The following is a 230,686-nucleotide window of genomic DNA, read 5'->3' on the forward strand; positions in this document are numbered from 1 at the left end:
GGCCGGCTCGGCCTGCGGCTGCTCGGCGGCCCCGACCAGCGGCTGCCCGCGACGGGGGTGCCCGGCCCGGTGGCGGCGGTGCTGCGGCGGGCCACCGCGCGGCGGCCCGCCGACCGCTATCCCGACGCGGACGCCTTTCGGGCCGCGCTGCGCTGGGCCAGCCGACCGTCCGGCGACCCGCCCCGGCCGGAGGACGGCCCGCCGGGGACGCCGCATCCCGCCGACGAAACCCCCCGCACCGGCCGGGTCGAACCTGCCGAACGGGTCGAACCTGCCGGGCCGGCCGTACCTCCAGAGCGGGCCGAAGCTGCCGAGCGGGCCGAAGCTGCCGAGCGGGCCGAACCTGCCGAGCGGACCGAACCCGCCGAACGGGCCGAGGCTGGCGAGTGGGCCGGGCGGGCGGATCCCAGCGGCCGGGCGGACCGGGTGGCGGGGTCGCCGCGACCACGGCGCGGGCCGGGCCGCTGGCTCGGTCTGGTCGGGGCCGGGGCGCTGACCGTTGTCGTGTTGGGCGGCACGGGAGGCGACGCGGCCCTTCCGGCGACCGACGGTGGTCGGGGCCGCAGCGGACCGGTGAGCGTCGCCCTGCCGGCGGGCTGGCGGGCGGTCGGGACGGGCTGGGCCGGCCGCTACGACGAGCGGGGACGACTCGAACCGGCGCTGGTCGTCTCGCCCGACCCGGGCCGGTGGGCGGCCGACCCGACGGTGCCCGGGGCCTTCGTCGGGCTCTCCGCCAGCCTGGGCCGGCGGACCACCCCGGCGGAGTTCGTCGCCCAACGCCCGCACGCCGACTGCGTGGCCGTGCCCGAGCGCCGGACCCGACAGTCCGGGGTGGACTGGGTGGTGGCCGGCTACGCCTGCCCGGTGGGCCGCCCGGTGCTGGTCGAGGCGGCCGCCCGCGCCGGCCCCGCCGGACTGCTCTATGTGCAGGTCGTCCCGCCTCCGGGCGGTGGACCGGAATTCGTCGACACGCTGCTGGCCGGGGTGCGGGTGACCGCCACGGCCGGCTAGACCACCACCACCGTGACCGGATACGGCGTGCCGTCCTGCGGGATGGTCACCCGTACCGTGCCGGGCTGGACGAACCGGATGTCCACCACCCCGGCCTCGTAGTGGTGGGAGACCAGGTCCTCCCGGTCCACCGTGACCTCGCCGGGGCCGATGCCCTGGATCCGGAGCACGCCGCCGACGCTCAGGCAGAGCGACCTGAGCAACGCCAGTTCGGTGTCGGCGAGCACCAGGTCGTAGCGGACCGGACCGAGACAGGCGCTGGGCCGGGGGCTCGTCGACGGTGGGCGGGTGCCGCCCGGGGGCCGGGCGGGTGTGGTCGGCGGCGGTGCCGGGGGCCGGGACGGCAGCGCGCCCACGGTGGTCGCGGCCGGGCCGGTCGTGGGCGGCGCGGCCGGGGTGGTCGCCGGCGGCGAGGCCGTCGCCGGGGCGACCGTCGGGTCCGGTGGCCGCACCGGCAGCGGGGCCACCGGGGTCGGCCCACACGCCGTCACCGGGACGAGCGCCAGCAGGACCGCCAGCCGCCGGCCCGGGCGGGGTTGCTCAGCCACCGGTCTGCCTCTCCGGCCCGGGCGGGGTTGCTCAGCCACCGGCCTGCCTCTCCGGTCGGAGCCGGGCTCAGTCACCGGTCAGCCGTTCCCGGACCTGCCGGCGGGCCAGGTGGACCCGGGACTTCACGGTGCCCTCCGGTACGTCGAGCAGGGTGGCGATCTCCCGGTAGGAGAGGCCGAGCAGGTCGCGCAGGGTCAGCGCCTCGGCGGCCTCGGGGCGGACCGCGTCCAGCGCGTCGAGCAGGTCGAGCCGGGTGCCGGCGACCACGCTGGTCCGCTGCGGGTCGGGCGGGTCGGGCAGCGGCACCCCGCCGGCCTCGAGCTGCCAGCGTCGCCGCAGCGCCCGGTAGGTGGAGCGGGCCCGGTTCGCGGTGATTCGGTAGAGCCAGGTGTGGAACGACGACCTGCCCTCGAAGCGTCCGATGCCCCGGGCCACCGCGAGCAGGGCGTCCTGGCAGGCCTCCTCGGCGTCCTCCCGGTGCGGCAGCAGCCGGCCGCAGAGCCGCAGCACCTCGGGGCGTACCGCGGTCAGGAGCGCGTCGAGCGCGCCCGGCTCGCCCCGGGCGGCGGCGCGGGCCAGGCTGTCGATGTCGTCCGTGCGGAGCATGCCGGCCCCCGACCGCCGTGGTGTGTGCCGTCGAGGCTATGCCACCGGGGCGAGCGCCACCGGCGTCGAGTCGGCCAACCGACCGTGATCCACCGGTGTGTGCGGCCGGGCGTCCGGCGGCCGAGTCTCATGTCACACTGTGCAAGTTTGCAGGCGCTGCATCTTTGTTCCTAGGCTCCGACCGTGACCAGTGCCGAGGGGGCCGGACGGCGGATCCGCAAGAAGCGACAGACCCGTGCCGCGTTGGCCGCCGCCGCGCTGCGCCTGGTCGCCGAGCGGGGGCTCGACCAGGTCACCGTCGAGGAGATCGGCGCGGCGGTGGACGTCTCCCCGCGGACCTTCTTCAACTACTTCGCCACCAAGGACGACGCCCTGGTCGGCGACACCGAGGGGGACCGGGAACGGGTGCTGCGGGCACTGGCCGACGTCCCCGTGGCGGTCCCGGCGCTGTCGGCGATCCGGCTGGCCCTGGCCGGGGTCGTCGACGACGTGGAGGGCGACGCCGCGTCCTGGCTGCTGCGGATGCAGGTGGTGATGCGGTACCCGGTGCTGCTGGCCCGGCTGGTCTCCGGCAACGCGGCGACCGAGCAGGCCATGGTCGACGCGCTCGCGGCGCGTACCGGTCACCTGCCGGACGACGGCTACCCGGCCCTCGTGGTGGCGGTCACCGGTGCCGCGCTGCGGACCGCGATGGTCCGCTGGGCCACCGGCGGCGGATCCCGCCCCCTCGCCGAACTGCTCGACGAGGCGTTCGCCGCCGTCGCCGCCGGGCTGCCCGACCCCCGCGCCGGCGGGGCCACCGACCGGCCCACCACCGACCGGCCCCCTACTGATCGGCCCACCACTGACCGGCCCGGCGCGACCGCGCCGGGCGGTCCGCACACTCCTGTGAGGAAACGCCCATGACCGCACCTGCCGAGTCGATCGATCCACCCGGGGCGGCTCCCGGCCGGATGTCCCACCGGGAGGTCCTCCAGGCTCTCTCCGGCCTGATGGTCGGCATGTTCGTGGCGATCCTCGCCTCGACGGTGGTGGCGAACGCGCTGCCGCGCATCATCGCCGAACTCAACGGCAGCCAGACCGTCTACACCTGGATCGTCACCACCGAGCTGCTGGCGATGACCGCCACCGTGCCGCTGTGGGGCAAGATGGCCGACCTCTACAGCAAGAAGCTGCTGATCCAGCTCTCGCTCGGGCTGTTCGTGCTCGGCTCGCTGATCGCCGGGCTCTCCCGCACCGTGGAGGTCCTGCTGGTCAGCCGGGTCGTGCAGGGCGTCGGCGCCGGGGGGATGACCGCCCTGGCGCTGATCGTGATGGCGGCCATGATCCCGCCCCGCGAGCTGGGCCGGTATGCCGGTGTCTTCGGCGCGGTGTTCGGCGTCGGCACCATCGCCGGCCCGCTGATCGGCGGCGTCCTGGTCGACACCTCCTGGCTGGGCTGGCGCTGGTGCTTCCTGATCGGCGTGCCGTTCAGCCTCATCTCGATCGTCCTGCTGCAACGCACCCTGCACCTGCCGGTGGTCCGCCGCAAGGCGCGCATCGACTGGTGGGGCGCACTCCTGATCACTGCGGGCGTCTCGACCCTGCTGGTCTGGTCCTCGCTGGCTGGGCACCGGTTCGCCTGGGCGTCGGGCTGGACCGCGCTGATGGTGGTCGGCGGGCTGGTGCTGCTGGCGCTGGCGGTCTGGGTCGAGTCCAAGGTCCCCGAGCCGATCATCCCGTTGCGGATCTTCCGCAGCCGCACCGTCACGCTGACCACGGTCGCCAGCGTGCTGGTCGGGGTGGCCCTCTTCGGCGGCACGGTCTTCCTGTCGCAGTACTTCCAGACCTCGCTGGGCAAGTCGCCGACCGTCGCCGGCCTGATGAGCCTGCCGATGATCCTCGGCCTGCTGGTCTCCTCCACCGTCGCCGGCCAGCTCATCACCCGGTACGGCAGGTGGAAGGCCTACCTGGTGGCCGGGGCGGCCGTGATGACGGTGGGCATGCTGCTGCTGAGCACCATCGACGCGGACACCGGCGTACCGCTGCTCTCGCTCTACATGGCGGTGCTCGGCACCGGCGTGGGCATGCTCATGCAGAACCTGGTCCTCGCCGCGCAGAACGACGTGCCCGCGCACGAGCTGGGCGCGGCCACCTCGGTGCTGACGTTCTTCCGCAGCATGGGCGGCGCGATCGGGGTCAGCGCCCTCGGCGCGGTGCTGGCCAACCGGGTCACCGGCCTGCTGACCGAGCGGCTCGGCCCGGCCGCGGGCGCCACCGGCGGCGGCACCACCGAGGTGCCCGATCTCGCCGCGCTGCCCGCCCCGGTGCTGGCGGTCGTGCGGGACGCGTACGCCACGGCCACCGCGGAGCTGTTCCTCGTCGGTGCGCCGATCGCCTTCCTCGCCCTGGTCGCGGTCCTCTTCGTCAGGGAGAAGCCGTTGCACGAGACCAGCGGCGACGAACGGGCCGCGCAGGAGTCGGCGGCCCTGACCGCGGTGCACTGAAGCCGGTGCGACGGTCGCGGGCGGAGTGGGAGGCTACGTAGTTTCTACCGATGTGAGCCTGGTGGGCACCTTGGCAGGATCGGTCCTGTTCGGGCGCGAGGAATCCTCGTCGATGGGTGACGGACGTGTCCGGAGACGGCTCGACAGGCTCGCAGAGGAGGACGTGGATGTCACTGAGTGCCCGGGTCAGGACGGCTCTCGCGGTGGTGATGGCCGGTACGCTGGTCGCCCCGGCGCTGCCGGCGACGGCCGCACCGGCCGCGCCACCGGCCGCACCGGCCGCGCCACCGGCCGCACCGGCCGCGCCACCGGCCGCACCGGCCGCGCCACCGGCCGCACCGGCCGCGCCACCGGCCGAGGGGCCGCCGGCAGCGGGGCCGGCAGCGGCGGCGGGGCCGGCCCGGTCGACACTGGTCAGCCCCTGCCAGTTGCCCACCCCGGCGACCGGGTGGCAGCACGAGGGGCCGACCAACTACGCCACCTGGCTGCCGCCGAGCGGCACCGTCCGGGGCATCGTGCTGTTCGTGGACTTCACCAACGCGGCCCCGGTCGCCGGGGAGCTGGCCGGCCGGACCAGCATGTTCGGCGCTGCCCCGAGCTTCTTCACGCAGGCCTCGTACGGCGCGCTGAACCTCCAGTTGACCTTCGACACCGCGTGGCGGCACATCCTGCAGCCCCACGGCAACTTCGCCGGCTACAAGTCGAGCTTCACCACCCAGCGGTCGTACGTGGCCGCCGCGGTGGCCGCCGCGAACGCCGCGATCGACTTCAGCTCCTACCAGATCGTCTACGTGGTGCCGCCGAAGTCCGCGTCGACCTTCGACATCTCGCCGACCTGGGTCGCGGCCCCCGGTGGCGGGGTGACCGCCGACGGGGTCGAACTGCGCCACGCCGTCACCTTCGGTCAGGACGTCGACTACTGGGGCTACAAGATCCTCAACCACGAGACCGGGCACCTCTTCGGGCTGCCGGACCTCTACTCGTACAACAACGCCGACAGCATCCACCGGGCGGTGGGCGGCTGGGACCTGATGGGCCTGATCTCCGCCAAGGCTCCCGACCTGTTCGCCTGGCACAAGTGGAAGGCGGGCTGGCTCACCGACTCCCAGATCGACTGCCGGACCACGACGGGGAGCGCCTCGACGGTCCTGACCCCCCTGGGTACGGCCGGTGGCACCAAGGCGGTGGTCGTCCACACCGGCGGGAACACCGCCGTGGTGGTGGAGAACCGGCAGCTCAGTACGCTCGACGTGGCGTCGGGCTGCTTCCAGGCCGGAGTGCTGGTCTACCGGGTGACCACCGCGGTGTTCAGCGGCGGCGCCTGGCCCGGCGGGAACGTTCCCCCCATCGGCGGACCCTTCCCGGTCGAGGTGGTCGACCGCACCCCCGGCTCGGCCGTCACCACGTGCAGCGCGGACGAGAAGGAACTGGTCAACGCCACCCTCACCACGATCGGCCACACTGTCACCTACGGCGGGGTGACCGTGCAGCTGACCGCCACCCCCGGGGACAACCGTGAGGTCTCCGTCACCGTCGTCTGATCGCGTCGGTGGATGTCGCAGGGGTGCCCCCGTCCGGCCGGACGGGGGCACCCCCGTCCGCGTCGGCGGTGGGCTCGCGGGGCCGCACGGTGACTGTCGGTGTACGGCGGGCGGGGCCGTACGAGCTCCGCGTGGAGGTGTCCGCGCGGCGGGTGCGGTGGCTCCGCCGGGCGGCGCTATCGTGGACCGGCCTGATCTCGTGACCCATGATCCGATCCGGGGGGACGCCACGCATGGGCGATTCGTTCGCGCATCTGCACGTGCACACCGAGTACTCGATGCTCGACGGGGCGGCCCGGCTGAAGGACCTCTTCGCCGAGGCCAACCGGTTGGGGATGCCGGCGGTGGCGATCACCGACCACGGCAACATGCACGGCGCGAACGACTTCTACAAGCAGGCCATGGCGGCCGGCGTCACCCCGATCCTCGGCGTCGAGGCGTACGTCGCGCCGGAGTCGCGCTACCACAAGGCGCGGGTGAAGTGGGGCCGGCCGGAGCAGAACAGCGACGACATCTCGGGTAACGGCGCGATCACCCACAAGACCATGTGGGCGCGCAACGCGCAGGGCCTGAAGAACCTGTTCACCCTCAACTCGCGCGCGTCCATGGAGGGGCACTACGTCAAGTGGCCCCGGATGGACATGGAGCTGATCGCCGAGCACGCCGAGGGCATCATGGCCACCACCGGCTGCCCGTCCGGCGCGGTGCAGACCCGGCTGCGGCTGGGCCAGTTCGACGAGGCGCTCAAGGTCGCCGCCGCCTACCAGGACATCTTCGGCAAGGAGAACTACTTCCTGGAGATCATGGACCACGGGCTCTCCATCGAGCAGCGGGTCCGTGAGGATCTGATCACCATCGCCCGCAAGCTGGACATCCCGCCGGTGGTCACCAACGACTCGCACTACACCCACGAGGCGCAGGCCGAGGCGCACGACGTGCTGCTCTGCGTGCAGACCGGCAGCAACGTCGCGGACCCGAACCGGTTCCGGTTCGAGGGCGGCGGCTACTTCGTCAAGTCCGCCGACCAGATGCGGGCGGTCGACTCCTCGGAGTTCTGGCAGCAGGGCTGCCGCAACACCCTGCTGGTGGCCGAGAAGGTCGACCCGAGCGGGATGTTCGAGTTCCACAACCTGATGCCGCGGTTCCCGGTGCCGGAGGGGGAGACCGAGGAGTCCTGGTTCCGCAAGGAGACCTTCAAGGGGCTGGCCCGCCGCTACCCGGGGGGCATCCCCGAGGGCCACGTGGTGCAGGCCGAGTACGAGCTGGGCGTCATCAACCAGATGGGCTTCCCGTCGTACTTCCTGGTGGTGGCCGACTTCATCCAGTGGGCCAAGAGCCAGGGCATCGCGGTCGGCCCGGGGCGTGGCTCGGCGGCCGGCTCGCTGGTCGCGTACGCGCTGGGCATCACCGACCTGGACCCGATCCCGCACGGCCTGATCTTCGAGCGGTTCCTCAACCCGGAGCGGGTCTCGATGCCGGACGTCGACATCGACTTCGACGAGCGTCGGCGCGGTGAAGTGATCAAGTACGTCACCGACAAGTGGGGCGAGGACAAGGTCGCCCAGATCGCGACCTTCGGCACGATCAAGGCGAAGGCAGCGATCAAGGACTCGGCCCGGGTCCTCGGCTTCCCGTACGCGGTCGGCGACCGGATCACCAAGGCGATGCCCCCGGCGGTGATGGGCAAGGACATCCCGCTCACCGGCATCTTCGACCCGAAGCACCCCCGGTACGCCGAGGCCGGCGAGATCCGCGGCCTCTACGAGACCGACCCGGACGTCCGCAAGGTGATCGACACCGCCCGGGGCATCGAGGGGCTGATCCGGCAGACCGGGGTGCACGCCGCCGGGGTGATCATGTCGGCCGAGCCGATCATCGAGCACATCCCGCTGACCCGCCGGGACGCCGACGGGGCGATCATCACCCAGTTCGACTACCCGACCTGCGAGTCGCTCGGGCTGTTGAAGATGGACTTCCTCGGCCTGCGCAACCTGACGATCATCGACGACGCGGTCAAGAACATCCAGCTCAACCACGGCCGGGAACTCGACCTGCTGGCCCTGCCGCTGGACGACAAGCCCGCCTACGAGCTGCTCGCCCGGGGCGACACGCTCGGCGTGTTCCAGCTCGACGGCGGGCCGATGCGCTCGCTGTTGCGGCTGATGAAGCCGGACAACTTCGAGGACATCTCGGCCGTGCTGGCGCTCTACCGGCCCGGCCCGATGGGCGTCGACTCGCACACCAACTACGCGCTGCGCAAGAACGGCCTGCAGGAGATCACCCCGATCCACCCGGAGCTGGAGGAGCCGCTGCGGGAGATCCTCGCCCCGACCCACGGCCTGATCGTCTACCAGGAGCAGGTGCAGCGCGCCGCGCAGATCCTCGCCGGCTACACCCTCGGCCAGGCCGACCTGCTGCGCCGGGCGATGGGCAAGAAGAAGAAGGAGATCCTCGACAAGGAGTTCATCCCGTTCCGGGACGGCTGCCGCGAGCGCGGCTACTCCGACGAGGCCATCCAGGCCGTGTGGGACGTCCTGGTGCCGTTCGCCGGGTACGCCTTCAACAAGGCGCACTCCGCGGCGTACGGCCTGGTGTCGTACTGGACGGCGTACCTCAAGGCGCACTACCCGGCCGAGTACATGGCGGCGCTGCTCACCTCCGTCGGCGACGACAAGGACAAGATGGCGCTCTACCTGTCGGAGTGCCGCCGGATGCGGATCCAGGTGCTGCCGCCGGACGTGAACACCTCCGCCGGCCCGTTCACCCCGGTCGGCAAGGACATCCGGTTCGGTCTGGCCGCGGTGCGCAACGTCGGGGCGAACGTGGTCGCCGCGATCATGCGGTGCCGCGACGAGAAGGGCGAGTACGCCGACTTCTACGACTTCCTCTCCAAGGTCGACGCGGTGGTCTGCAACAAGAAGACCATCGAATCCCTGATCAAGGCGGGTGCCTTCGACTCCCTCGACCACACCCGCAAGGGGCTGCTGGCCGTGCACGCCGACGCCATCGACGCCTTCGCCGACGTCAAGCGCAAGGAGGCCGTCGGCCAGTACGACCTGTTCGGGGCGGGTTTCGGTGACGCCGACACCGGGGGCAGCACCACCGTGATGCCGACCATCGGCGACGCCGAGTGGGACAAGCGGGACAAGCTCGCCTTCGAACGCGAGATGCTCGGCCTCTACGTCTCCGACCACCCGCTGTTCGGCCTGGAGCACGTGCTCGGCGCGGCGGCCGACACCACCATCGCCGCGCTGTCGGAGGAGGGCACCGTGCCCGACGGCGCGGTGGTCACCCTGGCCGGCATCCTCTCCGGTGTGCAGCGCCGGGTCACCAAGCAGGGCCGGGCCTGGGCCTCGGCGGCGCTGGAGGACCTGGCCGGCGGGGTGGAGACGCTGTTCTTCCCGAACACCTACGAGGTGATCGGCCAGTACATCGCCGAGGACGCGATCGTGGTGGTCAAGGGCCGGGTGGACCGGCGTGACGACACCCCCCGGATCATGGCGATGGACATGTCCATGCCGGACGTCACCAGCACCCCCGGCAGCAAGCCGGTGACGCTGACCATCCCGGTGCACCGCTGCACCCCGCCGCTGGTGGAACGGCTCAAGGAGACCCTGGTGCTGCACCCGGGCGACACCGAGGTGCACGTCAAGCTGCTCAACGGCGGCAAGGTGACCACCCTGCGGCTCGGCCCGTTCCGGGTGGCCGCCACCACCGCGCTGATGGGCGACCTGAAGAGCGTCCTCGGCCCGGCCAACGTGAGCTGACCCGCCCGCCCGCCCGCCCGCCCGCCCGTCCGCCCGTCCGCCCGTCCGCCCGCCGGCCGGCTGACGTCGGTGGGCTGCAAGATCGTGCTCGATCCTTGTTGTAGTGGCTTCCCCCGGTGTGGATGCCACCACAACAAGGATCGAGCGGCCAGCGCGTCAGCAGCACGGCGATCGTCGCACCGGTCGGGCGGTCGTCACTTGCCGCCGGTGACGATGCCCGGGTTGATGCACAGGCCGGGGGTGCTGCCGTTCTTCTCCGCGATCTCCAGGCAGCGCGACACCTTGTCGACCTTGGCGTTGGTCTCGGTGATCTGCCGCTGGATGTCGGCGTTGCGGCGGTCCTGTTCGAGGTTGCGGGTCTGCGCGAGCTTGTCCTGGAAGGCCTTGATGTTGCCCTCGGTCTTGTCGTCGTGGTTGACCCGGGTGATGGTGACGGACAGGATGTCGACGTCGCCGGAGAGCCGTCCCTCGGCGTTGCCCCGGATGCCCTCGGCGAACGGCTTGAGGTCGACGTTGAGGTTGCCCGTCCGGGCGTCGATCTTCTCCAGCGGGTTGTACGCGGCGAAGGCGTCGTTGACCGCGCTGTCGAGCTGCACCCCCACCCGCTGACCCCGGAAGCTCTCGAAGTCACCCTTGTAGTCCATGAACTGCTTCGGTGCGTTCTCCGGCTTGACCTGCCACTCGACCAGCACCTCCACGCAGGCGTCGGCGAGCGTGCCGGTGCGGACCCGGACGCACTGGTCGCCGCCGATGTGGTCGTACTTCTGCCGGCCGGCGTCCCACTCGCCGACCTTCTGCCAGGGGGCGACCCACTTCAGCCCGGAGCCGGTGACCTCACCGGTCGGCTTGTTGAAGCTGGTGACGATCCCGACCGAGCGGATCGGCACCGAGTGCGCGCTCGCCCCGACGGTGAAGAGCAGCGCGCCGGCCAGGCAGCCGAGCGCGACCAGCACGCCGACGCGCTTGACGCCCGGGTGGCGGGCGACGAGGGCCACGGTGCCGGCGACCGCCAGCCCGATGGCGAGGATGACGGCGAACGTGAAGCCGACCGGCACGGGGCATCACCCTTCCGGGGTGGTCATGATGTGGATCATCAACCTAGGTGGGGCTGTCAAGGCCGGTCCCACCGGGTGGCCGGTGGCGCGGGCGGTGCGGCTCCGGCGGGGCCACCACCGGCAGAGGCGGGGGACCACCGGTGGCGGCGAGGGCCACCACCGGTGGATTGGCGCTGAGCGGGGGGAGGGGCCGTCACTAGCCTCGACGACATGGAGCTGGAAGAGGCACGCAAGCTGTGGCAGCCGGAGCCCGGCTGGTTGAACACCGCCAGCTACGGGCTGCCGCCCGAGCCGGTCTGGACGGCGGTGCAGGACGCGATGGCCGACTGGCGGGTGGGGCGTACCTCCTGGGAGGGGTGGGGGGAGGCGACCCAGCGGTCCCGGGAGGCGTTCGCCGGGCTGGTCGGCGTGCCGGCGGCGGACGTCACCGTCGGCAGCACCGTGTCGCAGCTGCTGGCGCCGATCGCCGCGGCCCTGCCGGCCGGGGCCACCGTGGTCGTCCCGGAGGTCGAGTTCACCTCCAACCTCTTCCCCTGGCTGGTGCAGCAGGACCGGGGGGTGCGGGTACGGACGGTGCCGCTGGACGGGCTGTGCGACGCCATCGACGCCGGGACCGACCTGGTGGCGTTCAGCCTGGTGCAGTCCGCCGACGGGGCGGTCGCGCCGTACGCCGAGATCGTGGCCGCGGCCCGGGCGCACGGTGCGTGGGTGGTGGTGGACGCCACCCAGGCGTGCGGGTGGCTGCCGTTCGACGCGTCACTGGCCGACGCGGTCGCGGTCGGGACGTACAAGTGGCTGATGGCGCCGCGCGGCTCGGCGCTGGCCTACCTGGCGCCGGAGCTGCGGCAGCGGCTGCGTCCGGACGCCGCCGGCTGGTACGCGGGCAAGGAGCCGCACGACACCTACTACGGTCCGCCCCTGCGGCTGGCCGACGACGCCCGCCGGTTCGACATCTCCCCGGCCTGGTTCAGCTGGGTGGGCACCGCGCCGGCCCTGGAGCTGGTGGCCGATCTCGGCCCGGCGGTGATCGGGGCGTACGACGTGGCGCTGGCGAACCGGTTCCTGGCCGGGCTGGGGCGGCCGCCGGGCCGCAGCGCGATCGTCGCGGTGGAGGTGCCCGACGCGCGGCAGCGGTTGGCGCGGGCCGGGGTGCGGGCGGCGGTCCGGGCCGGGCAGGTGCGGGTGGCGTTCCACCTCTACACCACCGAGGCGGACGTGGACCGTGCGGTGGCGGCGCTCACCGGCTGAGCCGCCCGCGGTGGCGGCGTCCACCGGCTAGCCGTCGGCGCCCACCGGCTAGCCGCCGGCGACAAATCCATCGGTCGGCGCATCCGAACGGCGTCGTCCGGGCGAACCCCTGGTAATGGTGAGCTACCCGGGGGGTGCGTCTGGTGTTGTCGGATCCGATGCCGGTCGAGGCCGTGGAGACGGCCCGTAAACGGCTCTCGGCGGCCGCCGAGGACCTCGACGCGAACCTGGTCGCCGCGCTGGTGCTGGAGTCCGCCGCCACCGCCGGGGTGGCGGCGGTCTGGCAGGAGCTCTGCGTGCCGTTGCTGGCCGGGCTGCGGGGGCGGGACGCCGCCGAGATCGCCGTGGAGCACGCCCTGTCCGAGGGCATCCGGATCGGGCTGGACGTGCACCGGCGCGACCCCGACCGGCGGTTGCGCACCGACGGCGTGCTGCTCGCCGGGGCCGAGCACGAGATGCACTGTCTGGGGCTGCACGCGGTGGCCGCCGCGCTGCGCGAGCAGGGTCGGGGCTGCGTGCACCTCGGGCCGGCCCTGCCCTGGGTGGCGCTGGGCTCCGCGGTGCTGCGGGCCCGGCCCCGGGTGGTGGTGGTCTGGTCGCAGACGCCGGTCACCGGCCGCGCGTACCGGCTGGTCCGCTTCGGCCGGGACTTCCCCGGGGTACGCGTGTACGGCGCCGGCCCGGGTTGGATCGAGCCCTTCCCGCCCCCGTCGATCCGGCTGACCAGCTTCTCCGCCGCCCTGACCGCGTGCGGTGCGCCGGCCTGACCGCGGAGCGGCAGCGCGGACCCGCCGGTGACCCGTACCACATTCGATACGAACCGGTACCGTATCGAAACATGACCCTCGTAAGGTGAGCACCGTTACGAGTCTGCCCCGTTCCGTATTGCCCGGGACGGGTGAACCGGGGGGAGCACCGGACCCATGCAACCGTACGAGAACACCGGACACCCGAGACGATGGGCGATCCTCGGCGTGCTGGTGATCAGCCTGCTCGTCGTCGTCCTCGACAACACCATCCTCAACGTCGCCCTGCGCACCCTGGCCGACCCGGTGCACGGCCTCGGGGCCAGCCAGGGCGAACTGGAATGGGCGATCAACTCCTACACCCTGGTCTTCGCCGGCCTGCTGTTCACCTTCGGGGTGCTCGGCGACCGGGTGGGCCGCCGCCGGTTCCTGCTCGTCGGTCTGGTGCTGTTCGGCCTGTCGTCGCTGCTGTCCGCGTACGCCGACAGCCCCGGCCAGCTCATCGCGGCCCGGGCGCTGATGGGCGTCGGCGGCGCGGCGATCATGCCGGTGACCCTGTCGATCATCTCCAACGTCTTCGACCCCCGGGAACGGGGTCGCGCCATCGGCGTCTGGGCCGGCGCGGTCGGCCTGGCGGTGGCGGTCGGCCCGATCCTCGGTGGCGTGCTGCTGGAGCACTTCTGGTGGGGCTCGGTATTCCTGATCAATGTGCCGGTGGTGGCGGTCGGCGTGGTGCTGGTGACCCTGCTGGTGCCCGAGTCGCGTGACCCCCGGCCGGGCCGGATCGACGTGCTCGGCGTGCTGCTGTCGGTCGTCGGGCTGATCGCGCTGACCTACGGCATCATCGACGGCGGTGAGCACGGCTTCGGTCGGCCGACGGTGTGGGCCGCGGTCGTCGGCGGGGTGGCGGTGCTCGCCTGGTTCGTCGTCCACGAACGGCGCAGCGACCACCCGTCGCTGGACGTCCGGCTGTTCCGGGTGCCCCGGTTCGCCGCCCCGGTGGCGATCGTCGGCCTGGTGTTCTTCGCCGCCATGGGCGTGATGTTCTTCAGCTCCTTCTACATGCAGCTGGTGCGGGGCTACAGCCCGCTGGAGACCGGCCTGTGCTTCCTGCCGTTCGCCGCCGCCCAGCTGGTCTTCGCGCCGCGCAGCGCCACGATGGTGCGCCGCTACGGTGGCCGGTCGGTCGCCGCGGTCGGCCTGGTGCTGACCGCCGTGGCGCTGGCCGCGTTCGCCTTCATCGACGCCGACACGCCGCTGTGGGTGGTGCTGGTGTCCTTCTTCCTCCAGGGTGTCGGGATGGCCAACATCATGCCGCCGGCCACCGAGTCGATCATGTCGGCGCTGCCGCGGGAGAAGGCCGGCGTCGGGTCGGCGGTGAGCAACACCATCCGGCAGATCGCCGGGGCGCTGGGCGTGGCCGTGCTCGGTTCGGTGCTCTCCGCGGTCTACCGGCAGGACATCGCCCCGGCCGTCGACGGCCTGCCCGGCCCGGCCCGGGACGCGGCCACCGAGTCGGTCTCCGGGGCGTACGCGGCGGCGGCGCAGCTCGGCCCGGCGGCGCCCCGGCTGATCACCGCGGCCAACGACGCCTTCATCTCCGCGATGCACTGGGCGGCGACGATCTCCACGGTGGTTGCCGCCCTCGGCATCATCATCGTGCTGCGCTGGATGCCGGGGCGGCCCGCCACCGCCACCACCGTGACGCCGGTCCAGGAGCGGGAACTGGCCGGGACCACCTAGGTTCGACGAGGATGACTGACGTGAACACCACCGCTGACGCTCCGCGGTCGCCCGGGCGGCCGCGGAGCGCCCGCGCGGACGAGGCCATCATCGAGGCCACCCTCGACCTGCTCGCCGAGGGGAGCACCATCGAGGCGCTGTCGATCGAGGCGATCGCCGCCCGGGCCGGGGTGGGCAAGGCCACCATCTACCGCCGCTGGGCGGGCAAGGAGACCCTGCTGCTGGACGCGCTGCGCCGGCTCAAGGGGGTCGCCGCGCAACCCGCCGGGCAGTCCGTCCGCGACGACCTGGTGCTGCTGGTCGGGGCGGTCGGGCACAACGTCGACCCCCGGGCCGCCCGGATCATGCCCTGTCTGCTGCCCGAGGTGAACCGCAGCCCGGACCACTTCCACCTCTACCAGAACATCATCGAGCCCCGGCGGAAACTGATGCGAGACGTGCTCCGCCGCGGGGTGGCCACCGGCGAGCTGCGGGCCGACCTCGACATCGAGGTGGCGATGGCGCTGCTCACCGGGCCGATGCTGATCCAGCGCCTGCTGCGCTGGCACCCGGAGCTGGACGACCGGATCCTCCCGGAGAAGATCGTCGACGGCGTCCTGACCGGCCTGCGGGCCCGCTGACCCGCACCCACCGGCAGCTCAGGCCGGGCTACCCGAGCAGCTCGGTGCGACGCGGCGTGTCCGCCCACGGGCGTGTCGGGGCGGGTCGGTAGGGTGTCGAACACACGTACTGCCGAAGGGTCGGGGAGGAGGCGGCGTGCGCGTGCTGGGCGTCGACCCGGGGCTGACCCGGTGCGGGGTCGGCGTGGTCGAGGGCGTGCCGGGGCGGCCCTGCACGCTGGTCGCCTACTACGTGGTCTACACCGATCCCGCCGACGACCTGGCGTTGCGCCTGCTGCACCTGGACCGGTCGCTGACCGGCCTGGTGGCCGAGCACCGGCCCGACGCGGTCGCCGTCGAGCGGGTGTTCAGCCAGCACAACGTGCGTACGGTGATGGGCACCGCCCAGGCCAGCGGGATCGCCGTGCTGGCCGGGGCGCGGGCCGGGCTGCCGGTGCAGACCTACACGCCGAGCGAGGTCAAGGCCGCGGTGACCGGTTCCGGCCAGGCCGACAAGAAGCAGATGACCGCCATGGTCACCCGGCTGCTGCGGCTGGCCGAGCCGCCCCGGCCGGCCGACGCGGCCGACGCCCTGGCCCTGGCCATCTGCCACGTGTGGCGCGGCGGCACCCGGTCCAAGCTGGCCGAGGCCGCCGACCGGGTACGACGAGGAGGAGCGCGATGATCGCCAGCGTGCGCGGCACGGTGACCGCGACCGGCCCGGACCACGCGGTGGTGGAGGTCGGGGGGATCGGCCTGGCCGTGCAGTGCGCCCCCGGCACCCTGGCCGAGCTGCGGGTCGGCCAGCCGGCCCGGCTCGCCACCAGCCTGGTGGTCCGGGAGGACTCGCTCACCCTCTACGGCTTCGCCGACGACGACGCCAAGCAGCTGTTCGAGCTGCTCCAGACGGCCAGCGGCGTCGGCCCCCGGCTGGCCCAGGCGGTGCTGGCCGTGCACACCCCGGACGCGGTCCGCAAGGCCATCGCCAACGCCGACACCGCGGCCCTGACCCGGGTGCCGGGGATCGGCAAGAAGGGCGCCGAGCGGCTGGTCCTGGAGCTGCGCGACCGGATCGGCCCGGTGCCGGTCGGTGCCGACGGCGCGGCCGGGGTGACCGCCGGGGCCTGGCCGGACCAGGTCCGCCAGGCGCTGGTCGGGCTCGGCTGGACGGCCGGGCAGGCCGACCAGGCGGTAGCCGCGGTGGCGGAGACGGTGGACGGCCCCACCCCGCCGGTGCCGGTCCTGCTCAAGCAGGCCATCCGACTGCTGGGCCGGACCCGGTGACCGGCGTCGCACGGCAGGGGCGGTCGCGGGCGGGGTGCCCGGCATGACCGGCGACGGCCTGGTCTCGGCCTACGCCGACGACGCCGAACGGGACGCCGAGGTCAGCGTCCGGCCGAAGCGGCTCGACGAGTTCATCGCCCAGCACCGGGTCCGCGACCAGCTCGACCTGCTGTTGCAGGGCGCGATGCGGCGCGGCGCCCCACCCGACCACATCCTGCTGTCGGGCCCACCCGGCCTCGGGAAGACGACCCTGGCCAACATCGTGGCCGCCGAGCTGGGCTCCGGCATCCGGGTGACCAGCGGCCCGGTGATCGAACGCTCGGGCGACCTGGCCGCCATCCTGACCAGCCTCGCCGAGGGCGACGTGCTGTTCATCGACGAGATCCACCGGATCGCCAAGCCGGCGGAGGAGCTGCTCTACAGCGCGATGGAGGACTTCCGGGTCGACGTGATCGTCGGCAAGGGGCCCGGGGCCACCGCGATCCCGCTGGACGTCGAGCCGTTCACCCTGGTCGGCGCGACCACCCGGTCGGGCCTGCTGACCGGGCCGATGCGCGACCGGTTCGGCTTCGTCGCGCACCTCGACTTCTACTCCCCGGCCGACCTGGAGGCGCTGCTGCACCGGTCGGCACGCATCCTGGGGGTGCCGATCACCCCGGAGGGGGCGGTGGAGATCGCCGGCCGGTCCCGGGGCACGCCCCGGATCGCCAACCGGCTGCTGCGCCGGGTGCGGGACTACGCCGAGGTCCGGGCCGAGGGGGTGGTCACCCTGGAGACCGCCCGCGCCGCCCTGACCGTGTACGACGTGGACGCGCTGGGGCTGGACCGGCTGGACCGGGCGGTGCTGACCGCCCTGGTCGACTCGTTCCGGGGCGGTCCGGTGGGCCTGTCCACCCTGGCGGTGGCGGTGGGGGAGCAGCCGGACACGGTGGAGGAGGTCTGCGAGCCGTTCCTGGTACGGGCCGGGCTGTTGGCGCGTACCCCGCGGGGACGGGTGGCCACCGAGGCCGCCTGGCGACACCTCGGCCGCACGCCACCAAATGGTACATTTGGCATGGAAGCTCCCGCTGTACCTGATCTGTTCTCGAACGCGCCCGATCCACCGTGATCTGAACGTGATCTGCACCGCATTCGGCGTTCCCAGGTGCAGGGATTAGACTCGCCGCGGTCTGTACAGGATGTGAATATCCGCCTCCGCTCCGGCGCCTACGTGCCGCGACGGGGGCCAATGGGAAGGTCGCACACCGTGCTTTACGCAGCACAGTCCGGCGGAGGCGCCGGCAGTCTGACGCCGATCCTCATGATCGCCCTGCTCTTCGGGGTCATGTACTTCATGATGATCCGGCCGCAGCAGAAGCGCCGTCGCGAGGCCGAGGCCATGCAGTCCGCGCTCGGCCCCGGTGACGAGGTCGTCACCATCGGCGGGCTCTACGGCACGGTCGTGGGCGTCGAGGACGACACCGTGCTGCTGGAGGTGGCCCCCGGCGTGCAGACCCGTTACGCCCGTCCGGCCATCGCCCGGGTGGTCACCCGGGCCGAGCGGCCGGAGGCCGACGAGCCGGTCACCGAGGACGCGGAAACCGTCAAGGAGTGAGCGCCCCGCCCCGTCCCGCACCGGGCGGGCGGGACGGGACAACTGGATAGGTGGGCCGGTCTCCGAGGGCCGGCACGCGCCCCGTCCGCCCGACGCCCCACGTCGGCGACGGTGCGCCGTGTCGCCGGGCGGGAGTGGTCCGCGCAGAGCGCGTCGGAGTGGGAACCCCGCCCCGACCCCGTCGCCGCTGCACCGGCGGCGCGACCGTTACAGGGAGACAGACAGCCGTGGCACCACCTCAGGGACAGATGCGCCCCGGGCGGCAGCTCGCCGTGCTCGGGTTCATCTTCGTCGTCCTCTATTCCTTGGTGTTCTTCTCCGGCGGCGCGAGCGGCGGCTGGAAGGACCGGCTGGAGCCCCGGCTCGGGCTGGACCTGATCGGCGGCACCCGGCTGACGCTGGAGGCGACCAACAGCCTCGACGGCAAGCCCCCGACGTCGGCCAACCTGGAGGAGGCCCGGCAGATCATCGAGAGCCGGGTCAACGCCTACGGGGTGGCCGAGGCCGAGGTGGTCACCGAGGGCAACCGGAACATCGTCATCTCCCTGCCCGGTGAGAACCGCGACCTGACCGACGTCGGCAGCGCCGCGGAGCTGCGCTTCCGCAAGGTGCTCAAGGCCGCCGACGGCAGCGGCGCGGTCGCCGCCCCGGCGACCCCGACGCCCACCCCGTCCGGCAGCGCCGCACCCAGCCCGTCGGGCAGCGCCTCGCCGAAGGCCTCCGGCAGCGCCGCGCCCAAGGTGACCGGCTCGCCGAGCGCCGGTGGACAGGGCGGCGGCGCCCCCGCGCCGAGCGCCAGCGCCACCCCGTCCGGGTCGGCCTCGCCGAGCGCACCGGCCGCCTCGCCCAGCGCCAGCGAGGCCCCGGTGCCGCAGAGCATCGAGGAGCAGCGCAAGGCCGTCGAGAAGAAGGTCGGCGCGGCGGCCTGGACCGCCGCGAGCGGCCTGCAGGCCCCGGCCGACCTGGGTACCAACCCGGCCCTGGCGGAGACGTTCAAGCCGTTCGGCGCGCTCTCCCCGCAGGAGGTCGCGGTACTGACCCCGCAGATGCAGTTCAACGTGCCGACCATCACCTGCGCCCAGCTCGACAAGCGGCCCCCCGCGTCGATCAAGGACGAGAAGCAGCAGGCGGTCGCCTGTGAGGGTGGCGCGGCGAAGTACCTGCTCGACCAGGCCAAGGTGGTCGGCACCGACGTCAAGGACGCCAACGCGGTCCTCGACCAGGCCAGCACCTGGGTGGTCAGCCTGAACTTCACCGGTGACGGCCAGTCCAAGTGGACCGAGCTGACCCGCGAGGCGTTCAACAACACCGGCGGCGGCTGCGACCAGACGGCCCTGGGCCAGGACGGCAAGTGCCGGGTGGCCGTGGTGCTGGACAACGAGATCGTCTCCTCGCCCGAGATCCAGGGCGTGCTCACCGGCGACTCGCAGATCACCGGCAGCTTCGACAACACCTCGGCCAACGCGCTGGCCAGCCAGCTGCGCTACGGCGCGCTGCCGGTCACCTTCGTGCCGCAGGAGCAGCAGAACGTCACCGCGACGCTGGGCGACAGCCACCTGCGGGCCGGCCTGCTGGCCGCCGGCATCGGCATGTTGCTGGTCATCGTCTACTCGTTCTTCTACTACCGGCTGCTCGGCTCGGTCATCTTCCTGAGCCTGGTGCTCTCCGCGTTGCTGGTCTTCGGGGCGCTGGTGGTGCTCGGCCGGTCGATCGGCTTCACCCTCACCCTCGCCGGCATCGCCGGCATGATCGTCTCACTCGGTGTGGCGGCGGACTCGTTCGTCATCTACTTCGAACGGCTCAAGGACGAGATCCGGGAGGGGCGCAGCCCGCGCAGCGCGGTGCCCCGGGCCTGGATCCGGGCCCGTCGGACGATCGTCTCGGCGAACGCCATCACCCTGATGTCCGCCGTGGTGCTCTACATCGTCTCGGTCGGCACGGTGAAGGGCTTCGCCTTCGCCCTCGGCCTGGCGACCGTGCTCGACCTGGTGGTCGTCTTCCTCTTCCGGCACCCGATCATGACGATGTTCGCCCGGACCCCGGCCTTCCTGTCGCCCCGGGTCAGCGGCCTCGGTCGGGCACTGCCGCCCCGTACGGCCGAATCCGGCACCGCCCGCAACCCGCGCGTCAAGGAGGCCTGAGATGGCTAAGAGTGGTCTGGCGTCCCGGCTCTACCGGGGCGAGGCCGGTCTCAACATCGTCGGCCGGCGCAAGCTCTGGTTCACCGTCGCCGGGGTGCTGGTGCTGATCGCCGTGCTCAGCTTCGCGGTGCGCGGCTTCAGCCTGGGCATCGAGTTCGCCGGTGGCAACTCGTTCCAGGTGCCGGCCAGCGTCGGCACCCTGGAGCAGACCGAGGACAAGGTCAACGACGCGCTGGCCGCCGAGGGCGACGGCGCCGAGGTGGTGACCGCGCAGAAGGTCGGCAGCACCAGCGGCGAGTACTACGAGCTGCGCACCTCGCAGCTCAGCGCCGAGCAGGCCAACGCGGTCAAGGCCAAGATGGCGCAGGAGTTCGGCATCAACGCCGACCAGATCAGCGGCAGCCAGGTCAGCGAGGCGTGGGGCAGCCAGGTGACCTCCCGGGCGCTGCTCGGCCTGGTCATCTTCGTCCTGGTGGTGGCGGTCTACCTGGTGCTGCGGTTCGAGTGGCGGATGGCGGTCGCCGCGATCATCTCGCTGTTCATGAACCTGATCCTCACCGCCGGCATCTACTCGCTGGTCGGCTTCGAGGTCACCCCGTCGACGATCATCGGGTTCCTCACCATCCTGGGCTTCGCGCTCTACGACGTGGTGGTGGTCTTCGACAAGGTCCAGGAGAACACCCGGGGCATCACCGCCAACAACAACCAGACCTACGGCGAGGCCGCCAACCTGGCGCTCAACCAGAGCCTGATGCGGTCGTTGAACACCTCGGTGGTCGCCCTGCTCCCGGTCGGCGGTCTGCTCTTCATCGGTGCCGGCCTGCTCGGCGCGGGCACCCTGAAGGACCTCGGCCTGGTGCTGTTCGTCGGTATGGCGATGGCGTTCCTGACCTCGATCCTGCTCTCCACCCCGCTGCTGGTGCTGCTCAAGAACCAGGACCCGCGGATCGACGCGCACACCAAGCGGGTGCTGGCCCGCCGGGGCGCCATCGCCCGCGGCGAGATCACCCCGCGCGGCCCGGCCCGGCAGGCCACCGCCGAGGAGGCCACCGACGAGCCGATCGACCCGGAGGCGGCGGCCCTGGCCGGCAGTGCCCCCAAGGTCGGCGCCCGTCCGGCGGCCAAGCGGTCGGCCGGTGCCCGGGGCGGCCGTCCCGCCGGGGGCGGCGGCAACCGGCCCGGTGGCGCGAAGCGGCGCTGACCGGAGGGCGACCCGCCCCACGTCGAGTCGACGGCGTCCGCCATGCTGTGCGAGCAGCATGACGGACGCCGTCGTCGTACCGAAGGAGAGCCGACCACCGTGACGGAGACCCACAGCACCGGGGTACGGGGAGACAGTGGCCCGGAGATGGCCCGGCTGGTCGCCAGCCGGGTGCTGGACGTGCCGGACTTCCCCAAGCCCGGGGTGATGTTCAAGGACCTGATGCCGCTCTTCGCCGACGGGGACGTGTTCCGCGAGGTGATCGACGGGATCATCGGGTACCACGGGCGGGACGCCTTCGACATCGTGGTCGGCATCGAGGCGCGCGGTTTCGTGATCGCCGCCGCGATCGCGTACGCCACCGGGCTGGGCGTGGTGCCGGTGCGCAAGGCGGGCAAGCTGCCCCGGCCGGCGTACTCGGCCTCGTACGCCCTGGAGTACGGCGAGGCGACGCTGGAGGTGCACCAGGACGCCTTCACCGCCGGGCACCGGGTGCTGGTGGTCGACGACGTGCTGGCGACCGGCGGCACCGCCGAGGCGACCCTCGACCTGGTCGAGCGGGCCGGCGGCACGGTGGCCGGTTTCACCGTCCTGCTGGAGTTGGGTTTCCTGGCCGGGCGGGAGCGGCTCGCGGGGCGTCCGGTCCACGCCCTGCTGACCGTTTGATTCCCGGTCGTCCCGGCGGCTGGAGACCGACCGTCCGGCGGAGCGGCGGGGCACCTACCGTGCGGGTAGCATTGCCCATTGCTGACCGGGTGGTCACCCGTCCGGGCGGCGGATCAGGCCGCCGGCCGGGGGTCGGCGGCAGGGCCACCGGCCCGACGGGGCCGGCGGGGAACACACCGGCCCGACGGCCGGTTGGCACGACAGGCGTCGGTCGTACGGCCGGCGTGGTCCCGGCGATCGGTGAGGAGGCCGGTGTCTCACGATGTCGTCCCTCCGGTGGAGGGCACGGTGCACCCGACAGGCGAGGCTGACGGCGCGGTGACCGATCGGAAGAACGACGCACCGACCGCCCCCGCGGGGCCCGGCGGCGACGCCGGTGCCGCCCCCGACGGTGTGGTCCCCGGGGCGTCGTTCGACGACGACCCGTCCCCGAGCGCGGGTTTCGCGCTGTCCAACGCGCCGACCGGGCGGCGGGTCCGGGCCCGGCTGGCCCGGTTCAACGCCCCCTGGCAGAGTTCCCAGGTCAGCGAGGTGCTCGAACCGCTGATCGCCAGCCACCGGGAGAACCACCCGAAGGCGGACGCCCGGCTGCTCCAGCGGGCCTTCGACACGGCCGCGCGCTGGCACTCCGGGCAGTACCGCAAGTCCGGCGACCCGTACATCACCCATCCGCTGGCGGTGGCGACCATCCTGGGCAACCTGGGGATGGACACCACCACGCTGGTGGCGGCGCTGCTGCACGACACGATCGAGGACACCGAGTACACCCTCGACCAGATGCGGGCCGACTTCGGCCCCGAGGTCACCCTGCTCGTCGACGGCGTGACGAAGCTGGACAAGGTCAAGCTGGGCGACGCGGCCAAGGCGGAGACCATCCGCAAGATGGTCGTGGCGATGGCGAAGGACCCCCGGGTCCTGGTGATCAAGCTGGCCGACCGGCTGCACAACATGCGGACGCTGTCCTTCCTGCCGGCCCCGAAGCGGGAGCAGAAGGCCAAGGAGACGCTGGAGATCCTGGCCCCGCTGGCCCACCGCCTCGGCATGAACACCATCAAGTGGGAGCTGGAGGACCTGGCCTTCGGCACGCTGTTCCCGAAGCGGTACGAGGAGATCCTCCGGCTGATCGGGGAGCACCAGCCGCAGCGGGAGTCGCTGCTCAAGCAGGTCACCCAGAAGGTCGGCACCGACCTCAAGGCCGCCAAGATCAAGGCGGAGACGACCGGTCGGCCGAAGCACCTCTACTCGATCTACCAGAAGATGATCGTGCGGGGGCGGGACTTCAACGACATCTACGACCTGGTCGGGGTGCGGATCCTGGTCGACACGGTGCGGGACTGCTACGCGGCGCTGGGGGTCATCCACGCCAACTGGCAGCCGGTGCCGGGCCGGTTCAAGGACTACATCGCGATGCCCAAGTTCAACATGTACCAGTCGTTGCACACGACGGTCATCGGGCCCACCGGCAAGCCGGTGGAGATGCAGATCCGCACCTACGCGATGCACCGCACCGCCGAGTTCGGCATCGCGGCGCACTGGAAGTACAAGGAGCACAAGGGCACCCAGATCGTCGGGCCGCCGGCGCACATCGACGAGATGACCTGGCTGCGGCAGCTGCTGGACTGGCAGCGGGAGGCGGCCGACCCGTCGGAGTTCCTCGACGCGCTGCGGTTCGACCTGTCCAGCCAGGAGGTGTACGTCTTCACCCCCAAGGGGGACGTCATCCCGTTGCCGACCGGCTCGACGCCGGTGGACTTCGCGTACGCGGTGCACACCGAGGTGGGGCACAAGTGCATCGGGGCGCGGGTCAACGGCAAGCTGGTGCCGTTGGAGTCGACGCTGTCCAACGGCGACGTGATCGAGATCTTCACCTCGAAGTCCGACACGGCGGGCCCGACGCAGGACTGGCTGAGCTTCGTCAAGAGCCCGCGGGCGCGTACCAAGATCCGCCAGTACTTCAACAAGGAGCGGCGGGAGGAGGCGATCGAGGCCGGCAAGGACTCGATCGTCAAGGCGATGCGCAAGCAGGGCATGCCGTTGCAGCGGATGCTCACCTCCGACGCGTTGATGGCGATCGCCCGGGACCTGCACCTCGCCGACGTCGCCTCGCTCTACGCGGCGGTCGGCGACAGCCAGGTGTCGGCGCAGTCGGTGGTGCAGAAGCTGATGGCCGCGTACGGCGGTGAGGAGGGCGCGGCGGAGGACATCGCCGAGACCGCCGTCGCCACCCGTCCGCCGCACAGCCGGCAGAACAGCAGCGACCCCGGCGTGGTGGTGCGGGGCGTCAGTGACGTCTGGATCAAGCTGGCCCGGTGCTGCACGCCGGTGCCCCCTGACTCGGTCTTCGGGTTCGTCACCCGCTCCGGCGGGGTCAGCGTGCACCGCGACGACTGCGCCAACGCCGAGGATCTGCGTGCCCAGGTCGAGCGGGTGGTGGAGGTCAGCTGGAAGCTCACCTCCGCCTCGACGTTCCTGGTGGCCATCCAGGTGGAGGCCCTCGACCGGCACAAGCTGCTGGCCGACGTCACCCGGGTGCTCTCCGAGGAACGGGTCAACATCCTGTCGGCGACGGTCACCACCACCCGGGACCGGGTGGCGGTGAGCCGGTTCAGCTTCGAGATGGCCGACCCGAAGCACCTGGGGCACCTGCTGGCCGCCGTCCGTAAGGTCGACGGGGTGTTCGACGCCTACCGGGTCACCTCCGGCGCCTGACGGCCGTCGGCGGCCCACACCCAGCGGTCCGGAAACGTGGTTCACGGCCGCCGGGACGGTCCGGGGGCGCGGTGGTTCACGACGAAGCGCCCGCCGGCAGAGCCGGCGGGCGCTTCGTCGTACCGGAGGGGTCAGCCCTCGATGTCGCTCATGGTCAGCTTGGTGATGGTGACCTCCTTCTTGGGGTGGCCACCCCCGGCCTGCTGGGCGAACGCCTTGTCGTCACCGGCGGCGCCGACCTGCTTGACCAGGTCCATGCCGGTGGTGATGGTGCCCAGCACGGTGTAGTTCGGGTCGAGCTGCGAGTCGCCGTAGACGATGAAGAACTGGCTGCCGGTGCTGCCCGGCTGCCCGGAGTTGGCCATCGCGATGACGCCCTCCGGGTAGGGGGGCCGCTTGTCGGTCGGCAGGTTCTCCTCGGCCAGGCCGTAGCCCGGCCCGCCGGTGCCGTCGGTCTGCCGCCAGCCCTTGCCGGTGGCGCTCGGGTCACCGCACTGGAGCACCTTGATGCCCTCGGTCACCAGGCGGTGGCACTTGGTGTTGTCGAAGAAGCCCTTACTGGCCAGGTAGGTGAAGCTGCCGGCGGTGCAGGGCACCTTGGTGCGGTCGAGCTTGGCGACGATCGGCCCCAGGTTGGTCTCCAGGGTCATCGTCTGGGTGCCCTTGTTGGCCTGCTGGGCCGGCGGAAGGCCGACGTCCTTGATCTGCGCGGGCCGACCCTCCTTCGGCGACTCGGTGTAGGCGCACTGCGAGAAGCCCTCGGTGCCGGCGGCCTGCTGCTTGCTGTCGTCGTCATCGCCGCCGAGGCTGGTGGCCAACCAGACGGTGCCGGCGACCACGAGCACCAGGATCGCGGCGGCCCCGACGATCGCCTGCGTCTGCCGGCGCTTACGGGCCTTGGCCGAGCGCTCGGCCATCTCCCGCTCAAGTCGGGCCCGCGCCGCCGCGCGCTGCCGCTCTCTCGTGGACGTCACGGTCACTCCTCCTGGACATCTCGGGCGCGGCGTGGCCGCAGGTACGGGTGTGGGCCGGTTCAGCCGGCGCTCGGGCTGGCCGCCGGGGACGCGGCCGGGGAGCCGGTCGCCGGTGCCGGGGCGGCCTGTGCCTCACCGACGGTGAGCTTGCGGATGGTCACGTCGGTCTTCGGCTTGACCTTGGCGCCCGCCCCGTTGTCCACGGTCGGCAGGGCGCCGATCTTCTCGACCACGTCCAACCCGCCGGTCACCCGGCCGATGATCGGGTAGGCCGGCTGGGCCGGGCTGAAGTCCTTGAAGAAGACGAGGAACTGGCTGCCGTTGGCGCCCGGCGGGTTGCCGATCATGGCGACCGTGCCCTTCGGGTACGTCGGCGGCTGGCCGGGGGCCGGGCTGGCCGACGGGCTCGCCTCGGGGCCGGTCGGCACGTTCTCGTTGTAGAACGTGTAGGTGGGGCCGCCGAGGCCGGTGCCGCTCGGGTCGCCGCAGCGCAGCGCGCCCTCGGCGGTGATCTCGTGGCACTTGGTGTTGTCGTAGAACGACGTGCCGGCCAGGTGGGCGATGCTCGCCCCGGCGCACGGCGCCCCGGCGAGATCCAGCTCGGCGGTGATCGGGCCGCCCTGGTCGGTGTCGACGGTCATCGTGCGTACCCCGGAGGTGGGCAGGTCCTTGGTGGCCGGGGCGCCGACGTCCTTGAGGTTGGTGTTGGCGCTCGCGTCCTGTGGCGTCCAGAGGCAGACGTCCTCGGCGGCCTTCTGCTCGGGCTCGCGGTCGAAGGCGCCCAGCCCCCAGGCCGCGCCGGCCACGATCAGCACCAGCACCACGGCCGCGCCGACCCCGGCCTGGATCTGTCGACGCCGTCGCGCGGCGGCGGCCCGGCGGGCCAGCTGCCGGTCGAGCTTCTCCCGCGCGAGTTTGCGCTGCCGGTCCCTGCTGGAAGCCACCCGTGCTCCCCTCCTCTACCCTGGTCGTCACCGGCGGTCGGGCCGTTGGTGCCCGTACGTGTCCGCGGGTGCGCCACGCCACACGCCCGCAGAGTGTACGGGTAGCCGCTGTGAAAGTGGTGTACGAGGTCCGGCCTGGGTTTATCAAAGTGCGTCACTGCGCCGTCCGGGGCGGGTGGGACGGGTGGGAACGCGTGCCGCGGCACCGGCGGCGGCTAGGCTGCCCGGGAGACAGTCGACTCGAACGGAAGGGGAGCTGACGTGCTCGTGGCCGGCTTTCCCGCGGATGCTTTCGGCACCAACTGCTATGTGGTGGCGACCGCGCCGGGGGAGCAGTGCGTGGTGGTCGACCCCGGTATCGGGGTGCTCGACCGGCTCGACGCCGTGCTCGCCGAGCACCGCCTGCACCCGGCCGCCGTGCTGCTCACCCACGGCCATCTCGACCACACCTTCTCGGTCGCGCCGGTCTGCGGCGCGCGGGGCATTCCGGCCTACGTGCACCCGGAGGACCGGGAGCTGCTGGCCGATCCGACCAAGGCGCTGTCGATGGACCTCACCGCGCTGTTCGGCGGCCGGCTGCCGTACACCGAGCCTGACGACGTGGCGGAGCTGACCGACGGGGCGACGCTGGCGCTGGCCGGTCTGGAGGTCACCGTCGACCACGCCCCGGGCCATACCGGCGGGTCGGTGCTGTTCCGGCTGCCCGGCGCCGGCTCGCCCTGGGAGGCCGAGCAGGTCTGCCTCTCCGGCGACGTGCTCTTCGCCGGCTCGATCGGCCGCACCGACCTGCCGGGCGGCAGCATGTCCCGGATGCTGGACAGCCTGCGGGAGAAGGTCCTTCCGCTGGCCGACGACACCGTCGTGCTGCCCGGTCACGGCCCGGCGACCACCATCGGCCGGGAACGCGTGCGCAATCCGTACCTCGTCGACGTGGCGGGGTCCGGCGGGGCGCGTCCGGCGACGCCCACCCGCGGCCTCTAGTCTCCGCTCCGCGCCGTGCGCGGAGCTGTCGATCTCACCGCGCCCCGCGCGGACCCGCAAGGAGTACGCCCATGAGCAAGCCCACGCCCCTCTCCGGCTTCCCGGAGTGGACCACGTCGCAGCGGATGATCGAGCAGTTCGTCCTGGACCGGATCCGGCACACCTTCGAGCTGTACGGCTTCGCGCCGCTGGAGACCCGGTCGGTGGAGCCGCTGGACCAGCTGCTGCGCAAGGGGGAGACCTCCAAGGAGGTCTACCTGCTGCGCCGGTTGCAGGCCGACGCGGACGGCCCGGCCGGTGACGACGCGCTCGGCCTGCACTTCGACCTGACCGTGCCGTTCGCCCGGTACGTGCTGGAGAACGCCGGCAAGCTCCAGTTCCCGTTCCGTCGATACCAGATCCAGAAGGTGTGGCGGGGCGAGCGCCCGCAGGAGGGGCGCTACCGGGAGTTCCTCCAGGCCGACATCGACATCGTGGACCGGGACACCCTGCCGGCGCACTACGAGGCGGAGATGCCGCTGGTGATCGGCGACGCACTGCGGTCGCTGCCCATCCCGCCGGTGCGGATCCAGGTCAACAACCGCAAGATCTGCGAGGGCTTCTACCGGGGCATCGGGCTGACCGACCCGGAGGCGGCGCTGCGCGCGGTCGACAAGCTCGACAAGATCGGCCCGGCGAAGGTGGCCGCGCTGCTGGCCGAGACGGCCGGGGCGAGCGAGGCGCAGGCCGACGCCTGCCTGGCGCTGGCCGGGATCTCCGCGGCGGACGCGTCCTTCGCCGACGCGGTGCGCGCCCTGGGGGTGACCGATCCGCTGCTCGACGAGGGCATCGCCGAGCTGGTCGCGGTGGTGGAGACGGCCGCCGCGCACGCGCCGGGGCTCTGCGTGGCCGACCTGCGCATCGCCCGGGGTCTGGACTACTACACCGGCACCGTCTACGAGACGTCGCTGGTCGGCTACGAGCGGTTCGGGTCGATCTGTTCCGGTGGCCGGTACGACGACCTGGCCACCGCCGGGGCCGTCTCGTACCCGGGGGTGGGCATCTCGATCGGGGTGACCCGGCTGCTCGGCCTGCTCTTCGGCGCCGGGGCGCTCTCGGTCTCCCGCAGCGTGCCGACCTGCGTGCTGGTGGCCGTCGGAGCCGAGGAGGAGCGGGCGGCCAGCAACGCGGTCGCCGAGGCGCTGCGGTCCCGGGGCGTGCCGACCGAGGTGTCGCCGAGCGCGGCCAAGTTCGGCAAGCAGATCCGGTACGCCGAGCGGCGCGGCATTCCGTACGTGTGGTTCCCCGGGGCCGACGGCGACCAGGTCAAGGACATCCGCTCGGGCGAGCAGGTGGACGCGGCGGCCGGTGAGTGGATGCCCCCCCACCAGGACCTGAAGCCACAGGTCGGCTGAGCCGTCCGGTTACTGGCGCGTACGCCACCGGGGACCTACGGTGGCGTAAGTTACGCCACCGTAGGGAGGGATCCTGTGACCGACATCAGCGAGACCGCGCTGCTCCACGAACTCGAACCCGTGGTCGCCAAGAACCTCGACCGGCACCTGGCGGTGGCGAAGGAGTGGTTCCCGCACGAGTACGTGCCGTGGAGCGAGGGGCGCACCTTCGACGGCCCGCTCGGTGGCGAGGCGTGGTCGGAGGCGGACTCGACGCTGCCCGAGGTGGCCCGGACGGCGCTGATCGTCAACCTGCTCACCGAGGACAACCTGCCGTCGTACCACCACCAGATCGCCAGCCTGTTCGGGCCGGACGGGGCGTGGGGGACCTGGGTCGGCCGGTGGACCGCCGAGGAGGGACGGCACGGCACCGCCATCCGGGACTACCTGACGGTCACCCGGGCGGTCGACCCGGTGGCCCTGGAGCGGGCCCGGATGGTGCACATGACCGCCGGTTACAGCAACTCGCACGACTCGTCGATGCTGCGCTCGCTGGCGTACGTGTCGTTCCAGGAGCTGGCCACCCGGATCTCGCACCGCAACACCGGCCGGATCACCGGCGACCCGGTCTGCGAGGCGTTGCTGAGCCGGGTCGCGGCCGACGAGAACCTGCACATGGTCTTCTACCGCAACCTGCTCGGCGCGGCCCTGGAGGTGGCCCCGAGCCAGACGATGCGGGCGATCGCCGAGGTGCTGGGCGACTTCCAGATGCCCGGGGTGGGCATCGAGGGCTTTACCCGCAAGTCGGTGGCGATCGCCCTGGCCGGCATCTACGACCTGCGTCAGCACCGCGACGACGTGGTGGCCCCGGTGCTGCGCCAGTGGGACGTGTTCAACGTGACCGGTCTGGACGCCGACGGTGAGGCCGCCCGCGACGAGATCGCCGCCCGGCTGGACGGCCTGGAGCAGGCCGCCTCCCGGTTCGAGGAGAAGCGCGACGCCCGTGCCGCCAAGCTGGCCGCCCGCGCCTGAACGTCCCGCCCGCTCCCGCACCTACCCTGGTAAGCGGGTGTGACGGACGGTCCCGGGCCTCGCGTCGCCGATCGGCGACCCACTCGACGGCGTGTCCGCCCACCCGACGTGGGTCCGCCGGTCTGGTGGCGTGTCCGTCCACCTGACAGCGCTTCCGCCTGCCACTCTGGTTACTCAGGGTGACCCTTCCGGGTGTGTAACTCACCGTCACTGTCCTGCCTCCCCCGATATCCCACCCCTCCGCCCTTTGCTCTGCTGCCCTCGCGGCACCACCACCCTGGCCTGCTGTCTGCTGATGATCTCTCGGTCGGACCGACTCCAGCTCCCGCTACTCCTCGTGACTGTCGCCGGGAGGGCGGCAGAGCAAAGGGGAGGGGGTGAGGGGTGGTGGGGTGAGGTCTGGTGGCTGTGCGTAACGGGCCTGGGTGTTCCTTCCTGCCTGGTTGGACCGGGAGTCCCCGGGGTGGGCGAGGGGGATCGCGTCGGTGGCCCGGTGGGGGTGTCGTCCCGATCGAAATCGGCCAGGAGTCGGGCCCGATGGTGGGTGGGCGGCCGGGGTGTCCGTCGGTCGGCTCGGCCAGGTTGGCGCGGGTCTGACATGGAGGTGTCCACCGTGTTGCCTGGGCGTCATATCGACCGGCGGGGTGAATGTGGGCAAAGCCATGTCTTGTTTACGATCTTAGATATGTGAATACTTCAACCTCTCGGCCGATTCTCCCCAGGTCGGCCGGGTGCCCTCGGGTACGTCTGCATGACGCTGCCCGTCACACCCTTCCGGAGGTTGTTGCATGCGACCCACGAGGTCCTCACTCCGCCACGCCGCCGCTGTCGCCATGGCCGGCACTCTGGTCACCGGCGCGCTGATGGGCGCACCCGCCCAGGCGGCCCCCGCCTCGCCCGCATCCCCCGACGCCGCCGCCAGCCTGGCCGACCGCCTCGGCGACCGGGCCGCCGGCACCTACGCCGACGCCACCGGCAAGATGGTCGTCGCCGTCACCGACCCCGCCGCGGCCCGCGAGGTCCGCGCCGCCGGCGCCACCCCGAAGATGGTCACCCGGGGCGCGGCCCAGCTCCGTTCCGCCACCGCCGAGCTGGAGCGGTCGGCCAAGATCCCCGGCACCGCGTGGTGGACCGACGCCGTCACCAACCAGGTCGTCGTGTCGGTCGACAGCACCGTCACCGGCGCCAAGCTGGCGCGGGTCAAGGCCGCCGCCGCGCGCACCGGTGGCGCCGTGCGGGTCGAGGCCGAGGCCGGCGTGCTCAGCACCAAGATCTCCGGTGGCCAGGCCATCTACACCGGCGGCGGTCGCTGCTCGCTCGGCTTCAACGTCCGCAACAGCGCCGGCCAGACCTTCTTCCTGACCGCCGGGCACTGCACCAACATCGGCTCGACCTGGTACTCGAACTCCGGCCAGACCAGCGTGCTCGGCACCCGTACCGGCACCAGCTTCCCGGGCAACGACTACGGCATCGTCCGGCACAGCAACGCGGCCAACGCGACCGGCAACGTCTCCCTCTACAACGGCAGCTACCAGGACGTCACCGGTGCCGCCAACGCCTACGTCGGCCAGAGCGTGCAGCGCTCCGGCAGCACCACCGGCCTCAAGGGTGGTTCGGTGACGGCCACCAACGCCACGGTGAACTACGCCGAGGGCTCGGTCTCCGGCCTGATCCGGACCAACGTCTGCGCCGAGCCGGGCGACAGCGGCGGCTCGCTGTTCAGCGGCAGCAGCGCGGTCGGCCTCACCTCCGGCGGCAGCGGCAACTGCACCCGTGGCGGCATCACCTACTTCCAGCCCGTCACCGAGCCGCTGAGCGTCTACGGCGTCAGCATCATCTGACCGATCTGCCGCATCGTCTGATGCACCACCGCATCATCTGCTCCACCTCCGCGAACGGGCCGTCGGGACACCGGCGGCCCGTTCCGCGTGTGGGTGAGGCGGGCCGGCCTTGCTCACCCCGCAACCGGGCGGACCGGGCGGCTGACACAATGCGGGTGAGACAGCCGTACCGCAGATGAGGAGACGCAAGTCGTGATCCGTACCCATGACGCCGGCAGCCTGCGCGCGACGGACGCCGGCACCACGGTGACGCTCGCCGGGTGGGTGGCCCGCCGGCGCGACCACGGCGGTGTCATCTTCGTCGACCTGCGCGACGGCTCCGGCGTGGTCCAGGTGGTGTTCCGCGAGGAGGACGCCCACGCGCTGCGCAACGAGTTCTGCGTCACGGTCACCGGCGAGGTGACCCGCCGCCCCGAGGGCAACGAGAACCCGGAGCTGCCCACCGGCGCGATCGAGGTGACCGCCAGCGTGCTGGAGGTGCTCTCCGAGGCCGCGCCGCTGCCGCTGCCGGTGGACGACCAGATCGAGGCCGGTGACGACATCCGGCTGCGCTACCGTTACCTGGACCTGCGCCGCAGCGGCCCGGCCAACGCCCTGCGGCTGCGCTCGCGGGCCAACCAGCTGGCCCGGGGGGTGCTGCACGAGCGGGACTTCCTGGAGATCGAGACCCCGACGCTGACCCGGTCCACCCCGGAGGGTGCCCGCGACTTCCTGGTCCCGGTCCGGCTCCAGCCCGGCAGTTGGTACGCGCTGCCGCAGTCGCCGCAGCTGTTCAAGCAGCTGCTGATGGTCGGCGGCATGGAGCGGTACTACCAGATCGCCCGCTGCTACCGCGACGAGGACTTCCGGGCCGACCGGCAGCCGGAGTTCACCCAGCTCGACATCGAGATGTCCTTCGTCACCGAGGACGACGTGATCGACCTCGGCGAGGCGATCGTCACGGCGCTCTGGAAGGACCTGGCCGGTCACGAGATCTCCCGGCCGATCCCCCGGATCACCTGGCACGACGCGATGGCCCGGTACGGCTCCGACAAGCCCGACCTGCGTTACGGCCTGGAGCTGACCGAGCTGACCGACTACCTGCGCGGCACCGCCTTCCGGGTCTTCGCCGCGGCGATCGACGCGGGCGGCTACGTCGGCGCGGTCGTCATGCCGGGCGGGGCGGCGCAGACCCGCAAGGAGCTCGACGGCTGGCAGGACTGGGCCAAGGCGCGCGGCGCGCGGGGCCTGGCGTACGTGGTGCTGGACGCCGAGACCGGCGAGGCACGCGGGCCGGTGGCCAAGAATCTCTCCGCCGAGCACCTGGGCGGGCTGGCCGACGCGGTCGGGGCCAAGCCGGGCGACGCGGTGTTCTTCGCCGCCGGCACGAACACCCGGGAGGCGCAGGAGCTGCTCGGCGCGGCCCGGATCGAGATCGCCAAGCGGGCGAAGCTGATCGACGAGAGCGCCTGGGCGTTCTGCTGGGTGGTCGACGCGCCGATGTTCGAGCGGACGGACGACGGTGGCTGGACGGCCGTGCACCACCCGTTCACCTCGCCGAACGCCGACTGGGTCGACCGGTTCGAGGAGGCTCCGGACCGGGCGCTGGCGTACGCGTACGACATCGTCTGCAACGGCAACGAGATCGGCGGCGGTTCGATCCGTATCCACCGGGGCGACGTGCAGCAGCGGGTCTTCGACCTGCTCGGCATCACCCCCGCCGAGGCGCAGGACAAGTTCGGCTTCCTGCTGGAGGCGTTCAGGTACGGCGCCCCGCCGCACGGCGGCATCGCGTTCGGCTGGGACCGGGTCTGCATGCTGCTCGCCGGGGCCGACTCGATCCGCGAGGTGATCGCCTTCCCCAAGACCCGGGGCGGCTTCGACCCGCTGACCGGCGCACCGACCCCGATCACCGGCCAGCAGCGCACCGAGGCCGGCATCGACGCCAAGCCGAAGCCTGCCACCCCGTCCGCCGGCACCGCCGGCCCCGCCGCCCCGGTAGCCACCCCGGTCTGACCCCCCACCCCGCCACCCCACCCCACCCCACCCGCCCGGCCCCACCCGCCCGGCCCCACCCGGCCGTGCCCGGCTCCACCCCGCATCATTGATCAAGAGGTTTACGTCATCCCGCCCGCCCTGCGGTGACGTAAACCTCTTGATCGTTATGAAGGGCGGAGCGGGGCGTGGAGGGGAGGGCGGGGGAGGGTGCGGGGCGGGCGGGGGAGGGTGCGCTAGGGCGGGAGGGGTAGATGCATAGGAGTTGTGCATAGGTTTTGTGCACAGTTATTGTGCATGTATGGAGAGCGACGAGAACAGCGGGCGGGGCGCGTCCCGGGCCGTGCGGATCGACCACCGGCAGGTCCGGGTCCTGGCCCACCCGTTGCGGTTGCGGCTGCTCGGCGCGTTGCGGGTGCAGGGGCCGGCCACCGCCACCACCCTCGCCGGGCTGCTCGCCACCAACACCGGCGCCACCAGCTACCACCTGCGCCAGCTCGCCGACGTGGGGCTGGTAGTAGAAGACCCGGACCGGGGCACCGGGCGGCAGCGCTGGTGGCGGGCCGCGCACGAGGTGACCGACTGGGAACCGAGCGACTTCGACGACGACCCCGACGCCCGCGCCGCCATCGAGTGGATCCAGGGTGACCAGGTACGCCTGCTGGCGGAGCGGGCCGCACGCTGGTTCGCCGTCCAGCAGGACTGGTCGCCGGCCTGGCGGGACGCCTTCGGGATGAGCGACGCCTTCCTCACCCTCCCGGCGGACCGGCTCCAGGCCCTCTCCGACGAGCTGTGGCAGGTGCTGGAGCGCTACCGTGCCGAGGCCGACCCGGCACAGCCCGACGCCGAGCGGGTGCACGTCTTCCTGGCCGCGTTCCCGATGATCGAGCAGCGGCCGTGAGCGCCCTGACCGTACGCCAGGTCCGGTTCCGCTACCTCACCCTCTACGGCCTGCGCTGGCTGCCCACCGGCCTCACCATCCCGGTGATGATCCTGCTGATGCAGGAACGCGGCCTGTCGCTGTCCCAGATCGGCCTCGTCTCCACCGCCCAGGGCCTGGTGGTGCTGGCGCTGGAACTGCCCACCGGTGGCCTGGCCGACGCGCTGGGCAGCCGGGTCGTCCTGGTGACCGCCTGGGCGGTGAGCCTGCTGTCGCTGGGCCTGCTCGCGGTGGCCGACTCGTTCGCGCTGTTCTTCCTGGTCTGGGCGCTGCAAGGGGTCTACCGGGCGCTCGACAGCGGCCCGCTCGACTCCTGGTACGTCGAGTCCACCCGGGCCGCCGACCGCAATGCCGACTACGAGCCCGGCCTCGGCTTCGCCGGAACCGTCGCGGGCGTCACCATCGCCGCCGGGGCACTGCTCAGCGGTGGCCTCATCGCGCTCGGCCCCCTCGGGCCGGTCAGCGCGTTGACGGTGCCGGTGCTGGTCGCCGCCGCCCTCCAGGCCGTCGCCCTGGCCGTCCTGCTGTCCCTGCTGGTCGAGCCCGGTCCGGCCCGGGGTCCGGGCACGCTGCGCGCCTCGGTCGCGGCGGCCCCCCGGATGGTCGGTCAGGCCGTCGGCCTGCTGCGTCGCTCCCGGGTGCTGCTGGCCCTGGTGTCGGTGGAGCTGTTCTGGGGCTTCGGCATGGTCACCTTCGAGTCGCTGCTGCCGGTCCGGCTCTCCGAGGTGGTCGGCGACCCCGAGCGGGCGGCGGCGCTGCTCGGCCCGGCCAACTCGGCGGCCTGGCTGGTGTCGGCGGCCGGAGCGGCGGCCACCCCGCTGTTGCTGCGCTGGCTCGGCGCCGCCCCCGCCGCCGCGCTGCTGCGCATCGTGCAGGGCGGCACGGTGCTCGGCATGGGGCTGCTCGCCGGGCCGGTCGGCGTGCTGGTCGCCTACCTGGCCTGCTACGCCGTGCACGGCGCGTCCAACCCGCTGCACCTGGGGCTGCTGCACCGGCAGGTCGACGGACCGTACCGGACCAGCGTCCTGTCGCTGAACTCGATGATGGGCCAGCCGGGGTTCGCCCTCGGCGCGGTGCTGCTCACCGCGCTGGCCGACCGCTCCGGGGTGGGTACGGCGATGGTGGTCGGCGCGGTGGCGCTGGCGGTGGCCGCCCCGCTCTACCTGCCCGCCTGGTGGGCCGGCCGCCGGACCACCCCGACCCCGCCCGCCGGGGCTGATCCGGCTACGCCCGGTGGGGCTGTCCCGACCCCGACCGTCGGGGCCGATCCGGCCGGGCACGGACCCGGGGACGTCCGGCCGGCCGGGGCGGCGGCCTCAGCCGAGCCACACCGAGCTGCGCCGTAGGGTGCCGGTGAAGCCGAGCCGACGGTAGAGCCGCAGCGCGGCCAGGTTGTCGGCGTAGACGCCGAGCGCCACGTGGTCGTAGCGGGCGAGCAGGGCCCGGGTCATCCCGGCGGTCAGCGCCGCGCCCAGCCCGCGCCCCCGCCGGTCGCGGGCCACGGTGAGCCCGGCGAGGAAGCCGATGTCGCCGCGACTGCGGTCCGCCCCGCAGGCGACCAGGCGGTCGCCGTCCCGGATGCCGTACCAGTCGGCGACCGTCGGGTCCGCCGGGCGCGACGAGGAGGTGGGGAAGGCGTCGTCGATCAGCGCCGCCAGCGCCGGGTGGTCCGCCGGACCGAGGCGGACCACCCGCTCCTGGCCGGGTTGCCGGGACGGGGCGGCGGTGGTCCAGAGGAAGTCCCATTCGTCGACCCGGGTCGCCGCGAACCGGTCGACCAGCAGGGACCGGTCGGCCCGGGGCAGTTGCAGGTACCGCCCCGGGCCGATCGCCCCGTCGGCGACCAGCGCCGCGACCAGCTCCACCGCCGCGTCGACCGCGCCGACCACGCCACCGGCGGCCCGGTCGTTCTCCGCCGTCGGGAGCAGCCAGCCCACCGCGCCGTCGCGGATCCAGGCGCGGGGCTCGTCGGCGAGTCGCAGAGCGTGCCGTACGAACGGGTGGTGGTCGGTGGCGGCGAGGACGGCCGCCCGGCCGGCGAGTTCCCGGGCGGTGTCGATCATGCGAGCAGCCTAGGACCCGGTGGGCCGAGGTGCCCCGGCGACGCCGATCTCCACGGTGGAGATTGACGAGTCGACCGATTGGGTACATCCGGGCCGACCTACTGGGAGACCCCCTACCGGAGGACATCACCATGCTCGCCATCCTCGCGGCCGTCGTGTTCGGCTTCGCGCTCCTGCTGGACCTTCTCAACACCAACTTCGGTGCCCCCGACCTGTTCAACTGGAACACCCTGGTGCTGATCGGCCTGCTCCTGCTCTCGCTCTACCTGGCCGGTGTCGGCAGCGGCCCGCGCGGCGGTGGCGGCGGCCGGTGGTACCGGGGCCGTCGGCCGGGTCGCGGCTGACCGCGACAGATCAGAACGGGCGCGGCCCGCGGCGCGATTCCGGCGTCGTGGGCCGCGCCCGGTACTGTCTTCCTGATGGATTCCGACGCCCTCTTCTCCCTCGGCGCACCCGCCGCGGCGCCCAGCGCGCCGGCCGGCGTCGTCGGGGTCGACGAGTTCGCCTCGACCGGGGCGGACGCCCCGTTGCCCGTGCGGATGCGGCCGGCGAGCATCGACGAGCTGGTCGGGCAGGAACACCTCCTCGCGCCCGGCGCTCCGCTGCGCCAGCTGGTGGGCGGGGGTGCGGCGCTGTCGGTCATCCTCTGGGGTCCGCCGGGCAGCGGCAAGACCACCATCGCCCACCTGGTGGCCCGGGCCACCGACCGCCGCTTCGTGGCCATGTCGGCGCTGACCGCCGGGGTCAAGGACGTCCGGGCCGTCATCGAGGCGGCCCGCCGCCAGCGGCGCTCCGGTGGCCCGCAGACCGTGCTCTTCATCGACGAGGTGCACCGGTTCAGCAAGACCCAGCAGGATTCGCTGCTCGCCGCCGTCGAGGACCGCACGGTCACCCTGCTCGCGGCGACCACCGAGAACCCGTACTTCTCGGTTATCTCCCCGCTGCTGTCCCGGTGCGTGCTGCTCACCCTCCAGCCGCTGGACGACACGGCCGTGCGATCCCTGTTGCGCCGCGCGGTCGTCGACCCGCGCGGCCTCGGCGGCGCGCTCACCCTGGCCACCGACGCCGAGGACCACCTGGTACGCCTCGCCGGCGGCGACGTCCGCAAGGCGCTGACCGCGCTGGAGGCGGCGGCGGCCTCGGCGACCGCGCTCGGTGCCGACCGGATCGACCTGGCCACCACCGAGCAGGCGGTGGACGTGGCGGCCGTGCGCTACGACCGCGACGGCGACGCGCACTACGACGTGACCAGCGCCTTCATCAAGAGCATGCGCGGCTCGGACGTCGACGCCGCGCTGCACTGGCTGGCCCGGATGCTGGTCGCCGGGGAGGACGCCCGGTTTGTCGCCCGCCGTATGGTCATCTTCGCCAGCGAGGACGTCGGCATGGCCGACCCGTCGGCGCTGAGCGTGGCGACCGCCGCCGCGCACGCGGTGGAGTACGTCGGCCTGCCCGAGGCCCAGCTCAACCTGGCCCAGGCGGTGATCCACCTGGCGACCGCGCCGAAGTCCAACTCGGCGACCACCGCCCTCGGGGCGGCGATGGCCGACGTGCGGGCCGGCCGGGGCGGCGCGGTGCCGCGCGGGCTGCGCGACGCGCACTACGCCGGTGCCCGGGGGCTCGGGCACGGCACGGGTTACCGCTACCCGCACGACGACCAGCGTGGGGTGGTCACCCAGCAGTACGCTCCCGACGACCTCGTCGGGACCGACTACTACCGGCCCAGCGGGCACGGCGTCGAGCGGTCGGTGGCCGCCCGGCTGCCCCTGCTGCGCCGGATCGTCCGCGGGCTGCCCGCCCCGGCGTCGCGCCCCGACGGGCCGGTGCCGGTGGTCAACGGCCGTCACCTGTCGGGCACGCGGCACACCGGTGGGGCGGATGAGGACGGCGGCGACGCCGCCGGGGAGGTTCAGCAGTGACATCGCGAGGTGGGGAGCAACCGCAGGACGGTCCCGACGAGCGGCGTGAACCTCGCGCCAGGGGACGTCGGTGGGGTCGGGGGCGGGGCAGCGACGAGGCCCCGCCGGAGCCGGCCGGCGAGGAGTTCGGCTGGATCGACGACCTGCGTACGGCGAAGCAGCAACGTACCGAGCTGGGGCCGGACAACGGACCGGTGCCGCCGGTCCGTGCGCCGGCCCCGCCGCCTGCGGGACAGGGTCCGGGCTCGCCCGGCCCGGGGGGGCCGGTCGCCCCGCGTGTCGGCCAGCCCGTCCTGCGTCCCGACGGGTCGACTCCGGGTGAGCCGCGTTCGCCGCAGTCGGGCGCCCGGCCGCAGCCGGTGCCCCCGGCCGTCCGCCCGGATTCCGCCCCCCCGGGTGCCCGCCAGCCGTCCGCGCCGCCCGGGGTCCGGCCGCCGTCCGCGCCGCCCGGGGTCCGCCCGGATTCCGCGCCGCCGGGTGCCCGGCCGCCGTTGGCGCAGCCCGGTGCCCGTCCGCAGTCCGCGTCGCCGGTGGGCCCGCCGGGTCCACGCCGGGAACCCTCGACGCCCCCCGGCGGCCAGGCCGTCACCCCACCGCCCGGGCCGGTGCACCCCGGCGGCCAGGCCGCCCCACCCCCGGGGTCGGCGCACCCCGGCGGCCAGGCCACCCCGCCGCTGCGGGGAGCGGGCCGGCCGGCCGCGCCCGAGCAACGCCCACGCCAGGGTGAGGGCGTCCGCCCGGGTACGGCGCCGGCCGGCCCTCCCGACGGGCAGCGACCCGGGGACGCGTCCCGTCCCCACCCCGTCGTCGGTGGCCCCGGTCCGGGCCGGGCCTCGGCCCCCGGTCGGGCGTCGGTCCCGGGGACCGGTCCCGCGCGACCCTCGGTCCCCGGTGCCGGTCGGGCGTCGGTCCCGGGCGTCGGTCCCGCGCGGCCTTCGGTCCCCGGTAACGGCCCTGGTCAGGCCCCGGCCCCCGGTCCCGGCCGGGCAGCGGTTCCCCCCGGCCAGGCCCCTCCCGTCGGGTGGGCCGGTCCCGGTGCCCCGCCGCCCGCCACCCGGGCCACCGGCGGGCCGTCGCACGGTGGTCCGGCCGGGCCGTCGGGCCCGGTCCGGGTGGTGCCCGGCGACCGTCCGGGCGGCGCGGTTCCCGACGGTCCCTCCCTGCGGAACCGTCGGACCGTGCCCGACGACCGGTCGGCCGGTCGCAGCACCGGGTCGGTCGCAGCACCGGGCCGCCCCGACCCCGGCGGCCCCCCGTCCGCTCCGACGCGTCCGACCGACGCGCTCCGCGGCGGGACGGGCAGCCCGGTCGGTCCCGGAGCGGCCCCGGTGCTGCCGGTGGGCGGGCTAGGCGCCGCCCCCGTCGGTGGCCCCCGTGCCGACGCGGCCGCCTCCGGTCCCCTGGTGCCGGGTGGTCGCCGCGCCGAGGCGCCTCCCGGCCGCGAACCCGGTGAACGGCCGGCAGGCGAGCGGCCCGGCCGCCGTCGCGCCGTCGAGCCGGAGCCGCCGGTGGTGCCGCTGACCGGCAACGCGCCGCCGCTGCCCGTTGCCCCGGCGACGGCCCCCGGTGGGCCGTCGGCCCCGTCCGCGCCCGAGGCCGGTCGGCCCGGTCAGGTCGACCGGGACGACAACGGGCGTCGGCACGCCGCTGCCGACGTCGTGCCACCTCCGGGCCGGCGGGCACGTCCCGAGGGAGCAGAACCGGCCGCCCACCGTCCGGCGTCGGACGGCGAGGCGGCGGTGGGCCGGCGCTCACGTCCGGACGGCGAGCAGCCGTCGGGAGGCTGGCGCACCCTGGGCGGTGCGGGAGCGCCCGGTTCCCGGGTCCGCCCGGACGCCGACGAGTCGCGGGGCCGGCCGGGCCGTCCGGACACCGCCGGGCCGACCGGTCAGCCGGTACCCGCTGAGGGTGAGCGTGGCGACCGGCCGGACCGGCCGGCGGACTGGCTGCGTCAGGCCGGGCGCACCACCCATACCGATCCCGCGCTGCGGGTCCTCAACCGGTCGAACCCGCCGGGTGGGACGGCTCCGGCCGCTCCGACGCGGGGTGGTCCCGAGCGGACCGACGTCGAGGCCGGTCCGTCCCGGCCGGAGCAGTCCGGGCCGCTCTGGCCGGGTCAGTCCGGTCCGGCGCGCGGCGCGGCCCGGCCGACGCCGCCCGCCCGCACCCCCGGTCGGGTGACCGGCCCCGCTCCGGGGGCGGCGAACGACGAGCCGCGCCCGGTCCGGGGGCCGCACGCCGGTTCCGGCCCGGCACCGGATCCGACCCGGGGGCCGCGTGCCGGTGGCCCCGGGGCGGTGCCTGAAGGCCCTGTTCCTGGTGGTCCGGTGCGCGGCGGCCCGGTGCGCGGTGGCCCGGTTCCTGGTGGTCCGGCTTCCGGCGGCCCGGCTTCCGGTGGCCCCGCTACCCGTGGCCCCGCCAACGGTGGCCCGGCTACCGGTGGTTCGGCTCCGGTGCCCGGCGCTGGGTCCGGCACCGGGGGTCCGCAACCCGCAGGACCCGGGCCGGTGGCGGCCCGTCCGCCAGGTGTGCCGGGGCGGGACGCGGCGGTGGCGTCGCCCACGTCCGGCGCCCCCCGGGTCGGTGTCCCGGTCCCGAACGGCGCTGCCGGGCCACGCCCGGTGGGAACCGCAGGGGACACCGCCCCCCCTGACGCCGCCGCCCTGGCGGGTCCGCGGCTCGGCGTGCCCGACCCGGGTGCCCCGCGCCCTCCCGCCCCGGCACGCGGCACGGCCCGGCCGGGGGACACGGCCACCGGTCCTGCCCGGCCGGACGGCCCCGCCACCGGTACCGCCCGGCCGCCCGTACCCCCGGGGGAGGCACGTGGTGTCCCCGGGCCGGCGGCCGGCGGCCGGCGGTCCGGGCCGCATCCCGAGGCCGGTCCCCGGCCCGCCGATGCCGGTGGGGCCGTCGCCGGGCCGGCGGTGGCCCGCGCCACCGTGCCGGGCGTACGCCCGGATGCCGGGCCGGAGGAGACCACCGGGCGGGCGGCCCCGCCGGTGCGCCCACCCGACCGGGTGGAGTCGGCCGGCGTGGCGACCGTCCCGGCGGCCGGTCGGGCCGAGAGCCCGGGGGTGGCCCGGGTGACGCCACCGGACGGCGTCCGGTCCGATCCGGACGGGTCTGCGGGCGGTGGGCCGTTGCGTCCGGCGACGCAGGACGATGCGGATGGTGCCGACCCCGACGGTGCCGGGTCGCGCCGCCGGACGGGACCACGGCGTCGCCTGCGGCTGGGGCTCCTGGTGCTGGTCAGCGTGGTGCTGCTCGGGGCGCTCCCGCTCTACTTCGGGATGCGGACGCTGAGCCGGGATCCGGTCTTCGACACCCTCGACGAGTTGGGTGTGCCGGGCTGGGCGACGGCGCAGACGGTGGACAACGTCAGCGGTAGCCGCTGGTGCCTGCAGGACTGCCGGTTGCGGGAGCGCACCGTGGAGTCCGACCGCGCACCGGAGGAGACCTCCCGGGTCTACGAGCAGGCGCTACGGGCGGAGGGCTGGCGGCGGTGGGAGGTCACCCGGTGCCCGGAGCAGCCGGCCAAGGGCAGCTACACCTGCTGGCGGCGGGACGAGTTGACCCTCGACCTGTGGGTGCGGGAACCGACCTGCGCCCCACCGCCGGTGAGCGGGGAGCCGGCGGTGCCGCCGGTGACCCCGACCGCGCCCGCGGCGGGGGAGTGCGGCGGCTCGTTGGTGTCGGTGAAGGTCCGCAACGCGATCGACGACGAGCGGACCCGGCCACAGCCGAGCACCGACCCGTCACTGACCGGTGAGGACCCGTTCCCGACGATCACCGACGATCCGCTCGGTGGCCTGACACGCTCACCGTCCTGAGCCGGCTTCCATCACGGACGGTAGGGTCTGGGGCTGGCAGGCACGCCTGCTCCCGATGACCCTGCGCGGGTCGTGCCGCGATGCGGGCACCCGGGTCGCGTGTTCCGGGGCGTTGTGCCCCGGAACCCCTGCTTGAGGAGGACATGCGTGGATGGTGGACAGATCGCTGCGCTGATCGCGGCCGGCGCGTTCCTGATGCTGGTGCTCGTGCTGGCGGTGCCGATCCTGCGGTTGCGGCACACGGTGGACGCGACGACCCGGATGATCAACGACCTCAACGAGCAGACCGCCCCGCTGCTGGGGGACGTCAACACCACGGTGAAGAACGTGAACGTCGCCCTGGAGCAGGTGCAGACCTCCCTCGACGGGGTGAACCTGCAGCTCGCGAAGGTCGACACGATGACCAGCCACGCGCAGAACGTCACCGCGAACGTGGCGAACCTGGCCACCGTCGTCTCGGCCGCCGCGGCGAACCCGCTGGTGAAGGTGGCGGCCTTCGGGTACGGCGTGCGCCGGGCCGCCTCGGCGCGGCGGACCGCGGAGACCGAGCGTGAGGTGCGCGACACCATCAAGCAGCAGCGTCGGGCCGCCCGGCGCGGCAACAGCTGATCCGGCCCGACGCCGCACAGGAGGAATGGCGACATGAGGCGACTTTTCTGGCTAGGCATCGGGCTGGCCGTGGGCGTGGTGGTGGTCCGCAAGGCCACCCGGACCGCGCAGGCGTACACCCCGGCCGGCATCGCCAGCGGGCTGTCCGAATCCGCTGGCGGTCTGGTCGAGTCGCTGCGTAGCTTCGTGGAGGACGTACGGATCGGGATGGCCGAGCGCGAGCAGGAGATCCACGAGGCGTTCGCCCGCGGTGAGGCGTTCGACGACCAGTTCGCCGAGCTGCGGGAGGACCCGCGCATCGGTGACCGAGAGATCTTTCCGGAGGAACCCCAGCGATGAAGACGGCGGAGATCAAGCGGCGGTACCTCGCCCACTTCGAGGCGAACGGGCACACCGTGGTGCCGTCCGCTCCGCTGCCCGCCATCAGCGACCCGAACCTGCTGTTCGTCAACGCCGGCATGGTGCAGTTCGTCCCGTACTTCCTGGGGCAGCAGACCCCGGCGTACCGGCGGGCGGTGAGCGTGCAGAAGTGTCTGCGTACGCCGGACATCGACGAGGTCGGCAAGACCAGCCGGCACGGCACGTTCTTCCAGATGAACGGCAACTTCTCCTTCGGTGACTACTTCAAGGCCGGGGCGATCCCGCTGGCCTGGGAGCTGGTCACCAAGCCGGTCGCCGAGGGCGGCTACGGGCTGGACCCGGAGCGGATCTGGCCGACGGTCTACCTCGACGACGACGAGGCGTTCGAGATCTGGCGGTCGGTGGGGGTGCCGGTGGAGCGGATCGTCCGCCGGGGCAAGAAGGACAACTACTGGTCGATGGGGATTCCCGGCCCGGCCGGACCCTGCTCCGAGCTGTTCTACGATCGCGGCCCGGAGTACGGGCGCGAGGGCGGCCCGGAGGTCGACGAGGACCGGTACATGGAGTTCTGGAACCTCGTCTTCATGCAGTACGAGATCGCCGACGTCCGGAGCAAGGAAGAGTTCCGGATCGTCGACGAGCTGCCGGCGAAGAACATCGACACCGGTATGGGCCTGGAGCGGATGGCCTCGATCCTGCAGGGTGTCGACAACCTGTACGAGATCGACGAGGTGCGGCCGATCCTGGACCGGGCGGCGGAGCTGACCGGCAAGCGGTACGGCGCGCACTCGGGTCACGTGGCGAGCGAGTCGCACCCGGACGACGTACGGCTGCGGGTGGTCGCCGACCACGTGCGGACCGCGCTGATGCTGATCGGCGACGGGGTGACCCCGAGCAACGAGGGGCGCGGCTACGTGCTGCGCCGGATCATGCGGCGGGCGATCCGGGCGGTGCGGCTGCTGGGCTGGCAGGAGCGGGCGTTGCCGGAGCTGCTGCCGGTGGCCCGGGACTGCATGTCCCCGTCGTACCCGGAGCTGGCGCAGGAGTTCGACCGGATCTCGCAGTACGCGTACACCGAGGAGGACGCGTTCCTGTCGACGCTGCGGGCGGGCACGACGATCCTGGACACGGCGATCGCGGAAACCCGGTCGGCGGGGAGGCCGGCACTGTCCGGGGAGAAGGCGTTCCAGCTGCACGACACCTACGGTTTCCCGATCGACCTGACCCTGGAGATCGCCGCCGAGCAGGGGCTCCAGGTCGACGCGGAGGGCTTCCGGCGGCTGATGGCCGACCAGCGCAACCGGGCGAAGGCCGACGCGCAGGCGCGCAAGACCGGGCACACCGACGTGTCGGCGTACCGGTCGGTGCGCGACGACGGCGGCGAGGTGGAGTTCACCGGCTACACCGAGCTGCGCCGGGAGTCCCGGGTCCGGGCGCTGCTGAGCGGTGGGGCGACGGTCGGCGCGGCGGTCGAGGGCGAGACGGTCGAGCTGGTGCTCGACACCACCCCGTTCTATGCCGAGGGCGGCGGTCAGCAGCCCGACCAGGGGCTGATCACCGTGGGTGCCGGGCAGGTCGAGGTCTTCGACGTGCAGCAGCCGGTGCCGGGCCTGATCGTGCACCGGGCGAAGGTGGTCCGGGGTGAGGTACGCGCCGGGGAGACCGGCTTCGCGGAGATCGACGTGACCCGGCGGCGGGCCATCTCCCGGTCGCACACCGCGACCCACCTGGTGCACCAGACCATGCGCAACTTCCTCGGTGAGTCGGCGACCCAGGCGGGTTCGTTGAACGCCCCGGGCCGGCTGAGGTTCGACTTCAACACCCCCGCCGGGGTGTCGCCGAGCGTGCTGCACGACGTGGAGCAGCAGGTCAACGAGGTGCTGTTGGCGGACCTGGAGGTGAACGCCTTCATCACCACCCAGGAGGAGGCGCGGCGGATCGGCGCGATGGCGCTGTTCGGCGAGAAGTACGGCGAGCGGGTCCGGGTCGTCGAGGTCGGCGACTACGCCCGGGAGCTGTGCGGCGGCACCCACGTGGCCCGTTCCGCCCAGCTCGGCCTGGTGAAGATCCTCTCCGAGGCGTCGGTGGGCTCCGGGGTGCGCCGGATCGAGGCGCTGGTCGGGATGGACGCGTTCGGCTTCCTGGCCCGCGAGCACCTGCTGGTGTCCCGGCTGGCGGAGCTGTTCCGGGTGCCCGGCGAGCAGGTCGCCGACCGGGTGGAGCAGACCGTCACCCAGCTGCGGGACGCCGAGAAGGAGCTGGAGAAGCTCCGCGCCCAGTTGGTGCTGGGCGGGGCGGCGGCGCTGGCCGGGCAGGCGAAGGACGTCCGTGGGGTGGCGTACGTCGGCACCGAGGCGCCGGAGGGCGCGGCCGGCAACGACGTGCGGACCCTGGCCCAGGAGATCCGCGGCAAGATCGATCCGGCCCGGCCGGCGGTGGTGGCGGTGGCGGCCCGATCCAACGGCAAGGCATCCCTGGTGGTGGCCGTGAACGCGGCGGCCCGTGGGCGCGGTCTGGCGGCGAACGACCTGGTCAAGGCGGCCTTCTCCGGTCGTGGCGGGGGCAGTCCGGACGTGGCGCAGGGTGGTGGCCTGCCCGCCGCCGAGGCGCCGAACCTGCTGCTCACGGTCGAGAAGGCGATCGCCGACGCGTGACGGGACAGCGTACGGACCAGGGCGGACCGGAGATGGTCCGCCCTGGTCCGTCATCGGGGAGGGTGAGCCTGCCGTGACCGAGTGGTCCCGTGGGGTCCGGTTGGGTGTCGACGTCGGTCAGGTGCGGGTGGGGGTGGCCCGGTCCGATCCGCACGGGGTACTGGCCACTCCGCTGGTCACCCTGGCCCGGGACCAGCGCACCGGCCCGGAGGCGGTGCCGACCGATCTCGCCCGGCTCGCCGAGCTGGTCGCCGAGTACGAGGCCGTCGAGGTGGTGGTCGGGCTGCCGGTCAACCTGGCCGGTCGGCACGGGCCGGCGGCCCAGCACGTGTCGGCGTACGCGGACCGGTTGGCCGAGGTGATAGCCCCGGTTCCGGTGACCCTCACCGACGAGAGGATGTCAACTGTCGTCGCGTCTCGTAGGCTTGCCGAGCGGGGCGTCCGGGGAAAGCGCCAACGCGCGGTGGTGGATCAGGCCGCCGCGGTCGAGATCCTGCAGAGCTGGCTGGAAGCGCAGCGGAGGCGGACGGAATGATCGACGATCTGGACCTCGGGTTCGACGAGCAGGAAAGGGGGGAGAGGGGAGAGAAGGGCCGGCACCGGCGGGGCTTCGTCAACCGGCGCAACGGCGGCGGCTCCGGCAAGTCGGGCGGCGGCCCCGGCAAGACCATCTTCGCGCTGCTGATGGCCCTGGTGTTGCTGGGCGGCATCGGTGGTGGGGCCTTCTACGGCTTCGACCGGATCCGCAACCACTTCATCACCCCGGACTTCGACGGTCCGGGCACCGGTGAGGCGCTGGTCGACGTCAAGACCGGTGACACCGCGACCGACATCGGCAACTCCCTGTACGACGCCGGCGTGGTCAAGAGCACCAAGGCGTTCATCGAGGCGGCTGAGGAGAACGCGCTCAGCAAGAACATCCAGGTCGGCCGGTACAAGGTCAAGAAGGAGATGCGCGCCTCGGACGCGCTCACCCTGTTGCTGGATCCCAAGAGCCGGGTGGTCAACGGGGTCACCATCCCCGAGGGCATGATCACGCTGGCCATCTACGACCTGCTGGCCAAGGAGACCAAGATCCCGGTCGGCGAGTTCAAGACCGCCGCGAAGGATCCGGTCAAGTTGGGCGTTCCCGAGTTCTGGTTCAACCGCAAGGACGGCAAGAAGGGGCCCCGGAGCCTGGAGGGCTTCCTCTACCCGGCCACCTACGAGCTGCCGCCGAAGGCGACCGCCGCGCAGATCCTGTCGATGATGGTGGACAAGTTCCTCGACGTGACGGAGGAGATGAAGTTCGTCGAGACGGTCGAGGCGGACCGCGGCATCTCGCCGTACGAGGCGTTGATCACGGCGTCGATCGCGCAGGCCGAGTCGGTCAACCACGTGGACATGCCGAAGGTGGCCCGGGTGATCTACAACCGGGTCTACACCGACCGCTACCACTGCAAGTGCCTGGAGATCGACAGCGCGATCAACTACTGGCTGCGGTTGCAGGGCAAGAACCCGAAGGACTCCGACATCCTCAAGCAGTCCGAGCTGAACGACCCGAGGAACCCGTACCGGACGCACGGCGCGGACGGGCTGACCATCACCCCGATCAGCAACCCGGGCGAGGACGCCCTCAAGGGGGCGATGAGCCCGCCCAACGGCACCTGGGTCTACTTCATGACCGTCGACAAGAAGGGCACCATGGGGTACGGCACGACCGACGCCGACTTCCGTGACCTGCAACGCCAGATGTGCACCAACGGCGTGCTGAGCGGAGAGAACTGCCGGTGAGGGCCGCGGTGCTCGGTCGGCCGATCGCCCACTCGCTCTCCCCGGTGATCCACGAGGCGGGCTACGCCGCCGCCGGGCTCGCCGGCTGGTCGTACACCCGGATCGAGTGCGGGGCCGAGGAGCTGCCGGCGCTGGTCGCCGGCCTGGGTCCGGAGTGGGCCGGGCTGTCGGTGACCATGCCGGGCAAGGAGGCGGCGCTCGCGGTGGCCGACCGGGCGTCGCCGGTCGCCACCGCCGTCGGCGCGGCCAACACGCTGGTACGGCGTCCCGACGGCTCCTGGTACGCCGACAACACCGACGTGACCGGCATGGTGACGGTGCTGACCTCGGCCGGGGTGCGTCCGGGCGGCACCGTCACCGTGCTCGGGGCCGGGGGCACCGCCCGGGCCGCCGTGGCCGCCGCCGCCCAGCTCGGCGCGACCACGGTGACCGTGGTGGCCCGCCGCCCGTCGGCGGTGGCGCGGCTGCGGCCGGTGGGCGCGGCCGTCGGGGTGGACGTGGTCGCGGTGGCCTGGCCGGACGCCGCCGCGCACACCCACGCCGACCTGGTGGTCTCCACGGTGCCGAAGGGGGTCGCCGACCCGTTGGCGGCCGGGGTCGACTGGGGACCGTCCACGGTGCTCTTCGACGCTTTGTACGACCCGTGGCCGACCCCGCTGGCGGCCTCGGCACTGGCCGGCGGTCTGCGGGTGGTCTCCGGGCTGGATCTGCTGCTGGCCCAGGCCGTCGGACAGTTCACGCAGTTCACCGGGGTGTCGGCACCGGTCGATGCGATGCGTACCGCCCTCGCCGGTGTCCGGCGCTGATCGGTCGGTGGTCGCCGTCGCCCGGCGACCGGGTGCCGGCCGTCGCTACCCACCGCGCCCCATCGCCGACTTTCCGGTCAATCAGGCGCAACCTCGGGAAGCCGGCATTCGTTTGCTGGACCGCCGAAAAGCAACCCCTGTTCTCTTATTCTTTTCTTAAGTCGTGTCGGCACCGTGATTCCCCACCTGCCATATCCGCTCGTGGTCGATACGCTGCTGCCGGTAATCGTCGCCCACCCGGGGAGTGTTCCTTGAGCAGGCACGGAATCCACCGCGCCCTTCCGGCCATCAGTGGTCGACGCAGGGCGGCCGTCCTCAGTGTCCTGAGCGTCACCGCGATCGGCGGCATCGTGGCCACCATGATGCCGCTGATCGCCGCCGAGGTGCCGCCGATCGTGCTCTCCGCCGTCGCGGACACCACCGTCACCCAGGTCCCCCAGGACGGCGACAACGGGATCAAGACCACCCTGGCCAGCTGTCCGCAGCTCTGCGACGGCAACCGGGTCGGCCAGCGCGACGCCGTGCTGGAGTTCCAGGTACGCGGCCTGCCCGCCGACGCCGTCGCCGTCAAGGCGTCCCTGCGGGTGTACGCCTGGCAGCAGTTCACCTCCCGGGTCCGGGCGCACGCCGCACAGGGCACCGCCGCGGGGACCGGCGCCTGGCACCAACGGCCCGTCCTCGGCCCGGCGCTGGCGACCGTCGACCGGGTCAGCCAGGGCTACAACGAGTGGGACGTTTCCGCCGCGGTCAAGGGCAACGGTCAGGTCACCCTGGCGTTGACCCAGGAGAACTGGAACACCCGGATCTACTGGGCCTCCCGGGAGAACGCCAAGACCACGATCCGGCCGAGCCTGGTGGTGACGTACCAGCGTGACGGCCGGCTGCCCACCCGGCCGCCGGTCACCACGCCGCCGCCGACCACCGTCGCCCCGACGCCCGCCCCGACCCGGACGGTGCCGCCGACGCCCACCCGGACGGCCAGTCCGCCCGCGCCGACCACCGCCGCGCCGCGCCCGACGCCGACGGTGCGGCCCGGCACCGACGTGCCCGGCTGGCGGCTGGTCTGGTCCGACGAGTTCACCGGACCCACCGTCGACCTGAAGCGGTGGAACCTGCGGGACAACGAGGGCCGCGACATCGACAAGGGCTGCAACGTCGACGACCCGGACAACACCTTCGTCGCCGACGGGGTGCTGACCCTGCGCGCCCAGCGGGAGACCGCGGTGTGCAGCTCGCAGACCCGGCAGTACACCCAGAGCTACCTGGACACCATCGGCAAGGCGTCGTTCACCTACGGCCGGTTCGAGATGCGGGCCAAGTCCCCGAATGGGCCGACCGACTCCAAGGGCCTCTGGCCGGCGTTCTGGCTGCGCCCGGACGACGGCGGCAAGGGCGAGATCGACGTGGTGGAGCTGCCCGGCGGGGCGTCCCTGCACGGGGCCGCCACCCAGGCGATCTTCTACGACTACACGCCGGTCAAGCAGGACCAGCGGTGGGACTTCCCGACCGGCTACCCGGGTGACGGCTTCCACACGTACACCACCGAGTGGGAGCCGGGGGTGATCCGCTGGTACATCGACGGCCGGCAGGTGTGGCAGCGCGACCGCAGCACCACCCCGTGGTTCGACGAGGCCTTCAACAAGCCGTTCAACCTGCGGCTGAACTTCCAGGTCGGTGGCTGGCTGGGCGACCCCGACGCGGCCACCCGGTTCCCGGCCGACTTCCGGGTCGACTACGTCCGCGTCTGGCAGCGCTGAGGCCGGCCCGGCGTCCTACGCCGCCCGGTGGGTCACGGCCCGCCGGGCGGCGGCTCGTCGGCCGGCCCTATCGTGGCCGCCAGCGCGCGGCGGTCGGACGGGACAGGTGGAGGGGATGGCGGTGGCGACGGATCCACGGACCCGGCAGGACGGCCTGGGCTGGGTGACCCGGGCCATCTTCGGTGATCCCCGGCTCTGGCTCGGCATGCCGCCCGACCCGGTGCCCGCCACCCACCGGCCGGCCGCCCGGTACGCCGTGGTGCCCTCGGTGGAGCGGGCCAGGTTCCTGCTCCCGCTGGCCTCCCGCCGGGTCGGCGCGGCGTCGACCCTGGCCTACAACGCGCTGCGCCCGCCGCGGGTGCGGGCCAACCGGCTGGCCGTCGGGATGCTGGCCGGGCTCGGGGCGACCGGGCTGGCCCGGATGCCGGTGCTGACCGTCGCGGTGCCCACCGACGCCGATCCGGCCGAGCTGCTGCTCGCCGGACACCTGGGCCGGCTGACCGGCCGCCCGCTGCACGCCGCGATCGGCATCCGCCCGCCCGATCCGCACCACAAGCCGACGTTGCAGCTCTTCGACGACCGGGGTGCCGCGCGGGCGTACGCGAAGATCGGCTGGAACGACGCGACCCGGGCGATGGTCCGCGCGGAGGCCGCCGCGCTGCGGGAGCTGCCCCGCGACGGCGGTGACTTCCCGGACGTGCCCCGGCTGTTGCGCGAGGTCGCCTGGGGTGAGCTCGCGGTGACCCTGGTCGAGCCGATGCCGGCCCGGGTGCGCCGGCTGCGCCACCCGCAGCGTCCGGAGGTGGCCGCGATGCTGGCGGTGGCCCGGCGGGGTGGCCCGGCGGGTACGCCCCGGCCGGTGCGGGGTTCGGCGTTCCTGGCCGACCTGACCGCGCGGGCGGCCACGGCCGGCGGCCCGGTGGTCGCGGCGGTGACCGCCCTCGCCACGCGGGACGGTGAGCTGCCGGTGGAGTTCGGCCGCTGGCACGGCGACTGGGTGCCGTGGAACCTGGGCCGCCACCGGGGTCGGCTGGTCGTCTGGGACTGGGAGAACAGCGGAGCCGACCGGCCGGTCGGGTTCGACCTCGCGCACCAGGGGTTCCAGAGCGCGCTGTCGCTGGGCGGGCGGGACGTGGCGGGGGCGACCGGGGAGATGGTCGGGGTGCTGGACCGGCACGGGGCGGCGTTCGGTCTGGACCGGGCACGGCAGCGGTTCGTCGCCGACGCCTATCTCGTCGAGCTGTGGTTGCGGACCGCGGAACTCGCGGCCGGTGGGGGTGGCTGGAGCGCGAAACTGCACCCCGCCCTGCTGCACACGCTCGCCGACCGGCTGGGTTCCCCCCGCCCCTGACCGGCGCTTTCTCCCGCTGGCTGGGACTCGTGTCGGAGTCCCGACCGGAAAAACGGCGAAAAGCCCACACTGCCGTCACCGCCGCTACCGAACCCGCCTCACGTTCCACTAGGGTGGCCCCACTCAGACCACCACTGGCCGGCGACGGCGTGGTCGGTCCGGCCCGGGACGGTGTGGGGACCTCGTCCGGGGCACACGGGGTGGGGGAGCCCCCGCCGATGGCTGGCACAGGCAGGGAGCACGATGGGATCGTCACGCGTCAGGCAGCTCGGGGTGCCCTACGCCCCGGCCACGGGTGGTCCGGGCGGCGGTGAGCCGAGGTGACCGTCGTCTACGTGCTGGCCGTGCTGGCCGTACTGGTGCCCCTGGTCACCGTTCCGATGCTGGCCGCCCGCTGGGCGTCGGCCGTGGACACCGGCCGGACGGCCGACCGGGTGCGGGTCGCCCTCGCCGGGTTGACCGCCGCGTTCGGTCGGGTCGGCGCGGCCCTGGTGGTGCTGCTGGCCGGCGCGGCGGCGGTGGTCGCCGTCTGCTGGCCCATCGGCGAGGCGATCTCCCGCCTCGAACCCCACGTCGACCACCCGGTCTTCGACTACGTGCACGCCCGGCGGGTCGGCTTCTGGGAGGACGTCAACCTGTTCATCTCCCCGATCGGTGACCGCTACCCGCTCAAGTGGGTGACCGCGGTGGCCGCGATCGGCTTCGCCGTCGCCTGGCGTCGTCGCCGCTGGTGGATCCCGCTGGTGGCGATGCCGTTGCAGTTCGTCGTCGAGCAGTACACCCAGACGATCCTCGCCAAGGTCGTCGACCGCGGCCACCCGCCGACCGACCTGGGCACCTACCCCTCCGGCGGCTGCGGCCGGGTGCTGATGACCTTCGGCACCATCCTGGTGCTGGCCGCGCTGACCTGGCGGATCCCGCGCCGGGTGCTGATCGGCCTGGTCACCGCGCTGGCGGTGCTGGTCTCGGTGGAGGGCTACACCCGCATCTACGCCGAGAAGCACTGGCTCACCGACGTGTTCGGCGGGTGGTTCTTCGGCACCCTGCTGACCGGGGTGATGGTGCTCGCCGTGCTGGTGGCCGACGGTCGGGTCCGACCACCGGCCGAGCCGGCCGCCGCTGTCGACGACCGGTCCCTGACCGGCACCTGACCCGTACCCCGTCCGGCCGGCGCGACCCCTCCCCGCACCGGCCCGGACCCGGCCCCCACCACTCCACGAACGGAAGTTGGGCCACCACCGTGACCACCCTCCTCGTCGCCTCCACCGGTGGGCACCTCGCCGAGCTGCACGACCTGCTGCCCCGGCTCGGGGTGCAGCACGACTGCGTCTGGGCGACGTTCGACTCCCCGCAGAGCCGCTCGCTGCTCGACGGGCACGAGGTCATCCACGTGCCGCCGGCCGCCACCCGGGATCCGGTGGGTGCGCTGCGCGACCTGCTGGCCGCCCGCCGGGTGCTCTGCGGTGGGCGGTTCAGCCGGGTGGTCAGCACCGGCGCCAGCGTCGCCATGTCGTTCTTCCTGCCCGCCGCCCGGCACGGCCTGGACTGCCACTACATCGAGAGCGCCACCCGGACGGAGGGCCCGTCGCTGACCGGTCGGCTGGTCGCCCGGGTGCCCCGGACCCGGCTCTACACCCAGTACCCGGGGTGGGCGGGCGGCCGGTGGCGCTACGGCGGCTCGATCTTCGACGGCTACCTGCCCGAGCCCGCCGCCCCGCGCCCGGTCTCCCGGGTCGTGGTGACCCTCGGCACCCAGGACCGCTTCGGCTTTCCGCGCCTGCTGCAACGGCTGGTCGACGTGGTGCCCCCCGAGGCGGAGGTGCTCTGGCAGGTCGGGTCGACCCGGATCCCCCGGATGCCGGCCGGGGCCCGCCGGCAGGTGCCGCACGACGAGATGCAGCAGGCCATGCGGGAGGCCGACGTGATCGTCACCCACGCCGGGGTGGGGTCGGCGCTGGCCGCGATCCGGGCCGGTCACCGCGCCGTCTACGTGCCGCGTCGGGCCCGGCACGGCGAGCACGTCGACGACCACCAGGTCGAGATGGCCCGGGAGCTCGACCGGCGCGGCCTGGTGCTGGCCCGGGAGGCCGATTCCGTCACGGCCGACGACCTGGCCGACGCGGCGTCCTGGACGGTCACCAGCACCGGTACTGTCCCACCGTTCCGCTGGGAGCAGCCGGCATGAGGGCGGCCGGGACCGGGCAGCCCGGTGGCGGGCCGCGCCGGTCGATGCGGAATCCTCGTCCTCCGTGGGTCGTCCGGACGCGACCCGTACGGCGGGACCGGGCCGAGGCGGTGGCCGAGCGGACCGGTCGGTTGATGGTGCGAAATGTCCGGGCAGAGCAAGCTACGCGGGATCTCACTTCTTTTTTGGGGGCGCCAGTGCTTCACAGAACGTCTCGACCGGTGTGGCGGCGGTGGTTCGCCGTGCTCGCCGCACCGGTGCTCGCGGTCGGCCTGCTGGCCGCGCCCGCCCGTGCGGCGGACCTCACCCCGGTAACCAGCACCCTCACGTCGGCGAACCCGGCGGACAACATTCCGCACGCGCAGGACGGTGACACCAAGGCGTTCGCCGAGATCGGGAACACGATCTACGTGGGCGGCTCCTTCACCTCGGTCAAGGCCGCCGGGGGGAGTTGGACCTCCCGCAACTACCTGTTCGCCTACGACCGGACCAGCGGCGCGCTGAAGGCCGACTTCACCCCGACGCTGGACGGCGCGGTGCACGCCCTCGCGGCGAGCCCGGACGGCAAGCTGATCGTCGGTGGCGCGTTCAAGAACGTCAACGGGGTCAGCCGCAAGAACCTCGTCGCGCTCGACCCGGCGACCGGCGCGACGGTCACCGGCTGGGTCGGCCGCAGCGACGGCGGCCTGGTCCGCCGGACCGTCGTGGTCGGCAACAAGCTCTACATCGCGGGCGCGTTCCACTGGGTCAACGGCACCGAGCACTCGCTGCTGGCCCGGCTCGACGCGACCACCGGCGCGATCGACCCGGGTTTCCAGATCGACGCCAGCGTCGCCCGGGCCAGCAGCGAGCTGGTCTGGGGCCTCGCCGTCGCCCCCGACGGCAAGACCCTGGTCGCGGTGGGCAACTTCACCGAGGTCAACGGCCAGCCCCGCAACCAGGTGGTGGTCGTCGACCTGGACGGCACCCCGACGGTCGCCAACTGGAGCACCCAGCGCTACGTGGCGCCCTGCTACAGCGCCTCGTTCCCGTTCTACGCCCGGGACGTCGACTTCTCCGACGACGGCTCGTACTTCGTGATCATCGCGGACGGTGGCCGGGGCGACGGGGCGTACTGCGACGCCATCGCCCGGTTCGAGACCGCCGACCGGGGTTCGGCCATGGACGCGACCTGGGTCAACTACACCGGCACCGACTCGGTGACCTCCGTGGAGGTGGCCGACAACGTGGTCTACGTCGGCGGGCACTTCCGCTGGCTGAGCAACGCCAACGGCAACGACTCGGCCGGTAGCGGCGCGATCAACCGGTTCGGGCTGGGCGCGCTGGACCCGATCAACGGCCTGCCGCTGGTCTGGAACCCGACCCGCTCGGGCGCCCCGGCGGGCACCACCACCTGGGGCCCGATCATGTGGGAGCTGTGGCGGGGGAGCACCGGCCTGTACGCCGGCTTCGACTCCGACGGGCTCGGCAACGAGTACCACGGCCGGCTCGGTCTGTTCCCGCTGGCCGGTGGCCGGACCGTCGCGGCGACCAACGCGCCGACGGCGTCGTCCGGCTACCTGTACGTCGGGACCGGCAACGGGCAGACCGCCAAGGTGTCGTTCAACGGCACCACCGTGGGCACCCCGGTGGCCAGCGCGCAGGCGAACCTCACCGCGGCCGGCGCGGCCTTCTCGGTCGGCAACAAGCTCTACTGGTCGAAGACCGACGCGACCGCCCCCGGCGGCAGCTACCTGGGTGTGTCGATGTTCACCGGCGGCTCGGTGGGCGCACCCTGGGTCGGCAGTGGCTACAACGACTGGTTCAACCCGGCGACGATGGCCGGCGCGTTCTACCTCGACGGTCGGATGTACTACACCAAGGCCGGCACCAACAAGTTGTTCTACCGCTACCTGGAGCCGGACGGCTACATCGTGGGCTGCTCCGAGTTCACCCTGCCGAGCGTGGGCCTGAACTGGGGTAACGTGCGCGGGATGGCCTGGGTCAACGGCAAGATCGTCTACGGCAACACCAACGGCTCGCTGCGGGCCGTGCCGTTCGACGAGGTGGCCGTCGACGGCGCCGCCTCGGTCGAGATCGCGCCGGCCAGCACCGACCTGACCTGGTCGAGCAAGACGCTGTTCTTCGCCACCTCCTGATCGACCTCCGGTACGGGCGGTCCGTCGGTGTCCCCGGGGCACCGGCGGGCCGCCCGTGGCGCAGGGGGCCGGTCGGCTGTCGACCACGGGTGAACGGTCGGCGACAATAGGACGACCGGCGGCTCGCACCGGGGCCGTCGTCCGGCCCGCGCCGACCCGCCCACACCCCCTCATCGCAAGAGGACCTGACTGATGGATGTGACCGACGTCACTCCGGCCCGGCAGCGCCCGGTCGGCCTGGCCGAACTGGCCCGTATCCCGCTGCGGCGGTGGCGCACGGTGCTCGCCGCCACCGGGTTGGTGCTGCTGCTGGTGGCCGCCTACCTGCTGGTCTTCCCCGCCACCTACACCGCCACCACGGCAGTGGTGGTCCGCCCGGTGGTGACCGACCCGTTCTCGGTGCCCTCCGGTGGCGCCGACCGGGCGGTCAACATGACCGCCGAGAGCGGGATCGCCACCAGCAACGGGGTCATCGACAAGGTTGCCTCGATCACCGGCCGGGACACCACCGCCGTAGCCGACGCGCTCACCGTGGAGACCCCGGTCGGCGGCCAGGTGATGCGGTTCAGCTATTCCGGGCACAGCGAGACCGAGGCGGTGGACGGCGCGAACGGGGCCGCCGAGGCGTACCTCGAACTGCGCAAGGGGATGTACGAGAACCAGCGCGCCGCCGTGCTCAAGTCGTACGACGACACGATCGCCCTGGTCACCAGCCAACGCACCACCACCCAGCGGTCGTTGCCGGCCAACCAGAACTCCTCCACCCCGTCGCCGCGCACCAGCGCCCTGCTGGACCAGCTCCGGGCGCTCAACGACCAGCTCGCGACCCTGGCCGAGCAGCGTTCCAAGATCGGCTCGGCGGACCTCAGCCCCGGATCGGTCACCAGCGCCGCCCGCGCCCCCGTCCCGTCGAGCCGGGACGCCGCCCCGCTGATCCTGGTCGCCGGGCTGCTCGGCGGTCTGCTGGTGGGCGGGCTGGTCGCCTTCGTGCGGGAGTCCATGGACCGCCGGGTCCGCACCGCCGACGAGGTGTCGGCGCTGGTCGGCGCACCGCTGCTGGGCACCGTCGGGCGGGACCGGTCCGGTCGGCTCTCCGACACCGACCTGCGCTACCTGGTGCTGGCCCTGAGCCGCTGGGTGGACGGGCCGAAGCCGCTGCCGCTGGTGCTGCTCTCCAGCGCCGCCGACGAGCGGCGCGAACAGGTCACCGCCGGGATCGCCGCGGCGCTCGCCCAGGGCGGGCACGAGGTGCGCCTCGGCGTCGCGCCGGAGAGCCGGGACCGGATCCGGCCCCTGCTCCAGGAGGCCCAGCGTCGCCACCCGGCGACCGAGCCGACCCGCCCCCGGGTGCCCCGCCCCCGGCCGGCGCCCAGCGCGGTGCCGACGCCGGCACCGACGCCGGCCGCCGCCCCGATGGGCAACCCGGAGGACACCATGATCATTCAGCCGGTCCGCAAGCCCCGGCCGTTCCCCACCGACGACCCGAAGAACGGCGGGGTCTACCGGTCCACCACCAACGCGGCGGACAAGACCGAGGTCATCCCCCGGGTGCTGCCCAGGCAGACCCCCACCGTCGACGGCGAGGAGCTGCGCATCGGCTCCGGCGCGGTGCAGCTGGTCCCGCTGGACGCCCCGACCGGCGGCGGCGTGACCGTGATCGACGCGCCGCCCGCGCTCCACGACGAGCGGGGCGTACGGGCCGCCCGGGAGGGCCGCGCCGTGCTGGTCGCCGCCCGGGACAAGACCCGTACCGGCCGGCTGGGCCAACTGGTGGAACGGCTGCGCGCGGTGGGCGTCGAGCCGGTCGGATTCGTGGTGACGGGAGAGAAGCGTGACTGAGGCGACGACCCCCGGGCACCACCAGCCGGTGACCGTGGTGATCGCCACCCGGGACCGCCCCGGACTCCTGGAACGCGCCGTGGCCGCCGTGCTCGACCAGGACTACCCCGGCCCGGTGGAGTGCGTCGTGGTCTACGACCACACCGACCTGCGCGAGCTGGCCGTGGACGTCCCGGCCGGCCGGAGCCTGCGCTACGTCCACAACACCCACCGGCAGGGCCTGCCCGGCGGGCGCAACACCGGCGTCGACGAGGCCACCGCCGCGCTGATCGCGTTCTGCGACGACGACGACTTCTGGCTGCCGACGAAGCTGCGCCGCCAGGTCGAGCTGCTGGCGCAGCGCCCCGACGCCGCTGCCGCGAGCTGCGGTATCCGGCTGGAGGGGCCGGGGATCGCCAAGGAACGGCAGCTCGACCGGGCCGAGGTGACCCTCCCCGACTTCGTCGAGGACCGGATCATGGAGGTGCACTCCAGCACCATCCTGATCCGCCGCTCGACCTGGGACGCCATCGGCCCGGTCGACGAGGAGCTGCCCGGCGGCTACGGCGAGGACTACGAGTGGCTGCTGCGGATCGCCGGGCACGGCCCGGTGGTGATCGTCCCCGAGGTGCTGGTGGTGGTCGACTGGCACGGCGGCTCGTTCTTCTTCGGCCGGTGGGCGACCATCGTCGAGGCCACCCGCTACCTGCTGGACAAGCACCCCGAGCTGGCGGGCAGCCGGACGGGCCTGGCCCGGCTGCACGGCCAGATCGCCTTCGCGCTCGCCTCCGGTCGGCGGCGACGGGAGGCGGTCCGGGAACTCGGCCGGGTGGTCCGGCTCAACCCTCGGGAGAAGCGGGTGCTGGTGACCGTCCCGGTGGTGCTCGGGCTGCTCTCCGGGGAACGGGTGCTCCGGCTGGCCCAGCGCCGGGGGCGGGGTGTCTGACCGGCGGCGCCGCGCCGGCACCGCGCCGTCCGGGCTGCCGCCGCTACCCACCTGGCCGCTGCTGGCCATGTTCGGCCTGGTGCCGCTCTGGTGGGGGCTCGGCGGCTTCTACCTCGGCTGGTCGGCGTTCGGGCTGGTGCTGCTGGGCCTGATGGTCACCCGGGGCCGGGTGGCGCTGCCCGCCGGCACGGCCTGCTGGCTGGTGCTGCTGGCGCTGGTGCTGCTGAGCTTCACCCGGCTGGACCGGGCCACCGCCTACCTCACCTCCGGGCTGCGGCTCGGCTTCATGGTGACCGCCCTGATCGTCTGCGTGTACGTCTACAACCTGGTCCGCGACGGTGTCCCCTGGGCGCAGGTGCTCCGCCCGCTCGGCTGGTACTGGCTGGGCGTGGTCGCCCTCGGCTGGTTGGCGGTGCTGGCCCCCCGCTTCCAGCTCACCACCCCGGTGGAGCTGCTGCTGCCGGGCAGCATGTCGGGGGAGCGCTTCATCCAGGCGTTGACCCACGTGCGGGCCAACGAGTTCAACCCCGTGTCGCGGGCGCCGATCTACCGGACCGCCGCGCCCTACCCGTACACCAACAACTGGGGTACGGCCTACGCGCTGCTGGTGCCGTGCGTGCTGGCGTACCTGACCTCGGTGCGTACCGGCAAGTTCCGGGTGGCGCTGCTGGTGTCGTTGCCGCTGTCGATGGTGCCCGCGTTCATGACCCTCAACCGGGGCATGTTCCTCGGCCTCGGCGCCGGGCTGACCTACCTCGGCCTGCGGGCGCTGGTGCGGGGCAACGCCAAGCTGATCGCCTCGATCGGTGGGCTGGTGCTGCTGGTCTGGGTGGTCAGCCTGGTGGTGCCGGTGCAGGAGCTGATCGACAACCGGGTCAGCAGCACCGACACCAACGTCGACCGGATGGACCTCTACGTGCGTACCCTCCAGGCCGTCGAACGCTCGCCGCTGCTCGGGTACGGCGCACCAAACAGTGTCGACACCACGCTCGCCGAGGAGCCCCTGGGCACCCAGGGGATGATCTGGCAGGTGCTCTACAGCCACGGCGTCCCGGCCCTGGTCGCCTTCCTGGCCTGGCTGGTGCTGATCGCCAAGCGGCTGGCCGGCGCGGTCTCCCCGGCCGGGCAGTGGCTGAGCACCATCCCGGTGATCGCCCTGGTGGTCATCCCGGTGTACGCCTACATCGACCCGAACATGTCGGTCATCTTCTTCGCGGTCGGGGCCGGGCTGGCCGCGGTCAGCGGGCCGGTGAACCGCGCGGTGACCCTCGCGCCCGGGGTCGTCGACGCCCGAACGCCACGCCCCGCGACGGCCGGCTCCGGCCTACCGTCCCCGACGACCGGCACCCCGTCGAGCGGCGGTACGGCGAGCGGCGGTACGGCGAGCGGCGGTACGGCCCCCGCCACCGGCACCGCTGCCGTGCCGGCCCGGGCCTCGGCCTCCGTCCCGACCCGGCCGACCCGGGCGGCCGCCTCCGTGCCGCCCCGGCCCGCCGCCGTCCCACCCCCCGTTGCGCCCCCGCCGGTACCCCCGGTCCCGTCCCGCCTCCCGGCCCCGCCCCCGCCGGTACCCCCGGCCCCACCTGCGTCCGCGACGGCATCCGCGACCGCGCCGCATGCCTCGGTCCCGTCCGCGACCGCGCCGCATGCCTCGGCTCCGCCCGTGCCGTCGTCCCCGGCCGCGCCCCCTTCGCCGGTCCCGCCTGCGACGTCCGCGCCGGGCCGGCCACCGGCCTCGTCGGTTCCGTCCTGGCCCCCGGCTCAGGCCCCGGCCCGCCCCAGCCCACCCACCCCGGTGCCGGCCCAGGGGCCGTCCCCGACCCCGCCACCGGTCGCGGCCCCGCGCCCGACGTCCGGGCCGGCCCTCGGCCCGATGACCCCCCGGACCGCGATCCCCCTTCCCGGGCCGTCCCGACCGCCGGCTCCCGACCAGGCGTCGACCCCGACCCCGGCTCCGACCCCGGCTCCGGCCCCGGTGTCGGCTCCGACCCCCGTGTCGGCTCCGGCCCCGGTGTCGGCTCCGGCCCCGGCGCCCACCCCGGCGGCGACACCTGCCAACGGTTCCCGGCCGGTCGGCGGGGTGGACGCGCCGACCGTGGTGCAACCCGTCCGCGTGGGCGGGGACACCCCACCCAGCACCCCGGCCGACGACCGGACCCGCGCCGGAAACGAGGGCGGCACCGGGCACCAGACCCGCACCGAGGACGGCAGGGAGCAGGCATGAGACGACCGGGAACCGGAACCACTCCGGCGGTGCCCCGTCAGCTCGACCGCCGCGCCGCCGACCCGGGGGCGCACCCGTCGACCGGCCCGGCGGTCACCGACGGGGCCGACGCGGCGGGCGGTGCCGGCGAGGTACGGCGCAGCGCCCGCAGCGGCGCGGTCGGGCTGGTCGGCGCGGCGGTCAACGGGGCGCTGGGCTTCCTGCTCACCGTGGTCATCGTGCGGGGCTTCGGCACCGACGGTTCCGGCGCGCTCTTCACCGCCATCGGGGTGGTCTCCATCCTGGGGGCGATCTGCTGCGCCGGTGCGGACACCGCGCTGGTCTGGGCGCTGCCCCGCCGCCGTCCGGGTGTCGACGGCGAGGCCGCCCGGCTGCTACCGGTGGCCCTGCTGCCGGTGCTCGGGCTCACCGGGCTGGTGGCGGCGGTGGGCGCGCTCACCGCCGACCGGCTCGCCCCGGTCTTCTTCGCCCGGTCGGACGGCCCGACGCTGCTGCGGCTGGCCTTTCTCGCGCTGCCGGTCACGGTGGCGATGACCGTGCTGCTCGCCGCCGTCCGGGCGGTCCGCCCGGTGACCGCCGTGGTCGGCATCCAGTACGTGCTGGTGCCGCTGGCCCGGCCCGTCCTGCTGCTGGCGACGGTCGCCACCGGTGCCGGGGTGGCGGTCGGGTTCGGCGGTTGGCTGCTGCCGGTGGCGCTGGCCGTGGTCGCCGCCGCCGTCCTGCTGGTGCGGCCCCTCGGCCTGCTCGCCGGGGCGCGGCTGCGGCCGGACCGCGCGGACTGGCGTACCCTCTGGGGCTTCGCGCTGCCCCGGGCGGTGTCGGCGGCGATCGACGCCAGCAGCATGTGGGTCGGGGTGCTGCTCACCGCGGCGCTGGCCGGCGCGGACGAGTCCGGCGTCTTCGGTGCGGTCGGCCGGTACGCCCTGGCCGGGCTGCTGATCATGCAGGGGTTGCGGGTGGCCGTCGCGCCCCAGCTGTCCCGGCTGCTCGGGCAGGGGCGCACCGCCGAGGCGGCGCTGGTCTACCGGCGGGTCACCGTCGTGACCATCCTGCTGTCCTGGCCGGCGTACCTGCTTCTGGCGGTCTTCGCGCCCGCCTTCCTCAGCCTCTTCGGCGACGGGTTCACCGCCGGGGCCGCGCCGCTGGCGGTGCTCGCCGGGGCCATGCTGGTCAACTCCGGGGTGGGCATCGTGCAGACCATGCTGCTGATGAGCGGCAACAGCGCCCGGCACCTCCAGGCCACCCTGGTCGGGCTGGCGCTCACCGTGGGGCTGGGCTTCCTGCTCGTCCCCGGGCACGGGGCGCTCGGCGCGGCGTACGCCTGGACGGCCGGGGTGGTCGCCGAGAACGTACTGGCCGCGGTGGCCGCCCGGGTGGTGATCGGTGAGCCGCTGCTCACCCGCTCGGTGGGCTGGGCGGCGGCCGGGGCGGGCGGCGGCGCGGCCGTGGTGGCGGTGCTCAGCGCGCTGGTCGCCGGCCGGGGCGTGGCCGGTCTCGCGGTGGCGCTGGCGGCGCTGGCGGTGGCCGCCGCCGGGCTGCTGCTGGACCGGCGGGTCCGGCGTACGGTGCGGGCCGCCGTGACGATGCTCAGGCCGACCGAGAGCGGCCGGACGATGCCCGGCCCGACCGAGAGCGGCCGGACGATGCCCGGCCCGAGACCGGCGTGACGAGAGGGAAGACGATGACGATCCGCGACCGCCTCAAGGGTGTGGTCCCGCACCAGGTCACCCACCAGGTGCGCAGCTCGCTGGTGCGGTACGGCGAACGCACGAGCGACCGCCGGCCGCTGCCGGACTTCCTGATCACCGGCACCAAGCGGGGCGGCACCACCTCGCTCTGGCGTTACCTGCTGGCGCACCCGCTGGTGCCCCGGCTCTTCCCGGCCTGGAACACCAAGACCTCGCACTACTTCGAGGAGAACTGGGGGCGGGGCGAGGCGTGGTACCGGTCGCACTTCCCGACCGAGCGGCACCGCCGGGCGCTGGAACGCCGGCACGGTGGGCCGGTCCGCGTCGGTGAGGCCGCGCCGCTGTACATGTTCCACCCGCTCGTCCCGCAGCGGGTCGCCGAGCTGATGCCCGACGTCCGGCTGATCTTCCTGCTCCGCGACCCGGTGGAGCGGGCGTACTCGCACTGGAAGGAGCGGCGTACCGAGGGCAGGGAGCCGCTGGACTTCGCCGAGGCGCTGGCCCGGGAGGAGGAGCGGACGGCGGGGGAGCGGGAGCGGCTGATCGCCGACCCGACGTACTTCAGCGAGGCGTTCGACTGGTGGACCTACCGGGCCCGGGGCCGCTACCTGGAGCACCTGACGCCGTGGCTGGACCGCTTCGACCGTTCCCAACTGCTCATCCTGCCCAGCGAGACGCTGTACGCCGAGCCGGCCGCCACCCACGCCCGGGCGCTGGACTTCCTCGGCCTGCCCGCGCACCGGCTGGCCGCCTACGAGGCGCACAACCACCGGCGCAGCAGTGCCATGCCGGAGCCGGTCCGGGCCGAGTTGAGCGCCCACTTCGCCCCGCACAACGCCGCGTTGGAGCAGCGGCTGGGGATGCGCTTCGACTGGTCCTGACCCGACCGGGCGGCCGGCGGCGTCCGTAGGGCGGGACGGGCCGGGCACGACGCGGGGGCGGGCACCGGGCGTGACAGACTGGCCGCTGTGTTGCGTTGGCTGACTGCAGGTGAATCGCATGGTCCGGCTCTCGTCGCGATGGTGGAGGGGGTTCCCGCCGGGGTGGCGGTGACCACCGGTGACATCGCCGGTGAGCTGGCCCGGCGTCGGCTCGGCTACGGCCGGGGTGCCCGGATGGCGTTCGAGCAGGACGAGATCGAGATCATCGGTGGCCTGCGGCACGGGCTCACCCTGGGTAGCCCGGTCGCGATCCGGGTCGGTAACTCGGAGTGGCCGAAGTGGCGGACGGTGATGGCCGCCGACCCGGTCGACCCGGACGAGTTGGCCCGCCAGGCCCGCAACGCCCCGCTGACCCGCCCCCGGCCGGGCCACGCCGACCTGGCCGGCATGCAGAAGTACGGCCACACCGACGCCCGGCCGATCCTGGAGCGGGCCAGCGCCCGGGAGACCGCCGCCCGGGTCGCCGTCGGCACCGTGGCGAAGGCCCTGCTGCGGCAGGCGCTCGGCATCGAGATCGTGTCGCACGTGGTGGAGCTCGGCTCGGTGTCGGCCAAGCCGGGGCTGCGGCCGGTGCCCGAGGACGCCCCGCGCATCGACACCGACCCGCTGCGCTGTCTCGACCCGGACGCCAGCGCCCGGATGGTCGCCGAGGTCGACGCCGCGAAGAAGGCCGCCGACACCCTCGGTGGCGTGGTCGAGGTGCTGGCCTACGGCGTGCCGCCGGGCCTGGGCAGCCACGTCCAGTGGGACCGCAAGCTCGACGCCCGGCTGGCGACCGCGCTGATGTCCATCCAGGCGATCAAGGGGGTGGAGATCGGCGACGGCTGGCAGCAGGCCCGGTCCCGGGGCTCCGAGGCGCACGACGAGATCATGCCCACCGCCACCGGGGTCCGTCGGGTCACCGACCGGGCCGGTGGCCTGGAGGGCGGCATCACCACCGGTGAGCCGGTGCGGGTGCGGGCGGCGATGAAGCCGATCTCGTCGCTGAACCGGGCGCTGGCCACCGTCGACGTCAGCACCGGGGAGCCGGCGACCGCGATCAACCAGCGCTCCGACGTCTGCGCCGTCCCCGCCGCGGCGGTGGTCGCGGAGGCGATGGTGGCGCTGGTGCTCGCCGAGGCGGCCACCGAGAAGTTCGGCGGCGACTCGGTGGCCGAGATCCGCCGTAACGTCGCCGGTTACCTCGACGCCCTGATCATCCGATGAGCGTCGGCGGCGGGGGGTGGCTGCGGTGACGAAACCGGTCTGCGTGCTGGTCGGCTCGCCCGGCTCCGGCAAGAGCACCGTCGGCGCGGAGTTGGCCGCCCTGCTCGGGGTGGCCTTCCGGGACACCGACACCGACATCGAGGAGCTGGCCGGCAAGCCGATCCCGGAGATCTTCATCGACGAGGGCGAGGCGCACTTCCGGGCGTTGGAACGGGCCGCGGTGTCGGCGGCGCTGACCTCCCACGCCGGGGTGCTGGCCCTCGGCGGCGGCGCGGTCCTGGCCGAGGAGACCCGGGGCGCCCTGGTCGGGCACACCGTGGTCCACCTGTCGGTGGAGCTGCCCGACGCGGTGAAGCGGGTGGGGCTGGGTGCCGGCCGCCCGCTGCTGTCGATCAATCCGCGGGCCACCCTCAAACACCTGATGGACCAGCGTCGACCGCTCTACGCGGAGGTCGCGACGGCGACGGTGGTCACCGACGGCCGCTCGCCGGAGGAGATCGTCGCCGAGGTCGTCGCCCTGCTCAAGCCCTGACCACGGCGCGCGGCCGGCGCTCCGGCCGGTCCGGCGTCGACCGGTCCCGGCGGGGCGTGGGCCGCCAGGTCGCCAGCAGGGCCAGGGCGAGCAGGATCTCGGCCAGGTCGCCGACGTAGTACATCAGGGTGGCCGCCGTCCGGAGCCGGTCCGCCGGGGCGGCGACGTCGACCAGCCCGGCGTACATCAGCTGGGCGAGGGTGGCGTGCGCGGCGACGGACAGGCCGAGCACCACCAGGCGCAGCGGCACGCCGGGGCGGTGCGGTCCCGGGTCGGGGCCGGCGATCGCCCAGCTGAAGACGTACCCCGCCGCCAGGAAGTGCAGCAGGACCAGCGCGTGCAGGCCGGGGTGGGTCAGGGTGGCCCGGTACAGCGGGGTCAGGTGCAGCAGGTAGAGGCCCCCGGCGGTGAGCAGCAGCCCGGTGACCGGGTGGGTGGCCACCGCCGCGACCGGGTGGCGCAGCAGCCGCAGGGCGGCCCGGCCGACCCGGGGCGGCACCGTGCGCAGGGCCAGCGTCCCGGGTGCGCCGAGCACCAGCCCGAGCGGCGCCAGCATGCCGACCAGCAGGTGCTGCCACATGTGCCCGACCAGGTCGTGGGCGGGCCGCAGCAGGGCCACCGCGAGCAGCGCCGTGCCGACACCGAAGCTGGCCGTGCGCCAGTGGCTCCAGCCCGCGCGGCCCCAGTCGCGCTGGCGCAGCGCGGCGGCCAGGTAACCCCAGAACAGCGCCATCGGTACGAGCAGCAGCGGGCCGACCCCGCCATGCGCCCCGGTCATCGTCGCCCGGCGCAGGTGTCCACGGCCGTGGCCCGGCGTTGCACCATCCAGCCGAGCAGCACCAGCGCCGCCCCGAGCAGCAGGAAGCCGACGTCCGCGGCGCTCTGGTGCGGGCCGCCGTACACGTGGTGGATGCCGAGCAGGTGGTGGTCGACCACCCCTTCGACCAGGTTGAACAGCCCCCACCCGACCAGTGCCCAGCCCCAGAGCATGCCGGAGCGCCACAGCCGGCCCCGGGAGCGGGTGACCCGGGCGTGCAGCAGGGCCAGCCCGGTGAGCACCGCCACCCAGGTCACCACGTGGAACAGCCCGTCCCACAGGGTGTTCATCTGCAGGCCCGGCACGGTGTCGACCGGGTACGCCCGGATCCCGATGTTGTCGCTGCCGGTGCTGCTGAGCATGTGGTGCCACTGGAGCACCTGGTGCAGGACGATGCCGTCGACGAACCCGCCGAGGCCGACGCCGAGGACGGTGGCCGGCAGCCGGATGTCCGCGCCGTCGACGGTGGTGGTGCTCGCCATGGGTTCCTCCACCGTCGGGGGCCGGTCCCGTCCCGGTGCCCGGGTCCTGCCCGGCTAAACGCCCTGCGCGCCGTCGGGTCACGCGGCCGGCGGCCCGGGCCGCGCCAGCAGGTGGACAGTCGCCGTACCAGGGCCTGCGCTGGACTAGGCTGCCGGCGATGAACGAGGTGACCCGGATTCCGGTCGGCGGCGAGCAGCCGTACGACGTACTGGTCGGGCGTGGTCTGTTGGCCGAGCTGCCCGCGTTGCTGCCCGAGGCGACCCGGGTGGCGGTGCTGCACGCGCCGCCGCTCAAGGAGCTGGCCGACCTGATCGGTGAGGGGCTGGCCGCGGCGGGGGCGACCCCGCTGGCGATCGAGGTGCCCGACGCCGAGGCGGGCAAGCGGGTCGAGGTGGCCGCCGACTGCTGGGACCGGCTGGGCGCGGCCGGCTTCACCCGTACCGACGCGGTGGTCGGGGTGGGCGGCGGGGCGGTGACCGACCTGGCCGGTTTCGTCGCGGCGTGCTGGCTGCGCGGGGTGCGCTGGGTGCCGGTGGCGACGTCGCTGCTCGGCATGGTCGACGCGGCGGTCGGCGGCAAGACCGGGGTCAACACGGCGGCCGGCAAGAACCTGGTAGGCGCCTTCCACCCGCCGGTCGGGGTGCTCGCCGACCTGGGCACGCTGGACAGCCTCCCGCCGGCCGACCTGGCCGCCGGGCTGGCCGAGGTGGTCAAGTGCGGGTTCATCGCCGATCCGGTGATCCTGGATCTGGTGGAGGCGGATCCGGCGGCGGCCGTCGATCCGGCCGGGCCGGTGGTGCGGGAGCTGATCGAGCGGGCGATCCGGGTCAAGGCCGACGTGGTCGCCGGTGACCTGCGCGAGTCGAGCGTCCGGGAGGTGCTCAACTACGGCCACACCCTGGCGCACGCGATCGAGAAGGTCGAGCGGTACCGCTGGCGGCACGGGCACGCCGTCTCCGTGGGCACCGTCTACGCCGGGGAGCTGGCCCGGTTGGCGGGCCGGCTGGACGCGGCGACCGCCGACCGGCACCGCCGCGTGCTGTCCGTGCTGGGCCTGCCGACCGACTATCCGGCGGACGCCTGGCCGGCGCTGCTGGCGGCGATGCGGGTGGACAAGAAGACCCGGGGCAGCCGGCTGAGGTTCGTGGTGCTCGACGGGCTGGCCCGGCCGGCGATCCTGGACGGCCCCGACGACGGGCTGCTGCACGCCGCGTTCCGGGAGGTCAGCCGGTGAGCGGGCCGGAGACCCCCCGGGTGTACGTGCTCAACGGGCCGAACCTGGGCCGGCTGGGCACCCGCCAGGTCGACGTGTACGGCGTGACCAGCTACGCCGATCTGGTTGAGCTCTGTGTCGGGACAGGGCGTGAGCTGGGGCTGGACGTGGTGGTCCGGCAGACCGACGCGGAGCACGAGTTGCTCGGTTGGCTGCACGGCGCGGCGGACGAGGGCGCGGCGGTGGTGCTCAACCCGGCGGCCTGGTCGCACTACTCGGTCGCGGTGCGGGACGCCTGCGCGATGCTGCGGGGGCCGCTGGTCGAGGTGCACCTCTCCAACATCCACGCCCGGGAGGAGTTCCGGCACCACTCGGTGGTCTCGGCGGTGGCCACCGGAGTGATCTGCGGTCTCGGGGTGGACGGCTACCGGCTGGCCCTGCGGCATCTCGCCACCCGGTCGGGCGCGGGCGGCTGACCCCGATCATCACTGTGCGTGATGATCGGGGGCGACGGGCGACGGGCGGAGCGGTCCGCCGGGCGACGGTGTGCCGTCGATGAGACGCAGCTAGTAGACTTGCCAGGTCTGTCCGCCAATTGATGATCAAGGCAGGAAATGGCATCCACCAACGACCTCAAGAACGGCCTGGTACTCAACCTCGACGGGGAGCTCTGGGCCGTCGTCGAGTTCCAGCACGTCAAGCCCGGTAAGGGTGGGGCGTTCGTCCGCACCACGCTGAAGAACGTGCTGTCCGGCAAGGTCGTCGACAAGACCTTCAACGCGGGCACCAAGGTCGAGACCGCCACCGTCGACAAGCGCACCATGCAGTACCTGTACGCGGACGGTGAGGACTTCGTCTTCATGGATCTGGAGACGTTCGACCAGATCACCGTCCCCGGCGGCACCGTCGGCGAGGCCGCCAACTACCTCCTCCCCGAGGCCGAGGCGACCGTCGCCACCCACGAGGGCGTGCCGCTCTACATCGAGCTGCCGACCAGCGTGGTGCTCCAGGTCACCTACACCGAGCCGGGTCTGCAGGGCGACCGGTCGACCGGCGGCAACAAGCCGGCCACCGTCGAGACCGGCGCGACCGTGCAGGTGCCGCTCTTCATCACCACCGACGAGAAGATCAAGGTCGACACCCGCGACGGCCGTTACCTCGGCCGGGCCTGATGGCCGAGGGCGCCAAGCAGCAGATGCCGGCGCGTCGCAAGGCGCGCAAGCGGGCGCTGGACGTGCTCTTCGAGGCCGACCTGCGGGACCGGCCGCCGGTGGAGGTGCTCGCCGGCTACCTCGAACGGATCGAGAAGCCGCGTCCGGAGCACCTGGACTACGCGATCGGTCTGGTCGAGGGGGTGGCCGGGCACCTCGACCGGATCGACGAGGTGATCGCCAGCTACGCCGAGGGCTGGACCCTGGACCGGATGCCGGCGGTCGACCGCAACCTGGCCCGGATCGCCGTCTACGAGCTGCTCTACGTCGACGAGATCGACGACGCGGTCGCGATCAGCGAGGCGGTGGAGCTGGCCCGGCAGATGTCGACCGACGACTCGCCGCGCTTCCTCAACGGCATTCTCGGCCGGATCGCCGAGTACGCCACCCGCTGACCGGGGGGCGGGCGCGTGTCCCCTACCGGGGTGGACGTGCCCGTCGGCCCGGGTGGGCGACGGTGTGACGAGAATGGCCCGTGCCGGACGGCACGGGCCATTCTCGTCGGCGACCGCGGATCAGGAGGCGAAGAACGCCCGCGGGTCGGCCACCAGCACACCGTGCTCGGTGAGCCGCTCGATCAGCCCGGACGGCGAGGCGTCGTAGACGATCGCCAGGGCACGCAGGTCGTCGGCGCGGATGGAGAGCACCCGGCCGTTGTAGTCGCCGCGCTGTTGCTGGATCGCCCGGGCGTAGCGGGCGACGTAGGCGAGGTCCTCGGAGGCCTCGTCGTAGAGCCGCTCCAGGTCCAGGACGATCTTGCTGGTGGGTTCGTGCCGCACTCCGCTGCCGTCGGGCAGCAGCTCCGAGACGGGAACGCGGTAGAAGTCGGCCAGCTCCGCCAGGCGGGACACGGTGACGGCCCGGTCGCCTCGCTCGTATGAGCCGACCACCACGGCCTTCCAGCGTCCGTTCGACTTCTCCTCCACCCCCTGCAGGGACAGGCCCTGCTGCTGGCGGATGGAGCGCAGGCGGGCACCCAGCGACTTGGCGTATTCAGAGGGCATTCGGACACTCCCAGTGCTGTGCTTTGGGGTTCTCCCAGCGATCGCTACGGAGCGTGACGGTACGGGGATTGCGACACGTGGTCAAGTGCTCGTGACATTCCCATCGGAGATAGTGGGGGAGTTGTCCCCTTTTCACCGTCCTGATCCGGGGATCAGTGGGTCGCGGCGAAGCCCCAGGTGACCGCTGGTAACGTGGCCGCAGCCCCGGTCGGGCCGCCCGCGACCCGTCCGGACCCCCGACATCCTTTAACGACCCGTCCCGTGAGGCGGGGAAGGAGGTCCGCCGTGGCCTGCCCACCGGCTGCCCATCCGTCGCCCGAGCGACAACCCACGGTGAAGGTGATCCTCGCCAGCGCCGACGTGCAGCGCGTCGTCGACCGGATCGCCCACCAGATCCTGGAGAAGACCCAGGGCGCCGCCGAGACCGTCCTGCTCGGCATCCCCACCCGGGGTGCCCCGCTGGCCCGCCGGCTCGCCGCCCGGATCAGCACCTTCGAGGACGTCGACGTCCCGGTCGGGGTGCTCGACATCACCCTCTACCGCGACGACCTGCGCCGGCACGCCACCCGCGCGGTCGGCCCCACCCAGCTTCCGCCCGGCGGCATCGACGGCAAGCGGGTCGTCCTCGTCGACGACGTGCTCTTCTCCGGCCGTACCGTCCGGGCCGCCCTGGACGCCCTCAACGACGTCGGTCGGCCCGCCTCGGTGCAGCTCGCCGTGCTGGTCGACCGGGGCCACCGGCAACTGCCGATCCGCGCCGACTACGTCGGCAAGAACATCCCGACCGCGCTCGCCGAGAGTGTCAGGGTCACCCTCGTCGACACCGACGGCGCCGACGAGGTCCGGCTCTACGGGGGTACGCGGTGAGCACGACGCGACGGCATTCCGCAGGCGCGCACGAGAGGCGGCCCCGCTCATGATCAGACACCTGCTCTCCGGGGCCGACCTGGACGCCGACACCGCCACCCAGATCCTCGACACCGCCGCCGAGATGGCCACCGTCGCCGGCCGGGAGGTCAAGAAGCTGCCCGCGCTGCGCGGCCGGACCGTGGTGAACCTCTTCTACGAGGACTCCACCCGGACCCGGATCTCGTTCGAGGCCGCCGCCAAGCGGCTCAGCGCCGACGTGATCAACTTTTCCGCCAAGGGATCCAGCGTCACCAAGGGCGAGAGCCTCAAGGACACCGCGCTGACCCTCCAGGCGATGGGGGCCGACGCGGTGGTCGTCCGGCACCCCGCCTCCGGCGCACCGCACCGGCTGGCCAACTGGGTGGACGGGTCGGTGGTCAACGCCGGCGACGGCACCCACGAGCACCCCACCCAGGCGCTGCTCGACGCCTACACCATGCGGTCCCGGCTGGGCCGGCTCGCCGGCCTGCACGTGGCGATCGTCGGCGACGTGCTGCACTCCCGGGTGGCCCGCTCCAACGTGCTGCTGCTGAGCACCCTCGGCGCCAAGGTCACCCTGGTCGGCCCGCCGACGCTGATCCCGGTCGACTGGGCCGCCCGGGCGGGCGTCGCGCCGCCGGTGACCGTGCCCCCGGGCGGCGACACCGGCCCGCCCGCCCTGTCCCGCCCGGACACCGACGTCTGCTACGACCTCGACGCCGTGCTGCCCGGGGTGGACGTGGTGATGATGCTGCGGGTGCAGCGGGAGCGGATGAACGATTCCTACTTCCCGTCCGCCCGGGAGTACACCCGGCGTTACGGTCTGGACGGCCCGCGCATGCGGCGGCTGCCGGAGCACGCGGTCGTCATGCACCCCGGACCGATGAACCGGGGGATGGAGATCACCCCCGAGGTCGCCGACTCGCCCCGCTCCACGATCGTCGAACAGGTCGCCAACGGAGTCTCCGTACGGATGGCCGTGCTCTACCTGCTGCTCGGAGGGAACAACCGGTGACCGCGTACCTGATCAAGAACGTGAGCGTCGTGGGCGGCGCACCGACCGACCTGCTGATCCGCGACGGCGTCGTGGCCGGGACCGGGACCGGGCTGGACGCGCCGGACGCCGCCGTGGTCGACGGCACCGGGCTGGTCGCCCTGCCCGGCCTGGTCGACCTGCACACCCACCTGCGGGAGCCCGGCCGGGAGGACGCCGAGACCGTGGAGTCCGGCTCCCGGGCGGCGGCCCTCGGCGGCTACACCGCGGTCTGCGCGATGGCGAACACCTCGCCGGTCGCCGACACCGCCGGCGTGGTCGAGCAGGTCTGGCGGCTCGGCCGGCAGGCCGGTCTGGTCGACGTGCAGCCGATCGGCGCGGTCACCGTCGGCCTGGCCGGCGAGCGGCTCGCCGAGCTGGGCGCGATGGCCGACTCGCCGGCCCGGGTGCGGATCTTCTCCGACGACGGGCACTGCGTGGCCGACCCGAAGCTGATGCGCCGGGCGCTGGAGTACGTCAAGGCGTTCGACGGGATCATCGCCCAGCACGCCGAGGAGCCCCGGCTCACCGAGGGCGCGCAGATGCACGAGGGCGAGGTGTCCACCCGGCTCGGGCTGACTGGCTGGCCGGCGGTCGCCGAGGAGGCGATCATCGCCCGGGACGTGCTGCTCGCCGAGCACGTCGGCAGCCGGCTGCACGTCTGCCACGTCTCCACCGCCGGCAGCGTCGAGGTGCTGCGCCAGGCCAAGCGGCGCGGCATCCGGGTCACCGCCGAGGTCACCCCGCACCACCTGCTGCTGACCGACGAGGTGGTGGGCGGGCGGGGCACGCTGGCCAGCCCCGCACTCGCCGACGGCTGGAGCCCGACGGCCAGCTACGACCCGGTCTTCAAGGTCAACCCGCCGCTGCGCACCGGTGTCGACGTCGCCGCGCTGCGCGCCGCGCTCGCCGAGGGTGTCATCGACGTCGTCGCCACCGACCACGCCCCGCACGCGGTGGAGGACAAGGAGTGCGAGTGGGCGTACGCCCGGCCGGGCATGCTGGGCCTGGAGACGGCGCTGTCCATCGTCCTCGACGTGCTCGGCCCGCGGTGGGACCTGATCGCCGACCGGATGTCGCGGATCCCGGCCCGGATCGCCGGCCTCGACGGTCACGGCCTGGACCCGGCGCCCGGGGTGCCGGCCAACCTGACCCTGGTCGACCCGGCCGCCCGTCGGGTGATCGAGCCCACGGAGCTGGCCAGTCGCAGTCGCAACACCCCGTACGCCCGCATGACGCTGCCGGGTCGCATCGTGGCGACCTTCCTGCGCGGCGAGCCGACGGTCCTGGACGGAAAGGCTGTCAAGTGAGCGCGAGGAACGCAGCGGAGCGGAGTCCCGCAGTCGCGAGCGAAGGGTCGGTCCGGTGAGCGCGAGGAACGCAGCGCAGCGGAGTCCCGCAGTCGGGGTCGGAGGGAACACGGAATGAGCAGGCGTTCAGCCATCCTCGTGCTCGAGGACGGGCGCACCTTTCACGGCGAGTCGTACGGCAGTGTCGGCGAGACGTTCGGCGAGGCGGTCTTCAACACCGGGATGACCGGCTACCAGGAGACCCTGACCGATCCGTCCTACCACCGGCAGGTGGTGGTGCAGACCGCCCCGCACATCGGCAACACCGGGGTGAACGGCGAGGACGACGAGTCCGACCGGATCTGGGTCGCCGGGTACGTGGTCCGCGACCCGGCCCGGATCGGCTCGAACTGGCGGTCCACCGGCGCGCTGGAGGACCGGCTCGGCGTCGAGGGCGTGGTCGGCATCGCCGGGGTGGACACCCGGGCGCTCACCCGGCACCTGCGGGACCGGGGCGCGATGCGGGTCGGCATCTCCAGCGTCGAGGACGACCCGCGCGCCCTGCTGGAGCGGGTCCGGCAGTCCCCGCCGATGGTCGGCGCGGACCTGTCCGCCGAGGTCAGCACGGCCCGGCCGTACGTGGTCGAGGCGGAGGGCACCCACCGCTACACCGTCGCCGCGCTGGATCTGGGCATCAAGCGCAACGTGCCGCGCCGGCTGGCCGCCCGGGGGGTGACCACCCACGTGCTGCCCGCCGGGTCGACCATCGACGACCTGCTGGCCACCGGCGCGGACGCGGTCTTCTTCTCGCCCGGCCCGGGTGACCCGGCCACCGCCGACGGGCCGGTGGCGCTGGCCCGGGAGGTGCTGAGCCGGCGGATCCCGCTGTTCGGCATCTGCTTCGGCAGCCAGATCCTCGGCCGGGCGCTCGGCTTCGGCACCTACAAGCTGGGCTACGGCCACCGGGGCATCAACCAGCCGGTGCTCGACCGGGCCACCGGCAAGGTCGAGGTGACCAGCCACAACCACGGCTTCGCGGTGGCCTGGCCGGGCCACGAGCCGGGCACGCCGGCCGGCGCGGTCGTCCCCGACCAGGTCGTCGAGACCGAGTTCGGCGGCGTGCGGGTGTCGCACGTCTGCCTCAACGACAACGTCGTCGAGGGGCTGCGGGCCGTGGACGTGCCCGCCTTCACCGTCCAGTACCACCCCGAGGCGGCAGCCGGCCCGCACGACGCCGACTACCTCTTCGACCGTTTCGCCGAGCTGATCGAGGGTCGTGGCCCCGACGGGCAGCCCGGTCCGGGCCGGAACCACAGCGAGGGGCGCACGAATGCCTAAGCGCGACGATCTCAAGCACATCCTGGTGATCGGCTCCGGGCCGATCGTGATCGGGCAGGCCTGCGAGTTCGACTACTCCGGCACCCAGGCCTGCCGGGTGCTGCGCAGCGAGGGGATCCGGGTCAGCCTGGTCAACTCCAACCCGGCGACCATCATGACGGACCCGGAGTTCGCCGACGCCACCTACGTCGAGCCGATCACCCCGGAGTTCGTCGAGCTGGTCATCGCCAAGGAGCGTCCCGACGCGCTGCTGCCCACCCTGGGCGGGCAGACCGCGTTGAACACGGCGGTCGCCCTGCATGCCGCGGGCGTCCTCGACAAGTACGGCGTGGAGCTGATCGGCGCGAACATCGAGGCGATCAACCGGGGTGAGGACCGTCAGCTGTTCAAGGAGATCGTCGCCAAGGCCGGCGTCCGGTTGGGGCTGCCCGACCCGGCCGGCCTGGTGCCCCGGTCCCGGGTCTGCCACTCGATGGACGAGGTCCGCGAGACCGTCGCCGAGCTGGGCCTGCCGGTGGTGATCCGGCCGTCGTTCACCATGGGCGGCCTGGGTTCCGGCATGGCGCACACCGACGAGGACCTGACCCGGATCGCCGGGGCGGGCCTGGCCGCCAGCCCGGTGCACGAGGTGCTCATCGAGGAGAGCGTGCTCGGCTGGAAGGAGTACGAGCTGGAGCTGATGCGCGACCGGCACGACAACGTGGTGGTGGTCTGCTCGATCGAGAACGTCGACCCGATGGGTGTGCACACCGGGGACAGCGTGACGGTGGCCCCGGCGATGACGCTCACCGACCGGGAGTACCAGAACCTGCGGGACCTGGGCATCGCGGTGCTGCGTGAGGTCGGGGTGGACACCGGCGGCTGCAACATCCAGTTCGCGGTCAACCCGGCCGACGGTCGGATCGTGGTGATCGAGATGAACCCCCGGGTGTCCCGCTCGTCGGCGCTCGCCTCGAAGGCCACCGGTTTCCCGATCGCCAAGATCGCCGCGAAGCTGGCCATCGGCTACACCCTCGACGAGATCCCCAACGACATCACCCGCAAGACGCCGGCCGCGTTCGAGCCGACGCTGGACTACGTGGTGGTGAAGATCCCCCGGTTCGCTTTCGAGAAGTTCCCCGGCGCCGACCCGGAGCTGACCACCACGATGAAGTCGGTCGGCGAGGCGATGAGCCTGGGCCGCAACTTCACCGAGGCGCTCAACAAGGCGATGCGCTCGATGGAGACCAAGGCGGTGGGTTTCTGGACCCAGCCGGATCCGCCCGGGGCGACCCGGGAGAACACCCTCGCCGCGCTCGGGGTGCCGCACGACGGCCGGCTCTACACCGTCGAGCGGGCGTTGCGGCTGGGCGCGTCGGTGGCCGAGGTCGCCCGGGCGTCCGGCGGGATCGACCCGTGGTTCCTGGACCAGATCGTCAGCCTGGTCGAGCTGCGGGCCGAGATCGTCGCCGCCCCGGTGCTCGACGCCGGCCTGCTGCGCCGGGCCAAGCGGGCCGGGCTGTCCGACCGGCAGCTCGCCGCGCTGCGCCCGGAGCTGGCCGGCGAGGACGGCGTACGCACCCTGCGGCACCGGCTCGACGTGCGCCCGGTCTACAAGACGGTGGACACCTGCGCCGCCGAGTTCGAGGCGACCACCCCGTACCACTACTCGACGTACGACGCGGAGACCGAGGTCGCCCCGTCGGCCCGGCCCAAGGTGCTCATCCTCGGCTCGGGGCCGAACCGGATCGGCCAGGGCATCGAGTTCGACTACTCCTGCGTGCACGCCGTGCAGGCGTTGCGCACCGCCCCGCTCGGCGGGGTGGGCGACGGCACGGACGCCGCCGGGTCCGGTGCCGTCGGCTACGAGACCGTGATGGTCAACTGCAACCCGGAGACCGTCTCCACCGACTACGACACCGCCGACCGGCTCTACTTCGAGCCGCTGACCTTCGAGGACGTGCTGGAGGCCTGGTACGCCGAGGACTCGTCCGGCCGGGCGGCCGGTGGCCCCGGCGTGGTCGGGGTGGTCGTGCAGCTCGGTGGGCAGACCCCGCTGGGGCTGGCGCAGCGGCTGAAGGACGCCGGGCTGCCGGTGGTGGGCACCTCCCCGGAGTCGATCCACCTGGCCGAGGAGCGCGGCGCGTTCGGCGCGGTGCTGGCCCGCGCCGGCCTGCGCGCCCCGGCGCACGGCATGGCCACCTCGTACGACGAGGCGAAGGCGATCGCCGACGAGATCGGGTACCCGGTGCTGGTGCGCCCGTCGTACGTGCTCGGCGGGCGGGGCATGGAGATCGTCTACGACGACGACACGCTGCGCGCCTACATCGGCCGGGCCACCGAGATCTCCCCGGACCACCCGGTGCTGGTCGACCGGTTCCTCGACGACGCCATCGAGATCGACGTGGACGCGCTCTGCGACGCCGACGGCGAGGTCTACCTGGGTGGTGTGATGGAGCACATCGAGGAGGCCGGCATCCACTCCGGTGACTCGTCGTGCGCGCTGCCGCCGATCACGCTGTCCGGCGTGCACCTGAGCGAGGTGCGCCGCTACACCGAGGCGATCGCCCGGGGCGTGGGGGTGCGCGGCCTGCTCAACGTCCAGTACGCCCTCAAGGACGACATGCTCTACGTGCTGGAGGCGAACCCGCGGGCGTCCCGGACGGTGCCGTTCGTCTCGAAGGCGACGGCCGTCCCGCTGGCGAAGGCGGCGGCCCGGATCGCCCTCGGCGCGACCATCGCCGACCTGCGGGCCGAGGGGCTGCTCCCACCGACCGGCGACGGCGGGACGATGCCACCGGACGCCCCGATCGCGGTCAAGGAGGCGGTGCTGCCGTTCAAGCGGTTCCGTACCCCGGCCGGCAAGGGCGTGGACTCGCTGCTCGGCCCGGAGATGAAGTCGACCGGCGAGGTGATGGGCATCGACACCAGCTTCGGGCACGCGTTCGCCAAGAGTCAGTCCGCCGCGTACGGTTCGCTGCCGATCACCGGGAGGATCTTCGTGTCGGTGGCGAACCGGGACAAGCGGGCCATGATCTTCCCGATCAAGCGGCTGGCCGACCTGGGCTTCGAGATCGTCGCCACCACGGGTACCGCCGAGCTGCTGCGCCGGCACGGCGTCGCCTGCGAGCAGATCCGCAAGCACTACCAGAGCGGCGAGGGCGCGGACGCGGTGTCGATGATCCTCGCCGGTGACGTGGCCCTGGTGGTGAACACCCCGCAGGGTTCCGGCGCGAGCGCCCGCTCGGACGGCTACGAGATCCGCAGCGCCGCTGTGACGGCCGACATCCCGTGCATCACCACCGTGCCGGGGGTGGCGGCGGCGGTGATGGGCATCGAGGCCCGGATCCGCGGCGACATGCGGGTGCGCCCCCTCCAGGAGCTCCACGCCGCCCTCCGGGCCGCCCAGTGACCCGGTACCCCCACCCCCCGCGTGGTTCCCGCCCGCCGCTCGGCCCGGTGATCAAGAGGTTTCGGTCACCGGACGGTGGGTGCGGTGACGCAAACCTCTTGATCACCGGCGGGAGCGTCGGTCGGGGGAGCGTCGGTCGGGGGAGCGTCCCTCGGGGGAGCGTCGGCCGGGGGCGCGTCCGTCGGAGGGGTGTGGCGTGGTGATGTTCGAGCAGGGGGTGCGCCGGGCGCTGTTCCGCATCGGGGGCGGGGACGCCGAGGCGGCGCACGACTGGACGCTGCGCCAGCTGGCCGCCCTGTCCCGGCGGCCGGCGGCGCTGGCGTTGCTGCGGGCCCGCAATCTGCACCGGGCACCCCGGACGGTGTTCGGGGTGGACTTCCCCAACCCGGTGGGGTTGGGGGCGGGCATGGACAAGAACGGGGTGGCCCTGCCGGCCTGGCCGGCGTTGGGGTTCGGCTTCGTCGAGGTGGGCACGGTCACCGCGCACCCCCAGCCGGGCAACCCCCGGCCCCGGCTGTTCCGGCTGCCCGACAGCACGGCCGTGATCAACCGGATGGGCTTCAACAACGCCGGGGCGCAGGCGCTGGCCGACCGGCTGGCCGCGTCGCCCCGCCCGCTCGGGGTGCCGCTGGGCATCTCGCTGGGCAAGTCCAAGGTGACCCCGCTGGAGGACGCGGTCGAGGACTACCTCACCTCGTACCGGGCGTTGCGCGGGCACGGCGACTACTTCGCGGTCAACGTCTCCTCGCCGAACACCCCGGGGCTGCGGTCGTTGCAGGACCGGGCTCACCTGGACGCCCTGCTGGCCGCCCTGGTGGGGGAGAAGCCGGTGCTGGTGAAGATCGCCCCGGACCTCACCGAACCGGCGGTGGCCGAGCTGCTGGAGGTCTGCCTGGCCCGGGGGGCGGCCGGGGTGATCGCCACCAACACCACGCTGGCCCGCGACGGTCTCGCCCCCACCGACCGGGAGCGTGGCGCGCAGGCCGGTGGCCTGTCCGGCGCCCCGCTGACCGGGCGGGCCCGGGAGATGGTCGCCTTCGTCCACCGGGAGACCGGCGGCCGGCTGCCGGTCATCGGGGTCGGCGGCATCCTCGACCCGGACGACGCGGCCCGGATGTTCGACGCCGGGGCCAGCCTGGTCCAGCTCTACACCGGCTTCATCTACCGGGGGCCGGCGCTGGTCCGGGCCGCCGCCCGGGTGTCGCCCGGGGCGGCGGCGGCCGACCGGGCGGTGACCGGGCGGTGAGCCGACGGGTACGCCCGGCGCTCCCGGTCGTGCCCGTCGCGCCGTCGACACCGGTCGCCGGTTCCACCGCCGACGGAGCCGTCCCGGACCCCGGTCCGCGACCGTGCCGCACGCGGCTCCGTGGCGTCGTGGCCGCCGTGGGGGCGGCGGAGCGGGCACACCCGCGCCGTCGCCGTCGGGTCGGCGGGGTGCTGGACCGCACGGCCGGCCCGCGCTGTCGGGATGGTGGGGTGTCGGCCCGCACGGCCGGCCCGCGCCGTCGGGGTGGCGGGGCCGCCGGCGTGCCGGTCCGCACGCAGAGCCCGCGCCGTCGGCGCGGCGTGGCCGCCGGGGTGGCGGTCGTCGAGGGTACGGAGGAGCGCGCGTGACGCCCGAGGAGATGCTGGCCGCCGACCGGGCGCACGTCTGGCACCCGTACGCGGTGTCGCCGCCGGCGCACCCGCCCTACCCGGTGCACAGCGCCGAGGGGGTGCGGCTGCGGTTGGCCGACGGCCGGGAACTGGTCGACGGGATGTCGTCCTGGTGGGCGGCGATCCACGGCTACCGGCACCCGGTGCTGGACGCGGCGGTCACCGACCAGCTGGGCCGGATGAGTCACGTGATGTTCGGCGGGCTCACCCACGAGCCGGCGGTCCGGCTGGCCCGGACCCTGGTCGAGCTGGCCCCGGACGGGCTGGAACACGTCTTCCTGGCCGATTCGGGCTCGGTCTCGGTCGAGGTGGCGATCAAGATGTGCCTGCAGTACCAGCGGGCCACCGGGCGGCCGGAGCGCCGCCGGCTGGGCACCTGGCGGGGCGGCTACCACGGCGACACCTTCCATCCGATGAGCGTGTGCGACCCCGAGGGCGGGATGCACCACCTCTGGGGGGACGCGCTGCCCCGGCAGGTCTTCGCCCCGGCGCCGCCCGGCGGCTTCACCGACCCGCCCGACCCGGGGTACGTGACGGCGCTGACCGACGCCGTCGCCCGGCACGCCGACGAACTGGCCGCGGTCATCGTGGAGCCGGTGGTGCAGGGGGCGGGCGGGATGCGCTTCCACCACCCGGGGTACCTGCGGGTGCTGCGCGAGGTGACCCGCGCGCACGGGGTGCTGCTGATCTTCGACGAGATCGCCACCGGGTTCGGCCGGACCGGGACGATGTTCGCCGCCGAGCACGCCGGGGTGAGTCCGGACGTGCTCTGCGTCGGCAAGGCGCTGACCGGTGGTTACCTCACCCTGGCGGCGGCGCTGTGCACCCCGGAGGTGGCCCGGGGCATCGCCCGGGACGGGGTGCTCGCGCACGGTCCCACGTTCATGGGCAACCCGCTGGCCTGTGCGGTCGCCAACGCCTCCCTGGGGCTGCTGCGGGCCGGCGACTGGGCCGCCGAGGTGGCCCGCGTGGGGGCGGGGCTGCGCGCCGGCCTGGAGCCGCTGCGGGGGGCGCCGGGCGTGACGGACGTCCGGGTGCTGGGGGCGATCGGTGTGGTGCAGCTGGACCGCGAGGTGGACGTGGCGGCGGCGACGGCCGCCGCGGTGGCCCGGGGCGTGTGGCTGCGCCCCTTCCGGGACCTGGTGTACACCATGCCGCCCTACCTGACCGGGGACGCGGACGTGGCCCGGATCACGGCCGGGATCGCCGCCGCGGTCGGGGCCGGCTGAGGTCCGGGCGGGCGGGGATCCGCAAGCCGGGGCGGCGACCGTCGTCGCGGCCGGTGGACACGACACGAGAGGAGCAACGATGGAGACCTTCGGAACCCGGCTGCACCGGGCGATGGCGGAGCGTGGGCCGCTCTGCGTCGGCATCGATCCGCACCCCGGGCTGCTGGCCCGCTGGGGCCTGCCGGACGACGTCGACGGGCTGGAGCGGTTCGCCCGGACCGTCGCGGAAGCGCTCGGTGACCGGGTTGCGGTGATCAAGCCCCAGTCGGCCTTCTTCGAGCGATTCGGGAGCCGCGGAGTGGGGATTCTTGAGTCAACTATCCGACAGTTACGCGAGGCCGGGGCGCTCGTTCTGCTCGACGTCAAGCGCGGCGACATCGGTTCGACCGTCGCCGCGTACGCCTCCGCGTACCTTGATCCATCCAGCCCGTTGTATGTCGACGCGCTCACCGCGAGCCCCTACCTGGGAGTAGGTTCGCTGGCGCCGATGTTCGAGGCCGCCACCACGCACGGTGGCGGGGTGTTCGTGTTAGCGCTCACCTCCAACCCCGAGGGGGCGCAGGTGCAGCGTGCGGTCACCTCCGGTGGACGCACCGTGGCGCAGCTTGTTATCGATGAGATTTCCCAGCTCAACAGGGGTGCCGACCCGCTCGGCAGCATCGGATTGGTGGTCGGCGCGACCATCGGCGATACCGGTCACGACCTGTCCTCGGTCAACGGTCCACTGCTCGCGCCGGGGCTCGGCGCCCAGGGTGCGACGGCCGCCGATCTACCCACCGTGTTCGGCCCCAACCTCTCCGCAGTGCTGCCGTCGTACTCCCGGGAGGTGCTCAACGCGGGCCCCGACCCGACCGCGTTGCGGGCCGCCGCCGACCGCGCGGCGGCCGACTGCCGGCAGATTCTTGCTTCCGCAAACTGACTGACGGCTCGGTCACTTTACGTTGATCATCGCGCGTCCACGTTGCCGAAAACTCCGGCGAACGCTAGTTTTCCCCGCGCTGGGAACCACGGACCCCTTTGGTTGCCAGCGACACCACGTTTCACAGAGCGTCGGTGCGTTCCGCCCGTCGCGATAGGGACCTGAGGAGAACTGGTGCCGCTCCCGTCACTGACCCCCGAGCAGCGCGCTGCCGCGCTGGAAAAGGCCGCGGAGATCCGCAAGGCCCGTGCTGAGCTGAAGGAGCAGCTCAAGCAGGGCAAGACCACCCTGGCCGCCGTCCTTGCGCGAGCCGAGTCCGACGATGTCGTCGGCAAGCTCAAGGTGTCGGCCGTGCTGCAGGCGATGCCGGGTATCGGCAAGATCCGGGCCACCCAGATCATGGAGAAGCTCAAGATCGCCGACAGCCGCCGTCTGCGTGGTCTGGGCGAGCAGCAGCGTAAGGCGCTGCTTGGAGAGTTCGCCGCCAACTGATCGCCGCAGCAGGTAGAAACAAGCGGTGAGCACGGATGACAAGACGTGCCCGGCGGTGCGGCTCACCGTCCTGACCGGACCTTCGGGTGCCGGTCGGGGCGGTGTGGTCGAGGCGGTCCGGGCGCGTTCCTCCTCCGTGTGGGTGCCGGTTCCGGTGACCACCCGGGCACGTCGCCCCGGCGAGACCGACGGCGTCGACCGGCTCTTCCGGGAGCCTGCCGAGTTCGATCGGATGATCGCCGCGGACGAGCTGCTCGAGTGGTCCCGGGCCGGGCCGTACCGTCGGGGCACCCCGCGCGCCCCGCTGGTCGACCGACTGGCGCGGGGACGGCCGGTGCTGCTCCCGCTGGACCTGCCCGGTGCGCTCGCCCTCCGAACGGCCCTGTCCTGGGTCCGCCTGGTGCTGCTGCTGCCGCCCGGGCACCGCCCGGACCCGGCCGTCGCGGCCCTCGCCACGCACACCGTCCGACACGACCGCACCGAGCGCGCCGCCGATGAGCTGGTAGGCTTGCTCGGTTCGTCCTAATCTGGCTCCCGTCCGGCCGCGGTGTCGCGGTCGACCGGCCGGTCGCGTTCCGCGCGGCCGAGCGACCAGCCGCGTCCCCGCGGCCGAGCGACCAGCCGCGTTCCGCGCGGACACTTCAGACGCAGAGGGTATTTCGTGGGATCCATCGCCAACCCCGAGGGCATCACCAACCCGCCGATCGACGAGCTGCTCGAGAAGACCACCTCGAAGTACGCGCTGGTGATCTTCGCCGCCAAGCGCGCCCGTCAGGTCAACGCCTACTACAGCCAGCTCGGCGAGGGCCTGCTCGAGTACGTCGGCCCGCTCGTGGAGACCACTCCGCAGGAGAAGCCGCTCTCCATCGCCATGCGTGAGATCAACGCGGGCCTGCTCACCGCCGAGCCGACCGACCAGCCGTAGTACCCCGTACCCCGATGTCCGCCGAGATCGTGCTCGGAGTCGGCGGTGGCATCGCCGCCTACAAGGCGTGTGAGCTGCTGCGGCTCTTCACGGAGTCGGGCCACCGGGTCCGGGTCGTGCCGACCGCGTCGGCGCTCCGCTTCGTCGGAGCGCCGACCTGGGCGGCGCTGTCCGGCCAGCCGGTCGCCGACGACGTCTGGTCCGAGGTCCACCAGGTCCCGCACGTCCGGCTCGGCCAGCGGGCCGACCTGGTGGTGGTCGCGCCGGCCACCGCCGACCTGCTGGCCCGGACCGCCCACGGCCTCGCCGACGACCTGCTCACCAACATCCTGCTCACCGCGCGCTGTCCGGTGCTGCTCGCCCCGGCGATGCACACCGAGATGTGGGAGCACCCCGCCACCGTCGCGAACGTCGCCACCCTGCGCGGCCGGGGCGTGCGGGTGATCGAGCCCGCCGTCGGCCGGCTCACCGGCGCCGACAGCGGCAAGGGGCGGCTGCCCGACCCGGCCGAGATCTTCGCCGTCGCCCGCCGCGCCCTCGCCCGGGGCGTCGACGCCCCGGCCGACCTGGCCGGTCGGCACCTGGTGGTCACCGCCGGCGGCACCCGGGAACCGCTCGACCCGGTCCGGTTCCTCGGCAACCGCTCCTCCGGCAAGCAGGGGTACGCATTCGCCCGCGCGGCCGTCGCCCGGGGCGCCCGGGTCACCCTGATCAGCGCCAACGTGTCGCTGGCCGCCCCGGCCGGGGTCGACCTGGTGCGGGTGGGCAGCACCGGGGAGCTGCGCACGGCCACCCTGGCCGCCGCCGAGGACGCCGACGCGCTGGTGATGGCGGCGGCACCGGCCGACTTCCGGCCGGCGCACTACGCGACCGGTAAAATCAAGAAGTCGGACGACGGCGGCGCGCCGACCATCGAGCTGGTCACCAATCCGGACATCGCCGCCGAGTGGGGGCGCCTGCGCCGCCCGGGGCAGGTGCTGGTGGTGTTCGCCGCCGAGACCGGCGACGCCGAGGCCAACGGTCGGGCCAAACTCGCCCGCAAACGGGCCGACCTGGTGGTCGTCAACGAGGTCGGCGTCGACAAGGTCTTCGGCGCCGAGACCAACGCGGCCGCCGTGATCGGCGCGGACGGCACCGTGCACCACCTGCCGGAACAGCCCAAGGAGGAGCTGGCCGACCGGGTGTGGGACCTGGTGCTCGCCCGGTGGGCCGACCGGTCCTGAACGGTGGATGCCCGGTCGCCGGGGTCGAAGGTGGCGCACCGTGATGACTAGACTGCTGCGCAACGATTATCAAAAAGAGCTTAGGAGTCCCGTGACACGCCGCCTCTTCACGTCCGAATCGGTCACGGAAGGCCACCCGGACAAGATCGCCGACCAGATCAGCGACGGTATCCTCGACGCCCTGCTCACCCAGGACCCGCACAGCCGGGTAGCGGTGGAGACGCTGATCACCACCGGTCAGGTCCACGTCGCCGGTGAGGTGACCACCAAGGCGTACGCCGACATCCCGACCATCGTCCGCGAGACGATCCTGGGCATCGGGTACGACTCGTCGAAGAAGGGCTTCGACGGCGCCTCCTGCGGCGTCAGCGTCTCCATCGGCGCCCAGTCGCCCGACATCGCCCAGGGTGTCGACAACGCCTTCGAGCTGCGGACCGGGGCGTCGGAGAGCGCGTTGGACGCGCAGGGCGCCGGCGACCAGGGCATGATGTTCGGCTTCGCCTGCTCGGAGACGCCGGAGCTGATGCCGCTGCCGATCGCGCTCGCGCACCGGCTGGCCCTGCGGCTGTCCGCCGTGCGCAAGGACGGGACCATCCCGTACCTGCGGCCGGACGGCAAGACCCAGGTCACCATCGAGTACGAGGGGCTGCGCCCGGTCCGGCTGAACACCGTCGTGGTGTCCAGCCAGCACGCCGCGGACATCTCGCTGGACTCGCTGCTCACCCCGGACGTGCGGGACCACGTCATCGCTCCGGAGCTGGAGAACCTCGGGCTGGACACCGACGGCTACCGGCTGCTGGTCAACCCGACCGGCCGGTTCGAGATCGGTGGCCCGATGGGCGACGCCGGGCTGACCGGCCGGAAGATCATCGTCGACACCTACGGCGGGTACGCCCGGCACGGTGGCGGCGCGTTCTCCGGCAAGGACCCGTCCAAGGTGGACCGTTCCGCCGCGTACGCGATGCGCTGGGTGGCCAAGAACGTGGTCGCCGCCGGCCTGGCCGAGCGCTGCGAGGCGCAGGTCGCCTACGCGATCGGCAAGGCCCACCCGGTCAGCCTCTTCATCGAGACCTTCGGCACCGAGACGGTGCCGGTGGCCGCGATCGAGAAGGCCGTCGGTGAGGTCTTCGACCTGCGTCCGGCCGCGATCATCCGGGATCTCGACCTGCTCCGCCCGATCTACCGGCAGACCGCCGCCTACGGCCACTTCGGCCGGGAGCTGCCGGACCTGACCTGGGAGAGCACCGACCGGGCGGCCGACCTGAAGTCGGTAGCGGGCGCCTGACCGGCACCGCGCCCAGCGACCGGCGACCCGCTGACGGGTCGCCGGTCGCTCGGGTTTGTGTGGAAGTCCCGCTGCCCCACCTCGACCGCCCCTTCGACTACCTGGTCCCCGCCGGGCTGGCCGCCGACGCGGTCCCCGGGGTGCGGGTCAAGGTCCGCTTCGCCGGTCAGCTGGTCGACGGTTGGCTGCTGGAACGCGTCGACGCCTCGACCCACGGCGGCCGGCTGGCGTACCTGGAGAAGGTGGTGTCCGCCGAGCCGGTGCTGGCCGCGGAGGTGGTCCGCCTGGCCCGGGCGGTGGCCGACCGGTACGCCGGCAACCTCGCCGACGTGCTCCGGCTGGCCGTCCCGCCCCGGCACGCCCGGGTCGAGAAGGAACCCCGCGCCACCCCGGTCCCGTCCGCCGCCCCGGCTGCCGCCGGTCCGCCTGCCGCCGCCCCGGCTGCCGCCGATCCGGCCGCTCCCGGTGTGGGTGACGGCGCCGGGGTGCCGCCGCGTCCTGTGGTGACCGACCCGCGCGGGTGGCGGGACTATCCGGCCGGTCCGGCCTACCTGACGGCGCTCGCCGACGGCCGGATGCCCCGGGCCGTCTGGTCGGCGCTGGCCGGGGAGGACTGGGCCGCCCGGTACGCCGACGCGGTCGCCGCCACCCTCGCCGGTGGGCGGGGCGCGGTGGTGGTGGTCGCCGACGCCCGGGACCTCGACCGGCTCGACGCGGCGTTGACCGCGCTGCTCGGCCCCGGCCGGCACGTGACCCTCTCGGCGGCGCTCGGCCCGGCCCGCCGCTACCGGGCGTTCCTGGCCGCCCGGCGGGGCGACGTGCCGGTGGTGATCGGCACCCGGGCCGCCATGTTCGCCCCGGTGGCGCGGCTCGGCCTGGTGGCGATCTGGGACGACGGGGACGACCTGCACGCCGAGCCCCGCGCGCCGTACCCGCACGCCCGCGAGGTGCTGCTCACCCGGGCCCGGCTGGCCGACGCCGCCGCGCTGGTCGGTGGGTGGACCCGGACCGCCGAGGGGCAGCTCCTGGTGGAGACCGGCTGGGCCCGTGAGGTGGTCGCGGACCGGGCGACCCTGCGGGCGCGTACCCCGGCGATCGCCCCGACCGGGGACGACCCGCAACTGGCCCGGGATCCGGGGGCCGCGACCGCCCGGCTGCCCAGCCTGGCCTGGACCACCGCCCGGGACACCCTGCGCGCGGACGCGCCGGTGCTGGTCCAGGTGCCCCGCCGCGGCTACCTGCCGTCGGTCTCCTGCGCCGACTGCCGGGCCCCGGCCCGCTGCCCGCACTGCGCCGGCCCGCTGGCGCTGCGGGCCGCCGACGCGCCGCCGGCCTGCCGGTGGTGCGGTCGGGTGGTCGCCGCATACGCCTGTCCGCAGTGCGGTGGGCGGCGGCTGCGGGCGGCGGTCACCGGTGCCCGACGAACCGCCGAGGAGCTGGGCCGGGCCTTTCCCGGGGTGCCGGTACGCACGTCGGGCCGCGACGAGGTGCTGACCGACGTCCCGGCGGGCGCGGGTCTGGTCATCGCCACCCCGGGGGCCGAGCCGGTGGCCGAGGGGGGGTACGGCGCGGTGCTGCTGCTGGACTCCTGGGCGCTGCTCACCCGGGCCGATCTGCGGGCCGGTGAGGAGACCCTGCGCCGGTGGCTGTCCGCCGCCGCCCTGGCCCGGCCCGCCCCGGCCGGGGGAAAGGTGGTGGTGGTCGCCGACGGCGCGCTCGCCCCGGTGCAGGCGCTGCTGCGCTGGGATCCGGGCTGGTTCGCCGCCCGGGAGCTGGCCGAGCGCCGGGAACTGGGCTTCCCGCCCGCGGTGAAGATGGCCAGCGTCACCGGCGACGCGGACGCGGTGGCCGACCTGCTGGCCCAGGCCCGGCTGCCCGACGGGGCGGAGGTGCTCGGCCCGGTCCCCGCCGACCGGGACCGGGAGCGGATGCTGGTCCGGGTGCCCCGGGCGCGGGCCGCCGCGCTGGCCGAGGCGCTGCACGTCGCCGCCGGGGTGCGCAGCGCCCGCCGGGCCGCCGAGCCGGTCCGCCTCCAGGTCGATCCGCTCAGCCTTTTCTGAGTCGTCGGTCAGCATCGTCGAGCACCTGGCCAGCCTGCCGTCGCACCCTGTGTGCGGGGGGCCGGAGACACCCGCGTGATAGCATCGCCCGTCATACCCGGGGCGCACGGATGGCGCGACGAAGACGGGAACGCGTCGAGCCGACGCCAGATCGATGATGCCAAGCAGCCGGTGAGCAAGGGTGGGCCAGTGGTGACCGTTCGTCAGTCGATCGTTTTCAACGGTGACCTCGGCAGCGGCAAGAGCACCGTTTCCGTCGAGATCGCCAAGCGGCTGGGCCTGCGCCGGGTCAGCGTCGGTGACCTCTACCGGCAGATGGCGCAGGAGCGGCAGATGACCGCCCTCCAGCTCAACCTGCACGCCGAGCTGGACCAGGCCGTCGACGGTTACGTCGACCAGCTCCAGCGGGACATCGCCGCCTCCGGTGAATCCCTGGTGATGGACTCCCGGCTGGCCTGGCACTTCTTCACCGACGCGCTCAAGGTGCACATGATCACCGAGCCGGCCGAGGCGGCCCGGCGGGTGCTGCTGCGCCCCTCCGGCCCGGCCGAGAGCTACACCTCGCTGGCCGAGGCGGAGGCCAAGCTCCGCGAGCGCAGCGAGAGCGAGCGGAACAGGTTCATCCTCCGCTACGGCGTCGACAAGGCCCGGCTGCGCAACTACGACCTGGTCTGCGACACCACCCGGGCCTCCGCCGCCGAGGTCATCACGCACATCGTCGACGCGTACGAGGGCCGGCTCGCCGCCGACGTGCTGCGCGACGCCCCCCCGCTGCTGCTGCTCGACCCGGCCCGGGTCTACCCCACCGAGGACGTCGCCACCCTGCGCGGGCTCGACGACGCCGGGTTCGTCGGCGAGCTGGCCGCGGCCGGTGACGAGGCCCTCGCCCCGCTGCGGATCGGCTTCACCGGGGAGTACTTCTTCGTCGTCGACGGCCACCGCCGGCTCAGCGCCGCCCTGCGCAACGGCTTCCCGCTGGTGCCGGCCCAGCTCGTCGCCGAGGTGGACGAGCCGGTCGTCGGGCAGACCAGCGCGGTCGACTACTTCACCACCGAGGTCCGCCCCAGCCTCGTGCACGACTGGGAGGCCGCCCACGGCATCCGGCTCCCGCTGCCCGCACACGCGCTGCTCGGCGGGGACGCGGTGCTGGCCGGCGAACCGGGCGCCGGCGCCTGATCAGCCCCGCTCACCGTCGCCGTTCCCGGAGCCGACGGCGTGGTCCCGGCAGATCGCGGTACGCCGACCGGTGCCGCCCGCGACACTCCGTAGACTGGTACGGCACCACGCCGTCCAACGAAGGAGCCACCCCGCGTGACCGTCCAGCCCATCCGTCTGTTCGGGGATCCGGTGCTGCGCACGCCGGCCGATCCGGTCGTCGACTTCGACGTCGAGCTGCGTAGGCTCGTCGCCGACCTCACCGACACGATGCGCGACCGTGGCGGTGCCGGGCTGGCCGCCCCGCAGCTCGGCGTGGGCCTGCGGGTCTTCACCTTCGAGGTGGACGACGTGCTCGGCCACCTGGTCAACCCGGTCCTGGAGTTCCCCGACACCGAGGAGCAGGACGGCCCGGAGGGCTGTCTGTCGATTCCCGGGCTCTACTTCGACACCAAGCGCCGGCAGAACGTCATCGCCAAGGGCTTCAACGGCTACGGCGACCCGTTGCAGATCGTCGGCACCGGGCTGATGGCCCGCTGTGTCCAGCACGAGACCGACCACCTCGACGGTGTGCTCTTCCTCGACCGGCTGGACCCGGCCGGGCGCAAGGAGGCCATGAAGGCGATCCGCCAGGCCGACTGGTACGACGAGGCCGCCCCGCCGACGGTCAAGGTCAGCCCGCACTCCGCCACCAACCCCTTCGGTCTGGGCCGGTGACCCGCCGATGCGCCTGATCTTCGCTGGCACGCCGGCGGTCGCCGTCCCCGCCCTGGCCGCCGTACACGCCTCCGGGCACGAGCTGGTGGCCGTGGTGACCCGCCCCGACGCGCCCGCCGGCCGGGGCCGGGGGGTGCTCCGCTCGCCCGTCGCCGCCTGGGCCGACGAGCACGGCGTCGAGGTGCTCACCCCGGCCCGGCCCCGGGAGCCCGACTTCCTCGACCGGCTCGGCGCGCTGGCGCCCGACTGCGTGCCGGTCGTCGCGTACGGCGCGCTGGTGCCCCCGGCGGCGCTGGAGATCCCCCGGTTCGGCTGGGTCAACCTGCACTTCTCGCTGCTGCCCGCCTGGCGGGGCGCCGCCCCCGTGCAGCACGCGGTGCTGCACGGCGACGAGCTGACCGGGGCCAGCGTCTTCCAGCTGGAGCAGGGGCTGGACACCGGCCCGGTCTACGGCACCCTGACCGACGAGATCCGGCCCACCGACACCTCCGGCGACCTGCTGGAGCGCCTCGCCCACTCCGGTGCCGGGCTGCTGGTGGCCGTCCTGGACGCGATCGGGGCGGGGACGGCGCGGGCCGAGCCGCAGCCCGCCGACGGGGTCTCGCTGGCCCCGAAGCTGACCGTGGACGACGCCCGGGTGCGCTGGACCGACCCCGCCTTCGCGGTGGACCGCCGGATCCGCGCCTGCACCCCGGCCCCCGGCCCGTGGACGACCTTCCGCGGCGACCGGGTCAAGCTCGGCCCGGTGACACCGGTCGGCAACGGCCCCCAACTGAAGCCTGGAGAACTGCTGGTGGAGAAGTCCCGCGTGCTGGCCGGTACGGCGACCGTGCCGGTGCAGCTCGGTGAGGTGCGCGCGGCGGGCAAGAAGGCCATGCCGGCGAGTGACTGGGCGCGCGGTGTCCGGGTCGGCGGCGGGGAGGAGCTCGCGTGACCGGGCCGACCCGGCGACCCGCCGACGGCGTGCGCCGCGAGCAGCGCGGTGACGACCAGCGTCCCGACCGGCCCGCCGGCGGCTTCCGGGACGACCGTCCCGCCCGCGCGGGCGGCTGGGGTGACCGGGGTGGCGTCGACGGGCGGGGCGGGCGACCCGGCCGACCGGTCCGGCCGGCGGTGGACCTGCCCCGGCACGTCGCGTACCAGGCCGTCGCGGCGGTGCACCGCGACGACGCGTACGCCAACCTGGTGCTGCCGACGATCCTGCGCGAGCAGGGGCTGACCGGGCGGGACGCCGCCTTCGCCACCGAGCTGACCTACGGCACCCTGCGCCAGCTCGGCACCCTGGACACCATCCTCACCGCCGCGGCCGGCCGGGACGTCGAGCGGATCGACCCGCCGGTACGCGACGCGCTGCGGCTGGGGGCCTACCAGCTGCTGCACACCCGGGTGCCGGCCCACGCCGCCGTGTCGTCCACTGTCGACCTGGTCCGCACGGTCGGTGAGGGCGCGACCGGGTTCGCCAACGCGGTGCTGCGCGAGGTGGCCGGCCAGGATCGCGACGCCTGGGTGACCAGGCTGGCCCCGACCATGGCGGCCGACCCGATCGGCCACCTGTCGGTGACCTACAGCCACCCGCAGTGGATCGTCCGGGCCTTCGCCGACGCCCTCGGCGGTGACCTGGGTGAGGTGACCCGTCTGCTGATCGAGAACAACGAGCGTCCGCCGGTGCACCTGTGCGTCCGCCCCGGCCGGGCCGACCCGGCCGACGTGGCCGACGAGGTCGGCGGTGCCCCGGGCGCGTTCTCCCCGTACGCGGTCTATCTGCGCGGCGGTGCCCCGGGCGAGCTGTCGGCGCTGGCCGACGGCCGGGCGCACGTGCAGGACGAGGGCTCGCAGCTGGTGGCGAACGCGCTGGTGGCGGCCCCGATCGACGGCCCTGACGGCCGCTGGCTGGACCTGTGCGCCGGCCCCGGCGGCAAGGCCGGGCTGCTCGGCGCGCTCGCGGCGCAGCGGGGTGCCCGGCTGACCGCGGTGGAGGTCGCCGAGCACCGGGCCAGGCTGGTCGAGCAGGCGACCCGGGGGTTGCCGGTGACCGTCCTGCACACCGACGGCCGCACCGTCGGGGCGGATCCGAAGCTCGCGGAGGGGCACTTCGACCGGGTGCTGGTCGACGCCCCGTGCACCGGGCTGGGTTCGCTGCGCCGCCGTCCGGAGTCGCGCTGGCGGCGACAGCCGTCGGACCTGCCGCCGCTGACCCGGTTGCAGCGGGAACTGCTCTCCGCCGCGCTGCGGGCGACCCGTCCGGGTGGTCTGGTCGGCTACGTGACCTGCTCCCCGCACACCGTGGAGACGCACGTGACGGTCACCGAGGCCGCCCGCCGGGCCGGTGTGCCGGCGGACTTCGTCGACGCCCGACCGCTGCTCCCGGCCGGCATGCCCGGCCTGGGCGACGGCCCCACCGTGCAGCTCTGGCCCCACCGCCACGGCACCGACGCCATGTTCCTCGCCCTCCTCCGCCGCACCACCTGACCCCCCGAACCCCTGAACCCCCACCCCACCCCACCCCACCCCCTCGCCCCCCACCCACCCCCCCACCCCACCCCACCCCCCACCCGCCGCTCCGCCTCGGTGATCAAGAGGTTTAGGTCACCCCGCCGCGCGATTTCTGACGCAAACCTCTTGATCAACCCATTCCTGACGCAAACCTCTTGATCGACCCCGCTGGGGCTGGGTGGGGGGAGCGTGAGGGGAGAGGAGGCGGGGTGCGGGAGCGTGAGGGGGAGAGGGGGGCGGGGTGCGGGAGCGTGAGGGGAGGAAGGGAGGGGAGTGCGGGTGGGGTGGGTCAGATGACGGGGAGGCCCTTGGGGCCGACGCCGCGCATCGAGCGGGTCAGCTTCCGGTCGTCGCTCCACAGGAAGCAGCGGATGCCCCGGTCGCCCTCCTCCCACTCCCGTTGCGACGGCGGGTAGAAGATCGACCCGGCCCGGTACGGCAGCTCGCCGTTGTTGGGCACCTCGGCGAAGCCGGCGATCAGCGCCATGCAGCGCCGGTGCACCCGCTGGTTGGTGCGACTGAATTCGGCCCAGCTCAGGTCGCTGCGCTCCAGGTAGACACCGACGAACTCGGCGCGGTGCGGTTCGGAGCAGAGTACCGGTGCCATGTAGTTCAGGTTGTTGCCGATCAGCTTGGGGTCGAAGCACCGGTGGCTGAGCGGGTTGTCGCCGACCATCGCCCCCCGCAGGCTGCCGACCCGGTTCACCGGCCGGGTGTTGTCGATGCTGTCGGTCTCGCTGAGGTCGCAACGGAACCAGCGGGCCCCGCTGTTCCACGCGGAGTTCGCCGGGAGCGCGATGTTCATGGTGAGCCGGGCCGAGTGCCAGTCACCACCGAGCACGTCCCGGGCCCGCTGGTCGCACTCGGCGCGGGCGGGGCGCAGCGCGGCGGAACCCGGCTCGGGCCGGTCGCCCCGGACCACCGCGCCGGTGAAGGTGCCGACGTGGATGGCCTCGGCCAGGTGGCTGCGCGCGCAGTCCACCGTGTCGTAGGTGCCGGCCTGCACCACCGGCGTTATCCGGGGCAGGCAGGCGTCGGTGGCGGGCACGAACGCCTGGGCCACCGGCAGCACCGGCCAGTCGTCGACCAGGTCTCCGTCGGCGCTGTGCTGCGGCACACAGCCGCTGAGCGCCACCGTCACCGCGCCGGCCAGCGCCAGCGCCCCGAGCCACCGTCGCATCGTCCGCCCTTTCCGGGAGCCGACGGTCCGCCGCCGCGCCCCACGTGGCCTTGCCCGCCGCCGGGCGAGCAGCATACGTGACCGTCCCCGATGGAGTGTCGTCGTACCGGGACCGTTCGGCCAGTCGTCACCGGCCCATCGTCCCCGATTCGATCCGGAGGGACCGGTTCGGACACCGTGGGTCACTCCCGGATGACGGGATGTCGCCCATGGTGCCGTGCCGTCCGCGGCGGGTGGCCGCGTTCGTACACTTGCCCTGTGACCGTACCGCCGTCGATCATCGCGCCCAGCATCCTCGCCGCCGATTTCGCCCGCCTCGCCGATGAAGTCCGCGCCGTCGAGGGCGCCGCGGACTGGTTGCACGTCGACGTGATGGACAACCACTTCGTTCCCAACCTCACCATCGGGCTGCCGGTGGTGCAGAGCCTCCGGGCGGTCACCCAGCTGCCGTTCGACGTGCACCTCATGATCACCGACCCGCGCCGGTGGGCCCCCGGCTACGCCGACGCGGGCGCGTACAACGTGACGTTCCACGCCGAGGCGTGCGACGACCCGGTGGCCCTCGCCAAGGACCTCCGCTCGGCCGGGGCGAAGGCCGGGCTGGCCATCGACCGGGACACCCCGATCGAGCCGTACCTGGAGTTGCTGCCCAGCTTCGACACCCTGCTGATCATGACGATCAAGGCCGGTTTCGGCGGCCAGCGGTTCATCCCGCAGCTGCTGGACAAGGTGCGGGCGGCCCGCCGGCACGTCGACAGCGGCCACCTGGAGCTGCGCATCGAGGTGGACGGCGGGATCGCCGCCGACACCATCGAGCAGGCCGCGTCGGCCGGCGCGGACGCCTTCGTCGCCGGTACCGCCGTCTACGGGGCGGCCGATCCGGCCGAGGCGGTCCGCCGGCTGCGCGGGCTCGCGGAGCGCGCCGCCGTCGGGGCCTGAGGGTGGAGCCCACCGGCGACCGTCCCGACGTGATCCTGGTCGTCGACGACGACGAGGACATCGCCCGTTTCGTCGAGTTCAACCTGCGGCTGCACGGCTTCGAGGTGCTGCACGCCGGGGACGGCCAGGAGGCCCTCGACATGATCGAGCGGCACCGGCCGGACCTGGCCGTGGTGGACCTGATGATGCCGCGCATCGACGGCCTGGAGCTGACCCGGCGGCTGCGCGCCAACCCGATCACCTCGGCGCTGCCGGTGATCATGTTGACCGCCAAGGGCATGACCGTGGACAAGGTGCACGGGCTCAGTGCCGGCGCGGACGACTACCTGGTCAAGCCGTTCGACACCGCCGAGCTGGTGGCCCGGGTCAGCTCCACGCTGCGCCGCAACAAGGAGTTCCGCGAGGTCTCCCCGCTGACCGGTCTGCCCGGCAACAGCCGGATCCGCCGGGAGATCAGCGACCGGGTGCGCAGCGGCGTCGACTACGCCGTCGGCTACATCGACATCGACCGGTTCAAGAGCGTCAACGACCGGTACGGCTTCGTCCGGGGCGACGAGTTCATCTCGGCGCTGGCCCGCAGCCTGCACCGGGCGGTGGTGGCGATCGGGCTGCCCCCGGCCTTCCTCGGCCACGTCGGTGGCGACGACTTCGTGATCGTCTGCGCGCCCGAGCAGATCCGTCCGCTGACCTCCCGGGCCGTGGTCGACTTCGAGAAGTCCGCCGACACCCTCTACGACCCGGCCGACCGGGAGCGCGGCTTTGTCGAGCTGAAGGACCGCCGGGGCAACATCCGGCGGGCGGCCCTGGTCACGCTCTCGATCGGCGTCTCGCTCTCGGACGCCAGGAAGCGCTTCACCGACCCCCTGGACGCGATCGCCGTGGCCAGCGAGATGAAAACGGTCGCCAAGAGCCAACCGGGGTCATACGTCGCGGTGGACCGGCGACGCGCCGACGGGGTGTGAAGTAGCCCGCTGGAGGTGGCGGACCGACCGGGTGAACGTGTAAGACTTCGCATGTACCCACCACGCGCTGGCGGGGCTCGGTGAAATTCCGAACCGGCGGTGATCCACGCTCGACGTGGTAAGCCCGCGACCCGGACGGCTCTGCCGCCCGGTGGACCTGGTGAGAATCCGGGGCCGACGGTGGGGGAGCGGTTCGTCCGCACCCCCGACAGTCCGGATGGGAGACAGCGCGCGGGCGGGGCGGGCCTGCGCGGCTCCATCGGCGCGTGGGCTGCCCGGGGCGGCCCTGCCGTTCCCGGTTCCGTCGCCGCCTGCCCCCGCTCCTCCCGTACCGCCCGCGCGCGGACCGGCGAGCGAGAGGGCAGGGCATGGGCGGCGTCTCCGTGGACGAGGCGATGCGCCGTGCCATCGAGCTGGGCGCCCGGGGCCTCGGCACCACCAGCCCCAACCCGGTCGTCGGATGCGTGCTGCTCGACACGGACGGCGTCGTCGTCGGGGAGGGCTTCCACGCCTACACCGGCGGGCCGCACGCCGAGATCGTCGCGCTCGCCCAGGCCGGCGAGCGGGCCCGGGGCGGGACCGCGGTGGTCACCCTGGAACCCTGCGACCACACCGGCCGCACCGGCCCGTGCAGTCACGCGCTGATCCGCGCCGGGATCGCCCGGGTCGTCGTCGCCGTGCCCGACCCGAACCCGGTCGCCTCGGGGGGTGCGGCCACCCTGCGCGCCGCCGGGGTCCGGGTGGAGTTCGGGGTACGCGCCGACGAGGCCGAGGCCGGCAACGTCGCCTGGCTGACCTCGATGCGGCGCGGTTGGCCGTACCTGATCTGGAAGTACGCCGCGACCCTCGACGGCCGGTCGGCGGCGGCCGACGGCAGCAGCATGTGGATCACCTCCGAGGCGGCCCGGATGGACGTGCACGCGCTGCGCGGCACCGTGGACGCGGTGATCGCCGGGGTGGGCACCGTACTCACCGACGACCCCCGGCTGACCGCCCGCAACCTGCGCGACGGCACCCTGGCCATCCGGCAGCCGCTGCGGGTGGTGGTGGACAGCGCCGGCCGTACCCCGGTCGACGCCCGGGTCCGCGACGGCGCCGCCCGGACCTGGATCGCGACCGTCGCGGAGGTCGGGGCCGGCCCGGACGGCCGGGTGGACCTGCCGGCCCTGCTCGCCGAACTGCACCACCGCGGGGTACGGGCCGCGCTGCTGGAGGGCGGCCCCCGGCTGGCCGGCGCGTTCCTCGCCGCCGGCCTGGTCGACCGGGTCGTCGGGTACGTCGCGCCGAAGCTGCTCGGAGGCGGCCCGACCGCGCTGGTCGACGCGGGCGTGACGACCATCGCCGACGCCATCGACCTGGAGATCACCGACGTCACCCGGGTCGGTTCCGACCTGCGGATCACCGCGCTGCCCCGGAAGAGGGAGGCCTGAGATGTTCACCGGCATCGTCGAGGAGTTGGGCGAGGTCGTCCGGATCGCCGACACCGGGGGTGACTCGGCGCTGGTCGCGATCCGCGGCCCGCTGGTCACCTCGGACGCCCGGCACGGCGACTCCATCGCGGTCAACGGGGTCTGTCTGACCGTGGTCGACGTCGACGGCGGCGTGTTCACCGCCGACGTGATGGGCGAGACCCTGCGGCGCTCCGCGCTCGGCGGGCTGCGCCCCGGCGACCCGGTCAACCTGGAGCGGGCCGCCGCGCTGAACAGCCGGCTCGGCGGGCACCTGGTGCAGGGGCACGTCGACGGGGTGGGCACGGTGCTCTCCCGGGAACCGGCCGCGCAGTGGGAGACGCTGCGGTTCCGGCTCCCCGCCGCGCTGGCCCGGTACGTGGTGGAGAAGGGCTCGATCACCGTCGACGGGGTGTCGCTGACCGTGGCCGCGGTCGGCGACGACTGGTTCACCGTCGGGCTGATCCCGACCACCCTGAAGCTCACCACGCTCGGCGTCCGGGACGTCGGCGCCCCGGTCAACCTGGAGGTCGATGTGCTGGCCAAGTACGTCGAACGCCTCCTCACCACCCGCCCGCCGGTCGACGGCGGTGCAGTGTGACCGGGCCGCTCGGCTGGCTGCTCGACGCCCAGGTGCACCTGCTCGGCGCCCCGGTGCTGGTCCGGGAGATCGTCGGCAACGGCTTCGGGCTGGCCTCGGCGCTGCTCGGGCTGCGACGGCAGGTCTGGGCCTGGCCGGTCGGCATGATCGGCAACGGGTTGCTGTTCACCGTCTTCCTCGGCGGGGTGTTCGCCACCCCGCAGGCACACGACCTCTACGGCCAGGCCGGCCGGCAGGTCTTCTTCTTCGCGGTCAGCGTCTACGGGTGGTGGCGGTGGTCACGCAACCGCCGCCAGGGCGGGGACGCGCCGGCGGTCACCCCCCGCTGGGCGACCGGTCGGGAACGGCTGGGCCTGCTGCTCGCCGCCGCCGTCGGCACCGCGCTGGGCTATCCGCTGCTCGCCGCGCTCGGCTCGTGGGGGCCGCTGCCGGACGCCTGGATCCTCACCGGCAGTCTGCTGGCGACCTACGGCATGGCCCGGGGCTGGGTGGAGTTCTGGCTGGTCTGGATCGCCGTGGACGCGGTGGGCGTACCGCTGCTGCTGCGCGGCGGCTTCTATCCCTCGGCGGTCATGTACCTGGTCTACGGTGCCCTCTGCGTCTGGGGTTTCGCCGCCTGGTGGCGCAGCTCCCGGACCGTCCGCGCGGCGACGACACCGATCCCGTCCACCTACTCGGAGGTCGTGGCATGAGCAGCCAGGCGGTCACCTTCGCCCGGATCGAGGAGGCGGTGGCGGAGATCGCCGCCGGCCGTCCCGTGGTGGTGGTCGACGACGAGGACCGGGAGAACGAGGGCGACCTGATCTTCGCCGCCGAGCTGGCCACCCCGGAACTGCTCGCCTTCATGGTCCGCTGGACCTCCGGGTACGTCTGCGTCCCGCTGACCGAGGCGGAGTGCGACCGGCTGGACCTGCCGCCGATGCACCACACCAACCAGGACCGGCGCGGCACCGCGTACACGGTGACCGTGGACGCCCGGGAGGGGGTCAGCACCGGGATCTCCGCCGCGGACCGGGCGCACACCATCCGGCTGCTCGCCGACCCCGGCACCGACCCGACGGACCTGGCCCGCCCGGGCCACGTGGTGCCGCTGCGCGCCCGTTCCGGCGGGGTGCTGCGCCGACCGGGACACACCGAGGCGGCGGTCGACCTGACCCGGCTGGCCGGGCTGCGCCCCGCCGGGGTGCTCTGCGAGCTGGTCAACGACGACGGCACCATGATGCGCCTGCCGGACCTGGAGAAGTTCTGCGCCGAGCACGCGCTCACCCTGGTCACCATCGCCGACCTGGTGGCCTACCGGCGGCGGCACGAGAAGCAGGTGGAGCAGGTGGCCGAGGCGCGGATGCCCACCCCGTACGGGGTGTTCCGGGCGCTGGGCTACCGGGCCGAGCACGACCCGGCCGAGCACGTCGCGCTGGTCATCGGTGACCTGGGCGACGGTCACGACGTGCTGGTCCGGGTGCACTCCGAGTGCCTCACCGGGGACGTCTTCGGCTCGCTGCGCTGCGACTGCGGGCCGCAGCTGCAGGCGTCGCTGGCCCGGGTCGCCCGGGAGGGGCGGGGCGTGGTGCTCTACGTGCGCGGGCACGAGGGGCGGGGGATCGGCCTGCTGCACAAGCTTCAGGCGTACCAGCTCCAGGACCAGGGCCGCGACACCGTGGACGCGAACCTCGACCTGGGGTTGCCGGCCGACGCCCGGGACTACGGCACCGGCGCGCAGATCCTCTACGACCTGGGCGTGCGGTCGATGCGGCTGCTCACCAACAACCCGGCCAAGCGGGCCGGGCTGGAGGGGTACGGGCTGACCGTCACCGGCCGGGAGGGGCTGCCGGTCCGGCCGCACCCGGAGAACGTCCGCTACCTGCGGACCAAGCGGGACCGGATGGGCCACCTGTTGGACGAGCTGGACGAGGTGACCGAGGCCCCGACGGGTGTCCCGGTCCCCGGCGACGAGATCGGAGTATGACCATGGCGGGTTTCGGTGAACCCGGAGCGACCCCGGTGGAGGCCGCCGGGCTGACCGTCGGCGTGGTGGCCGCGCGCTGGCACGGCGACCTGACCGACCACATGCTCGACCGGGCCGTCGCCGCCGCGCAGGCGTGCGGGGCGCGGGCGGTGACCGCCCGGGTGGCCGGCTCGGTGGAGCTGCCGGTGGTGGCCCAGGCGCTGGCCCGGCGCTGCGACGTGGTGGTGGCGCTGGGTGTGGTGGTCCGGGGGACGACCGCCCACTTCGACTACGTCTGCCGGTCGGTGACCGACGGGCTGACCAGGATCGCCCTGGACGAGGGCAAGCCGGTGGCGCACGGGGTGCTGACGGTGGACACCCTGGACCAGGCGCGGGACCGGGCCGGGCTGCCCGGCTCCGCCGAGGACAAGGGCTGGGCGGCGACCGTGGCGGCGCTGGACGCCGCGCTGGCGCTCCGGTCCGTGGCCGTGGGCAACGCCCAGCCGGTCGGCTTCGCCGGCTGACCCCGGCCCGACGCTCCGGCCCGGCCGCCCTGGCGGCTCCTGGCGGCTGGGCCGCTGCGGGCCGCGCCGCCGGGCCGGACCGGTCGGACCGGCCGCTGCGGGCCGCCGTCGCGGCGGTCAGAGCCGGCCGGCCTCGATGATCCGCCTGAGGAACTGCCGGGTCCGTGGCTGGGTCGGCTCGCCGAGGACCCGGGCGGGCGGCCCGGCCTCGACCACCCGGCCGGCGTCGAGGAAGCAGACCTGGTCGGCGACGTCCCGGGCGAACCCCATCTCGTGGGTGGCCAGCACCATCGTCATCCCGTCGGCCTTCAGGTCGCGGATCATCGCCAGCACCTCGCCGACCAGCTCCGGGTCGAGCGCCGAGGTGACCTCGTCCAGCAGCATCAGGCGGGGGGAGTTGGCCAGCGCCCGGACGATCGCCACCCGCTGCTGCTGGCCGCCGGAGAGCCGGTCGGGGTAGGCGTCCGCCTTCGCGCCCAACCCCACCCGGTCGAGCAGCTCCCGGGCCTGCGCCTCGGCCTCGGCCTGCCCCCGCCGGTGCACCCGGCGCGGGGCGAGGGTGACGTTCTCCACCACGCTCAGGTGCGGAAACAGGTTGTACGACTGGAAGACCATGCCGATGCGCCGACGCACCCGGTCGGGGTCGACCCGGGGATCGGAGATCTCCTCGCCGTCCAGCTCGATGGTCCCGTCGTCCAGCTCCTCGAGCAGGTTGACGCAGCGCAGCAACGTCGACTTGCCCGAGCCGGACGCCCCGATCAGCGCCACCACCTGGTGCTCGTCCACGGTCAGGTCGAGGCCGTCGAGCACCACCTGCCCGCCGAACTCCTTGCGCAGCCCCCGACAGGTCAGTACGGCCATCGCCGCCTCCGGCGGGTCGTCGACACGGCCATCTCAGCCTCCGGACTGGCGTCGGGCCGAGCGCAGGGTCACCCAGTCGGTGACCGCGATCAGCGGGATGGCGAGCAGCACGAACAGCACCCCGGCGAGGATGTACGGGGTGTAGTTGAAGCTCTGCGCGGTGGCGATCTGGGCCGCCCGGACCGCGTCGATCGGTCCGGCCAGGGAGACCAGCCCGACATCCTTCTGCATCGCCACCACGTCGTTGAGCAGCGGCGGCGCGACCCGCCGGACGGCCTGCGGCAGCACCACGTGCCGCATGGTCTGCCGGTAGGTCAGCCCCAGCGAGCGGGCCGCCGCGAGCTGGCTCGGGTGGACCGATTCGATGCCGGCCCGGAACACCTCCGCCAGGTAACCGCCGTAGGTGAGCACCAGCGCCAGCCCGCCGAGCACCAGCACCGGCGGCATGCCCTGCAACCGTAGTCCGGGCACGCCGAGGGTGAGCACGTACAGCACGATGATCAGCGGCAGGCCCCGGAAGGTGTACGTGTAGCCCGCCGAGAGCGCCCGGACCGGGAAGAAGACCGGCCCGCGCAGGGTGCGCAGCAGCGCGATCAGCAGACCGAGCAACAGCGCCCCGACCGCGCAGCAGACCAGCAGCCGGACGTTGAGCCACAGCCCGGCGAGCACCTCGGGCAGCGCGTCCCGGGCGATCGCCGGATCGAGGAACGACCGGCGGACCCGGTCCCAGCCGGGTGCCCCGGTGACCGCGACGACCAGCAGCGTGCCGAGCACCGCCGTGGAGGCGGCGGCGACCAGCACGCTGCGGGTCGTCTGCCGCCGCCGGTACGCGGCCCGTCGCCGCTGGGCCGCCGAGGGGACGTGCCGCCGGTGCGGCGTCGGGGTGTCGGGTGGGCGGGGCGGCGGGTGGCTCACTGGAGTTCGGTCGCCCCTGCCACCTGGGCGAGCCACTTCTGCTCCAGCTGCTTGAGGGTGCCGGCCTCGGCGAGTTCCCCGATCGTCCGGCTGACGCAGGAGGTGAGCGGGGAGTCCTTGTCCAGCAGCAGGCCGAACGCCTCCGGCGCGCCGACCTGCGGCAGCTGCCCGACCACGGTGGCGTCGGTGATCTCCGAGCCGGTGATGTAGAACGCGGTGGGCAGGTCGACCACCAGGCCGTCGAGCTGACCGTTCTGCAGGGCCTTCTTGGCGTCGTCGTTGCTGTTGTAGACCTGGGGCTTCGCCTTCGGCTTGATCAGGTCGGTGATCGCCTGGTAGCTGGTCGTGCCGACCTGGGCGCCGAGCTTGGCGTCCTTGAGGTCGGCCACCGACTTCTTGCCGACGATCTTCGACGACTTGAGCGCGATGACCGTCTGCCGGACCAGGTAGTACGGCGGGGAGAAGTCGACCGCCTGCTTGCGCTCCTCGGTGATGGAGAACTGGTTGACGTCGAAGTCGAAGTTCTTCGGGCCGGGGGCGATCGCGGCGTCGAACTTCACCCGGGTCCAGGTGACGTCCGCGCGGGCGTACCCGAGCTTCTCGGCTACCGCGTACGCGACGGCGGCCTCGAAGCCCTCGCCGCTGTCCGGCTTGTTGTCCTTGAACCACGGCGCGTACGCGGGTTCGTCGGTGGCGACGGTGAGCTTGCCCGGCGTCCGGGTCTTCAGGCCCTCCTTGGTGCAGGAGGGCGTGGTGGGGGCGGCGTCGGGGGTGGGGACGTTCTCCTGGGGCGCGCATCCGGCCACGGCGGCCAGGAGCGCGGCGGCGACGGCGGCGGTAGGGGTACGTGAGCTGCTGCTGACCATGGCCGCCAGGATAAAGAAGATCGCCGATTCCCGGGAAGGTGTCCCGTCAGGTAGATGGGAGATCGATATCCGGCCGGCTCCGGCGGGTCGCCCGTCGCCGGCCGCTGTCCCATCCCCCGGGAGCCCGGCGGTGGGCCGGACGACACGGCCGGACCCGGAGCGCACGGCCCCGACGGGCGGCTGGAAGAATCCGGTCCCGTGAAGACGTTCGAGGAGTTGTTCGCCGAGCTCCAGGCCAAGGCCGCCGCCGGCACGCCGGGCTCGGGCACGGTCGACGCCCTGGCCAAGGGGGTGCACTTCGTCGGCAAGAAGGTCGTCGAGGAGGCGGCCGAGTCGTGGATGGCCGCCGAGCACGAGGGGCCGGAGCGCACCGCCGAGGAGATCTCCCAGCTGCTCTACCAGGTGCAGGTGCTCATGCTGGCCAGTGGCCTGGAGTTGAAGGACGTCTACCGACATCTGTGAGTGCGCCCGCGTCGTTGATCTGATCCGATCGAAGGAGCACTCCGTCATGCTGCGTGTCGCCGTACCCAACAAGGGCGCCCTGGCCGAGAAGGCCGCCCAGATGCTGCGCGAGGCGGGCTACCGCCAGCGCACCGACCCCAAGGACCTGGTCTGCCCGGACGGGGCCAACGACATCGAGTTCTTCTACCTGCGGCCCAAGGACATCGCCACCTACGTCGGCTCGGGTGACCTGGACGTCGGGATCACCGGTCGGGACCTGCTGATCGACTCGGGCGCACCCGCCGAGGAGGTGGTCGACCTGGCGTTCGGCCGGGCCACCTTCCGGTTCGCCGCCCGCCCCGAGGACGTCGGCGACGTCCAGGAGCTGGGCGGGCACCGGATCGCCACCGCGTATCCGGGGCTGGTCGAGCGCTATCTGGCCGAGCTCGGCGTCAAGGCCGACGTGATCCGGCTCGACGGCGCGGTGGAGAACGCCATCCGGCTCGGGGTAGCCGACGTCGTCGCCGACGTGGTGGAGACCGGCGCGACGCTGCGCCAGGCCGGCCTGGTCGTCTTCGGCGACCCGCTGCTGCGCTCCTCGGCGGTGCTGGTCCGTCGGGCCGCCGCACCGGCCCACCCGCAGGCGGAGCAGTTGCTGCGCCGGCTGCACGGGGTGCTGGTGGCCCGCCGGTACGTGATGCTCGCCTACGACGTGCCGGCCGGGCTGCTCGACCGGGCCAGCGCGCTCACCCCGGGCATCGAGTCGCCGACGGTCTCCCCGCTGCACCGGGAGGGTTGGGTCGCCGTGCAGGCGATGGTCCTCCGCGACGACGTGCACCGGATCATGGACGAGCTGTACGAGCTGGGCGCCCGCGCCATCCTGGTCACCAACATCCACGCCTGTCGACTCTGAGCCGCCGCCGCGACGCCGGCCGGGGGCGGGTGGCAGACTGGTCGGGTGAGCGACACCGAGTTGATCCGCCTCAAGCCGCGTCGCATCCGGGTCGTCTGCTGGGCCTCGGCGGTCGCCCTGCTGGTGGTCTTCAGCCTGGTGGCGACCTCGTTGACCGGGGCGACCGGTGAGGGCTACGGCACGTTCCAGCGTGGCGACCAGTTCGCCATGGTCGGCCTCGGGGTGCTCGGCGCGCTGGGCATCCTGCTGTTCACCCGGCCCCGGGTCGAGGCGGACGCCCGTGGGGTCCGGGTGCGTAACGTGCTCGGCTCGTACGAGCTGCCCTGGGAGGTGGTCCGGGGGGTGCGTTTCGACCGGGGCGCACCCTGGGCCAGCCTGGAGCTGCACGACGACGACCTGCTGCCGATGGTGGCCCTCCAGGCGGCCGACAAGGAGACCGCGGTCGACGGGGTGCGGGCGCTGCGCCGGCTGCACCAGGCGCACCTGTCCCGGCTCGGCGGCGCGTCGACCCACCCGTGAGCGTCGCGGCCGACGCCCCCGCCCGGTAACGCGGCCGACGGCCTCCGCCGGGTAACCGGGTGCGGCCCGCCCGGCCGGGGCGGTGGTGCGGCCGGTCCCGCCGGGCGTGGGCCTGGCCTGGGCGGCCCCGGTTTGGGGGATGGTCGGGTGCGGGTGTAGTGTAGGTAAGTCGACCAGACTGCCCCCGCCTGCGGCGTGCGGGTGGTCCTGAAGCGGAGCGCCTGCTCCCACCCGAGTCGCCCCCAGTAGGTGGCCGGGTCCGGTCACCGGTTCCGGGCCTGTCCCGGGCCCGGATGCGCGATCATATGATCGTGCCGACCGGTCGAGCGGGCCCTGGCATGCGCCGGGGCCTTCTGCTTTCCGAGTCGCCCCCACCCGGGGGCCGCGCGGGGTCGGCTACCCGGCAGATCCGACTCGAGGAGGCCCCATCAGCGTCGAACCACGCGTGAACGATCAGATCCGGGCACGTGAGGTCCGACTGGTCGGCCCTGAGGGTGAGCAGGTGGGCATCGTCCCGCTGGAGCGCGCCCTGCAGCTGGCCGCGGACGTCGACCTGGACCTGGTCGAGGTTGCGCCGATGGCGCGCCCGCCGGTGTGCAAGCTCATGGACTTCGGCAAGTTCAAGTACGAGAGCGCACTCAAGGCGCGCGAAGCGCGGCGTAACCAGCAGCAGACCGTCATCAAGGAGATGAAGCTCCGGCCGAAGATCGACCCGCACGACTACGAGACCAAGAAGGGTCACGTGGTGCGGTTCCTCAAGGCGGGCGACAAGGTCAAGGTGACGATCATGTTCCGCGGTCGCGAGCAGAGCCGCCCGGAGCTGGGTTACCGGCTCCTGCGTCGGCTCGAGTCCGAGATCACGGACCTGGGATACGTCGAGGCCGCTCCGAAGCAGGACGGTCGAAACATGATCATGGTTTTCGCTCCGCACCGGGCCGTCAAGGCCTCCGCGGTCGCCGCCACGGCGTCCCGCACCGGTCCCCGGGACCGGACCACGGACGAGTCCGCGACGCCGGCACAGGGCGAGGCCCCGGTGGCCGGCGAGACCGCAGCAGCCGGCGAGACCGGCCCGACCGCTGACCCCAGCGGCCAGTAACAGGGAGAGACGTTCCACATGCCGAAGATGAAGAGCCACACGGGTATGGGCAAGCGGGTCAAGGTGACCGGCAAGGGCAAGATCGTCGCCCAGCAGGCCGGCCTTCGCCACAACCTGGAGAAGAAGCCCTCCACCCAGACCCGGCGGCTGACCGGCACGGTCGAGCTGGCCAAGGCTGACGTCAAGCGAATCAAGAAGCTGCTCGGCCGCTGACGCGCGCCACCTTTACCTAACAAGGAGTTGAGATGGCACGCGTCAAGCGGGCTGTGAACGCCCAGAAGAAGCGTCGTACCCTGCTGGAGACCGCGAGTGGTTACCGCGGTCAGCGCTCCCGGCTGTACCGCAAGGCCAAGGAGCAGGTGCTGCACTCGATGCAGTACGCCTACCGGGACCGTCGTGACCGCAAGGGCGACTTCCGGCAGCTCTGGATCCAGCGCATCAACGCTGGCGCCCGGGCCAACGGCATGACCTACAACCGGCTCATCCAGGGTCTGCGGCTGGCCGGCATCGAGGTCGACCGCAAGATCCTGGCCGACCTGGCCGTCCACGACGCCGCGGCGTTCGCCGCGATCGTCGAGCTGGCCCGCGCCGCCGTGACGGCCGAGGGCACCGGTGGCGCCGCGGCTCAGGCCGCCTGACCCACCCCGGCAGCAGATCGAGGCGTCTCCCATGCAGTCACCAGCGCGCGGGAGACGCCTCGACGCCGTCGCCGGCCCGTTCACCCCGCGGACCCCGAGGGTGGTCGCCGCCCGGCGGCTGCACCGTCGGCGGGACCGGGACGCCACCGGCCGGTTCCTGGCCGAGGGGCCGCAGGCGGTCCGCGAGGCGCTCGACGGCACCGGCACGGTGGTGGAGCTGTTCGGCACCCCGGCCGCGCTGGACCGGCACGCCGAGCTGGCGGCCCGGGCCGCCCGGGCCGACCTGCCGGTCTCCGAGGTCACCGACGAGGCCCTGGCCGCGCTGACCGAGACCGTCGCCCCGCAGGGGCTGGTCGCCGTCTGCCGGCACCTCGACGTACCGCTGGCGACCGCCCTGGCACGCGGACCCCGCCTGGTCGCGGTGCTCGCCGGGATCCGTGACCCGGGCAACGCCGGCACCGTGCTGCGGACCGCCGACGCGGCCGGCGCGGGCGCGGTGGTCTTCGCCGGGGACACCGTCGACCCGTACAACGGCAAGTGCGTGCGGGCCTCGGCCGGCAGCCTCTTCCACGTCGACGTGGTGCGCTCCCCGGAGCTGCCCGCGACGGTCGACGCGCTGCGCGCCGCCGGGCTCTCGGTCTTCGCCACCACCGGGTACGGCGACAGCGACCTGGACGACCTCGCCGACCACGGCCGGCTCGCCGCGCCCACCGCCTGGCTGTTCGGCTCGGAGGCGCACGGCCTGCCCGCGGAGCTGACCGCCGTCGCCGACGCCCGGGTCCGGGTGCCGCTGCACGGGCGGGCCGAGAGCCTGAACCTTGCTGCGGCGGCCGCGGTCTGCCTGTACGCTTCAGCGCGAGCGCTGCGCTGACACGCCGGTCACACGCACACCGTCGTCACGCAGACACCGGCGTCACACAGACACCGCACCGCACACATCACGCAGGGAGTCGGTCAGTTGAGGAACGCGCCACGGCGTTCGTTTAGCCAGCCCGCCGGTGTCGGCGGGCGGCGGGCCTGACCCTTCCCGCGCGCAACTCCCACCGGCGGGCTGCGGCATCGCCGCGCGTCCGTAGACTCGCCTAGCCGCCCGGGAGGGCCGGCGCCGCCGTGAGGGAGTGCCCGTACGCCATGAGCTACCGCAACGATCCGTACGACCCGAAGCAGGTCGCCCTGCTCGACCCGGCCGCCCTGGCCGAGGCCGTGGCCGACGCCGAAAAGGCGTTCGCCGCCGCCGCCGACCCCGACGCGCTGACCGCGCTGCGCCCCGCGCACCTCGGCGACCGGTCCCCGGTGTCGCTGGCCCGCCGGGAGATCGGCGCGCTGCCGCCGGCCGCGAAGTCCGACGCCGGCAAGCGGGTCAACGAGGCCCGCCGGGCGATCGAGTCCGCCTACGCCGCCCGCGCCGAGGTGCTGGAGCGGGAGCAGGCCGCCCGGGTGCTGGTCGAGGAGCGGGTCGACGTGACCCTGCCGTACGACCGGCGGCCCCGGGGCGCCCGGCACCCGCTGTCCACGCTGATGGAGCAGATCAGCGACCTGTTCGTCGGGATGGGCTACGAGGTGGCCGAGGGCCCCGAGGTCGAGCTGGAGTGGACCAACTTCGACGCGTTGAACATCCCCGCCGACCACCCGGCGCGCGGGCTGATGGACACCTTCCACGTCGCACCGCCGCCGGGCGCGGACGCCTCCGGCCTGGTGCTGCGCACCCACACCTCGCCGGTGCAGGCGCGCACCATGCTGACCCGCAAGCCCCCCATCTACGTGGTGGTGCCCGGCCGGGTCTACCGCACCGACGAGCTGGACGCCACCCACGCGCCGGTCTTCCACCAGGTCGAGGGTCTGGTGGTGGACCGGGGGATCACGATGGCACACCTGCGCGGCACCCTGGACCACTTCGCCCGGGCCATGTTCGGCGAGGGCGCGAAGACCCGCTGGCGTCCGCACTACTTCCCGTTCACCGAGCCGTCGGGGGAGTTCGACGTCTGGTTCCCCGAGCACCGCGACGGCCCGCGCTGGGTCGAGTGGGGCGGCTGCGGCATGGTCAACCCGAGGGTGCTGCGGGCCTGCGGCATCGACCCGGAGGTCTACTCCGGGTTCGCGTTCGGCATGGGCATCGACCGGACGGTGATGTTCCGGCACGGGGTCAGCGACATGCGGGACATGGCCGAGGGCGACGTGCGGTTCACCCGCGCGTTCGGGGCCGGGGCGTAGGGCGATGCGGGTACGAGTCACGGAGACGGTGGTCTGAGTCATGCGAATTTCTGTCAGTTGGCTGCGGGAGCACGTCGACCTCCCCGTCGACCTGCCCACCGAGGACCTGGAGCAGGCCCTGGTGGACCTCGGCATCGAGGTCGAGTCCGTGGTGGACCTGCGCGGGACGGTCACCGGTCCGCTGGTCGTCGGCGAGGTCCGCGAGATCGAGGAGCTGACCGGTTTCAAGAAGCCGATCCGGCACTGCCTGGTCGACGTCGGCACCGCCAACGGCACCGGCGAGCCGCAGGAGATCGTCTGCGGGGCGCGCAACTTCGCCCCGGGCGACCGGGTCGTGGTGATCCTGCCCGGCGGGGTGCTGCCCGGCGACTTCACCATCGGCGCGCGCAAGACGTACGGCCGGATGTCGGCCGGCATGATCTGCTCCGCGCAGGAGCTGGGCCTCGGCGACGACCACGCCGGCATCATCGTGCTGCCGCCCGACACCCCGGCCCGGCCCGGCGACGACGCCCGGCCGGTGGTGGGGCTCGACGACGTCGTGGTCGAGCTGGAGATCACCCCCGACCGGGGGTACGCGCTGAGCGTGCGGGGCATCGCCCGGGAGCTGGCGTACGCGCTGGGCCTGCCCTTCCGGGATCCGGGCCGGGTGCCCGCGCCGGCCGGGACGGCCGAGCCGGCGTACCCGGTGCAGCTGCGCGACACGGTGGGCTGCGACCGGTTCACCGCCCGGATGGTCCGGGGTGTCGACCCGACGGCGGCCACCCCGGGCTGGATGCGGCAGCGGCTGACCGTGGCCGGCATCCGCAGCATCTCACTGGCGGTCGACGTCACCAACTACGTGATGCTCGAACTGGGCCAGCCGATGCACGCGTTCGACGCCGACCGGATCACCGGCCCGCTGGTGGTGCGCCGGGCCGAGGCGGGGGAGAAGGTGACCACCCTGGACGGGGTGGTCCGCTCGCTGACCGTCGAGGACATGGTGATCTGCGACGACACCGGGCCGGTCTCGCTGGCCGCGGTGATGGGCGGGGAGACCAGCGAGGTGGTCGGCGGCACCACCACCGTGCTGCTGGAGGCCGCCCACTGGGATCCGGTGATGGTCGGTCGTACCGCCCGCCGGCACCGGCTGTTCAGCGAGGCGGCCAAGCGGTGGGAGCGGGGCGTCGACCCGGCCCTGCCGCTGGTGGCCCTCCAGCGCGCCGTCGAGCTGCTCACCGCGCACGGTGGTGGCGAGGCGGGCGCGGAGATCCTCGACCTCGACCACGTCCGGCCGATGCGTCCGGTCGTCCTCCCCGTCGACCTGCCGTCGCGCCGGATCGGGGTGGACTACCCCCCACAGCGGGTGGTCGACCTGCTGGAGCAGGTGGGCTGCACGGTGAGCCGGGGCGGCGACCGGCTGGCCGAGGACCCGGGGGCGGTGGGCACGACCGCCGGCACCGGCGAGGTGCTCACGGTCACCCCGCCGACCTGGCGGCCCGATCTCACCGACCCGGCCGACCTGGTCGAGGAGGTGGTCCGCCTCGACGGGTACGACCGGGTGCCGTCGGTGCTGCCCACCGCGCCACCCGGCCGGGGCCTCACCTGGCAGCAGCGCCGCCGCCGGGCGGTGGCCCGCTCGCTGGCCGAACGCGGCTACGTCGAGGTGCTGGGCCTGCCGTTCGTGGCCCCGGAGCTGGCCGACCAGCTCGGGCTGCCGGCCGACGACCCGCGCCGGCCGGCGGTGCGGCTGGCCAACCCGCTGTCCGAGGAGGAGCCGCTGCTGCGCACCACGCTGCTCGGCCCGCTGCTCGGCATCCTCAAGCGCAACCTGGGCCGGGGCCACCGTGACCTGGCGCTCTACGAGATCGGCGCGGTGTTCCAGCCGCGTCCCGGCGTGGGCGCCCCACCGGCCATGGGGGTGGACCGGCGTCCCACCGACGCCGAGTTCGCCGCCGCCGACGCGGTGGTGCCCGCCCAGCCCCGGCACGTCGCGGTGGTGCTCACCGGGGACGTCGAGCCGGCCGGCTGGTGGGGCGCGGGCCGCGCCGCCGGGTGGGCCGACGCGGTGGAGGCCGGGCGGGCCGTGCTGGCCGCCGCCGACCTGCCGGCCGAGCGGATCGAGGTACGGGCCGCCGAGCAGGCCCCCTGGCACCCCGGTCGCTGTGCCGCGCTGGTGGTCGACGGGGTGGTGGTGGGCCACGCCGGTGAGCTGCACCCGACGGTGGTGGCGGCGCTGGAGCTGCCCCGCCGGACCAGCGCCATGGAGCTGGACCTGGACGCCCTGCCGGCCGCGCCGGTGGCGTCCGCGCCGACGGTGTCCGGGTTCCCCCCGGCGCTGATCGACGTGGCGCTGGTGCTGGACGACACGGTGCCGGCCGCCGACGTCCGCGCCGCGCTGGTCGAGGGGGCCGGCGAGCTGCTGGAGCAGGTCCGGCTCTTCGACGTGTACGCCTCGGAGTCGCTCGGCGCGGGCCGCCGGTCGCTGGCGTACAAGCTCACCTTCCGGGCTCCGGACCGGACGCTGACCGTGGAGGAGGCGGTGGCCGCCCGGGACGCCGCCGTCGCCGTGGCCGCCGCGCGGTTCGGGGCGACGCTGCGCGGCGCGTAGCCGTACCGGCCCGTCGACGGCCCCGACCCGGTCACCGGGTCGGGGCCGTCGGCCGGTCAGCCGGTGAAGGGCAGTACGACGCGGGAGGCGTCGCCGACGCCGAGGGTGGTGGGGGTGCCGCCGATGGCGTTCCACACCTGCACGGTCACCGTCCCGCCGCGGAGGTTGCCGAGGGTGCCGGTGGCCGAGCGCAGCCCCTGGGTCTGCCGGTAGCGCTCGACGCCGGGTACCGGGTCGGTGGCGAAGTAGGCGTACGTCTCGACCCGGTCGGTGGTGCCGTCGCCGGTGAGGTCGTACGACACCCGGGCCTGGACGCCGTCACCGACGGCGGTGCCGGCGTCGACGGCCAGGTCGAAGGTGGTGGCTGCGCCGGTCCAGGTGCCGGTGAGCCCACGTGCGGTGAAGACCCGGGCATTGGTGGGGGTGCCGTCGTGGTTGCCGTTCGCCGCCGCCAGGGTGACCGTGCCGGCGGATCCGGTGGTGCCGGCCAGGGTGCCGTCGGCCTGCAGGTGGCGGGTCGCGTTCCACGGCTGGCCGGGGGGTGCGGTCGGGCTGGCGGTGGCGGTGGGGGTCGGGGTGGCCGTGCCGGTGAACGGGGTGAGGGTCAGGCCGGCGGCGCGCGGATCGCCGTCGTGCACCAGGGACTCCTGGGCGAGCACGTCGTCGAAGGCGAAGCCGTACGCCCGGCCGTCGACCATGTGCTGGTGGATGATCCGGGAGTAGTGGTTGGTCAGCGTGCCCCGGTAGAAGTCGGCGGGGCCGCCGCCGGGCTGCGTGGTGATGGTGTCGAGGGTGGCGCGGTGCAGAGCGGCGCAGAGCGTCCGGGCGATCGGTCCGACCACCTGGTCGTTGGGGGCGGCGAGCGTCCCGTCGCAGTCCCACACGTCGGAGCTGGTGGGCCTGGTGAAGGTGGCGACCTGTCGGCCGGTCGGGTCGGTGAACGTCATCGTGGTGCCGGTGGTACGCCCGAGGTAGCGCACGTCGGGCCGGTCGGTGAACGGGGTCACGGTCAGCGTCCGGGTGGTGTAGGAGCGCCAGGCCGCGTCGATGTACGGGTCGAGGTAGCCGGGGGTGAACCGGCCGGCGTCGACGGCCTTGCCGGGGGAGAGCACCCGCAGCACCGTGCCGTCGGACCGGGTCTGGACGGTGTCGGCCCAGCCGGGCTGGGCGCGGACGGCGTCGATGACGGCCTGTCGGCCGCCGCTGACGAGTTGGCCGGCCCGCCGGGTGGTGCCGCTCGCGCCGGTGACGCTGACCGCGTGCGGGACGGCGAACATGTCGACCTGGGTGCTGTTGAGCCAGAGCCCGGCGTCGTTGTAGGTGAACTCGGACCAGTCGAACAGGATGTCGCGGTTGGGGTCGCCGGCCGCCCATGGGGCGGGCTGGACCAGCCCGTCCGGGGTCAGTGAGAAGCGCAGCTTCTGGCCGAAGGAGAAGTAGACCCGGCCGGAGAGGCCACGGGGAACCCGGAGCGTGACGCTGCCGCCGTTGGCGGGCCCGGCGATCGAGACGTCGGGGGCGGGGGTGGGCGGCTGGCCGCCGGCCGGCCAGGGGGTGAAGACGCCCCCGGCGGTCACGTAGCCGAGCCGGCCGGAGGCGAGGTCGACGCCGAGGAGGTAGAGGTGGACGGCCTCCGCCCGGCCGGTGTTGTTGGTGACCGTCAGCGGCAGGGGGGACGGTCCGACGGCGCGGGTGGGCGCGGTGGTGAGGCCGAGGGTGGTGATGCCGGCGATGGCGATCGCGGCGAGGACGGTGGCCCAGCTTCTGGGGGTACGCAACGACGACTCCTTCGGCCGTGGGCGGCGAGCGGCGGGCGGGTGGTATGTGGCTGATAGACAGGTAGAGAGCGCTCTCTCAGGATGGCCAATACCCTCATGGCTGTCAATGGATAGGGATGGTCCGGGTCACTTCCTCATGTCCATGCAGTAGGCTGTATTAACTTGCATAGACGGTCGGCGGACCGCTAACCTTCTCTGCATAGTCATGCGGAGGTGAGAATGGGTATCCGAACTGCGGTCGCCGGAGCGAGCGGCTACGCCGGGGGCGAGCTGCTGCGCCTGATCGCCGGTCACCCCGAATTCGACCTGGTCACCGCCACCGCGCACCGCCAGGCCGGTGCGCCGGTCAGCGCCGTACACCCGCAGCTCGCGGGGCTGGACCTGGTGTTCGCCGCGACGGACGCGGCCACGCTGGCCGACGCGGACCTGGTCTTCCTGGCCCTGCCGCACGGCGAGTCGGCGGCGCTCGCCGCCGAGCTGCCGGAGTCGGTCCGGGTGGTCGACCTCGGCGCCGACCACCGGCTGCGCGACGCGGACGCCTGGTCCCGCTACTACGGCGGCCCGCACGCCGGGGCGTGGACGTACGGCCTGCCGGAGCTGCCCGGCCAGCGGACCGCGATCGCCGGGGCGACCCGGGTCGCCAACACCGGCTGTTACGCCGTCGCCGTCACCCTGGCCCTCGCGCCGCTGGTCGCCGCCGGTGCGGTCGCACCCGCCGACGTGGTGGTGGTCGCCGCCTCCGGCACCTCCGGGGCCGGGCGGGCCGCCAAGGCGCACCTGCTCGGCAGCGAGGTGATGGGGGACCTGTCGCCCTACAAGGTCGGTGCCCACCAGCACGTCCCGGAGATCAAGCAGGCCACCGGGGCGACCGGCCTGTCGCTGACCCCGGTGCTCGCCCCGATGCCGCGCGGCATCCTCGCCACCGTCACCGCCGTGCCCACCGGCGACGCCGACCCGCGCGCGGTGCTGGCCGCCGCGTACGCCGACGCGCCGTTCGTGCACCTGCTGCCCGAGGGGGCGTGGCCGCACACCGCCGCCACCGCCGGGGCGAACTCCTGCCACCTCCAGGCCACCGTCGACGTCGACTCCGGCCGGGTCATCGTGGTCAGCGCCATCGACAACCTCGGCAAGGGCGCCGCCGGCCAGGCGGTGCAGAACGCCAACCTGATGCTCGGCCTCCCCGAAACCACCGGCCTGCCCCTCTTTGGAGTAACACCGTGAGCGCGAGGAGCGCAGCGCAGCGGAGCCCCGCAGTCGCGAACGAAAGGTCAGTCCAGTGAGTGTCACCGCCCCTCGGGGGTTCCGTGCGGCCGGTGTGCCGGCCGGGTTGAAGAGCGGCGGGGCGGCCGACGTCGCCCTGGTCGTCAACGACGGCCCGGACGCCGGGGTGGCCGGCGTCTTCACCACCAACCGGGTCAAGGCCGCGCCGGTGCGCTGGACCCAGCAGGTCGTCCGGGGTGGCGTGGTCCGGGCCGTGGTGCTCAACTCCGGCGGGGCGAACGCCTGCACCGGCCCGGCCGGTTTCCAGGACACCCACGCCACCGCGGAGCACACCGCCGCCGCGCTCACCGCGTCCAGCCCCCGGCTGCGGCTCGGCGCCGGTGACGTGGCGGTCTGCTCGACCGGGCTGATCGGTGAGCGGCTGCCGATGGACAAGCTGCTGCCCGGGGTGCGTACCGCGATCCGGGCGCTGGCCCGCGACGGTGGCCCGGCCGCCGCCGAGGCGATCATGACGACGGACACCCGGCCGAAGACCACCGTCGCCCGGGGGGCCGGCTGGACGGTGGGTGGGATGGCCAAGGGGGCCGGGATGCTGGCCCCCGGGATGGCCACCATGCTCTGCGTGCTGACCACCGACGCGGTGGCCGGGCCGGAGCTGCTGGACGCCGCGCTGCGGGCCGCCACCCGGGTCACCTTCGACCGGGTGGACTCCGACGGCTGCATGTCGACCAACGACACGGTGCTGCTGCTGTCCAGCGGGGCGTCCGGGGTGGAGCCCGACGAGGCCGAGCTGACCGCGGCCGTCACCGTCGCCTGTCACGACCTGGCGCAGCAGTTGGTGTCCGACGCCGAGGGGGCGACCAAGGAGGTGGCCATCGAGGTGGTCGGTGCCGCCGACGAGGACGACGCGGTCGAGGTGGGCCGTTCGGTGGCCCGCAACAACCTGGTCAAGACCGCGTTGTTCGGCAACGACCCGAACTGGGGCCGGATCCTCGCCGCCGTCGGCACCACCGCCGCCGCGTTCGACCCGGACGCGGTGGACGTCGCGGTCAACGGGATCTGGGTGTGCCGTGCCGGTGCCGGCGCCGAGGACCGGGCCAAGGTCGACCTGACCGGGCGGAACGTCGCCATCCGGATCGACCTGCACGCCGGGTCGGCGGCGGCCACCATCTGGACCAACGACCTGTCCCACGCGTACGTGCACGAGAACTCGGCGTACTCCACATGAACCTCTCCGCGGATCTCTCCCGCGCGCAGGCCAAGGCCGAGACGCTGATCGAGGCGCTGCCCTGGCTGGCCCGGTTCTCCGGCGCGACCGTGGTGGTCAAGTACGGCGGCAACGCGATGGTCGACCCGACCCTGCAACGGGCCTTCGCCGCCGACATGGTGTTCCTCCGGTACGCCGGCCTCAAACCGGTCGTGGTGCACGGCGGCGGCCCGCAGATCTCCGCGATGCTCGGGCGGCTCGGCATCGCCAGCGAGTTCAGGGGCGGCCTGCGGGTCACCACCCCGGAGGCGATGGACGTCGTCCGGATGGTGCTGGTCGGTCAGGTCGGCCGGGAACTGGTCGGCCTGATCAACGCGCACGGCCCGTTCGCCGTCGGCCTGTCCGGCGAGGACGCCGGTCTGTTCACGGCGGTGCGGCGCCCCGCCTGGGTCGACGGCGAGGCGGTCGACGTCGGGCAGGTCGGCGACGTGGAGTCGGTGGACGTCTCGGCGGTGACCGACCTGATCGCCGCCGGCCGGATCCCGGTCATCTCCACGGTCGCGCCGGACGCCGACGGGGTGTTGCACAACCTCAACGCCGACACCGCCGCCGCCGCGCTGGCGATCGCCCTTCAGGCCCGCAAACTGGTGGTCCTGACCGACGTCGCCGGCCTGTACGCCAACTGGCCGGACACCACCAGCCTGATCAGTGAGATCGGCACCGAGGCGCTGGCGACGCTGCTGCCGTCCCTGGAGGCGGGGATGGTGCCCAAGATGGAGGCCTGCCTGCGGGCGGTGCGCGGGGGAGTGCCCGCCGCGCACGTCGTTGACGGCCGGGTCGCCCACTCCACGCTGCTGGAGGTCTTCACCTCCGAGGGGTTCGGCACGATGGTCGTCGACACCCCGGCCGCACCCACCAACGAGGAAGGCACGGTCGGTTCATGAGCACGCTGGTGGAACGCTGGCGCCAGTCCATGATGGACAACTACGGCACGCCGCCGCTGGCGCTGGTCTCCGGCTCCGGCGCGGTCGTCGTCGACGAGGCCGGCCGGGAGTACGTCGACCTGCTCGGCGGCATCGCGGTCAACTCCCTCGGGCACGCCCACCCGGCGGTGGTGGCCGCCGTCTCGACCCAGGTCGCCACCCTCGGCCACGTGTCCAACCTGTTCGTCGCCGAGCCCCCGGTGGCCCTGGCCGAGCTGCTGCTGGCGTTGGCGGGCCGGACCGGCCGGGTGCTGTTCACCAACTCCGGCGCGGAGGCCAACGAGACGGCGTTCAAGCTGTCCCGGCTCACCGGCCGGTCGCACGTGGTGGCCACCGCCGGGGGTTTCCACGGCCGGACCATGGGGGCGCTGGCCCTCACCGGCCAGCCGGCCAAGGCCGACCCGTTCCGCCCGCTGCCCGGCGACGTCGACCATGTGCCGTACGGCGACGTGGCGGCACTGGCGGCGGCCGTCACCGACGCGACCGCGATGGTGGTCCTGGAGCCGGTGCAGGGGGAGAACGGGGTGGTGGTGCCGCCCCCCGGCTACCTGGCCGAGGCCCGGCGGATCACCGCCCGGCACGGCGCGCTGCTGGTGCTCGACGAGGTGCAGACCGGGATGGGCCGTACCGGCTACTGGTTCGCCCACCAGGCCGACGGTGTCGAACCGGACGTCGTCACCCTGGCCAAGGGGCTCGGCGGCGGGCTGCCCATCGGTGCCTGCCTGGCCTTCGGCCGGGCCGCCGAGCTGCTCCGCGCGGGGTCGCACGGCACCACCTTCGGCGGCAACCCGGTGAGCTGCGCCGCCGCCCTCGCGGTGATCTCCACCATCGCCAGCGAGGGGTTGCTCGACCACGTCAAGCGGATCGGCGAGCGGCTGCGGCGGGGGATCGAGGCGCTGGGTCATCCGCTCGTCGCCGAGGTACGCGGTGCCGGGCTGCTGCTGGGCGTCGTGCTCGCCGCCCCGGTCGCCGGCCCGGTGGCCGAGGCGCTGCGGGCGGCGGGTTTCCTGGTCAACCCGGTCCAGCCGGGGGTGATCCGGCTCGCCCCGCCGCTGATCCTCACCGCCGGGCAGGTCGACGCCTTCCTGGCCGCCCTTCCCGCCGCCCTCGACACCCCGGCCGCCGGTGGGCAGCCGCCCGCGCCGGCACCGGCCACGATCCCGCACGCCAGCCCCTCTGACCCGACGGAGACCCACGCATGATCCGGCACCTTCTGGCCGACGACGACCTCACCCCGGCCGAGCAGTCGGCGGTGCTCGACCTGGCCGCGCGGATGAAGGCCGACCGGTTCGGCTACACCCCGCTGGCCGGTCCGCGTGCGGTGGCGGTGCTGTTCGACAAGCAGAGCCTGCGGACCCGGATCTCCTTCGACGCCGGCATCGCCGAACTCGGCGGCCACCCCCTCGTGGTGGACACCCAGGTCACCCACTTCGGCCGGGGCGAGACGCTCGCCGACGCCGGCCGGGTGCTGTCCCGCTACGTCGCCGCCATCGTGCTGCGCACCCACGGCGACGACCGGATCGCCGAGGTCGCCGCGCACGCCACCGTGCCGGTGGTCAACGCGCTCACCGACGGCTACCACCCGTGCCAGCTCCTGGCCGACCTGCTCACCGTCCGCGAGCACTGCGGCGGCACCGCCGGGCGGACCCTGGCGTACGTGGGGGACGCGGCGAACAACCTGTCCCACTCGTACCTGCTGGCCGGGGCGACCGCCGGGATGCACGTCCGGGTCGCCGGGCCGGCCGGGTTCCAGCCCGATCCCGGGGTGCTGGACCGGGCCGGGAAGATCGCCGCCGGCACCGGTGGCTCGGTGCGGGCGCTCGTCGACCCGGTCGAGGCGGTCCGGGACGCCGACGTGGTGGCCACCGACACCTGGACCTCGATGGGTCAGGAGGAGGACGGGCTGGACCGGATCACGCCGTTCCTGCCGTACCAGGTCAACGACGCGCTGCTCGCCCACGCCGGGCCGGACGTCAAGGTGCTGCACTGCCTGCCCGCGCACCGGGGCGAGGAGATCACCGGCGAGGTGCTCGACGGCCCCAACAGCGTGGTTTTCGACCAGGCGGAGAATCGGCTGCACGCCCAGAAGGCGCTGCTGACCTTTCTCCTGGAGGCATCCTCGTCATGACCGCTCCGACCCGCGCCGCCCGGCACGCCCGCATCGTCGAGTTGATCCGGACCAGGGCGATCCGCTCCCAGACCGAGCTGGCCGACCTGCTCGCCGCCGCCGGGGTGCAGGTCACCCAGGCGACCCTCTCCCGTGACCTGGAGGAGCTGGGCGCGGTGAAGGCCCGTGGCGGCGACGGGCGGGCCGGTTACCTGATCCCGGAGGACGGCCACCGGCCGCTGCGGGACGCCGAGGCGGCCCCGGCCCGGCTGGTCCGGCTGCTGCGGGAACTACTCAACGGGGTCGACTCCAGCGGCAACATCGCCGTCCTGCGTACCCCGCCGGGCGCGGCGCACTACCTGGCCAGCGCGTTGGACCGGGCGGGGCTGACCGAGATCGTCGGCACCATCGCCGGCGACGACACCATCCTCGTGGTGGCCCGGGAGACCGACGGCGGGGCAGTGCTCGGCGAGAAGCTCGCCGGCTGGGCCCGGCGCGAGGACAGCGGGGACGGCAACGCCCCGTGAGCCGGCGGGCCACGGGTGGGGCACGAGGAACGGTCCGGTACCGAACCCCGCGGTCGGGGAACGAAAGGTGAGCACTGCCAGAATGAACGCCGTGGACGACAAGAGCCTGACCGAGAACAGCGCCGCGACGAACCGGACGAGTCTGTGGGGTGGCCGGTTCGCCGGCGGTCCCGCCGAGGCTCTCGCGCGGCTGTCGGTGAGCGTCCAGTTCGACTGGCGTCTCGCCCCGTACGACATCGCCGGTTCCCGGGCGCACGCCCGGGTGCTGGCCGGCGCGGGGCTGCTCGACCCCGACGAGCTGGGGCGGATGCTGGCCGCGCTGGACGACCTGGAGGCCGCCTGCGCGTCCGGGCAGTTCCGCCCCACCATCGACGACGAGGACGTGCACACCGCGCTGGAGCGGGGTCTGCTGGAGCGGCTCGGCAGCCTCGGCGGCAAGCTGCGGGCCGGCCGGTCGCGCAACGACCAGGTCGCCACCGACCTGCGGCTCTATCTGCGCGACCACGCCCGGGGGGTGGCCGCCCGGCTGGTCGAGCTGGCCGAGGCCCTGGTCGAGCAGGCGGAACGGCACGTCGACACGGCCGCGCCCGGGATGACCCACCTCCAGCACGCCCAACCGGTCACCTTCGGCCACTGGCTGCTGGCCCACGTCCAGCCGCTGCTGCGGGACCTGGAGCGGCTGCGCGACTGGGACCACCGGACGGCGATCAGCCCGCTCGGCGCGGGGGCGCTGGCCGGGTCGGGGCTGCCGCTGGATCCGGTGGCCGTCTCCAAGGAGCTGGGGTTCCGCACCTCGTTCGCCAACTCGATGGACGCGGTCGCCGACCGGGACTTCGTCGCCGAGTTCCTCTTCGTCACCGCGCTGGTGGGGGTGCACCTGTCCCGCCTCGGCGAGGAGGTGGTGCTCTGGACGTCGCACGAGTTCGGCTGGGTCGAGCTGGACGACGCCTTCGCCACCGGATCGTCGATCATGCCGCAGAAGAAGAACGCGGACATCGCCGAGCTGGCCCGGGGCAAGTCCGGCCGGCTGGTGGGCGGGCTGATGAGCGTGCTCACCATGCTCAAGGGCCTGCCGATGGCCTACGACCGGGACATGCAGGAGGACAAGGAGCCGGCCTTCGACGCGGTGGACACCCTGGAGCTGCTGCTCCCGGCCCTGGCCGGGATGATCTCCACGATGACCGTCCGGGTGGACCGCCTGGTCGCCGCCGCCCCGGTGGGCTTCTCGCTCGCCACCGAGGTCGCCGACTGGCTGGTCCGGCGTAACGTGCCGTTCCGCGACGCGCACGAGATCACCGGCAAGCTGGTGGCGCTCTGCGCGGCCCGGGACTGCGCCCTCGACGAGGTTTCCGACGCCGACCTGGCGGCGGTCAGCGAGCACCTCGACCCGTCGGTGCGTGACGTGCTGTCGGTCCGGTCGGCGCTGGCCGCCCGGATCACCCCCGGCTCCACCGGCCCCGGCCCGGTCGCCGACCAGCTCGCCGCCGCGTCCGACCAGCTCACCGGCTGGCGGGAGTGGGCCGCCGAGCGGGTGGTCCCCCGCTGACCTGACCCGCGCCGGTCGTCCGTCGCCCCTGCTGCCGGGCACGGACGACCTGGCGTGGTCCGGCCGGTGTCAGGTGGGGCGCTCGCGGCGGGGGAGCTTGGCCACCACCGCCTGGTACGAGCCGTCGACCGCGTCGACCAGTTCGTCGTCGGGAATGTCGCCGCCCAGGTCGAGCGCGTTCCAGCCGGAGCGGCCGACGTAGGGCATCGGCCGGGCGTCGGCGGGGAACCGGTGCAGCCACTCGTCGGCGATCTCCCGGGTCGGCCCGCACTTGACGCCGACCCGGGCGGTGCCGTCGGGCGCGCCGAGGAACGCGAAGATCCGGCTGCCCACCTTCACCACCTCGTCGCCCTCCCAGGGCCGGTCCAGCCAGGCACCCGGCTTGCCGAGGCAGTACGCCAGCATCTCCTCGCGCGTCATCGCGTCCTCCCGGTGCGGTGTTGGTCGGCCCAGTCTTCCCGAACCGGACCGCTCCGGCCGGTCGGCCGAGGGTGGTGGTGCCTGTGGCGCGGCCCGACCGGCCCCACCGGCCCGATCGATGCCGGTGCTGTTCCCGCCGGTGCTGCCCCCGTCGCGCCGCCGGTTGCGGTGGGTAAGCGAACATGTCTCGTTACACAGAGCAATGTCTCTGCCGTGACCACCACCGCACCCTTCCTGCCTTTGCTCTGCTGCCCTCCCCGCACCACGATCCTGAACAGGAAGAACGTCGGAGAGGTGGGTGGCGACTCGGCACTGCGGTCATGACGCTGAGTGCCTGTCGCGTCGAGGTCAGCAGAGCAAAGCGTCGGCAGTGGGGGACGGGTGGCGGTCTTCTGACTACTCTCAGTCGCAAATCGCAACGGTGGTGGGAGGGTTGGTCGCCGGCGACCGGGAACAGTGACCACGTCGCCGGCGGACCGCGGGTCAGGCGGTGCGGGCGGCCAGACGTTCGTAGCGTTGCTTGGCCGCTTGCGCGCTGCCCAGGCCGAGCCCGAACGCAATGGCCTGCCAGGTCAGTCCGCGGGCGCGGGCCATCGTCAGCAGTCCCGCCTCCAGGGTGTCGAGTTCGGCGCGCAGGTGCGGCAGGAGGGTCAGCGCAGCGGTGAGGTCCGCGTCGTCGACGGGCTCCTCGTCGTCGTCGCGCTTCGCCCCGCCGGCGGCGAGCGCGGTCACCACCGAGACGGCCTCCCACGGGTCGGCCAGGTACGGATTGGTGTGCCGCTGCCGTCGTGCGTCGGTGTCGGCGTGCCGCGTGCTGATCCGGTGTAGCGCGGCGTAGGTCCGCTCCGCTCGGGCTCGGGCCGCGTCGGGTGCGCTGAAGGCGTCGGTCATGACACCATTTCAGAGCAACAACGTTCCGTTGTCAACGAAACGTTTAAAGACCCGACGGACCCCGACACCGGCCGCCCGGCATGTCGCTGTCGGTTTGCCGATCTTCGTCGTAGGGCGTTACCTGGACCGGTGGACTACCCGTGGTTGCGCGCCCCGGCCGCCGAGGTGGCCGAGACGGCGCGGACGCTGCTCGGCTGGGAACTCGCCGCCGGCGGCGTCCGGATCAGACTGACCGAGGTCGAGGCGTACGCCGGGACCGGCGAGGACCCGGCGTCGCACGCCCACCGTGGACCCACGCCCCGGACCGCCGTGATGTTCGGCCCGGCGGGGCACGCCTACACGTACTTCGTGTTCGGCATGCACTGGTGTCTCAACATCGTCTGTGGTGGGGAGGGGGAGGCGGCGGCTGTCCTGCTGCGGGCCGGGGAGGTGGTCGCCGGCCTGCCGGCGGCCCGCGAGCGCCGGGGGGACGTCGCCGACCGGGACCTGGCCCGAGGGCCGGCCCGGCTGGCCGTCGCGCTCGGCGTCACCGCATCGGCGAACGGCACCTGTGTGCTCGACGGCACCGGACCGCTCCTGCTCGCCCCGCCGGCGACTCCGGTGCCCCGGTCGGCCGTCTCCGCGGGCCCCCGGGTCGGGGTGGCCGCCGCGCACGACGTGCCGTGGCGCTTCTGGATCACTGGCGACCCGACGGTCAGCGCCTACCGCCGGCACACGCCCCGACAACGCACCTGACCCGGGCCTGCGGGTCCGCCGGGGTTCTCCGTGCAGTTCTGTGGGGAGCCGTGGCGTGGGGAGCCGTGGCCTGGGGAGCCCGAGGCGGGACCTCCGTCGCGGGCGGAATTGGTTAGCATTCGCGCTCATCGCGAGGGTGGAGGTAACGGGGATGGACGCACACGACGCCGGAGTGCTGGTCGGCCGGGTGGCCTGCGTGGCCATCCCGCTGGTGGTGATGCTGCTGCTGGCGGCGGTCGTCGTGGTGGCGGTCCAGCTCGGCCGCCGCCGCCCGACCCCACCCCCGACCCGGCCGTGGCCGCCCGCCGACCCGGCCCGCCACGGCCAGCCGCACTCCGGGCAGCCGTCGGCGGCTCCGTCCTACGAGGGCCAGCCGCCGACCGCGGCGTCGCACCAGGGTCCGCCGGTTGCCGGCACGTCGCACGACGGTTCGTCGCCGACTGCCACGTCCCCCGATGGCCCGGTCCAGGCCGGCCCGGCCCACGCAGGTCCGCCGCCTTCCGCGTCGGACCAGGCGGGTTCCGGAGTGCCGAGCGAGGGCGCGGGGCCGGCGGGTCCGACGCCGCCGGGGTGACCGAGGCCACCCCGGGCGCGGGCGGCGGAGGAATAGTTGACTCAGCAACTATGTTGTGCGCGACGTCCGGGTACCACGAACGGCCCCGGGATCTCAGACGCGAGGAGCTGGTCATGCAGTTCGGAGTCTTCACCGTCGGCGATGTCACGGTCGACCCGACCACCGGACGGGAGCCGACCGAGCACGAGCGGATCAAGGCGATGGTGACCATCGCCCTCAAGGCCGAAGAGGTCGGTCTGGACGTCTTCGCCACCGGCGAGCACCACAACCGCCCGTTCGTCCCCTCCTCGCCGACCACCATGCTGGGGCACATCGCGGCCCGCACCGAGCGGCTGCTGCTGTCCACCTCGACCACGCTGATCACCACCAACGACCCGGTGAAGATCGCCGAGGACTACGCCATGCTCCAGCACCTGGCCGACGGCCGGGTGGACCTGATGATGGGGCGCGGCAACACCGGGCCGGTCTACCCGTGGTTCGGGCAGGACATCCGCAACGGCATCCGGCTCGCCATCGAGAACTACGAGCTGCTGCACCGGCTGTGGCGCGAGGACGTGGTCGACTGGCAGGGCAAGTTCCGTACCCCGTTGCAGTCGTTCACCTCGACCCCGCGCCCGCTCGACGACGTGCCGCCGTTCGTCTGGCACGGCTCGATCCGCAGCCCGGAGATCGCCGAGCAGGCCGCGTTCTACGGTGACGGCTTCTTCGCCAACCACATCTTCTGGCCCAAGGAGCACACCCAGCGGATGGTCGGCCTCTACCGGCAGCGCTTCGCCCACTACGGCCACGGCTCGCCCGAGCAGGCCATCGTCGGGCTCGGCGGGCAGGTGTTCATGCGGCGCAACTCGCAGGACGCGGTGCGCGAGTTCCGGCCGTACTTCGACAACGCGCCGGTCTACGGGCACGGGCCGTCGCTGGAGGAGTTCACCCGCGAGACCCCGCTGACCGTGGGCAGCCCGCAGCAGGTCATCGACCGCACCCTCGGCTTCCGGGAGTACGTCGGCGACTACCAGCGGCAGCTGTTCCTGCTCGACCACGCGGGGCTGCCGCTGAAGACGGTGCTGGAGCAGCTCGACCTGCTCGGCGAGGAGGTCGTACCGGTGCTGCGCAGGGAGTTCGACGCGCTGCGCCCGGCGCACGTGCCGGTCGCGCCCACCCACGCGTCGCTGGTCGCCGCCCGCGACGCCGCCGCGTCGGCCACGACGGGTGACACCGGTGACCTGGCCGTTGCGGGCGACGCCGGTGACCTGGCCGCCGCCGGGGCGGAGGGAACCCGGTGACCCGGCGCACCCTGGCCGTGGTGTCGGCGGGGCTGAGCCAGCCGTCGTCCACCCGACTGCTCGCCGACCAGCTCGCCGCGGCCGCCCGCGACGAGCTGGTCCGGCGCGGCGACGAGGTGGAGCTGCGGGTGGTCGAGCTGCGCGACCACGCCCACGACGTGGTGAACAACCTGCTCACCGGCTTCCCGTCGACCGACCTGCGGGCCGCCCTCGACGCGGTGACCGGCGCCGACGGCATCGTCGCCGTCACGCCGATCTTCAACGCGTCGTACAACGGGCTGTTCAAGTCCTTCTTCGACGTGGTGGACGCCCGGGCGCTGGTCGACCGGCCGGTGCTGATCGGCGCGACCGGCGGCACCGCCCGGCACTCGCTGGCCCTGGAGCACGCCGTCCGGCCGATGTTCGGCTACCTGCGCGCGGTGGTGCTGCCGACGTCGGTCTTCGCCGCGCCGGAGGACTGGTCCGGCGGCACCGCCGACGGCGCGCTGCGGGGCCGGATCGACCGTGCCGGCCGGGAGCTGGCCGAGCAGGTCGACCGGCGGCCACCGGCCACCGGCCCGGCCGACCCGTTCGCCCTCACCGCCGACTTCGCCGAACTCCTCGGCGGCGGCCGGGAGGACTGACCCTCGGCGGCGGCCGGGAGGATTGCCCCTCACCGGTACGGGTGGGCCACCAGCACCGGGCAGTGCGCGTGCTGCACCACCGCCTGGCTGACCGAGCCGAGCAGCATCCCGGTGAAGCCGCCCCGGCCCCGGGTGCCGACGACCAGCACCGACGCCGTGCCGCTCGCCTCGATCAGGCCCTGCGCCACCCCGACCGCCCGGACCGGATGCTCCCGCAGCACGACGTCCGGGTGGTCGGCGCGGACCGCCGCGGACGCCTCGGCGAGCAGCCGTACCGCGTGCGCCTGGTACGCGGCGTCGGCCTCCGCCACCTCGTCCGGCACCTCCCGGTCCTGCGGGGCGGGGCCGACGTGCACCAGCACCAGCGGCACGCCCCGCCGGACGGCCTCGGCGGCGGCCTGGTCGGCGGCCACCCCGGCGGCCGGTGAGCCGTCCACGCCCACCAGCACCGGGCCGTCCATCGCGATCGGCTGCGCCTCCGGGCGGACCACCAGCACCGGGCAGTGCGCGTGCGCGGCGACCTGCGCGCCGACCGAGCCGAGCAGCAGCCCGGCGAAGCCGCCGAGACCCCGGCTGCCCACCACCACCAGATCGGCCCGGCGGGACTCCTCGACCAGCGTCGCGCCCGGCCCACCGGCGACCTGGCGCACCTGCACCGCCAGCCCCGTCCACCGGTCGGTCAGCTCGGCGGCGGTCCGCTCCAACATCCCCTGCGCCTCCTCCGACGGCGCCGGCACCCCCAGGTCGTACGGGTTGAGCGGCACGCCGTAGCCGAGCGGGTGCAGGTAGCCGTGCACCAGGTGCAGCGGCGCGGAGCGCAGCACCGCCGCGTGCGCGGCCTGCTCCGCGGCGGCCAGGCTGGTCGGTGAGCCGTCCACGCCCACCACTACCGGTCGGTTCATCAGCGGTCCCTCCGGGGTCGGCTCAGCCCATTGTCGACGTGTCGGCCCGTCTGCGCCGGCAGGTGGCCCGGCCGGGCGTGCCGCCGCCCGCAGGTCCGGGACCAACGGCCCTGCCGCGTCGCCGCCGACCGGAGTGTCATGGAGGTGAGGACGACCGACGAGGAGCTTGCGGACGAAGGGCGCCCCGATGACCCCCCTGGAGATGCTCACCGAGCACCCCTTTCTCGCCGGGCTGCCGCCGCAGTGGCTGCCCCGGCTGACCGGGTACGCCCGGCCGGTGGTCTGGCACCCCGGTCACCGGTTGTTCCGCGCCGGTCAGCCGGCGGAACGGTTCTGGCTGGTCCGGGGCGGCGAGGTGGCATTGGACTTCCCGGTCCCCGCGCGCGGCGACGTCGGTATCGAGTCGATCGGGGCGGGTGGGGTGCTGGGCTGGTCGTGGCTGTTCCCGCCGTACCGCTGGCAGTTCGGTGCGGTGGCCGTCCGGCGGACGCCGACCGTGGAGTTCACCGCCGAGGGGGTGCGCCGGTTGATGGAGTCCGACGACGCCCTGGGCCGGCAGCTCACCACCCGGTTCATGAGCGTGGTGGTGGACCGGCTCCAGGCGTCCCGGGTCCGGCTGCTCGACCTGTACGGCTACCCGACCTCGGCGGCGAGCTGACCGGCGCCCGGGTCGACGCTCCCGTCGGCCCGGACCGCCGTGCCGGCGTCGGGGCGGTCCGGGGAGCGGTGACCAGTCCGGCGGGTTGGACGAAGACCGTCCGGCGGGCCACCGCCTCGTCCCGGGCGTCGAGCCGGTAGCCGTCGAGCCAGACCCAGCCGTCGTACGTCGGCCAGTCGAGCACGCGGATCACCCGGAACCGGACCGGCCTGAGGAACTGGACGCTGGCCGCCCGGGTCAGCAGGAGCAGGTCGCCCGCCCTCGGCAGGGGCGCGCTCATCGCCGACCGAACACGCTGCGGTACCTGCGCCAAGCCCTGATCCGGGTGCGGGCGGCCTCCACCACCGGGCAGAAGCCGCTGCCGGTGCACTTGTCGCACCGCCGGTCGCGGTGATGGTCCAGGCAGCGCCAGGCCAACTCGATCAGGTACGGCAGCTCGCGGTGTCCCTGCATTGCGCCTCCCGGGGGTGTCGGGTCGTCGCGGCACCCCGCCCCGCCGAGCCCAGCTCCACCAGGGCGGGGGTGCCGCGTCACCGATTCCACACCCTCAGCCACTGCCGTGTCAACATTGACGCGTCTATGCTGCCGCGCTTGCGTTATCGTGCTGATGTGAAGGCGACTGTATTATCGTGTTAATATGATCGTGTCAACTGCGGCACGCGCGCACTGGTCTAGCTTGCTGGCATGACTGATGAGGTGCCGGGGCCACTCGTCGCCGCAGGCGAAATCCTGAAGATGCTGAATGTCAGCCGGTCACGGTTCCGGGCCATCGCGCTGCATCCGAACTTTCCACGCCCGTTCCAGACGTTGTCGGTCGGCTCGGTGTGGCTGCGGTCCGATGTCGAGGCGTACATCCGGGAACACCGTCGGCCCAGGCCGTCGGCCGACGAGGACGAGCAGGGCTGACCGGCTTCGCCCGTCCGGTGGCCGGCGTCAGGTGACGGTCAGGCCGCGTGCGGCGAACTGGCCCCGGACCCGGGCCACCAGCTCCGGGGTGGGCGGTTCCGTCTGCGCGAGGGGGAAGGTGAGCCCCAGCTCGGCGTACTTGTGCGCGCCGAGGCGGTGGAACGGCAGCACCTCGACCCGCTGCACGGTGTCCAGCCCGGCGGCGAAGTCCGCGATCCCGGCCACGTTCTCCTCGGCGTCGGTGAGACCGGGCACCAGCACGAACCGTACCCAGATCGGGGTGCCCCGGTCGGCGAGCCGGCGGCCGAAGCGCAACGTCGGGGTGACCGACCCGGTGCGGGTGACCCGCCGGTAGGTCGCCGGATCCCACGACTTGACGTCCAGCAGCACCAGGTCGGTGGCGTCGAGCAGGGCGTCGTCGGCGCGGACGCCGAGGAAACCGGAGGTGTCCAGCGCGGTGTGCAGGCCCAGGTCGTGGCAGCGGCGCAGCACCTCGCCGGTGAACCGGGGCTGCATCAGCGGCTCGCCGCCGCTGATCGTCACCCCGCCGCCGGCCACCGCGATGAACCGCCGGTACGGCTCGATCTCCGCCATCAGCTCGTCGGCCGTGCGGTGCCGGCCGCTGCGCCGGTACCAGGTGTCCGGGCTGTGGCAGTACCGGCAGCGCAGCGGGCAGCCGGCGAGGAAGGCCACGAACCGGGTGCCCGGCCCGTCCACCCCCACCGACACGTCCCACGAGTGCACCGCCCCGGTCGGCACGCCGTCGCCCCGCCCGGTGGCGGTGGCGACGGCGTCGCGCGGCCGGACGTTCACAGCGACCCGTGGAAGGTCCGGGACACCACGTCCTCCTGCTGCTCCCGGGTGAGCCGGACGAAGTTCACCGCGTACCCGGACACCCGCACGGTGAGCTGCGGGTAGCGCTCCGGGTGCGCCATCGCGTCGACCAGGGTGGCCCGGTCCAGCACGTTGACGTTGAGGTGGAACCCGCCGGCGTCGGTGTAGCCGTCGAGCACCCCGGCCAGGTTGTCGATCCGCTCGTCGCGGGTGTGACCCAGCCCGTCCGGGGTCACCGTCGAGGTCAGCGAGATGCCGTCGCGGGCCGCGTCGTACGGCAGCTTCGCCACCGACAGCGCGGCGGCCACCAGCCCGTGGGTGTCCCGGCCGTTCATCGGGTTCGCACCCGGGGCGAACGGCTCACCGGCCCGCCGGCCGTCCGGGGTGTTGCCGGTGTGCCTGCCGTACACCACGTTGGAGGTGATGGTCAGCACCGACATGGTCAGCTCCGCGTCGCGGTAGGTGCGCTGCCGGCGCAGCTTCGCCGCGAACGTCTCGGTCAGCCACACCGCGATGGCGTCGGCCCGCTCGTCGTTGTTGCCGTACGTCGGCGGTTCCCCCTCGACCACGTAGTCGATCGCCAGGCCGGTGTCGTCGCGCAGCACCTTCACCGTGCCGTAGCGGATCGCGGCGAGGCTGTCCACCGCCACCGACAGCCCGGCGATGCCGGTGGCCATGAACCGGTGCACCGGGTGGTCGTGCAGGGCCATCTCCAGCCGCTCGTAGGCGTACCGGTCGTGCTGGTGGTGGATCACGTTCAACGCGTCCACGTACGTCTCGGCCAGCCAGTCCAGGGTGCGCTCGTACGCCGCCAGCACCTCCGCGTAGTCGAGGCTCTCCCCGCCGACCGGGGCGGTGGCCGGGGCGACCTGCTCGCCGGTGATCTCGTCGCGCCCGCCGTTGATCGCGTACAGCAGCGCCTTGGCGAGGTTGGCCCGCGCGCCGAAGAACTGCATGTCCCGGCCCACCCGCATGGCCGACACGCAGCAGGCGATCGCCGTGTCGTCGTCGTACGCCGGGCGGATCAGGTCGTCGTTCTCGTACTGGATGGCGCTGGTGTCCAGCGACACCTGGGCGCAGAACCGCTTGAACCCGACCGGCAGCCGGGGCGACCAGAGCACGGTCAGGTTCGGCTCCGGCGCGGGACCGAGGTTGTAGAGGGTCTGCAGGTAGCGGAAGCTGGTCCGGGTGACCAGCGGCCGACCGTCGACGCCCATCCCGCCCAGCGCCTCGGTCACCCAGGTCGGGTCGCCGGAGAAGAGCTGGTCGTACTCGGGGGTGCGCAGGAACCTGACGATCCGCAGCTTGATCACGAAGTCGTCGACCAGCTCCTGGGCCTCGATCTCGGTCAGCCGCCCCTCGGCGAGGTCCCGCCGCAGGTAGACGTCGACGAACCCGGCGGTACGCCCCAGCGACATCGCCGCACCGTTCTGCTCCTTGGTGGCGGCCAGGTAGGCGAAGTAGAGCCACTGGATCGCCTCCCGACCGGTGGTCGCCGGACCGGAGATGTCGTAGCCGTACCCCGCCGCCATCTGCGCCAGCTCACCGAGCGCCCGGATCTGCTCGGCCAGCTCCTCCCGGTCCCGGATCACCTCGTCGGTCGACGGCCGGTCGTCCAGCGCCGCCTTCAGCGCCCTCCGCTCGGCGACCAGCCGGTCCACCCCGTACAGCGCCACCCGCCGGTAGTCGCCGATGATCCGCCCCCGCCCGTAGGCGTCGGGCAGCCCGGTGATGACGTGCGAGCGGCGCGCGGCGAGCACGTCGGCCGGGTACGCGTCGAACACCGCGTCGTTGTGCGTCCTGCGGTACGTGGTGAAGATCCGGTGCACCTGCGGGTCGGCGGCGAAGCCGTACGCCTGCAACGCGGTCTCCACCATCCGCAGCCCGCCGGCCGGCATGATCGCCCGGCGCAGCGGCGCGTCGGTCTGCAACCCGACGATCAGCTCCCGCTCCCGGTCGATGTACCCGGGGGCGTGCGCGGTGATGGTGGACGGGGTGGCCGCGTCGACGTCGTACACGCCGCGGCGGCGCTCCTCGACGAACATCGCCCGCAGCGTCCCCCAGACCTCCAGGGTGCGGCAGGTCGGCCCGGTGAGGAACGACGCGTCCCCGGTGTACGGCTCGTGGTTGTCCCGGACGAAGGCGGCCACGTCGACGGTGTCCCGCCAGGCGTCGCCGGTGAAGCCGCGCCACGGGTCGAGATGTGCGGTGCCGGTCATGATCGGTCCTTCCGCGCTGGTCGGGTCCGGCGGCCTGGGTCGCCGGGGTGTCGCTCCTGCACCATCAGCCTCGTCGGGCCGGGTCGTCCCGGGCAGAGGCGCAGGACCGTCCCCGCCCGGGACCAAAGACCCCGGCGGCCGGTCAGCGCTGCACGACGAGCCGTCGGGCGCGCAGCAGCCGCGCCCACCACGGCCGGGGCGTCGCCGGCCGCAGCGCGGGCACCCGCGCGCCGCGCAGGCTGACCCAGCCCCCCGGCCCCATGGTCACCGCGCCGATCGCCGGTGGCCGGCGTCGCGCCACCACCGCCACCCCGGCGGTGACCAGGGCGACGACGGTGACGCCGGCCGCCGCGGCGAGCACCCGGTCCGGGGCGGGCAGCGCCCGGTACCGGCTGTCGCCGGTCGGGCCGGTCCCCTCGTTGGTAGCAACCCCCGGAGGGCCACCGGCAGGGCCGGACGGTACGCCGACCGGGCCACAGGTCCCGAGGTCGGCGGCGTCGGCTGCGTATCCTCCGGCGGTGACCGCCGACCTGCTCCTGCGCCCGGTGCGCGACGACGACCTGCCGCACTTCTTCGCCCACGAGCAGGACCCGGAGGCGGCCTGGATGGCCGCCTTCGGCCCGGCCGACCCGGCCGACCGGGCCGCCTTCGACGCGCACTGGGCGCGGCTCCGCGCCGACCCCCGGATCGTGAACCGCACGGTGGTCGTCGACGGGACGGTGGTCGGCCGGGTGGCGGCCTTCCCGGTGGGCGGACACACCGAGGTCAGCTACTGGATCGACCCGCGCCGCTGGGGGCGCGGGTACGCCACCGCCGCGCTGTCGGCGCTGCTGCGCGAGCTGCCGCGGCGGCCGGTGCGCGCCCGTGCCGCGAAGGACAACCGGGCCTCCCTGGCGGTGCTGCGCAAGTGCGGCTTCGTCGTCGTCGGCGAGGACTCGGGGTACGCCGAGGGTCGGGGCCGGCAGGTCGAGGAGTGGCTGCTGGAGTTGCCCGCCGCCCCGGCTGACCAGGGCGGGCACTAGTCTCGCGGGGTGAACTGGCTGGAACTCCTCGGCTGGGCCGGCTCCGCGCTGCTGGTCTGGTCGCTGCTACAGACACGCCTGCTGCGGCTGCGCGCCCTCAACCTGGTCGGCTGCCTGATCCTGATCGGCTACAACGCCGCCGTGCAGGTCTGGCCGATGGTCGGCCTCAACGTGGTGCTCGCCGTGATCAACGTGTGGTACCTGCGGTCGATGCTGGCCACCCGGCACGACGCGCAGACCTACCAGGTGGTCGAGGTGGGCGTCGACGACCAGTTCCTGGCCCACACGCTGCGGGTGCACGCCGCCGACATCGCCCGGTTCAACCCCGGCTTCCGCCCACCGCCGGCCGGCACGGACCGGTCGGCGTTCCTGGTGCTGCGGGCCGACGAGGTGGTCGGGGTGGTGCTGTCGCACGCCGAGCCGGGCGGGACCGCCCAGATCGACCTGGACTACGTCACCCCACGCTTCCGTGACCTCACCCCCGGCGAGTTCGTCTACCGCCGCAGCAGCCTCTTCACCGACCGGGGGTTCCGCCGGGTGGTCAGCCCGCCCGGCATGGTCACCCCCTACTACCACCGGCTCGGCTTCCGCCCCGACGGCGACACGTACGTCCTCGACCTGCCCCCGGCCCCCGGCGGAGGCTGATCGTGGCCGTGGGGAGGGTTCGCGGACCGCTCGGTGGGGCACAGACTGGGCTACGCCGGACGGGTCCTCCGCCCGGCGGCGTCGGCGGTGTCGCCGTCGCCCACCGCCTGAGGGAGAGTGCCGGGCGTGCAGAGCTACTGGAGCCAGTTGGCCCTGGTCGGAGTCCTGGTCGTGCTCAACGCGATCTTCGCGGGGAGCGAGATGGCGCTGGTGTCGCTGCGGGACAGCCAGGTGCAGCGGCTGGAACGCACCAGCCGGGCCGGTCGGGTGCTCGCCCGGCTGGCCAAGGACCCGAACCGGTTCCTCGCCACCATCCAGATCGGCATCACCCTCGCCGGGTTCCTCGCCTCGGCCGCCGCGGCGGTCTCCCTGGCCAGGCCACTGGTCCCGCTGCTCGGCTTCCTCGGCGGGGCCGCCGAGACGGTGGCCATCGTGCTGGTCACCCTGGTGCTGACCTTCGTCACCCTGGTCTTCGGCGAGCTGGCCCCCAAGCGGATCGCGATGCAGCGCGCCGAGCGGTGGGCGCTGCTGGTGGCCCGCCCGTTGGACATCCTGTCCAGCTTCACCCGGCCGGCGGTGTGGCTGCTCGGCGCCACCAGCGACCTGGTGGTCCGGCTCGCCGGGGTCGACCCCAAGCACCAGCCCGACGAGATCGGCCCGGACGAGCTGCGGGACATCGTCGCCGGCAACCACGGCTTCACCAAGGAGCAGCGCACCATCATCGCCGGTGCGGTGGAGATCGCCGACCGGCAGTTGCGGGCGGTGCTCGTACCCCGGTTGCAGGTCTTCACGCTCGACAGCGGGACCACCGCGGAGGCCGCCCGGCTGCTGCTGGCCGCCACCGGCCACTCCCGGGCACCGGTGGTCCGCCACGGCGGCCTGGACGACGCGGTCGGCGTGATCCACCTGCGGGACCTGGTGGGGGTGCCGGACGACCGGCCGGTCGACGACTGCGCCCGGCCGCCGATGCTGCTGCCCGACTCGCTGCCGGTGGTCGACGCGCTGCGCCAGTTCAAGGCGGAGCGGCAGCACATCGCCCTGGTGGTGGACGAGCGCGGAGCGGTCGACGGGATCGTCACCCTGGAGGACATCCTGGAGGAGATCGTCGGGGAGATCTACGACGAGACGGACCGGGACGTCCGCTCGGTGCGGACCGAGGCCGACGGTTCGCTGGTGCTGCCCGGCACCTTCCCCGTACACGACCTGGTCGACATCGGCGTCGAGGTGCCCAACCGGCCGGCCGGCGACTACACCACCGTCGCCGGGATGGTGCTCTCCTGCCTCGGGCACATCCCCACGGTGGCGGGGGAGAGCGTCACCATCGACGAGTGGGAGATCACCGTCACCGACGTCGACCAGCGCGCCATCACCCAGATCCGGCTGCACCACGCCCCGACCGCGACCCCCACCGACGAGCAGGAGCCCGTCCGCGACGAGGCCCACGCCTGACCAGCCCGGCCGCGCCTGCCGCGAGCACCTCCCGGGGTACGCGGCCGGCGCGGCGGCCGGCGTTCAGTTCGGCGCTCAGCCCGGCGCTCAGTCCGGCGGGGGCGGGTCGCCGAACGGGAAGCCGGGCACCGGGGGCAGGAGCTGCACCTGGTCGGCGGGGAACTGACGGGTGTCCCGGCTGAGGAACCGCGCGGTGATCCGGATAAGCCAGGGACCGGAGGGGTGCCGCTGCGCCCCGATCAGCCGGCCCCACGTCCGGCTCCACCAGTGGGCGGTCACCAGCACGTCGGTGAGCCGGAGCCGGCCGTCCGGGAGACCACCGCGCACCACCACGTCCACCACCCGGCCCAGCCGCCGGCCGTGCAGGTCGTACGCGGCGCGGCCGAGCAGCTCACCCGCCCGCACGGCCGGCTCCCGGAATCCGGTCGATCAGGTGCCGCCGCAGCCACGTCTCCACCGGTGGGCGGGGCAGTACGTCGGCGCGGACGTGCAGCCGGACCGCGCTGTCGACCCGGGCGACCTGACCGAACGGGATCCGCACCGGCCCCGTCGGCTCGTCGGCGAACCGGTCGGCGAGCGCCACCAGCAACCGCCCGACCCGCCCGCCGATCCGCCGGCCGAGCGCCCCCTGCCCGGTCAGCAGGTACGCCACGTAGGGCAGCCCCTGGTCGTCGACGGCGAACTCCACGTCGTCGACCTTGCCCAGCAGCACCCCGTCGGCGTCCACGATCTGCCGGTCGAGCAGTTGCCGGCCGAGCTGCATCCTCACCGGCCCATCCCCGTCCCGATCGCCAACGGGATCGCGGCCACCGACGCCGCCACGATCACCAGCAGGAACACCGCACCGAGCAGGTTGAGCCACGGCCCGTTCACGTCGTCCCCCAGGTACGTCCGGTCGTTGGCGACGACCAGGATCGGCAGGTACGTCAACGGCAGCACCACCGCGCTGGCGACCAGCATGTACTCGGTCAGCCGCACCGGGTCGACGGTGGTGGACAGCAGCAGCGTCGCGGCCAGCACGCTGACCAGCAGCACGCTGTGGAACCGGGCGGCCTCCCGGGGGCTGACCCGTTTGCCCCACTGCCACCCGAAGTACTGCGCCGCCGCGTACGCCGCCGACAGCCCGGTCTCCAGCGCGGCCCCGAAGGTCACCGCGAAGAACGCCAGCGCGGCGACCGCCAGCCCCACCCCGCCGAACGCCAGCACCACCGGCCGGGCCACCTGGTCGAGGGTCGACAGCGACACCCCGCCCGGGTGGAAGACCACGGTGGCCGTGGCGACCAGCGACAACGCCAGCAGGCCGCCGACCGGGAAGCCGATCAGCACGCTCGACCGGGCGGCGGCGAGGTCGACCGCGCCCCAGCTCTCCTCCACCCCGCCCGACGAGAAGAAGAACACCTCGTACGGGCTGACGGTGGAGGCGAACAGCGCCACCGCCACGAACCAGTACGCCCCCCACCCCTGCCCGGCCGCGTCGGGGTGCAGGGCGCCGTGGGCCAGCGCCGCCCAGTCGGTCGGCAGTCGGAACAGCGCCACGGCGAAGACCAGCAGGGTCAACCCGGCCAGCCCGAACACCCGCTCCATCAGCTGGAACCGCATCCGCCACAGCACCAGCCAGACCGCGAACGCGGCGACCGGCACCCACAGCAGGTAACTCACCCGGGAGGCCAGGTGCAGCGCGAGCGCCACCCCGCCCAGCTCGGCGGCCAGGGTGAGCACCGTGACCAGGTAGGACGCCGCCAGGTTGAGCAGCGCGACGCGCGGACCCAACCGCTCCCGGATCAGGTCGAACACCGCCCGGCCGCTGACCGCCGCGATCCGTCCGGCCATTTCCGCGTACGCGCAGATGCCGACCACCCCGAGCACCAGCACCCAGGCGTGCGCCATGCCGAAGCGGGCCCCCGCCTGGCTCGCCGCCACCAGGTCGCCGATGTCGACGAAGCCGCCGATGGCCGACAGCACCCCGAGGGTGGCGGCGAGGAGCTTCCTCACGTGGGCGCGGGGACGGCGACGGTCACCGAGGCGACGATATCGGCGTACGGCCCACTAAGCGGGCAAACCGGTCAGGATCGCTGTGTCGCCGCGCGGAGTCAGTCCCGGGTGAGGTTCTGCAGGCGGACCTGGCCCCGGGAGACCAGCCGGCCCTCGACGTCGGTGATCTCCACCTGCCAGAGCTGCTGGCTGCGCCCCCGGTGCACCGGCGTGCCCACCGCGACCAGCTCACCCTCGCGCACCGCGCGCAGGAAGTCCGTCTGGTTGGACACCCCGACCACGGACCCCCGGTCACCGAGCCACAGCGTGCCGCCCACGCTGCCGACGGTCTCCACCACCGTGCAGTAGACACCGCCGTGCAGGATGCCGGCCGGTTGGTGCAGCTCCGGGCGGACCTTCCAACGGATCACCACCCGGTCACCGCTGGCCTCGTCGAACGTCAGCCCCAACAGGCCGACCAGACCGCCCGTCATCTCCGGGATCTCCACTGCTGCTCCTCCTCGCTGCACCGGCCCGGCCAGCCTAGTCGGGCCGCTGGCCGGCAAACCGGGTACGGCCCCGGACCGGCGATGGGGGAGAATCGGTGACCGTGACCGACAGCAACCTCCCGCACGGGCGGGCCTCCCTGACCGACGACCTGCGGTGGCGGGGCCTGATCCAGGACTCCACCGGCCCCGACGAGCTGCGTGCCCTGCTCGACGACGGGGTGGCCACCTTCTACGTGGGCTTCGATCCGACCGCGCCCAGCCTGCACGTCGGCCACCTGATGCAGGTCGCCACCGCCCGCCGGCTCCAACTCGCCGGGCACCGGCCGCTGCTGCTGGTGGGTGGGGCCACCGGCCAGATCGGCGACCCGAAGGAGAGCGCCGAGCGCACCCTCAACCCGCCGGAGGTGGTCGCCGGCTGGGTGCAGCGCATCCGCGACCAGCTCGCGCCCTTCGTGTCGTACACCGGGGTGAACGCGGCGCAACTGGTCAACAACCTGGAGTGGACCGGCGAGATGTCGGTGGTCGAGTTCCTCCGGGACGTCGGCAAGCACTTTCCGGTCAACAAGATGCTGGCCCGGGAGGTGGTCCGGGCCCGGTTGGAGACCGGCATCAGCTTCACCGAGTTCAGCTACCAGCTCCTCCAGGCCAACGACTTCTTCGAGCTGCACCGTCGGCACGGCTGTCAGCTCCAGTACGGCGGCTCCGACCAGTGGGGCAACATCACCGCCGGTGTCGACTACGTCCGTCGCCGGGGGGCCGGCCCGGTGCAGGCGTTCACCACCCCGTTGGTCACCCGCTCCGACGGCACCAAGTTCGGCAAGACCGAGGGCGGTGCGGTCTGGCTCGACCCGGAGATGACCAGCCCGTACGCCTTCTACCAGTTCTGGGTCAACGCCGACGACCGGGACGTCACCCGCTACCTGCGCTACTTCAGCTTCCGCTCCCGCGAGGAGCTGGAGGCGCTGGAGAAGGAGACGGCGGACCGGCCGGCGGCCCGGGGCGCCCAACGCGCCCTCGCCGAGGAACTCACCACCCTGGTCCACGGCGCGGAGGAGACCCGGCAGGCCGTCGCCGCCAGTCAGGCCCTCTTCGGCCGGGGTTCGCTGGACGACCTCGCCCCGGAGACGCTGCGTGCCGCGCTGACCGAGGCCGGTCTGGTGGTGCTCACCGGTGAGCTGTCCGACGTGGCCGGGCTGCTGCGCGACTCGGGGTTGGTCGGCGGGCTCAAGGAGGCCCGACGGGTGATCACCGAGGGTGGCGCGTACGTCAACAACACCCGGGTCACCGACGTCGACGCCACCGTCGACCGGGCCGACCTGCTGCACGGGCGTTACCTGGTGCTGCGCCGGGGCAAGCGCTCCTTCGCCGGGGTCGAGCTGCGGCCCTGACCGGGTAGGTCGTTCTCGGCCGGCCTCCGGGTCGATCCGGCGGAACGCTGCCGTCGGGGTGGAGACCCGCGCCACTGCCTGCCTGGGTGGGCCTGGGCCGAACCGTCGTCGGTCGGGCAGGGGCTGACCTGGGCCGAGCCGTCGTCGGGCGTACGGGTGTCCGGCCCGGCTCCGGGGGTGGTGGACGAGTGTGACGTGCGACGCGCCCGCCGGATTTGACGATCAACTCGGCGGGCGCGTAACTTTCTCTCTGCCAGCGCGGAACGGACGAACCGGGGTGAATGCCTCGAAGGCCGGAGCGCGGTGCAAGGTTCCGACTCCGTGGGGTTGCTCCCGCGAAGCGCGGACCGGGCGGTGCCCGGATCGGCCCGGGGGGTCGATTTGGTGAGGCGAAACCGACCGGGTAGTGTATGACGCCGGCAGGGAACCGGGCGTGCTAGCGGGAGACCGCAGCGGCCGGCCTGGCGACAATCACGAGGGTCTCCGGTGCGAGCCGGGGTGTTCGTGGTGTGCGGAAAATGTGGTGGAAGTGGTGTGGATCGCGACAGAGCGGTTTGACATGGCAGATACCACCGGGTAACGTAGTAAAAGTGCCAAGCGCGGGAGCGTGTGGCGCGGTGGACGAGATACCCCAGGTCGGGGCTCTGCGGTTGCGGGGTTTCGGGTGGTGTGTGGTTGTTCTTTGAGAACTCAACAGGGTGCTTGATAAGCCAGTGCCAATTTGTTTATACCCCGTGCTGACTGGGCTTTCGGGTTTGGTTGGTGGGGATTCCTTTGGCAACATGTTGTTTGTTGTCGGGATGTGCTGTTCGACAAGATTTTTGTTGGAGAGTTTGATCCTGGCTCAGGACGAACGCTGGCGGCGTGCTTAACACATGCAAGTCGAGCGGAAAGGCCCTTCGGGGTACTCGAGCGGCGAACGGGTGAGTAACACGTGAGTAACCTGCCCTAGGCTTTGGGATAACCCTCGGAAACGGGGGCTAATACCGGATATGACCTTCTTCCGCATGGTGGGGGGTGGAAAGTTTTTCGGCCTGGGATGGGCTCGCGGCCTATCAGCTTGTTGGTGGGGTGATGGCCTACCAAGGCGACGACGGGTAGCCGGCCTGAGAGGGCGACCGGCCACACTGGGACTGAGACACGGCCCAGACTCCTACGGGAGGCAGCAGTGGGGAATATTGCACAATGGGCGGAAGCCTGATGCAGCGACGCCGCGTGAGGGATGACGGCCTTCGGGTTGTAAACCTCTTTCAGCAGGGACGAAGCGCAAGTGACGGTACCTGCAGAAGAAGCACCGGCCAACTACGTGCCAGCAGCCGCGGTAAGACGTAGGGTGCGAGCGTTGTCCGGATTTATTGGGCGTAAAGAGCTCGTAGGCGGCTTGTCGCGTCGACCGTGAAAACTTGGGGCTCAACCCCAAGCCTGCGGTCGATACGGGCAGGCTAGAGTTCGGTAGGGGAGACTGGAATTCCTGGTGTAGCGGTGAAATGCGCAGATATCAGGAGGAACACCGGTGGCGAAGGCGGGTCTCTGGGCCGATACTGACGCTGAGGAGCGAAAGCGTGGGGAGCGAACAGGATTAGATACCCTGGTAGTCCACGCTGTAAACGTTGGGCGCTAGGTGTGGGGGGCCTCTCCGGTTTCCTGTGCCGCAGCTAACGCATTAAGCGCCCCGCCTGGGGAGTACGGCCGCAAGGCTAAAACTCAAAGGAATTGACGGGGGCCCGCACAAGCGGCGGAGCATGCGGATTAATTCGATGCAACGCGAAGAACCTTACCTGGGTTTGACATGGCCGCAAAACTTCCAGAGATGGGAGGTCCTTCGGGGGCGGTCACAGGTGGTGCATGGCTGTCGTCAGCTCGTGTCGTGAGATGTTGGGTTAAGTCCCGCAACGAGCGCAACCCTCGTTCGATGTTGCCAGCGCGTTATGGCGGGGACTCATCGAAGACTGCCGGGGTCAACTCGGAGGAAGGTGGGGATGACGTCAAGTCATCATGCCCCTTATGTCCAGGGCTTCACGCATGCTACAATGGCCGGTACAATGGGTTGCGATGCCGTGAGGTGGAGCGAATCCCAAAAAGCCGGTCTCAGTTCGGATCGGGGTCTGCAACTCGACCCCGTGAAGTCGGAGTCGCTAGTAATCGCAGATCAGCAACGCTGCGGTGAATACGTTCCCGGGCCTTGTACACACCGCCCGTCACGTCACGAAAGTCGGCAACACCCGAAGCCGGTGGCCCAACCCTTGTGGAGGGAGCCGTCGAAGGTGGGGCTGGCGATTGGGACGAAGTCGTAACAAGGTAGCCGTACCGGAAGGTGCGGCTGGATCACCTCCTTTCTAAGGAGCACCATCCAGTGAAAGCTGGTATGGAGCCCGCGGCCTGCGGATGTCGGGTCGGGGTGCTCGAATGGCGGAGACACTGGTTAGTCGGTTGCCGGCAACGGCTGGGAGTTTTCTAGTACAGCTGCCTTCGGGTGGTGGGAACGGGTTCCTGGTGCGGCTGGTGGTTGGCGGTGAGCACCCTGTTGGGTCCTGAAGGAACAATCCTCGTGGTTGTTTTTTCGGAGCCTTTGGATGAGCGGAAGCTTGTTGAAGGTTGCCAGGCATGGCCTGGCCTCGCATACCGGGTCCTGTGGGGCTGTTTGGTGTGGGGTCGTGGGGTTGTGGGTTGGTTGTTTGTTGAGAATTGCACAGTGGACGCGAGCATCTTTGTGGTCAAGTTGTCAAGGGCGAACGGTGGATGCCTTGGCACCAGGAGCCGATGAAGGACGTGGGAGGCCGCGATAGGCCTGGGGGAGCTGTCAACCGAGCTGTGATCCCAGGGTGTCCGAATGGGGAAACCTGGCACCAGTCATGTGGTGTCACCTGCATCTGAACACATAGGGTGTATGGGGGGAACGCGGGGAAGTGAAACATCTCAGTACCCGTAGGAAGAGAAAACAAATAGTGATTCCGTGAGTAGTGGCGAGCGAAAGCGGATGTAGGCTAAACCGGTTGCGTGTGATACCTGTCAGGGGTTGCGTGGTCGGGGTTGTGGGACCCTGCTGAACAGGCTGACACTTGTTCGAGGAGTTATCAAGTTGGTGGCTAGCCGAACAGTCTGGAATGGCTGACCGTAGGCGGTGAGAGTCCGGTAGGTGAAAGTTGCTGACCTTCTGTGGGTGTTCCCGAGTAGCGGCGGACTCCTGAAATCTGCCGTGAATCTGCCAGGACCACCTGGTAAGCCTAAATACTTCCTGGTGACCGATAGCGGACGAGTACCGTGAGGGAATGGTGAAAAGTACCCCGGGAGGGGAGTGAAATAGTACCTGAAACCGTTCGCCTACAATCCGTCGGAGCCTTGCGGGGTGACGGCGTGCCTTTTGAAGAATGAGCCTGCGAGTTAGTGGCATGTGGCGAGGTTAACCCGTGTGGGGTAGCCGTAGCGAAAGCGAGTCTGAAGAGGGCGTTGTAGTCGCATGTTCTAGACCCGAAGCGGAGTGATCTAGCCATGGGCAGGCTGAAGCGCGGGTAAGACCGCGTGGAGGGCCGAACCCACCAACGTTGAAAAGTTGGGGGATGATCTGTGGTTAGGGGTGAAAGGCCAATCAAACTCCGTGATAGCTGGTTCTCCCCGAAATGCATTTAGGTGCAGCGTCGTGTGTTTCTTGCCGGAGGTAGAGCACTGGATGGTCTAGGGGGCCTACAAGCTTACCGAAATCAGCCAAACTCCGAATGCCGGTAAGTGAGAGCGCGGCAGTGAGACTGCGGGGGATAAGCTTCGTAGTCGAGAGGGAAACAGCCCAGATCACCAGCTAAGGCCCCTAAGCGTGTGCTAAGTGGAAAAGGATGTGGGGTCGCATAGACAACCAGGAGGTTGGCTTAGAAGCAGCCATCCTTTAAAGAGTGCGTAATAGCTCACTGGTCAAGTGGTTCCGCGCCGACAATGTAGCGGGGCTCAAGCACACCGCCGAAGCTGTGGCACTCACATGATACTTCGTCAGGCATTTTGGTGTCTGGTGCAGGTGTGTGGGTGGGTAGGGGAGCGTCGTGCCGGGGGTGAAGCAGCGGGGTGACCTAGTTGTGGACGCGGCACGAGTGAGAATGCAGGCATGAGTAGCGAAAGAAGGGTGAGAAACCCTTCCGCCGGATGACCAAGGGTTCCAGGGCCAGGCTAATCCGCCCTGGGTGAGTCGGGACCTAAGGCGAGGCCGAGAGGCGTAGTCGATGGACAACGGGTTGATATTCCCGTACCCGCGAAGGAGCGCCCGTGATGAACCTTGCTGTGCTAACCACCTGAACTGTTGGCGGTTTTCGGACCGAGAATGGGGAGGCTGGGAACCTGGTGGGTAGTAGTCAAGCGATGGGGTGACGCAGGAAGGTAGCTGAGCCCGGCCGGTGGTTGTGCCGGGGTAAGCGTGTAGGCCGTGCCGTAGGTAAATCCGCGGTACACAGGGCTGAGACGTGATGCCGAGCCGATTCAGGTGAAGTCAGTGATCCTATGCTGCCGAGAAAAGCCTCTAGCGAGTTCTTAGCGGCCCGTACCCCAAACCGACACAGGTGGTCAGGTAGAGAATACCGAGGCGATCGGGCGAACTGTGGTTAAGGAACTCGGCAAATTGCCCCCGTAACTTAGGGAGAAGGGGGGCCGGAGACGTGAAGCCCCGTGCGGGTGGAGCGTTGTATGGCCGCAGAGAGCAGGGGGAAGCGACTGTTTACTAAAAACACAGGTCCATGCGAAGAAGTAATTCGATGTATATGGACTGACGCCTGCCCGGTGCTGGAACGTTAAGGGGACCTGTTAGCTCCTTTTGGGGGCGAGGCGGAGAACTTAAGCGCCAGTAAACGGCGGTGGTAACTATAACCATCCTAAGGTAGCGAAATTCCTTGTCGGGTAAGTTCCGACCTGCACGAATGGCGTAACGACTTCCCCACTGTCTCAACCACAGGCCCGGCGAAATTGCAGTACGAGTAAAGATGCTCGTTACGCGCGGCAGGACGGAAAGACCCCGGGACCTTTACTATAGCTTGACATTGGTATCTGAATGGGCTTGTGTAGGATAGGTGGGAGCCGGTGAAACCTGTACGCCAGTATGGGTGGAGGCAATCTTGAAATACCACTCTGGTTGATTTGGGTATCTAACTTCGGACCGTTATCCGGTTCAGGGACAGTGTCTGGTGGGTAGTTTAACTGGGGCGGTTGCCTCCTAAAGGGTAACGGAGGCGCCCAAAGGTTCCCTCAGCCTGGTTGGCAATCAGGTGTTGAGTGCAAGTACACAAGGGAGCTTGACTGTGAGACTGACAGGTCGAGCAGGGACGAAAGTCGGGACTAGTGATCCGGCACTTGCGTGTGGAAGCGGTGTCGCTCAACGGATAAAAGGTACCCCGGGGATAACAGGCTGATCTTCCCCAAGAGTCCATATCGACGGGATGGTTTGGCACCTCGATGTCGGCTCGTCGCATCCTGGGGCTGTAGCAGGTCCCAAGGGTTGGGCTGTTCGCCCATTAAAGCGGTACGCGAGCTGGGTTTAGAACGTCGTGAGACAGTTCGGTCCCTATCCGCCGTGCGCGTAGGATACTTGAGAAGGGCTGTCCCTAGTACGAGAGGACCGGGACGGACGAACCTCTGGTGTGCCAGTTGTCCCGCCAGGGGCACGGCTGGTTAGCTACGTTCGGAAGGGATAACCGCTGAAAGCATCTAAGCGGGAAGCCTGCTTCAAGATGAGGTATCCCATCCCACTTTGTGGGGGTAAGGCCCCCAGCTAGACGACTGGGTTGATAGGCCGGAAATGTAAGCTCGGTAACGGGTTCAGTTGACCGGTACTAATAGGCCGAGGACTTGACAACAAGGCTGCTACGCGTCCACTGTGCAACTCTGAACAAATACCAGACAACCCCCCACACGCTGGGTGTGGGTGTGTGTGTTGTTTGATATGTTCATAAGGTTACGGCGGTCATGGCGGAGGGGAAACGCCCGGTTACATTCCGAACCCGGAAGCTAAGCCCTCCAGCGCCGATGGTACTGCACTCGGGAGGGTGTGGGAGAGTAGGACACCGCCGGACAATCTTTCAGTCGAGGGCCGCCCCATCCGGGTCGGCCCTCGACTGCGTAGCGTCGTCGGTGACGCAATCAGGAAGGATGTACCTGTGAGTTCAGGACCGCAGGGCGGAGATCGTCCGCGCCGATACGAAGACCGTTCGGACCGACCCCAGGGGCGGGACGCCGACCCTCGCCGGGACGACCGCCCCCCGTACCGGGGCGACCGTGACGACCGCGGTGCTTCGCAGGGCGGCTTCCGTGGCGGTGATCGTCGTGGAGAGGGTTTCCGGTCAGGCCCCCGTACCGGCGATTCGCGGCCCGGTGGTTTCCGCGGCGGTGACTCCCGGGGTGGTGACTCCCGCACCGGCGGTTTCCGGGGTGGTGACTCGGGTGGCGCCGGCGGTTTCCGCGGCGGTGACCGTCGTGAGGGTGGTTTCGGCGGTGGTGACCGTCGTGAGGGTGGTTTCCGGTCGGGTTCGCGTGACGGTGATTCGCGGCCCGGTGGTTTCCGTCGGGACGGCGACTCCCGGTCCGGTGGTTTCCGTGGTGGGGACCGGCGTGACGATGCGCGTGGTGGTGACCGTGGTGGTTTCCGGTCCGGCCCGCGTGAGGGCGGTTTCCGGGGCGGCGACTCCCGCGAGGGCGGTTTCCGGGGCGGCGACCGCCGTGAAGGTGGCTTCGGTGGTGACCGCCGTGAGGGCGGTTTCCGTGGCGGCGACTCGGGCACGGGCGGCGGCTTCCGGGGCGGCGACCGTCGTGAGGGCGGGCCGGGCGGCGAGCGTCGTCCCGGCGGTTTCGGTGGTGGCGACCGGCGCGAGGGCGGCTCCCGTAGCGGTGACCGTCGTGAGGGTGGTTTCGGCGGTGGTGACCGTCGTGAGGGTGGTTTCCGGTCGGGTTCGCGTGACGGTGATTCGCGGCCCGGTGGTTTCCGTCGGGACGGCGACTCCCGGTCCGGTGGTTTCCGTGGTGGGGACCGGCGTGACGATGCGCGTGGTGGTGACCGTGGTGGTTTCCGGTCCGGCCCGCGTGAGGGCGGTTTCCGGGGCGGCGACTCCCGCGAGGGCGGTTTCCGGGGCGGCGACCGCCGTGAAGGTGGCTTCGGTGGTGACCGCCGTGAGGGCGGTTTCCGTGGCGGCGACTCGGGCACGGGCGGCGGCTTCCGGGGCGGCGACCGTCGTGAGGGTGGTTTCCGGTCGGGTTCGCGTGACGGTGATTCGCGGCCCGGTGGTTTCCGTCGGGACGGCGACTCCCGGTCGGGCGGTTTCCGGGGCGGGGACCGCCGCGAGGGCGGTTTCCCGGGCGGCGACCGCCGCGAGGGTGGCTTCGGTGGCGACCGCCGCGAAGGCGGCTACCGGGGTGGCGACTCGGGCACCGGCGGTTTCCGGGGCGGAGACCGCCGTGACGGTGGTTTCCGGGGCGGTGACCGCCGCGAGGGTGGTCCGGGCGGCGACCGCCGTCCCGGCGGTTTCGGTGGTGGCGACCGCCGCGAAGGTGGCTTCCGGTCCGGCCCGCGCGAGGGTGGTTTCCGGGGAGGTGACTCCCGTGAGGGTGGTTTCCGGGGTGGGGACCGTCGTGAGGGTGGTTTCCGGTCGGCACCGCGTGACGGCGATTCCCGGCCCGGCGGTTTCCGTCGGGAGGGCGACTCCCGTGAGGGTGGTTTCCGCAGCGGTGACTCCCGTGAGGGTGGTTTCCGGGGTGGCGAGCGTCGGGACGGTGGTTTCCGCGGCGGCGAGTCGCGCGGTGGGGACCGTCGTGAGGGAGGCTTCCGGGGCGGCGAGCGCGACGGTTACGACCGGCCGCGCCGCGACGAGCAACGGGACGGCGAGGACCGTCGTCGTGAGGGCGGGTTCGGCCCCGACCGGCAGCGCCGGGACGAGGCCGACGGCCGGTCGGTCGCCCCGGCCCTGCCGGACGAGATCTCCGCGAGCGACCTCGACACGGCGGTTCGTGCCGAACTGCTCTCGCTGAACAAGCCGGTGGCGGAGACCGTCGCCCGGCACCTGGTGGCCACCGGTCAGCTGATCGACGAGGATCCGGCCGAGGCGCTGGCCCACGCGATGGCGGCCCGCCGGTTGGCCGCCCGGATCTCCGCCGTGCGCGAGGCGGTCGGTCTGGCCGCGTACCACGCGGGGGAGTGGCAGACGGCGATCGCCGAGCTGCGCACGTACCACCGGATGACCGGGTTGCAGAGCCACCTTGCGGTGCTGGCCGACTGCGAGCGCGCCCTCGGGCGTCCGGAGCGGGCGATCGACCTGTTCCGGGGCGCCGACAGCGACAAGTTGGACAAGGCCGTGGCGGTCGAGCTGCTGATCGTGGCCGGCGGTGCCCGGGGCGACCTGGGGCAGAAGGACGCGGCCGTGGCGATGCTCCAGGTGCCGGAGCTGACCGTCGAGGCGGCCGAGCCGTGGACCGCCCGGTTGCGCTACGCCTACGCCGACGCGCTGCTCGCGGTGGGTCGCCGCGAGGAGGCCCGGGAGTGGTTCGCCCGAGCCGCCGACGTGGACACCGACAGCGAGACCGACGCCGCGGAGCGGCTGCTGGAACTCGACGGCGTGGTGATCGAGGGCGACGACGAGGACGACGAGCCGGCCGGGACGGAGGCCGCCACCGCGGACACCGCCGCCGCGTCGACGGGCGACCACGCCGACCAGGACGACGCCGACGACGATGTCGCCGACCAGGACGACGCCGACGACCACGACGACATCGCCGGACAGGACGATGTCGTCGACCAGGACGATGTCGCCGAGCAGGACGACGCCGACGACCGCGACGACATCGCCGACCAGGATGAGGTCGACGACCACGACGGGGTTCGCGCCGTCCGCGACGGGGATGCCGCCGACGGGGGCGGCGACGATCTCGACGCCGACGGTCACGACGGGGCCGCCGCGCTGAGCCGGGACGGCGGCGACGCCGACCGGGACGGCCCCGACGGCGGCGTCGACGAGGACGAGCGGGACGGGACCGACCACCGCGCCGGTGGGCCGGCGGACGCGGGCGACGCCCCCGGTGCCGCTGCGGACATCCGGCCCGGTGCCGGTCGGGCCGACGACGCGGTGGCTCCGGTCGAGGCGCGGTCGGCTGACGAGCCCGGATCGGCGGCGGACCGGCGATGACCGACGGCGCCGGGGGCCGGTTGGTCGACGAATACGCCCTGGTCGCTTTCGACCTGGATGGGGTGATCTACCTGATCGACCGGCCGATTCCCGGCGCGGTCGAGGCCCTCGGCGCACTGCGGGCCGAGGGCCGGGCGGTGGCGTTCGCCACGAACAACGCGTCGCGGCGTTCCAGCGAGGTCGCCGACCTGCTCACCGGGATGGGCGTACCGGCCGACCCGGCGGAGGTGCTCACCTCGGCGGCGGCCGCCGCCGAACTGCTGCGGGACCGGCTTCCCGCCGGGGCCGCAGTGCTCGTCGTCGGCGCGGAGGCGCTGCGTGCCGAGATCCGCGCCGTCGGGCTCACCCCGGTCGACCGTGCCGACGACGCGCCGGTCGCCGTCGTCCAGGGGTACGGCCCGCAGGTGGGCTGGGTGGACCTGGCCGAGGCGTCGGTGGCGATCCGCGGCGGGGCGACCTGGGTGGCCACCAACACCGACCGGACGCTGCCGAGTGGACGCGGCCCGTTGCCGGGTAACGGCTCACTGGTGGCCGCCCTGCGGCACGCCCTGGACCGGGCACCCGACGTGGTGGTCGGCAAACCCGAGCCGGCGCTCTTCGCCACCGCCGCCCGGCGCGCTGGAACCGGCCGGACATTGGTGGTCGGTGACCGGCTGGACACCGACATCGAGGGTGCCCGCCGGGCCGGGCTGGACAGCCTGCTGGTGCTCACCGGGGTCAGCGACGTCCCCGAGTTGCTGGCCGCAGCCGAGCTGCGCCGGCCGACCCACGTCGCGGCTGATCTGGCCGGGCTCTTCGATCCGGCGGCGGTGGTCCGGGTTCCCGGCGATCCGCAGGCCGGTGGATGGTCGGCGACGGCCGTCGACGGGACGGTGCAGTTGGACGGAGCCGGGCGGCCGTTGGACGCGGTGGCGGCGCTCTGCGCGGTCGCCTGGTCGGCCGGCACCGGTGCCGCCGTACGGCCGGTCTCACCGGAGGCGGAGCGGGTGCTGGCCGGGTTCGGCCTGACCCGCTGACCGCCGGGCCGGGCGGTACCGTTACCGCCCGGCACCCGTTACCCGGTCAGAGCAGCTTGCGGAGCTTCAGCAGGTCGAACGGGCTGGCCTTGATGGAGACCCGGCGGGCGGCCACCGCCTTGGTGACGTCGAGCTGACCGTGCACCAGGGCGACCAGGTCGTCGCTGGTGGTGATCAGGGCGATCTTCGCCTTCGGGTCGTCGCCGTCGCTGAGGTCGACCAGCCGACCGCCGGTGATCCGGCCATGGAAGGCGGTCTCCAGATCGGTGATCCGGCAGGCCAGGGTGCGATCCAGATCGATCTTGCTGGAGGCGTCGGCGTGCCGGTCCAGGCGGTCGGCAAGATCCCGCAGCGCCTGTCGGCACTCGTCCACGCTGGCCACATCGTCCTCCTTGCACCCGCCACGCCGTTTCCCGGCACCGTACCGCAATGGGCGGCGCGGGGCGCCCGGTAGCGTGAGGGCCGGACACTCCCCCCGCGGAAGGACTCAGTCATGCAGGACGCGTGGCGTGCCTACCTGGAGCTGGCCCTGGGCCTGACGGAAGCGCCCCGGAAGAGAGCCCAGGACGCCGCCCGGCGGTTGGCCGGCACGGGCGGTGCGACAGCCGTCCAGCTCCAGGCGCTCGCCGAGGAACTCCTCGCCACCGGCGCGGCCAACCGGGAAGCGCTGACCAAGCTGGTCCGGTTCGAGGTCGACCGGGCGCTCGGCGCGGTGGGGCTCGCCACCGCCGACGAGGTCGCCGAGTTGACCCGCCGGGTGCACGAGCTGGAGCGGCAGCTCCGCGAGGCGCGGAACGGACCGGTGGCGGTACCGGCCGGCGACGCCGCGCCCGACACCACCGCTCCGGCGGGTGGTGCTGTGAAGATGGCCGGTGGCACTGCGGAGACGGCCGGTGGTGAGCCCGGCGACGCCGCGCCCTCGCCCCTGACGGTGGCGAAGAAGGCCGTGGCGAAGAAGGCCGTGGCGAAGAAGGCCGTGAAGAAGGCTGTGCAGAAGCCCGTGCCGGTGGACCCGTCCGCCGGGTCGGGAGCGCCCGGCGAGGACCCGACGCCGCCGTCGCGTCCACCCCGTAAGGCCGCTCCCGGCCGAGGTTCCCCCGGCGGCGCCGGGTGAGCGGCTTCCCCGGGAGCCGGTCGTGACCGGCCCGCCCCGCCCCGCCCCGCCGCCGGCCGGCCGCCCCGGTCCGCCGTCCACCGTCGCGGACGAGGACGTCGACGAGGTCCGCCATCCGGCCGTCGACGCCGCCGTCCGGGCGATGGCGAACGCCGAGGGCCTGCCCCCGGCCGACCAGATCGCCCAGTACGAGGCGGCGTACCAGACGCTGCGGGAGACCCTCGCCACCATCGACCAGGCCTGACCGGACCGGAGAGAACCACCCCATGGCACGTCGTACCCGACTCGACGCCGAAATCGTCCGTCGCGGCCTGGCCCGTTCCCGCGAGCAGGCGGCCGCGCTGATCGAGGCCGGCCGGGTCCAGCTGCGCGGGGTGCCCGCGCGCAAGGCGGCCGCGATGGTCGACCCGGCCGATCCGCTGCTGGTCACCGGTGCCGACCCGATCGACGAGTACGTCTCCCGGGGCGGCCACAAACTGGCCGGCGCGCTCGCCGCCTTCGCCCCCGCCGGGCTGACCGTCGCCGGCCGCAGGTGCCTGGACGCCGGGGCGTCGACCGGCGGCTTCACCGACGTGCTGCTGCGCGCCGGTGCGGCCGAGGTGGTCGCCGTGGACGTCGGGTACGGCCAGCTCGCCTGGTCGCTGCGGACCGATGAACGGGTCCGGGTGCTGGACCGCACCAACGTGCGTACCCTCACCCCGGAGGCGATCGGCGGGCCGGTCGACCTGGCGGTGGCTGACCTGTCGTTCATCTCCCTGCGTCTGGTGCTGCCCGCGCTGGCCGGCTGCACCCGTACCGACGGCGACCTGGCGCTGATGGTCAAGCCGCAGTTCGAGGTCGGCAAGGAGCGGGTCGGCGCCGGGGGTGTGGTCCGGGATCCGGCGCTGCGGGCCGAGGCGGTGCTGGAGGTGGCGGCGAGCGCCGCCGGGCTCGGACTCGGCCTGGCGGACGTGGCGGCCAGCCCGCTGCCCGGTCCGAGTGGCAATGTCGAGTTCTTCGTGTGGTTGCGCCGGGACGCGCCGGCGGCCGACCCCGGACGGGTGCACGCCGTGGTGGTGGCCGGGCCGACCGGCCCCGGGCCGGCTGCGGCGTCCGGGAAGGTGGCAGGGTGAGTGCGGTGCGCGACGTCGCAATGGTGTCCCACGAGGGTGGACGGGAGGCGGGTCCGGTGGACCTCAGCGAGGGCCTGACCGGCCGGACGCGTGACGGGTGGTGGCACCGGTGAGCCGGACCGCGCTGCTGGTGACGCACACCGGCCGGCGACGCAGCACCGAGCACGCCCGCGCGGTCGCGGCCGACCTGATCGCGGCCGGCTTCGAGGTCCGGGTGGTGGCCGAGGAGGCCGAGGACCTCGACCTGCCCGGGGTGGTGCCGATGGCCGGTCTGCGGGCGGCCGAGGGGGCCGAGATCGTCTTCGCGCTCGGCGGGGACGGCACCTTCCTGCGCGCGGCCGAACTGGCCCGCCCGGCGAAGGTGCCGCTGCTCGGCATCAACCTGGGCAAGGTGGGTTTCCTCGCCGAGGCGGAGATCGACGATCTCGACACCGCCGTGCGGGACGTGGTCGGGCGCAACTACACCGTGGACGAACGGCTCACCCTCGACGTCACCGCCGAGTTCGACGGCGGCCCGACCATCGAGTCGTGGGCGCTCAACGAGATCAGCGTCGAGAAGGGCGAACGCGCCCAGATGCTGGAGCTGCTGGTCGACGTGGACGGTCGCCCGCTGTCCCGCTACGGCTGTGACGGCGTGGTCTGTGCCACCCCGACCGGCTCCACCGCGTACGCGTTCTCCGGTGGGGGGCCGGTGGTCTGGCCGGAGGTGGAGGCGTTGCTGCTGGTGCCGATCAGCGCGCACGCGCTGTTCAGCCGTCCGCTGGTGACCGCGCCCACCTCCACGTTCGTCATCACGGTCGACCCGTTCACCACCCTGGCGGTGCTCTGCTGTGACGGGCGGCGGGTCTACGACCTGCCGCCGGGTGCCACGGTGACGGTGCGCCGGGGTGCCCTGCCGGTACGGGTGGTGCGGTTGCGGGACCGGCCGTTCACCGATCGCCTGGTGGCCAAGTTCGACCTGCCGGTGCAGGGCTGGCGCGGCAGCCGCCGCTGATCCCGGATCGCGGACCCGGGGCCTGCGGGGTCTGTCGGACCCCGCCCGGGGCCGCCCACCAGCGGCACCGCCCCGGTGGCCGGCGGGGTGGATCATGCCGGCCCGACCGGTCACCCGTGCCGGCTGGTCAACTGTCCCAGCACGCGTCTACTGTCGGGTGCTGTGCTGGAAGAGCTGCGGATCACCGGACTGGGCGTCATCGAGGACACCACCCTGCCGCTGGCCGGCGGGATGAACGTCATCACCGGTGAGACCGGTGCCGGCAAGACGATGGTGGTGACCGGCCTCGGCCTGCTGTTCGGCGGCCGGGCCGACGCGGGCCGGGTGCGGGCCGCGCCGGGGCGGGCCACCGTCGAGGGGCGGCTGCGGCTCGGCGGCCGGGTGGCCGACGTGGTGCACGCCCGGATCGTCGACGCCGGTGGCGGACCCGACGACGACGGCTCGCTGCTGATGAGCCGTACGGTCACCGTGGAGGGCCGGTCCCGCGCCCACCTGGGCGGCCGGAGCATGCCGGTGTCGATGCTCGGTGAGGTCGGCGAGCAGGTGGTGGCGGTGCACGGCCAGTCCGACCAGTTGCGGCTGCTGCGGCCCGCCGAGCAGCGGGCCGCGCTGGACCGGTTCGCCGGCCCCGGGCACGAGAAGCTGGTCGACGCGCTGCGGGAGGCGTACGGGCGGTGGCGGCAGGTGGTCGACGACCTGGCCGACCGGCGCAGCAACGCCCGCGCCCGGCATCAGGAGGCCGATCTGCTCCGGCTGGGGCTGGACGAGATCACCCGGGTCGACCCGCAGCCCGGCGAGGACGACGAGTTGAAGACCGAGGCGCAGCGGCTGGAGCACGCCGAGGGGCTGCGGACGGCGGCCCAGCTGGCGCACGTGTGCGTGGCCGGCGGGGTGGAGGCGGCCGACGACACGCCCGACGCCACGGTGCTGCTCGGCACGGCCCGGCGCACCCTGGAGGCGCAGGCGGGCACCGATCCGGCGCTGGGTGAGCTGGCCGGTCGGCTGGAGGAGGCGGCCACCCTGGTGGCGGACGTCTCGGCGGAGCTGTCGGCGTACCTGGCGGCGTTGGACGCCGACCCGGCCCGGTTGCAGACCATCTACGAGCGGCGGGCCGCGCTGCGGGCGTTGACCCGCAAGTACGCCGACGACGTCGACGGGGTGATCGCCTGGGCCGAACGCGCCCGGACCCGGCTGTCCGACCTGGACACCTCCGACGAGGTGCTCGACGAGCTGGACCGGGAGGCGCAACGCCTCGCCGGTGAGGTGGCCGAGCTGGCCGGTCGGCTGTCGGCTTCCCGGCAGGAGGCGGCGGTCCGCTTCGCCGAGCAGGTCACCGTGGAGCTGGCCGGGTTGGCGATGCCGCACGCCCGGATCGAGGTGGCGGTGCTGCCCCGGCCGGCCGGCCGGTCCGAGCCGACGCTGTCGGTCAACGGGGTCGAGTGCGGGGTCGGTCCGGACGGCGCCGACGAGGTGGAGCTGCGGCTGCTGGCCCACCCGGGAGCGCCGTCGCTGCCGTTGCAGCGGGGTGCCTCCGGGGGTGAGCTGTCCCGGGTGATGCTCGCCATCGAGGTGGTGTTCGCCGGCTCCGGCGGCCCGCCCACCCTGGTCTTCGACGAGGTCGACGCGGGGGTGGGAGGTCAGGCGGCGGTGGAGATCGGCCGGCGGTTGGCCCGGTTGGCCCGCAGTCACCAGGTGCTGGTGGTGACGCACCTGCCGCAGGTGGCCGCGTTCGCCGACCGGCACCTGGTGGTGGCGAAGGACACCGGCGGCGCGGTGACCACCAGCGGGGTACGGGTGGTGGAGGACACCGAACGTGCCCGGGAGCTGGCCCGGATGCTGGCAGGTTTGCCGGATTCGGATCTGGGTATCGCCCATGCCGAGGAACTCCTGGCCGTCGCGGCGAAGGAAAGACGGCCCTGACCGCGACGATTGTGAGCGGAGGCACACCGGGCCGTGCCCTGGTGTGCTTCCCTGGGTAGGCGGCCCTGCTCAGGCATGTCGCACCGGAAAAACCAGCCTCCCATGCCAGGATGGTCACGATGCGTCTACCCACGTTGCGCCGGACCCGGAACGCGGAACCGGACTCAGTTCTCGGCACCGCACGTCTCGACCGCCGTACCAAGCGGCTGGTCGGCCGGCTCCGCCCCGGCGACATCGCGGTGATCGACCACGTCGACCTGGACCGGGTGGCGGCCGACTCACTGGTCGCGGTCGGGGTCGCCGCGGTCCTCAACGCCAAGCCGTCGGTCTCCGGCCGTTACCCCAACCTCGGCCCCGAGGTGCTGATCGGTGCCGGCATCCTGCTCCTGGACGACCTCGGCGAGGGGATCTTCGAGCGGCTCCGGGAGGGCGACACCGTCCGGATCGAGGGCAACACCGTCTTCGTCGGCGACGAGCCGGTGGCGCACGGTGACCTGCAGGACGCCGAGACGGTCGCCAAGGCGATGGCCGACGCCCGGGAGGGCCTGTCGGTGCAGTTGGAGGCGTTCGCCGCCAACACCATGGACTACCTGCGCCAGGAACGGGACCTGCTGCTCGACGGGGTCGGCGTCCCGGACATCCAGACCCAGATGCGGGGTCGGCACTGCCTGATCGTGGTCCGGGGCTACGACTACAAGGCCGACCTGGACGTGCTGCGCCCGTACATCCGGGAGTTCAAGCCGGTGCTGATCGGCGTGGACGGCGGGGCGGACGCCCTGGTCGAGGCGGGCTACACCCCCGACATGATCATCGGGGACATGGACTCGGTCACCGACGACGTGCTGCGGTGCGGCGCCGAGGTGATCGTGCACGCCTACCCGGACGGCCGGGCGCCGGGCCTGGCCCGGGTCAACGGCCTCGGGGTGCCGGCGATCACCTTCCCGGCCGCCGCCACCAGCGAGGACCTGGCCATGCTGCTGGCCGACGAGAAGGGCGCCTCGCTGCTGGTGGCGGTCGGCACCCACGCCACGCTGGTCGAATTCCTGGACAAGGGCCGCGGCGGGATGGCCTCCACCTTCCTCACCCGGCTCAAGGTCGGCGGCAAGCTGGTCGACGCCAAGGGGGTGAGCCGGCTCTACCGGCAGAACATCTCCGGCTCGTCCCTGCTGCTCCTGGTCCTCTCGGCGATCGCCGCGATGGCCTCCGCCGTGGCGGTCTCCACCGTCGGCAAGGCGTATTTGGGCGTGGTCTCGGAGTGGTGGGACAATTTCGTGTTCCAGCTCGGCCAGCTCTTCTAGCTCCCGACCGATCAAGAGGCTGCAAGCGTGATCAATTTCCGATACCACGTGGTGTCCCTGACCGCGGTCTTCCTGGCCTTGGCGATCGGCCTGGTGGTCGGCACGGCCGCCCTCAACGGCCCGGTGGCCGACTCGCTCAAGGAGACGGTCAACTCGCTGCGCAAGGACAACCAGCAGATGCGTCAGTCGGTCAACAGCCTCCAGAAGGAGCTGGACCTGGAGGAGGACTTCGCCGCCGAGATGGCGCAGATCATCCTGCCGGGCAAGCTCACCGGCAAGCGGGTCATGGTGCTCAGCCTGCCCACCGGGCGGGAGCACACCGAGGGCGTGCTGAAGTCGCTGCAGACCGCCGGGGCCACCGTGACCGGCCGGGTCGACGTGCAGGACAAGTTCGTCAACCCGGACAACAACACCAACCTGATGGAGCTGGCCGTCACCGCGGCCCGGCCCACCGCGCCCGCCTCGGCGCTGCCCGGCAACGGCAACGGCGTGGAGACCTCCAGCGCCCTGCTGGCCAGCGTCCTGCTCGACCGCCCGCAGGGCACCCCGGCGGTGACCGACGCCGACCGGCGGGCGGTGCTGGCCGCGTACGCCAACGCCGGATACCTCACCAGCGAGGAGAAGGTCACCGGCACCGCCGAGGCCGTCGTGGTGGTCAGCGGGCAGCCCTACGTCGACAAGGACTCCGCGAAGAAGGACGAGTCGGTGGTGAAGATCGCCGAGCAGTTCGACCGCACCGGCGCGATCGTCGTCGGCGGCAACGGCTCCGCCGGGGGCAACCTGGTGGCCGTGGTCCGGGGCGACCCGGTGCTCGCGCAGACCATCTCCACCGTCGACAACGCCAACACCGTGCAGGGGCAGCTGGTCACCAGCCTGGCGCTGGTCCAACAGCTCACCGAGAAGCGGGCCGGTCAGTACGGCGTCGGCGACAACGCCACGCTGGTGCCTAGACTGCCCCAGTGAACGAACAAACTGCCCCGGTGACCGGTTACCACCCGACCGCCCCGTCCGGCGGTGCCGTATGAGCGGGTTCGGGCGGCTGCTCGCCGCCGCCGCCGGAGCGGCCGCCGCCCGGTACGCGCTGCGGGAGATCCGTACCGCCCCGGTCGGGCCGGCGCTGGAACGCACCAACTTTCGTGGCCGTACCGTCAGCCTCGCCGCCGGGCCGGCGCTGGCCGTCGGGGCGTCCGGTGGGGGAGCGCTCGGCGCGGGCAGCGTCCCGGCCGGTGCGGCGGTGCTCGTCGCCGGCCTCGGCGCGGGCGCGGTCGGCCTCTACGACGACGTGGTCGGCGCCCGGCCGGAACAGAAGGCCGCCAAGGGCTTCGCCGGTCACCTCGCCGCCCTGCGCGCCGGCCGGGTCACCGCCGGCCTGGTCAAGGTCGCCGGGGTGGGCGCGGCCGGGCTCGCCGCCGCCGCGTTGCTCGCCGCCGACCCCCGGGTCGCCGCGCACCCGCGCCGGCAGCGCCACCGCACCCTCGGCCGCACCGTCGACGTGCTGCTCGGCGCGGGCGTGGTGGCCGGCACCGCCAACCTGCTCAACCTGCTCGACCTGCGCCCCGGCCGGGCGCTGAAGTCGGCGGTGCTGCTCGGCGTCCCGCTGGCCGGTGGCCCGCACGCCGGCATCGCCGCCGGGGCGGTCGGTGCCGCCGGTGGGCTGCTCGACGAGGACCTGGGCGAGCGGGTGATGATCGGCGACAGCGGGGCCAACGCGGTCGGCGCGCTGCTCGGGGTGGCGCTCGCCGCCCGGACCGGCCCGTTCGGCCGGGCCGGTCTGCTCGCGGTCCTCGCCGGCCTCACCGCGGCCAGCGAGAAGGTCAGCTTCACGGCGGTCATCCAGCGCACCCCGGTGCTGCGGGAACTCGACGCGCTGGGCCGGCGATCCGACTGACGTGACCAGACCGGCACCCCTCGCCGCCGCCGGTCGGGTGGCCGGCGCGGCCGCCCTGATCGCCGTGCTCACCGTCCTGGCCCGGCTCGCCGGGTTCGGCCGTACCGCCGTGTTCACCTGGGTCGTGGAGGGCAGCGACCTCGGCGGCATGTACGTGATCGCCAACACCGTCCCCAACATCATCTTCGAGATCGTGGCCGGTGGGGCGCTGGCCAGTCTCGTCGTACCGCTGCTGGCCGGGCCGGTCGCGGCGGGTGACCGGCGGGCGGTGGCCGCCACCACCGGCGCGTTGTTGACCTGGACGGTGACCCTGCTGGTGCCGCTCGCGGCGCTGGTGGCGCTCTTCGCCGACCCGATCGTGGCGGTGATCTCCGACGGGCGCTCCCCGGCCGAGCTGGCCGCCGGGGCACGGATGCTGCGGGTGTTCGCCCCGCAACTGCCGCTCTACGGCATCGGGATCGTGCTCACCGGGGTCCTCCAGGCGCACCGCCGGTTCGCCTGGCCGGTCGTCGCGCCGCTGCTGTCCAGCCTCACCGTCGTGGTGGTCTACCTGGTCTTCGGCGCCACCCAGGGCCGGGACGCGAGCATCGCCCAGGTGAGCCGGGCCGGTGAGCTGGTCCTCTCCGGCGGCACCACCCTCGGTGTGGTGGTGCTGTCGCTGTCGCTGCTGGTTCCGCTGCGCCGGCTCGGGCTGGCCTGGCGACCCGGGTACGCCTTCCCCGCCGACGCCCGCGCCCGGGTCGGCGGGCTCGCCGTCGCCGGGGCGGTCACCGTCACCGCCCAGCAACTCGCCCTGGTGGTCATCCTCAACCGGGTCTCCGGCGGCCCGACCGGCTCCCCGCAGGTCTACAACCTGGCCCAGACCATGTACCTGCTGCCCTGGGCGGTGCTCGCGGTGCCGCTGGCCGTCGCCGCCTACCCGGGGCTGTCCGCCGCCGCCGCGACCGGCGACGTCGCCGGCTACCGCAGCACGGTCGCCGCGACCACCCGGGGGGTGCTGCTGTGCAGCTTCCTCGGCGCGGCGGCGCTGGTCGGCACCGCCGAACCGGTCGGCCGGTTCTTCCCGCTCGGCGCGGAGCCGACCGCTGCCGCCATCGCCGGGTTCGCCCCCGGACTGGTCGGCTACGGTCTCTTCGCGGTGCTGTCCCGGGCGCTCTACGCCCGGGGGGCCACCCGGGCGGCCACCGCCGCCATCACCACCGGCTGGCTGGTGGTGCCGCTGGTCGCCGTACCGCTGGCGGCGCTGCTGCCCCGCGCCGACCGGGTGCTGGCGGTCACCCTGGCCAACTCCGTCGGGATGCTGGTCCTCGGGGTGCTCCTGGTCGGCGCGGTGTCCCGGTCCGCCGGTCGGGCCGCGCTCGCCGGTGCCGGTCGGGCCGCCCTGGCGGGTCTGCTGGCCGCGCTGCTCGCCGCCCCGGCCGGCGTCCTCACCGCCCGGCTGCTCGCCGACGGCGGCACCCCGACGACAGCGGGGGCACTCGTTCAGGGCATGCTGTCGGGGGCCGTGGTCGGCGTGCTGTTCCTCGCCGTCGCCTGGCTGGTGGACCGGCGGGACGTCGGGCCGCTGCTCACCGGCGTCCGCCGCCGGCTGGGCGGCCGGCGACCGGCGGGTGCCCCGCAGGACGGCGTTCCCCGCGACGCCGGTGACGGGAAGGAGACCCTCTCCCCATGACCGACGCGACGCCCGCCCCCGACCCCCGGGGCACGGTGGTGCTGCTGCTCGCCTCCAGCACCGGCGGGGTGGGGCAACACGTCCGGTCGGTGGCCCGGGGGCTCGTCGAGGCCGGCCAGCCGGTGCTGGTCTGCGGCCCGGCCGCCACCGACGAGCAGTTCGACTTCGCCGGCACCGGGGCCCGGTTCACGCCGGTGGAGATCTCGGCCAACCCCACCCCGGCCGACGCCCGCGCGGTCACCGCGCTGCGCCGGGCGCTGGCCGGCACGGACGCCCGGGTGGTGCACGCCCACGGGCTGCGTGCCGGGCTGGTCGCGGCGCTCGCCCGGCCCACCGCACCACTCGTGGTCACCTGGCACAACGCGGTGCTCGCCGGTGGGCTGCGCGGGCGACTGTCCCGGCTCGCCGAGCGGGTCGTCGCCCGGTCCGCCCGGGTCGCCCTGGGGGCGTCGGCGGACCTGGTGGACCGGGCCGCCGCGCTGGGCGCCGCCGACGCCCGGCTCGCCCCGGTCGCCGCGCCGGCCCTGCCGGCTCCCCGGCGTCGCCGGGCCGCCGTCCGCGCCGAGTTCGGCGTCGCCGGTGACCAGTCGCTGGTGCTCTCCGTCGGCCGGCTGCACCCGCAGAAGCGCTACGACGTGCTCGTCGACGCCGCCGCCCGGTGGCGTACCCGCCGGCCGCCGCCCGTGGTGGTGGTCGCCGGCAGCGGCCCGGCGTACCTGGCGCTGGCCGCCCGGATCTCCGCCGCCCGCGCCCCGGTGACCCTGCTCGGGCACCGCACCGACGTGGCCGACCTGCTCACCGGCGCCGACCTGGCGGTGGTGACCAGTGACTGGGAGGCCCGGCAACTGTTCGCCCAGGAGGCGTTGCGGGCCGGTGTACCGCTGGTGGCGACCGCCGTCGGCGGGCTGCCCGAGCTGGTCGGCGACGGCGCGCTGCTGGTCCCGCCCGGCGACGTGGACGCGGTCGACACGGCCGTCCGGTCGCTGCTGGACGACCCGGGCCTGCGGGCCGACCTGGCCCGCCGGGGTGTCGCCCGGGCCGCCGGCTGGCCCACCGAGGCGGACACCGTCGCCACCCTGCGCGCCCTCTACACCGAACTCGACACCGACCCGGCCGGTGCCCCCGGGCACCGGGACGACGCCGGCCGCACCGGCCCGGCGACCTCCGGCACCGACGGCCCCGCGACGGGACGCGCCTGATGCTGCGCCGATTCACCCCGGTCCTGCTCACCCTGGTCGTGGTGGTGCTCGGCGTCACCGCCCTGGCGGCCCGCCCGGACACCAGCCCGCCCCGGCGCACCGCCGACTACGTGGTCCTCGCCGGGGTGGCCGGGCTGCGCTGGGCCGACGTCGACCCGCAGACCACCCCGACCCTGTGGCGGATGGCCCAGCAGGGGTCCATCGGGTCGTTGTCGACCCGCTCCGCGCACCGCCCGACCTGCCCGGTGGACGGCTGGCTCACCCTCGGTGCGGGCAGCTACGCCGGCTGGAACGGCAACCGCCCGACCGGCGGCTGCCCGGCGACGGAGGTGACGGTCGAGCAGCCCGACGGGATCGGCGCGAACCTGCCTGACCAGGAGGGTGTGGTCGCCTACAACGCCGACCGGCAGCCCTGGGGCACGGTGCCCGGCTCGCTGTCGGAGTCGGTGCGCTGCTCGGTGGCGATCGGCCCCGGTGCCGCCGTCGCCGCCGCCCGACCCTTCGGCCGGGTCGACCGGTACGCCCCGGAGCTGCCGGCCGACCCGGCCGAGCTGCTCGGCTCCTGCGTGCTGAGCATCGTCGACCTGGGCACGGTCAGCGGCGAAGATCCGGCGGCCCGGCGGGCGGCGGCCCGGCAGGCCGACCAGGCGCTGGCGAGGGTGCTCGCCGCCCGGCCGGAGCGTTCCCTGGTGCTGGTCGCCGGGGTGTCCGACACCGAGGCACCGGCCCGGCTGCACGTCGTGGTCGCCGACGGACCCGGCTGGGAGAACGGCTGGCTCACCTCGCCCAGCACCGGCCGGGAGGGCTACCTGCAACTGGTGGACCTGGCACCGACCGCGTTGATCGCGCTGGGCCGGCCGATGCCCGAGCGGATCTTCCTCGGCCGTCCCGCCGTCAAGGTCGACGACCGCCCGGACGACCTGGCCACCGCGATCACCGCGCCGGCCGACGCCGACCGGGAGGCCGCCGCCCAGCGGGCCGTGGCCGGGTGGTTCTTCGCCCTGCTCGCCGCGGCCCAGGTCGGCCTCGCCATCGCGGTGCTGCCGCTGTTGCGCCGGGCTCGTCGGCTCGCTGGCCCGCACAGCCCACCGCCGGTCTCCCGCCGCATCGTGGCGACCGTGGAACTGCTGCTGATCGCGGTCGCCCTGGCGGTGCCGGCGGCCCTGCTCGCCGACGCGGTGCCGTGGTGGCGGGGCGACCACGCCGGGGTGTACTTCGCCGGGGTGACGGTCGCGTTGATCGTGGGTGCGACCGCCCTGGTCCGGTTCACCCCCGGCCACGACCGCACCCTCGGCCCGCTCGGCGCGGTCGCCGGCCTGGCCACCCTGGTGGTCGGCGCGGACGTGCTCAGCGGTGCCCGGTTGCAGCTCAACGGCGTGGTCGGCTACTCCGCGCTGGAGGGCGGCCGGTTCTCCGGGTTGGGCACCGTGGGGCTGGGCGTCTTCCTCGCCGGTTCGCTGCTCAGCGCCGGCTGGCTCGCCCAGCGGGTCCGCCGGCAGTGGCGGCCGATGGTGGTGGTCGCGGTGGGCGGGCTGGCCGTGGTGGTGATCGGCAGCCCCTACCTGGGTGCGGACTCGATCGGCGCGATCGCGTTGACCGCCGGGGTGGCGGTGGCCGCCGCGATCAGCACCGGCGGCTGGCTGACGGTCAGCCGGCTGGTCTGGGCGACCATGGCCGGGCTGGCGCTGACCATCGGCTTCGCGGTGGTGGACCTGCGCCGGCCGGTGGAGGAGCGGGGGGCGCTGGGCCGGTTCCTGACCGCCCTGGGCGAGGGCACCGGCGGGCTGACCGTGCACCGGTCCAGCACCGCGAACTTCCAGACGTTGGTCAACAGCCCGCTGACCGTGCTGGCGGTGGTCGGTCTGCTGCTGGTCTGGTTCGCGCTGCTCCAGCCCTGGGGCGGGCTGATGCGGCTGTTCGGCATCTATCCGGCGATCCGGGCGGCGTTGGCCGGCACGGCGGTCGCGGCGGTCATCGCCGGGCTGCTGGGCGGCACCGCCCTGGACGTGGCCGGGGCGGCCGGCGCGCTGGTGGTGCCGATGGCGGCGCTGGCCTCGCTGCGGGTGCTCGACCACTCCACCGACCGTACCGTGCCCGATCCGGGCCATCCCCGGCCCGACGCCCCGGGCGGTCCACCCGGCGTCCGCCCACCCGACGACGACCCGGCCGGCGGACGGCCCGCCGACGGCGACGCCCCGCCCGGCGGACGGCCCGCCGACGCCCCGGGCGCCGGGCCGCAGCGGCATCCGGCGGCGTCCTCCGACGGCGACGCCCCGGACGGCGGGCCGCAGCGGCGGGTGACGGAATCCGACGGCGACCGGGGCGGTGCGCCGCCCGACCGTGGGGACCGGCCGGCGGGGCGGGAGGCGGTTGCGGTGCCGGCGGCGCGTACCCCCGCGACGGCGGATCCGGCGTCGACCGAGGTGGCGGCCGGTCGGTCCGGTCCGGGGTCCGGATAGCCCGGGGTCGGGTGCGACGCCGGGTGGACCCCGGCGAGGTGTTACCGTGGAATCCCGTGGATCGCGTGATCACTTTGCTGATCGGCACGGCGGTTCGCACGACCGCTACGGACGACACGGGAGCAGGCCTTGGCCCCATCAGCACGGACGACCCGGCACATCTTCGTCACCGGGGGCGTCGCCTCCTCGCTCGGCAAGGGCCTCACCGCCTCCAGCCTCGGCAATCTGCTCACCGCGCGCGGGCTGCGGGTGGTGATGCAGAAGCTCGACCCCTACCTCAACGTCGACCCGGGGACAATGAACCCGTTCCAGCACGGTGAGGTCTTCATCACCGAGGACGGCGCGGAGACCGACCTCGACGTCGGGCACTACGAGCGGTTCCTCGACCGCGACCTGTCCGGCAAGGCGAACGTCACCACCGGCCAGATCTACTCCGACGTGATCGCCAAGGAGCGGCGCGGCGAGTACCTGGGCGACACCGTCCAGGTCATCCCGCACATCACCAACGAGATCAAGGCGCGGATCCTCGGCATGGCCGACCCGGACGCCGACGGCCAGATCCCGCACGTGGTGATCACCGAGGTCGGCGGCACCGTCGGCGACATCGAGTCGCTGCCGTTCCTGGAGGCGATCCGCCAGGTCCGGCACGACCTCGGCCGGGACAACTGCTTCTACCTGCACGTCTCGCTGGTGCCCTACCTGGCCCCGTCCGGGGAGCTGAAGACCAAGCCGACCCAGCACTCGGTGGCCCAGCTGCGCAACATCGGCATCCAGCCGGACGCCATCGTGCTGCGCTGCGACCGGGAGATCCCGCAGAAGCTGAAGGAGAAGCTCTCCCTCTACTGCGACGTCGACTCCGAGGCGGTCGTCGCCGCCCCGGACGCCCCGAGCATCTACGACATCCCGAAGGTGCTGCACCGCGAGGGTCTCGACGCGTACGTGGTGCGCCGGCTCGGCCTGTCCTTCCGGGACGTCGACTGGACCAGCTGGGACGACCTGCTGGACCGGGTGCACCAGCCGCACCACACGGTCACCGTGGCGGTGGTCGGCAAGTACGTCGACCTGCCCGACGCCTATCTGTCGGTCAGCGAGGCGATCCGGGCCGCCGGCTTCGGCCACCGGGCCCGGGTGCAGCTGCGCTGGGTGCCCAGCGACGACTGCGTCACCCCGGCCGGGGCGGCGTCGGCCCTGTCCGGCGTGGACGGCATCGTCATCCCCGGCGGCTTCGGCGTACGCGGCATCGAGGGCAAGATCGGCGCCTCCCGGTACGCCCGGGAGAACAGCGTACCGCTGCTCGGGCTCTGTCTCGGCCTACAGTGCATGACCATCGAGGTGGCCCGCCACCTGGCCGGCCTGGACGCGGCGAACTCCCTCGAATTCGACGAGGAGGCCAAGCACCCGGTCATCGCCACCATGGCCGACCAGGAGGACATCGTCGCCGGCCGGGGTGACCTGGGCGGCACCATGCGACTCGGGGCGTACCCGGCGACGCTGACCCCGGGATCGATCGTGGCCGAGGCCTACGGCGCCACCGAGATCAGCGAACGGCACCGGCACCGGTACGAGGTGAACAACGCCTACCGGGACCAGCTGACCAAGGCGGGCCTGCGCATCTCCGGCACCTCCCCGGACGGTCGGCTGGTCGAGTTCGTCGAGCTGGACCGCGGCCTGCACCCGTTCTTCGTGGCCACCCAGGCGCACCCGGAGCTGAAGAGCCGGCCGACCCGCCCGCACCCGCTGTTCGCCGGGTTCGTCAAGGCGGTCGTGGCGTACTCGCAGGCCGACCAGCTGCCGGTGGACCTCGACCCGGTGGTCGAGACCCCGAGGCCCGGGACCACGCCGGCCGAGACGACGCCGGCCGGGACCTCACCGGCCGAGCCGTCGAAGAACGAGGCGCCGACGGCGAAGGCCGCAGCCCGCAACGGCGCGGCGACGAAGGCGTCGTCCGCGTCGTGAGCGCCGTCGAGCACCGCTACGAGCTGCGCTCTCGGGCCGAGCGGTACACCGGCCGGATCTTCACCGTGGTCAGCGACGAGGTGACCATGCCCGGCGGGGGCACCGCGACCCGAGACTACGTGCGGCACGTCGGCGCGGTCGCCGTGGTCGCGCTGGACGGGGCCGGCCGGGTGGTGCTGGTGCGGCAGTACCGGCAGCCGGTGGGGCGGCACCTGTGGGAGCTGCCCGCGGGCCTGATGGACGTCGCGGGCGAGGACCTGCCGGTGGCCGCCGCCCGGGAGCTGGCCGAGGAGGCCGACCTCACCGCCGGCCGGTGGGACCTGCTGGTCGACGTGCACACCTCGCCGGGTTTCACCGACGAGGTGGTCCGGGTGTTCCTCGCCCGGGAGTTGGCCGAGGTGCCGGTCGGGCAGCGGCACGAGCGGCACGACGAGGAGGCCGACCTGCAGATCGTCCGGATCGACCTGGACGAGGCGGTCGGCATGGTGCTGGCCGGGGAGGTCACCAACGGTCCGTGCGCGGTCGGGCTGCTGGCCGCGGCCCGCGCCCGGGACGCCGGCTGGTCGGTGCTGCGCCGGGCCGACACCCCGCTGCACCGCTGATCCGGTACGCCCCGCCGGGGCCGTCGCGGTCCGCCGCGCCGGCCCCGGCCGGCGTTCCCGGCCGAGCCCCGCACGGACCCCCTGTGCGGTGGCGGGGACACGGGCCTGCCGGGCGGGTTTCCCGACCGGCGGACCGGGCCGACCGGTGCGACCATGGAAGGGACGTCGAACGGCAGGCCCGGGCGGTACTCCTGACACACCGTCAGGCGCAACGGGCACCGGTTGTCACTGTGCCAACCGCCGACGGGTGGCAACGCGCCTAGACTGCCGCCGGCGGAACCGGTGGACCGCGTCGGCAACGGAGCCGGCCGGGCACCGCGCAGTCCGGGGGGCGACACCCCGGAGGAAGGTGTCTGCATCGTGAAGGTCGGAATCCCACGCGAGGTCAAGAACCACGAGTACCGCGTGGCGATCACGCCGGCGGGCGTCAACGAGTTCGTCCGCCACGGTCACCAGGTCTTCGTCGAGGCGGGCGCCGGGGTCGGGTCCAGCCTCACCGACGACGAGTTCGCCGCCGCCGGGGCCACCATCCTCGGCACCGCCGACGAGGTGTGGGACACCGCCGAGCTGGTGCTCAAGGTCAAGGAGCCGATCGCCGAGGAGCACCACCGGATGCGGGCCGGGCAGGTGCTCTTCACCTACCTGCACCTGGCCGCCTCCAAGGAGTGCACCGACGCGCTGGTCGACCGGAAGGTCACCGGCATCGCCTACGAGACCGTCGAGCTGCCCGACCGGTCGCTGCCGCTGCTCGCCCCGATGTCCGAGGTGGCCGGCCGGCTCGCCCCGCAGGTCGGCGCGTACCACCTGCAGCGGCAGGGCGGCGGCCGGGGCATCCTGATGGGCGGCGTCTCCGGGGTGTACGCGGCGAAGACCGTGGTCATCGGCGCGGGCGTGTCCGGCATGAACGCCGCCGCCATCGCGCTGGGCCTGCAGGCCGAGGTGCTGCTGCTGGACATGAACGTGGCCCGGCTGCGGCAGGCCGACGCCATCTACCGGGGCCACCTGCAGACGGTCGCCTCCAACGCCTACGAGGTCGAGCGGGCGGTGCTCGACGCGGACCTGGTCATCGGGGCGGTCCTCGTCCCGGGGGCGAAGGCCCCCACGCTGATCTCCAACGAGCTGGTCTCCCGGATGAAGCCGGGCAGCGTGCTGGTCGACATCTCCATCGACCAGGGTGGCTGCTTCGAGGACTCCCGCCCCACCACGCACGCCGAGCCGACCTACCAGGTGCACGACTCGATCTTCTACTGCGTGGCGAACATGCCCGGCGCGGTGCCGCACACCAGCACGTACGCGCTGACCAACGTCACCCTGCCGTACGCCCTCGAACTGGCCGACCACGGCTGGCGCGACGCGCTGCGCCGCGATCCCGCCCTGGCGCTGGGCCTGAACACCCACGACGGCGGGGTGGTCTACGGCCCGGTCGCCGAGGCGCACGGGATGGCGACCCTTCCGCTGGCCGAGGTGCTGGCCTGACCGACCAGAGCCGCGCCGACGGGGCCGGGGAGCCGGCACCGGCCCTGCGGCGGGCCGTGCGCGGTTACCTCGACCACCTCACCGTGGAGCGGGGGCTGGCGGCGAACACCCTCACCGCGTACCGCCGGGACCTGGAGCGTTACCTGGCCACCCTGGCCGCAGCCGGGGTGGCCGACCTGGCCGCCGTCGGGACCGGGCAGGTCGAGGCGCACCTCGCGCGGCTGCGGGCCGGCGACGCGGACCACCCGCCGCTGGCGGTGACCTCGGCCGCCCGGGCCGCCTCCGCCGTGCGCGGGCTGCACCGGTTCGCCGTCCGGGAGGGACTGGCCGGCGCGGACCCCAGCCGGGACGTCCGCCCGCCCGCCGCCGCTCGCCGGTTGCCCCGGGCGTTGCCGGTCGACGACGTGGTCCGGCTGCTGGACGCCGCTGGCGCGGTCACCGCCGCCGGCGACGGGGCGGCCGTCACGCTGCGCGACCGGGCGCTGCTGGAGTTCCTGTACGGCACCGGCGCGCGGATCTCCGAGGCGGTCGGCGCGGCCGTGGACGACGTGGACGTCGACGAGGGCACCGCGCTGCTGCGCGGCAAGGGCGGGCGGACCCGGCTGGTGCCGGTCGGCGGGTACGCCGTGCGGGCGCTGCGGGCCTACCTGGTGCGGGCCCGGCCGGCGCTGGTCGTCGCCGGCCGGGGCACGCCGGCGGTCTTCGTCAACGCCCGGGGCGGGCCGCTGACCCGGCAGGGCGCGTGGACCGTGCTGCGGCGGGCCGCGCGGCGGGCCGGGCTGCCGGTGGACGGCCCGCAGGCGGTCTCCCCGCATACCCTGCGCCACTCGTACGCCACCCACCTGCTCGACGGCGGCGCCGACGTGCGGGTGGTGCAGGAACTCCTCGGCCACGCCTCGGTCACCACCACCCAGGTGTACACGTTGGTCACCGTGGACCGGCTGCGCGAGGTGTACGCCACCACCCACCCCCGCGCCCGGGACACCCGCCAGCCGGGGCGCTGACCGGCCGGTACGCCCGACACGCCGGACCGGTGCCGAACGCGCTGGTCGTCGGTGGCGTAGAGTCGGCATCGGCGCGGACCTCCTGGGCGACAACCGGGGTGCGCAGCGGCGCCGCGAAGGACGTCGGACTGCTCCGACGCCGGGTGGTCGTCGGGAGGGGGCAACGAGGACATGGCTGGCAACGGTGATCGTGCCGACGCCTGGACGTCGGAGCTCCGTGAGCAGCAGGCGTCGCTCGGCGCCGACCTGGGTCCGGCCGACCCGGCCGCCTACACGATGCGCAAGCCGATCCCCGAGCCGATGCCCACCGACCGGCACGGTCCGGCCCGGATCATCGCGATGGCCAACCAGAAGGGTGGCGTCGGCAAGACCACCACCACCATCAACCTGGGTGCCGCCCTGGCCGAGTACGGCCGCAAGGTGCTGCTGGTCGACTTCGACCCGCAGGGCGCGCTCTCGGTGGGGCTGGGCGTGAACCCGCACAACCTCGACCTGTCGGTCTACAACCTGCTCATGCAGGACGACGTGATGGCCGAGGACGTCCTGATCAAGACGGACGTGGCCGGGCTGCACATCCTGCCCGCCAACATCGACCTCTCCGCCGCCGAGATACAGCTCGTCAACGAGGTCGCCCGGGAGATGGCCCTGGCCCGGGTGCTGCGCAACGTGCGCAAGGAGTACGACTACATCCTGATCGACTGCCAGCCCTCGCTGGGCCTGCTGGCGATCAACGCGTTGACCGTGGCCCACGGGGTGCTCATCCCGCTCGAGTGCGAGTTCTTCAGCCTGCGCGGGGTGGCGCTGTTGCTGGACACCATCGACAAGGTCCGCGAACGGCTCAACTTCGACCTGGAACTCGAGGGCATCCTCGCCACCATGTACGACAGCCGCACCACCCACTGCCGCCAGGTGCTCCAGCGCGTGGTCGAGGCGTTCGGCGACAAGGTCTACCAGACCGTCATCACCAAGACGGTGAAGTTCCCCGAGTCCACGGTGGCCGGAGCGCCGATCACCACCCTCGACCCGGCCTCCTCCGGGGCCCGCAACTACCGGCAGCTGGCCCGCGAGGTGATCGCCGCCCAGGCCGACCGGTAGGCCGGGGTGCGCCGTCGCCGCGCCACGCCCGACCCGCCCCCGACGGCGACCACCTCCGCTGCCTGGGCGTGGACTACGGTCGTCCGGTGACCGCGCCACCGCTGCACCCGCCGCCGACCCCGCCGCCGCCGTCCGCGCCGGCCACCGGGGCCGCCGACGGGGCGACCGCTGCGGCGGAGGTGCCACCGACCGGGCAGGGCACCGGCTTCACCGTCCGGCTGGCGAACTTCACCGGCCCGTTCGACCTGCTGCTGCAACTGATCAGCAAACACAAGCTGGACGTCACCGAGGTGGCCCTGCACACCGTCACCGACGAGTTCATCGCCTACATCCGGGCCATGGGCGACCAGTGGGACCTCGACGAGACCAGCGAGTTCCTGCTCATCGCCGCCACCCTGCTGGACCTGAAGGCCGCCCGGCTGCTGCCCTCGGCCGAGGTGGAGGACGAGGAGGACCTCGCCCTGCTGGAGGCGCGGGACCTGCTCTTCGCCCGGCTGTTGCAGTACAAGGCGTTCAAGGAGGCGGCGGCGCACATCGCCGAGCTGGAGGCGGTCGGCGGTCGGCGGTACCCGCGCGCGGTCACCCTGGAGCCCCGGTACGCCGAGGCCCTGCCCGACCTGGTGCTCGGCATCGGCCCTGAGCGGCTGCTCAAGCTGGCGGTCCGGGCGATGACCCCGAAACCGGTGCCGGAGGTCTCCATCGCGCACGTGCACCTGGTCCGGGTCAGCGTCCGGGAGCACGCGGCGATCCTGGCCGAGCGGCTGCGCCGGTCCGGCGTCGCCACCTTCACGCTGCTCTGCGCCGACTGCGGGATCACCCTGGAGGTGGTGGCCCGCTTCCTGGCCCTGCTGGAGCTGTACCGGGAGGGCCTGGTCGCCTTCGTCCAGGAGGAGGCCCTGGAGGAGCTGACCGTACGCTGGACCGGCCCCGCCGACGGGGGTGCCGACCTGCACGTCGACGAGTACGCCGGCAGCCCCGTCGACCCCGCCCCGGTGGATCCCGCCCCCGGGCGTCCGGCCGGTGCCGCGCCCGCCGGGGCCGACCCCGTGCCGGGCGAACCCACCGCTCCGGTGCCCGCCACCGGAGTGCCCACCGGACCGGCGGACGAGCCCGCATCGACGCAGGAGTGACGTGATGAGCGACGAGGAGCGCCAGGACTCGCTGGCCGACCAGGCCGCCGCCTGGGTTCCCCCGTGGGAACGCCCCACCGCCCGACAGAACACCGCCCCCCACCCGCCGAGACGGCATCCGCCGATCCGGGCCGGACGCCGGCCGAGGCGGTGCCGGGTGGTCCCGGCGCGCCGGCGACGGCGGCGGGGGAGCGGGGCGCGCCGGCGACGGCGGCGGGGGAGCGGGGCGCGCCGGCGACGGCGGCGGGGGAGCGGGGCGCGCCGGGGACGGCGGCGGGGGAGCGGGGCGCGCCGGGGACGGCGGCGGGGGAGCGGGGCGCGGCGGGCGTACCGGGGCGGCAGCCGGCGGGGCGGCGGCGGGCGGCGGTCGCGCCGGAGCCGGCGCCCGAGCTGGACGACGCGGAGCTGCGCGGCGCGTTGGAGGCCATCCTGCTGGTGGTCGACGAGCCGGTCAGCGAGCTGGTGCTGGCCCAGGTGCTCCAGCAGCGGCCGGAGCGGATCGGGCCGGTGCTCGACGATATCGCCGCCGGCTACACCGCCGCCGGGCACGGTTTCGAGCTGCGCCGGGCGGCGGGGGGCTGGCGGCTCTACACCCGGCCGGAATACGCGGCCCACGTGGAGCGGTTCGTGCTGGACGGGCAGTCGGCCCGGCTGACCCAGGCCGCCCTGGAGACGCTCGCGGTGATCGCCTACAAGCAGCCGGTGACCCGGGGCCGGGTCTCGGCCATCCGGGGTGTCAACTGTGACGGGGTGCTCCGTACCCTGGTGTCGCGTGGGTTGGTCGAGGAGTGCGGCGCCGAACCGGACAGCGGTGCTTTCCTCTACCGGACCACCACGATGTTCCTGGAGAAGCTGGGCCTGGACTCGGTCGCCGACCTGCCCCCGCTTGCCCCGTTCCTCCCCGACGACGTAGAAGAGCTTGCCGATGCCACGCGATAACCGTTCCCCCAAGTCCGACGCCCCGGTGTACGAGGGCGCCGAACGCCTCCAGAAGGTGCTCGCCGCCGCCGGTGTCGGCTCCCGGCGTGCCTGCGAGGACCTGATCTTCCGGCGTCGGGTGACCGTGGACGGCCGGGTCGCCCAGCTCGGGGACAAGGTCGACCCGGCCACCGCCGTGATCCACGTCGACGGCGAACGCCTCCAGGCCGACAACCGCCTGGTCTACGTGGCGATGAACAAGCCGCGCGGGGTGGTCACCACGATGGCCGACGACATGGGCCGCAACGAACTCGCCGAGTTCATCGGCAACCGGGTGGAGCAGCGGGTCTACCACGTCGGGCGGCTCGACGCCGACAGCGAGGGGCTGCTGCTGCTCACCAACGACGGCACCCTCACCCACAAGCTGATGCACCCGTCGTACCGGGTGCTCAAGACCTACCTGGCCGAGGTGGCCGGGCCGATCCCACGCAACCTGGGCAAGCGCCTGCTGGCCGGCGTCGAGCTGGAGGACGGGCCGGTGAAGGTCGACGCGTTCCGGGTGGTGGACACCCTGGGACGCAGCGCCCAGGTGGAGCTGAGCCTGCACGAGGGGCGCAAGCACATCGTCCGCCGGTTGCTGGCCGAGGTCGGGCACCCGGTGACCCGGCTGGTGCGTACCTCGATCGGGCCGATCAAGCTCGGTGACCTGCGTACCGGGCGGATCCGCCGGCTGACCAACGCGGAGGTCGCCGCCCTGTTCAAGGCCGTGGGTGACTGACCGGAGTCGCAGCGGGTAGGTGTGCCGGTAGGCTTCCACGCGGCCCACGGGCCGGCGGGTGGCGTGCGTCGCCCCCGGCGGCGGCGCGTGGGGCCGACCCGCGGGGCGCGGGGATGATGGATGACGATCGACTACCGCTCAACGGCGCCGGAAAACCGGCGACCCGCGAGGTACGGGCTGAGGAGGACAACGGTGGAGGAAAACGTACGGGCCGGGCGTTGCGTGGTCGCTGTGGACGGGCCGTCCGGTTCGGGTAAGTCCACCGTCTCGCGGCGGCTCGCCGTCGACCTCGGTGCCCGCTACCTGGACACCGGCGCGATGTACCGGGCGATCACCTGGGCGGTGCTGCGCTCCGGCGTCGACCTGGCCGACGCCGCAGCCGTGGGCAAGGTCGCCGGTGAGGTCGAGCTGCGCATCGGCACCGATCCCCGGGGGTACGGCGTGACCGTCGACGGGGTGGGTGTCGATGCGGACATCCGGGGGCCGGAGGTGACCGGCGCGGTCTCCGCGGTGGCCGCCGTGCCGGCGGTACGCACGCTGCTCGTCGCCCGGCAGCGGGACATGATCGCCCATGCCGGCCGGATCGTCGTCGAGGGCCGGGACATCGGCTCCGTGGTGGCCCCGGACGCCGACCTGAAGGTCTACCTGACCGCCTCCGAGGCGGCCCGGGCCCGGCGGCGTAGCGCCGAGGACGCCGCCGACGTCGCGGCGACCGCCGCCGACCTGGCCCGGCGGGACCGGCTCGACTCCACCCGCACGGTCGACCCGCTGCGGCAGTCCACCGACGCCGTCGAACTGGACACCACCGAGTTGGGCATCGACGAGGTCGTCGCCCGGCTGCGTGAGCTGCTCACCGAGCGGGGCGTGGCATGAGCGACGGATGGGTGGAGCTGCGCGAGCCGGAGGCCGCCGTCGAGGAGCCGACCGGGCCGCAGCCCGTGGTCGCTGTGGTCGGCCGCCCCAACGTGGGCAAGTCGACGCTGGTCAACCGGATCATCGGCCGCCGGCAGGCGGTCGTGGAGGACGTCCCCGGGGTGACCCGGGACCGGGTGCCGTACGACGCGCAGTGGAACGGCCGGACGTTCACCGTGGTGGACACCGGCGGCTGGGAACCGGACGCGAAGGACCGGGCGGCGGCCATCGCCGCCCAGGCCGAGACGGCGGTGGTCACCGCCGATGTGGTGATCTTCGTGGTCGACGCCATGGTCGGCGCGACCGATGTGGACGAGGCCGCGGTGAAGATGCTGCGACGCAGCGCCAAGCCGGTGATCCTGGTGGCCAACAAGACCGACAACACCGCCATCGAGATGGAGGCGACCTCGCTCTGGTCGCTGGGCCTCGGCGAGCCGTACCCGGTCTCCGCGCTGCACGGCCGGGGCTCCGGCGAACTGCTCGACGCGATCCTGGACGCGCTGCCGGACGCGCCGAAGATCGTCGAGAACCGGCCGCGCGGCCCGCGCCGGGTGGCCCTGGTGGGCCGGCCCAACGTCGGCAAGTCGAGCCTGCTCAACCGGTTCTCCGGCGAGGAGCGGGCGGTCGTCGACGCGGTCGCCGGCACCACCGTGGACCCGGTGGACAGCCTGGTCGAGATCGGCGGCGAGACCTGGCAACTGGTCGACACCGCCGGGCTGCGCAAGCGGGTCGGCAAGGCCAGCGGCACCGAGTACTACGCCAGCCTGCGGACCGCCGGCGCCATCGAGGCGGCCGAGGTGGCCGTGGTGCTGCTCGACTCCCACGAGCCGATCAGCGAGCAGGACCAGCGGATCCTGACCATGGTCGTCGAGGCCGGCCGGGCACTGGTGATCGTCTTCAACAAGTGGGACCTGGTCGACGCCGACCGTCGGTACTACCTGGACAAGGAGATCGACCGGGAGCTGCGCCGGATCCCCTGGGCGATCCGGCTCAACCTGTCGGCGCAGACCGGCCGGGCCGTCGACAAGCTCGCCCCTGCGCTGCGACGGGCGTTGGCGAGCTGGGAGACCCGGGTGCCGACCGCCCAGCTCAACCAGTGGCTCACCGCCCTGGTCCAGGCCACCCCGCACCCGGTGCGTGGCGGCCGGGCTCCGAAGATCCTCTTCGCCACCCAGGCGGGGGTCTCCCCGCCGCGGTTCGTGCTCTTCACCACCGCGCCGCTGGACGCCGGCTACCAGCGCTTCGTCGAGCGCAAGCTCCGCGAGGAGTTCGGCTTCGAGGGCAGCCCGGTGGAGATCTCGGTACGCCCCCGCAAGAAGCTCGGCCCCGGCGGCCGAGGCAAGGCGCACGGCTGACCAACCTCCGGCGAAAGGGGGGTCGGGTCCACCCCGACCCCCCTTTCCTAGGATGCTTTAGGCGAGGTGGCGGCGGTCGCGCGGTGCGGCAGGGGCCTGTGCGCGCGGCGCGAAGATCCTGCGCTAAGCTGTACCGGCTGCCGCAGGGGAAACCACGCGGAGAGCAACGGGACGTGGCGCAGCTTGGTAGCGCACTTGACTGGGGGTCAAGGGGTCGTCGGTTCGAATCCGGCCGTCCCGACAGACAAAAAGCCCTGACCAGCGGGAACGCTGGTCAGGGCTTCGATTTTCTTCTATGAAGATTTGAACCTCCCCCCGAAAACCCCCCGTTTACCGGGGTCGGCGGTCAGGTTCTGTCATCCATGTGCATCGTTGGGATTTGGTGGTACGGAACGGCGGTGGCGGTGGGTGCCCAGCCGTTCGAGGATGTCGGAGACGTCCGGGGCTTGGACGGCTTTGGCGATGTAGTAGGTGTCGGTGACCTCCTCGCTGGAGTGTCCGAGCTGCGCGGACGCGCTCTTGGTGTCCTTCTCTTCCTTGATGAGGGTGGCGACGGTCTTGCGGAAGGTGTGCGGGGTGACCCAGTCGAGGTCGGTGTCGGCGCGGGCCTGACGCCACTGGCGGCGGACATTGTTGGGGGAGAGCCAGGTGCCGCGCCGGGACGCGAAGATCGCATCGTGGGGGTTGTCGGGGGCGTCGACTTTGCGGTCCATGAGCATGCCGATGGCGAATCGGGGCAGGACGACCATCCGGTGGCCGGCGTCGCTCTTGGTCCAGGGTTGTCGGAAGATTCCCTGGCCTGTGACGAAGACCAGGGTGCCGCAGATCGTCAGGGTGGGGCGTTCGGTGGCGAGGTCGAGGTCTTCCCAGCGCAGGGCGAGGATCTCGCCGATGCGAGCGCCGGTGGCGAGCATGAGGTCGACGACGTCGGCCAGGTCGCCGGTGTGTCGGGGTCCGGGTTTGCCGGGGACCGGTCGCTGCCAGTCGCGGATGGCGGTTCTTACGGCGTGGAGGTGTTCGTCGGAGAGGGCGACGACGGTGCGGCGGGGTTTGCGGAGCCGCCCGGTGTCGCGTACGGGGTTGGTGGGGATCGCTCCGTGGCGGACGGCCAGCGCGAACATCTGGCTGAGGACCACCTTGACGCCTTTGGCCGCTGCGGGGCGGTCCTTGGCGATCTCGCGGAGGAACCTGTCCAGGCGTCCGACGCTGGCCTCTCGGATGCGGAGGTTGCCGAGGGCGGGCAGGATCGCGGTACGCACGCTGGTCTCATATCGGTGGATGGTCTGAGGTGCGATCCGTTCCTCGGCGGTGATCTCTTCGATCCACACTTCGGCCAGGCGGCTGACGCGGGTCTCCCGTGTGATCTCGTCGTCGTTGGGGGTGGTGCGGTCACGCAGCTTGACCTTCAGCGCCCGTTCGGCTGCGGCGCGGGTGGCGTCGGTGGCCTCGATGTCACGGGTCTTGCCGTCGTAGTCACGGAACCGGGCGCGTGCGCGGAACCGGTTGGCGGCGAGCTTCTCGGTACGGATGGTGCCCCAGGTGCCGATGGGAAGTTCGGGTCGGGCCATGACTCACCGCTCCGAGTCGGTGTGGTCGTCGAGCCAGCGTTCGACCTCGCTACGCCGGTAGCGCAGGGTGTTGCCGACGCGGATGGCGCGGGGGCCCTTGCCCCGGCTGTGCCAGGCGTAGAGGGTGTTCTTGGGCTTGCCCAGCCAGGCGGCGAGGTCGTCGATGGTCAGTAGCGGGTCGGGCCGCCATTCGGGGACGGCGGGAGCGCTCATTGGCGGCCCGTCGTGTTGGCGGGATCGGGCTGCTGACCTGATGTGGCGCGGCTGACCCGTCGCCGGTAGCCGGCGGCATCTGAGGGCACCGGTACGGGAGCGGGTTGGGGGATGGTCGTGCATGGGCCTGACTTCCATTCAGGATCCCAGCCTGGCTGGGAGCGGGGGTCGACGGCGCTGCCGTGGTAAGGCACGACCGCGGGGTGCGCCAGATGTGGACGTCGATCCATCCGTTCCTGCCCGAAGGTGTCAAGCCCGTCGTTGCTCCCTGCGCTGGTGGGACGGAGTGGACTTGGCGACCGGTGCGGGTGGTCGTCGCCCGGCCCCTTTAGACCGCCCACGGGCGAACCCGGCTGGACCCTGGAGCCCGCGTGAGGCAGAAGCGGGGCGCGGAGTACAACCACGTCTTCGTGCTGCAAGAGCCATTGGGGGTCGCCGGTGGCGATGGCGTCACGGGTGTTCTTCTGCTGGAAGAACGAGGCGCGGGGGATGATCGAGCCGTTGCGGACGCCGCAGATCAGGGCGATGCATTCCTCGACGAGTTCGAGGCCGGCGTTGATGCCGGCGGCGGTGACCATGCCGGGGATGTCGATGAGTTCGCCGTGGCGGCGGTAGGGCCGGGCGGTGACGATGACGTGTCCGCCAGGACGGAGCAGCGTGCGGCAGCCGGCGAGGATCGCGGTGAACCCGTCGGCGAGCTGGCCGTGGCTGCAGTAGGCGAGGTTGTCGCTGCTGCCGTACTTGTGGTTGATCTTGCGGACTTTGCCGCGCCTCGGGCCGGGGGTGCGGACGTGGCCGTGGGTGGACGACCCGTAGGGCGGGGACGTGATCACGAGGGAGGCCCGGCCGTGCAGGCTGGCCGGCAGCAGTGCCGGCAGCGCGGTCGAGTCCCCGTGGTAGATCTCGCCCCGACCTGACGCACCCGTCTGGCCGGCGTGGTGGATGTTGGCGGCTGCGCTGGCGACCCATTCGGGTTCGTACTCGGCCCCGACGCCGTGCCGGCCGAGGTGCATGGCCTCGATGATGGTGGTGCCGATGCCGGCCATGGGGTCGAGGACCACCTCGCCGGGGTTGGTGTAGGTGCGGATGGCGTATCGGGCGATGGTGGGCAGCATCTTGCCGGGGTGGGCCAGCGACTCCGGGGTGTATCGGCCGCGACGGAGGTCGCGGGACGGATGCTGGCCGGTGAGCCACACCGAGCCGAGATAGCCCTCGGCGAGCAGTGCCGGCAGATCGGACCCGTCGGGGTGCGGGGCGGAGTCGTGCAGACCGGGGGTCTGCGCCGACCGATGCGGCTCAGGCATGGGTGTTCTCCTCACCGGTGGCGGTGGTCCCGAACACGAGCAGGTCCCGGAATGCCGGAAGGTGGCGACCGGCGAGCAGCCGCTTCCCGTCATCGCCTTCGTCGGGGCGTTCCGGGGTGGTGCGCGGTTCGTGCTCGGGTAGCGGAACGAGGACGGCGGGGATGTGCTGGTGGTAGAAGAGGCCGGCGGCGCGGGCGGCGGCGATGACCGTCGCGCGGTAGCTGAACCCACCGGGTGGGGGTGGTGTGGTGGTGAGTCCGGCGATCAGGAACCCGCCGGGGCGCAGCAGTTCCCGCCAGGTGCTCATTGCGGTGGTCAGGTCGTCGTGGGGAAGCCTTTCGATCGCCTGTGGTAGCGCCGCCAGGATCAGGTCGACATCCCGATCGGGCTGGTGAGGCACATCGGAGTTCGGGCGTGCGGTAGGTGGGAGCTGCAGGCGCAGACCGTGGGGGCCGCTATGCAACTCAGCTGGTAGCCGGTGCAGGTAGGTGGTCGCGGCGAGGGCGGTGGGGTGCGTGCCGAGGTCGAGAACTACGTCTCCGGCGTCGGTGTACCGGCGGATGAGGTAGGTGAGATGGTTCGGGGATAGTCCGTGCCAGTCCGGCACTTCCAGGCTGTGCGTTCGCGGTGTGCGGGTGTGGGGGATGAGCAACCCGACCGGTACCGGCTGAGGCCGGTCACCGGGAGCGGTGGAGCTGGGTTCAGGCATGGCGTGTGGGCCACGTTCGCCGACGAGCGCTGACACCAAGGGATTACAAATCTGGACCTCGGATTGGAAGCCAGAGCCTGCGTTGACGGTGGCGTGTTGCCCGCCGCCTACCTGAACAGGAGCGATGCAGATCTTGAATGGTCGGGTTGTGTCGGGTTCGAGGGTCAGTCCGGTGTGGGCGACGAAGCCGCGCCGGTTTGTTCCCCGGCTGTCGCCTCCGTCCGGCGTGTTCTGCGCCGAGAGTCAACATGACGTCACATTGCAATAACCTAAGGTGATGATCGAGTTGGTCAATCGGGTAGCAGGGAGAGCAGTGCCGCGGGCTCGGTGGCGCCGAGCAGGCTCAGCCCTACCGTTACGGGTGCCTGGGTCAGCAGTTCGGCGATCAGCCGCCGGGACTGCTGCAGCGAACCGGAGTGCCGGATGCGTGCCCGCATAGCTCGCTGCCATGGGATGTCGTCGCCGATGGCAGCAGTGATGGATCCGGCGAGTTCTTCGTTCCCAGCGTCGGCGAGAATTTCCACCAGGTCGGCCAGGGCGTGGGCCTTGAGCCACGCGGGTACCGCTTCGCCGGTGGCGAGTTGGACTGCCAGCGACCATTCGCCGGCAGCGGCGGCAGGGCCGACCAGTTCTGCCAGCGCCGTCATGCGTTCCTGTGGATCATCGATGCGTTCGATGAGGGAGATCGCTGCCTTGATGTCCCCGTGGATGGCTGTGGCCCGGGCCACGACACGCAGAGCCTTGTCGCGATCCGGCGGATAGCCTAGGGATTCGGCGAAGCTCAGCGCCCTGGCCAAGTCCCCGGCATCGGTGAGGGCGTCCACGGCGGGTAGCGCCAGCAGTGTGGGCCATGACCCGGCACCGGTTTCGGCGAGGCGGACGAGTTCATCGGCCAGCGCCGTGGCCTGCTCACCGGGACCGGTCGCGGTGACGAGAGCCCCCAACGCTTTGCCCCGGTACATCGGTGCGTCGATCTGATCGAGGAATCGTCGCGCCTGGTCGACTCGGCCCAGTTCCGCGGCGAGGACGGCGAGATCGGTGACGATCCCGTCGCGGGCGGTCTGCGTGGCCGCGTCGATCGCCCGGGTGACCGCATCGGGTACGTCGAGCCGCAAGGCGATGCGGGCTGCCAGGCCCGCCGCGTAGTCGGCGACGTTGGTGCCGGATGTCTCCGCCTGTGCCAGGGCCACGTGCTCGATCAGCCGGTCGCGGCCGGCATCGTCGGGTCCGGCGACCGCGAGTATGGAGTTCAGGACCTGCAACCGGTCGTAGGGGCCGGTGGGCCGCCTGGCGAGTTCGACCGCACGGTCGAAGTCGATCACGGCAACCGCCGTGGCGAGACTGCTCAGGGTTCCGAGGTCCATCGCGGACGACTCCGTCCGGGTGGCCGTCTCGGCGTCGCGCAGCAGGGTGCCGGCGCGATCGCGGTCGCCGAGGTGGCCGATGGAACGGGCGACGACGACGAGGGCCTCGGCGCGGTGGCGGGCGGTGTCTGCCCGGCGGGCGGTCTGCTCGGCGATGTCGAGTAGCACTGCGGCGCGGTCGTGGTCCACGGTGGTCGCGGCCTCCGCGACAGCGATGAGAAACGGAGTCGCCAGTTCGGCGGCGCCGCGCTCAGCGAACGCGCGCGCCCTTGTCTCGGCGTCGTCGAGCGCCAGCGCGGCCTGCTCCGGCCGACCGCCTTCGGCGAGGCCGTGGGCCAGCGCGGCGGCTCCGAGGATCCGGGCGCCGACGCCGATCGTGCGGTCGACGATGGCTTGGGCGGTAGGTGTCCGCCCGGCGGTGATCAGTGGTCGAACCAGGGTGACAAGGGCTTCTTCGGCGAGGAACCGCATCGAGTGTGCGGCGTTCATCGCCTGATCCAGATCGCCGATGGCGGCACCGGCTGCGGCGACCGTCCTCAGCGCGGCCTCGCGGAGGAGTGCGTCCTCGACCGCACCGGCGGTGTGGCAGGCCGTGTTCAGTAGCGTCCGTGCCCGTTCCTGCTCGCCGTGAGCGTCGGTTGCCACGGCCAGTGCGGTCTGGATGACGGCCCGGTCGTGTCCGTCGGTCACCTGGTCGGCGATCCGGGTGATCTGTTCGACGGCCTCCCCGATCGCGGGGGAGCCGCGATCGCAGGCTGCAGCGATCGCGCTGAGTGCCGTGGCGAGATGGTGCGGGGTGGCGATGTCGCGGCAGATGTCGCCAGCCCGGCCGAGTTGTCCTTGCCGGGCTGCCTCGGCGGCGACCTGCGCCAGGGCTTCGTCCGCTCGGAGGGCGATGCCCATTGCCTGCGCGCGGTCGAGGTCGCCCAGTTCAGCCCAGGCCACGGCCAGTGACCCGGGCAGCGCGACGTTACGTCTGACCAGTTCGCCGCGCCGCAGGGCCAGTTGCGCCATGCGGGTCAGGTCGGGTTCTGCGGCGGCGAGAGCGGCCTGCAGGGCCGATCGGATCTCGGCCAGCGCGGCCGCGTCGCTGCCGAGCGCGGTGAGCATGCGGTCCTGCCGTTGCTGGTCACCGGCCAGGTGGATCAGTCGTTGCTGGTCACCGGTGTCGCTCAGCATCCGGAAATAGGTGGTGAACAGGTATTCGGGTGTGTCGTCCGGCCAGCCGAGCGAAGCGTAGCCTTCCGCCCAGCGGTGCAACCGGCTCCGGCACGTGATCAGCCGTTCGTCCCCGAGCCGGGTCAGGGCCTCTGCCTGTAGCTCTTCGTGGGCGAGCAGATAGACGTCAACGAAGCGGCGTGTCGGTCGGCGGGTGAACGTCCGCCCTGACGCCGTGTTGAGCTGGTCGAGCACGTCGACGGCGGGAACACCCATCAGCTCCGCAAGGTCTCGGCCGCTCAGACCGCCTCCGGCGCTGGCCACCAGCGCCAGCAGATCCCGTTCCCGCTCGGTGCCGTGGATCAGCCTGCGCAACTCGCGCAGGGCGTCCTCGCGGATCACCTGGGCCTCGGGGGAGGGGGCCAGCGTGCGGGTGACCGCCGGGTCACGCAGTGGATGATCTTCGGGCAGGTCGTCGGGCAGCGGAGGATCGGGCCGGCTGGTCACGATGATGCGCAGCGCCGGTGGCGGGTGAGACGGCAGCAGCGCGGCGACGCTGTAGGAGTCGGCTTCCGGAGTCACTCCCCGGTCCTCGTCGAGACCGTCCACGACGAGCACGAGGCGCTGTCGCTGTTCGGTGTGCACGTCGACTGCGTCGCGCAGCATCGCGAGCAGGTGGACCTCTCTGGTGGCGTCGGTCAGGAAGGCGGGTATCGGTCGGTCGAGGAGGTCCGCTAATTGTTCGAGCAGGACATCGGTGAAGGCGCGCCGATCGCTCTGGCCGGCGAACCGTGCGGTGAGGAAGAACGACAGCACGCGTACACCCGGCGGCGGGTGCAGCACGAACCAGGACATCAGGGCCGACTTTCCGGCCCAGGCGTCGCCGGTCAGCCTCAGGTAGGCGGGGCCATCGGCGGTGCAGAAGGCTGCCAGATCGGCCAGGTCGCCGTCGCGGCCCGTCAGGCTGTCAGGTGCGATACGCCGGACCTGTTCGAGGTAGGCCGATCGCACCGGTGGAGTGATCACGTTGATCGAGATGTCACCGAACACAGCTCCGGTGACTGCAACTCCACCGCTGTCGGCGGTGGCTTTCCCGGTGTCGCGGACGATCACCCGCGGTCGCCGCAGCCACTCCCACACGCTATCCATCGTGGCACAGCGGGCAAGGCGTCTGAAGTGTCGATTCAGGTGGTTAGATTCGGCCCGGCAAAGGTGGACACTGGAGGCATGAGTCCACGTCGTCTGGCGCTGCTGATCACCTGCCTGGCCGTGGCCGGCCTCGCGGCGACCTTCGCGATCGTCGGCTGGGACGAGACCGGCCGGATCGCCTCGGCGGTATCGGCATTGGCCGCCGTCGCCGCCGTCGGCGTAGCGGTATGGGCGGCCCTCGACGCCAGGCGCGACGACTCCCTGATCGAAGTGTCCGGCACCGGCGACGCCGAGGCACGCGACGGCGGAAGGGCCAACACCGGCCTGTCCGGTGATCCGGGCACGAGACGGCCGATCAAGATCAGAAAGACCGGTACGGCGAAGGCGACCGGGGAAGGCGGCGACGCCAACACCGGTGCCCAGCGGTAATCGAGTCCCCCGCAGGCAGTCGCAACGACAGCCGCTCCCGGCGGAAGAGGCTGTTCGCCCACCCGTCCGGTGGAGATGAAACCTGAGGGCTGTCTACCAACCACACACCCTCCTCGCGTTCGGCTGGCGTGAGCGCGTTCGCCGGCACGGGCCGTGGCCGCACCGACCGGCTTGCCCGGCGCCGGTCCCGCTCAGCACTGGACCGGGCGGGCGCAATCATCGCTGCCGCAACTTCTCGTCGTGTTCACCCCCTGCTGTAGTGGGTTGAACACGGCTATCTATTGCTTGGACACCGTCGAATTCCGGCTAATCGACTTGGGCCTGGACAGAGTCGCCATGGGCGCGGCAGGCGATCCTGGCCGCTTCCTCCACGATGCCATGGCTGGCTCATAGTCGGTGCGTGTTCAAAGGCGCAGCCTCTACGCGGGTGCGGCTGGCACTGTGACCCGTGAACGGCCTGACCACGCATTGCACACCGTGGAGCGCGATGTCCTCTGGCTCATGCCGCGGTGTAGCGATGAGGGGCGGCGAGGCCGGGGTTGAACACGCGTCGAGACGCCTAGAACAAGATCAGCAGTGTTCATGATCTGTGTAAAGGCCCTGGTGGCGTGGTGGCACAGCGCCGATCGGCACTCCCGCCGACCGGCACACTGTCACCGCGAGGGAGCACCATCATGGACCGTCGTATCCCCATTCCTGGTTCGACCGCCAGGCGACGTGGCGAGACGCTGCTCAACGACATCGAGTACCGGTTCCGGCTGATGGGGCAGGGGCCGAGCCCGCTGTCGGTCGATGGCCGCAGCCTCGGCCTGGGCCTGCCCCGCCGGACCATCGCCCTGCCGGAGCTGTCGGCAATCCTGATGCACCCGTCCTGCGGCTACGCCGCCCGGGACGCCGTGTGGCGGCTGCTGGTGCAGCACGCCCGTACCGGAGACCCGTCGTGGTGTGCCGGTGCGGTGGGCGTCGCGCTGCCGGGCCTGCGGTTCAAGGCGTACCTGCTGGCCAAGCTGTTCACCGGTGATGTGCAGGCCGCCATCGTCGAGCACTTCCTCCGCGCGCTCGGCACAATCGACCTGGACAGGCCGGGCGTGGTCGGCAACCTGCTGTCCGCGGCGTTCTCCAAGGCCCGCACCGAACTGCGAGGTCTGGAGCCGGCCTCGTCCGGGACGCCGAGCCATGCCCCGGGGGCGGTGTCGTCGCCTGCCGCGTACGGGCATCCGGATGTCGTTCTGGCTCGCGCGGTTGCCGCCGAGGTGATCAGCGCCGACGATGCCGAGCTGATCGGTGCGACGTACCTGGAGGACGTCAGCCTCACCGCCTACGCCGAACGGACCGGTGAGCCCCGCTGGAACCTCTACAAGCGGCGGTCTGCTGCCGTCGCCCGGCTCAGGGCCGCGATCGAATCCGGCGCGTTGTCTGATGCATACGCCGAGGTGGTCACCGAGGCCACCTCGGCGGTGGCTCTCGACGCGCCGACGGCCCGTAAGCGCCCGTAAGAGCCCGCCTTGAGCTGCGGGTTTCCAATCCGAGGCTCGGATGTGTAATCCCCTAGTGCGGGACTCTTCCGCGTAGGTGACCTTGTTTCCGACCGGACCGCTGACGGCGCTGACACCCGCACGGTCCCCGGCCTACCCGTCGCTTCTGGTGAGGAGGACGGCCGCGCCGGTCGGCACCACAGGTCACCGATGAGCGCACCGCCCGGTCCCGCGTTCGCCACAGCCCATTCGCGCCTATGCCCCGATGCGGGCTGCTCAGGCGTGCGCTCCGGAGGTGTCCAGCCATGAGAAATGCCCGTTTCCTGCGCCCCGAGGCGACGCTCCGTGGCCTCGGGGCCGGCACACCCGGCCGATCGACCGTCTGCCGCCCCCGTCCTCGGGCAGCGGTGGTGCTGAGGCTGTGTGGGGCCGCCGCGGTGACCCTGGCTCTGATCTTCACTCCCCACGCGGCGTACGCAGCGGAGCCCGGTTCGGTGCTGGCCGTCGAGTCGATTCAGCAGGTCGCCAACAACATCCGGGTCTGGCTCGTCGGGATTCTGGTCTCCGTCGCCACCCTGTTCCTCACCATCGGCGGTCTGCGGTACCTGGCGGCCAACGGCGACCCCGGCGAGATCGAAAAGGCGAAGCTGGCGATGCGGTCCGCCGCGATCGGTTACGCCTTCGCGCTGCTGGCACCGCTGTTCGTGACCATCGTCGGTAGGTGGGTGGCCTGATGGCCGCTGTCACGGACTCCTGCCGCCGCACGAGGCATTCGGCGGTAGTGCTGCTGTTCGGCGTGCTGATCCTCGCTGGCCTGGCCGTCGCCGGGGCCGGGCCGGCACACGCCGAGCCGACCCCACCCTCGACCGTGCCCGCCGTCCCACCGACGACAGACGTACCTGATTCCGGAGTCCGCCCGCCGGGAGGGGTTCCGACGCCTTCGGCAACGTCGGTGCCGACGCCCGGTCCGACCCCGGCCCTCGGGCGGCCGTCGCACAACGACGATCCGGCGTGGTTCGACATCGGAGGCCAGGTCCGCACCGCTGTGGTGGACCTGGTGGTGTGGGCGGCGGAGCAGGCCCTCCAGCCGGTGATGGAGGCGCTGGGCAACTCGTGGCTGTCCACCCCGGACCTGACCGGCAACGAGCACGTCGTGGCGTTCTGGACGACCAGCCTCATCGCCGCCAACGGTGTCTTCGTCCTGTTCATCGTCGCCAACGGTTTTCTGGTCACGACCCGGGAGACCCTGCAGACCCGGTATGGCCTCAAGCAGGTCCTACCCCGCATCGCCGTCGGCGCGGTGCTGGCCAACAGCAGCCTGATCATCGGCCAGAAGGCCATCGCGGTGACCAACGCGCTGACCGTGGCCATTGCGGGCAACAGCGTCGACGGCCCGGCTGCCGCGACGGCGATCCGGCAGATCACCGACGACGCCCTGCAGGGTCAGGGGTTCCTGATGGTGTTGCTGGTCATCGCGGTGGTCGTGATGTGCCTGCTGTTGGAGTTCACGTTCGTGCTCCGGCTGGCCGCGCTGGTCATCCTGCTCGGTATCGCCCCGGCCGCGCTGATCTGCCACGCCAGTCCGCTGACCGAGGGCCTGGCCCAGCTGTGGTGGCGCGCGTTCCTGGCCTGCCTGGGCCTGCAGCTCGGCCAGGCCGTCGTCGTGCTGGCCACCATCAAGGTGTTCCTCACCCACGCCGGCCCGACCGTGCTGGGCATCCCCTACACCGGCGACGGGCTCCTCGGTGTCGTGGTTTGCCTGACGATGTTGTGGCTGCTGATCAAGCTGCCGGGCTGGATGCGGCAGTTCGTTCTCGGTCCGCTCGGGCAGAGCAACGGCCGAGGGCTGCTCGGACAGCTCGTCCGCGCCTTCGTTCTGACCAAGACGTTGGGTGCGGTGGCCGGCGTCCTGGGACGGACGGCACCGTCGTCCCCGTCCGCCGGACGGACGTCTACTCGTCCGCCCGGGAGGCGTCCACCACCCGGTGGCCCTCGTCCGCCCCGTCCGCCGAGCCCGTCCGGCCCGGGGCCGACTCCGCGCCCGCCGTCCCCGGCAGGACCGGTCGCCTTCAGCCATGCCCCGGTCCCACACACGCCACTGCCCGCACCGTCCGGGACGAACGCCGCCCCCGCCTTCAGCCACCCGGCGGCCCCGTCCACCCCGACGGCCGCGCCGTCCGCCGCTGTCCCGCCGGTACGGTTCTCCCACCCGGCATCGCCCCAGTCGAGTCCGCCGTTCCCGACCCTCCCACCGGCGCACGTCGCGTTCAGCGACGCCCCGACCACCACCGCGCGGCCAGCAACCAACAGCCCGGCACCCGTGGTGACGTTCTCGTCAGCACCCACGCCGCAGACTGCGCCGCGTCGGCCACCCGGCCCCGTCACACCGGTGTTCTCCACCGCCCCGGCGGCCAGCGGCCCACGAGCCTCGACCCCTCGGACACGGCCCACGACGGCCCGGCGCGTCACCCCGAGCGGCCCGGCCGCTGCCAGTCCAGCCGTCCCCTCTACCGCCCGGCGATCCTCGTCCGCCGGCCCGAGCCGACCCCGGCCACCAGCATCGCCCGCACCGTCCCCGGACGGTCGCGGCGCGGCACTCCCCACCCCGTCCCATCCGTCCCCGGGGACAGGAACGACAGCAGCGGGCACGGGTGCCGTCCGCAACGAGTCGTCCCCACCGCCGGCCCGTCCGTCCGCCCCGCCGCGACGCCGGTCATCGCCTGCGAAGGGTGGTCAGTGATGGGTCGCCGTGCCGAGGAGGTGCCCCTGCGGGCTCGGGTGCCCGCAGACATCGACCGGCCGGACCGGATCGCGTTCGGCCTGTCCGGACGACAACTGGTGATCCTGACGGTCACGGGCCTGATCCTCTACGCGGCGTGGACGGCGGTGGCTACGGTGGTGCATCCGCTGGTGTTCCTCGCCGGGGCGCTGCCAGTCGCTGCGGGAGCGTTCCTCCTCGCGGTCGGCCGCCGCGACGGCGTCAGTCTCGACGCCTGGGTCCTCGCCGCGCTGCGGCACCACCACGGCCCACGTCGCCTCGTGCCGGCAGACAGGCCGATCATCCCCGCCCCGGCATGGGTGACCACCACACGCGGCCCGGGGGACCGGCTGCCCCTGCCCTCGCCACTGCGTCTGCCCGCGAAGGGCGTCACCGGCGACGGGTTGATCGATCTCGGAGTGGACGGCACCACCGGCCTGGTGGCCGCATCGACGGTGGCATTCGGGCTGCGCACCCCCGCCGAACAGAACGGCCTGGTGGCCGGGTTCGCCCGGTTGCTGCACAGCCTCGACAGCCCGGTGCAGATTAGTGTCCGGGCGCAGCGGGTCGACCTGACCTACCTCGCCGACCGGTTCCTCACCGCTGCCCCGGGGCTGCCGCATCCCGCGTTGGAGGAGGCTGCCCGCGCGCACGTGGCGTTCCTCGCCGACCTGGCCGGGCAGCGGGAGTTGCTGCACCGGCAGATCACCGTGGCGGTGCGCAGCCGGCGCGGCGCGCACTACGCCGCCCACCAGGCGGCCGAGACGGTCCGCGCGTTGGGCGGCTGCGAGGTTCCCGCCCGGGTGCTCGACGGGCGGGACGCCGTGGCGCGGCTCGCGACCAGCCTCGACCCCGCTGCCCCGACCCACATCCCCTACATCCCATCTGACGGAGGTGACGACCGGTGAGCCTGCTCTCCGCACTGCTGCCGGCACGGCGACATGCCATGCCCGCGTCGGCTACGGTCCTGCCCGGCTCGCCGGACGCTGTCGATGTCGACGGACGCCACGTGCGGGTGGGGGACGGCTACCTGGCGACCCTCGCCGTTGTCGGCTACCCGGCCGAGGTCGGTCCCGGCTGGGCTGAGCCGCTGCTGTCCTATCCGGGTCTGGTCGACGTCACCTTCCATGTCGAGCCCGTCCCGCCGGTGGTGGCCTCCGAACGGCTGCGTAAGCAGCGGGGCCGGTTCGAGTCCTCCCGCCGCCAGGATGCCGCCAGGGGGCGACTCGACGATCCCGACCTCGATGCCGCCGCGGCTGACGCCGCCGAGCTGGCTACCCGGGTCGCCCGAGGTGAGGCCCGCCTGTTCCGGCTCGGCCTGTACCTGACCGTTCACGGCACCAGCCCGGACGATCTCGCCGACCGGGTGGTGGAGGTGCGGTCCCTGGCCGCATCGTTGCTGCTGCACACCGCGCCGGTCACGTGGCGGCAGTTGCAGGGCTGGATCAGCGGTCTCCCCCTCGCGTACGACGCGCTGGATATGAAGCGGGTCTTCGACACCGACGCTCTCGCCGCGGCGTTTCCGTTCACCAGCCCTGATCTGCCCGACACCGCAGGGGACACCGGCATGGGGGTGCTGTTCGGGTTGAACCTTCACTCGGCCGGGGTGGTCGTGTGGGACCGGTGGGCGCAGTCCAACTACAACGCCGTCATCCTGGCCCGCTCCGGGGAGGGCAAGTCGTACCTGGCCAAGCTCGACCTGCTGCGCAATTTGTGCCTCGGGGTGGGGGCGTTCGTCATCGACCCCGAGGACGAGTACCTGCGGCTGGCCGATGCGGTCGGCGGGACGGTCGTCCGCCTCGGCGCGGCCGGCGTGACCATCAACCCTCTGGACCTGCCGGCCGGTGACGACGACGCCCTCCACGATCGGGCACGGTTCCTGCAGACCCTTATCGCGGTCATGGCCAGCGGCGACACCGCTGTCGACGCGCCGTTGCCCGGCGACGAGGCCCGTTCCCTCGACGTGGCGGTGCTGGCCGCCTATCGGGCCAAGGGCATCACCACCGATCCGCAGACCTGGAGACGTCCCGCACCGCTGCTGCGGGACGTGATGGCAGCCTTGGACGACACCGATGACGCGGGCCGGCGGGTCGCCGCCCGCCTGCACCCGTACGTGATGGGCAGCATGAAGGGACTGTTCGACGGACCGACCACCACCGCCCCCGAGGGGCACCTGGTGGTGTTCGCACTCAAGGACCTGCCCGAGCAGCTACATCCGGTCGGCACGCTGCTGACCCTGGACACGATCTGGCGCACCGTCCGGGGGGCCACCTCCCGTGGCGGTCGCCCGGACGTGCTGCGGATGGTGCTGGTCGACGAGGCGTGGAAGCTGTTGTCCGGCGGCCGTGGCGGCCGTTTCCTGCAGACCCTGGCCAAGTCCGCCCGCAAGTACGGCACCGGCTTGACCGTCGTCACCCAGGACGCCGCCGACGTGCTCGCCACCACCACCGGCCGGGCTGTCGTCTCCAACGCCGCCACGCAGATCCTGCTGCGGCAGGCGCCGCAGGCCATCGACGCCGTCACCGAGGCGTTCGGGCTCACCGACGGCGAGCGGGCGTTCCTGCTGTCCTGCCAGCGGGGTGACGCGCTCCTGTCGGCCGGGTCGGCGCGGGTGGCGTTCCACAGCCACGCCTCGGCCACCGAACACGAGCTGATCGTCACAGGGCTTCGAGTTGGAGGAATCTGATCGGTGATCCCGACCGAGCTCTGGGGGCCTCTGCTGGGGTTCCGGAGGGGGATTCGAGAGTTTAGGGAGCATCGGATTGTCTGGTCCTGCGTGTCGACACATTCGAGGCGCCTTGATCATCCTCGGTGCCTGGAGGGCTTTTGCCAAGGTCAGGGGTTCCGGTCTGCCGGCGGTTGGTCAGGTGGTCTGGTTCGCGGGGGTGCAGCACCGGTCGATGCAGGCCGGGGCTTCGTCGGTGGGTGCCGGGGCGCAGCAGGTTTCTCCGCGCCAGGCGTCTCGGCCTTCTTTGAGGGCGACGGCGGCGATGACCAGGGCGGCGATCGGGTCGGCCCAGTTCCAGCCCAGGACGCTGTTGAGTCCGAGGCCGACGAGCAGGACGGCGGATAGGTAGGTGCACAGCAGTGTCTGTTTGGAGTCGGCGACGGCGGTGCGGGAGCCGAGCTCGCGGCCGGCCCGTCTTTGTGCGTAGGACAGGCCGGGCATGAACGCGAGGGAGAGTGCGGCGAGCATGAGGCCGATGGTGGAGTGCGCTGCCTCGCTGCCGCCGAGCAGCGCGCGGGCGGATTCGACGGAGACGTAGGCGGCGAGCGCGAAGAAGGAGATCGCGATGATCCGCAGGGTGGCTTTCTCCCGGGCTTCGGGGTCGCGGCCAGCGAACTGCCAGGCGACCGCCGCAGCGGAGGAGACCTCGATGATCGAGTCCAGGCCGAAGCCGATCAGCGCGGTGGAGTCCGCGGCGGCACCGGCGCTGATGGCGACGACGGCCTCGATCAGGTTGTAGCCGATGGTGGCGGCGACCAACAGCCGAATTCGGCGGGCCAGGACGGTGCGACGCGCCGGGTTTGGCCTTGCGGGCGTGACGGGCAGCAGCGGAAGGCTCATCAGCAGCAGCCCTTGTCAGCGGCATCGGGGCAGACTGCGGGGTCAACGGCGAGGACGAGGCCGAGTAGGTCGTCGAGGGCGTGGCGGATGCGGGTATCGGCGAGTTCGTAGCGGGAGCGGCGACCTTCGGGGACGGCAACGACCAGACCGCAGCCGCGCAGGCAGGCCAGATGGTTGGACAGGTTCTGCCGGGTCACCCCAAGCAGATCGGCCAGGTCAGCCGGGTAGCCAGGCGCGTCGCGCAGGGCGAGTAGCAGTCGTGCCCGGGTCGCGTCCGACAGCGCGTGGCCGAAGCGTGCAAGGGCTCGGCCGGGGATTACGGTCTCCACACCGGCAACAGTACATCAGACAGTGTATTCAGCAGGTAGTGAACTGGCTGTCGTGTGACCTGTGTTCCGTGTACGGATCCCGCCCGTCGTCGACCGGCAGGTGAGTTGTTCTCGAACGGAGGTGTCCATGGTTTCCGCCGTCATTTTGCGTGTGTCGGTGCCGGCCCCTTCCGGTGTGTGCGTGCCCGGCCGTGAGGGGGTGCCTGGGTCGTTCGTCGGTGAGCTGTGGTGTGGCTCCTGGGGCACCGATGCCGCCGACGCCGGATGGCACCTGGTGCGGGATCGGTGGCCGCTGCTGCTCGCCGCCCTGACCATGCTCGCCGTCGTGCGCGTGGGATGGGCGGTGTGCCGGCGGCGGGTCTGGCGTCGGCATGCCGCGCGGGCGCGGTGGTTGGAGATCACCCCGCCGGTGACCGCGACTCCGGCTGCGACGGTCGGCGTGTGGCGGCTGCTCGCCACGGTGTTACCCGCCCCGCGCCGGTGGGCGTTGAGGCCAGCCCGGATCGTCTGGGAGGTCGCCGCCGACCCGGACGGGCTGCGCTGCGGGCTGTGGCTCCCGCCGGGGGTCAACCCCACCGCGGTGGTGCGGCTGCTGCACCGAGGCTGGCCCGGCGTCCGCGCCGCCCAGTGCGCGCCTCCGGCGGTGCCGTCGGTGGGCGCGGTGGTCGCGCTCGCGGTGCGGCCCACCCGACCGGAGTGGCTGCCGCTGGTCGACGACATCACCCCGGCGTCGCGGCGGGGGATGGACGTCGCTGCCCCGGAGGACGATCGGCTGCGCGCCGTCTACGGCGGGCTGGTCTCCGCCGGGCGCACCGGCGGCGCGCTGCTGCAGGTCCACCTCGGTCGGGCACCGGCCCACCGGCTGCGGCAGCTCCGCCGGGCGATGACCCACCCGCACCGCGCCCGCCACCCCCGAGGCATCGCCCGCGCCGCCCTCCAGGCGACGCTCGACCTGATCACCCCCGGTCCCGGCATCCGCCGGCACCCCACCGGTCGGCTGGACCCGTATACGGCGGAGCTGGCGCGGCAGGCGCGGGTGAAGCTCACCGACGCACCGCATCTGCTGGTGGCCGTGCAGACGGTCGCGGTCGGCCCGACCCGGGCTGCCGCGTCGGCTGCCGCTGCCGACGTCAGTTCCGGCTTCGGGTTGCTGTCGCCCCACTTCACCCGCCGCCGGCTGCGGCACGGCACCTTCGCCGTGGCCGACCGGTGGGTGCCGGCGTCCCGGATGAGCCTGGCCGGCATCGGTGACGCCGCCGCGCTGGCAGGACTGCCCGCCGAACCCACCGCCTACGGACTGCCCGGCGCGGCATCCCGCCGCCGGGCCGCCACCCGCGAGGTCTTCCGCACCACCGGCCATGCCACGGAAGGCCCCGACACCACACCGGTCGAGGCGACCGCCGTCGACGCACCCACCGTCTGGAGCAGCCCATGACCACAGACCCGGGGGTGACCCCGTCCGATCCCGGCCCGGCTGGCCGTCGGCTGCGTCTGGTGCCGCGCGAGCAGCGGCACGGCCTGGGCGGCAAGGTCATCGGTGTCGCCAACGCCGGACCGGCGATGCGGGTCGGGATCTCCCTGCCCGACTGCCGCTACCACGTGCACGCCCTCGGCCCGACTGGCACCGGCAAGACGACCCTGCTGATGCGGATGATCCTCGACGATGCCGACGCCGGGCGCGGCGTGGCCGCGTTCGACCCGGCCAAGGGCGACCTGATCCGTGACCTGCTCGCCCGGCTACCCGCGTCGTGTGGTGACCGCCTGGTGCTCATCGACCCCGACGAGCGGGCCGCGCCACCGGCGATCAACCTGCTCGACCCGAGCGTGCACGGCGGCAGCGCCCACGACGTGGCCGCGAACCTGACGGCGGTGATGGCGAAGGTGTGGTCGCGGTGGTGGGGGCACCGCACCGCCGACATCTGCTACCACGGCCTGCTCACCCTCGCCCACTTCGACGACGCCACCCTCGCCCACCTACCCAGGCTGCTGTCGGACGCCTCGTGGCGGGCCGATCGGGTGAACGCGGTGGTCAGCAGGTTGAACGCGTGGGAGGGCAACACCCTCGGCGAGTTCTGGGAAGGATTCAACGACCTGCCCGCCGCGCAACGGTCCGGTCTCGTCGCCCCGCTGCTGTCCCGGCTGCGGCTGGTGATGGCGCACCCGATGGCGACCAGCCTGTTCGGCGTGCCGGCGACCACGTTCTCCTTCGCCGACATCCTCGACGGTGGTGTCCTGCTGGCCCGGCTACCTAAGGGCCTCCTCGGTGAGGACGGCACCCGCCTGGTCGGCTCCCTGCTCCTGGCCGGGCTGTGGCAGGCCACCACCGCCCGCGCCCGCATCCCCGAAGACGACCGCCCCGACGCGATGATCGTTCTCGACGAGTGCCACAACTTCCTGTACCTGCCCATCGGCATCGATGACGCCCTCGCCGAGGCCCGCGGCCTGCATACCTCGTTCGTCCTGGCCCACCAGTACCTCGGCCAGTTGTCGGCGGACATGGTGGCCGCCATCGACGCCAACGCCCGCAACAAGGTGTACTTCGCCCTGGCTCCCCGCGACGCCATCGACCAGGCCCGCCATCTGCGGCCGTATCTCGACGACGGGGACCTGATACGCCTCGGCGGCTACGAGGTCGTCCTGCGGCCGGTCGCCGGCGGTCGGGTCCTTCCACCGGTCACCGCCGATACCGAGCCGCCACCACCGGCGCAACCCGGCCGCGCCACAGCGCTACGCCGTGCCGCCCGCGACCACACCGGCCTCACCGTCGCCGAGCGGCGGCGCCTACTCGGCGAAGCCGCCACCTCCTCCGCCCGCGTCGAGCCACCCGTGCCGGCCGACCCTGCCGTCGCCGAGCTGGTCGGCCACAACACGTTCGTCTACCCCGAGTGGTCTAACGAGAGCTCCAACGAGCGATCCAACGAGGACTCCAACGACCGTGAGCAGCCGGGTGAACACGCCCCCATGAACACGTCGTACGGGCAGGTCGGCGGCGGTGAGGAGGACTGGTGGACCGGAACCGACTGATAAGAGATATCCCTCCCACCCGCAGGTCAGCCATCGGCAGCTCCCGCCTCACGGCGTCCGTCGTGGCCGCCGAACTCGGCCGGCTTACCCCCCGAGACCGGCTCCTGCTCGACCTGCTCAACCAGCACCGGACCTTCACCACCGACCAACTCGTCGACCTCGCGTTCGGCTCGGTCGGCAGAGCCCGTAACCGCCTCAACACCCTCCACGATCGAGACATCCTCGACCGGTTCCGCCACTACCAGCGGCCCGGCTCGCAAGCGTGGAGGTGGACCCTCGGCCCGGTCGGCGCGGCCCTGCTCGCCGCCGGACGAGGCGAGGCGCTGCCCCGTCCCGCCGCCGTACGCGACGCCACCGCCCGACTCGCCATGTCCCCGACCCTGGCGCACCTGCTCACGGTGAACGGGTTCTTCGTCGCGCTCACCGCCCATGCCCGCGCACACCCCGGCACGCGGTTGGTGCGGTGGTGGAGCGAGACGCGCTGCCGTGACGCGTGCGGCAACCTGGTCCGCCCGGACGGACACGGCGTGTGGGCGGATCACGGCGTGGTGGTGCCGTTCTGGGTCGAGGTCGATCTCGGCACCGAGACCCTGAGCCGGGTCGTGGGCAAGCTGGGCGGCTACGCCGCACTGCCGCCCCGCCGCGCGTATCCGGTGCTGTTCTGGCTGCCCACCGCCACCCGTGAGGCCAACCTGCACACTCACCTGCGCCGGGTCGGGCTGCCCGACGGGGTGACCGTCGCCACCGCCACCGCCGACCACCAGGGCCCGGCGGGGCCGATCTGGCGGGTGGTGGGCCACCGGGACCGGGTGAGCCTGGCCGAGCTGCCCGCACCGAACACCGACGGCGTGCCGTGGGACGGGTAGCCGTGGGGATCGCGGTGGGACTCGCCGGGGCGTTGCTGCTGGTCACCGCCGCCACCGCCGGAGTCGTCTCGTCGGTGTTCGGCGGCGGGGGTGGGGGTGGCTGCGTCGGGGCGACAGGGACCGGTGCGACGTCGCCTGTCTGCGCGGAGGTGCCGGTCGGCGGGTGGGTCCGTCCGGTGGTGGGTGAGGCGGGTTCCGGCTTCCGCACCGGCGGCCGACCCGGCCACGACGGGGTCGACATCATGGCGGCGAGAGGGACGGTTGTCCGGGCGGTGTCAGGTGGGGTCGTCGTGCGGGTGCGCTGCAACGTCGGCGGTGACTCGTGGGAACCCACCGGCGGGCCGATGCCGTGCGACAGCGACGGATACCCCGGTCTCGGTGGGTGCGGCTGGTACGCGGAGATCCGCCATCCGGGCGACGTGGTGACGCGCTACTGCCACCTGATCCGACAGCCGATCGTGACGGTGAGCGAGCCGGTGACGGCGGGACAGCCAATCGGTCACGTCGGCAGCTCCGGAAACTCCTCCGGCCCGCACCTGCATTACGAGGTCCACGGAGGTTATCCCGCCACCGAGGAAAACGCTGTTGACCCCATTCTGCTTATGCGACGCAAAGGGGTTTACCTGTAAAGCGGTGAAGTGATTTTCCGCACCATGCGAAAGTGTCCATGTAAGCCGCCGCCCACCGCGCATTCCCGGCCATGGGCGCGGGGAGTGTCGCCGACGGTGGGGAGGGTGCGGCCCCGCCCTGCTGACGTGTCACCGTCGGCCCTGTGCAGCGGTAGGGGGTTGCACGGTAGTGGGCGCAGCGGCGATGTGAGGGCCGTCAAATGGCATGGCGGGACGCGGGATGCGGATTCCCGAATGGAGCGCGACGCGAACCATTTAAAGAGTCTTGGTGGGCGGGGTTGACAACTGCCGGGGCGTCGAGCGTCCATGGACGTGGGCAACAAAAACCGCCCCAGCGAAACCGCAGAAAAGGCGCGCGACGCGCATGCGGAATCGCTATTGCCGACCCCTTTTTCGTGGAGGTGTTCTGCTATGACCGCGAACATCAATCTCACCCCCGGCACCCACGAGGCCCGGTCCGCCGTCGCCGAGGAGTTGCGTCACCACCCGGGCGTCACCGCCCGCAAGCTGGCCGGACAGGGGAACCTGCCCCTGTCGGTCGTGATCGAGGCGCTCGCGGCCATGGAAGCCGCTGGCACCGCCGCCCGCACCTCCGACCCGGCCAAGGGCAACCGTAAGAGCGCTGACGTCTGGCACCTCACCCCCGACGCCCCGGCGGCCGACGACGCGTCGCCGGACACCGCACCCGAGCAGGACGCCCCGGACACGACGCCGGATGCCGCCACCGACCCCACCGCCCTCACCGGCGACGCTGCGGCGGCCGATGACGCGACGTCCGACCCGGCCGACGCGCCGTCGCCCACCGGTGACGTCCCGACGGCTGACGCGGTCACCACGCCGAACGTGACTGTCACCGCCGACGCCCCGACCGACGCCGACACGCCGACCCCCACGAGCGACGCCCCGACGGCTGAGACGGCGCTTCCGGAGGCTCCGGTGTCCGGGGTGCCGGTGTCCGGGGCACCGGTCGGGGCGCAGCCCGACCTCAAAGTGCTGATCATGGCGGGGGTGCTCGGTGGGCATCCGGACGGCATCACGGCCGACGCGGCGATCAACGAGAGCGGCCTGTCGGTGGCGATGGGTGACACGATCCTCGCCGCGATGGAGGTTGCTGGGGCGGCCCGTCGCCTTCCGGTCACCGAGGAGGGTGACGAGCTATGGGTGATCGCTGACGGTGACCTTGCCACGGTGGACCCGGCCAACGCCCCGACGCACAGCACCTGCCCGACGTGTGGGCACACGCGCAAGATCCGTCGCCCGTCGGCGCGGCGGGTGGCCGGCACCGGTCGTGGAACGGGTGAGGTCAACAGCGACGGGTCGGTCAAGCTGGGCAAGAACGAGTTGCGTAACCGGGTCGAGGCGTTCATGCGTGACCTCGGCCCTGGCCACGATGTCACCCCCGGCATCGTCGCCCGTGCGATCGGCGGACGGAGCCCCGGGGCGGTCCGTAACGGCATGGACAAGCTGACCGGGTTCGGGGTTCTGGTCCTGACGCGTGAGGCCCCGGAAACCTACGCCCTCGCGGACAACCCGCCCGCCCCGACCGCCGAGGTACGCGCGTTCATGGCCGCGCCCCCGACCGACACCACCCCGCCCGTCGGTGACGAGACCAGCGCCGACGAGGCCGCCGCCGCGCCGGTAGTGGCCTGACCTACCGCCCCGCCGGGGCCGGGCATCGCGCTCGGCCCCGGCACTGGCACGCCCACCCACCAGGACTATGGCAGGAACCAACTATGACCACCCCTGACCATCCCCGTCACGCCCCCCCACGGCCCGATGCGTGCCCCGGGGTTGCTGCGTTGCCGCGCCGTTCTGCGGGTGCGGCTACCGCACGTCACCGTGACCGATGCCCGGCCCACCCGCGCGGACGGTGCGTCGTGACTGGCCCGTTGGCTACCGGCCCGGCCGCCGACCGGCCTGACATCCCGCCCTCGCTGGCCGCGCGTCCTCACGACGCGCGGCGTGGTTTGCCCATCCCGCCGGTCAACATCCATCCGGACGGGACGGGCGGTGGTTCGCACGTGGACTTCACCACGATTTACACCACCGTCTCGACCCGCCTCGCCGTCGAACGGAGGTGCTCGTTGTGCGGCGAGCCGATGGGGTATTGGGTGGCGTTCCTCGGCGGCCCCCGGGCGGCGGAGGTGATGCGTTACGCGGATCCGCCGGGGCACCCCGAGTGCATGACCGCCGCCCTGTCGCTGTGCCCACACCTGGCGCTTGGTCGGCACCGCCGCGCCCGTGCCGACCGGCTCGGGGCGGGCATCGTTCCGCCGGGGTCGCACGGCGACAAACCCGACCGGTATCTGTTGGGCGTCACCCGCGCGTATCGGACCCGGTTCATCCCCGAACACCGGTTCACCGTGTACCTACCGGCCCCGTTCACAACCGTGCACACCTACGTGTACGGCCCGGACGGACGGCTGCGCCCGGCCACCGACACCGGGTAGGCCGCGCCGCGCGACGGGCGTCAGATTCGCCGCAGAAACCTCCATCGACTCCAGTTGATCGCCTTGATCGACCCGTGGAGGTAGGAAACATTGCTATTGACGGCGTGATCGGGCCGGATTCCCGGCCCGCCGCCCACTCGAACACCACACGACCGGAAGGGGTGCCACCGTGGCACACGAACTGGAAACCCTCGCCAACGGCCAGACGGCCTTCGCCTCCGCACGGCTGAGTGCCTGGCACCAACTCGGCACCGTCACTGACGCCTGCATGACCGCGCAGGAGGTCATGAGCAAGGCGTGGCTCGGCGGCTGGGAGGTCCGCAAGATCGCCCTTCAGGGCATCGAGGTCACCGAGCGTGGGGTGACGAAGGTCGACTGCCCGGACAAGTACATGACCGTGCGTACCAACCCGGCCACCGGGCAGACCGAGTACCTCGGTGTGGTCGGCGAGGACTACTCGGTGGTGCAGAACGAGCAGGTCGCCGAGACCCTCAACCTCCTGGTCGACGCCTCCGGCGCGCACTTCGAGACTGCCGGCTCGATGCGGAAGGGCCGGTCGGTGTTCGTGACCATGAAGCTGCCGACGGCGATGCGGATTGCCGGGGTGGACGACATGGATCTGTACCTCGCGGCCACCACCTCCCACGACGGCACCGCCTCGTTGCGCCTCGACGCGACCCCGGTGCGGATCGTGTGCGCGAACACCCAGGCCCTCGCCTACCAGCGGTCGCGCAGCTCGTACACGTTCCGGCACACCGCGAACGTGACCAGCAAGATCGCCGAGGCGCGGCAGGCCCTCGGGCTGATGTGGACGGCGTTCGACGCGTTCGAGACCGAAGCCGAGAAGATGATCAACGAGTCGTTGACCATGGGCGAGTTCGAGAAGATCGTCGCGCAGGTGTGGCCCCTCGCCGACGACGCCTCCGACACGGCGCGCAACAACGCGAAGCAGCGCACCGCGACGCTGCGGTACCTCATTCGGGACGCGGACACGCAGAAGGCGATCAAGGGCACCCGGTGGGCGGGCTACCAGGCCATCACCGAGTACGTCGACCACTTCGCCCCTGCCAAGACCAACCTCGTCCGGGCGGCGAGGGCGCTGACCGGTGCCGGAGCGGACCTGAAGGCCCGCGCGTTCGAGCTGTTGGCGGTCTGAGGTGGGCCGGCATTGGGGCCGGCGCGGGAAAACCCCGCCCGGCTCCGGTACCGGCGCGCATCCCGCCGCCGACACCACCTCGCCCTCCTCGACACCCCCGCCTCCCCGGGAGCTTCCCGTGACGACGCTGCAGATGCCGGACCCCACCGCTACGGCCATGATCGCGCTGGCCAATCGGGTGTGCGCCCACTTCGCGGCGGCCGAGGTCGCCCGCGCGCTCGCCGAACACTCCACCAGCCAGGCCGAACACGCCACCCTCACCGCCCGCGCCGAGCACTGGGAAGCCCTGGTCAACCAGCAGTGGAACGCGCTGTGCGCGGCGATCCAGGCGACGGCACCCGACGGCGCGCAGGTCGAGCGGTTCCTCCCGGTCCGGCCGCTGACCACCGGTCATGTCGAGCTACGAGTCCACGACACCCACGCCCGACGCCTCATCGTCCTGCTCACCGGCGCGCAGGCCCTCGCCGTGGGCGCTCATCTGACCGCGTACGGAGCGGTCAGCCTCGACCGCAGCGGCCAGAAGCTCGATTCCGGCCTGCCCCACGTGAAGGCCGCCCCGCCGTTCTCCACCGAGGGGACCAGCTGGCCCCCGGCCACCCCCGACGGTGCCGACGGCCCACCGGCCGCCCAACCCTGACCGGCCCGTGCTGCGCGGCCCGGTCCCACCCCGGGCCGCGCGGCACCTCCGAGAACGGCTATCCCACCAACTCGCACCCCTGAACGGAGTCCTGATGTACCGGTCCCTGGAGTACGGCGACACCGCCCGGGTGATCAACCCGACCGATCCGGTCGAGTACCGCCTCGGCACCGTCACCGATGTCTGCTATCCCACCCCGCACACCACCTACGCCCGCCATTACACCCTCCGCTTTCCCACCGGTGACCAGCGCACCTACCCGGCGGCAAACATCAGGCGAGCCACCCGGGCCGACGACCGCGCCGCCCTGGAAGCCGCCCTCACCTCGGCGTGCGTGGCGGTGCGCGAGGCCTGCCATATCGCCCACGACTTCGACCCCGACCTGAGCGCCGGCACGGCGAGCCTGCTGCGGCGGCTGGTCGACCTCGCGACCCTGCGCCTCGGCCTGACCCTCGGCCCCGCCAACCCCGCCCGGCCGCTCACCCACCACCAGGAGGGAGGCGACCAGTGAGGCCACCCCACTCGCCGCAACCGGCAGAACCCGCCCACCCTTGCGCGAACGCGGAGCTCGACACGAGTGCGGCGCCGGTCCCGGAGCCGTTCTACTGCCGCCGCTGCCGTCGCGCCCTCAACGTCCGCCTCGACAACCAGGGCGTGATCGTCGAGTACCTGCACGCGGCCGGGCAGCGCGGCCAGCCCAGCGACCACCGCCCCGAGCCCGCACCCATCACCGAGATCCCCGATCCGATCATCGACTGTGACTTCTGCTCCGCACCCGACGCCGCCTGGATCTACCGGTGCGCCGACCGGGTCACCGACGTCCGTCGAGTCACCGCGCAGGTCGTCGCCGTAGGCGACTACCAGACTCGACACCACGCGGCACGGGCACGCCGCACCGACACCGAGCACGCCTTCACCCAGGCATGGGGCGAAGGCTGGTCGGCGTGCGCCCGGTGCGCCGACTTCATCGAGGCCCGGGACCTGTACGGCCTGATCGGCCGAGTGGTCGAGACCCTGCCCGCGAAACTCACCCGAGGCAAACACCTCATGCACACCCGGGGTCAACTCCACGAGCGGTATTCCGACGTGTTCGACACCCTCGTCCCCGGCCGAGGACGGATCACGCCTGGCCACCCGCTCGGCCTCTGGAACCACCCGACGGGGGAGGCACCATGACCGACACTACGGGACGGCCCGGGTGGCCCGCCCTCACCCACGCGAAGGCCCGCCGCCGGATCGGGCCGGTATGCGGCGCAGAGCACGTGCCGTTGGGCCGGATCACCGAGGATCCGCACCTCGTGACCTGCCCCGACTGCGAAGGGCTGGCCGACATCGACGCCCTTCCCGACGACGCCACCGCTGGTGACCCCCGTGTCATCGAGTTGCTGCGCGAGGCGAAGGGTGGCGCGTGCCGCAAGATCGACGGGGCGTTGGTGGACGCGACCACCGCCGCCGCGATCCTGACCGTGTACGACGCGCTCAAGCCCGCCACCCGCGCGAAACTGGCCGTGCTGCGCATCGACCGGATGGCGCAGGTGGCATGGAAGGTGCTGCGTCCACCGACGTGATCCGGCGGGGACGGTGGCCGGCGGGCACACCCGAGGGTGCGCGTAAATCCCGACCGGCCACCTCGCCCGCCACGGGCCACCGGGCAGACGACTGCCCTCCCGAGCCGGGGTACCGCGGACCCTACGGCCCGAGGCGCCGCGACCTCGACCAGGCGAGCGGCAGCCGCTGGCCGAGAGGAAGATGAAGGGTGTGGCACGACAGGTCATCGACGGACGGACCGCCCTCGACCGGGCCGGAGTCGCCGCGCACACCGGTGCGGCCTACTCCACGGTCATCCACTGGCACCGCCACCGCGTCCGCTTCGGCTTCCCGTCCGGCTTCGCCCACGATGGCCGGGAGTGGTTCTGGCTCGACGACATTGAGGCGTTCCATGCCGCCCACCTGAGGGCGAAACGCGCCGAGCTGACGACGGTCAACCGCCGCGGTGACCCGGAGGATCTCCTCGGCTCGGGCGCAGCGGCGAAGGTCTTCGGCTACGGCTCGTACCGCAACCTGCCCGACACCCTGCTCGACCATCCCGACCGGGTAGAGATGCTGCCGGACGGACGGGTCCGCCGTCTCTGGTTCCGCCGCACGGTGTGGGCTGTCGCTGACGCCCGTACCGGCCGGCAGTCCACCGGCCGTCCCCTCGGCGCGACCGGTGTCCGCCAGCCGCACCCGTACGCCGACGACCCTCGTCTCCAGGCCGCCGTCACGCTCCTTGCCGAGGCCGACGCCGCCGGGCAGGACCGGCGTGGACTCGGCGTGATACTTGCTCAACAACTCGGCATCACCCCGCGCACCGCGCAACGACTCCTCGCCGCTGCCGCCGACGCGGCCGGCGCTTCACCCGAGTAGGGGCACGAGGACCGACACGTCGCCCGGTCCACCCTCACGGACCGGGCGACGTGTTCGGTGGGCTGGTTCAGTCTTCGTCGTTGTCCACGACGGTCCGAGGCGTCGGCACCTCGATCAGGTAGCGCAACGCACCGTTGACGTCGGTGCCCCGACTGGCGGCAGTGCGCGCCAACACGTCATACACGTCGGCGTCGACCTCGATGGTGCGGCGCGTAGCGGGATGGTCGGTCATGTCTGGTGCCTCCTGACGGTGTTCGGCGTGCTGCCCGGCCGGGCAGCCGTGCCTATCCACGTCGACCTCCACGCCCCGATCAAGACCGACGGTCAGGGTGAACCGGGGCGGGGACACCGGCCTCTGCGGCGAGCGAAGCCACGAGGTGGGGCTCACCGGCGGCGGACAGCGGACGGGAACCGATGGCCGGAGAGGTCTTCGGCCGGATGGCGGCGAGGAGTTCCGACACCCCGCTGTTGCGGAGGGAATGGCCGTTGCGGCGTAACCGGCGCGCGAGGGCATCGCGGCTGACCGTGTGGCCTTCGCGGATCAGCTCGTCGCGGGCCGTGCGGGCGGCGGGCAGCAGCGGCACGAGATCCGCCGGGAGGCCCACGTCATCGTCCGCGTCGACCTCCACCGCGGAGACTTCATCCGCACGTGGCCCGCTGTCCCGATCGGTCAGCAGCGGGGTGCCCTCCGAGTTGTGGAGGGCCGGGTGCTGCTCGGGGACGGGCAGGTCATCGAGGCGCGGCGGATCGGTATGGGTGCCTTCCCGCTCGGGCGCGGTCCTCGGGCGGGCTGGCCTGTCGTCACCGAGAGCCGGCGGCTGTGCTGTCGATGTGGGGGCGGCGATGGGTGTGGGCGTCGCTGTGGCAGGTGACGGCCGAGGGTTCTCGGATTCGCGGCGGCGGGCGGAGAGTTCCACCAGGGAGACGGACGCGACGATGATGAGCCCGTCGACGGACAGCGGCAGAAGGTACGGCACGGTGCCGGTCTCGCCGTAGCGGGCGACGACTCCGACCATGTGGTGGTAGCTGATCCACGCCGCGATGGCGGCGATGGTCGAGGCGGCGATGACCCGGATCGCACCGAGCGCCCGCTGGTGCACGGGGATGCGAGTGACCAGCTCGACGGTGATCAGCAGGGCGAGAGGTGGCCATGCCGCGATGGCCTGGGCAATCGGGTTTGCCTGCGCGTGCAGGATATTCGCGGTGACCGAGGCGGCCACCCCCAGGGCCAGGGTGGCGCGTACAGCCCACTGCATCCGACGGAGCCGGGTCTCGGTCATGACGTCCTCCCTGCCCTGGAGACGGCGGGTGGAAGCTGGCGTTCGGCGACGCGGCGGGTGGCCTGCGACGGCTCGGCGTCGGCGAGATCGGCGAGGCGTTCCTCCAGCAGACGCAGGGTGCGCCGGACGGCGTCGGGGCGTTGCTGCCGGCCATGGATCCGCATGATCCGCTGGTACAGCTCCTCGTTGACCGGGTCCAGGTCGGTGGCACGTTCGAGGGCTGCCACCGCGCGGTCGGGATGGTCGGGTTCGAGGATCTCGGCGATGCGGGCGTAGGCGGTGAGGATCTGGTGGCGGTAGCTGGTGGCGTAGTCGACGGCCCACGCGTGGTCGCGGCCTTCGGCGAAGTCACCCGCGTACAGGTCGGTCGCGCGACGTAGGGCGGCGAGGGTCTCGTCGTCGTTGTCACTGATGGTGGCGTGGTTGATGGCGGTGAGCATGTGCCAGAGGTCCACGGTGACGGTCTGCGGGTCGAGGTGGTACCGGCCGGTGGCGGGGTCGAAGACGATGAACATGGGCTCGTCGTGGCCAGTCGCGGTACGCAGGACGCGGCGGGCGGTGGTGATGTCGGTGCGGACGCGCTTGACGGCCGAGGCGGGGTTCACGTCGGGGTGCAGGTCGGCGGTGAGCTGGTGGAGGGTGCGGCCGGCGGGGTGGGTGGCGAGGACAGCGAGGACCGTGTAGGAACCGCTGCGCATCCCGGTGGTCACCGGGCCGGCGGCGGTGGTGACCGTGACCGGGCCGAGGACCCGAAGGTGCACCAGGGCTGACGGGTCCTCCAGCGGGACCGGGCAGGGCTCGACGGTCGGCGCAGCCGGTGTGGTGTCGGCCGGATCGTCGATGTCGATGCCGGGCTCCGGGCGGGCCTGGGCGTCGGTGAGCATGGCCAGGACGGCGGCGAGGTCTTCCGCGCTGAGGGTGGACACCCGGTGCAGGGGGTGTGGGCGGTCGCTGCGGGTGGTGCCGTCGCGGGTGATCTCGATGCTGGGAAGGTTGTCGTGGGGGCCGAGGACGATCGGGTGGAGGTCCAGGGCGCTGCGGTGGGTGGCGATGGCCTGCACGCGGCCCGCGTGCCGGGTGGCCGGTTCGATGAGCAAGACGTACGGCGGCGGGGTCTCGGCGTGGTCGTTGCGGGCATGCAGATCGGCGATCGTGGTGGTGTCGAAGGTGTCCAGCAGCCGTCGTCGGCTGGTCATCTCCTCCTCCGCGTAGGTGACAGCGGCGTCGGTGTCGGCGAGGACGATCAGGCGTTCACCGTCGTAGGCGGTGCCGTCGGGATCCAACCCCACCACCGGGTGGCCTGCGGGCAGGAGCTGAGCCAGGAGGGCAGCGGTCGTGACGACGACCGGGCGGACGGAGGCGGTGTCGGCCGCGCCGGTGGTCAGCACTGCGGCGAGGACGGCGCGGGCCGCCGGAACGGCCCCTTCACCGTCCAAGGCGAGGCCGGACCCGGGGAGGCGGAACAGGCTCACCTCGGTGTCGTTGCTGTCGACTCCGATGGGAGCCGGCACGGTGGGGTGAGCGGGCTGGTTGTTGTCGATGAGACCGAGGTGGCGGCGGCCGATCGCATCGGCGTGCGCCAGAGGCGGCGGCACCGGGGCAGGATGCGGCGCGGTGCTCGCGGCCGTGGTGAAGGTCAGCCGGGCGTGGCGGCGTCGTTGAAGGCGTAGCAGCGTGGCGATGGCGGCGATGGCGGCGGCCAGACCGATGCTGATCCAGCCTCGCGCCGGCAGCACGATCCCTGTCTCATCGGACGGCTCGGTCTGGGGCCGCTCGGGCGTGGCCGATGTCGTGGGATCGGCCGTCTCTGCTGGTGTGCTCGGCGCAGTCGTGTGCGGCGTTGAGCGCTGCGGGGCAGGCGACGTGTGGGGGGAGGATGGTGCAGAGGGACTCGTGTCTGCGTCGGGTGCGGCGGGGCCGGAGTTGCCGACGGCCGGAGGCTTGGGGCGGGGTGGAGCGGGTACTGGCGTGGCCTGGTGGACGGGGATGGTGAGCTTCCAGCCGACGTGGATCGTGTGGGGGTTGGTGAGCGCGTAGCCGTTCGCCTGGCGGTGTCCCCGGTTGAGGGCGAAGATCTCCCGCCAACGGGTCGCGTCACCGAGATGCTCGGCAGCCAGGTCCCACAGGTTGTCTCCGGCCACGACCCGGACCTTCTCGCCCGAGGCGTCGGGCGGGGGATGGGCGCTGGTGCGGTTGAGGACCGGCAGAGAAGCGTGACGTGCTGATTCCGTCGTCGGCGATGGTGGGGCGGCCGTCGCTGTTGTCGACTTGGCAGCGGCTTCCGGGCGGGGAGGTGAAGGGTCGGCTGGCGATGGCTGGGGCGGGGCATCGCGGATCGTCGGGGTGGTCCTGTCGGCAGGTGGTGGATCGGTATTGGCTGCGGTGTGGTCGTGCGCGACGGCGGGAAGAACGGCAGCGGTCGTGACGGCGGAAGTACCCAGCAGCGCCGCCGCGAGCGCCTGCAGAGGGCCGGGCAGGTGCAGGGTGAGATGCCATCGCGAGCGAGTGGTGAGATGCCGGTGTGCGTGGTCGGTGACGGCGGTAACGAGGAGTACCCACAGTGCCCAGGCTCCGGTGTACCCCAGCACGGCCATGAAGCCGGCGGTCAGTGGCTGGTGCACCCATGCCTGGAGTTGGTCCGTAGACAGGGCGGGCATGGTGAGCCAGCCGACCTGGTAGAGCAGCGCTGGCGGTGCCAACGCTAGGGCTGCGGTGACGGTGTGTACGGCTGCTGCCGGGACTCGTTTCGCCATGGCCTGTCTCCCTCCGGCGTTGCCGCAGTTGGTGAGACAGACCGTAAGAGCGCGAGGGGCGACGACGGCGGGTTGAGGACCTTGCAGCACCTCACACTTCCTTACACGACCTCACAACCACAGGTCACAGCGCTACCGGAGTAGCTGCTCAAGTGGTGCGGGTGGGGAAAAGCGGCGACGTCGTCGAGGCCACAGGGTATGAACCTCGGCCGATCTTGCAGGTCCCAGTGCCGGGCGTTGACGGTTGCCGAGACATGCCAACATGTCTCAAGTGAAGCGCAGGATGGCTCTGTTCATTTCCGTGTCGGTCGTAGTGATGGGCGCAGTTGCCATGATCTGGCTCCGACATTCAAGGCCGAAGCTGGTGACGGAAGAGGATATCGGCATCGCGGCTGCTGCCGTCGCACTGATCACTGCATTCCTCACGTATCAGGCTGCATCAGAATCCCGGACGGCGGCAACCGAGTCGCGTCGAGCGCTGCAGCTGCATTTCCGACCCAGCAACGTCCGGCTCGGATTCAGTGTTCGAGATCCGGGCGACCCGCAATCTCAGCTCCTGTCAACACCTGTGTCCGATCCAGCTCCGTTGTGGGCAAGCATGATCTTCCAGGGTGATCTGCAAGACGACTATGAGGTGGTATGGATCGACGACAATGGAGTCGCTCGCAGTCCGCGTCACGTACGGCCTGAAATCTCGGGTCAGGAGATCACTGTCCAACTTGAGGGGATTCAGGCGGCGGAGGCGACGGACGGTTTTCGTCTGCCGATAGCTGCCATCCATAGCCTAAAAATATATTGTAAGGACGCCCATTCAGGGGCGCGGTGGTGTGCATCTTTCTCGTCGCCGCGTCAACCATTGGGCTCCTATCGTCTGCGCTTCGAGCTGGTCGAGAAATAGTCTCCTATCCAGCCTTGCTCCTTGAATCTTAGTTATGGGGTTTCATTCGGTCGAATTCATGTCGGTGGGTAGGTAGGTGGCCGACCATAAGATGACCAGAGAGGCAGATGCCGGGCTGGTGGGAAGACGAAACGGCGCGATTGCGGCGGTGTGCCATGACTGCGGCTACCACAGGAAGTCAGACAGAAATTGGCCACGTCTGGGAGCCTGATTGACCGCGGAGTCCGCTACTGACGAATGATGGTGGTAGAGATGGGGGCATCATCAACGTTGGCACCTCGGAGGCTCTGCCGGCGGCGAAGCTATAGCTCGGCAGCCGTTTGTGGGTGGCCGAGGGCGGTGAGGGCACCACTGGCGAGCCCGTGTAGGTCGGCGTTGTGCGGGTCAATGCTGATGCCGTCCTGCAGCAACTGTAGAGAGCGGTGTGGGTCAGGCTCCTTGGCGGCGAGGGCGGCGCATAGGTCGATGATTCGGCGGCGGGTTGCTTCGCGGTGAGGGTCTAGCCATGGCCAGGTGCGGGTGGTGGCGAGGTCGGCGGGGTAGGCGTCGAGGACGGTCTGCCAGGCAGCGGCGGTGTGGGTAAGGGCGGCGGCAGCCTGGTGGATGGTGGCATGAAGGTTCCACAGGTCAACGTCGATGTGCTTGGGGCTGAGGCGGTAGCGGTCATCAGCGTGATCGATGACCGGTAGGTCGCTTGCGGTCCGGATGGTGCTGCGGAGGTCGCTGAGGGCGGTGTAGAGGCGGCCGGTGAGGGAACGGCGGGGTAGCCCCGGCCAGATAGCGTCGGTGAGTTGTGCGGTGTTGGCCCCGTTGGAGTGGATGGCCAGGAAGACGAGGACTTGGAGGCTGGCGCTGCGACGGATGGCGAGAGGTTCGTCGTCGATGAGCAGTTGCGGGTCGCCCAGGATGCGCAGATGAAGCTGCTGCTGGGGTGTTCTGTGAAGGCGTTGGGGTCTGGGCCGGTCTACCTGGCGGGGCAGCGGCACGTCTGGTGATCCGGTGTAAGGGTGTAACGGCGGTTCGGTGGCGGTGTGGGGTGGTGGCGGCGCGGGGCGGGCGATGACGCTAAGCAGGTCGGTGGCGGCCGTCTGGTCCAGGACGCACAGCCGTGGGCTGGGCATGATGGGGTGGTGTGGGTCGTGCAGGTGGCCGGTGGAGTTGGCGTGCCAGTTCGGTCCGTCCGGCCGTTTCCCCAGAACGACCAAGAGGGCAGCGGTGGCGGTGCCTGTCGCCGCGAGTTGTGTCAACTGCTCTTCGTCGCCGTCGTGTTCGTTGAGAAGCACGATCGTCCGATGGTTAGGCCCACTCGACAGCTCGTCTGGACGCTGACCAGGGGAGGACTCCTCAGTGGCAGGGCCGTCTGGTTGGAGTAGCTGCGCTGCTTCGTCAATAGTGTCGACGATCGTCAGCGGCAGGCGTCGCCCGAGCGTCTCCGCAGCCGGTCCGAGCAGGAGGGCCAGCGTTGCCTTGGTGACGATCAACGACGTCGAGCTGGGGCGTTGTCCGGCCAGGATGGCGGTGACCAGCAGTCCTCGTCCGATGGGCAGTGTGCCCGGTCCGGTGAGGCCCACGCCGCCGACCGGCAGGGCTGCGAAGGGGGTCGTGCTTCCGTCCGACGGCGGTGCTGAGGGAGTGTCGGCGAGGGCGGCTTGGACGGCGGTGACGGTGGGCGGCAGTGGGGTGAGGTCGGTGTCGTCGGGGTGGGTGGGGTGGGGTTGGTAGTCGCGGCGGCGGCGTAGCCAGACCAGTGCTGCGGCGGCGGTGACCTGCTCGGCGACGTCCCGGGGCAGCCAGCCGCCGGCAACCGTAACCCCGTCCTCGCGTCCGGCCTGGTCGCGATGGTCGTCCGGGGCGGTCTCGTCGTGGAGTGTGGCGGTACCTGTTAGAACAGGCTGTGGCGGTTCCGGCGGGGTGGTGACGGTGTTGGTGGCGACGCCGAAGACGGCTGCGCCAGCCATTCCGCTGGCCGTCGCCTGCAGAGGGGTAGGAAGGGGTACCCGCCGTAGCCATGCCGTGGTCGCGCGGAGGCGGACGATGATCCGGACGGCGACGGTGTAGGCGACGAGCAGCCAGATCAACCACGCGCCGATGGCGAGTCCGGCGGTCAGGGTCTCCTCGGTCAACGGCTGCTGCAACCAGGCTCGTAACTGGTCCGTGGTGGGCCATCCGCGAAGGGGCGGTCCGATCACGGTCAGGAGCACCACCGGCGGGCCGACCAGGAACGCCAGAACGAACAGCAGCGACATCAACTGCCGTGGCCAGCGCATGTCACCCGCCTCGACCCGGTGGGCTGAGGGCAGTGGGGCCGGTGGCGGGGTGGAGGAGGCGGGTCCACACGCGTGCTGCCCACCAGACAGTGATGGCTATGGCGTAGCTGACGCCGAGGATGCCGGTGGATTGTCCGGTGACGATCGCGGCGCTGATCACCGCTACCGGGGCGGCGAGCACGATCCGGAACATCAGTGGTGTCACGAGCGCCATGACGGTGCCGATACCGAGGAGGAGTCCGCCGATGCGGGCGGTGAGGTCGATCCACACCACCAGGTGCGGCCATCGGTCGGCGGTGCGTGCGTACTGGAGGAGTCCCATGCCCACGGCGGCGGTGACGACCGAGCCGGTCGGTGTGGCCAGGAGCGCGGACCAGCCGCCGGAGGGTGTACGCCATTGTCGGGCGGCCATCATCGCCATGGCCACTGCGAGGACGGCGGTGGGGGCGATCGGCCAGAGCGCCCAGGTGAGGAACCCGCGCAGGGGTAGGCCGAAGTATTGGCTGATGACGACGGCGTAGAGGGCGGCGATGGCGACGCCGAGGGAGACCCCGGCGAGGATGCCGATGCTGACTTTCCCACCTTCGGTGCGGAGTTCGGGGGTGGGGCTGCGGGCGGCGATCAACGAGCCGAGGATGGTGCCGGCCGCGATGCAGGCCACCAGGGCGAACACGGCCGCCATCGTCAACTCGCCCAGGTTGAAGAGAACGTAGTAGTACACGCTCAGGGTGTTGTTGCGTTCGGCGGTCATCAGGGCCTGCCACAGGAGCGCCAGGGAGGCGAGGCCGGGTACCGCGATGGCGACGGCCCGCCGGATCGGCGGCACCGTCACCTCCACCGCCGCTACCCCCGCTGCGGGTGCACCCACCTCGGCGGCGCCCCGCGCCGCGACGAGTTGAGGCTCCGCCACCAGCACCGGCGTGATCCCCGTGTGCTCGGCGATGGCGGTGTCCAAGCGTGGAAGTTGGGCGCTGCCCCCGACGCAGTAGATTCCCGCGAGGTCGCCAGGGGTCAGTTCGGCGGCGGCAATGCACTGCTGGGTCAACTCCGCGACCCGTCGTACAACCGGCTGGGCGGCGGCGTCGAGCATGGCGCGGCCCGCGATCACCGGGTGGTGGCCGGCGACCGGCACGGTGACCGCCGGGTGAGAGCCCAGAGTTTCCTTCGCGACTCGGACAGTTTCGGCCATCACCCACTGGTCCATACCGCCGGCAGGCGCCTCCCGACCGTTGAGCACCGCAGCAGCCAACGCCAGGTCGACGGCAGCACCACCAGCCGCAGGGTCAGCAAGCGTAGCGAGGACCTCGAACCCTGCCGGGCCTCGGCGCAGCACCGTCACCTCGGCACCCGCGCCGACATCACACACGACAACGAAGGATCCGACCGTCAGCCGTACACCGGTGGCCACCAGGTGCTCCGCGACGGCCACCGGAGCCTCCACCAGGCGCGGCTGCCCGAGACCTGCCTGGTGCGCGACCTGTCGCATCCAGGTACGCCGACGCGGCCCCCACCCGGCCGGCACCACCAACCGCACATCCCGCACCGGCTCACCAACAACACCCTCGGCCTCCGCAGCAGCCCGCCGCAACGGCGCCGCCGCCAACTCCACCGCCTCAGCGCCGTCGACGACCGACTCGCCATCGCCGGTACGACCTGGATTCGATACGAACCGGTGCGGCTGCGCCTCGGCGGCCTGCCACGCCCTCCGCCCCGTCCACACCTGCCCGCCCTCGGCCAGGAACAGGCCACTGGGCAGATACGGCAGGCCATCGAACGGCAACACCGAAGCCCCACCATCAGCCCACGCCAACACGGCCACGGTGCTCGCGCTACCGCAGTCGATCGACAGCCGCGCTCCCCCCGCCCCCATGCACGTAGTCAAACATGAATGCCCATTCAAGTCACCTCCTGATCACGCACGAGAATCAAGGCTGGTCCGGCTCGTGGAACCCCTCCGCCTGAGTCCGAAGGGGAGAGCGGGGCGGTCTCGGCAGGTGCGCGTGGAGGTGACGACGGTGGCCAGTTCGCTCAGGGGGTGGACTGGGCACTGAAGGCGGAGGGACTGCGTTGCGGTCGCTGACGGGTTCTGAGTTGGCGAACACCATCCTCTGCAACCGGCCTGGGACTATTCGCAGCCAATCCCGTCGCCGTCCCGGTCCAGTTTCCGTGAGTACCCGGGGTCGCCGCGTCGGATCGGGGCCGCACCTGCCGCTCGTACCGCCGTGCAGTTGGCGTAGTACACGTTGCCGTTGGTGTCGTCGTAGCCGCCCAGGTCGCCGTTGCCGCCGCCCGGTTCGCAGGCTTCCCCGTCGCCGTCCCGGTCTAACTCGGGCCGGTAGCCGGGATCCCCCTCGAACAACGGGGCGTCATCGGCCGCCCTGACCGCGTCGCAGTTCTTGTAGTAGAGAGCAGGCTTCGGCTTGCTGGTCTTCTTCGGGGTCGGGCTCGGGGTTGGGGTTGGCGTGTCGGCAGGGGTGGGGCTGACGGTGGCGAGTGCCCCGCCGAGCTTCCGTACCTCCACCGTCGCGGACACGGTCGGCGCTGACACCGGCTTCGTTTCGTCGTTGTCGCTGAATGCGCCCATAAGGCTGCTGCCGCAGCAGCACACGCCGAGTAGTCCGGCGAGGGTGATGCCGATGGTTTGTTTGGTGGTGAGTGCTTTCGTTGCCGGCCGAGTGTGCTGGTGGTGGTCGAGGTGGCGGGATGGTCCGTTTAGACGGGCGTCTGTCGAGTAGACGACTGCGGGTCCGGTGGCGGCGACCCCGCAGCGCGCGGGATCTGCGTTCCATCTCCGGACCACGGCATCGGCAGTAACATCGCCTGCCGGGCGAGCGGGCCGCCGCCGACTGCTTTTCCGGTCGTGCCGTTGCTGCCGGCCCGCCAGCAAAGCGGCGGCGTATTGGCCGGACCGTGGAACCGTCTCCCCGCCCGTAGCCGTGACGGCACACGCTGACCTGGACATCGAAGTGCACCGACGTATGTATAGATCGTTAAGGTTCACCTGGCGGGACTCGGGGCAGACGTTTCTTGGCCTGGCCTGCGGTGAGCCGGACAGGCAGGTGTGCGATGCCGGACTGGGCGTCCTCACGCCTCGACAAACTCATACACATCGGAGTGTCCGTATGGCATTGATGTGGACGATGCCGGTCTGCTGACGGGAGCACGCACCGGTTAACGTGGTGTCATCAGATCATCGCTGGGGGTGGGTTGGTGCGGCCGAGTCGACGTCCACCGATCTTCCTCCAGCTGTCGCTCCTGATCATCGCGGTCCTGCTGGAGATCACGGCGAACTTCTTCGCCAACGATGAGTCGTCGCCGCTGGCTGCCGGCATCCGTGGGGCCGCCGGTCCGGCGTTGATCATCTTGTTGGTGGTGCTGATTGTCGGTAACGGCCTGGTGTTGTGGTGGCAGGCGCCGCGTAGCCCTCGGCCGGTGTGGCGGGCGGATCGCAGTCCCTATCCCGGGCTGTCCGCGTTCACCGAGCAGGACGCGTCGGTGTTCTTCGGCCGAGGCGAGCAGGTCACGGAGCTGGTGCGACGGCTGCACGAGTTGGGTGTGGAGGGGGCTGACCGGTTCCGCTGTGTCACGGGGGCGTCTGGCAGTGGCAAGTCGTCGTTGGTACATGCGGGGGTCGTTCCTCGCCTACGTGGGGACCGGTGGCAGGTGTTGCCGGCGGTCACCCCGGCGGGTGAGCCGCTGGGTGGTCTCGCTGACCTGGCGGTCACGCTGGGCGCCGCGGACCGGGCTTCCGCGTTGCGTGAGGTGCGGACCCGTCCCGATGGCCTCGCCCGTCAGGTGGCGGCGTGGCGGACCCGAACGGGGCATCGGCGTGGACGTGTCCTGCTGACTCTTGACCAGCTCGAAGAACTCGTCACCTTGTCCAGTGCCGCCGAGCGGGCCGCCTTCCTGGGGCAGGTCGCCGCCCTTTTGGAGGCCGACCGTCGGGTCTGGGTTCTGGCGACGATCCGGGTCGAGTTCCTCGCCGACCTGCTTGCGGGGTCGCATCCGGAGCTGTTCGCGAACCCGGTGGCGTTGGGCACCATGCGCCCGGCGGATCTCGTCACGGTCGTTGAGCAGCCTGCCCAACTCGCCGGAATGCGGTTCGAGGACGGCCTTGTCGATCAGATCGTCGCCGATACGGCCACGCCGGATGCGTTGCCGCTGCTGGCGTACCTCCTCCAGGAGCTGTACCTCGCGGCCGGTCCGGGCCGGGTGGCCACGCGTCAGGCATACCAGGCGCTCGGGGGAGTAGCGGGGGCGTTGGGCCGGCAGGCCGACGTGGTGCTGGCGGAGGTACGTCGTGACAGCAGCACCGACGATGTCCTGGCCACCCTGTTGCGGCTGGTGGCGATGGACGGTGTCGAGCCGACCCGTCGTCGGGTGCCGTTGCGGGAGTTGTCCGCTGAGCAACGGCGAGTGCTCGATGTCTTCACTGATGCGCGGCTGCTGACCACCGATGTGCTTGACGGTGAACCGTATGTGCAGGTGGCGCATGAGGCGTTGTTCCGTCGGTGGGTGCCGCTGCGGCAGCAGGTGCAAGCGCGGGCGGAGCAGTTGCGGCGGCGTACCGAGTTGGAGCGGTGGGCGGCGGACTGGGTGCATGCCGGTCGTAGCGGCGACTACCTGTTGACCGGGGATCGGTTGGCGTTGGCCGGCCATTGGCTGGAGGCGATGGAGTCGGCCGGCCAAGACAGCCCGGCCGCTCGTGCGCTGGTGGACGCGTCGCGGAGCAGGGACACGGCGTTCCTACATCGGGTGTCGGAAACGATCGGCCGGTTCGCGCTCGGCAACGTGGACCGGTTCCCGGAGTTGGCGGTGTTGTTGACGTCGGCCGCGCTGCGGGAATGCCCGCCCACACCGGTCGCGCGTCGCGCGTTGATGGCTGCGCTGGCGTTCAGCCACACCGAGGCGGTGCTGGCCGGACACACAGACGCTGTCCGAGGGGTCGCGTGGTCGCCGGACGGCGCGCACGTGGCCACCGGGTCGCGGGACGGCACCGCCCGGATCTGGCATGCCGACACGGGCACGGTGGTGCGAGTGCTGCGGGGGCACTCCGGGATGGTGGAGGCCGTCGACTGGTCGCCGGATGCCCGCCGGCTGGCCACCGCCTCCCGGGACGGCACGGTCCGGGTGTGGGACGCCGCCACAGCGGCTACGGTCGTTGTGCTGCCCTGCGGTGAGGTGGCCCGTGGGGTCGCGTGGTCACCGGACGGCTCGCTTCTGGGCGGGTCGAGCCGGGACCAGGCGGTGCAGGTGTGGGACACCACGACCTGGCAGCTCACCACCCGTCTACTCGGCCACGAGGGTGACGTGTGGGGTCTGCGGTTCGCTCCCGATTCGCAACGGCTGGCGTCCGCCTCCCACGACCGGTCCGTCATCGTCTGGGACCTCACGACCGGCCGCCCCGAGCAGCGGCTGACGGGACACGGCGACTTCGTCGAGGCCGTCGCCTGGTCTCCCGACGGTACTTGGCTCGTCACCGGGTCCGGTGACCAGACCGTCCGGGTGTGGGACGTGACGACCGGCGAGACCCGGCACGTGATCGGTAGTCAGGGCGCACCGGTGTGGTCGGTCGCCTGGGCACCGGACGACCGCACGATCGTGCTCGCCACCGGCGACGGCAACATCCACGTCTGGGACGTACGACGGTTGCGGGAGGTGGCCGCACTACGCGGACACGCGCAGGTGGCCTGGTCCGTCGCCCTGTCGCCCGACGGGCGACGGGTGGCCAGCGGCTCGGGTGACGGCACCGCCCGGATATGGACGATCCAACCACGCGGGGCCGAACAGCAGGTGCTCACCGGCCACGAAGGGCCGGTCACCGCCCTGGTGCTCGACCGCACGGCGCGGATCGTCACCGGGGGCGCCGACGGTACCGTGCGGGTCTGGCAGCCGGACGGCACCGCCGTGGTGTCGAGCTGGTCCGAGCCGGTGGTGGCACTGGCCTGCTCACCGACGGCTGACACACTGGCCGTCGCCCTGCGCGACGGTGCGGTTCACCTGATCGGCACCGACGACGACGTACGTCTCGACGGCGAGGCCGAGTCGCTGGCCTGGTCCCCGGACGGATCGCGGTTGGCGGCCGGCTGCAAGGACAACTCCGTGCGGGTGTGGGACATCCACACCCGCAGTTCCGCAGGCGTGCTGCGCGGCCACGCCGACTGGGTGAGTGCCTTGGCATGGTCACCGAGCGGTCGTTATCTCGCGTCCGGCTCCGACGACCGGACCGTGCGTGTCTGGGACATCGAACACCCCGGCGACAGCACCGTCCATTCCGGGCACCAGAACTACGTCGACGGACTCAGCTGGGCACCGGACGAACACCGACTCGCCACCTGCTCCGCCGACTGGACCATCCGCGTCTGGGACCTCACCGGCACCGACCGTCCCCTCGTGCTCAGCGGTCATGAGAAGCGGGTCCGCGCGGTGGCCTGGGCACCGGACGGCCAACGGCTGGCCTCCGGCTCCGACGACCGTACCGTCCAGGTCTGGGACGTCGACGACAACCAGGGTGAGGTGATCGGTGTCCACCGCGACGGCGTGACCAGCCTGGCATGGCTACCCGACGGAGCCCACGTCGTCACCGGCTCGGCCGACGGGACCGCCCGTGTATGGGCCGACTCCGTCGACCCGGACGAGCTGACCACCCGAGCCCGCACCCGGGTGTTCCGCGCGCTCACCGACGACGAGCGGCGAACCCACCTGCTTCCGGGCAGCGGGAACTCATAGCGTCTGCTCGACCTCACGGGCTTCTTCATCCACCAGGTAGTCGCCCGGGTCCAGCCCCAGCGTCTTGCGGCGGTCCGAGGCCCAGTAAGCGGCATTGGCCTCCTCGAACGACTCGGGCCCGTCATGGGAGATCACCCAGATGTGCTGACTCCGCGCAGCGTCCTTCCAGGAACCGTGGATGCCGAAACCAAGATCACGCCGCAGCGGCACGACCAGGCGCTGCCATTGGTCCACCCACTCGTCGAGCAGCCCCGCCCGGACAGTATAGATACGGATCTGCACCGTTCTCGCCATGCCACCACCCCCACCAAAGCCGTGCCGAGCCCTCTGTCACCGACCATAACCGAACCCGCCGATCCGGAGGCGACTCAGATCCAGGGCGGCGCATAACGGTAGAGAGCGGACAGCATGAGATCGAGAAGATCCGCCCGTCGGGCACTCATGACCGCTGCTGGCGTACGGACACCGGAACGGAAAGTCGATTCCATGACCCCGACTCCACCCTCGACGACCCAAGCCGACCGGACCACCTGCGGGTGATCGAAAGCGACCCCACCCGGCCCGAGCCGGACGGCACCCGCAGCGTCCACCCGGCAAACGTGCCCCCGCCGCCCCGCAACCCGCTGCGTCGATCCGACCGGGTCGCCCAGGCCATCGCGGAGGCCAGCGTTCGCCGGCAGGCCGCCATCGCCGCGTACCAGGCCGCCCGAGAGTCAGCCGGCGAATGACCGCCCCGTACCGGCACCTGACCACCGCATGAAGCCGCTCGCGCCTGCGCCCAGGAAGCCATCTACCGCGCAAGCCCACGTCTGCCCCACGACCCGCCGACCCCTGGGGCGGCGCAGGGCACCCAGCACCGCCGCTCACCCCACGAAGCTGGGCCATCCCACCACCGATCGTCGGACCGGTCACCCGACTGCCCACCGGCCTGCCGGTGTCGGGTAGGCGACCGGGTGCGGGGGTGCCGTGGCGGGAGTGGCAGTTGATGATGAGAGGGTGACGGGTTGGAACTGGGTGAGGGTGCTCGGCGGGGTCGGGGTAGGAGTGGTCCTGGGTGGCCTGGCGGTGTTCCTGGTGGTGGCCGGACTGGACGACGCGGACAAGTACGCCAGTGTGATCGGGCTGTTCGTCGGTATCGCCGCGCTGTCCGCGACGGTGTGGGGAATCGTGTCCGGCCGACCCGCCCCTGGCCCGCCATCGCCGCAGGCACCGGTGGCGGGGCCGCAGCGAGTCGAACGGTTGGACGCCGGCCGTGACGTGGATGTGGTTGACACGGTGCGCGGCAACCTGCGGGTGGGAACCGCGCCGCCGTCGGTGACCACCCCACCGGCTGGCCCGGCCGGACAGATGCCGGGATCGGTGCCGCCGGTGGTGCCGGGCGAGCAGGAGGTACGTGATGTGCGCGCCACCGGCGCGATCCGGATCATTCGCGGGGTCGACGGCGACGCGGACATCAGCTCGTGACCCTGCCCATGTGGCCAGGGCCGCCGGGGTCGGCGGGGGCGGCGCCTGAGCCGGCGAGCGGGTCGGGGTCGACGGGTGGTCAGCGGCTCGACAACGTGGTCGTGTTCGGTGATGTGATCATGGTGTCGGGGGTGGGCGGCGACGTCACGATTACCACTGCTCGGCCGCCGTACCGGGCGGAGGCGTTCCCCACGACGGTGGAGACGGTGGCCGTGGAGCAGGCGCGGCAGCGTCCGAGCCAGCTGTTGTTGGCCCAGCATCGCGTGGTGCCGTTCGTCGGACGTGACAGCGATCTCGCCGAGGTGGCGCAGTGGATGGGTCGGCCGGGTGGGGTGCTGGTGCGGCTGCTCCACGCTGCCGGAGGGCAGGGAAAGACCCGGATGGCGGGGCATGTCGCCGACGCGTGCGCGCAGGCCGGGTGGACGGTGTGGCGGGTGCTGCACGAGCCGGAGTTCACCGGCGGCTACCGGATGGACCTGCCTGCCGGCGGTGGGCTGCTGGTCGTCGCCGACTACGCCGACCGGTGGCCGGTGTCCCATCTACAGAGCCTGCTGACCCACCTGAAGAGCATGAACGTGCAGGCCGGCGTCACGGTGCGGGTGTTGCTGCTGGCCCGCTCCACCACGGCATGGTGGCCGGCGCTGCGCAACCGGCTGCGCAGCGACCACCAGGTCGAGGCCACCAGCCAGCCGCTGCCGCCATTGGGGGAACAGGTCGACCGGGGGGTGTTGTTCCGGCAGGCCCGTGACCGGTTCGCCACCGCAATGGACGTCACCGACGCCGACCGGCTCCGACCGCCGCCGAACCTGGCCGAAGACGCGTTCCGGCAGGTGCTGTCCGTGCACATGGCGGCCCTGGTCGCCGTCGACGCTCACCGCCGCAACACGACAGCGCCGACCGGGCCGCACGCGTTGTCGTCGTATCTGTTGGACCGCGAGCGTGACCACTGGTACGCGCTGCACCACCGCCCGGTCGAGCCGCGCCAGACACCACCAGAGGTGATGGGCCGCACGGTGTATCTGGCCACCCTCACCGCCGCCGTGCCCCGCGACACCGCCACCGACCTGCTGCACCGGGTCGGGCTCACCGCACCCGCCGCCACCACGATCATCGACGACCACCGGTTCTCCTACCCACCCGAGGACGATCGCACCGTCTTCCAGGCGTTGCAGCCCGACCGGCTCGGCGAAGACCTGATCGCCCTGTCCACACCCGGCCACCGGCACACCGGAGACGAAGACGGCTGGGACAGCGACGACTGGGCCGCTGCCGCCGTCGAGCAGCTGCTGCGCTTCGACACCGATCCGCCGCCGTGGGCAGCGCACGCCGTCACGGTGCTGGTGGAGACTGCCCGCCGCTGGGACCACGTGGCCACCGACATCCTGTACCCCGTCCTGCGCACACACCCACACCTGGCTCTGGCCGCCGGCGGCACCTCCATCACCCGACTGGCCACCATCCCGGGTGTCGACCGCGATGTCCTTGACGCCATCGCCGGGGTTCTGCCCACTGACCGGCACGTCGACCTGGACATCGCCGCCGCCGCCATCACCACCGCCCTCACCCCGCACCGGCTGGCCGCCACTACCGACCCCGCTGCGCACGCCCGCCTACACGCCACCCACGCGTGGCGACTGGCCAACGCCGGCCTCCGCGACCAAGCCCTACCCCCCGCCGAGGAAGCCGCCGGTATCTATCGGCGGTTGGCGGAGGTGAATCCTGCCGCCTACCTGCCTGACCTTGCGGGGTCGTTGAACAGCCTCGGCGTTCTGCTGTCTGAGTTGGGTCGGCGGGAGGAGGCGCTGGTTACCAGCGAGGAGGCTGTCACGATCCGTCGGCGGTTGGCGGAGGTGAATCCTGCCGCCTACCTGCCTGACCTTGCGATGTCGTTGAACAGCCTCGGCGTTCGGCTGTCCGGGTTGGGTCGGCGGGAGGAGGCGCTGGCTCCCGCCGAGGAGGCTGTCACGATCCGTCGGCGGTTGGCGGAGGTGAATCCTGCCGCCTACCTGCCTGACCTCGCGGGGTCGTTGAACAACCTCGGCGTTCTGCTGTCTGAGTTGGGTCGGCGGGAGGAGGCGCTGATTCCCAGCGAGGAGGCTGTCACGATCCGTCGGCGGTTGGCGGAGGTGAATCCTGCCGCCTACCTGCCTGACCTCGCGGGGTCGTTGAACAACCTCGGCGTTCTGCTGTCTGAGTTGGGTCGGCGGGAGGAGGCGCTGGTTTCCAGCGAGGAGGCTGTCACGATCCGTCGGCGGTTGGCGGAGGTTAATCCTGCCGCCTACCTACCTGACCTCGCGACGTCGTTATGGGCGTACGGGTGGGTGTACGTGAACGTGAAGGCCAACTTCGTCGAGGCGCTGGAAGCGACCACCGAGGCGATCACCATCTACGGGCCTCTGGCCGAACAGCTGCCGGCCGTGTTCGCCGAGCGGCTGTTCGCCGCCTACCAGACCCTCGCCGATATCCTGGACGGACTGGGCCGGGCCGACGAGGCCGCAGAACTGCGCCAGCAGCTCGACGCGGCTACCGGCGGTGGCGCGGACCCAGGGTGACGGTTGTTTCTGCTTCGACTCCAACCCTCGACGAGGTAGGAATTCATAGCGACGTCTGTCGAAAAGCCCGGCACGGCGCAAAGACCGGCGAGAATCGTCGGCGCTTGCTCAGCGTAGTTCCCCGTGGCGCGGGGAAGGACGGCGTGCGGGGGTATCCGTAGGGTGGTGGGCGTGAGCGATGTGACGTTTGCCCGCCTCGGTGCGGAGGCTGCTGGCGGGTTGATGGATGAGCTGTGTGAGGTCTACGCGGACGCCTACGGGCAGGTTCCTGGCGAGGACGCGACGGTCAAGGTTGACGCGTTCCGGGGGCGGGCCACGGCGGCGCTGGGTGCGCGGAACTACGAGCTGGTCACCGCGCGGGCGGGGGACGAGCTGGTGGGGTTCGTCTTCGGGTACAGCCTGCGGCAGGACCGGGACTGGTTCGCGGGGCTTCAGCCGGCTCCGGAGGAGGGGTTCACCGACGAGCGGGGTGGCGAACGCACGGTGGTCCTGGCCGAGATCGAGGTACGTAAGGCATGGCAGGGTCGGGGGATCGGGCGCGGCCTGCATGATTCGTTCCTGAGGGGACGGCGTGAGGAACGCGCCACGCTGTCGGCCAACCCTGCCGCGACCGGTACTCATGCGCTCTATGAGGGGTGGGGCTGGCAGCGGGTTGGTGTCGTTCCTGGAGGTCCCGGTGCTTATTACCGGGAGTACGTCAAGTTTGTGCGCCCCCTGCGTTAGGTGAGGGGTGGCGAGCGGTAGGCGTTGATTGCCTGGTCGAGTTCCCGTACCGCTCGGGTGCGCTTCCACGGGTCGAGTCCGCGCCGCAGTTGCTGCACTCGCTGTTCGATACGGCGGGTCGAGTTCACCGAGGTCAGCTCCACGACTTCGGAGATGGTCTGGCAGGCGACACCGATGTTCTGCTGTTGCGCGAACGCCTCCGCGCGATACAGCAGGCGGAACGAGCGCTCGTGGAGATTGCCTTGGTCGCTGATCTTGAGGGCTTTCTCGGTTGCTGCCATGATTCGATCAGCTCCGTCGAACTTCAGTGCGTTCTGGGCATTGGTGGCCCAGTAGAAGGACTCGTCGTAGAAGTACCACCAGGACTGGCTGGGGCTCTGGTCGGCCAACGCTGCTTGCAGGGCGGCGTACTCGCGGTCGAGGGCTTGTTTGGATTGGTGGTTTTGGTTGTCGGCGGTGAGGGCGCGGACGGTGACGTCGGCGGCGTAGGCGCGGGCGTAGGGGCTGCTGGTCTGGTCGGCCCAGGCAGAGGCGGCTGCGGCGTGGTCGATGCCGATGCGGGGTTTGCCTTGCCAGGTGGCGAGGTGGCTCATGGTGCAGAGGATGTAGGTGACGAGTTCGACGGCGCGGGCGTCGTGGGCGGCGGTGCGTGCGTCGTCGTAGAGGCGTTGGGCGGTGTGGTAGTCGCCGGTGTTGAAGCAGAGCCACCCGGCGAGTTGGGTGAGTTCGGCGTAGGTGGCGATGGCGTGGTCGCGGTGGGGGCCGTGGGGTGCGGCTTTGGCCTGTTGTTCGGCGAGGCGTCGGTAGGCCAGGGCGGTGGGGAGGGTGGCGGCAGCGCCGAGGACGTCGCCCTGTTTACGCAGGTTGGGCATCATGGCTTCGCAGTGCGCGAGGGTGGCCGGCTCGAACCGTGCGGGATCGGTGAGCGTGGGTGCGGCGGTGGCGCTGTCGGTGAAGCCTGTCAACTCGGTCAGGGGCGCTGTCGCGGCGACGGCCAGTGCGGCGGTGAGTTTGCCGAGGAGGTCGCGTCGGGTCTGGGGGTGGGGTACTCGTTGCATCCACATGGTGATGACCTGCGCCAACTCTGCGAAGTTGACCTCCTCGGGTCGGCGGTACAGGCCGGCGGCTTCCGCTTGTGGCGGGGCGTCCGCGTCGGCGTTGGGGCGTCGACCGAGCAGGTCACGAAGCAGGATCTCTGCCTCGCTGGGCACCATGATTTCACCTGCGAGCCCGGGTTTCACCCCCTCGGTCGTGACGGGAGTCGATGCGGTGGCGGAGTCGAGGTGGCGGAAGCTCGGTAGGTCGGCCAGGAGGTCGGCGACGCTGCATTCGTAGAGTTCGGCGAGGCGGGCCAGGTTGTCCTGGGAGGGTGAGTAGCCGCCCTTGCCGGGCCAGATCTCCCAGTACGAGAAGCTCTTGAACGACTTGGGTTCGTTGGGCCAGCGCTGGTTCCATTCCTCGGCGGCTTTCGCCTGGCTCCATCCGCGAACGACGCGCAGCGCGACGCGGGGGTTGAGGCGGAACCTGTCGCGGAAGACGTCGGCGGTCTCGACCCATGTTCTTCCCGCTGACCGTAGTTCGGCGGCGAGGCGCGTTTGTTGCTGCCGCAGGCTTTCGGGATTCCCGTCGGTCATGTGCGGCCCTTCCGCGTCAGCCGTGCCCGTCGATGCTGCTGCACCACCGTACGCAATTCGGGCCGTCTATGTAACTTCCCCGCGACACGGGGAATCGGCGGTAAGGAAATCTCCCCACGATCACAGGTGGCGGCATGGGGACCACGTAAATGATCGTGGATGCCGTTGCCGAGCGACCGTGGTTCCGCGCCTTCTGTGCATTGCGAAGGAGGCGGACCTGCGGTGGTGCGGGAGGTGTTGTCCGATGCCAGCGTCGAAAGGGGTGGACGTGACGATCCACCGAAGGAAGTGGTTCATGCCCGCGCCTGATCTTGCCCAGTCGCTGACCGGTGCTGCCGCTGATCATGAGCGAGCAGCGGCGTACTTCTGGTCGTTCCTGCTGCTTCGGGGTGTGCGGTTTCTTCCGCGGCGGCTTGCGGCGGTGTTCTTCTCGACGGTGGTGGAGTTGATTGCGCGTGGGGGTGATCCTGCTGCGTATCGGGCTGGGCTGGTGGTGTTGGGCCGGTTGTACCAGCGGTTCGACCTGCTTCCGGGTGATGGGGCGGTGGTCGCGGCGGCGGTGGTGGATACGGTGCGGCGGTTCGCGGGGGAGTCGTGGGGGTCGGAGTCGGCCCGGGTGTGGGAGCAGGGCTGTCTCCGGGTGCTGGGTTTGGCCGAGCAGTCCGCCGAGATGCTGGGCGATGGTCCGCAGGTGACGTTCGGTGTGGTGGAGTCGGTGGTGTCGGCGGGTGTGGATCTTGCGGTGGTGTCGGTGCGTCCGGTGGGGCGGCTGCACTTCGTGGCGGGGGAGGCGTTGCCGGTGTGTTCGCCGCGGTTGCCGGGTCGGTGGCGGTGGTTGTCTCCGGCGAACGCGCCGCGTGTGGACGGGACGGTCGAGTTCCATGTTCGTGCCATTCCCGGTGGTGCCGTCTCACCGGTGCTGGTCGGGCAGGTGGCGGTGGGGGAGTCGCTGTGGTTGGGGCCGCCGTGTGAGGTGGGCCTGTCGGCGGCGGTGGCCGGTGACGCGGATCTGCTGTTGGTTGCCGGGGGTACGGGGCTTGCGCCGTTGCGGGCGGTCGTGGAGCAGCTCGCGGTGTCGCGGGTGCGGCGGCGGGTGACGGTGGTGGTCGGTGCCCGTGACCTGCCGGCGCTGTGTGAGATGGCGGGGTTGGAGGGGTTGCGGCGGGCGTATGGCGGTTGGTTGTCGGTGGTGTTGGTGTCCGGTGATGAGGGTGTTGATCCGTTGGCGGCGGGTGGTTTGTTGGGTGCGGTGTTGCTCCACTATGAGCCGGGTCGGGCCGTGGTGGTGTGTGGTCCGCCGCAGTTGATCGAGGAAGCCCGTACCTGGTTGCTGGTCGGTGGGGTGGCCTCTGAGGATCTGCGTCTGGCGGTGACGTTCCGGCATGGCTTCGACGTGGTGTCGTGGGCGTCGCGGCAACGTCACGCTGACACGGTGGTCGCTGAAGTGGCCGGCGGCGAGGCCGGGGAGGATCGTCGGGCGGGGGATGTGCCGTGACGCGGGTCGTGGTGTGCCGGGCGTCGGAGGCGGACCTCGACGTGCTGGCGCCGCTGGTGGCGCAGTCCCTGTCGGTCGGGCCGGTCGGCGGCTGGTTGGTGCCGGAGGCCACCGAGCGCCCCCGGGTGCTGTGGCGGTATGCGCGGTTGTTGGTGTCGTGGGGGTTGCGGCACGGCCAGGTCGACACGACGGGGGATCGGTCGGTGGTGGCGGTGTGGTTCCGGCGGGTGGAGGTGCCGGTGCCGTCGGCGGGGTGGATGTATGACCTGCACCGGACGCTCGGCGTGTATGCGTCGCGGTTGGCGTTGTGGCATGCGTATCTCGATGCGGTGGTGCCGCCGGTCCCGCATGCCTACCTCGCGCACCTCGCCATCCGTCCCGGCCGCGAGGATGCGGCGCGGGTGTTGTTGGCCGCCTGTCACCGGGTTCTCGACGCGGAGGGGCTTGCGGCGTATGCGGAGTGCCCGGGTGGTCGTCCTCGGGAGGGCGTGTTGGCCGGGTGCAGCTATGCGCCGAGGTCGCCGATCCTGCTGGAACCGGGCGGTCCGGCCCTGTGGCGGATGTGGCGGTCCGCCCCGGACGCCGGCCGGTCGTGTGGCGGGTTTCCTCCTCGGGTCCGGTTGCGTCGTGGGGTGACCTTGCTGCGTGGTCGGGTTGTCCCTGCGCGACCTGGTCCATGTTGACCGTGCCCTGGTAGGGCGCTTTCCCGATTTGTAGCTGGTGTTGGCCGTGTGGCCCGCCGGTCGTCCCTGTGCACCCGTTTTCCGAAGGAGGGCTTGCCTCATGGTGGCTGTTGTCGATCGTCCGGTGGTCATGTTTCCGCCGCGTCGGCGTGAGTTGGGTCGCTGGCTACCGCCCTGGCTGACCCCCGCCCGTTCCCGGCCTGTCACCCCCGACAGCTTGGACGGGGAGGGTGTGGGGTCGGAGGCGGATCTGTGGGGGTATGCGATCCGGCGGGAGTGGCCGGACGGTGCCCATGATCTGTTTGGGTTCACGTCGCGTGCGGATGTGGCGTTGCGGCGGTTGGACCGGGATCGGGGTTACTGGCGGGGTGGGCCGGTGCGTCCGACGGCGGTGTTGCTGGTGACCGCGAGCGCCGACGAGGTGGTGGCGCATCCGGTGCGGGGTTGTCGGAAGTCGTCGTGCCCGGACTCGTTGCAGTGGGGGCAGCGGTGACGCCGTATGCGCAGGTGGCGCTCGCCCGGCGGACGATGACCCCGACCGGCTTGTCGATTTTCGGGGCGGCGGCGTCCGCGCCGATGGTGGTTCTCGCTGGTGGTCTGGTTACCACGTATGCCACGACCCGGGTGACCGCGTTGCCCCTCACCTTCGTCCTGGTCGCGGCCGTGGTGGCGCTGCTGATGGTCGGCTACACCGCGTTGGCCCGGCAGGTCGGCCATCCGGCGGCCTACTACGGCATCCTCGCCCACGCGGTCAGCCGCGGCTGGGGTGTGGCCGCCGGCGTGGTCGCGCTGGTCGCGTACACGGGGATCCAGACCAGTCTGTACGGCCTGTTCGGGGCGACCCTGGCCGCGCAGCTCGGTGGCACCTGGTGGGTGTGGGCGGGCATCGCCTGGGTGGTTGTCGGGGCGCTCGGGGTGCGGGCGATCGTGCTGTCGACCTGGGTTCTCGGTGGGGTTCTCGCGGTGTCGTTGCTGGTCGTGGGGCTGTTCGTCGTGGCGGGTCTCGGTTCCCCGGCCGATGGTGCCGTGTCGTGGGAGGGGTTTCACGCTTCCGGTCTGGCGGTCGGGGGGATCGGTGGGGCGGTGGCGTTGTGTGTGGCCGCGTTCATGGGTGTCGACGCGCCGGGTTCGTTCGTGGAGGAGGCGGTGGATCGCCGGTCGATCGGCCGCGCGACGATCATGGCGGTTCTTGTCCTGGGTGGCGTGTATGCGGCTGCGGCGTGGGCGATGGGTGTCGCTGTCGGCCCGCAGACCGTCGCGACCCGCGCTGCCGATCCGTCGGCCGGGCTGCCCTTCAGCATCCTTGAACCCGCCGGTACGGCGTGGGTGGGTGTCGCCGGTGTGGTGCTGGTGTTCGCGATCGTCACGTCGATGCTGGCGTTCCACAACGTGATCGCCCGGTATGTGTTCGCGATGGCCCGTGAGGGTGTCCTCCCGGCTGGTCTCGCCCGGACCGCGAGCGCGACTCGGGTCCGCGCGCCGCGTGGTGGCTCCCTCACCCAGTCCGGGGTGGCTGCTCTGGTCGTGGGGGCGTTCGCTGTCAGCGGGGCTGATCCGGTGGCGGTGATGTTCACCTGGCTGTCGACCCTCGGCGCGTTGGGTCTGCTCTGCCTGCTGCTCGCCGCTTCGGTCGCCGCGCTGGCCGCTCCACCGTCCGTGCGGGGTGAGCGGGCCGGGGTGTGGCAGTGGAAGGCCGCACCCGCGTTGGGGGTGCTCGGCGGGTCGGTGGTCCTCGTCGCGATGGTCGGCAACGTCGGTTCCCTGCTCGGGGCCGTACCCGGGTCGCCGTATCCGTTGCTGCTGCCGGTGGTCCTCGCCGCGACCGCCACCGCTGGCGGCATGTGGGCCGCGCACCTGCGCCGCACCCGACCTGACGTCTATGCCGGTATCGGTCACGGCACTCCGAAGACCCATGCCGTGCCTGACGCCCTTCACATTTCCATCTGAGCCCTGAGGATCAGCTCGACTATGAAGACCTACACCGTCCGCACACCAGTGGCGCCGGGTTACCGCAGCAGCAGTGATCCGCTGGACCCGGCCTGGCGACCCGAACCTCCGCGACTGTCGGCACCGCCCGGCCCTCGCCGACCGGCAGACCACCAACCCCCGCCAGATCCCCGCCTGATCCAGCCGCCGCCTCCGGACTACCGCATGCCCGACGAGCGACCGTACCGCCGGGACGTCCCCGTCCACGCGGCCCCGCCCGAGCAGACCCCGTCACCCTCCCCACAGCAGGGGGAGCCCGACGGCGGGGTGTCGGTCGAGGCCCGCTGGTGGGCGGATCTGCGGCAGCAGGTGGTCTACCGGGCGAAGCGGTTGAACACCGGGCACATGTTCGAGGCGGACCAGCGGTACGGGCAGCGTGACGCGCTCGGTCCGCACGGGGTGATGCTGTTCTTCGTCTCCGAGGCCCCCGCCCAGCCGCACGGCTACCAGCTGCACACCGCCTACCGGCTGTGGCTGTCCTCCCCGGAGTCGCAGCACCTGCCCCGCCTCCTGGCCGACCTGACCGAGGTCGTCGCCGACAGCATCACCCGCGCCGGGGCGGCCGGGCGGCGGTGGCATCCGGTGGGGCCGCAGGGGTCGATGGTCAACGGCGGTGACATGACCCTGCCCTCCGGTGCCGTCTACGTCGGGGTGGGGGTGACCACCCTCGACTCCGACCAAGGGCGGTGGCAGCAACTCGCCCGGACCCTGCGCCACCCCGACGACCACCGCCGCCGCTCGGTGTTCGACCTCAAGGGTCAGTGCTACGTGCTGCTGACCGACGGGACCGCTCTGCACGTCGACCGGGATCCGCACGCCCCGATCGGCGTGGACGGTGTCCGCTGCACCAAACCTCTCGACCCCGACCGCAGCACCTACTACAACCCGCATGAACACCTCACCGACCAGGGTGACCCGATCACCCGTGACACCTGGGCGCAGCTGACCCGGCTGCACCACACGCTCGCCGGGCACCTCCTCGCGGGACATCCCGCATGACCCCCACCCCGGTGTCTGCTCGTCGGTGTGGGCTGGCCGAGGCCGCGGATCTCGGCCGTACGCCGGTCGATGTCACTGCGGTCCTGGACCACCTGGTCGCGCAGGCGGACACGGCTGCGCCGACGAGCGTCGGTTTCCCCGGCGCGGTCGACCTCGACCACCGGGAGGTGATGGCCCGGCTCGGCCACCGGTTGTGGAACAACATCGGTGACCCGACCGATGTCGGCGGCACCGCCCACACCCGGGTCCTCGAACAAGCCGTGATCGCCTGGCTCGCCGACACCCTGGCCATGCCCGCCGACGACCGGTGGGGGTACGTCACCACCGGCGGCACCGAAGGCAACCTGTCCGCCCTACACACCGCCCGCCGCCGCCTGCCCACAGCCCGGATCTACTACTCGACCGCCGCCCACTACTCGATTCCGAAGATCATCGACATGCTCGGCGCCCGCGGGGTGGCCGTCGAGGCGGGTGTCGACGGGGAGATGGACTACGCGCATCTCGCCGTCCGGGTGCGCCGGCACCGGCGGTGGCCGGCGATCGTCGTGGCCACCGCCGGCACCACCATGACCGAAGCCGTCGACGACACCACCCGCATCCACACCATCCTCAACGAACACCAGGTGCCGGGCCGGCACGTGCACGTGGATGCCGCCCTGTCCGGGATTCCCCTGGCCCTCGACGGGCGGCTGCGTCTGGACGACGACAGCGGTGTTGGCAGCATCGCGGTGTCCGGGCACAAGTTCCTCGGGGTGCCGACGCCGTGCGGGGTGGTCCTCATCCGCGACAGCCTCCGCCGCCAGGCCGCCCCCGTCGCCTACACCGCGACGCTCGACTCCACCATCACCGGGTCGCGCTGCGGGCTGGCCGCCGCCCTGCTGTGGCACGCCATCGCCACGCATGGGCGGGAGGGGCACCGGTGGCGGGTCAGCGAAGCCCGCCGCCTCGCCACCTACACCGTCGACCAGTTGACCGCCGCCGGCTGGCCCGCCTGGCGACACCCCCACGCCTTCACCGTCGTCCTGGCCACCCCACCCCCCGCAGTACGGGCCAAATGGCTCCTCGCCACCGATGCGGACATCAGCCACCTCATCTGCATGCCCGGCGTCACCCAAGGCCAGATCGACGCCTTCGTCACCGACCTCACCGACACCACCACGCCGGCCGGCGATCCCGACCCAGGTGACCCCCACCTACCGAGGCCGATTCCCCGCCCCCGCCGAGCACCTGCACCCGCCGCCGGCATCGGTACGCCCTGACCCGCTGCCTACCACCCTGCCGTCCCGCCGTCCCGGCTTCCCCGCATCCCGGCTCCCGCGTCCCGACTTTCGGAGCCCTGACCTTCCGAGCCCCGGCTTTGCGCGTCCCGGCGCACCTGCCCGTCGCTGCCCGAACCCCTCGACCGATCCCTTGCGGAGGCGATCACTGTGGCCACCGGCTACGTCTTCCACCCCGAATACCTGTGGCACGACACCGGCACCAGCGCCGGCGTGCTCCCCGCCGACCCGACCGCCGGTGTGCAACCTGCCGTGCACATCGAGAACCCGGAGGCGAAACGCCGTACCCATGAACTGATCCACCTCTCCGGGCTCCTGGCCGAACTCCTCGTCGTCGAACCCCGACGGGCCACCATGACGGAACTGCTCCGGGTGCACACCCCCGCGCACGTGCAGCACATTCGCGCGCAGAGCGACCTGCGCGGGGGAGGCGACGCGGGGGACGGCTTCTCGCCGGTCGGGCACGGCAGCTACGACATCGCCCGTCTCGCCGCCGGTGGCCTGCTCGCTCTCGTCACCGCCGTCGCCGACGGTGACATCACCACCGGGTACGCCCTGACCCGCCCGCCCGGACACCACGCCACCGCCGACACCGGCATGGGCTTCTGCCTGTTCAACAACCTCGCCATCGCCGCCCGCCACGCCCGAACCGTCCACGGGCTGGCCCGTATCGCGATCGTCGACTGGGACGCCCACCACGGCAACGGCACCCAAACCATCTTCTACGCCGACCCCACCGTCCTGACCATCTCCCTGCACCAGGCCAACTGCTTCCCACCCGACTCCGGATGGACCCACGAAAACGGCACCGCCCAGGGTGCCGGACACGCCCTCAACGTGCCCCTACCTCCTGGTAGCGGCCACGCCGCCTACCTCCAGACCATGCACCAGGTCGTCATCCCCGCCCTCGACCGCTTCGGCCCCGACCTGATCCTGCTCGCCAACGGCGTCGACGCCAACGTCTTCGACCCCATGGCCCGACAGATGCTCACCACCGCCACCTACCGCCAGATGACCCGCCTGCTCGTCGACGCCGCCGACCGGCTCTGCCACGGCCGACTCATCGCCGCCCACGAAGGCGGCTACAGCCCCTTCTACACCCCCTACTGCGTCCTCGCCGTCCTCGAAGAACTCACCGGCACCACCACCCGCATCACCGACCCTTACGCCACGATCGTCGCCGCCTACACCAGCGAGCCTCTGCAACCCCACCAGCAGGACGTCATCGACGCCGCCGCCGACCTCGTACCCCGTATCACCGCGCCCGCCACCACGCCCACGCCCTGACCACCCGCCGGGCCTGGTGCCGCTGTGGCCGGGCCGTTCGGTGTTTCCCCTGCCCACCTGTCTTGCCGAGGACCGACCTTCCAGATGGCCCGTACCTACACCCCCGAACTCATCGCCGCCGCCGTACGCCAGGTCGACGCCGTCCGCGCGACCGGACAACGCGGCCCGATCAGCACCGTCGCCCGGGAACTCCGCCTCGACCGCCGGCTCCTGCAATCGTGGGTGACCAAAGCCCGCGCCCATGCCGCCGCAGCACCCGCTGTCCCGGCCACCGACGTCCCGGTCCTGCTTCCTGACGGGCTGCTGCACTGCGGGTTCTGCCGGCAGCCGATGACGGCGGTGTTCACCTGCGCCGGGCTCGTCTACGACTGCCCACCGCCGTGCCGGCGGCCCGTGCTGAACGCGACAGCTGTCGCCCACACTGTCGGTGAAGTGGTGCTGCGGCACGCCGCGCACCTGGTGCCCGCGGTTACCGATCCCAAGGGGGCGAGTGCCGCCGCCGGTCATGCCCACCGGCTGATCACCCGGGTCACCGCCGGCACCGACCCCGGCGATCTGCGGATCACCTGGCCCACCAGCCGGCCACCTCGACGCGTCCCACCCGGACACCTGCACCTCGCCCGCAGGCTCACCGGCAGTGACCCGCAGCGCACCCGCACCATGCTGCGGAACATCCTCGCCGGCATCGACCCCGCCGGCACCGCCACCGAGGTGTTTCATGCTGACGCCGCACACCTGCTCGCCCCGCTGTTGCACGGCGAGGCGGCGGTCCGCTGGGCCGACTACGCCCACCGCAGCCTCACCCACCTCCACGGCCCGACCGACCCGCTCACGCTGGCCGCCGCGCATACCCTCGCCACCGCCCACCGCCGGGTGGGCCATCACCAGCGCGCGTACCACCTGCTGCGTGAACTCGCCGAGCACCTGGCCGCCACCGCCGGACCCGACGCGCACCCCACCCTCGCCGTCCGCGCCACCACCGCCCTGGTCCTGCACGACCTCGGCCACCACCACGCCGCGCGGACTCTGCTCACCGACACCATCGGCCGCCACCGCCGCCACCATCCCGGACACCCCGCCACCGCCCGCATGACCGAACACCTCGACCGGCTGTGGCACCACCACACCACCCACCCCGACAGCAACCCAGGAGCAGCAGTGAATCCTTCCCACCCGGTGGTGCGGGCATGACCGTTCCGGACACGGCCGTACGCGGCAGGAAGACGGACGGACAACAACCCGACGTCCCCTCCTACGACCGGAGGCCCCCGCTGACGATTCCGCTGCCGCCCCTGCGGGGGTATCAGCGGGAGGCGGTCGAGGCGATCGTTGAGGGTGCCGCCCGTGAGGGTAGGGGACAGGTGATCGCCGCCTGCGGGACCGGGAAGACGTTGATCGCTGCGCATGCGGCGGTGCGGTGCTGCCCACGAGGCGTGGTGGTGATCGTGTGTCCGTCGCTGGCGCTGATCGGTCAAACCCTGCGGGTGTGGCGGCCCCTCGGGGCGCACACGGCGGCGGTGTGCAGTGACGCCTCCGTCGCTGAGGTCGCCGGTCACTCCGATCCGATGACCTGCCCGGTGCTGGCCGACACCGACGAGGTCACCGCCTGGCTGCACCGTGCCCCGCCCGGGCGGATGCGGCTGCTCGCCGTCACCAACTCCTCTGCCGACCGTGTCGGTGCCGCGCTCCTGGCCGCCGGGGTGACCGCCGACCTGCTGATCATCGACGAGGCACACCGTACCGCCGGCCACGCGGGGAAGGCGTTCGCCCGTGTCCATGACGACTCCCGGCTGCCGGCGAGGGTGCGGGTGAACATGACCGCGACACCCCGCATCATCACCGCCCGCGACCGCCCGGGACAGTCGTCCGAGGCGCTGTCGATGGACGACCCGGCCGTGTTCGGACCCGTCTGGCACCGGTACCCGTTCGGCCAGGCCATCACCGACGGCTGGCTCGACGACTTCCGCATCGTCGTCGTCGGCGTCGGAACCCACGACGCCCTCCGCGTCCTCCAAGACACCGACGACGACCGGATCACCGCCATCGGCGAAGCCCCACTGCGCACCGCCGTCGTCCAGACCGCCCTGCTGCGCGCCGCCACCGAGTTCGCACTACGCCGGGTCCTCGTCTTCACCCCCCGCGTCGCCGACAGCCGAGAATTCGCCCGCACCCTGGGCCAGACAGCAGCCCGCCTCCCCGCCGCACAACAGCCGAAGGGCCGGCTCACCACCGGCCACGTCGACGGCCAGCAGAACCTACGCCAACGACAGATCCACCTCGACCACCTCGCCGAACCCCCCGACGACGGATGGACCGTCATCTCCTCCGCCCGCGCCCTCACCGAAGGCATCGACGTCCCCGCCGTCGACGCCGTCGTCCTCACCCGACCCATGCGCTCCACCGTCCAGGTCGTCCAAACCGTCGGACGCGCCCTCCGCCGCAACCCCCGAGGCAGCGGCATCGCCACCATCCTCGTCCCCCTCCTCCTGCCCGACGACCCCACCCGCCTACCTGACGCCGACGACGAATGGATGACCGCCCTGCAGGTCCTCTGGGCGATGCGCGCCCACGACGACACCCTCGCCGCCGACCTCGACACCCGCCACCACCACCGCACCACCAGCAGTCGGCAACCCCAACTGCCCGAACGTGTCCTGCTGCGCATGCCCGACGGCTACCTCACCGACACCCTCCTGCGCGACGTCACCATCCGCATCCTCGACCACGCCACCACCGGCCGACCACCCACCCCACCCACCGAAAAC

General features: G+C 72.5%; 194 protein-coding genes, 1 tRNA gene, 3 rRNA genes, 5 pseudogenes and 1 riboswitch (2 of these 204 running past the window's edge). Of the genes and pseudogenes, 160 read left to right on the forward strand and 43 right to left on the reverse strand.

Annotated elements, in window-relative coordinates; translation table 11 throughout:
* On the forward strand, positions 1–1,011 hold the 3' portion of the coding sequence (locus tag GA0070623_RS28495) for a serine/threonine-protein kinase (RefSeq protein WP_067314562.1). 591 nt of this gene lie to the left of the window's left edge; 1,011 of the gene's 1,602 nt are visible here — the last part of the coding sequence; its start codon lies off the left edge, out of view; the stop codon is at positions 1,009–1,011.
* Here GA0070623_RS28495 and GA0070623_RS28500 read toward each other — a convergent pair.
* Complete coding sequence (locus tag GA0070623_RS28500; protein ID WP_067314559.1) at positions 1,008–1,559, reverse strand: hypothetical protein; 552 nt, start codon at positions 1,557–1,559, stop codon at positions 1,008–1,010. The two genes, GA0070623_RS28495 and GA0070623_RS28500, sit on opposite strands and share 4 nt — an antisense overlap.
* A gap of 67 nt (positions 1,560–1,626) precedes the next feature.
* Complete coding sequence (locus GA0070623_RS28505; RefSeq protein WP_067314556.1) at positions 1,627–2,166, reverse strand: RNA polymerase sigma factor; 540 nt, start codon at positions 2,164–2,166, stop codon at positions 1,627–1,629.
* Between the two features lie 183 nt (positions 2,167–2,349).
* On the opposite strand from GA0070623_RS28505, the gene GA0070623_RS31500 reads away from it, so the two are divergent.
* From GA0070623_RS31500 to dnaE, 4 genes are all read left to right on the forward strand, one after another.
* Positions 2,350–3,072 (forward strand): acyl-CoA-like ligand-binding transcription factor, encoded by a 723-nt coding sequence (locus tag GA0070623_RS31500; protein ID WP_084261585.1) that lies wholly within the window; start codon positions 2,350–2,352, stop codon positions 3,070–3,072.
* On the forward strand, positions 3,069–4,652 hold the full coding sequence (locus GA0070623_RS28515) for an MDR family MFS transporter (RefSeq protein ID WP_067314554.1): 1,584 nt from the start codon (positions 3,069–3,071) through the stop codon (positions 4,650–4,652). Before GA0070623_RS31500 ends, GA0070623_RS28515 begins: the two co-directional genes overlap by 4 nt.
* A gap of 167 nt (positions 4,653–4,819) precedes the next feature.
* On the forward strand, positions 4,820–6,193 hold the full coding sequence (locus GA0070623_RS28520) for a M6 family metalloprotease domain-containing protein (RefSeq protein ID WP_157746999.1): 1,374 nt from the start codon (positions 4,820–4,822) through the stop codon (positions 6,191–6,193).
* 233 nt (positions 6,194–6,426) lie between these two features.
* Complete coding sequence (dnaE, locus tag GA0070623_RS28525; protein ID WP_067307801.1) at positions 6,427–9,960, forward strand: DNA polymerase III subunit alpha; 3,534 nt, start codon at positions 6,427–6,429, stop codon at positions 9,958–9,960.
* Positions 9,961–10,154: 194 nt separating this feature from the next.
* Here the strand turns inward: dnaE and GA0070623_RS28530 are convergent, their stop codons facing one another.
* A complete protein-coding gene (locus GA0070623_RS28530) occupies positions 10,155–11,015 on the reverse strand; it encodes an SPFH domain-containing protein (protein WP_067307804.1) in 861 nt (286 codons plus the stop codon).
* Between the two features lie 210 nt (positions 11,016–11,225).
* Here GA0070623_RS28530 and GA0070623_RS28535 point away from each other — a divergent pair, with 210 nt between their 5' ends.
* The 12 genes and pseudogenes from GA0070623_RS28535 to GA0070623_RS28590 all read left to right on the forward strand — a co-directional run.
* Entirely contained in the window at positions 11,226–12,263 is a 1,038-nt protein-coding gene (locus GA0070623_RS28535) for an aminotransferase class V-fold PLP-dependent enzyme (protein WP_067307807.1), read from the forward strand.
* A 143-nt stretch (positions 12,264–12,406) separates the two neighbouring features.
* A complete protein-coding gene (locus tag GA0070623_RS28540; protein ID WP_231932581.1) occupies positions 12,407–13,030 on the forward strand; it encodes a transcriptional regulator in 624 nt (207 codons plus the stop codon).
* Between the two features lie 156 nt (positions 13,031–13,186).
* Entirely contained in the window at positions 13,187–14,752 is a 1,566-nt protein-coding gene (locus tag GA0070623_RS28545) for an MFS transporter (protein WP_067307810.1), read from the forward strand.
* 11 nt (positions 14,753–14,763) lie between these two features.
* On the forward strand, positions 14,764–15,372 hold the full coding sequence (locus tag GA0070623_RS28550; RefSeq protein ID WP_067307813.1) for a TetR/AcrR family transcriptional regulator: 609 nt from the start codon (positions 14,764–14,766) through the stop codon (positions 15,370–15,372).
* 136 nt (positions 15,373–15,508) lie between these two features.
* A complete protein-coding gene (gene ruvC, locus GA0070623_RS28555) occupies positions 15,509–16,036 on the forward strand; it encodes a crossover junction endodeoxyribonuclease RuvC (protein WP_067307816.1) in 528 nt (175 codons plus the stop codon).
* On the forward strand, positions 16,033–16,635 hold the full coding sequence (gene ruvA, locus GA0070623_RS28560) for a Holliday junction branch migration protein RuvA (protein ID WP_067307819.1): 603 nt from the start codon (positions 16,033–16,035) through the stop codon (positions 16,633–16,635). The genes ruvC and ruvA overlap by 4 nt, the downstream gene beginning before the upstream one ends.
* Positions 16,636–16,678: 43 nt before the next feature.
* Positions 16,679–17,743 (forward strand): Holliday junction branch migration DNA helicase RuvB, encoded by a 1,065-nt coding sequence (gene ruvB / locus GA0070623_RS28565; protein ID WP_067307871.1) that lies wholly within the window; start codon positions 16,679–16,681, stop codon positions 17,741–17,743.
* A 120-nt stretch (positions 17,744–17,863) separates the two neighbouring features.
* Positions 17,864–18,229, forward strand: coding sequence for a preprotein translocase subunit YajC (yajC, locus tag GA0070623_RS28570; protein ID WP_084261289.1), 366 nt, complete (start codon positions 17,864–17,866; stop codon positions 18,227–18,229).
* Positions 18,230–18,456: 227 nt separating this feature from the next.
* Positions 18,457–20,370 carry a protein translocase subunit SecD gene (gene secD, locus GA0070623_RS28575; protein ID WP_172898474.1) on the forward strand — a complete coding sequence of 638 codons (1,914 nt, stop codon included), beginning with the start codon at positions 18,457–18,459 and terminating at the stop codon, positions 20,368–20,370.
* A gap of 1 nt (position 20,371) precedes the next feature.
* The gene (gene secF, locus GA0070623_RS28580) at positions 20,372–21,571 is read left to right on the forward strand and encodes a protein translocase subunit SecF (protein ID WP_067307824.1); all 1,200 of its coding nucleotides are present in this window, start codon (positions 20,372–20,374) and stop codon (positions 21,569–21,571) included.
* 99 nt (positions 21,572–21,670) lie between these two features.
* Positions 21,671–22,237 (forward strand): adenine phosphoribosyltransferase, encoded by a 567-nt coding sequence (locus GA0070623_RS28585; RefSeq protein ID WP_067307827.1) that lies wholly within the window; start codon positions 21,671–21,673, stop codon positions 22,235–22,237.
* Positions 22,238–22,666: 429 nt separating this feature from the next.
* A pseudogene (locus GA0070623_RS28590) lies at positions 22,667–24,946 on the forward strand (RelA/SpoT family protein); the annotation flags it as partial.
* 131 nt (positions 24,947–25,077) lie between these two features.
* Here GA0070623_RS28590 and GA0070623_RS28595 read toward each other — a convergent pair.
* The gene (locus tag GA0070623_RS28595) at positions 25,078–25,920 is read right to left on the reverse strand and encodes a peptidylprolyl isomerase (protein WP_067307877.1); all 843 of its coding nucleotides are present in this window, start codon (positions 25,918–25,920) and stop codon (positions 25,078–25,080) included.
* 59 nt (positions 25,921–25,979) lie between these two features.
* Positions 25,980–26,864, reverse strand: a complete 885-nt coding sequence (locus GA0070623_RS28600; RefSeq protein ID WP_067307834.1) for a peptidylprolyl isomerase — start codon at positions 26,862–26,864, stop codon at positions 25,980–25,982.
* 261 nt (positions 26,865–27,125) lie between these two features.
* Between GA0070623_RS28600 and GA0070623_RS28605 the strand changes: the two genes are divergently transcribed.
* The 7 genes from GA0070623_RS28605 to GA0070623_RS28640 all read left to right on the forward strand — a co-directional run bounded on the left by GA0070623_RS28605 (position 27,126) and on the right by GA0070623_RS28640 (position 36,351).
* Positions 27,126–27,845, forward strand: a complete 720-nt coding sequence (locus GA0070623_RS28605) for an MBL fold metallo-hydrolase (protein WP_067307837.1) — start codon at positions 27,126–27,128, stop codon at positions 27,843–27,845.
* Between the two features lie 71 nt (positions 27,846–27,916).
* On the forward strand, positions 27,917–29,239 hold the full coding sequence (gene hisS, locus GA0070623_RS28610) for a histidine--tRNA ligase (RefSeq protein WP_067307840.1): 1,323 nt from the start codon (positions 27,917–27,919) through the stop codon (positions 29,237–29,239).
* Positions 29,240–29,314: 75 nt separating this feature from the next.
* A complete protein-coding gene (locus tag GA0070623_RS28615) occupies positions 29,315–30,250 on the forward strand; it encodes an acyl-ACP desaturase (RefSeq protein ID WP_067307843.1) in 936 nt (311 codons plus the stop codon).
* Between the two features lie 788 nt (positions 30,251–31,038).
* On the forward strand, positions 31,039–32,091 hold the full coding sequence (locus GA0070623_RS28620) for a S1 family peptidase (RefSeq protein ID WP_067307846.1): 1,053 nt from the start codon (positions 31,039–31,041) through the stop codon (positions 32,089–32,091).
* Positions 32,092–32,283: 192 nt separating this feature from the next.
* Complete coding sequence (gene aspS, locus GA0070623_RS28625) at positions 32,284–34,086, forward strand: aspartate--tRNA ligase (protein ID WP_067307850.1); 1,803 nt, start codon at positions 32,284–32,286, stop codon at positions 34,084–34,086.
* Between the two features lie 280 nt (positions 34,087–34,366).
* Complete coding sequence (locus GA0070623_RS28635; protein WP_067307854.1) at positions 34,367–34,966, forward strand: helix-turn-helix domain-containing protein; 600 nt, start codon at positions 34,367–34,369, stop codon at positions 34,964–34,966.
* Complete coding sequence (locus tag GA0070623_RS28640; RefSeq protein ID WP_067307857.1) at positions 34,963–36,351, forward strand: MFS transporter; 1,389 nt, start codon at positions 34,963–34,965, stop codon at positions 36,349–36,351. The genes GA0070623_RS28635 and GA0070623_RS28640 overlap by 4 nt, the downstream gene beginning before the upstream one ends.
* Here GA0070623_RS28640 and GA0070623_RS28645 read toward each other — a convergent pair.
* Positions 36,322–37,068 carry a GNAT family N-acetyltransferase gene (locus GA0070623_RS28645; RefSeq protein WP_067307859.1) on the reverse strand — a complete coding sequence of 249 codons (747 nt, stop codon included), beginning with the start codon at positions 37,066–37,068 and terminating at the stop codon, positions 36,322–36,324. The genes GA0070623_RS28640 and GA0070623_RS28645 overlap by 30 nt on opposite strands.
* Before the next feature lie 131 nt (positions 37,069–37,199).
* Between GA0070623_RS28645 and GA0070623_RS28650 the strand changes: the two genes are divergently transcribed.
* From GA0070623_RS28650 to GA0070623_RS28760, 21 genes are all read left to right on the forward strand, one after another.
* Positions 37,200–37,412 (forward strand): hypothetical protein, encoded by a 213-nt coding sequence (locus GA0070623_RS28650; RefSeq protein ID WP_067307861.1) that lies wholly within the window; start codon positions 37,200–37,202, stop codon positions 37,410–37,412.
* Positions 37,413–37,487: 75 nt separating this feature from the next.
* Positions 37,488–38,987: a replication-associated recombination protein A gene (locus tag GA0070623_RS28655; protein WP_067307864.1), complete on the forward strand. Its 1,500-nt coding sequence runs from the start codon at positions 37,488–37,490 to the stop codon at positions 38,985–38,987.
* Positions 38,988–42,127: 3,140 nt separating this feature from the next.
* Complete coding sequence (locus GA0070623_RS28670) at positions 42,128–42,817, forward strand: hypothetical protein (RefSeq protein ID WP_067312335.1); 690 nt, start codon at positions 42,128–42,130, stop codon at positions 42,815–42,817.
* Between the two features lie 147 nt (positions 42,818–42,964).
* Entirely contained in the window at positions 42,965–43,426 is a 462-nt protein-coding gene (locus GA0070623_RS28675; protein ID WP_067312329.1) for a DUF948 domain-containing protein, read from the forward strand.
* 33 nt (positions 43,427–43,459) lie between these two features.
* Positions 43,460–43,765, forward strand: a complete 306-nt coding sequence (locus GA0070623_RS28680) for a hypothetical protein (protein ID WP_067312326.1) — start codon at positions 43,460–43,462, stop codon at positions 43,763–43,765.
* Positions 43,762–46,440 (forward strand): alanine--tRNA ligase, encoded by a 2,679-nt coding sequence (gene alaS, locus GA0070623_RS28685; protein ID WP_067312324.1) that lies wholly within the window; start codon positions 43,762–43,764, stop codon positions 46,438–46,440. Before GA0070623_RS28680 ends, alaS begins: the two co-directional genes overlap by 4 nt.
* Before the next feature lie 73 nt (positions 46,441–46,513).
* Positions 46,514–46,975, forward strand: a complete 462-nt coding sequence (gene ruvX, locus GA0070623_RS28690; RefSeq protein ID WP_067312321.1) for a Holliday junction resolvase RuvX — start codon at positions 46,514–46,516, stop codon at positions 46,973–46,975.
* Positions 46,972–48,213 (forward strand): endolytic transglycosylase MltG, encoded by a 1,242-nt coding sequence (gene mltG, locus GA0070623_RS28695; RefSeq protein WP_067312318.1) that lies wholly within the window; start codon positions 46,972–46,974, stop codon positions 48,211–48,213. Before ruvX ends, mltG begins: the two co-directional genes overlap by 4 nt.
* The gene (locus GA0070623_RS28700; protein WP_067312315.1) at positions 48,210–49,019 is read left to right on the forward strand and encodes a shikimate dehydrogenase; all 810 of its coding nucleotides are present in this window, start codon (positions 48,210–48,212) and stop codon (positions 49,017–49,019) included. Before mltG ends, GA0070623_RS28700 begins: the two co-directional genes overlap by 4 nt.
* Before the next feature lie 251 nt (positions 49,020–49,270).
* Positions 49,271–50,776 carry a glycoside hydrolase family 16 protein gene (locus GA0070623_RS28705; protein ID WP_157517593.1) on the forward strand — a complete coding sequence of 502 codons (1,506 nt, stop codon included), beginning with the start codon at positions 49,271–49,273 and terminating at the stop codon, positions 50,774–50,776.
* 115 nt (positions 50,777–50,891) lie between these two features.
* Positions 50,892–52,127: a hypothetical protein gene (locus GA0070623_RS28710; protein WP_067312309.1), complete on the forward strand. Its 1,236-nt coding sequence runs from the start codon at positions 50,892–50,894 to the stop codon at positions 52,125–52,127.
* A 320-nt stretch (positions 52,128–52,447) separates the two neighbouring features.
* Positions 52,448–53,278: a phosphatase PAP2 family protein gene (locus GA0070623_RS28715; protein WP_067312306.1), complete on the forward strand. Its 831-nt coding sequence runs from the start codon at positions 52,448–52,450 to the stop codon at positions 53,276–53,278.
* A gap of 89 nt (positions 53,279–53,367) precedes the next feature.
* Entirely contained in the window at positions 53,368–54,312 is a 945-nt protein-coding gene (locus tag GA0070623_RS28720; protein ID WP_067312303.1) for a glycosyltransferase, read from the forward strand.
* Positions 54,313–54,554: 242 nt separating this feature from the next.
* Complete coding sequence (locus tag GA0070623_RS28725) at positions 54,555–56,450, forward strand: delta-60 repeat domain-containing protein (protein WP_067312332.1); 1,896 nt, start codon at positions 54,555–54,557, stop codon at positions 56,448–56,450.
* A gap of 192 nt (positions 56,451–56,642) precedes the next feature.
* Positions 56,643–58,289 carry a GumC domain-containing protein gene (locus GA0070623_RS28730; RefSeq protein ID WP_157517592.1) on the forward strand — a complete coding sequence of 549 codons (1,647 nt, stop codon included), beginning with the start codon at positions 56,643–56,645 and terminating at the stop codon, positions 58,287–58,289.
* On the forward strand, positions 58,282–59,214 hold the full coding sequence (locus tag GA0070623_RS28735) for a glycosyltransferase family 2 protein (protein WP_084261471.1): 933 nt from the start codon (positions 58,282–58,284) through the stop codon (positions 59,212–59,214). Before GA0070623_RS28730 ends, GA0070623_RS28735 begins: the two co-directional genes overlap by 8 nt.
* Positions 59,207–61,438 carry a hypothetical protein gene (locus GA0070623_RS30215; RefSeq protein ID WP_157747000.1) on the forward strand — a complete coding sequence of 744 codons (2,232 nt, stop codon included), beginning with the start codon at positions 59,207–59,209 and terminating at the stop codon, positions 61,436–61,438. The genes GA0070623_RS28735 and GA0070623_RS30215 overlap by 8 nt, the downstream gene beginning before the upstream one ends.
* Complete coding sequence (locus GA0070623_RS28745; protein ID WP_231932583.1) at positions 61,435–63,105, forward strand: lipopolysaccharide biosynthesis protein; 1,671 nt, start codon at positions 61,435–61,437, stop codon at positions 63,103–63,105. Before GA0070623_RS30215 ends, GA0070623_RS28745 begins: the two co-directional genes overlap by 4 nt.
* Positions 63,106–63,119: 14 nt before the next feature.
* A complete protein-coding gene (locus GA0070623_RS28750) occupies positions 63,120–64,007 on the forward strand; it encodes a sulfotransferase domain-containing protein (protein WP_067309504.1) in 888 nt (295 codons plus the stop codon).
* A gap of 87 nt (positions 64,008–64,094) precedes the next feature.
* On the forward strand, positions 64,095–65,273 hold the full coding sequence (aroC, locus tag GA0070623_RS28755) for a chorismate synthase (protein ID WP_067309501.1): 1,179 nt from the start codon (positions 64,095–64,097) through the stop codon (positions 65,271–65,273).
* A gap of 25 nt (positions 65,274–65,298) precedes the next feature.
* Positions 65,299–65,805, forward strand: coding sequence for a shikimate kinase (locus GA0070623_RS28760; protein WP_067309498.1), 507 nt, complete (start codon positions 65,299–65,301; stop codon positions 65,803–65,805).
* On the opposite strand, the gene GA0070623_RS28765 is transcribed toward GA0070623_RS28760, so the two are convergent.
* Positions 65,795–66,583 carry a cytochrome c oxidase assembly protein gene (locus tag GA0070623_RS28765; RefSeq protein WP_067309495.1) on the reverse strand — a complete coding sequence of 263 codons (789 nt, stop codon included), beginning with the start codon at positions 66,581–66,583 and terminating at the stop codon, positions 65,795–65,797. The two genes, GA0070623_RS28760 and GA0070623_RS28765, sit on opposite strands and share 11 nt — an antisense overlap.
* The gene (locus GA0070623_RS28770; protein ID WP_067309492.1) at positions 66,580–67,104 is read right to left on the reverse strand and encodes a DUF2243 domain-containing protein; all 525 of its coding nucleotides are present in this window, start codon (positions 67,102–67,104) and stop codon (positions 66,580–66,582) included. The genes GA0070623_RS28765 and GA0070623_RS28770 overlap by 4 nt, the downstream gene beginning before the upstream one ends.
* A 158-nt stretch (positions 67,105–67,262) precedes the next feature.
* On the opposite strand from GA0070623_RS28770, the gene aroB reads away from it, so the two are divergent.
* The 4 genes from aroB to nusB all read left to right on the forward strand — a co-directional run bounded on the left by aroB (position 67,263) and on the right by nusB (position 69,924).
* Complete coding sequence (gene aroB / locus GA0070623_RS28775) at positions 67,263–68,339, forward strand: 3-dehydroquinate synthase (protein WP_067309489.1); 1,077 nt, start codon at positions 67,263–67,265, stop codon at positions 68,337–68,339.
* Positions 68,336–68,794, forward strand: a complete 459-nt coding sequence (gene aroQ / locus GA0070623_RS28780) for a type II 3-dehydroquinate dehydratase (RefSeq protein ID WP_084261355.1) — start codon at positions 68,336–68,338, stop codon at positions 68,792–68,794. The genes aroB and aroQ overlap by 4 nt, the downstream gene beginning before the upstream one ends.
* A 138-nt stretch (positions 68,795–68,932) precedes the next feature.
* Positions 68,933–69,490 carry an elongation factor P gene (gene efp, locus GA0070623_RS28785; RefSeq protein ID WP_067309483.1) on the forward strand — a complete coding sequence of 186 codons (558 nt, stop codon included), beginning with the start codon at positions 68,933–68,935 and terminating at the stop codon, positions 69,488–69,490.
* Positions 69,491–69,513: 23 nt separating this feature from the next.
* Entirely contained in the window at positions 69,514–69,924 is a 411-nt protein-coding gene (gene nusB / locus GA0070623_RS28790; RefSeq protein ID WP_172898569.1) for a transcription antitermination factor NusB, read from the forward strand.
* Between the two features lie 120 nt (positions 69,925–70,044).
* Here nusB and bldD read toward each other — a convergent pair whose 3' ends face one another.
* Positions 70,045–70,533 carry a transcriptional regulator BldD gene (gene bldD / locus GA0070623_RS28795; RefSeq protein WP_013285505.1) on the reverse strand — a complete coding sequence of 163 codons (489 nt, stop codon included), beginning with the start codon at positions 70,531–70,533 and terminating at the stop codon, positions 70,045–70,047.
* 285 nt (positions 70,534–70,818) lie between these two features.
* Here bldD and pyrR point away from each other — a divergent pair, with 285 nt between their 5' ends.
* The 19 genes and pseudogenes from pyrR (at position 70,819) to GA0070623_RS28890 (ending at position 92,602) form a co-directional block, all read left to right on the forward strand.
* Positions 70,819–71,400, forward strand: coding sequence for a bifunctional pyr operon transcriptional regulator/uracil phosphoribosyltransferase PyrR (pyrR, locus tag GA0070623_RS28800; RefSeq protein ID WP_067309477.1), 582 nt, complete (start codon positions 70,819–70,821; stop codon positions 71,398–71,400).
* 49 nt (positions 71,401–71,449) lie between these two features.
* Complete coding sequence (locus GA0070623_RS28805; RefSeq protein WP_067309474.1) at positions 71,450–72,436, forward strand: aspartate carbamoyltransferase catalytic subunit; 987 nt, start codon at positions 71,450–71,452, stop codon at positions 72,434–72,436.
* A complete protein-coding gene (locus GA0070623_RS28810; protein WP_067309471.1) occupies positions 72,433–73,764 on the forward strand; it encodes a dihydroorotase in 1,332 nt (443 codons plus the stop codon). The genes GA0070623_RS28805 and GA0070623_RS28810 overlap by 4 nt, the downstream gene beginning before the upstream one ends.
* Positions 73,765–73,878: 114 nt before the next feature.
* A complete protein-coding gene (gene carA, locus GA0070623_RS28815) occupies positions 73,879–75,081 on the forward strand; it encodes a glutamine-hydrolyzing carbamoyl-phosphate synthase small subunit (protein WP_067309467.1) in 1,203 nt (400 codons plus the stop codon).
* Positions 75,074–78,472, forward strand: a complete 3,399-nt coding sequence (gene carB, locus GA0070623_RS28820; protein ID WP_067309464.1) for a carbamoyl-phosphate synthase large subunit — start codon at positions 75,074–75,076, stop codon at positions 78,470–78,472. Before carA ends, carB begins: the two co-directional genes overlap by 8 nt.
* Positions 78,473–78,671: 199 nt before the next feature.
* Positions 78,672–79,718, forward strand: a complete 1,047-nt coding sequence (locus GA0070623_RS28825) for a quinone-dependent dihydroorotate dehydrogenase (protein ID WP_067309510.1) — start codon at positions 78,672–78,674, stop codon at positions 79,716–79,718.
* Positions 79,719–79,846: 128 nt separating this feature from the next.
* Positions 79,847–80,086 carry a hypothetical protein gene (locus GA0070623_RS30220; RefSeq protein ID WP_157517557.1) on the forward strand — a complete coding sequence of 80 codons (240 nt, stop codon included), beginning with the start codon at positions 79,847–79,849 and terminating at the stop codon, positions 80,084–80,086.
* The gene (locus GA0070623_RS28835; protein ID WP_067309454.1) at positions 80,083–81,357 is read left to right on the forward strand and encodes an adenosylmethionine--8-amino-7-oxononanoate transaminase; all 1,275 of its coding nucleotides are present in this window, start codon (positions 80,083–80,085) and stop codon (positions 81,355–81,357) included. Before GA0070623_RS30220 ends, GA0070623_RS28835 begins: the two co-directional genes overlap by 4 nt.
* 79 nt (positions 81,358–81,436) lie before the next feature.
* Positions 81,437–82,276, forward strand: a complete 840-nt coding sequence (pyrF, locus tag GA0070623_RS28840; RefSeq protein ID WP_067309451.1) for an orotidine-5'-phosphate decarboxylase — start codon at positions 81,437–81,439, stop codon at positions 82,274–82,276.
* Between the two features lie 174 nt (positions 82,277–82,450).
* The gene (gene mihF, locus GA0070623_RS28845) at positions 82,451–82,768 is read left to right on the forward strand and encodes an integration host factor, actinobacterial type (protein WP_067309448.1); all 318 of its coding nucleotides are present in this window, start codon (positions 82,451–82,453) and stop codon (positions 82,766–82,768) included.
* Positions 82,769–82,793: 25 nt separating this feature from the next.
* A pseudogene (locus GA0070623_RS28850) lies at positions 82,794–83,325 on the forward strand (guanylate kinase); the annotation flags it as partial.
* 104 nt (positions 83,326–83,429) lie between these two features.
* Positions 83,430–83,693, forward strand: a complete 264-nt coding sequence (rpoZ, locus tag GA0070623_RS28855) for a DNA-directed RNA polymerase subunit omega (protein WP_007075826.1) — start codon at positions 83,430–83,432, stop codon at positions 83,691–83,693.
* A 14-nt stretch (positions 83,694–83,707) separates the two neighbouring features.
* Entirely contained in the window at positions 83,708–84,916 is a 1,209-nt protein-coding gene (coaBC, locus tag GA0070623_RS28860; RefSeq protein ID WP_067309442.1) for a bifunctional phosphopantothenoylcysteine decarboxylase/phosphopantothenate--cysteine ligase CoaBC, read from the forward strand.
* A gap of 91 nt (positions 84,917–85,007) precedes the next feature.
* Complete coding sequence (gene metK, locus GA0070623_RS28865) at positions 85,008–86,201, forward strand: methionine adenosyltransferase (RefSeq protein ID WP_067309439.1); 1,194 nt, start codon at positions 85,008–85,010, stop codon at positions 86,199–86,201.
* A 59-nt stretch (positions 86,202–86,260) separates the two neighbouring features.
* Entirely contained in the window at positions 86,261–88,261 is a 2,001-nt protein-coding gene (locus GA0070623_RS28870) for a primosomal protein N' (RefSeq protein ID WP_089004216.1), read from the forward strand.
* Between the two features lie 192 nt (positions 88,262–88,453).
* Complete coding sequence (locus GA0070623_RS28875; protein WP_067309507.1) at positions 88,454–89,437, forward strand: AAA family ATPase; 984 nt, start codon at positions 88,454–88,456, stop codon at positions 89,435–89,437.
* Positions 89,438–89,572: 135 nt separating this feature from the next.
* A complete protein-coding gene (gene def, locus GA0070623_RS28880) occupies positions 89,573–90,133 on the forward strand; it encodes a peptide deformylase (protein WP_067309436.1) in 561 nt (186 codons plus the stop codon).
* A 7-nt stretch (positions 90,134–90,140) separates the two neighbouring features.
* Positions 90,141–91,067 (forward strand): methionyl-tRNA formyltransferase, encoded by a 927-nt coding sequence (fmt, locus tag GA0070623_RS28885; RefSeq protein WP_067309433.1) that lies wholly within the window; start codon positions 90,141–90,143, stop codon positions 91,065–91,067.
* Between the two features lie 29 nt (positions 91,068–91,096).
* The gene (locus GA0070623_RS28890) at positions 91,097–92,602 is read left to right on the forward strand and encodes an RsmB/NOP family class I SAM-dependent RNA methyltransferase (RefSeq protein ID WP_089004383.1); all 1,506 of its coding nucleotides are present in this window, start codon (positions 91,097–91,099) and stop codon (positions 92,600–92,602) included.
* Positions 92,603–92,915: 313 nt separating this feature from the next.
* Here the strand turns inward: GA0070623_RS28890 and GA0070623_RS28895 are convergent, their stop codons facing one another.
* On the reverse strand, positions 92,916–93,806 hold the full coding sequence (locus tag GA0070623_RS28895) for a septum formation family protein (protein WP_067305104.1): 891 nt from the start codon (positions 93,804–93,806) through the stop codon (positions 92,916–92,918).
* Positions 93,807–94,064: 258 nt separating this feature from the next.
* Here GA0070623_RS28895 and rpe point away from each other — a divergent pair, with 258 nt between their 5' ends.
* The 7 genes from rpe to ribH all read left to right on the forward strand — a co-directional run bounded on the left by rpe (position 94,065) and on the right by ribH (position 100,225).
* The gene (gene rpe, locus GA0070623_RS28900) at positions 94,065–94,745 is read left to right on the forward strand and encodes a ribulose-phosphate 3-epimerase (protein WP_067305107.1); all 681 of its coding nucleotides are present in this window, start codon (positions 94,065–94,067) and stop codon (positions 94,743–94,745) included.
* 2 nt (positions 94,746–94,747) lie between these two features.
* Entirely contained in the window at positions 94,748–95,707 is a 960-nt protein-coding gene (locus GA0070623_RS28905) for a response regulator (protein WP_067305109.1), read from the forward strand.
* A 62-nt stretch (positions 95,708–95,769) separates the two neighbouring features.
* Positions 95,770–95,940: riboswitch (FMN riboswitch) on the forward strand.
* Positions 95,941–96,075: 135 nt separating this feature from the next.
* On the forward strand, positions 96,076–97,137 hold the full coding sequence (ribD, locus tag GA0070623_RS28910; RefSeq protein WP_067305112.1) for a bifunctional diaminohydroxyphosphoribosylaminopyrimidine deaminase/5-amino-6-(5-phosphoribosylamino)uracil reductase RibD: 1,062 nt from the start codon (positions 96,076–96,078) through the stop codon (positions 97,135–97,137).
* A 1-nt stretch (position 97,138) separates the two neighbouring features.
* Positions 97,139–97,756, forward strand: a complete 618-nt coding sequence (locus GA0070623_RS28915) for a riboflavin synthase (protein ID WP_067305115.1) — start codon at positions 97,139–97,141, stop codon at positions 97,754–97,756.
* Positions 97,753–98,448, forward strand: coding sequence for a nicotinamide riboside transporter PnuC (gene pnuC, locus GA0070623_RS28920; protein ID WP_067305118.1), 696 nt, complete (start codon positions 97,753–97,755; stop codon positions 98,446–98,448). The genes GA0070623_RS28915 and pnuC overlap by 4 nt, the downstream gene beginning before the upstream one ends.
* A complete protein-coding gene (locus tag GA0070623_RS28925; protein WP_067305121.1) occupies positions 98,445–99,722 on the forward strand; it encodes a bifunctional 3,4-dihydroxy-2-butanone-4-phosphate synthase/GTP cyclohydrolase II in 1,278 nt (425 codons plus the stop codon). Before pnuC ends, GA0070623_RS28925 begins: the two co-directional genes overlap by 4 nt.
* Positions 99,723–99,724: 2 nt before the next feature.
* The gene (gene ribH, locus GA0070623_RS28930; protein WP_067305124.1) at positions 99,725–100,225 is read left to right on the forward strand and encodes a 6,7-dimethyl-8-ribityllumazine synthase; all 501 of its coding nucleotides are present in this window, start codon (positions 99,725–99,727) and stop codon (positions 100,223–100,225) included.
* 117 nt (positions 100,226–100,342) lie between these two features.
* Here ribH and GA0070623_RS28935 read toward each other — a convergent pair whose 3' ends face one another.
* The 3 genes from GA0070623_RS28935 to GA0070623_RS28945 are packed head-to-tail and all read right to left on the reverse strand — an operon-like array spanning position 100,343 to position 102,867.
* Positions 100,343–101,086 carry an amino acid ABC transporter ATP-binding protein gene (locus tag GA0070623_RS28935; protein ID WP_067305127.1) on the reverse strand — a complete coding sequence of 248 codons (744 nt, stop codon included), beginning with the start codon at positions 101,084–101,086 and terminating at the stop codon, positions 100,343–100,345.
* Between the two features lie 33 nt (positions 101,087–101,119).
* Positions 101,120–102,001, reverse strand: coding sequence for an amino acid ABC transporter permease (locus tag GA0070623_RS28940; protein WP_067305129.1), 882 nt, complete (start codon positions 101,999–102,001; stop codon positions 101,120–101,122).
* Positions 101,998–102,867, reverse strand: a complete 870-nt coding sequence (locus GA0070623_RS28945; RefSeq protein ID WP_067305132.1) for an ABC transporter substrate-binding protein — start codon at positions 102,865–102,867, stop codon at positions 101,998–102,000. The genes GA0070623_RS28940 and GA0070623_RS28945 overlap by 4 nt, the downstream gene beginning before the upstream one ends.
* 198 nt (positions 102,868–103,065) lie before the next feature.
* On the opposite strand from GA0070623_RS28945, the gene GA0070623_RS28950 reads away from it, so the two are divergent.
* The 9 genes from GA0070623_RS28950 (at position 103,066) to pheT (ending at position 111,272) form a co-directional block, all read left to right on the forward strand.
* A complete protein-coding gene (locus GA0070623_RS28950; protein WP_067305135.1) occupies positions 103,066–103,329 on the forward strand; it encodes a phosphoribosyl-ATP diphosphatase in 264 nt (87 codons plus the stop codon).
* A 46-nt stretch (positions 103,330–103,375) separates the two neighbouring features.
* Entirely contained in the window at positions 103,376–104,221 is an 846-nt protein-coding gene (gene hisG / locus GA0070623_RS28955) for an ATP phosphoribosyltransferase (protein WP_067305138.1), read from the forward strand.
* A 45-nt stretch (positions 104,222–104,266) separates the two neighbouring features.
* Complete coding sequence (locus tag GA0070623_RS28960) at positions 104,267–104,740, forward strand: PH domain-containing protein (protein ID WP_067305141.1); 474 nt, start codon at positions 104,267–104,269, stop codon at positions 104,738–104,740.
* Positions 104,741–105,185: 445 nt separating this feature from the next.
* Positions 105,186–105,836, forward strand: coding sequence for a translation initiation factor IF-3 (gene infC / locus GA0070623_RS28965; RefSeq protein WP_067305144.1), 651 nt, complete (start codon positions 105,186–105,188; stop codon positions 105,834–105,836).
* 18 nt (positions 105,837–105,854) lie between these two features.
* Entirely contained in the window at positions 105,855–106,049 is a 195-nt protein-coding gene (gene rpmI, locus GA0070623_RS28970) for a 50S ribosomal protein L35 (protein ID WP_026267805.1), read from the forward strand.
* Between the two features lie 32 nt (positions 106,050–106,081).
* The gene (gene rplT, locus GA0070623_RS28975; RefSeq protein WP_067305147.1) at positions 106,082–106,474 is read left to right on the forward strand and encodes a 50S ribosomal protein L20; all 393 of its coding nucleotides are present in this window, start codon (positions 106,082–106,084) and stop codon (positions 106,472–106,474) included.
* 31 nt (positions 106,475–106,505) lie between these two features.
* Positions 106,506–107,345 (forward strand): TrmH family RNA methyltransferase, encoded by an 840-nt coding sequence (locus GA0070623_RS28980; protein WP_067305149.1) that lies wholly within the window; start codon positions 106,506–106,508, stop codon positions 107,343–107,345.
* Between the two features lie 260 nt (positions 107,346–107,605).
* A complete protein-coding gene (pheS, locus tag GA0070623_RS28985) occupies positions 107,606–108,685 on the forward strand; it encodes a phenylalanine--tRNA ligase subunit alpha (protein ID WP_067305152.1) in 1,080 nt (359 codons plus the stop codon).
* Positions 108,686–108,725: 40 nt separating this feature from the next.
* A complete protein-coding gene (gene pheT / locus GA0070623_RS28990; RefSeq protein ID WP_067305155.1) occupies positions 108,726–111,272 on the forward strand; it encodes a phenylalanine--tRNA ligase subunit beta in 2,547 nt (848 codons plus the stop codon).
* 56 nt (positions 111,273–111,328) lie between these two features.
* On the opposite strand, the gene GA0070623_RS28995 is transcribed toward pheT, so the two are convergent.
* Positions 111,329–113,050: a beta-1,3-glucanase family protein gene (locus GA0070623_RS28995; protein ID WP_067305158.1), complete on the reverse strand. Its 1,722-nt coding sequence runs from the start codon at positions 113,048–113,050 to the stop codon at positions 111,329–111,331.
* Positions 113,051–113,269: 219 nt separating this feature from the next.
* Here GA0070623_RS28995 and argC point away from each other — a divergent pair, with 219 nt between their 5' ends.
* The 7 genes from argC to argH all read left to right on the forward strand — a co-directional run bounded on the left by argC (position 113,270) and on the right by argH (position 120,641).
* Positions 113,270–114,271, forward strand: a complete 1,002-nt coding sequence (argC, locus tag GA0070623_RS29000) for an N-acetyl-gamma-glutamyl-phosphate reductase (protein ID WP_067305162.1) — start codon at positions 113,270–113,272, stop codon at positions 114,269–114,271.
* A 55-nt stretch (positions 114,272–114,326) separates the two neighbouring features.
* Positions 114,327–115,499 (forward strand): bifunctional glutamate N-acetyltransferase/amino-acid acetyltransferase ArgJ, encoded by a 1,173-nt coding sequence (gene argJ / locus GA0070623_RS29005; RefSeq protein WP_067305166.1) that lies wholly within the window; start codon positions 114,327–114,329, stop codon positions 115,497–115,499.
* Positions 115,496–116,422, forward strand: coding sequence for an acetylglutamate kinase (gene argB, locus GA0070623_RS29010; protein WP_067305169.1), 927 nt, complete (start codon positions 115,496–115,498; stop codon positions 116,420–116,422). The genes argJ and argB overlap by 4 nt, the downstream gene beginning before the upstream one ends.
* Positions 116,419–117,663 carry an acetylornithine transaminase gene (locus tag GA0070623_RS29015; protein ID WP_067305172.1) on the forward strand — a complete coding sequence of 415 codons (1,245 nt, stop codon included), beginning with the start codon at positions 116,419–116,421 and terminating at the stop codon, positions 117,661–117,663. The genes argB and GA0070623_RS29015 overlap by 4 nt, the downstream gene beginning before the upstream one ends.
* Complete coding sequence (argF, locus tag GA0070623_RS29020; protein WP_067305176.1) at positions 117,660–118,589, forward strand: ornithine carbamoyltransferase; 930 nt, start codon at positions 117,660–117,662, stop codon at positions 118,587–118,589. Before GA0070623_RS29015 ends, argF begins: the two co-directional genes overlap by 4 nt.
* A complete protein-coding gene (locus tag GA0070623_RS29025) occupies positions 118,586–119,095 on the forward strand; it encodes an arginine repressor (RefSeq protein WP_067305179.1) in 510 nt (169 codons plus the stop codon). The genes argF and GA0070623_RS29025 overlap by 4 nt, the downstream gene beginning before the upstream one ends.
* Positions 119,096–119,177: 82 nt before the next feature.
* A complete protein-coding gene (gene argH, locus GA0070623_RS29030) occupies positions 119,178–120,641 on the forward strand; it encodes an argininosuccinate lyase (protein ID WP_067305182.1) in 1,464 nt (487 codons plus the stop codon).
* 69 nt (positions 120,642–120,710) lie between these two features.
* Here the strand turns inward: argH and GA0070623_RS29035 are convergent, their stop codons facing one another.
* Entirely contained in the window at positions 120,711–121,061 is a 351-nt protein-coding gene (locus tag GA0070623_RS29035; protein ID WP_067305185.1) for an MmcQ/YjbR family DNA-binding protein, read from the reverse strand.
* 483 nt (positions 121,062–121,544) lie between these two features.
* On the reverse strand, positions 121,545–121,952 hold the full coding sequence (locus GA0070623_RS29040) for a DNA-binding protein (RefSeq protein WP_067305189.1): 408 nt from the start codon (positions 121,950–121,952) through the stop codon (positions 121,545–121,547).
* Positions 121,953–122,081: 129 nt separating this feature from the next.
* On the opposite strand from GA0070623_RS29040, the gene GA0070623_RS29045 reads away from it, so the two are divergent.
* The 4 genes from GA0070623_RS29045 to GA0070623_RS29060 all read left to right on the forward strand — a co-directional run bounded on the left by GA0070623_RS29045 (position 122,082) and on the right by GA0070623_RS29060 (position 125,164).
* Positions 122,082–122,687, forward strand: coding sequence for a DNA-3-methyladenine glycosylase (locus GA0070623_RS29045; protein WP_067305192.1), 606 nt, complete (start codon positions 122,082–122,084; stop codon positions 122,685–122,687).
* 151 nt (positions 122,688–122,838) lie between these two features.
* On the forward strand, positions 122,839–123,261 hold the full coding sequence (locus GA0070623_RS29050) for a hypothetical protein (protein ID WP_067305194.1): 423 nt from the start codon (positions 122,839–122,841) through the stop codon (positions 123,259–123,261).
* Between the two features lie 113 nt (positions 123,262–123,374).
* Complete coding sequence (locus GA0070623_RS29055) at positions 123,375–124,541, forward strand: LLM class flavin-dependent oxidoreductase (protein WP_084261173.1); 1,167 nt, start codon at positions 123,375–123,377, stop codon at positions 124,539–124,541.
* The gene (locus GA0070623_RS29060; protein ID WP_067305197.1) at positions 124,538–125,164 is read left to right on the forward strand and encodes an FMN reductase; all 627 of its coding nucleotides are present in this window, start codon (positions 124,538–124,540) and stop codon (positions 125,162–125,164) included. The genes GA0070623_RS29055 and GA0070623_RS29060 overlap by 4 nt, the downstream gene beginning before the upstream one ends.
* A 29-nt stretch (positions 125,165–125,193) precedes the next feature.
* Here the strand turns inward: GA0070623_RS29060 and GA0070623_RS29065 are convergent, their stop codons facing one another.
* On the reverse strand, positions 125,194–126,066 hold the full coding sequence (locus tag GA0070623_RS29065; protein WP_067305201.1) for a universal stress protein: 873 nt from the start codon (positions 126,064–126,066) through the stop codon (positions 125,194–125,196).
* A gap of 187 nt (positions 126,067–126,253) precedes the next feature.
* Between GA0070623_RS29065 and GA0070623_RS29070 the strand changes: the two genes are divergently transcribed.
* Complete coding sequence (locus GA0070623_RS29070) at positions 126,254–126,724, forward strand: cyclic nucleotide-binding domain-containing protein (RefSeq protein ID WP_067305204.1); 471 nt, start codon at positions 126,254–126,256, stop codon at positions 126,722–126,724.
* Here the strand turns inward: GA0070623_RS29070 and GA0070623_RS31595 are convergent.
* Together GA0070623_RS31595 and GA0070623_RS30225 are read right to left on the reverse strand one after the other, a co-directional pair.
* Complete coding sequence (locus GA0070623_RS31595; RefSeq protein ID WP_331715195.1) at positions 126,639–127,004, reverse strand: hypothetical protein; 366 nt, start codon at positions 127,002–127,004, stop codon at positions 126,639–126,641. The two genes, GA0070623_RS29070 and GA0070623_RS31595, sit on opposite strands and share 86 nt — an antisense overlap.
* Positions 127,001–127,177: a hypothetical protein gene (locus tag GA0070623_RS30225; protein WP_157517493.1), complete on the reverse strand. Its 177-nt coding sequence runs from the start codon at positions 127,175–127,177 to the stop codon at positions 127,001–127,003. The genes GA0070623_RS31595 and GA0070623_RS30225 overlap by 4 nt, the downstream gene beginning before the upstream one ends.
* Positions 127,178–127,408: 231 nt before the next feature.
* On the opposite strand from GA0070623_RS30225, the gene GA0070623_RS29080 reads away from it, so the two are divergent.
* The gene (locus GA0070623_RS29080) at positions 127,409–127,630 is read left to right on the forward strand and encodes a helix-turn-helix transcriptional regulator (RefSeq protein ID WP_084261174.1); all 222 of its coding nucleotides are present in this window, start codon (positions 127,409–127,411) and stop codon (positions 127,628–127,630) included.
* A gap of 27 nt (positions 127,631–127,657) precedes the next feature.
* Here the strand turns inward: GA0070623_RS29080 and pflA are convergent, their stop codons facing one another.
* From pflA to GA0070623_RS30660, 3 genes are all read right to left on the reverse strand, one after another.
* Entirely contained in the window at positions 127,658–128,443 is a 786-nt protein-coding gene (pflA, locus tag GA0070623_RS29085; RefSeq protein WP_084261175.1) for a pyruvate formate-lyase-activating protein, read from the reverse strand.
* A complete protein-coding gene (pflB, locus tag GA0070623_RS29090; protein WP_067305208.1) occupies positions 128,440–130,683 on the reverse strand; it encodes a formate C-acetyltransferase in 2,244 nt (747 codons plus the stop codon). Before pflB ends, pflA begins: the two co-directional genes overlap by 4 nt.
* Positions 130,684–130,825: 142 nt before the next feature.
* Complete coding sequence (locus tag GA0070623_RS30660; RefSeq protein ID WP_197700017.1) at positions 130,826–131,044, reverse strand: hypothetical protein; 219 nt, start codon at positions 131,042–131,044, stop codon at positions 130,826–130,828.
* A 157-nt stretch (positions 131,045–131,201) separates the two neighbouring features.
* On the opposite strand from GA0070623_RS30660, the gene GA0070623_RS29100 reads away from it, so the two are divergent.
* The 3 genes from GA0070623_RS29100 (at position 131,202) to GA0070623_RS29110 (ending at position 133,799) form a co-directional block, all read left to right on the forward strand.
* A complete protein-coding gene (locus GA0070623_RS29100; protein ID WP_067305211.1) occupies positions 131,202–131,705 on the forward strand; it encodes a GNAT family N-acetyltransferase in 504 nt (167 codons plus the stop codon).
* A 9-nt stretch (positions 131,706–131,714) separates the two neighbouring features.
* Positions 131,715–132,350, forward strand: a complete 636-nt coding sequence (locus GA0070623_RS29105; protein WP_067305214.1) for a hypothetical protein — start codon at positions 131,715–131,717, stop codon at positions 132,348–132,350.
* Positions 132,351–132,476: 126 nt separating this feature from the next.
* On the forward strand, positions 132,477–133,799 hold the full coding sequence (locus tag GA0070623_RS29110; RefSeq protein ID WP_231932585.1) for a hemolysin family protein: 1,323 nt from the start codon (positions 132,477–132,479) through the stop codon (positions 133,797–133,799).
* Between the two features lie 87 nt (positions 133,800–133,886).
* Here GA0070623_RS29110 and GA0070623_RS29115 read toward each other — a convergent pair whose 3' ends face one another.
* The 4 genes from GA0070623_RS29115 to GA0070623_RS29130 form a co-directional block, all read right to left on the reverse strand.
* On the reverse strand, positions 133,887–134,204 hold the full coding sequence (locus GA0070623_RS29115; RefSeq protein WP_067305218.1) for a hypothetical protein: 318 nt from the start codon (positions 134,202–134,204) through the stop codon (positions 133,887–133,889).
* A complete protein-coding gene (locus tag GA0070623_RS29120; RefSeq protein WP_231932877.1) occupies positions 134,191–134,562 on the reverse strand; it encodes a hypothetical protein in 372 nt (123 codons plus the stop codon). The genes GA0070623_RS29115 and GA0070623_RS29120 overlap by 14 nt, the downstream gene beginning before the upstream one ends.
* 2 nt (positions 134,563–134,564) lie before the next feature.
* Entirely contained in the window at positions 134,565–135,791 is a 1,227-nt protein-coding gene (locus GA0070623_RS29125; protein ID WP_067305225.1) for an NRAMP family divalent metal transporter, read from the reverse strand.
* 98 nt (positions 135,792–135,889) lie between these two features.
* Positions 135,890–136,264, reverse strand: coding sequence for a PaaI family thioesterase (locus GA0070623_RS29130; RefSeq protein WP_172898570.1), 375 nt, complete (start codon positions 136,262–136,264; stop codon positions 135,890–135,892).
* 116 nt (positions 136,265–136,380) lie between these two features.
* On the opposite strand from GA0070623_RS29130, the gene tyrS reads away from it, so the two are divergent.
* From tyrS to rrf, 4 genes are all read left to right on the forward strand, one after another.
* Positions 136,381–137,667 carry a tyrosine--tRNA ligase gene (gene tyrS / locus GA0070623_RS29135; RefSeq protein WP_067305238.1) on the forward strand — a complete coding sequence of 429 codons (1,287 nt, stop codon included), beginning with the start codon at positions 136,381–136,383 and terminating at the stop codon, positions 137,665–137,667.
* A gap of 821 nt (positions 137,668–138,488) precedes the next feature.
* Positions 138,489–140,003: ribosomal RNA gene (locus tag GA0070623_RS29140) — 16S ribosomal RNA — on the forward strand.
* A 376-nt stretch (positions 140,004–140,379) separates the two neighbouring features.
* A 23S ribosomal RNA gene (locus GA0070623_RS29145) occupies positions 140,380–143,492 on the forward strand.
* A gap of 99 nt (positions 143,493–143,591) precedes the next feature.
* Positions 143,592–143,708 (forward strand): 5S ribosomal RNA (gene rrf, locus GA0070623_RS29150).
* Together the 16S, 23S and 5S rRNA genes form the textbook arrangement of a ribosomal RNA operon.
* A 267-nt stretch (positions 143,709–143,975) precedes the next feature.
* On the opposite strand, the gene GA0070623_RS30505 is transcribed toward rrf, so the two are convergent.
* Positions 143,976–145,685, reverse strand: coding sequence for a hypothetical protein (locus tag GA0070623_RS30505; RefSeq protein ID WP_172898346.1), 1,710 nt, complete (start codon positions 145,683–145,685; stop codon positions 143,976–143,978).
* 3 nt (positions 145,686–145,688) lie between these two features.
* Between GA0070623_RS30505 and GA0070623_RS31260 the strand changes: the two are divergent.
* Both GA0070623_RS31260 and GA0070623_RS29160 read left to right on the forward strand, forming a co-directional pair.
* Positions 145,689–146,450 (forward strand): annotated as a pseudogene (locus tag GA0070623_RS31260) (tetratricopeptide repeat protein); the annotation flags it as partial.
* Positions 146,451–146,800: 350 nt separating this feature from the next.
* Positions 146,801–147,820, forward strand: coding sequence for an HAD-IIA family hydrolase (locus GA0070623_RS29160; RefSeq protein ID WP_067313342.1), 1,020 nt, complete (start codon positions 146,801–146,803; stop codon positions 147,818–147,820).
* Positions 147,821–147,866: 46 nt separating this feature from the next.
* Here the strand turns inward: GA0070623_RS29160 and GA0070623_RS29165 are convergent, their stop codons facing one another.
* Entirely contained in the window at positions 147,867–148,202 is a 336-nt protein-coding gene (locus GA0070623_RS29165; RefSeq protein WP_067313344.1) for an SCP2 sterol-binding domain-containing protein, read from the reverse strand.
* A 111-nt stretch (positions 148,203–148,313) separates the two neighbouring features.
* On the opposite strand from GA0070623_RS29165, the gene GA0070623_RS29170 reads away from it, so the two are divergent.
* The 22 genes and pseudogenes from GA0070623_RS29170 to GA0070623_RS29275 all read left to right on the forward strand — a co-directional run bounded on the left by GA0070623_RS29170 (position 148,314) and on the right by GA0070623_RS29275 (position 172,943).
* Complete coding sequence (locus GA0070623_RS29170) at positions 148,314–148,934, forward strand: phasin family protein (RefSeq protein WP_067313346.1); 621 nt, start codon at positions 148,314–148,316, stop codon at positions 148,932–148,934.
* A 22-nt stretch (positions 148,935–148,956) separates the two neighbouring features.
* The gene (locus tag GA0070623_RS29175) at positions 148,957–149,178 is read left to right on the forward strand and encodes a hypothetical protein (protein WP_067313349.1); all 222 of its coding nucleotides are present in this window, start codon (positions 148,957–148,959) and stop codon (positions 149,176–149,178) included.
* Positions 149,179–149,200: 22 nt separating this feature from the next.
* Positions 149,201–150,046 (forward strand): TlyA family RNA methyltransferase, encoded by an 846-nt coding sequence (locus GA0070623_RS29180; protein WP_067313351.1) that lies wholly within the window; start codon positions 149,201–149,203, stop codon positions 150,044–150,046.
* 109 nt (positions 150,047–150,155) lie between these two features.
* Positions 150,156–151,040: an NAD kinase gene (locus tag GA0070623_RS29185; protein ID WP_067313367.1), complete on the forward strand. Its 885-nt coding sequence runs from the start codon at positions 150,156–150,158 to the stop codon at positions 151,038–151,040.
* Between the two features lie 162 nt (positions 151,041–151,202).
* A complete protein-coding gene (recN, locus tag GA0070623_RS29190) occupies positions 151,203–152,960 on the forward strand; it encodes a DNA repair protein RecN (RefSeq protein ID WP_067313353.1) in 1,758 nt (585 codons plus the stop codon).
* Positions 152,961–153,079: 119 nt separating this feature from the next.
* Entirely contained in the window at positions 153,080–154,258 is a 1,179-nt protein-coding gene (gene steA / locus GA0070623_RS29195) for a putative cytokinetic ring protein SteA (protein WP_067313369.1), read from the forward strand.
* Between the two features lie 27 nt (positions 154,259–154,285).
* The gene (locus GA0070623_RS29200) at positions 154,286–155,221 is read left to right on the forward strand and encodes a copper transporter (protein WP_067313355.1); all 936 of its coding nucleotides are present in this window, start codon (positions 154,286–154,288) and stop codon (positions 155,219–155,221) included.
* Positions 155,222–155,279: 58 nt separating this feature from the next.
* Positions 155,280–156,146, forward strand: coding sequence for a hypothetical protein (locus tag GA0070623_RS29205; RefSeq protein ID WP_067313357.1), 867 nt, complete (start codon positions 155,280–155,282; stop codon positions 156,144–156,146).
* 1 nt (position 156,147) lies between these two features.
* Entirely contained in the window at positions 156,148–157,818 is a 1,671-nt protein-coding gene (murJ, locus tag GA0070623_RS29210; protein WP_067313359.1) for a murein biosynthesis integral membrane protein MurJ, read from the forward strand.
* Positions 157,815–159,017, forward strand: coding sequence for a glycosyltransferase family 4 protein (locus GA0070623_RS29215; protein WP_067313361.1), 1,203 nt, complete (start codon positions 157,815–157,817; stop codon positions 159,015–159,017). The genes murJ and GA0070623_RS29215 overlap by 4 nt, the downstream gene beginning before the upstream one ends.
* Positions 159,017–161,476 (forward strand): hypothetical protein, encoded by a 2,460-nt coding sequence (locus GA0070623_RS29220; protein WP_231932586.1) that lies wholly within the window; start codon positions 159,017–159,019, stop codon positions 161,474–161,476. The genes GA0070623_RS29215 and GA0070623_RS29220 overlap by 1 nt, the downstream gene beginning before the upstream one ends.
* 129 nt (positions 161,477–161,605) lie before the next feature.
* A pseudogene (locus GA0070623_RS29225) lies at positions 161,606–163,297 on the forward strand (CTP synthase); the annotation flags it as partial.
* Positions 163,298–163,428: 131 nt separating this feature from the next.
* Complete coding sequence (locus GA0070623_RS29230) at positions 163,429–164,034, forward strand: NUDIX domain-containing protein (protein ID WP_067315068.1); 606 nt, start codon at positions 163,429–163,431, stop codon at positions 164,032–164,034.
* 360 nt (positions 164,035–164,394) lie between these two features.
* Entirely contained in the window at positions 164,395–165,510 is a 1,116-nt protein-coding gene (ald, locus tag GA0070623_RS29235) for an alanine dehydrogenase (RefSeq protein ID WP_067315073.1), read from the forward strand.
* Positions 165,507–166,514: a site-specific tyrosine recombinase XerD gene (locus tag GA0070623_RS29240; protein WP_067315076.1), complete on the forward strand. Its 1,008-nt coding sequence runs from the start codon at positions 165,507–165,509 to the stop codon at positions 166,512–166,514. Before ald ends, GA0070623_RS29240 begins: the two co-directional genes overlap by 4 nt.
* A 171-nt stretch (positions 166,515–166,685) precedes the next feature.
* A complete protein-coding gene (locus GA0070623_RS29245) occupies positions 166,686–167,609 on the forward strand; it encodes a ParA family protein (protein WP_067315071.1) in 924 nt (307 codons plus the stop codon).
* An 86-nt stretch (positions 167,610–167,695) separates the two neighbouring features.
* Positions 167,696–168,739 carry a segregation and condensation protein A gene (locus GA0070623_RS29250; protein ID WP_067315078.1) on the forward strand — a complete coding sequence of 348 codons (1,044 nt, stop codon included), beginning with the start codon at positions 167,696–167,698 and terminating at the stop codon, positions 168,737–168,739.
* Between the two features lie 4 nt (positions 168,740–168,743).
* Positions 168,744–169,678, forward strand: a pseudogene (gene scpB, locus GA0070623_RS29255) (SMC-Scp complex subunit ScpB).
* Complete coding sequence (locus tag GA0070623_RS29260) at positions 169,665–170,435, forward strand: pseudouridine synthase (protein WP_067304624.1); 771 nt, start codon at positions 169,665–169,667, stop codon at positions 170,433–170,435. Before scpB ends, GA0070623_RS29260 begins: the two are co-directional and overlap by 14 nt.
* A 192-nt stretch (positions 170,436–170,627) precedes the next feature.
* A complete protein-coding gene (cmk, locus tag GA0070623_RS29265; RefSeq protein WP_067304622.1) occupies positions 170,628–171,308 on the forward strand; it encodes a (d)CMP kinase in 681 nt (226 codons plus the stop codon).
* Positions 171,305–172,702: a ribosome biogenesis GTPase Der gene (der, locus tag GA0070623_RS29270; protein WP_067304620.1), complete on the forward strand. Its 1,398-nt coding sequence runs from the start codon at positions 171,305–171,307 to the stop codon at positions 172,700–172,702. The genes cmk and der overlap by 4 nt, the downstream gene beginning before the upstream one ends.
* A gap of 167 nt (positions 172,703–172,869) precedes the next feature.
* Positions 172,870–172,943 (forward strand) — tRNA-Pro (locus GA0070623_RS29275).
* A 115-nt stretch (positions 172,944–173,058) separates the two neighbouring features.
* On the opposite strand, the gene GA0070623_RS29280 is transcribed toward GA0070623_RS29275, so the two are convergent.
* The 5 genes from GA0070623_RS29280 to GA0070623_RS29300 all read right to left on the reverse strand — a co-directional run bounded on the left by GA0070623_RS29280 (position 173,059) and on the right by GA0070623_RS29300 (position 180,158).
* Positions 173,059–174,270, reverse strand: a complete 1,212-nt coding sequence (locus tag GA0070623_RS29280; RefSeq protein ID WP_067304618.1) for a tyrosine-type recombinase/integrase — start codon at positions 174,268–174,270, stop codon at positions 173,059–173,061.
* Between the two features lie 3 nt (positions 174,271–174,273).
* Entirely contained in the window at positions 174,274–174,483 is a 210-nt protein-coding gene (locus GA0070623_RS29285; RefSeq protein WP_067304616.1) for a helix-turn-helix transcriptional regulator, read from the reverse strand.
* Complete coding sequence (locus GA0070623_RS29290; RefSeq protein WP_084261159.1) at positions 174,480–175,787, reverse strand: TRM11 family SAM-dependent methyltransferase; 1,308 nt, start codon at positions 175,785–175,787, stop codon at positions 174,480–174,482. The genes GA0070623_RS29285 and GA0070623_RS29290 overlap by 4 nt, the downstream gene beginning before the upstream one ends.
* Positions 175,780–176,496: a hypothetical protein gene (locus GA0070623_RS29295; RefSeq protein WP_067304614.1), complete on the reverse strand. Its 717-nt coding sequence runs from the start codon at positions 176,494–176,496 to the stop codon at positions 175,780–175,782. Before GA0070623_RS29295 ends, GA0070623_RS29290 begins: the two co-directional genes overlap by 8 nt.
* 290 nt (positions 176,497–176,786) lie before the next feature.
* The gene (locus GA0070623_RS29300; RefSeq protein WP_172898476.1) at positions 176,787–180,158 is read right to left on the reverse strand and encodes a P-loop domain-containing protein; all 3,372 of its coding nucleotides are present in this window, start codon (positions 180,156–180,158) and stop codon (positions 176,787–176,789) included.
* A 36-nt stretch (positions 180,159–180,194) separates the two neighbouring features.
* On the opposite strand from GA0070623_RS29300, the gene GA0070623_RS29305 reads away from it, so the two are divergent.
* From GA0070623_RS29305 to GA0070623_RS29335, 6 genes are all read left to right on the forward strand, one after another.
* Positions 180,195–180,596: a hypothetical protein gene (locus GA0070623_RS29305; RefSeq protein WP_157517485.1), complete on the forward strand. Its 402-nt coding sequence runs from the start codon at positions 180,195–180,197 to the stop codon at positions 180,594–180,596.
* 674 nt (positions 180,597–181,270) lie between these two features.
* Positions 181,271–182,092 (forward strand): hypothetical protein, encoded by an 822-nt coding sequence (locus GA0070623_RS29315; protein ID WP_067304610.1) that lies wholly within the window; start codon positions 181,271–181,273, stop codon positions 182,090–182,092.
* Between the two features lie 284 nt (positions 182,093–182,376).
* Positions 182,377–182,805 (forward strand): pilin, encoded by a 429-nt coding sequence (locus tag GA0070623_RS31265; protein WP_067304608.1) that lies wholly within the window; start codon positions 182,377–182,379, stop codon positions 182,803–182,805.
* A gap of 218 nt (positions 182,806–183,023) precedes the next feature.
* Positions 183,024–184,811, forward strand: a complete 1,788-nt coding sequence (locus tag GA0070623_RS29325; RefSeq protein ID WP_231932588.1) for a hypothetical protein — start codon at positions 183,024–183,026, stop codon at positions 184,809–184,811.
* Positions 184,811–185,737 (forward strand): PrgI family protein, encoded by a 927-nt coding sequence (locus GA0070623_RS29330; protein ID WP_067304606.1) that lies wholly within the window; start codon positions 184,811–184,813, stop codon positions 185,735–185,737. The genes GA0070623_RS29325 and GA0070623_RS29330 overlap by 1 nt, the downstream gene beginning before the upstream one ends.
* 38 nt (positions 185,738–185,775) lie before the next feature.
* A complete protein-coding gene (locus GA0070623_RS29335) occupies positions 185,776–187,515 on the forward strand; it encodes a VirB4 family type IV secretion system protein (protein WP_067304632.1) in 1,740 nt (579 codons plus the stop codon).
* Positions 187,516–187,692: 177 nt separating this feature from the next.
* On the opposite strand, the gene GA0070623_RS29340 is transcribed toward GA0070623_RS29335, so the two are convergent.
* Entirely contained in the window at positions 187,693–188,397 is a 705-nt protein-coding gene (locus GA0070623_RS29340) for a cation transporter (protein ID WP_067304603.1), read from the reverse strand.
* Positions 188,397–188,726, reverse strand: coding sequence for an ArsR/SmtB family transcription factor (locus tag GA0070623_RS29345; RefSeq protein ID WP_084261156.1), 330 nt, complete (start codon positions 188,724–188,726; stop codon positions 188,397–188,399). Before GA0070623_RS29345 ends, GA0070623_RS29340 begins: the two co-directional genes overlap by 1 nt.
* A gap of 181 nt (positions 188,727–188,907) precedes the next feature.
* Between GA0070623_RS29345 and GA0070623_RS29350 the strand changes: the two genes are divergently transcribed.
* From GA0070623_RS29350 to GA0070623_RS29405, 12 genes are all read left to right on the forward strand, one after another.
* Complete coding sequence (locus GA0070623_RS29350) at positions 188,908–190,161, forward strand: hypothetical protein (RefSeq protein ID WP_067304601.1); 1,254 nt, start codon at positions 188,908–188,910, stop codon at positions 190,159–190,161.
* Complete coding sequence (locus tag GA0070623_RS29355) at positions 190,158–191,750, forward strand: type IV secretory system conjugative DNA transfer family protein (RefSeq protein ID WP_067304600.1); 1,593 nt, start codon at positions 190,158–190,160, stop codon at positions 191,748–191,750. The genes GA0070623_RS29350 and GA0070623_RS29355 overlap by 4 nt, the downstream gene beginning before the upstream one ends.
* A 62-nt stretch (positions 191,751–191,812) precedes the next feature.
* Entirely contained in the window at positions 191,813–192,616 is an 804-nt protein-coding gene (locus GA0070623_RS29360; protein WP_067304599.1) for a replication-relaxation family protein, read from the forward strand.
* 2 nt (positions 192,617–192,618) lie between these two features.
* Positions 192,619–193,245, forward strand: coding sequence for a M23 family metallopeptidase (locus tag GA0070623_RS29365; protein WP_067304598.1), 627 nt, complete (start codon positions 192,619–192,621; stop codon positions 193,243–193,245).
* Positions 193,246–193,656: 411 nt separating this feature from the next.
* A complete protein-coding gene (locus GA0070623_RS29370; protein WP_067304596.1) occupies positions 193,657–194,895 on the forward strand; it encodes a hypothetical protein in 1,239 nt (412 codons plus the stop codon).
* Between the two features lie 371 nt (positions 194,896–195,266).
* Positions 195,267–195,695, forward strand: a complete 429-nt coding sequence (locus tag GA0070623_RS31270) for a hypothetical protein (protein WP_231932589.1) — start codon at positions 195,267–195,269, stop codon at positions 195,693–195,695.
* Positions 195,696–195,864: 169 nt separating this feature from the next.
* Positions 195,865–196,851: a DUF932 domain-containing protein gene (locus GA0070623_RS29380; RefSeq protein ID WP_067304595.1), complete on the forward strand. Its 987-nt coding sequence runs from the start codon at positions 195,865–195,867 to the stop codon at positions 196,849–196,851.
* Between the two features lie 118 nt (positions 196,852–196,969).
* Positions 196,970–197,488: a hypothetical protein gene (locus GA0070623_RS29385; protein WP_231932590.1), complete on the forward strand. Its 519-nt coding sequence runs from the start codon at positions 196,970–196,972 to the stop codon at positions 197,486–197,488.
* A gap of 94 nt (positions 197,489–197,582) precedes the next feature.
* Positions 197,583–197,999, forward strand: a complete 417-nt coding sequence (locus tag GA0070623_RS29390; RefSeq protein ID WP_067304591.1) for a hypothetical protein — start codon at positions 197,583–197,585, stop codon at positions 197,997–197,999.
* Positions 197,996–198,664: a hypothetical protein gene (locus GA0070623_RS29395; protein WP_067304588.1), complete on the forward strand. Its 669-nt coding sequence runs from the start codon at positions 197,996–197,998 to the stop codon at positions 198,662–198,664. Before GA0070623_RS29390 ends, GA0070623_RS29395 begins: the two co-directional genes overlap by 4 nt.
* Positions 198,661–199,056: a hypothetical protein gene (locus GA0070623_RS29400; protein WP_067304585.1), complete on the forward strand. Its 396-nt coding sequence runs from the start codon at positions 198,661–198,663 to the stop codon at positions 199,054–199,056. The genes GA0070623_RS29395 and GA0070623_RS29400 overlap by 4 nt, the downstream gene beginning before the upstream one ends.
* 181 nt (positions 199,057–199,237) lie before the next feature.
* Positions 199,238–199,894, forward strand: coding sequence for a hypothetical protein (locus GA0070623_RS29405; RefSeq protein WP_067304583.1), 657 nt, complete (start codon positions 199,238–199,240; stop codon positions 199,892–199,894).
* A gap of 67 nt (positions 199,895–199,961) precedes the next feature.
* On the opposite strand, the gene GA0070623_RS29410 is transcribed toward GA0070623_RS29405, so the two are convergent.
* Genes GA0070623_RS29410 through GA0070623_RS29420 form a run of 3 tightly spaced genes read right to left on the reverse strand, consistent with a single transcriptional unit; the run spans position 199,962 to position 203,927 of the window.
* Positions 199,962–200,198, reverse strand: a complete 237-nt coding sequence (locus tag GA0070623_RS29410; protein ID WP_067304580.1) for a hypothetical protein — start codon at positions 200,196–200,198, stop codon at positions 199,962–199,964.
* Positions 200,199–200,205: 7 nt separating this feature from the next.
* Complete coding sequence (locus GA0070623_RS29415) at positions 200,206–201,174, reverse strand: DUF2637 domain-containing protein (protein ID WP_084261154.1); 969 nt, start codon at positions 201,172–201,174, stop codon at positions 200,206–200,208.
* Positions 201,171–203,927 (reverse strand): BTAD domain-containing putative transcriptional regulator, encoded by a 2,757-nt coding sequence (locus GA0070623_RS29420; protein WP_067304579.1) that lies wholly within the window; start codon positions 203,925–203,927, stop codon positions 201,171–201,173. The genes GA0070623_RS29415 and GA0070623_RS29420 overlap by 4 nt, the downstream gene beginning before the upstream one ends.
* Before the next feature lie 271 nt (positions 203,928–204,198).
* Between GA0070623_RS29420 and GA0070623_RS30230 the strand changes: the two genes are divergently transcribed.
* Complete coding sequence (locus GA0070623_RS30230) at positions 204,199–204,825, forward strand: hypothetical protein (protein WP_157517484.1); 627 nt, start codon at positions 204,199–204,201, stop codon at positions 204,823–204,825.
* 302 nt (positions 204,826–205,127) lie between these two features.
* Here GA0070623_RS30230 and GA0070623_RS29425 read toward each other — a convergent pair whose 3' ends face one another.
* From GA0070623_RS29425 to GA0070623_RS29435, 3 genes are all read right to left on the reverse strand, one after another.
* Positions 205,128–207,071, reverse strand: a complete 1,944-nt coding sequence (locus tag GA0070623_RS29425) for a hypothetical protein (RefSeq protein ID WP_157747001.1) — start codon at positions 207,069–207,071, stop codon at positions 205,128–205,130.
* A 22-nt stretch (positions 207,072–207,093) separates the two neighbouring features.
* Positions 207,094–208,911, reverse strand: a complete 1,818-nt coding sequence (locus GA0070623_RS29430; RefSeq protein WP_231932591.1) for an Hsp70 family protein — start codon at positions 208,909–208,911, stop codon at positions 207,094–207,096.
* 306 nt (positions 208,912–209,217) lie between these two features.
* Positions 209,218–209,640 carry an excalibur calcium-binding domain-containing protein gene (locus tag GA0070623_RS29435; protein ID WP_231932592.1) on the reverse strand — a complete coding sequence of 141 codons (423 nt, stop codon included), beginning with the start codon at positions 209,638–209,640 and terminating at the stop codon, positions 209,218–209,220.
* Between the two features lie 662 nt (positions 209,641–210,302).
* On the opposite strand from GA0070623_RS29435, the gene GA0070623_RS29440 reads away from it, so the two are divergent.
* Complete coding sequence (locus GA0070623_RS29440) at positions 210,303–213,821, forward strand: nSTAND1 domain-containing NTPase (RefSeq protein WP_067304570.1); 3,519 nt, start codon at positions 210,303–210,305, stop codon at positions 213,819–213,821.
* Here the strand turns inward: GA0070623_RS29440 and GA0070623_RS29445 are convergent.
* A complete protein-coding gene (locus tag GA0070623_RS29445; protein ID WP_067304567.1) occupies positions 213,816–214,115 on the reverse strand; it encodes an NIPSNAP family protein in 300 nt (99 codons plus the stop codon). The genes GA0070623_RS29440 and GA0070623_RS29445 overlap by 6 nt on opposite strands.
* A gap of 242 nt (positions 214,116–214,357) precedes the next feature.
* Between GA0070623_RS29445 and GA0070623_RS29450 the strand changes: the two genes are divergently transcribed.
* From GA0070623_RS29450 to GA0070623_RS29465, 4 genes are all read left to right on the forward strand, one after another.
* Positions 214,358–214,549 carry a hypothetical protein gene (locus GA0070623_RS29450; RefSeq protein WP_067304562.1) on the forward strand — a complete coding sequence of 64 codons (192 nt, stop codon included), beginning with the start codon at positions 214,358–214,360 and terminating at the stop codon, positions 214,547–214,549.
* Between the two features lie 268 nt (positions 214,550–214,817).
* Positions 214,818–215,285 (forward strand): hypothetical protein, encoded by a 468-nt coding sequence (locus GA0070623_RS29455; protein ID WP_157517482.1) that lies wholly within the window; start codon positions 214,818–214,820, stop codon positions 215,283–215,285.
* Between the two features lie 101 nt (positions 215,286–215,386).
* Entirely contained in the window at positions 215,387–217,837 is a 2,451-nt protein-coding gene (locus tag GA0070623_RS29460; RefSeq protein WP_231932593.1) for a tetratricopeptide repeat protein, read from the forward strand.
* Between the two features lie 171 nt (positions 217,838–218,008).
* Positions 218,009–218,560 (forward strand): GNAT family N-acetyltransferase, encoded by a 552-nt coding sequence (locus GA0070623_RS29465; RefSeq protein WP_067315742.1) that lies wholly within the window; start codon positions 218,009–218,011, stop codon positions 218,558–218,560.
* On the opposite strand, the gene GA0070623_RS29470 is transcribed toward GA0070623_RS29465, so the two are convergent.
* Positions 218,557–220,194, reverse strand: a complete 1,638-nt coding sequence (locus tag GA0070623_RS29470) for a helix-turn-helix domain-containing protein (protein ID WP_067315739.1) — start codon at positions 220,192–220,194, stop codon at positions 218,557–218,559. The genes GA0070623_RS29465 and GA0070623_RS29470 overlap by 4 nt on opposite strands.
* A 262-nt stretch (positions 220,195–220,456) precedes the next feature.
* Between GA0070623_RS29470 and GA0070623_RS29475 the strand changes: the two genes are divergently transcribed.
* From GA0070623_RS29475 to GA0070623_RS29515, 8 genes are all read left to right on the forward strand, one after another.
* Positions 220,457–221,689 (forward strand): FAD-binding oxidoreductase, encoded by a 1,233-nt coding sequence (locus GA0070623_RS29475; protein ID WP_231932594.1) that lies wholly within the window; start codon positions 220,457–220,459, stop codon positions 221,687–221,689.
* Entirely contained in the window at positions 221,686–222,372 is a 687-nt protein-coding gene (locus GA0070623_RS29480) for an N-acetyltransferase (protein WP_231932595.1), read from the forward strand. Before GA0070623_RS29475 ends, GA0070623_RS29480 begins: the two co-directional genes overlap by 4 nt.
* Before the next feature lie 528 nt (positions 222,373–222,900).
* A complete protein-coding gene (locus GA0070623_RS29490; protein ID WP_089004389.1) occupies positions 222,901–224,319 on the forward strand; it encodes an APC family permease in 1,419 nt (472 codons plus the stop codon).
* 204 nt (positions 224,320–224,523) lie between these two features.
* A complete protein-coding gene (locus tag GA0070623_RS29495; protein ID WP_231932596.1) occupies positions 224,524–225,357 on the forward strand; it encodes a hypothetical protein in 834 nt (277 codons plus the stop codon).
* Entirely contained in the window at positions 225,354–226,616 is a 1,263-nt protein-coding gene (locus GA0070623_RS29500; protein ID WP_089004222.1) for a histidine decarboxylase, read from the forward strand. Before GA0070623_RS29495 ends, GA0070623_RS29500 begins: the two co-directional genes overlap by 4 nt.
* 168 nt (positions 226,617–226,784) lie before the next feature.
* Positions 226,785–227,921 (forward strand): class II histone deacetylase, encoded by a 1,137-nt coding sequence (locus GA0070623_RS29505; protein ID WP_067315902.1) that lies wholly within the window; start codon positions 226,785–226,787, stop codon positions 227,919–227,921.
* 84 nt (positions 227,922–228,005) lie between these two features.
* Complete coding sequence (locus GA0070623_RS29510) at positions 228,006–229,112, forward strand: hypothetical protein (RefSeq protein WP_089004223.1); 1,107 nt, start codon at positions 228,006–228,008, stop codon at positions 229,110–229,112.
* On the forward strand, positions 229,109–230,686 hold the 5' portion of the coding sequence (locus GA0070623_RS29515) for a DEAD/DEAH box helicase (protein WP_089004224.1). It continues 423 nt past the right edge of the window; the window shows 1,578 of its 2,001 coding nt (coding positions 1–1,578); its start codon is at positions 229,109–229,111; the stop codon falls past the right edge of the window. The genes GA0070623_RS29510 and GA0070623_RS29515 overlap by 4 nt, the downstream gene beginning before the upstream one ends.

This window comes from Micromonospora rifamycinica (assembly GCF_900090265.1).
Classification (GTDB): domain Bacteria; phylum Actinomycetota; class Actinomycetes; order Mycobacteriales; family Micromonosporaceae; genus Micromonospora; species Micromonospora rifamycinica.

What these genes read in the sequence shown, in the direction of transcription:
- GA0070623_RS29025 (WP_067305179.1), top strand. Translation starts at nt 118,586, where the DNA reads ATGACCGCTCCGACCCGCGCCGCCCGGCACGCCCGCATCGTCGAGTTG.
- GA0070623_RS29070 (WP_067305204.1), top strand. Translation starts at nt 126,254, where the DNA reads ATGACCCCCCTGGAGATGCTCACCGAGCACCCCTTTCTCGCCGGGCTG.
- GA0070623_RS28505 (WP_067314556.1), bottom strand. Translation starts at nt 2,166, where the DNA reads ATGCTCCGCACGGACGACATCGACAGCCTGGCCCGCGCCGCCGCCCGG.
- GA0070623_RS28515 (WP_067314554.1), top strand. Translation starts at nt 3,069, where the DNA reads ATGACCGCACCTGCCGAGTCGATCGATCCACCCGGGGCGGCTCCCGGC.
- GA0070623_RS29390 (WP_067304591.1), top strand. Translation starts at nt 197,583, where the DNA reads ATGTACCGGTCCCTGGAGTACGGCGACACCGCCCGGGTGATCAACCCG.
- pyrF (WP_067309451.1), top strand. Translation starts at nt 81,437, where the DNA reads ATGGAGACCTTCGGAACCCGGCTGCACCGGGCGATGGCGGAGCGTGGG.
- GA0070623_RS29220 (WP_231932586.1), top strand. Translation starts at nt 159,017, where the DNA reads ATGCTGCGCCGATTCACCCCGGTCCTGCTCACCCTGGTCGTGGTGGTG.
- argB (WP_067305169.1), top strand. Translation starts at nt 115,496, where the DNA reads ATGAACCTCTCCGCGGATCTCTCCCGCGCGCAGGCCAAGGCCGAGACG.
- GA0070623_RS28770 (WP_067309492.1), bottom strand. Translation starts at nt 67,104, where the DNA reads ATGGCGAGCACCACCACCGTCGACGGCGCGGACATCCGGCTGCCGGCC.
- GA0070623_RS29170 (WP_067313346.1), top strand. Translation starts at nt 148,314, where the DNA reads ATGCAGGACGCGTGGCGTGCCTACCTGGAGCTGGCCCTGGGCCTGACG.
- GA0070623_RS29050 (WP_067305194.1), top strand. Translation starts at nt 122,839, where the DNA reads ATGGACGCACACGACGCCGGAGTGCTGGTCGGCCGGGTGGCCTGCGTG.
- GA0070623_RS28980 (WP_067305149.1), top strand. Translation starts at nt 106,506, where the DNA reads ATGCAGTCACCAGCGCGCGGGAGACGCCTCGACGCCGTCGCCGGCCCG.
- GA0070623_RS31265 (WP_067304608.1), top strand. Translation starts at nt 182,377, where the DNA reads ATGAGAAATGCCCGTTTCCTGCGCCCCGAGGCGACGCTCCGTGGCCTC.
- carB (WP_067309464.1), top strand. Translation starts at nt 75,074, where the DNA reads ATGCCTAAGCGCGACGATCTCAAGCACATCCTGGTGATCGGCTCCGGG.
- GA0070623_RS29490 (WP_089004389.1), top strand. Translation starts at nt 222,901, where the DNA reads ATGACCCCGACCGGCTTGTCGATTTTCGGGGCGGCGGCGTCCGCGCCG.
- GA0070623_RS29355 (WP_067304600.1), top strand. Translation starts at nt 190,158, where the DNA reads ATGACCACAGACCCGGGGGTGACCCCGTCCGATCCCGGCCCGGCTGGC.
- GA0070623_RS29280 (WP_067304618.1), bottom strand. Translation starts at nt 174,270, where the DNA reads ATGGCCCGACCCGAACTTCCCATCGGCACCTGGGGCACCATCCGTACC.
- GA0070623_RS29420 (WP_067304579.1), bottom strand. Translation starts at nt 203,927, where the DNA reads ATGGCGAAACGAGTCCCGGCAGCAGCCGTACACACCGTCACCGCAGCC.
- pheT (WP_067305155.1), top strand. Translation starts at nt 108,726, where the DNA reads ATGCGAATTTCTGTCAGTTGGCTGCGGGAGCACGTCGACCTCCCCGTC.
- pheS (WP_067305152.1), top strand. Translation starts at nt 107,606, where the DNA reads ATGAGCTACCGCAACGATCCGTACGACCCGAAGCAGGTCGCCCTGCTC.
- GA0070623_RS28945 (WP_067305132.1), bottom strand. Translation starts at nt 102,867, where the DNA reads ATGGTCAGCAGCAGCTCACGTACCCCTACCGCCGCCGTCGCCGCCGCG.
- GA0070623_RS29290 (WP_084261159.1), bottom strand. Translation starts at nt 175,787, where the DNA reads ATGCCTGAGCCGCATCGGTCGGCGCAGACCCCCGGTCTGCACGACTCC.
- GA0070623_RS29415 (WP_084261154.1), bottom strand. Translation starts at nt 201,174, where the DNA reads ATGACCGAGACCCGGCTCCGTCGGATGCAGTGGGCTGTACGCGCCACC.
- efp (WP_067309483.1), top strand. Translation starts at nt 68,933, where the DNA reads ATGGCATCCACCAACGACCTCAAGAACGGCCTGGTACTCAACCTCGAC.
- GA0070623_RS29160 (WP_067313342.1), top strand. Translation starts at nt 146,801, where the DNA reads ATGACCGACGGCGCCGGGGGCCGGTTGGTCGACGAATACGCCCTGGTC.
- ruvA (WP_067307819.1), top strand. Translation starts at nt 16,033, where the DNA reads ATGATCGCCAGCGTGCGCGGCACGGTGACCGCGACCGGCCCGGACCAC.
- GA0070623_RS29315 (WP_067304610.1), top strand. Translation starts at nt 181,271, where the DNA reads ATGGACCGTCGTATCCCCATTCCTGGTTCGACCGCCAGGCGACGTGGC.
- GA0070623_RS28805 (WP_067309474.1), top strand. Translation starts at nt 71,450, where the DNA reads ATGATCAGACACCTGCTCTCCGGGGCCGACCTGGACGCCGACACCGCC.
- aroB (WP_067309489.1), top strand. Translation starts at nt 67,263, where the DNA reads ATGAACGAGGTGACCCGGATTCCGGTCGGCGGCGAGCAGCCGTACGAC.
- GA0070623_RS29205 (WP_067313357.1), top strand. Translation starts at nt 155,280, where the DNA reads ATGAGCGGGTTCGGGCGGCTGCTCGCCGCCGCCGCCGGAGCGGCCGCC.
- GA0070623_RS28535 (WP_067307807.1), top strand. Translation starts at nt 11,226, where the DNA reads ATGGAGCTGGAAGAGGCACGCAAGCTGTGGCAGCCGGAGCCCGGCTGG.
- GA0070623_RS29445 (WP_067304567.1), bottom strand. Translation starts at nt 214,115, where the DNA reads ATGGCGAGAACGGTGCAGATCCGTATCTATACTGTCCGGGCGGGGCTG.
- GA0070623_RS29340 (WP_067304603.1), bottom strand. Translation starts at nt 188,397, where the DNA reads ATGAGCCTTCCGCTGCTGCCCGTCACGCCCGCAAGGCCAAACCCGGCG.
- GA0070623_RS29405 (WP_067304583.1), top strand. Translation starts at nt 199,238, where the DNA reads ATGAAGGGTGTGGCACGACAGGTCATCGACGGACGGACCGCCCTCGAC.
- nusB (WP_172898569.1), top strand. Translation starts at nt 69,514, where the DNA reads ATGCCGGCGCGTCGCAAGGCGCGCAAGCGGGCGCTGGACGTGCTCTTC.
- rplT (WP_067305147.1), top strand. Translation starts at nt 106,082, where the DNA reads ATGGCACGCGTCAAGCGGGCTGTGAACGCCCAGAAGAAGCGTCGTACC.
- der (WP_067304620.1), top strand. Translation starts at nt 171,305, where the DNA reads ATGAGCGACGGATGGGTGGAGCTGCGCGAGCCGGAGGCCGCCGTCGAG.
- mltG (WP_067312318.1), top strand. Translation starts at nt 46,972, where the DNA reads ATGATCGACGATCTGGACCTCGGGTTCGACGAGCAGGAAAGGGGGGAG.
- GA0070623_RS29120 (WP_231932877.1), bottom strand. Translation starts at nt 134,562, where the DNA reads ATGCAGCTCGGCCGGCAACTGCTCGACCGGCAGATCGTGGACGCCGAC.
- GA0070623_RS29400 (WP_067304585.1), top strand. Translation starts at nt 198,661, where the DNA reads ATGACCGACACTACGGGACGGCCCGGGTGGCCCGCCCTCACCCACGCG.
- secF (WP_067307824.1), top strand. Translation starts at nt 20,372, where the DNA reads ATGGCTAAGAGTGGTCTGGCGTCCCGGCTCTACCGGGGCGAGGCCGGT.
- argF (WP_067305176.1), top strand. Translation starts at nt 117,660, where the DNA reads ATGATCCGGCACCTTCTGGCCGACGACGACCTCACCCCGGCCGAGCAG.
- GA0070623_RS29065 (WP_067305201.1), bottom strand. Translation starts at nt 126,066, where the DNA reads ATGAACCGACCGGTAGTGGTGGGCGTGGACGGCTCACCGACCAGCCTG.
- GA0070623_RS28650 (WP_067307861.1), top strand. Translation starts at nt 37,200, where the DNA reads ATGCTCGCCATCCTCGCGGCCGTCGTGTTCGGCTTCGCGCTCCTGCTG.
- carA (WP_067309467.1), top strand. Translation starts at nt 73,879, where the DNA reads ATGAGCAGGCGTTCAGCCATCCTCGTGCTCGAGGACGGGCGCACCTTT.
- GA0070623_RS29500 (WP_089004222.1), top strand. Translation starts at nt 225,354, where the DNA reads ATGACCCCCACCCCGGTGTCTGCTCGTCGGTGTGGGCTGGCCGAGGCC.
- GA0070623_RS28895 (WP_067305104.1), bottom strand. Translation starts at nt 93,806, where the DNA reads ATGCGACGGTGGCTCGGGGCGCTGGCGCTGGCCGGCGCGGTGACGGTG.
- ribD (WP_067305112.1), top strand. Translation starts at nt 96,076, where the DNA reads ATGGGCGGCGTCTCCGTGGACGAGGCGATGCGCCGTGCCATCGAGCTG.
- GA0070623_RS30225 (WP_157517493.1), bottom strand. Translation starts at nt 127,177, where the DNA reads ATGCAGGGACACCGCGAGCTGCCGTACCTGATCGAGTTGGCCTGGCGC.
- GA0070623_RS28645 (WP_067307859.1), bottom strand. Translation starts at nt 37,068, where the DNA reads ATGATCGACACCGCCCGGGAACTCGCCGGCCGGGCGGCCGTCCTCGCC.
- fmt (WP_067309433.1), top strand. Translation starts at nt 90,141, where the DNA reads ATGCGCCTGATCTTCGCTGGCACGCCGGCGGTCGCCGTCCCCGCCCTG.
- GA0070623_RS28765 (WP_067309495.1), bottom strand. Translation starts at nt 66,583, where the DNA reads ATGACCGGGGCGCATGGCGGGGTCGGCCCGCTGCTGCTCGTACCGATG.
- GA0070623_RS29260 (WP_067304624.1), top strand. Translation starts at nt 169,665, where the DNA reads ATGCCACGCGATAACCGTTCCCCCAAGTCCGACGCCCCGGTGTACGAG.
- GA0070623_RS28520 (WP_157746999.1), top strand. Translation starts at nt 4,820, where the DNA reads ATGTCACTGAGTGCCCGGGTCAGGACGGCTCTCGCGGTGGTGATGGCC.
- GA0070623_RS29080 (WP_084261174.1), top strand. Translation starts at nt 127,409, where the DNA reads ATGACTGATGAGGTGCCGGGGCCACTCGTCGCCGCAGGCGAAATCCTG.
- GA0070623_RS29015 (WP_067305172.1), top strand. Translation starts at nt 116,419, where the DNA reads ATGAGCACGCTGGTGGAACGCTGGCGCCAGTCCATGATGGACAACTAC.
- GA0070623_RS29370 (WP_067304596.1), top strand. Translation starts at nt 193,657, where the DNA reads ATGACCGCGAACATCAATCTCACCCCCGGCACCCACGAGGCCCGGTCC.
- GA0070623_RS28550 (WP_067307813.1), top strand. Translation starts at nt 14,764, where the DNA reads ATGACTGACGTGAACACCACCGCTGACGCTCCGCGGTCGCCCGGGCGG.
- bldD (WP_013285505.1), bottom strand. Translation starts at nt 70,533, where the DNA reads ATGCCCTCTGAATACGCCAAGTCGCTGGGTGCCCGCCTGCGCTCCATC.
- GA0070623_RS29055 (WP_084261173.1), top strand. Translation starts at nt 123,375, where the DNA reads ATGCAGTTCGGAGTCTTCACCGTCGGCGATGTCACGGTCGACCCGACC.
- GA0070623_RS28750 (WP_067309504.1), top strand. Translation starts at nt 63,120, where the DNA reads ATGACGATCCGCGACCGCCTCAAGGGTGTGGTCCCGCACCAGGTCACC.
- hisG (WP_067305138.1), top strand. Translation starts at nt 103,376, where the DNA reads ATGCTGCGTGTCGCCGTACCCAACAAGGGCGCCCTGGCCGAGAAGGCC.
- GA0070623_RS29425 (WP_157747001.1), bottom strand. Translation starts at nt 207,071, where the DNA reads ATGTCGCTGCTGTTCGTTCTGGCGTTCCTGGTCGGCCCGCCGGTGGTG.
- GA0070623_RS28925 (WP_067305121.1), top strand. Translation starts at nt 98,445, where the DNA reads ATGAGCAGCCAGGCGGTCACCTTCGCCCGGATCGAGGAGGCGGTGGCG.
- GA0070623_RS29495 (WP_231932596.1), top strand. Translation starts at nt 224,524, where the DNA reads ATGCCCGACGAGCGACCGTACCGCCGGGACGTCCCCGTCCACGCGGCC.
- GA0070623_RS29245 (WP_067315071.1), top strand. Translation starts at nt 166,686, where the DNA reads ATGGCTGGCAACGGTGATCGTGCCGACGCCTGGACGTCGGAGCTCCGT.
- GA0070623_RS28730 (WP_157517592.1), top strand. Translation starts at nt 56,643, where the DNA reads ATGGATGTGACCGACGTCACTCCGGCCCGGCAGCGCCCGGTCGGCCTG.
- GA0070623_RS29335 (WP_067304632.1), top strand. Translation starts at nt 185,776, where the DNA reads ATGCCCGCGTCGGCTACGGTCCTGCCCGGCTCGCCGGACGCTGTCGAT.
- GA0070623_RS29130 (WP_172898570.1), bottom strand. Translation starts at nt 136,264, where the DNA reads ATGACGGGCGGTCTGGTCGGCCTGTTGGGGCTGACGTTCGACGAGGCC.
- GA0070623_RS28710 (WP_067312309.1), top strand. Translation starts at nt 50,892, where the DNA reads ATGGCGGTGGCGACGGATCCACGGACCCGGCAGGACGGCCTGGGCTGG.
- yajC (WP_084261289.1), top strand. Translation starts at nt 17,864, where the DNA reads ATGGGAAGGTCGCACACCGTGCTTTACGCAGCACAGTCCGGCGGAGGC.
- ribH (WP_067305124.1), top strand. Translation starts at nt 99,725, where the DNA reads ATGGCGGGTTTCGGTGAACCCGGAGCGACCCCGGTGGAGGCCGCCGGG.
- GA0070623_RS28680 (WP_067312326.1), top strand. Translation starts at nt 43,460, where the DNA reads ATGAGGCGACTTTTCTGGCTAGGCATCGGGCTGGCCGTGGGCGTGGTG.
- ruvB (WP_067307871.1), top strand. Translation starts at nt 16,679, where the DNA reads ATGACCGGCGACGGCCTGGTCTCGGCCTACGCCGACGACGCCGAACGG.
- GA0070623_RS29035 (WP_067305185.1), bottom strand. Translation starts at nt 121,061, where the DNA reads ATGACGCGCGAGGAGATGCTGGCGTACTGCCTCGGCAAGCCGGGTGCC.
- GA0070623_RS29470 (WP_067315739.1), bottom strand. Translation starts at nt 220,194, where the DNA reads ATGACCGACGGGAATCCCGAAAGCCTGCGGCAGCAACAAACGCGCCTC.
- argH (WP_067305182.1), top strand. Translation starts at nt 119,178, where the DNA reads ATGAACGCCGTGGACGACAAGAGCCTGACCGAGAACAGCGCCGCGACG.
- GA0070623_RS28745 (WP_231932583.1), top strand. Translation starts at nt 61,435, where the DNA reads ATGAGACGACCGGGAACCGGAACCACTCCGGCGGTGCCCCGTCAGCTC.
- pflB (WP_067305208.1), bottom strand. Translation starts at nt 130,683, where the DNA reads ATGACCGGCACCGCACATCTCGACCCGTGGCGCGGCTTCACCGGCGAC.
- alaS (WP_067312324.1), top strand. Translation starts at nt 43,762, where the DNA reads ATGAAGACGGCGGAGATCAAGCGGCGGTACCTCGCCCACTTCGAGGCG.
- GA0070623_RS28635 (WP_067307854.1), top strand. Translation starts at nt 34,367, where the DNA reads ATGGAGAGCGACGAGAACAGCGGGCGGGGCGCGTCCCGGGCCGTGCGG.
- GA0070623_RS28915 (WP_067305115.1), top strand. Translation starts at nt 97,139, where the DNA reads ATGTTCACCGGCATCGTCGAGGAGTTGGGCGAGGTCGTCCGGATCGCC.
- GA0070623_RS29295 (WP_067304614.1), bottom strand. Translation starts at nt 176,496, where the DNA reads ATGCCTGAACCCAGCTCCACCGCTCCCGGTGACCGGCCTCAGCCGGTA.
- argC (WP_067305162.1), top strand. Translation starts at nt 113,270, where the DNA reads ATGGGTATCCGAACTGCGGTCGCCGGAGCGAGCGGCTACGCCGGGGGC.
- coaBC (WP_067309442.1), top strand. Translation starts at nt 83,708, where the DNA reads ATGTCCGCCGAGATCGTGCTCGGAGTCGGCGGTGGCATCGCCGCCTAC.
- GA0070623_RS29510 (WP_089004223.1), top strand. Translation starts at nt 228,006, where the DNA reads ATGGCCCGTACCTACACCCCCGAACTCATCGCCGCCGCCGTACGCCAG.
- GA0070623_RS28620 (WP_067307846.1), top strand. Translation starts at nt 31,039, where the DNA reads ATGCGACCCACGAGGTCCTCACTCCGCCACGCCGCCGCTGTCGCCATG.
- rpmI (WP_026267805.1), top strand. Translation starts at nt 105,855, where the DNA reads ATGCCGAAGATGAAGAGCCACACGGGTATGGGCAAGCGGGTCAAGGTG.
- GA0070623_RS29215 (WP_067313361.1), top strand. Translation starts at nt 157,815, where the DNA reads ATGACCGACGCGACGCCCGCCCCCGACCCCCGGGGCACGGTGGTGCTG.
- dnaE (WP_067307801.1), top strand. Translation starts at nt 6,427, where the DNA reads ATGGGCGATTCGTTCGCGCATCTGCACGTGCACACCGAGTACTCGATG.
- GA0070623_RS29285 (WP_067304616.1), bottom strand. Translation starts at nt 174,483, where the DNA reads ATGAGCGCTCCCGCCGTCCCCGAATGGCGGCCCGACCCGCTACTGACC.
- GA0070623_RS28935 (WP_067305127.1), bottom strand. Translation starts at nt 101,086, where the DNA reads ATGGCCGTACTGACCTGTCGGGGGCTGCGCAAGGAGTTCGGCGGGCAG.
- GA0070623_RS28545 (WP_067307810.1), top strand. Translation starts at nt 13,187, where the DNA reads ATGCAACCGTACGAGAACACCGGACACCCGAGACGATGGGCGATCCTC.
- GA0070623_RS28655 (WP_067307864.1), top strand. Translation starts at nt 37,488, where the DNA reads ATGGATTCCGACGCCCTCTTCTCCCTCGGCGCACCCGCCGCGGCGCCC.
- GA0070623_RS29040 (WP_067305189.1), bottom strand. Translation starts at nt 121,952, where the DNA reads ATGACCGACGCCTTCAGCGCACCCGACGCGGCCCGAGCCCGAGCGGAG.
- hisS (WP_067307840.1), top strand. Translation starts at nt 27,917, where the DNA reads ATGAGCAAGCCCACGCCCCTCTCCGGCTTCCCGGAGTGGACCACGTCG.
- GA0070623_RS31595 (WP_331715195.1), bottom strand. Translation starts at nt 127,004, where the DNA reads ATGAGCGCGCCCCTGCCGAGGGCGGGCGACCTGCTCCTGCTGACCCGG.
- GA0070623_RS29180 (WP_067313351.1), top strand. Translation starts at nt 149,201, where the DNA reads ATGGCACGTCGTACCCGACTCGACGCCGAAATCGTCCGTCGCGGCCTG.
- GA0070623_RS29330 (WP_067304606.1), top strand. Translation starts at nt 184,811, where the DNA reads ATGGGTCGCCGTGCCGAGGAGGTGCCCCTGCGGGCTCGGGTGCCCGCA.
- steA (WP_067313369.1), top strand. Translation starts at nt 153,080, where the DNA reads ATGCGTCTACCCACGTTGCGCCGGACCCGGAACGCGGAACCGGACTCA.